212 protein-coding genes, 3 tRNA genes and 5 pseudogenes (1 of these 220 running past the window's edge) are annotated in these 228,322 nt (G+C 70.7%); 121 read left to right on the top strand and 99 right to left on the bottom strand.

The genetic code is table 11. The features are described 5' to 3' along the window. On the bottom strand, positions 1 to 458 hold the 5' portion of the coding sequence (locus tag OG505_RS23905; RefSeq protein ID WP_405427732.1) for a TetR/AcrR family transcriptional regulator. 118 nt of this gene lie to the left of the window's left edge; the window shows 458 of its 576 coding nt (coding positions 1–458); the start codon lies at positions 456 to 458; its stop codon lies beyond the left edge, outside the window. An 85-nt stretch (positions 459 to 543) separates the two neighbouring features. On the opposite strand from OG505_RS23905, the gene OG505_RS23900 reads away from it, so the two are divergent. Together OG505_RS23900 and OG505_RS23895 are read left to right on the top strand one after the other, a co-directional pair. Then, a complete protein-coding gene (locus OG505_RS23900; protein WP_405427730.1) occupies positions 544 to 1,176 on the top strand; it encodes an NAD(P)-dependent oxidoreductase in 633 nt (210 codons plus the stop codon). A gap of 2 nt (positions 1,177 to 1,178) precedes the next feature. Beyond that, positions 1,179 to 1,976: an SGNH/GDSL hydrolase family protein gene (locus OG505_RS23895; RefSeq protein WP_405427729.1), complete on the top strand. Its 798-nt coding sequence runs from the start codon at positions 1,179 to 1,181 to the stop codon at positions 1,974 to 1,976. Positions 1,977 to 2,109: 133 nt separating this feature from the next. On the opposite strand, the pseudogene OG505_RS23890 reads toward OG505_RS23895, so the two are convergent. Further along, positions 2,110 to 2,313, bottom strand: a pseudogene (locus tag OG505_RS23890) (integrase core domain-containing protein); the annotation flags it as partial. A gap of 6 nt (positions 2,314 to 2,319) precedes the next feature. Then, complete coding sequence (locus tag OG505_RS23885) at positions 2,320 to 2,796, bottom strand: TOTE conflict system archaeo-eukaryotic primase domain-containing protein (protein ID WP_405427727.1); 477 nt, start codon at positions 2,794 to 2,796, stop codon at positions 2,320 to 2,322. A gap of 61 nt (positions 2,797 to 2,857) precedes the next feature. On the opposite strand from OG505_RS23885, the gene OG505_RS23880 reads away from it, so the two are divergent. Continuing rightward, positions 2,858 to 3,169 carry a hypothetical protein gene (locus OG505_RS23880; RefSeq protein ID WP_405427725.1) on the top strand — a complete coding sequence of 104 codons (312 nt, stop codon included), beginning with the start codon at positions 2,858 to 2,860 and terminating at the stop codon, positions 3,167 to 3,169. Between the two features lie 6 nt (positions 3,170 to 3,175). Next, the gene (locus OG505_RS23875) at positions 3,176 to 4,327 is read left to right on the top strand and encodes a hypothetical protein (RefSeq protein WP_405427723.1); all 1,152 of its coding nucleotides are present in this window, start codon (positions 3,176 to 3,178) and stop codon (positions 4,325 to 4,327) included. A gap of 323 nt (positions 4,328 to 4,650) precedes the next feature. On the opposite strand, the gene OG505_RS23870 is transcribed toward OG505_RS23875, so the two are convergent. Then, positions 4,651 to 5,211: a hypothetical protein gene (locus tag OG505_RS23870; RefSeq protein WP_405427722.1), complete on the bottom strand. Its 561-nt coding sequence runs from the start codon at positions 5,209 to 5,211 to the stop codon at positions 4,651 to 4,653. A gap of 496 nt (positions 5,212 to 5,707) precedes the next feature. On the opposite strand from OG505_RS23870, the gene OG505_RS23865 reads away from it, so the two are divergent. From OG505_RS23865 to OG505_RS23855, 3 genes are all read left to right on the top strand, one after another. Beyond that, positions 5,708 to 6,181 (top strand): transposase, encoded by a 474-nt coding sequence (locus tag OG505_RS23865; protein ID WP_405427720.1) that lies wholly within the window; start codon positions 5,708 to 5,710, stop codon positions 6,179 to 6,181. A gap of 114 nt (positions 6,182 to 6,295) precedes the next feature. After that, on the top strand, positions 6,296 to 6,850 hold the full coding sequence (locus OG505_RS23860; protein WP_405427718.1) for a transposase: 555 nt from the start codon (positions 6,296 to 6,298) through the stop codon (positions 6,848 to 6,850). Between the two features lie 77 nt (positions 6,851 to 6,927). Beyond that, positions 6,928 to 7,482, top strand: coding sequence for a histidine phosphatase family protein (locus tag OG505_RS23855; protein WP_405427716.1), 555 nt, complete (start codon positions 6,928 to 6,930; stop codon positions 7,480 to 7,482). Here the strand turns inward: OG505_RS23855 and OG505_RS23850 are convergent. The 5 genes from OG505_RS23850 to OG505_RS23830 all read right to left on the bottom strand — a co-directional run bounded on the left by OG505_RS23850 (position 7,464) and on the right by OG505_RS23830 (position 13,187). Then, complete coding sequence (locus OG505_RS23850) at positions 7,464 to 9,650, bottom strand: peptidase domain-containing ABC transporter (protein WP_405427714.1); 2,187 nt, start codon at positions 9,648 to 9,650, stop codon at positions 7,464 to 7,466. The genes OG505_RS23855 and OG505_RS23850 overlap by 19 nt on opposite strands. Continuing rightward, the gene (locus OG505_RS23845; RefSeq protein WP_405427712.1) at positions 9,647 to 10,711 is read right to left on the bottom strand and encodes a TIGR04500 family putative peptide maturation system protein; all 1,065 of its coding nucleotides are present in this window, start codon (positions 10,709 to 10,711) and stop codon (positions 9,647 to 9,649) included. The genes OG505_RS23850 and OG505_RS23845 overlap by 4 nt, the downstream gene beginning before the upstream one ends. Continuing rightward, positions 10,708 to 11,685 (bottom strand): MvdC/MvdD family ATP grasp protein, encoded by a 978-nt coding sequence (locus tag OG505_RS23840; protein WP_405427710.1) that lies wholly within the window; start codon positions 11,683 to 11,685, stop codon positions 10,708 to 10,710. The genes OG505_RS23845 and OG505_RS23840 overlap by 4 nt, the downstream gene beginning before the upstream one ends. 183 nt (positions 11,686 to 11,868) lie before the next feature. Further along, the gene (locus tag OG505_RS23835) at positions 11,869 to 12,153 is read right to left on the bottom strand and encodes a putative ATP-grasp target RiPP (RefSeq protein ID WP_405427708.1); all 285 of its coding nucleotides are present in this window, start codon (positions 12,151 to 12,153) and stop codon (positions 11,869 to 11,871) included. A gap of 458 nt (positions 12,154 to 12,611) precedes the next feature. Continuing rightward, positions 12,612 to 13,187: a hypothetical protein gene (locus tag OG505_RS23830; RefSeq protein WP_405427707.1), complete on the bottom strand. Its 576-nt coding sequence runs from the start codon at positions 13,185 to 13,187 to the stop codon at positions 12,612 to 12,614. A gap of 259 nt (positions 13,188 to 13,446) precedes the next feature. Here OG505_RS23830 and OG505_RS23825 point away from each other — a divergent pair, with 259 nt between their 5' ends. The 4 genes from OG505_RS23825 (at position 13,447) to OG505_RS23810 (ending at position 16,839) form a co-directional block, all read left to right on the top strand. Continuing rightward, positions 13,447 to 14,595 carry a sensor histidine kinase gene (locus OG505_RS23825; protein WP_405427705.1) on the top strand — a complete coding sequence of 383 codons (1,149 nt, stop codon included), beginning with the start codon at positions 13,447 to 13,449 and terminating at the stop codon, positions 14,593 to 14,595. Then, entirely contained in the window at positions 14,592 to 15,296 is a 705-nt protein-coding gene (locus tag OG505_RS23820) for a response regulator (RefSeq protein WP_405427703.1), read from the top strand. Before OG505_RS23825 ends, OG505_RS23820 begins: the two co-directional genes overlap by 4 nt. A gap of 152 nt (positions 15,297 to 15,448) precedes the next feature. Further along, positions 15,449 to 16,204, top strand: a complete 756-nt coding sequence (locus OG505_RS23815; RefSeq protein ID WP_405427701.1) for a hypothetical protein — start codon at positions 15,449 to 15,451, stop codon at positions 16,202 to 16,204. 143 nt (positions 16,205 to 16,347) lie between these two features. Next, entirely contained in the window at positions 16,348 to 16,839 is a 492-nt protein-coding gene (locus OG505_RS23810) for a hypothetical protein (RefSeq protein ID WP_405427699.1), read from the top strand. Positions 16,840 to 17,242: 403 nt separating this feature from the next. On the opposite strand, the pseudogene OG505_RS23805 reads toward OG505_RS23810, so the two are convergent. The 5 genes and pseudogenes from OG505_RS23805 to OG505_RS23785 form a co-directional block, all read right to left on the bottom strand. Continuing rightward, positions 17,243 to 18,158 (bottom strand): annotated as a pseudogene (locus tag OG505_RS23805) (conjugal transfer protein TrbL family protein). Further along, complete coding sequence (locus tag OG505_RS23800) at positions 18,130 to 18,543, bottom strand: pilin (RefSeq protein ID WP_405427697.1); 414 nt, start codon at positions 18,541 to 18,543, stop codon at positions 18,130 to 18,132. Before OG505_RS23800 ends, OG505_RS23805 begins: the two are co-directional and overlap by 29 nt. A gap of 72 nt (positions 18,544 to 18,615) precedes the next feature. Beyond that, positions 18,616 to 19,650, bottom strand: a pseudogene (locus tag OG505_RS23795) (IS110 family transposase); the annotation flags it as partial. Between the two features lie 330 nt (positions 19,651 to 19,980). Then, positions 19,981 to 20,415, bottom strand: coding sequence for a VOC family protein (locus OG505_RS23790; protein ID WP_110564523.1), 435 nt, complete (start codon positions 20,413 to 20,415; stop codon positions 19,981 to 19,983). 1,215 nt (positions 20,416 to 21,630) lie between these two features. Further along, positions 21,631 to 22,863 (bottom strand): hypothetical protein, encoded by a 1,233-nt coding sequence (locus OG505_RS23785; RefSeq protein WP_405427695.1) that lies wholly within the window; start codon positions 22,861 to 22,863, stop codon positions 21,631 to 21,633. Positions 22,864 to 23,641: 778 nt separating this feature from the next. On the opposite strand from OG505_RS23785, the gene OG505_RS23780 reads away from it, so the two are divergent. Together OG505_RS23780 and OG505_RS23775 are read left to right on the top strand one after the other, a co-directional pair. Continuing rightward, positions 23,642 to 24,286, top strand: coding sequence for a hypothetical protein (locus OG505_RS23780; protein ID WP_405427693.1), 645 nt, complete (start codon positions 23,642 to 23,644; stop codon positions 24,284 to 24,286). A 413-nt stretch (positions 24,287 to 24,699) separates the two neighbouring features. Next, a complete protein-coding gene (locus OG505_RS23775; RefSeq protein WP_405427691.1) occupies positions 24,700 to 26,676 on the top strand; it encodes a hypothetical protein in 1,977 nt (658 codons plus the stop codon). Here the strand turns inward: OG505_RS23775 and OG505_RS23770 are convergent. Beyond that, positions 26,669 to 27,385, bottom strand: coding sequence for a hypothetical protein (locus OG505_RS23770; RefSeq protein WP_405427689.1), 717 nt, complete (start codon positions 27,383 to 27,385; stop codon positions 26,669 to 26,671). The genes OG505_RS23775 and OG505_RS23770 overlap by 8 nt on opposite strands. Before the next feature lie 386 nt (positions 27,386 to 27,771). Here OG505_RS23770 and OG505_RS23765 point away from each other — a divergent pair, with 386 nt between their 5' ends. The 4 genes from OG505_RS23765 to OG505_RS23750 all read left to right on the top strand — a co-directional run bounded on the left by OG505_RS23765 (position 27,772) and on the right by OG505_RS23750 (position 36,889). Further along, positions 27,772 to 28,518 carry a hypothetical protein gene (locus OG505_RS23765; protein ID WP_405427687.1) on the top strand — a complete coding sequence of 249 codons (747 nt, stop codon included), beginning with the start codon at positions 27,772 to 27,774 and terminating at the stop codon, positions 28,516 to 28,518. Positions 28,519 to 29,108: 590 nt separating this feature from the next. Next, positions 29,109 to 29,555: a hypothetical protein gene (locus OG505_RS23760; RefSeq protein ID WP_405427685.1), complete on the top strand. Its 447-nt coding sequence runs from the start codon at positions 29,109 to 29,111 to the stop codon at positions 29,553 to 29,555. A gap of 248 nt (positions 29,556 to 29,803) precedes the next feature. After that, complete coding sequence (locus OG505_RS23755) at positions 29,804 to 34,942, top strand: sacsin N-terminal ATP-binding-like domain-containing protein (protein ID WP_405427683.1); 5,139 nt, start codon at positions 29,804 to 29,806, stop codon at positions 34,940 to 34,942. A 606-nt stretch (positions 34,943 to 35,548) separates the two neighbouring features. Beyond that, positions 35,549 to 36,889 (top strand): helix-turn-helix domain-containing protein, encoded by a 1,341-nt coding sequence (locus OG505_RS23750; protein ID WP_405427681.1) that lies wholly within the window; start codon positions 35,549 to 35,551, stop codon positions 36,887 to 36,889. Here the strand turns inward: OG505_RS23750 and OG505_RS23745 are convergent. Continuing rightward, positions 36,886 to 37,485, bottom strand: coding sequence for an AAA family ATPase (locus OG505_RS23745; RefSeq protein WP_405427679.1), 600 nt, complete (start codon positions 37,483 to 37,485; stop codon positions 36,886 to 36,888). The two genes, OG505_RS23750 and OG505_RS23745, sit on opposite strands and share 4 nt — an antisense overlap. Before the next feature lie 76 nt (positions 37,486 to 37,561). Between OG505_RS23745 and OG505_RS23740 the strand changes: the two are divergent. Then, positions 37,562 to 38,339 (top strand): annotated as a pseudogene (locus OG505_RS23740) (transposase family protein). 444 nt (positions 38,340 to 38,783) lie between these two features. On the opposite strand, the gene OG505_RS23735 reads toward OG505_RS23740, so the two are convergent. The 3 genes from OG505_RS23735 to OG505_RS23725 form a co-directional block, all read right to left on the bottom strand. After that, positions 38,784 to 39,707: a hypothetical protein gene (locus OG505_RS23735; protein ID WP_405427677.1), complete on the bottom strand. Its 924-nt coding sequence runs from the start codon at positions 39,705 to 39,707 to the stop codon at positions 38,784 to 38,786. A gap of 68 nt (positions 39,708 to 39,775) precedes the next feature. After that, positions 39,776 to 40,891: an ISAs1 family transposase gene (locus OG505_RS23730; protein WP_405425859.1), complete on the bottom strand. Its 1,116-nt coding sequence runs from the start codon at positions 40,889 to 40,891 to the stop codon at positions 39,776 to 39,778. Positions 40,892 to 41,090: 199 nt separating this feature from the next. After that, positions 41,091 to 41,699, bottom strand: a complete 609-nt coding sequence (locus OG505_RS23725) for a hypothetical protein (RefSeq protein WP_405427675.1) — start codon at positions 41,697 to 41,699, stop codon at positions 41,091 to 41,093. Positions 41,700 to 42,608: 909 nt separating this feature from the next. Between OG505_RS23725 and OG505_RS23720 the strand changes: the two genes are divergently transcribed. Further along, on the top strand, positions 42,609 to 44,546 hold the full coding sequence (locus OG505_RS23720) for a DNA cytosine methyltransferase (RefSeq protein ID WP_405427673.1): 1,938 nt from the start codon (positions 42,609 to 42,611) through the stop codon (positions 44,544 to 44,546). A 10-nt stretch (positions 44,547 to 44,556) separates the two neighbouring features. On the opposite strand, the gene OG505_RS23715 is transcribed toward OG505_RS23720, so the two are convergent. The 9 genes and pseudogenes from OG505_RS23715 to OG505_RS23675 form a co-directional block, all read right to left on the bottom strand. After that, on the bottom strand, positions 44,557 to 45,006 hold the full coding sequence (locus OG505_RS23715) for a very short patch repair endonuclease (RefSeq protein WP_405427671.1): 450 nt from the start codon (positions 45,004 to 45,006) through the stop codon (positions 44,557 to 44,559). A gap of 152 nt (positions 45,007 to 45,158) precedes the next feature. Next, the gene (locus tag OG505_RS23710) at positions 45,159 to 47,168 is read right to left on the bottom strand and encodes an AIPR family protein (protein ID WP_405427669.1); all 2,010 of its coding nucleotides are present in this window, start codon (positions 47,166 to 47,168) and stop codon (positions 45,159 to 45,161) included. After that, on the bottom strand, positions 47,161 to 47,883 hold the full coding sequence (locus OG505_RS23705; RefSeq protein ID WP_405427666.1) for a PD-(D/E)XK motif protein: 723 nt from the start codon (positions 47,881 to 47,883) through the stop codon (positions 47,161 to 47,163). The genes OG505_RS23710 and OG505_RS23705 overlap by 8 nt, the downstream gene beginning before the upstream one ends. Next, positions 47,870 to 48,166, bottom strand: a pseudogene (locus tag OG505_RS23700) (PD-(D/E)XK motif protein); the annotation flags it as partial. The pseudogene OG505_RS23700 and the gene OG505_RS23705, both read right to left, overlap by 14 nt. After that, complete coding sequence (locus OG505_RS23695) at positions 48,163 to 50,946, bottom strand: Z1 domain-containing protein (protein ID WP_405427664.1); 2,784 nt, start codon at positions 50,944 to 50,946, stop codon at positions 48,163 to 48,165. The pseudogene OG505_RS23700 and the gene OG505_RS23695, both read right to left, overlap by 4 nt. A 58-nt stretch (positions 50,947 to 51,004) precedes the next feature. Beyond that, a complete protein-coding gene (locus tag OG505_RS23690; RefSeq protein ID WP_405427662.1) occupies positions 51,005 to 52,480 on the bottom strand; it encodes an ATP-binding protein in 1,476 nt (491 codons plus the stop codon). Between the two features lie 819 nt (positions 52,481 to 53,299). Next, a complete protein-coding gene (locus tag OG505_RS23685) occupies positions 53,300 to 54,235 on the bottom strand; it encodes a replication-relaxation family protein (protein WP_405427661.1) in 936 nt (311 codons plus the stop codon). A gap of 622 nt (positions 54,236 to 54,857) precedes the next feature. Continuing rightward, complete coding sequence (locus tag OG505_RS23680; RefSeq protein ID WP_405427659.1) at positions 54,858 to 55,826, bottom strand: replication-relaxation family protein; 969 nt, start codon at positions 55,824 to 55,826, stop codon at positions 54,858 to 54,860. A gap of 405 nt (positions 55,827 to 56,231) precedes the next feature. Beyond that, positions 56,232 to 57,098 carry a hypothetical protein gene (locus OG505_RS23675; protein WP_405427657.1) on the bottom strand — a complete coding sequence of 289 codons (867 nt, stop codon included), beginning with the start codon at positions 57,096 to 57,098 and terminating at the stop codon, positions 56,232 to 56,234. A 1,863-nt stretch (positions 57,099 to 58,961) separates the two neighbouring features. Here OG505_RS23675 and OG505_RS23670 point away from each other — a divergent pair. From OG505_RS23670 to OG505_RS23660, 3 genes are all read left to right on the top strand, one after another. After that, entirely contained in the window at positions 58,962 to 59,255 is a 294-nt protein-coding gene (locus OG505_RS23670; RefSeq protein ID WP_405427655.1) for a DNA-binding protein, read from the top strand. Positions 59,256 to 59,451: 196 nt separating this feature from the next. Further along, positions 59,452 to 60,915, top strand: a complete 1,464-nt coding sequence (xerC, locus tag OG505_RS23665) for a tyrosine recombinase XerC (RefSeq protein ID WP_405427653.1) — start codon at positions 59,452 to 59,454, stop codon at positions 60,913 to 60,915. 80 nt (positions 60,916 to 60,995) lie between these two features. Further along, positions 60,996 to 61,820, top strand: coding sequence for a class I SAM-dependent methyltransferase (locus OG505_RS23660; protein WP_405427651.1), 825 nt, complete (start codon positions 60,996 to 60,998; stop codon positions 61,818 to 61,820). Between the two features lie 126 nt (positions 61,821 to 61,946). On the opposite strand, the gene OG505_RS23655 is transcribed toward OG505_RS23660, so the two are convergent. The 6 genes from OG505_RS23655 to OG505_RS23630 form a co-directional block, all read right to left on the bottom strand. Next, positions 61,947 to 62,825, bottom strand: a complete 879-nt coding sequence (locus OG505_RS23655; RefSeq protein ID WP_405427649.1) for a hypothetical protein — start codon at positions 62,823 to 62,825, stop codon at positions 61,947 to 61,949. Between the two features lie 85 nt (positions 62,826 to 62,910). After that, positions 62,911 to 63,996, bottom strand: a complete 1,086-nt coding sequence (locus OG505_RS23650; RefSeq protein ID WP_405427647.1) for a tetratricopeptide repeat protein — start codon at positions 63,994 to 63,996, stop codon at positions 62,911 to 62,913. 326 nt (positions 63,997 to 64,322) lie between these two features. Next, a complete protein-coding gene (locus tag OG505_RS23645) occupies positions 64,323 to 64,991 on the bottom strand; it encodes a GNAT family N-acetyltransferase (RefSeq protein WP_405427645.1) in 669 nt (222 codons plus the stop codon). Positions 64,992 to 65,035: 44 nt separating this feature from the next. After that, the gene (locus tag OG505_RS23640; protein ID WP_405427643.1) at positions 65,036 to 65,716 is read right to left on the bottom strand and encodes a GPP34 family phosphoprotein; all 681 of its coding nucleotides are present in this window, start codon (positions 65,714 to 65,716) and stop codon (positions 65,036 to 65,038) included. A 14-nt stretch (positions 65,717 to 65,730) separates the two neighbouring features. Continuing rightward, the gene (locus OG505_RS23635) at positions 65,731 to 66,744 is read right to left on the bottom strand and encodes an acetamidase/formamidase family protein (protein WP_405427641.1); all 1,014 of its coding nucleotides are present in this window, start codon (positions 66,742 to 66,744) and stop codon (positions 65,731 to 65,733) included. Continuing rightward, positions 66,741 to 68,147: an APC family permease gene (locus tag OG505_RS23630; RefSeq protein ID WP_405427639.1), complete on the bottom strand. Its 1,407-nt coding sequence runs from the start codon at positions 68,145 to 68,147 to the stop codon at positions 66,741 to 66,743. Before OG505_RS23630 ends, OG505_RS23635 begins: the two co-directional genes overlap by 4 nt. A 362-nt stretch (positions 68,148 to 68,509) precedes the next feature. Here OG505_RS23630 and OG505_RS23625 point away from each other — a divergent pair, with 362 nt between their 5' ends. Continuing rightward, positions 68,510 to 70,312, top strand: a complete 1,803-nt coding sequence (locus OG505_RS23625; RefSeq protein ID WP_405427637.1) for a S9 family peptidase — start codon at positions 68,510 to 68,512, stop codon at positions 70,310 to 70,312. Positions 70,313 to 70,317: 5 nt separating this feature from the next. On the opposite strand, the gene OG505_RS23620 is transcribed toward OG505_RS23625, so the two are convergent. Then, on the bottom strand, positions 70,318 to 71,694 hold the full coding sequence (locus tag OG505_RS23620; RefSeq protein WP_405434664.1) for a helix-turn-helix domain-containing protein: 1,377 nt from the start codon (positions 71,692 to 71,694) through the stop codon (positions 70,318 to 70,320). Positions 71,695 to 72,231: 537 nt separating this feature from the next. Here OG505_RS23620 and OG505_RS23615 point away from each other — a divergent pair. From OG505_RS23615 to OG505_RS23555, 13 genes are all read left to right on the top strand, one after another. Continuing rightward, the gene (locus tag OG505_RS23615; protein ID WP_357186150.1) at positions 72,232 to 72,666 is read left to right on the top strand and encodes an NUDIX domain-containing protein; all 435 of its coding nucleotides are present in this window, start codon (positions 72,232 to 72,234) and stop codon (positions 72,664 to 72,666) included. 36 nt (positions 72,667 to 72,702) lie between these two features. After that, positions 72,703 to 74,601 carry a radical SAM protein gene (locus tag OG505_RS23610; protein WP_405427634.1) on the top strand — a complete coding sequence of 633 codons (1,899 nt, stop codon included), beginning with the start codon at positions 72,703 to 72,705 and terminating at the stop codon, positions 74,599 to 74,601. Next, positions 74,577 to 75,200 (top strand): hypothetical protein, encoded by a 624-nt coding sequence (locus OG505_RS23605; protein ID WP_405427632.1) that lies wholly within the window; start codon positions 74,577 to 74,579, stop codon positions 75,198 to 75,200. Before OG505_RS23610 ends, OG505_RS23605 begins: the two co-directional genes overlap by 25 nt. Further along, entirely contained in the window at positions 75,197 to 75,925 is a 729-nt protein-coding gene (locus tag OG505_RS23600) for a hypothetical protein (protein ID WP_405427630.1), read from the top strand. The genes OG505_RS23605 and OG505_RS23600 overlap by 4 nt, the downstream gene beginning before the upstream one ends. A 9-nt stretch (positions 75,926 to 75,934) precedes the next feature. Beyond that, positions 75,935 to 76,570, top strand: coding sequence for a hypothetical protein (locus OG505_RS23595; protein WP_405427628.1), 636 nt, complete (start codon positions 75,935 to 75,937; stop codon positions 76,568 to 76,570). Continuing rightward, complete coding sequence (locus OG505_RS23590; RefSeq protein WP_405427626.1) at positions 76,567 to 77,472, top strand: protein kinase domain-containing protein; 906 nt, start codon at positions 76,567 to 76,569, stop codon at positions 77,470 to 77,472. Before OG505_RS23595 ends, OG505_RS23590 begins: the two co-directional genes overlap by 4 nt. Before the next feature lie 111 nt (positions 77,473 to 77,583). Further along, the gene (locus OG505_RS23585) at positions 77,584 to 77,748 is read left to right on the top strand and encodes a hypothetical protein (protein ID WP_357186169.1); all 165 of its coding nucleotides are present in this window, start codon (positions 77,584 to 77,586) and stop codon (positions 77,746 to 77,748) included. A gap of 102 nt (positions 77,749 to 77,850) precedes the next feature. Then, positions 77,851 to 78,774 carry an aKG-HExxH-type peptide beta-hydroxylase gene (locus OG505_RS23580; protein WP_405427624.1) on the top strand — a complete coding sequence of 308 codons (924 nt, stop codon included), beginning with the start codon at positions 77,851 to 77,853 and terminating at the stop codon, positions 78,772 to 78,774. Further along, on the top strand, positions 78,771 to 80,126 hold the full coding sequence (locus OG505_RS23575) for a serine hydrolase domain-containing protein (RefSeq protein WP_405427622.1): 1,356 nt from the start codon (positions 78,771 to 78,773) through the stop codon (positions 80,124 to 80,126). Before OG505_RS23580 ends, OG505_RS23575 begins: the two co-directional genes overlap by 4 nt. A 335-nt stretch (positions 80,127 to 80,461) precedes the next feature. Continuing rightward, on the top strand, positions 80,462 to 81,367 hold the full coding sequence (locus tag OG505_RS23570) for a phosphotransferase family protein (RefSeq protein WP_405427620.1): 906 nt from the start codon (positions 80,462 to 80,464) through the stop codon (positions 81,365 to 81,367). 179 nt (positions 81,368 to 81,546) lie between these two features. Further along, a complete protein-coding gene (locus tag OG505_RS23565) occupies positions 81,547 to 82,065 on the top strand; it encodes a DUF6244 family protein (RefSeq protein WP_405427618.1) in 519 nt (172 codons plus the stop codon). Positions 82,066 to 82,274: 209 nt separating this feature from the next. Then, a complete protein-coding gene (locus OG505_RS23560) occupies positions 82,275 to 82,661 on the top strand; it encodes a hypothetical protein (RefSeq protein WP_405434662.1) in 387 nt (128 codons plus the stop codon). Positions 82,662 to 82,674: 13 nt separating this feature from the next. Continuing rightward, complete coding sequence (locus OG505_RS23555) at positions 82,675 to 83,124, top strand: SitI3 family protein (protein ID WP_405427617.1); 450 nt, start codon at positions 82,675 to 82,677, stop codon at positions 83,122 to 83,124. 89 nt (positions 83,125 to 83,213) lie between these two features. Here the strand turns inward: OG505_RS23555 and OG505_RS23550 are convergent, their stop codons facing one another. Then, positions 83,214 to 84,554: a hypothetical protein gene (locus OG505_RS23550; RefSeq protein ID WP_405427615.1), complete on the bottom strand. Its 1,341-nt coding sequence runs from the start codon at positions 84,552 to 84,554 to the stop codon at positions 83,214 to 83,216. A 627-nt stretch (positions 84,555 to 85,181) separates the two neighbouring features. On the opposite strand from OG505_RS23550, the gene OG505_RS23545 reads away from it, so the two are divergent. Beyond that, positions 85,182 to 85,254 (top strand) — tRNA-Arg (locus OG505_RS23545). Between the two features lie 1,107 nt (positions 85,255 to 86,361). On the opposite strand, the gene OG505_RS23540 is transcribed toward OG505_RS23545, so the two are convergent. Next, entirely contained in the window at positions 86,362 to 86,733 is a 372-nt protein-coding gene (locus tag OG505_RS23540; RefSeq protein WP_405427613.1) for a MerR family transcriptional regulator, read from the bottom strand. 90 nt (positions 86,734 to 86,823) lie between these two features. On the opposite strand from OG505_RS23540, the gene OG505_RS23535 reads away from it, so the two are divergent. Further along, positions 86,824 to 87,321 (top strand): hypothetical protein, encoded by a 498-nt coding sequence (locus tag OG505_RS23535; protein ID WP_405427611.1) that lies wholly within the window; start codon positions 86,824 to 86,826, stop codon positions 87,319 to 87,321. A 59-nt stretch (positions 87,322 to 87,380) separates the two neighbouring features. Here OG505_RS23535 and OG505_RS23530 read toward each other — a convergent pair whose 3' ends face one another. Further along, a complete protein-coding gene (locus OG505_RS23530; RefSeq protein WP_405427609.1) occupies positions 87,381 to 88,283 on the bottom strand; it encodes an NADP-dependent oxidoreductase in 903 nt (300 codons plus the stop codon). Between the two features lie 114 nt (positions 88,284 to 88,397). On the opposite strand from OG505_RS23530, the gene OG505_RS23525 reads away from it, so the two are divergent. Further along, a complete protein-coding gene (locus OG505_RS23525; RefSeq protein ID WP_405427607.1) occupies positions 88,398 to 88,796 on the top strand; it encodes a winged helix-turn-helix transcriptional regulator in 399 nt (132 codons plus the stop codon). Positions 88,797 to 88,900: 104 nt separating this feature from the next. Here OG505_RS23525 and OG505_RS23520 read toward each other — a convergent pair whose 3' ends face one another. The 5 genes from OG505_RS23520 to OG505_RS23500 all read right to left on the bottom strand — a co-directional run bounded on the left by OG505_RS23520 (position 88,901) and on the right by OG505_RS23500 (position 92,802). Then, positions 88,901 to 89,671: a hypothetical protein gene (locus OG505_RS23520; RefSeq protein ID WP_405427606.1), complete on the bottom strand. Its 771-nt coding sequence runs from the start codon at positions 89,669 to 89,671 to the stop codon at positions 88,901 to 88,903. A gap of 53 nt (positions 89,672 to 89,724) precedes the next feature. After that, positions 89,725 to 90,324: a ClpP family protease gene (locus tag OG505_RS23515; RefSeq protein WP_405427604.1), complete on the bottom strand. Its 600-nt coding sequence runs from the start codon at positions 90,322 to 90,324 to the stop codon at positions 89,725 to 89,727. A gap of 135 nt (positions 90,325 to 90,459) precedes the next feature. Continuing rightward, positions 90,460 to 91,047: a helix-turn-helix domain-containing protein gene (locus OG505_RS23510; protein WP_405427602.1), complete on the bottom strand. Its 588-nt coding sequence runs from the start codon at positions 91,045 to 91,047 to the stop codon at positions 90,460 to 90,462. A gap of 112 nt (positions 91,048 to 91,159) precedes the next feature. Beyond that, positions 91,160 to 92,278, bottom strand: a complete 1,119-nt coding sequence (locus OG505_RS23505) for a hypothetical protein (protein ID WP_405427600.1) — start codon at positions 92,276 to 92,278, stop codon at positions 91,160 to 91,162. 11 nt (positions 92,279 to 92,289) lie between these two features. Beyond that, positions 92,290 to 92,802, bottom strand: a complete 513-nt coding sequence (locus OG505_RS23500; RefSeq protein WP_405427598.1) for a SigE family RNA polymerase sigma factor — start codon at positions 92,800 to 92,802, stop codon at positions 92,290 to 92,292. A 168-nt stretch (positions 92,803 to 92,970) separates the two neighbouring features. Here OG505_RS23500 and OG505_RS23495 point away from each other — a divergent pair, with 168 nt between their 5' ends. Further along, entirely contained in the window at positions 92,971 to 93,984 is a 1,014-nt protein-coding gene (locus OG505_RS23495; protein ID WP_405427596.1) for a potassium channel family protein, read from the top strand. Positions 93,985 to 93,992: 8 nt separating this feature from the next. Here OG505_RS23495 and OG505_RS23490 read toward each other — a convergent pair whose 3' ends face one another. Further along, the gene (locus tag OG505_RS23490) at positions 93,993 to 94,472 is read right to left on the bottom strand and encodes a MarR family winged helix-turn-helix transcriptional regulator (protein WP_405427594.1); all 480 of its coding nucleotides are present in this window, start codon (positions 94,470 to 94,472) and stop codon (positions 93,993 to 93,995) included. Positions 94,473 to 94,554: 82 nt separating this feature from the next. Here OG505_RS23490 and OG505_RS23485 point away from each other — a divergent pair, with 82 nt between their 5' ends. Next, positions 94,555 to 95,199 (top strand): FMN-dependent NADH-azoreductase, encoded by a 645-nt coding sequence (locus OG505_RS23485; protein ID WP_405427592.1) that lies wholly within the window; start codon positions 94,555 to 94,557, stop codon positions 95,197 to 95,199. A gap of 72 nt (positions 95,200 to 95,271) precedes the next feature. On the opposite strand, the gene OG505_RS23480 is transcribed toward OG505_RS23485, so the two are convergent. The 3 genes from OG505_RS23480 to OG505_RS23470 form a co-directional block, all read right to left on the bottom strand. Further along, positions 95,272 to 96,306 (bottom strand): 2-oxoacid:ferredoxin oxidoreductase subunit beta, encoded by a 1,035-nt coding sequence (locus OG505_RS23480; protein ID WP_405427590.1) that lies wholly within the window; start codon positions 96,304 to 96,306, stop codon positions 95,272 to 95,274. Further along, positions 96,299 to 98,146 carry a 2-oxoacid:acceptor oxidoreductase subunit alpha gene (locus OG505_RS23475; RefSeq protein ID WP_405427588.1) on the bottom strand — a complete coding sequence of 616 codons (1,848 nt, stop codon included), beginning with the start codon at positions 98,144 to 98,146 and terminating at the stop codon, positions 96,299 to 96,301. The genes OG505_RS23480 and OG505_RS23475 overlap by 8 nt, the downstream gene beginning before the upstream one ends. A gap of 373 nt (positions 98,147 to 98,519) precedes the next feature. Beyond that, on the bottom strand, positions 98,520 to 99,977 hold the full coding sequence (locus tag OG505_RS23470) for a hypothetical protein (protein ID WP_405427586.1): 1,458 nt from the start codon (positions 99,975 to 99,977) through the stop codon (positions 98,520 to 98,522). Positions 99,978 to 100,104: 127 nt separating this feature from the next. Between OG505_RS23470 and ndhC the strand changes: the two genes are divergently transcribed. Continuing rightward, complete coding sequence (ndhC, locus tag OG505_RS23465; protein ID WP_234584320.1) at positions 100,105 to 100,482, top strand: NADH-quinone oxidoreductase subunit A; 378 nt, start codon at positions 100,105 to 100,107, stop codon at positions 100,480 to 100,482. 69 nt (positions 100,483 to 100,551) lie between these two features. Here the strand turns inward: ndhC and folP are convergent, their stop codons facing one another. Next, the gene (gene folP, locus OG505_RS23460; RefSeq protein WP_405427584.1) at positions 100,552 to 101,421 is read right to left on the bottom strand and encodes a dihydropteroate synthase; all 870 of its coding nucleotides are present in this window, start codon (positions 101,419 to 101,421) and stop codon (positions 100,552 to 100,554) included. 150 nt (positions 101,422 to 101,571) lie between these two features. Between folP and OG505_RS23455 the strand changes: the two genes are divergently transcribed. The 4 genes from OG505_RS23455 to OG505_RS23440 all read left to right on the top strand — a co-directional run bounded on the left by OG505_RS23455 (position 101,572) and on the right by OG505_RS23440 (position 104,280). Continuing rightward, positions 101,572 to 102,192 carry a DivIVA domain-containing protein gene (locus tag OG505_RS23455; protein ID WP_405427582.1) on the top strand — a complete coding sequence of 207 codons (621 nt, stop codon included), beginning with the start codon at positions 101,572 to 101,574 and terminating at the stop codon, positions 102,190 to 102,192. After that, on the top strand, positions 102,189 to 102,686 hold the full coding sequence (locus tag OG505_RS23450; RefSeq protein ID WP_405427580.1) for an SRPBCC family protein: 498 nt from the start codon (positions 102,189 to 102,191) through the stop codon (positions 102,684 to 102,686). The genes OG505_RS23455 and OG505_RS23450 overlap by 4 nt, the downstream gene beginning before the upstream one ends. A 375-nt stretch (positions 102,687 to 103,061) precedes the next feature. Beyond that, positions 103,062 to 103,631, top strand: a complete 570-nt coding sequence (locus OG505_RS23445) for a DNA-3-methyladenine glycosylase I (protein ID WP_405427578.1) — start codon at positions 103,062 to 103,064, stop codon at positions 103,629 to 103,631. A 25-nt stretch (positions 103,632 to 103,656) separates the two neighbouring features. Then, positions 103,657 to 104,280: a hypothetical protein gene (locus OG505_RS23440; protein WP_405427576.1), complete on the top strand. Its 624-nt coding sequence runs from the start codon at positions 103,657 to 103,659 to the stop codon at positions 104,278 to 104,280. Here OG505_RS23440 and OG505_RS23435 read toward each other — a convergent pair. Genes OG505_RS23435 through OG505_RS23420 form a run of 4 tightly spaced genes read right to left on the bottom strand, consistent with a single transcriptional unit; the run spans position 104,277 to position 108,507 of the window. Further along, positions 104,277 to 105,518 (bottom strand): DUF1501 domain-containing protein, encoded by a 1,242-nt coding sequence (locus OG505_RS23435; protein ID WP_405427574.1) that lies wholly within the window; start codon positions 105,516 to 105,518, stop codon positions 104,277 to 104,279. The genes OG505_RS23440 and OG505_RS23435 overlap by 4 nt on opposite strands. A 16-nt stretch (positions 105,519 to 105,534) precedes the next feature. After that, positions 105,535 to 106,833: a DUF1800 family protein gene (locus OG505_RS23430; protein WP_405427572.1), complete on the bottom strand. Its 1,299-nt coding sequence runs from the start codon at positions 106,831 to 106,833 to the stop codon at positions 105,535 to 105,537. A 59-nt stretch (positions 106,834 to 106,892) separates the two neighbouring features. After that, positions 106,893 to 107,684 carry an enoyl-CoA hydratase-related protein gene (locus OG505_RS23425; protein WP_234584328.1) on the bottom strand — a complete coding sequence of 264 codons (792 nt, stop codon included), beginning with the start codon at positions 107,682 to 107,684 and terminating at the stop codon, positions 106,893 to 106,895. 4 nt (positions 107,685 to 107,688) lie between these two features. Further along, positions 107,689 to 108,507 (bottom strand): PaaX family transcriptional regulator C-terminal domain-containing protein, encoded by an 819-nt coding sequence (locus OG505_RS23420; RefSeq protein WP_405427570.1) that lies wholly within the window; start codon positions 108,505 to 108,507, stop codon positions 107,689 to 107,691. Between the two features lie 190 nt (positions 108,508 to 108,697). Here OG505_RS23420 and OG505_RS23415 point away from each other — a divergent pair, with 190 nt between their 5' ends. Together OG505_RS23415 and OG505_RS23410 are read left to right on the top strand one after the other, a co-directional pair. Then, entirely contained in the window at positions 108,698 to 108,865 is a 168-nt protein-coding gene (locus tag OG505_RS23415) for a DUF3117 domain-containing protein (protein ID WP_007455245.1), read from the top strand. A gap of 148 nt (positions 108,866 to 109,013) precedes the next feature. Further along, positions 109,014 to 110,489, top strand: coding sequence for a leucyl aminopeptidase family protein (locus OG505_RS23410; RefSeq protein ID WP_405427565.1), 1,476 nt, complete (start codon positions 109,014 to 109,016; stop codon positions 110,487 to 110,489). Positions 110,490 to 110,492: 3 nt separating this feature from the next. Here OG505_RS23410 and OG505_RS23405 read toward each other — a convergent pair whose 3' ends face one another. Beyond that, entirely contained in the window at positions 110,493 to 111,080 is a 588-nt protein-coding gene (locus OG505_RS23405; protein ID WP_234584332.1) for an O-methyltransferase, read from the bottom strand. 281 nt (positions 111,081 to 111,361) lie between these two features. Here OG505_RS23405 and OG505_RS23400 point away from each other — a divergent pair, with 281 nt between their 5' ends. Together OG505_RS23400 and OG505_RS23395 are read left to right on the top strand one after the other, a co-directional pair. Further along, positions 111,362 to 112,708: a S1C family serine protease gene (locus OG505_RS23400; protein WP_405434661.1), complete on the top strand. Its 1,347-nt coding sequence runs from the start codon at positions 111,362 to 111,364 to the stop codon at positions 112,706 to 112,708. Between the two features lie 76 nt (positions 112,709 to 112,784). Continuing rightward, complete coding sequence (locus OG505_RS23395; RefSeq protein ID WP_405427563.1) at positions 112,785 to 113,207, top strand: preprotein translocase subunit TatB; 423 nt, start codon at positions 112,785 to 112,787, stop codon at positions 113,205 to 113,207. 70 nt (positions 113,208 to 113,277) lie between these two features. Here the strand turns inward: OG505_RS23395 and OG505_RS23390 are convergent, their stop codons facing one another. From OG505_RS23390 to OG505_RS23380, 3 genes are all read right to left on the bottom strand, one after another. Further along, complete coding sequence (locus OG505_RS23390; protein WP_234584335.1) at positions 113,278 to 114,426, bottom strand: Mrp/NBP35 family ATP-binding protein; 1,149 nt, start codon at positions 114,424 to 114,426, stop codon at positions 113,278 to 113,280. Positions 114,427 to 114,513: 87 nt separating this feature from the next. After that, a complete protein-coding gene (locus OG505_RS23385; RefSeq protein WP_405427561.1) occupies positions 114,514 to 115,140 on the bottom strand; it encodes a DUF1003 domain-containing protein in 627 nt (208 codons plus the stop codon). Continuing rightward, on the bottom strand, positions 115,133 to 116,419 hold the full coding sequence (locus tag OG505_RS23380; protein ID WP_405427559.1) for a magnesium transporter MgtE N-terminal domain-containing protein: 1,287 nt from the start codon (positions 116,417 to 116,419) through the stop codon (positions 115,133 to 115,135). Before OG505_RS23380 ends, OG505_RS23385 begins: the two co-directional genes overlap by 8 nt. 33 nt (positions 116,420 to 116,452) lie before the next feature. On the opposite strand from OG505_RS23380, the gene OG505_RS23375 reads away from it, so the two are divergent. Then, positions 116,453 to 117,328 carry a PhzF family phenazine biosynthesis protein gene (locus OG505_RS23375; protein ID WP_405427557.1) on the top strand — a complete coding sequence of 292 codons (876 nt, stop codon included), beginning with the start codon at positions 116,453 to 116,455 and terminating at the stop codon, positions 117,326 to 117,328. 12 nt (positions 117,329 to 117,340) lie between these two features. Then, complete coding sequence (locus OG505_RS23370; RefSeq protein WP_405427555.1) at positions 117,341 to 117,871, top strand: hypothetical protein; 531 nt, start codon at positions 117,341 to 117,343, stop codon at positions 117,869 to 117,871. A 16-nt stretch (positions 117,872 to 117,887) separates the two neighbouring features. Here OG505_RS23370 and OG505_RS23365 read toward each other — a convergent pair whose 3' ends face one another. Beyond that, positions 117,888 to 118,613 (bottom strand): HAD family hydrolase, encoded by a 726-nt coding sequence (locus tag OG505_RS23365; protein ID WP_405427553.1) that lies wholly within the window; start codon positions 118,611 to 118,613, stop codon positions 117,888 to 117,890. A gap of 106 nt (positions 118,614 to 118,719) precedes the next feature. On the opposite strand from OG505_RS23365, the gene OG505_RS23360 reads away from it, so the two are divergent. Then, a complete protein-coding gene (locus tag OG505_RS23360; RefSeq protein ID WP_405427552.1) occupies positions 118,720 to 119,679 on the top strand; it encodes a DMT family transporter in 960 nt (319 codons plus the stop codon). An 8-nt stretch (positions 119,680 to 119,687) separates the two neighbouring features. Here the strand turns inward: OG505_RS23360 and OG505_RS23355 are convergent, their stop codons facing one another. The 3 genes from OG505_RS23355 to OG505_RS23345 form a co-directional block, all read right to left on the bottom strand. Then, positions 119,688 to 120,332: a hypothetical protein gene (locus OG505_RS23355; RefSeq protein ID WP_405427550.1), complete on the bottom strand. Its 645-nt coding sequence runs from the start codon at positions 120,330 to 120,332 to the stop codon at positions 119,688 to 119,690. Positions 120,333 to 120,508: 176 nt separating this feature from the next. Next, the gene (locus tag OG505_RS23350) at positions 120,509 to 120,784 is read right to left on the bottom strand and encodes a hypothetical protein (RefSeq protein WP_405427548.1); all 276 of its coding nucleotides are present in this window, start codon (positions 120,782 to 120,784) and stop codon (positions 120,509 to 120,511) included. 10 nt (positions 120,785 to 120,794) lie between these two features. Then, positions 120,795 to 121,619 carry an SDR family NAD(P)-dependent oxidoreductase gene (locus tag OG505_RS23345; RefSeq protein ID WP_405434660.1) on the bottom strand — a complete coding sequence of 275 codons (825 nt, stop codon included), beginning with the start codon at positions 121,617 to 121,619 and terminating at the stop codon, positions 120,795 to 120,797. A gap of 125 nt (positions 121,620 to 121,744) precedes the next feature. On the opposite strand from OG505_RS23345, the gene OG505_RS23340 reads away from it, so the two are divergent. After that, positions 121,745 to 122,701 (top strand): HpcH/HpaI aldolase/citrate lyase family protein, encoded by a 957-nt coding sequence (locus OG505_RS23340; RefSeq protein WP_405427546.1) that lies wholly within the window; start codon positions 121,745 to 121,747, stop codon positions 122,699 to 122,701. A 76-nt stretch (positions 122,702 to 122,777) separates the two neighbouring features. Here OG505_RS23340 and OG505_RS23335 read toward each other — a convergent pair whose 3' ends face one another. Continuing rightward, entirely contained in the window at positions 122,778 to 123,266 is a 489-nt protein-coding gene (locus OG505_RS23335) for a DUF4190 domain-containing protein (protein ID WP_405427544.1), read from the bottom strand. Between the two features lie 117 nt (positions 123,267 to 123,383). Between OG505_RS23335 and OG505_RS23330 the strand changes: the two genes are divergently transcribed. Then, positions 123,384 to 124,289: an SDR family NAD(P)-dependent oxidoreductase gene (locus OG505_RS23330; protein WP_405427542.1), complete on the top strand. Its 906-nt coding sequence runs from the start codon at positions 123,384 to 123,386 to the stop codon at positions 124,287 to 124,289. A gap of 13 nt (positions 124,290 to 124,302) precedes the next feature. On the opposite strand, the gene OG505_RS23325 is transcribed toward OG505_RS23330, so the two are convergent. After that, positions 124,303 to 124,839, bottom strand: a complete 537-nt coding sequence (locus tag OG505_RS23325; RefSeq protein WP_405427540.1) for a DUF4190 domain-containing protein — start codon at positions 124,837 to 124,839, stop codon at positions 124,303 to 124,305. A gap of 176 nt (positions 124,840 to 125,015) precedes the next feature. Between OG505_RS23325 and OG505_RS23320 the strand changes: the two genes are divergently transcribed. Further along, positions 125,016 to 126,212: an acyl-CoA dehydrogenase family protein gene (locus OG505_RS23320; RefSeq protein ID WP_354855922.1), complete on the top strand. Its 1,197-nt coding sequence runs from the start codon at positions 125,016 to 125,018 to the stop codon at positions 126,210 to 126,212. Here the strand turns inward: OG505_RS23320 and OG505_RS23315 are convergent. Continuing rightward, positions 126,193 to 126,933, bottom strand: a complete 741-nt coding sequence (locus OG505_RS23315) for a hypothetical protein (RefSeq protein ID WP_405427538.1) — start codon at positions 126,931 to 126,933, stop codon at positions 126,193 to 126,195. The two genes, OG505_RS23320 and OG505_RS23315, sit on opposite strands and share 20 nt — an antisense overlap. A 202-nt stretch (positions 126,934 to 127,135) precedes the next feature. Here OG505_RS23315 and OG505_RS23310 point away from each other — a divergent pair, with 202 nt between their 5' ends. After that, complete coding sequence (locus OG505_RS23310; protein ID WP_405427536.1) at positions 127,136 to 127,522, top strand: hypothetical protein; 387 nt, start codon at positions 127,136 to 127,138, stop codon at positions 127,520 to 127,522. A gap of 141 nt (positions 127,523 to 127,663) precedes the next feature. Here OG505_RS23310 and OG505_RS23305 read toward each other — a convergent pair whose 3' ends face one another. Next, positions 127,664 to 128,071 (bottom strand): CoA-binding protein, encoded by a 408-nt coding sequence (locus OG505_RS23305; protein WP_405427534.1) that lies wholly within the window; start codon positions 128,069 to 128,071, stop codon positions 127,664 to 127,666. 26 nt (positions 128,072 to 128,097) lie between these two features. After that, entirely contained in the window at positions 128,098 to 130,164 is a 2,067-nt protein-coding gene (locus tag OG505_RS23300) for an intein-containing Rv2578c family radical SAM protein (RefSeq protein WP_405427533.1), read from the bottom strand. Between the two features lie 92 nt (positions 130,165 to 130,256). Here OG505_RS23300 and OG505_RS23295 point away from each other — a divergent pair, with 92 nt between their 5' ends. Then, positions 130,257 to 130,676: a thiol-disulfide oxidoreductase DCC family protein gene (locus tag OG505_RS23295; RefSeq protein WP_405427531.1), complete on the top strand. Its 420-nt coding sequence runs from the start codon at positions 130,257 to 130,259 to the stop codon at positions 130,674 to 130,676. Here the strand turns inward: OG505_RS23295 and OG505_RS23290 are convergent. From OG505_RS23290 to trxA, 3 genes are all read right to left on the bottom strand, one after another. Beyond that, on the bottom strand, positions 130,640 to 131,611 hold the full coding sequence (locus tag OG505_RS23290; RefSeq protein WP_405427529.1) for an MFS transporter permease: 972 nt from the start codon (positions 131,609 to 131,611) through the stop codon (positions 130,640 to 130,642). The genes OG505_RS23295 and OG505_RS23290 overlap by 37 nt on opposite strands. After that, positions 131,608 to 132,048 (bottom strand): hypothetical protein, encoded by a 441-nt coding sequence (locus OG505_RS23285; RefSeq protein WP_405427527.1) that lies wholly within the window; start codon positions 132,046 to 132,048, stop codon positions 131,608 to 131,610. The genes OG505_RS23290 and OG505_RS23285 overlap by 4 nt, the downstream gene beginning before the upstream one ends. Before the next feature lie 156 nt (positions 132,049 to 132,204). After that, positions 132,205 to 132,567 carry a thioredoxin gene (gene trxA / locus OG505_RS23280; RefSeq protein ID WP_030329190.1) on the bottom strand — a complete coding sequence of 121 codons (363 nt, stop codon included), beginning with the start codon at positions 132,565 to 132,567 and terminating at the stop codon, positions 132,205 to 132,207. Positions 132,568 to 133,115: 548 nt separating this feature from the next. Here trxA and OG505_RS23275 point away from each other — a divergent pair. The 11 genes from OG505_RS23275 (at position 133,116) to OG505_RS23225 (ending at position 141,760) form a co-directional block, all read left to right on the top strand. Then, positions 133,116 to 133,631: a MaoC family dehydratase gene (locus OG505_RS23275; protein WP_405427525.1), complete on the top strand. Its 516-nt coding sequence runs from the start codon at positions 133,116 to 133,118 to the stop codon at positions 133,629 to 133,631. A 103-nt stretch (positions 133,632 to 133,734) separates the two neighbouring features. Further along, positions 133,735 to 134,259 carry a hypothetical protein gene (locus tag OG505_RS23270; RefSeq protein ID WP_405427523.1) on the top strand — a complete coding sequence of 175 codons (525 nt, stop codon included), beginning with the start codon at positions 133,735 to 133,737 and terminating at the stop codon, positions 134,257 to 134,259. 53 nt (positions 134,260 to 134,312) lie between these two features. After that, positions 134,313 to 134,936 carry a TrmH family RNA methyltransferase gene (locus tag OG505_RS23265; protein ID WP_405434657.1) on the top strand — a complete coding sequence of 208 codons (624 nt, stop codon included), beginning with the start codon at positions 134,313 to 134,315 and terminating at the stop codon, positions 134,934 to 134,936. 48 nt (positions 134,937 to 134,984) lie between these two features. Continuing rightward, the gene (locus OG505_RS23260) at positions 134,985 to 135,695 is read left to right on the top strand and encodes a DUF6758 family protein (protein WP_405427522.1); all 711 of its coding nucleotides are present in this window, start codon (positions 134,985 to 134,987) and stop codon (positions 135,693 to 135,695) included. A gap of 116 nt (positions 135,696 to 135,811) precedes the next feature. Next, positions 135,812 to 135,970 (top strand): hypothetical protein, encoded by a 159-nt coding sequence (locus tag OG505_RS23255; RefSeq protein ID WP_007455302.1) that lies wholly within the window; start codon positions 135,812 to 135,814, stop codon positions 135,968 to 135,970. 6 nt (positions 135,971 to 135,976) lie between these two features. Further along, entirely contained in the window at positions 135,977 to 136,852 is an 876-nt protein-coding gene (locus OG505_RS23250; RefSeq protein ID WP_405427520.1) for a PH domain-containing protein, read from the top strand. 103 nt (positions 136,853 to 136,955) lie between these two features. Beyond that, positions 136,956 to 137,819 (top strand): SigE family RNA polymerase sigma factor, encoded by an 864-nt coding sequence (locus OG505_RS23245; RefSeq protein ID WP_405427518.1) that lies wholly within the window; start codon positions 136,956 to 136,958, stop codon positions 137,817 to 137,819. Positions 137,820 to 137,902: 83 nt separating this feature from the next. Continuing rightward, entirely contained in the window at positions 137,903 to 139,078 is a 1,176-nt protein-coding gene (locus OG505_RS23240) for a hypothetical protein (RefSeq protein ID WP_405427516.1), read from the top strand. 188 nt (positions 139,079 to 139,266) lie between these two features. After that, positions 139,267 to 140,139 (top strand): PHP domain-containing protein, encoded by an 873-nt coding sequence (locus OG505_RS23235; RefSeq protein WP_405427514.1) that lies wholly within the window; start codon positions 139,267 to 139,269, stop codon positions 140,137 to 140,139. Between the two features lie 41 nt (positions 140,140 to 140,180). After that, positions 140,181 to 140,795: a MarC family protein gene (locus OG505_RS23230; protein WP_405427512.1), complete on the top strand. Its 615-nt coding sequence runs from the start codon at positions 140,181 to 140,183 to the stop codon at positions 140,793 to 140,795. A 137-nt stretch (positions 140,796 to 140,932) separates the two neighbouring features. Continuing rightward, on the top strand, positions 140,933 to 141,760 hold the full coding sequence (locus tag OG505_RS23225; RefSeq protein ID WP_405434656.1) for a RecB family exonuclease: 828 nt from the start codon (positions 140,933 to 140,935) through the stop codon (positions 141,758 to 141,760). 46 nt (positions 141,761 to 141,806) lie between these two features. On the opposite strand, the gene OG505_RS23220 is transcribed toward OG505_RS23225, so the two are convergent. Beyond that, entirely contained in the window at positions 141,807 to 142,670 is an 864-nt protein-coding gene (locus OG505_RS23220) for an oxygenase MpaB family protein (RefSeq protein ID WP_405427510.1), read from the bottom strand. 49 nt (positions 142,671 to 142,719) lie between these two features. Further along, complete coding sequence (locus OG505_RS23215) at positions 142,720 to 143,148, bottom strand: Fur family transcriptional regulator (protein ID WP_234584363.1); 429 nt, start codon at positions 143,146 to 143,148, stop codon at positions 142,720 to 142,722. A 204-nt stretch (positions 143,149 to 143,352) separates the two neighbouring features. On the opposite strand from OG505_RS23215, the gene OG505_RS23210 reads away from it, so the two are divergent. Beyond that, entirely contained in the window at positions 143,353 to 143,835 is a 483-nt protein-coding gene (locus tag OG505_RS23210; protein WP_405434655.1) for a DUF2231 domain-containing protein, read from the top strand. A 35-nt stretch (positions 143,836 to 143,870) separates the two neighbouring features. Here OG505_RS23210 and OG505_RS23205 read toward each other — a convergent pair whose 3' ends face one another. Continuing rightward, the gene (locus tag OG505_RS23205; protein ID WP_405427508.1) at positions 143,871 to 144,200 is read right to left on the bottom strand and encodes a hypothetical protein; all 330 of its coding nucleotides are present in this window, start codon (positions 144,198 to 144,200) and stop codon (positions 143,871 to 143,873) included. Positions 144,201 to 144,305: 105 nt separating this feature from the next. Between OG505_RS23205 and OG505_RS23200 the strand changes: the two genes are divergently transcribed. After that, positions 144,306 to 144,488: a hypothetical protein gene (locus OG505_RS23200; RefSeq protein WP_405427507.1), complete on the top strand. Its 183-nt coding sequence runs from the start codon at positions 144,306 to 144,308 to the stop codon at positions 144,486 to 144,488. A 698-nt stretch (positions 144,489 to 145,186) separates the two neighbouring features. On the opposite strand, the gene OG505_RS23195 is transcribed toward OG505_RS23200, so the two are convergent. Next, positions 145,187 to 145,600 carry an FmdB family zinc ribbon protein gene (locus OG505_RS23195; RefSeq protein WP_405427505.1) on the bottom strand — a complete coding sequence of 138 codons (414 nt, stop codon included), beginning with the start codon at positions 145,598 to 145,600 and terminating at the stop codon, positions 145,187 to 145,189. Between the two features lie 27 nt (positions 145,601 to 145,627). Beyond that, positions 145,628 to 146,305 carry a 5-formyltetrahydrofolate cyclo-ligase gene (locus OG505_RS23190; protein WP_405427503.1) on the bottom strand — a complete coding sequence of 226 codons (678 nt, stop codon included), beginning with the start codon at positions 146,303 to 146,305 and terminating at the stop codon, positions 145,628 to 145,630. Positions 146,306 to 146,390: 85 nt separating this feature from the next. Here OG505_RS23190 and OG505_RS23185 point away from each other — a divergent pair, with 85 nt between their 5' ends. From OG505_RS23185 to OG505_RS23160, 6 genes are all read left to right on the top strand, one after another. After that, complete coding sequence (locus tag OG505_RS23185) at positions 146,391 to 148,739, top strand: diguanylate cyclase (RefSeq protein WP_405427501.1); 2,349 nt, start codon at positions 146,391 to 146,393, stop codon at positions 148,737 to 148,739. Between the two features lie 9 nt (positions 148,740 to 148,748). Continuing rightward, positions 148,749 to 149,711, top strand: a complete 963-nt coding sequence (locus tag OG505_RS23180) for a UTP--glucose-1-phosphate uridylyltransferase (protein ID WP_405427499.1) — start codon at positions 148,749 to 148,751, stop codon at positions 149,709 to 149,711. After that, positions 149,708 to 151,021, top strand: coding sequence for a gephyrin-like molybdotransferase Glp (gene glp / locus OG505_RS23175; protein ID WP_139582488.1), 1,314 nt, complete (start codon positions 149,708 to 149,710; stop codon positions 151,019 to 151,021). The genes OG505_RS23180 and glp overlap by 4 nt, the downstream gene beginning before the upstream one ends. Before the next feature lie 79 nt (positions 151,022 to 151,100). Continuing rightward, on the top strand, positions 151,101 to 151,751 hold the full coding sequence (locus OG505_RS23170; protein ID WP_234584369.1) for a GNAT family N-acetyltransferase: 651 nt from the start codon (positions 151,101 to 151,103) through the stop codon (positions 151,749 to 151,751). 177 nt (positions 151,752 to 151,928) lie between these two features. Beyond that, complete coding sequence (locus OG505_RS23165; RefSeq protein ID WP_405427497.1) at positions 151,929 to 152,708, top strand: hypothetical protein; 780 nt, start codon at positions 151,929 to 151,931, stop codon at positions 152,706 to 152,708. A 407-nt stretch (positions 152,709 to 153,115) separates the two neighbouring features. Further along, positions 153,116 to 153,189, top strand: a tRNA-Ala gene (locus OG505_RS23160). 83 nt (positions 153,190 to 153,272) lie between these two features. On the opposite strand, the gene OG505_RS23155 is transcribed toward OG505_RS23160, so the two are convergent. After that, positions 153,273 to 153,971: a hypothetical protein gene (locus OG505_RS23155; RefSeq protein ID WP_405427495.1), complete on the bottom strand. Its 699-nt coding sequence runs from the start codon at positions 153,969 to 153,971 to the stop codon at positions 153,273 to 153,275. A 183-nt stretch (positions 153,972 to 154,154) separates the two neighbouring features. On the opposite strand from OG505_RS23155, the gene OG505_RS23150 reads away from it, so the two are divergent. Continuing rightward, on the top strand, positions 154,155 to 155,168 hold the full coding sequence (locus OG505_RS23150; RefSeq protein WP_405427493.1) for a hypothetical protein: 1,014 nt from the start codon (positions 154,155 to 154,157) through the stop codon (positions 155,166 to 155,168). Positions 155,169 to 155,227: 59 nt separating this feature from the next. On the opposite strand, the gene OG505_RS23145 is transcribed toward OG505_RS23150, so the two are convergent. Further along, positions 155,228 to 156,130, bottom strand: coding sequence for a hypothetical protein (locus tag OG505_RS23145; RefSeq protein WP_405427491.1), 903 nt, complete (start codon positions 156,128 to 156,130; stop codon positions 155,228 to 155,230). 141 nt (positions 156,131 to 156,271) lie between these two features. Continuing rightward, complete coding sequence (locus OG505_RS23140) at positions 156,272 to 156,928, bottom strand: 4'-phosphopantetheinyl transferase (RefSeq protein WP_405427489.1); 657 nt, start codon at positions 156,926 to 156,928, stop codon at positions 156,272 to 156,274. Positions 156,929 to 157,113: 185 nt separating this feature from the next. Between OG505_RS23140 and OG505_RS23135 the strand changes: the two genes are divergently transcribed. After that, positions 157,114 to 157,383 carry a hypothetical protein gene (locus OG505_RS23135; protein WP_405427487.1) on the top strand — a complete coding sequence of 90 codons (270 nt, stop codon included), beginning with the start codon at positions 157,114 to 157,116 and terminating at the stop codon, positions 157,381 to 157,383. Positions 157,384 to 157,438: 55 nt separating this feature from the next. Here OG505_RS23135 and OG505_RS23130 read toward each other — a convergent pair whose 3' ends face one another. From OG505_RS23130 to OG505_RS23115, 4 genes are all read right to left on the bottom strand, one after another. Next, a complete protein-coding gene (locus OG505_RS23130; protein ID WP_405427485.1) occupies positions 157,439 to 158,221 on the bottom strand; it encodes a peptidase in 783 nt (260 codons plus the stop codon). Next, positions 158,221 to 159,516 (bottom strand): VWA domain-containing protein, encoded by a 1,296-nt coding sequence (locus OG505_RS23125; protein ID WP_405427483.1) that lies wholly within the window; start codon positions 159,514 to 159,516, stop codon positions 158,221 to 158,223. The genes OG505_RS23130 and OG505_RS23125 overlap by 1 nt, the downstream gene beginning before the upstream one ends. Before the next feature lie 88 nt (positions 159,517 to 159,604). Further along, positions 159,605 to 159,970, bottom strand: coding sequence for an MmcQ/YjbR family DNA-binding protein (locus tag OG505_RS23120; protein ID WP_405427481.1), 366 nt, complete (start codon positions 159,968 to 159,970; stop codon positions 159,605 to 159,607). 380 nt (positions 159,971 to 160,350) lie between these two features. Further along, positions 160,351 to 161,898, bottom strand: a complete 1,548-nt coding sequence (locus OG505_RS23115) for a dolichyl-phosphate-mannose--protein mannosyltransferase (protein ID WP_405434653.1) — start codon at positions 161,896 to 161,898, stop codon at positions 160,351 to 160,353. Positions 161,899 to 162,153: 255 nt separating this feature from the next. Here OG505_RS23115 and rsmI point away from each other — a divergent pair, with 255 nt between their 5' ends. The 3 genes from rsmI to OG505_RS23100 all read left to right on the top strand — a co-directional run bounded on the left by rsmI (position 162,154) and on the right by OG505_RS23100 (position 163,741). Next, a complete protein-coding gene (gene rsmI, locus OG505_RS23110; RefSeq protein ID WP_405427479.1) occupies positions 162,154 to 162,993 on the top strand; it encodes a 16S rRNA (cytidine(1402)-2'-O)-methyltransferase in 840 nt (279 codons plus the stop codon). Between the two features lie 122 nt (positions 162,994 to 163,115). After that, complete coding sequence (locus OG505_RS23105; RefSeq protein ID WP_405427477.1) at positions 163,116 to 163,370, top strand: type II toxin-antitoxin system Phd/YefM family antitoxin; 255 nt, start codon at positions 163,116 to 163,118, stop codon at positions 163,368 to 163,370. Next, positions 163,367 to 163,741 (top strand): type II toxin-antitoxin system VapC family toxin, encoded by a 375-nt coding sequence (locus OG505_RS23100; RefSeq protein WP_405427475.1) that lies wholly within the window; start codon positions 163,367 to 163,369, stop codon positions 163,739 to 163,741. The genes OG505_RS23105 and OG505_RS23100 overlap by 4 nt, the downstream gene beginning before the upstream one ends. 72 nt (positions 163,742 to 163,813) lie before the next feature. On the opposite strand, the gene OG505_RS23095 is transcribed toward OG505_RS23100, so the two are convergent. Then, complete coding sequence (locus OG505_RS23095) at positions 163,814 to 164,908, bottom strand: hypothetical protein (RefSeq protein WP_405427473.1); 1,095 nt, start codon at positions 164,906 to 164,908, stop codon at positions 163,814 to 163,816. A 158-nt stretch (positions 164,909 to 165,066) separates the two neighbouring features. Between OG505_RS23095 and metG the strand changes: the two genes are divergently transcribed. Continuing rightward, the gene (metG, locus tag OG505_RS23090) at positions 165,067 to 166,869 is read left to right on the top strand and encodes a methionine--tRNA ligase (protein ID WP_405427471.1); all 1,803 of its coding nucleotides are present in this window, start codon (positions 165,067 to 165,069) and stop codon (positions 166,867 to 166,869) included. Positions 166,870 to 166,915: 46 nt separating this feature from the next. On the opposite strand, the gene OG505_RS23085 is transcribed toward metG, so the two are convergent. Next, positions 166,916 to 168,163 (bottom strand): hypothetical protein, encoded by a 1,248-nt coding sequence (locus OG505_RS23085; protein WP_405427469.1) that lies wholly within the window; start codon positions 168,161 to 168,163, stop codon positions 166,916 to 166,918. Positions 168,164 to 168,318: 155 nt separating this feature from the next. Here OG505_RS23085 and OG505_RS23080 point away from each other — a divergent pair, with 155 nt between their 5' ends. The 7 genes from OG505_RS23080 (at position 168,319) to OG505_RS23050 (ending at position 174,926) form a co-directional block, all read left to right on the top strand. Further along, positions 168,319 to 169,218, top strand: a complete 900-nt coding sequence (locus tag OG505_RS23080) for a TatD family hydrolase (RefSeq protein ID WP_405427467.1) — start codon at positions 168,319 to 168,321, stop codon at positions 169,216 to 169,218. A 109-nt stretch (positions 169,219 to 169,327) separates the two neighbouring features. Continuing rightward, the gene (gene rsmA, locus OG505_RS23075; RefSeq protein WP_405427465.1) at positions 169,328 to 170,197 is read left to right on the top strand and encodes a 16S rRNA (adenine(1518)-N(6)/adenine(1519)-N(6))-dimethyltransferase RsmA; all 870 of its coding nucleotides are present in this window, start codon (positions 169,328 to 169,330) and stop codon (positions 170,195 to 170,197) included. Between the two features lie 32 nt (positions 170,198 to 170,229). After that, positions 170,230 to 170,814: a Uma2 family endonuclease gene (locus tag OG505_RS23070; RefSeq protein WP_405427463.1), complete on the top strand. Its 585-nt coding sequence runs from the start codon at positions 170,230 to 170,232 to the stop codon at positions 170,812 to 170,814. Then, the gene (locus OG505_RS23065) at positions 170,811 to 171,761 is read left to right on the top strand and encodes a 4-(cytidine 5'-diphospho)-2-C-methyl-D-erythritol kinase (protein WP_405427461.1); all 951 of its coding nucleotides are present in this window, start codon (positions 170,811 to 170,813) and stop codon (positions 171,759 to 171,761) included. Before OG505_RS23070 ends, OG505_RS23065 begins: the two co-directional genes overlap by 4 nt. A gap of 117 nt (positions 171,762 to 171,878) precedes the next feature. Then, a complete protein-coding gene (locus OG505_RS23060) occupies positions 171,879 to 173,684 on the top strand; it encodes an ABC-F family ATP-binding cassette domain-containing protein (protein ID WP_405427459.1) in 1,806 nt (601 codons plus the stop codon). Between the two features lie 95 nt (positions 173,685 to 173,779). Beyond that, positions 173,780 to 174,235, top strand: coding sequence for a DUF4383 domain-containing protein (locus OG505_RS23055; protein WP_405427457.1), 456 nt, complete (start codon positions 173,780 to 173,782; stop codon positions 174,233 to 174,235). A 214-nt stretch (positions 174,236 to 174,449) separates the two neighbouring features. Continuing rightward, entirely contained in the window at positions 174,450 to 174,926 is a 477-nt protein-coding gene (locus OG505_RS23050; protein ID WP_405427455.1) for a DUF4383 domain-containing protein, read from the top strand. Positions 174,927 to 174,930: 4 nt separating this feature from the next. Here the strand turns inward: OG505_RS23050 and OG505_RS23045 are convergent, their stop codons facing one another. Both OG505_RS23045 and OG505_RS23040 read right to left on the bottom strand, forming a co-directional pair. Next, positions 174,931 to 175,617: a TetR family transcriptional regulator gene (locus OG505_RS23045; protein ID WP_405434652.1), complete on the bottom strand. Its 687-nt coding sequence runs from the start codon at positions 175,615 to 175,617 to the stop codon at positions 174,931 to 174,933. A gap of 211 nt (positions 175,618 to 175,828) precedes the next feature. After that, positions 175,829 to 176,794 carry an acyl-CoA desaturase gene (locus OG505_RS23040; RefSeq protein ID WP_405427453.1) on the bottom strand — a complete coding sequence of 322 codons (966 nt, stop codon included), beginning with the start codon at positions 176,792 to 176,794 and terminating at the stop codon, positions 175,829 to 175,831. Between the two features lie 331 nt (positions 176,795 to 177,125). Between OG505_RS23040 and OG505_RS23035 the strand changes: the two genes are divergently transcribed. The 8 genes from OG505_RS23035 to OG505_RS23000 all read left to right on the top strand — a co-directional run bounded on the left by OG505_RS23035 (position 177,126) and on the right by OG505_RS23000 (position 184,979). Beyond that, positions 177,126 to 177,197: transfer RNA gene (locus tag OG505_RS23035), tRNA-Gln, on the top strand. A gap of 110 nt (positions 177,198 to 177,307) precedes the next feature. Then, positions 177,308 to 178,840, top strand: a complete 1,533-nt coding sequence (gene glmU, locus OG505_RS23030) for a bifunctional UDP-N-acetylglucosamine diphosphorylase/glucosamine-1-phosphate N-acetyltransferase GlmU (protein WP_405427451.1) — start codon at positions 177,308 to 177,310, stop codon at positions 178,838 to 178,840. A 57-nt stretch (positions 178,841 to 178,897) separates the two neighbouring features. Further along, a complete protein-coding gene (locus tag OG505_RS23025) occupies positions 178,898 to 179,878 on the top strand; it encodes a ribose-phosphate diphosphokinase (protein ID WP_405427449.1) in 981 nt (326 codons plus the stop codon). A gap of 309 nt (positions 179,879 to 180,187) precedes the next feature. Continuing rightward, entirely contained in the window at positions 180,188 to 180,877 is a 690-nt protein-coding gene (locus OG505_RS23020; RefSeq protein WP_405427447.1) for a 50S ribosomal protein L25/general stress protein Ctc, read from the top strand. A gap of 90 nt (positions 180,878 to 180,967) precedes the next feature. Beyond that, complete coding sequence (pth, locus tag OG505_RS23015; protein WP_234585606.1) at positions 180,968 to 181,558, top strand: aminoacyl-tRNA hydrolase; 591 nt, start codon at positions 180,968 to 180,970, stop codon at positions 181,556 to 181,558. Positions 181,559 to 181,855: 297 nt separating this feature from the next. After that, entirely contained in the window at positions 181,856 to 182,686 is an 831-nt protein-coding gene (locus OG505_RS23010; protein WP_405427445.1) for an inositol monophosphatase family protein, read from the top strand. Between the two features lie 65 nt (positions 182,687 to 182,751). Further along, positions 182,752 to 183,663 carry a sulfate adenylyltransferase subunit CysD gene (cysD, locus tag OG505_RS23005; RefSeq protein WP_405427443.1) on the top strand — a complete coding sequence of 304 codons (912 nt, stop codon included), beginning with the start codon at positions 182,752 to 182,754 and terminating at the stop codon, positions 183,661 to 183,663. Next, on the top strand, positions 183,663 to 184,979 hold the full coding sequence (locus OG505_RS23000) for a sulfate adenylyltransferase subunit 1 (RefSeq protein WP_405427441.1): 1,317 nt from the start codon (positions 183,663 to 183,665) through the stop codon (positions 184,977 to 184,979). The genes cysD and OG505_RS23000 overlap by 1 nt, the downstream gene beginning before the upstream one ends. A 233-nt stretch (positions 184,980 to 185,212) precedes the next feature. On the opposite strand, the gene galK is transcribed toward OG505_RS23000, so the two are convergent. Then, positions 185,213 to 186,382 carry a galactokinase gene (gene galK / locus OG505_RS22995; RefSeq protein ID WP_405427439.1) on the bottom strand — a complete coding sequence of 390 codons (1,170 nt, stop codon included), beginning with the start codon at positions 186,380 to 186,382 and terminating at the stop codon, positions 185,213 to 185,215. After that, entirely contained in the window at positions 186,379 to 187,362 is a 984-nt protein-coding gene (gene galE / locus OG505_RS22990) for a UDP-glucose 4-epimerase GalE (RefSeq protein ID WP_405427437.1), read from the bottom strand. The genes galK and galE overlap by 4 nt, the downstream gene beginning before the upstream one ends. A gap of 191 nt (positions 187,363 to 187,553) precedes the next feature. Between galE and OG505_RS22985 the strand changes: the two genes are divergently transcribed. The 6 genes from OG505_RS22985 (at position 187,554) to OG505_RS22960 (ending at position 192,259) form a co-directional block, all read left to right on the top strand. After that, positions 187,554 to 188,594, top strand: coding sequence for a hemolysin family protein (locus OG505_RS22985; protein ID WP_405427435.1), 1,041 nt, complete (start codon positions 187,554 to 187,556; stop codon positions 188,592 to 188,594). 33 nt (positions 188,595 to 188,627) lie between these two features. Then, positions 188,628 to 189,653 (top strand): tryptophan--tRNA ligase, encoded by a 1,026-nt coding sequence (gene trpS, locus OG505_RS22980; RefSeq protein WP_405427433.1) that lies wholly within the window; start codon positions 188,628 to 188,630, stop codon positions 189,651 to 189,653. Between the two features lie 25 nt (positions 189,654 to 189,678). Then, positions 189,679 to 190,248 (top strand): 2'-5' RNA ligase family protein, encoded by a 570-nt coding sequence (locus OG505_RS22975; RefSeq protein ID WP_405427431.1) that lies wholly within the window; start codon positions 189,679 to 189,681, stop codon positions 190,246 to 190,248. A 79-nt stretch (positions 190,249 to 190,327) separates the two neighbouring features. Continuing rightward, positions 190,328 to 191,251, top strand: coding sequence for a YhjD/YihY/BrkB family envelope integrity protein (locus OG505_RS22970; protein WP_405427429.1), 924 nt, complete (start codon positions 190,328 to 190,330; stop codon positions 191,249 to 191,251). Continuing rightward, positions 191,251 to 191,637: a GntR family transcriptional regulator gene (locus OG505_RS22965; protein ID WP_405427427.1), complete on the top strand. Its 387-nt coding sequence runs from the start codon at positions 191,251 to 191,253 to the stop codon at positions 191,635 to 191,637. Before OG505_RS22970 ends, OG505_RS22965 begins: the two co-directional genes overlap by 1 nt. 184 nt (positions 191,638 to 191,821) lie before the next feature. Continuing rightward, entirely contained in the window at positions 191,822 to 192,259 is a 438-nt protein-coding gene (locus OG505_RS22960; protein ID WP_089017805.1) for a hypothetical protein, read from the top strand. A 9-nt stretch (positions 192,260 to 192,268) separates the two neighbouring features. Here OG505_RS22960 and OG505_RS22955 read toward each other — a convergent pair whose 3' ends face one another. The 3 genes from OG505_RS22955 to OG505_RS22945 form a co-directional block, all read right to left on the bottom strand. After that, positions 192,269 to 192,640: a VOC family protein gene (locus tag OG505_RS22955; RefSeq protein WP_405427425.1), complete on the bottom strand. Its 372-nt coding sequence runs from the start codon at positions 192,638 to 192,640 to the stop codon at positions 192,269 to 192,271. A gap of 207 nt (positions 192,641 to 192,847) precedes the next feature. Beyond that, on the bottom strand, positions 192,848 to 194,470 hold the full coding sequence (locus OG505_RS22950) for a glycoside hydrolase family 13 protein (RefSeq protein ID WP_405427423.1): 1,623 nt from the start codon (positions 194,468 to 194,470) through the stop codon (positions 192,848 to 192,850). Positions 194,471 to 194,543: 73 nt separating this feature from the next. Further along, positions 194,544 to 195,590, bottom strand: coding sequence for a LacI family DNA-binding transcriptional regulator (locus OG505_RS22945; RefSeq protein ID WP_405427421.1), 1,047 nt, complete (start codon positions 195,588 to 195,590; stop codon positions 194,544 to 194,546). 198 nt (positions 195,591 to 195,788) lie between these two features. Between OG505_RS22945 and OG505_RS22940 the strand changes: the two genes are divergently transcribed. The 11 genes from OG505_RS22940 to OG505_RS22890 all read left to right on the top strand — a co-directional run bounded on the left by OG505_RS22940 (position 195,789) and on the right by OG505_RS22890 (position 209,166). Further along, positions 195,789 to 197,039 carry an extracellular solute-binding protein gene (locus OG505_RS22940; protein WP_405427419.1) on the top strand — a complete coding sequence of 417 codons (1,251 nt, stop codon included), beginning with the start codon at positions 195,789 to 195,791 and terminating at the stop codon, positions 197,037 to 197,039. Next, a complete protein-coding gene (locus OG505_RS22935) occupies positions 197,039 to 198,679 on the top strand; it encodes an ABC transporter permease subunit (protein WP_405427417.1) in 1,641 nt (546 codons plus the stop codon). The genes OG505_RS22940 and OG505_RS22935 overlap by 1 nt, the downstream gene beginning before the upstream one ends. A gap of 8 nt (positions 198,680 to 198,687) precedes the next feature. Then, complete coding sequence (locus tag OG505_RS22930) at positions 198,688 to 199,587, top strand: sugar ABC transporter permease (protein WP_405434650.1); 900 nt, start codon at positions 198,688 to 198,690, stop codon at positions 199,585 to 199,587. Between the two features lie 65 nt (positions 199,588 to 199,652). After that, complete coding sequence (locus OG505_RS22925; protein ID WP_405427415.1) at positions 199,653 to 200,000, top strand: hypothetical protein; 348 nt, start codon at positions 199,653 to 199,655, stop codon at positions 199,998 to 200,000. Between the two features lie 278 nt (positions 200,001 to 200,278). Then, positions 200,279 to 201,346 (top strand): BMP family protein, encoded by a 1,068-nt coding sequence (locus OG505_RS22920; RefSeq protein ID WP_405434649.1) that lies wholly within the window; start codon positions 200,279 to 200,281, stop codon positions 201,344 to 201,346. Positions 201,347 to 201,437: 91 nt separating this feature from the next. Next, the gene (locus tag OG505_RS22915; RefSeq protein ID WP_405427413.1) at positions 201,438 to 203,192 is read left to right on the top strand and encodes an ABC transporter ATP-binding protein; all 1,755 of its coding nucleotides are present in this window, start codon (positions 201,438 to 201,440) and stop codon (positions 203,190 to 203,192) included. Then, positions 203,189 to 204,544 carry an ABC transporter permease gene (locus OG505_RS22910; protein ID WP_234585707.1) on the top strand — a complete coding sequence of 452 codons (1,356 nt, stop codon included), beginning with the start codon at positions 203,189 to 203,191 and terminating at the stop codon, positions 204,542 to 204,544. Before OG505_RS22915 ends, OG505_RS22910 begins: the two co-directional genes overlap by 4 nt. Positions 204,545 to 204,547: 3 nt before the next feature. Then, complete coding sequence (locus OG505_RS22905) at positions 204,548 to 205,828, top strand: ABC transporter permease (RefSeq protein WP_405427411.1); 1,281 nt, start codon at positions 204,548 to 204,550, stop codon at positions 205,826 to 205,828. A 457-nt stretch (positions 205,829 to 206,285) separates the two neighbouring features. After that, entirely contained in the window at positions 206,286 to 206,990 is a 705-nt protein-coding gene (locus OG505_RS22900) for a cytidine deaminase (protein WP_405427409.1), read from the top strand. Positions 206,991 to 207,124: 134 nt separating this feature from the next. Beyond that, the gene (locus OG505_RS22895) at positions 207,125 to 208,405 is read left to right on the top strand and encodes a thymidine phosphorylase (protein ID WP_405427407.1); all 1,281 of its coding nucleotides are present in this window, start codon (positions 207,125 to 207,127) and stop codon (positions 208,403 to 208,405) included. An 80-nt stretch (positions 208,406 to 208,485) separates the two neighbouring features. Further along, positions 208,486 to 209,166: a DUF4272 domain-containing protein gene (locus OG505_RS22890; protein ID WP_405427406.1), complete on the top strand. Its 681-nt coding sequence runs from the start codon at positions 208,486 to 208,488 to the stop codon at positions 209,164 to 209,166. A 4-nt stretch (positions 209,167 to 209,170) separates the two neighbouring features. Here OG505_RS22890 and OG505_RS22885 read toward each other — a convergent pair whose 3' ends face one another. Beyond that, positions 209,171 to 210,043 (bottom strand): putative RNA methyltransferase, encoded by an 873-nt coding sequence (locus OG505_RS22885; RefSeq protein ID WP_405427404.1) that lies wholly within the window; start codon positions 210,041 to 210,043, stop codon positions 209,171 to 209,173. Between the two features lies 1 nt (position 210,044). Next, positions 210,045 to 210,536, bottom strand: a complete 492-nt coding sequence (locus tag OG505_RS22880; RefSeq protein ID WP_405427402.1) for a MarR family winged helix-turn-helix transcriptional regulator — start codon at positions 210,534 to 210,536, stop codon at positions 210,045 to 210,047. 170 nt (positions 210,537 to 210,706) lie between these two features. Between OG505_RS22880 and OG505_RS22875 the strand changes: the two genes are divergently transcribed. Continuing rightward, positions 210,707 to 211,780: an adenosine deaminase gene (locus OG505_RS22875; protein ID WP_405427400.1), complete on the top strand. Its 1,074-nt coding sequence runs from the start codon at positions 210,707 to 210,709 to the stop codon at positions 211,778 to 211,780. Positions 211,781 to 211,848: 68 nt separating this feature from the next. Here the strand turns inward: OG505_RS22875 and OG505_RS22870 are convergent, their stop codons facing one another. Next, positions 211,849 to 212,142 (bottom strand): hypothetical protein, encoded by a 294-nt coding sequence (locus tag OG505_RS22870; RefSeq protein WP_405427398.1) that lies wholly within the window; start codon positions 212,140 to 212,142, stop codon positions 211,849 to 211,851. Positions 212,143 to 212,644: 502 nt separating this feature from the next. On the opposite strand from OG505_RS22870, the gene OG505_RS22865 reads away from it, so the two are divergent. The 4 genes from OG505_RS22865 (at position 212,645) to OG505_RS22850 (ending at position 217,779) form a co-directional block, all read left to right on the top strand. Beyond that, positions 212,645 to 216,307 carry a nitrate- and nitrite sensing domain-containing protein gene (locus OG505_RS22865; RefSeq protein ID WP_405427396.1) on the top strand — a complete coding sequence of 1,221 codons (3,663 nt, stop codon included), beginning with the start codon at positions 212,645 to 212,647 and terminating at the stop codon, positions 216,305 to 216,307. Beyond that, positions 216,304 to 216,708, top strand: coding sequence for a roadblock/LC7 domain-containing protein (locus OG505_RS22860; protein ID WP_007455462.1), 405 nt, complete (start codon positions 216,304 to 216,306; stop codon positions 216,706 to 216,708). Before OG505_RS22865 ends, OG505_RS22860 begins: the two co-directional genes overlap by 4 nt. Before the next feature lie 98 nt (positions 216,709 to 216,806). Next, complete coding sequence (locus OG505_RS22855) at positions 216,807 to 217,184, top strand: DUF742 domain-containing protein (protein WP_030329021.1); 378 nt, start codon at positions 216,807 to 216,809, stop codon at positions 217,182 to 217,184. A 1-nt stretch (position 217,185) separates the two neighbouring features. Continuing rightward, positions 217,186 to 217,779: an ATP/GTP-binding protein gene (locus OG505_RS22850; RefSeq protein ID WP_007455465.1), complete on the top strand. Its 594-nt coding sequence runs from the start codon at positions 217,186 to 217,188 to the stop codon at positions 217,777 to 217,779. A gap of 270 nt (positions 217,780 to 218,049) precedes the next feature. On the opposite strand, the gene OG505_RS22845 is transcribed toward OG505_RS22850, so the two are convergent. Both OG505_RS22845 and OG505_RS22840 read right to left on the bottom strand, forming a co-directional pair. Further along, positions 218,050 to 220,467: a transposase gene (locus OG505_RS22845; protein WP_405434648.1), complete on the bottom strand. Its 2,418-nt coding sequence runs from the start codon at positions 220,465 to 220,467 to the stop codon at positions 218,050 to 218,052. Positions 220,468 to 220,505: 38 nt separating this feature from the next. Continuing rightward, complete coding sequence (locus tag OG505_RS22840; protein ID WP_405427393.1) at positions 220,506 to 221,471, bottom strand: DNA primase; 966 nt, start codon at positions 221,469 to 221,471, stop codon at positions 220,506 to 220,508. A gap of 161 nt (positions 221,472 to 221,632) precedes the next feature. Here OG505_RS22840 and OG505_RS22835 point away from each other — a divergent pair, with 161 nt between their 5' ends. Further along, positions 221,633 to 221,974 carry a PadR family transcriptional regulator gene (locus OG505_RS22835; protein ID WP_405427391.1) on the top strand — a complete coding sequence of 114 codons (342 nt, stop codon included), beginning with the start codon at positions 221,633 to 221,635 and terminating at the stop codon, positions 221,972 to 221,974. Positions 221,975 to 222,077: 103 nt separating this feature from the next. On the opposite strand, the gene OG505_RS22830 is transcribed toward OG505_RS22835, so the two are convergent. The 5 genes from OG505_RS22830 to OG505_RS22810 all read right to left on the bottom strand — a co-directional run bounded on the left by OG505_RS22830 (position 222,078) and on the right by OG505_RS22810 (position 228,274). Then, positions 222,078 to 222,449, bottom strand: a complete 372-nt coding sequence (locus tag OG505_RS22830; RefSeq protein ID WP_405427389.1) for a permease prefix domain 1-containing protein — start codon at positions 222,447 to 222,449, stop codon at positions 222,078 to 222,080. Between the two features lie 68 nt (positions 222,450 to 222,517). Further along, positions 222,518 to 224,323, bottom strand: coding sequence for a thiol reductant ABC exporter subunit CydC (gene cydC, locus OG505_RS22825; protein ID WP_405427387.1), 1,806 nt, complete (start codon positions 224,321 to 224,323; stop codon positions 222,518 to 222,520). Beyond that, positions 224,320 to 225,996 (bottom strand): thiol reductant ABC exporter subunit CydD, encoded by a 1,677-nt coding sequence (gene cydD, locus OG505_RS22820; protein WP_405427385.1) that lies wholly within the window; start codon positions 225,994 to 225,996, stop codon positions 224,320 to 224,322. The genes cydC and cydD overlap by 4 nt, the downstream gene beginning before the upstream one ends. Continuing rightward, the gene (locus OG505_RS22815; RefSeq protein WP_405427383.1) at positions 225,993 to 227,000 is read right to left on the bottom strand and encodes a cytochrome d ubiquinol oxidase subunit II; all 1,008 of its coding nucleotides are present in this window, start codon (positions 226,998 to 227,000) and stop codon (positions 225,993 to 225,995) included. The genes cydD and OG505_RS22815 overlap by 4 nt, the downstream gene beginning before the upstream one ends. Positions 227,001 to 227,020: 20 nt before the next feature. Then, positions 227,021 to 228,274: a cytochrome ubiquinol oxidase subunit I gene (locus OG505_RS22810; protein WP_405427381.1), complete on the bottom strand. Its 1,254-nt coding sequence runs from the start codon at positions 228,272 to 228,274 to the stop codon at positions 227,021 to 227,023. Between the last annotated feature and the right edge of the window lie 48 nt (positions 228,275 to 228,322).

The raw sequence follows: 228,322 nt of genomic DNA, 5'->3' as shown, positions 1-228,322 counted from the left end.
ATCAGTAAGGACGCGGTTGCGTCCGGGTCTGCGTCGGGGTTGATGCGTTCGATGGCCTGCTCGGCCCGCAGGTAGTTGGCGAAGATGGCGACCGCCTTGTCAGGGCCACCGCCGTGCCGGTTCATCGCCACCCGGTGTGCTGTCATGCGCTGCGGGTCGGCGAGGAGCGCGCCCAGCATGGGAATCGATTGCTGGTAGAAGTCCAAGACCGCGTGCGCGAGTTCGGCGAGGTTGTCCTCGACGTCGCCGGTGCCTGGCCGGACCGAGATCCGGGACAGGCCGGGCAGCCTCTCCTTGAGGACGGCGAGCAGCAGCTGCTCCTTGTCGTCGAAGTACTTGTAGAGCGTGGGCTCCGAGACCTTCGACGCCTGCGCGATCTCCTTTGTCGTGGCCAGCGCAACTCCGCGTGTCCGCAGGATCTGCTCGGCCGCGTCGAGGATCCGTTCCCGGGTGCTCATGTCGCCCTCGTCTCACTGGTTGACAGGTTAGTGATCACTAGCCCAGTATGGGGGTTAGTGATCACTAACCCCTTGGAGGGCATGCATGCGCCTCACCGTCTTTGGCGCCACCGGCGGCACCGGACAACACGTCGTGCTCCAGGCGCTCGCCGCCGGCCATCACGTCACCGCTGTCGTGCGCGACCCGGCCCGCCTGCCGCAGGTCGACCACCCGCGACTCGAACCGGTGACCGCCGATGCCATGAACCCCGACGCGATCCGGCCAGCCGTGTCTGGCCAGGACGCGGTGGTGTCAGCGCTGGGCCCGCGCGCCAGAACGGACGCCTCGGTGTGCGCCGACAGCGCCGCCGCGATCATCACCGCGATGCGCGCCGAGAGCACCCGGCGCCTGATCGTCGTCACCGCCAGCGGACACGTCGTCGACGCCGGCGACGGCCCGTTCACCCGCACCGTGGTCAAGCCAATGCTGCGGCGCTACCTCCGGAAGGCATTCGCCGACTTCGCCCGCACCGAGCAGGCCATCCGCGACAGCAACCTGGACTGGACGATCATGCGACCGCCGCGCCTCACCGACGGCAAGCACCGCCCCTATCGCACCGCCATCGACCGCAACGTCCGCGGCGGCATCACCATCGCCCGTGTCGATCTCGCCCACGCCATCCTCGCCGCACTGGACAACCCGACCACCGCCGACCACACCATCTCCCTGGGGTACTGACCATGAAGAAACGAATCATCATCGCCGCGTGCCTGCTGCTCGTCGGTGTACTCGGCGCCGCAGGCACCGTCGGATACCTCACCTTCGTCCGGCCGCCCGCCAACCCACCAGCCGAAGCCTGTGCCGACGGCCGCAAGCCAGACGCGCGTCCCACCGGCGTCGCGGCCGGCTCCAGCTCGACCCAGGGCACTCTCGGCGCGGACTGGGTGGGCGCACTTCGCGAACGGCCCGAATACCGCGAGTACGAGTTCGTCAACGCCGGCATCAACGGCAACACCAGCGCCGACCTGCGCCAGCGGGTCGATACCGACATCGTCGCATGCCGCCCCACCGCGGTCACGATCCTGATCGGCGGCAACGACGTACGCGATGGCGTACCGCTGGATCAGTACCGGGACAACCTCGGCGCGATCGTCGACCGTGTCAAGTCCCGCACCACCGCCCGGATCGCGCTGATGTCCCTGCCGCCGCTCGGCGAGGACCTGGACGCCGACCTCAACCAGAAACTCACCGCCTACAACACCGTGATCGAAGAGACCGCAACCCGCACCCAGGTCGACTACCTGCCCGTACACGAGCAGCTAGCCGACCTCCTCCGGCAGCGCGGCGGCGACCCCGCACCATACGACTTCAGCTTCCTGCTGGCCTTCGGCGCAGCGACCCAGCACTACCTACTCGGCCAAAGCTGGGACGAGGTCGCCCGCAACGGCGGACGAGAACTGCACGTCGACCACATCCACCTCAACGACCGGGGCGGCGCAATCATCACCGAAATCGCTGCTCAATGGCTGGCCAACTAGGCCGAAGAGGATCGATGCGCGATCCGTTCGTAATCTCGGACAGCTCCACCGGTCATGAAGGCGCCCGCTGCCCACTCGCGACCGAGATCTGGTCAGACCGTTGTTCTGAACCGCCCCGGGTCTGGTGGAGTCCTCAGACTGTGACCAGTTCAGGCTGGTCGGGCTGGTGGTGAGCGTAGAACATCGATTCGTGTCCGGCGGGCGGGCGGTGTCCGATCGCGGAGTGCAGGCGGTTGTGGTTGTACCAGTCGACCCATTCGGCGGTGGCCAGCTCGACCTGGGCGAGGCTGCGCCAAGGCCGTCGCGGTTTGATCAGTTCGGTCTTGTACAAGCCGTGCCGCCTTCACGTACGCGAGGGCGTCGAGCATCGCCGTCGGCCCGTCGAAGTCGGCCACGACGAAGTGGCAGAGGTGTTGCCGGGCATCAGCGGGTACAGGCCCATGAACACGTCGCCGACCAGATGCGCCGGGACGACCTCCGTCGTCCGTGGCAGGTGGGTGGCACCCCGCCGGTCCATAGCCTTACGCCAACCGCCGGCTACCGCGGGCATCCACCCGGCAGCGCCGGTACGGGCGTTGTCCCACCGCACGGCGTACACGTCGGCCCGGGCCCGGAACCGGTCGGCGAACAACGCCAGCTTGTCCCGAGTCGGCGAAGCCATGGTGACCAGCCCCGGCGGCTCAACCGGAGCGGATAACTGCTCCGGCGCCGCGGACGTGTCCTGACCGCGCAACTCCAGCAGGCGTCCGAGCCGGGCGTTCTCCGCCCGTAACCGCTCCACCTCCCGCCGAGGATCGACGAACTCGGCCACCGAATCCATGCCGACAATCCTCGCGCATCGGGCTCCGAACACCCCGGCGCCGGTCCGCTATCCTCCGCTGATGGCATCGAACGGTAACGCCACGCTGGAGGCGATGGTCGAGGAAGCCACCGTCGACACGGACGGTTATGAGGACGAACGCGCCGGCCTGTTCACCATGATCGAGGAGCATCTGGCGGTGCCATTCACCACCACCGTCCTCGGCGTCGAGGTCACCGTGCGGAAGGTCGAGCTGACCGCGGACACCATCGTCGCGATCTGCACCCGAGGCCACCACCGGCAGAGGATCGACCTACTCGACCTGCCGATCCCCACCCCGCCGCCGGACGGCGCCGCGTGGATCGACGCCTACCGGCACTGGGCCGGGAGGTAGGTCACGGTGAGCGAGTACCAGTACTACGAGTTCACCGCCGTCGACCGACCCCTCACCGGCCGGGAGCGGGCCGAACTGCGGTCGTTGTCCACCCGGGCCGACATCACCGCCACCAGCTTCGTGAACACCTACGAGTGGGGCAACTTCAAGGGCGACCCGCGCAAGCTGATGGAACGATACTTTGACGCGCACCTGCACCTGGCGAACTGGGGCACCCGCCAACTCATGCTGCGGCTACCGAAACACGTGCTCGACCCCGCAACCGTCGCCCAGTACTGCCAGAGTGACAGCGCGTCCGCCTGGACCGCCGGCAAGCACGTCATCATCGACCTGCATGACGAGGACGAGGACGGCACCGACGAGTGGGACCTCGACGGCCACGGTCTGCTCGCCTCCATCATCCCGGTGCGGGCCGGCCTCGCCGCCGGCGACCTGCGCCTGCTCTACCTGGCCTGGCTCCGCTGCGTACAGTCCGAGGAGATCGCCGACGACGAGCCCGAACCGCCCGTCCCCGCCGGCATCGGCACCCTCGACGCGCCCCTCACCGCCGTCGCCGAGTTCCTGCGCGTCGACTCTGATCTGATTGCGGCTGCGGCGGCCGGGTCGTCGCCGGCCGCCTCCGGTGAACCGACCGCCGTGCAACTACGCACCTGGGTCGTCGGGCTGCCCGCTCGGGACAAGGACGCCATCCTGACCGACCTGATCACCGGCAGCGACAGCCACCTACGAAACCGACTGCTGCGCCGCTACCGCGACGCGCATCCCGCCGACGCGTCCGCCCCGGCGGCCGTCCGTACCGCCGGGGAACTACTCGCCACCGCCGCGGACCTGCGCGCCGTGCGGGAACGACGGGACACCGAGCAGCGTGAACGCGACCGGGTCCGCCGGGAACGCTCCGCCGCAGCCGCCCGGCAACGGCACCTCGACACCCTCGCAGTCGACCAACCCGCCGCATGGCAGCGGGTCGACGAACTCATCGCCACGAAGAAACCCCGGGAGTACGACACCGCCGTTCAACTCCTCGTCGACCTGCGCGACCTCGACGAACGCGACGGAGACAGCGCATCGTTCCGACACCGGCTGGCCGAGCTACGGGCGGCGCACGCCCGCAAGCCCAGCCTGCTCGAACGCCTCGACCTCGCAGGCCTCGAAACCTGACGCACGGTTCGCCGCCCGATATCAGCCGCCGTATATCACCGCCAAGCAGTACCCGGATCAGGGGTTGAGGTCGGCCCACTGTGCCTGCGTCAGCAGGCCCTCATGCTCCAGCCGGTGGGCGATCTTGGCCTTCGTGGCCGCATCCAGCGTCTCGGGTAGATCCTCGAACGAGGCGGGCAGGACATCCAGCAGGGAAAAGATCTGCTGGCCGTTTTATAGGCGACTGCCGGCGTGTCGGCCCCTCGCGGCGACACGTGCGGCTCCGGCAGATGGCTGGTGCGATAAGGCAGAGAGGGTGGCGCAACCGGGTTGGGCGCTGGGCCTCACTCGCGGGTCAGCCCCGGTGGCAGCGCGTCTTCGTCGAGTCGGACCCGTCGGGCGTTGGCCAGGGGGTCACGTTCGAGGGTGTGGATCAGTTGTTCCGGGCCGCCGAGGCAGGTCCAGGTGTCGTCCCAGAGGGCAGAGACCAGCCATGACCGGTCGGCCGGGAAGAACAGGTCGGGTAGCGCGCCGTGCGGGTGGCGGATGTGCCCACCGGTGCGCCAGGTGAGGGCTTGCTCGGGGCCGGCCTCGACCAGCACGTACGGCCAGTTCCAGTAGAGGAACACCCTCGGAGCGTGCGGGAAGACGACGTCGTGGGCACCGGTGTCGAGGTATGCCAACCACCACGGCTGGTCGGGGGTGTGCGCGCCGAGGTCCTCGACCAGGGCGTGCTCATAGGCAGCGGCGGTGACTTCGTCGGTCTGGTACGTGGTGGCGTAGGCGTCGAAGACCGGCGGGATGGCGGTGGTGATCGAGACGCCGGCAGTCGTGTGACCAGCGATCCAACCCACGTCGGCGGCGGTCCCGATGCGCCAGTCCCGCCCGTCCTTGCTGATCTGCACACCGCTATTCAAGCCGCTGCAACGACGGCTGGCGTGGGAATCAGCCTGGTCGCGGGAACGGCGGCCGGTGGACCGGCGGCCATGGGCAGCCATGCCGTACGCCTGCCCCGCGCTCGATGGAGCGCTGATGCTCGCAGGTCTCGCACATCCTGTCCGGGATGCCGTCCGGTGACGGCGGCAGGCTCGGTGTTGCCGTGCTCGCGGGCTCGGGAGTTGGTACGGCTGTGTGTGTTCCGCCGTGGCTGTGGCTGAGCTTCGAGGTGCCGCCCGCTCCCGCCCCGCGGGTGGGGTTGGTCGAACGGGCGGGGCCCCGGTGGCCGTAGTCCCTGATGCCCGGAGGCGGTGGGTATGGCTGCGTGTGTTTCGCCGAGATCGTTTGGCTGACGGTAGGAGATGCCACCCGCCGCTTCGTCGTCTGCGAGATTCGGTAGACCGCTGATGGAGATCCGCGACCCGTGTTCGCATCGCTAGAAGGTGCCGGCAAACCCGAACCCGTGTGGCCGCCGTCGATGGTGACGGTCGGCTGGTCTACTCCCGCCGGGTAGCCAACGACGAGACCGCCCTGCTCACCGTCATGGCCGAGGTGTCGACGCACGGCCGTCCGGTCTGCTGGGCGGTCGACGTCACCACCGGCCTGTCCGCCCTGCTACTGACCCTGCTCTGGCGCCGCCAGGTCCAGGTCCGCTACGTCTCCGGCACCGTCGCGTTCCACATGGCCGCCGCGTTCGCCGGAGAGAACAAGACCGACGCCCGCGACGCCGTGGTCATCGCCCAGACCATCCGCATGCGCCCCGACATCCCCATCCTGGAACCCTCCGACCGGCTCCTCGCCGAACTCACCGTCCTGACCAGCTACCGCGCCGACCTCGTCGGCCAGCGCGTCGCCACCCTGTTCCGGCTGCAGGAACTACTAACCGGCATCAGCCCCGCCCTCGAACGCGCGTCGACCTCAACCGCAAAGCCCCGATGATGGTCCTCGCCTGCTGGCAGACACCGGCCGCGATCCGGCACGCCGGCGTCGACCGGATCACCGCCCCTGCTCCGCCGCGGCCACGTCAAGAACGCCATCCAGGTCGCCGAGGCAATGGTCGCCGCCGCCCGCCAGCAGACCGTCAACCTGCCCGGCCAACGCGCCGCCGCCGTGGTGGTCGGGCAGATGGCCACCGAGATCCTCGCCCTCGAACAACGCATCGCCGCCGTCGACGACCTCATCGCCGAGCAGCTCGACCAGCACCCCCTGGCGCCGATCATCGCGAGTCTGCCCGGCATGGGCGCCCTGCTCACCGCCGAGCTGCTGGTGCACACCGCCGGCATGACCGAGTACGACAGCCCCGCGAAACTCGCCGCCCACGCCGGCCTGGCACCTGTCTCCCGTGACTCCGGAACCGTCTCCGGCAACCATCGGCAGCCCCGCCGCTACCACCGGAGACTGCGGCACATTCTGTGGATGGCCGCATTCACCGCCGCCCGCGAATGCCCCACGTCGCGTGCCTACTACGAAAAGAAACGCGCCGAAGGTAAGAACCACCGGCAAGCCATACTCGCCCTCGCGCGACGACGCGTCGACGTCCTCTGGGCGCTGATCCACGACCGGAAAACCCTGACCCGACCGGCATCAACCATCCGCGCCGCAGCCTGAACCAGCACGCTCCCCGCCGACGCGACAACGGTCCCGCCGGCCACTTCATCCTGCCCACCAAGATCAACCGGAGTCACATGGAGACTCCTAACCCGACGCTCCGCTTGTGTCCGCAGGCTGATGACCTGCGGCTTTTCGTTTTCTGCCTGCGTATGCCGGTCGCAGCGGGGCGTTGCTGTGGTCGCTTGCTGAAGATCAGCAGAAGCGCTGGGGCTGCGCGTGCCGGCTTATCGCTTCTTGTGCGGCCCTTACGTCGTCCGTCACGGCGAACAGGATCCGGCCTCCGACCACGCCCGGACGGAGGTCTCTCGCAGCTCGGCCGCGAGCAGGCAGACCAGCTCGGCCGGCGCCTCCGTACAGTGCCGTTCTCGGCGATCCACCACAGCCCACTGGCCCGGGCGGCTCAGACCGCCGACCTCGTCCCCCGCCACCTCCCACAGGTGCCACGACACGACTGCGATTCGTTGCAGACCGAACGCCGGTGCCTTCCGCCGCCGAACGTGGCCGATATCCGGGACGGTGGTACGCCTGGCTCGACGGCGTGCCCGACGACGAGCGCGACGAGGACGCCGTTGCCCTGCGGGCCGCTGCTCGCCGGGCGCCGGCTTGACGGTCATGCTGCGGACCAGTAGGAAGCCCGTCTGGGCGGGAGCATTGCCGGCGCGGGTACCCCGGAGGCGGAGACCATGGTGGCGAACCGGTCATTGGCGGCGATGAGTTGCGCCGGAGGGCCGCATTCGACCAGACGGCCGCCTTCGAGCACAAGTACCAGATCCGCGTCAATGACCGTGGAGAGCCGGTGGGCGATGACCACGCGGGTCATCGGTAGGGATCGTAGGTTTCGCTCGACGGTTGCCTCGGTCACGACGTCGAGGGCGCTGGTTGCCTCGTCGAGGATCAGCACGGCTGGCTCGTCCAGTAGTGCCCTGGCCAGGGCGAGCCGCTGACGCTGTCCACCGGAGAGGCCGGCGCCGCTGTCGCCGAGCTGTGTCTGGAGACCCATCGGTAGGGCGTACAGCTCATCGCGGATGGCGGCCAGGGTGAGCGCGCGGTCGATCTGCTCAGCGGTGGCGTCCGGACGGGCGAGGGTGAGTGCCTCCGCGATGGTGCCCGCTCCCACATAGGGGTCCTGCAGCACGACTCCCAGCTGGCGGCGCAGTGTCGGCAGGTCAAGGTCGGCCACGTCGTGCCCGTCGTAGCGGATCGTCCCTTCGGTGGCCGTGTGCAGACCGGTCAGTAGGGATACCAGGGTGCTCTTGCCGCTGCCGGAGCCGCCGACCACCGCGAGTTTCATGCCCGACTCGATGGTCACCGTGATGTCCGCCAGTGCCTGCGGCGAGCGCCGGTCGTAGCGGAAGCTGACCGCCTCCAGGCTGATCTGGCCGGTCAGCCGTGGGGCCGAGGGCCGTTGACGGGGCTGCTCCGCCGGGGCCTGGGCGATGTCCGCCAGCCGTTCGAGAGTGGGCGCGAGTACCGCGAACGCCGGCAGCCGCGTGGCCAGCATCGCCGCCGGAGCGGTTGCGGCGCCGGCGAGCACGGCCAGTCCGACGGCGGTGCCGGGTGAGGTGGTGGTGCGTGCGGCGACCAGCAGGATGAGTACCGGGCTGGCAATCTGCCAGGCGGAAAGCACCGCTCCGGACAGGGCGTCCATCCGGCTCTTGCGCTGCTGGGCGTCCAGGCCACGGTCGAAGGCCCGCGACCAGCGCTGCAGGACGCGGTTTTCCGCGCCGACCGCCCGGATGGTCGCGATGCCGCGTAGCGCGTCGCTGAGCTTGCTGGCCTGCTCCCCGCTGGCGAGCAGCTCCTCCCGTTGCAGTCCGGCGACCCGAAAAGACAGCCACGCCGCGACCACGAGTTGTACGACCATGCTGACCGCTGTTATCGCGGCGACAGCCGGGGCGAGGACCGCCACAACGATCAGGTAGCCGACTGCCAGTAGAGCGTCGATTCCGCTGGCTATGAACTGGGAGGCCAGCAGTTGCGGGATCCCGAACGCTGACTGGACCCGGTCCACGAGGTCCCCGGCGAAGCGTCGTTCCAGGAAGCGGTAGCTGGCGCGGAGCAGATGCTCGACGGCGTCCCGGCCCAGCCGTTCACCGATGCGTCGCTGGAGCAGGGCCACGCACAGGCCGCGGGACAACGACAGCGCGCTCATGGCCAGTGCGAGTGCGGCGACGGCGACGAACCAGACACTCTGTGGTGCCTCGTGTTGGGTGAGGCTGTCGACGATCGTTTTGGTGGCCAGCGGCACGGCCAGGCCGAAGGCTGCCATGAGCGCTGAGACGGCGCCGAGGAGGGTGAGCAGTCGCCACTGGCGGCGTAGTTGCGGCACGGCGAGTAGGCGGACGGCGCTGGCTGGCGGGGCCGAGGGCGCCGGTGCTGGGCCGTCGGGTGCGAACAGCAGGACGGCACCGGTGACTCCGGAGGCGAACTCGTCGAGGGTGAGGTGACGCCTGCCGACGGCCGGGTCGACCACCTCGACGTGGCGGTGGCGGACTCGCACCACCACGATGTAGTGATCCCCACGCCAGTGGGCGATCAGCGGCAGCGCGAGCCCGCGAATGCGTTCCGGCCGGCTACGCAGTGCGGGCAGCGCGATCGCCCGGCAGCGCAGGCCGTGGTCGATGGCCGCCGCTCGCAGGTCACGCATGGTGAGGCCGTCGCGGCCGGCGTCGAGGGCGGCCCGTAGGTGCGCGACGGATACCGGTCGCTGGTGCGCCGCGAGGATCATGGCGAGGGCTGCGACGCCGCAGTCGGAGGCCGCGGTTTGCAGGATCACCGGTACCCGACGGCTCATCATGGTGCTACCGCGGCGGTACGTTCCGTGTCGAGCCAGAACCATTCGATGTCGGCACGGGCGCGGGCATCGGCGAGCCACTGGTCGAACATCACCCGCTCGGCGTGCCGGCGGGCATCGTCGTCGAGTTCGGCGGGCAGGCGTTCGAGTACGACGGCGCGGGCGGGCGTTCCATGCACGGCCGTCGTGACGGGCTGGCCGACGGTGACTGAACGCAGCTCCTGGGGAGCCTCGCCGGCCGGCATGTGCAGCACCCCCGCGGGTTGTCCGTGCTGAATCGCCTCCGCGACGGCGGTCAGCGCGGCGGTCCGGTCCGCCGGCATCGGCGCCGATCCGTCCGGGTCCGTCGCGGCGACCCAGGCGACGGTGAGGGTGGCCAGATCCTCGCGGTGTTCGACGAGCCACGACTCGACCCGGCCGGCGGTGACCCGCCGCCGGAGGGCAGCGGCCGTAGCCGCGTGTGTGACCAGTCCGACGAAGCCGTCCTGGTCGAGCCCGACGGCGTCGAGCCATCGGATGGTCTGCTCAGCGGTGAGCAGGCCCTTGGCCCGCCGGAACGCATCGGTGGCCTGTTGGATCTGGGTGTCGTCGAGGTGGATCGGTTCACGCTCGAGTTCGGCTTTGATGATGCAGGTGTCGATCAGCCGGGTCAGCACCCCGGCGTTGTCCCACAGGTGGTCCAACGCGCCCAGGGCTTCGCCGACGCCGAGTTCGGTGGTCCCGACCCGGAGCAGTTTGTTCTCGGTGTAGTGCACGGCGCCGCGTAGCGGCCACGGTGCGGCGGGCGCGGGGCTGAACGCGACGGAGACGGTACCGGCGGGGCCGCGGATCAGCAGGTCGTAGCTGACCGTGCCGTCCACTTCGCGGTCGTGGAGCAGGTCGAGTCGGGCGTCGGACCACCGGGAGCGCAACCGGGCCATCGCCGAGGCGGCCTGGTCGCTGGCGCCGTTGTCATCGACCGTGGCCTGCGACAGCTGAATCACCGTCTCGACGGCGTCGGCGAGCAGCGCCGGATCCGGTGATGCCGTCTGCTTCACCGGCGTCCTGTCGATGGTGCTGGTCACGACTTTTCTCCTGTCGGAATGGCCGCCGTCGACAGCAGCAGGTCGACGATCGCGGCCGTGATGGGCAGACCGGTGGCGTCCTCGACCCAGAGGTACTGGCCGCTGGGGTTGATCTCGAGGAACACGTATCGGTCGTCGGGGGTGAGGACGAGATCGATGGCGCCGTAGCACAGACCCAGTTGTCGGGTCAGCCGGACACACCGGTCGGCGACGTCCTCGGGCAGAGCCCAGGGCCGTATCCGGGTGTTCTTGTCGTCGTAGCGACGCCAGTCGTGGCGGGTGTGGTTGGCATGCTGCGAATCGATGGCGGCGGCGTAGACCCGCTCACCCACGACGGTGACGCGGAGCTCCAGCTGTTTGGGCACGTAGGACTGGATGATCAACGGGCACTCCCGGATGCCGTCGATGTGCACCAGATCCCGGCGGCGTACCGGTTCGGTGTAGCGCACCAGGCCATCGCCCAGTCTGGTCAGCCCGACCTGTTTGCTGATGAGGTGCCCACCGTGGGCGTTGAACAGGTCGAGGACCGCATCGGGGTCGTTACCCGCAACGGTCTCCGGCAGTTCGAAGCCGAGCTGACCGGCGAGCTGCAGCTGACGTAGCTTGTACTGGGCCCGTTGGACGACCGGACGTGGCGCCGGCACAGCCAGCGCATCGATTGTCTCCCATGCGTCGCCCACGAAAGTGGCGCTTTCGTCGGCTACGAAGTCAGCCAGGTGTCCGCCCAGGTGTGCGGGCGGCACCGGCCGGCCGGGCCGGCGGAACCACACCGCTCTCACCTCGTCGAGGTTCACCTGCCCGCCGTCGTGGTGCAACGTCCGCCGCACCCGGCCGTCGAGGATCCGGAGGGCCATTCTCGCCCTGGTGGGCACCAACGCGGGGTCGAATCGTAGCCATCGGGCGTTACGGCGGCCCAGTTCCGCCTCGACCGCGTCCGCGTGCACGTCGTCGGCCTGAGTCAGGATCAGAATCATGGTTCTCCTGTGGTGCGGGACGGGTTCGATGCGGGCTCGCCCGGGCATCATGAAAAAGGGCTGGAAGTTCTCGCCAGCGTCAACGGCAGATTCGGCGTAGCTGGGCCGGTAATCGGGCCAGCCAGCCGGCGACCACGCTCGAAACGCGGAGCGCCGGCTGGCTGGACTCGACTCAATGACGAATCAGAAGTCTTCGTCCGCGTCGCAGTAGGCGTCGTCGAAGTTGAGGCACTTTGACGACCTGTCGAACGGTGGCTTGCCTCCGATCAGGTTGGCGAGGTCGTCCTCGGTGAGCTCGACCCCGTCAGCCGGGATGTCGTCGATGCGGATGGACTTGCCCAATTGTTCCTCCTCAGTGTTCAGCGGCTCATCGCCGCTCCTAAAACGGCCCGGCGGCGCCGGGCCGCACAAATTGCACCTGTCGGCAAGGCCGGCATCGGAATTGCCGTCGTCCGGGCGCTCCGTCATAGATCGCGCCGGCTTCCGATCGATTCCTTATTGGCGCAGGTCGACCCTGCACGTCCCGATGTCCCAAGACCAAGGGCTCTCAGTCCCGAACGGTCGGGCATTCTTTGCTGGATACCTAACGGGTGCGAGTGGTCTGGTCACTCATGGAGCTGTCCGCGATACGGTGTCGACGGTTGAGACGCTATGAGCGCAGTCCGCTGCAGTCGTCAGCCCGCAATTTGATCGGCGGGTGGAGATCAACGACCAGGACTTCCACCCAGGGGTGGATGGGGGCCGCGAGGCGGCCGTGCCGGCGTGCGATGCGCTGCTATGGAACTCGCGCCGTGTCACGCTCCCCAGCGCCTTGTTGGCGGCGTCGCGGGCCTTCTCGAACTCCTGCTGCTCTTTCGGTGGCGCCGGACCGTCGCGGCCGGACCTGGTGGACGAACATCCGGCGCGTCGAGTGACGTCGCCTTCACTCATCGACCTGCGTCGGCCGGGATCGCGTGCGACGGTGCGGGACGACCAAGAGGCTTCCGCGCGGTGAGGGCACCGAACGCCACCGTGAGCAGGGCGAACATCGGGATGCCACTGAACTGTTCGGGCGTGACGAAGTCGAGGAACAGGGCGATCGCGATGGCCACGCCGACCCAGACGTGGGCACGACCAGTTCGCCAGAGGACGATGCCGGTGCCTATCATCCCGATGACGGTGGCCAGCATCATCGGGATGAGCAGCCCCAGGAACACCGGACCCGCGAAGATCTGGTCTGCGACCTCGGCCATCTCGGCACGCGCAGTGGACGAGGCGAGCTCGGACATCACGGCGTTGACCGCGATCACCGCCGTGTGGAGCAACCACCCGACTGAGCCGAGGAACAGCAGCACGCTTGCCCGACGATGGCCACCACGGGCCATGTCGCCTCCCAGCAGCGCGAAGCCGACCGCGAGCAGGATCGCCGAGACATACGTCAGCGCCGACGCTGCGAGGAACTGCCCGGAGTGCGCCTCGATCACCCCGAGGTTCTCGACCTGGGAGCCGACCAGCCGGGGCATGAGGACGACGCCGGCGAGCCCGAGGGCGGCACCGGTAGTGAGACAGATCGCCGGGCGAGACGTGGAGTTGAACATCGAAACCCTTCCGTGAGAGCGGTGGAACGGACCTACCGACCGTAGGGGCCTGCCCACGGCTGGCGCGTCGCCCTCACGGCGTCAGGGACGCACCGACGGGAGCGGGCCGCATACCTCTCGCGACGTAGGCCAATCCACCGTGAAGGTGACGTGTTCCCGACCCTGCTGTCCTAGCCTTGCGATCATGAGAGCGGACCGGCACGCCGTCGGCCAGGACGTGGCACTGGCACTCGGCCTCCTTGCGCTCGGCGCCCTCCAGGTTGGCCTGCAGCGGGGCGGATGGGCCGCGCTGGTGGGAGTTGCGTGCGTGGCCCTTCCAGTCGCGGCGCGCCGGAGCCATCCGCTGCCTGCCGTGGCACTCAGTTGGGGCGTCCTGCTCGTGAGCGACGGCCTGGGGCACGACGTCACGAGCGAGGGCTATGCCGCGATCCTGGCCCTGGTCCTCACCGTCTACTCCGTCGCGAGGCACGGGCATCGATGGGAGCAGCTCGCCGGCCTTGCCCTGGCGCTCGCCTTCACGTGGGTGAGCGTCCTCATCAACGATCCGACGGACGTGCCGAGCATGCTGCTCACGACCGTTATCGTGGGGGCGCCATGGGCCGCAGGGTATACCGTCCGCGCCAGTCTCGAACGTCGCGACCAGGTCGTTGCGGAGAACCTTCGGCTCATCAGCGAACGCGAGCGGCACACCCGCGAGGCAATCGCCTCGAACCGCACCGAGATCGCTCGGGATCTGCACGACGTGCTCGGTCACTCGCTCGCCGTCATGGTGATGCAGCTGGGCGCCGCGGACCACGCGTTCACCCGCGACCCGACTCGGGCACGTCTGGCCCTCCGGGCCGCGCGGTCGACGGGCAAGGAGGCCATGGACGAGTTGCGCACTCTCGTCACGCTGTTCCGCGAGGAACCCGGCACCCTCGGCACGGGACCGACACCACGCCTGGTGGACGTCGCCGGCCTCGTCGACGAGCTCACCTCGGCAGGACTGGACGTGCGTTTGGACGGAGACGACCGACTGCCAGCTCTCGGCCCCGCCGAGGATCTGGCCGCGTACCGCATCGTCCAGGAGTCCCTGACGAACGCCGTCCGTCACGGATCGGGAGACGTGCGGGTGCGGCTCGAGTCGAAGGCCGGCCACGTGCACATCGTCATCGACAACCGGGTCGGCGACGCTCGGGCGAGTGACCGCCGCGAGCAGGGGTCGCATAATCGAGGATTCGGCCTCATCGGGATGGAAGAGCGGGCACGTTCATGTGGTGGGTGGTTGCGGACGACGCGGCCGCCGGGTCGCTTCCGCCTCGAAGCCGCGGTGCCCATCAAGGTGGCCGCATGAGCCACGGAACTGGCGGGCATGCAGGATCGGGCTCCGGGAGCGGCAGGCCCGTGCGGGTGGTGATTGCCGACGACCAGTCCCTCATCGTCACCGGGCTGCGGCTGATCCTCGACTCCGAGCCGGGCATCGAGGTCGTGGGCGAGGCAGGCAACGGACTTCAGGCGGTCACTGTCGTCGACCGCGAGCACCCCGACGTCATCCTCATGGACATCCGCATGCCCGAGGTCGATGGCATCGAGGGGACCCGACGCATCGTCGAGAGCGGGTCCGCGACCCGCGTGCTCGTGCTCACGACGTTCGACGAAGACGAGATGGTGTTCTCTGCGATGCGGGCAGGGGCAAGTGGCTTCCTACTCAAGGACATCGACCCTCCCGACCTCATCCACGCGATCAGGGTCGCCGGGAGGGGGGACTCCGTCCTCGCGCCGGAGCTCGTGCGACGCCTTGTCGAGCGCTTCACCGCCCCCTCGGCCGAGTCGCTGGCAGCGATCAGCTCGCTCACGGAACGCGAGCGGGAGATCTTCTGGCACTTGGCCCGTGGCCGCACCAACGACGAGATCGGGACCCATCTGTTCATCAGCCCGGCGACCGTGAAGACGCATGTGAGCAGGGTGCTCGCCAAGCTCGGACTCCGAGACCGGACGCAGGCCGTCGTGCTCGGGTACGAGTCCGGCGTCGTGGTTCCCGGGCGAAAGGACTGACCGCTCCTCGGTCCTGCGCCGCTGCACGATTCCGTCCCATCGGGGAGATGGTCGCGCTGCCACTGGTACTCCCGTGCTCCGTCGTCAACCTCGCGGGGTCAGCCGCAGCTCGGACGGTCTTGAGGGCGTATGCCGCCGCGCCTAATCCGGGTGTGACCTACAAGTGCGCCGAACCCACGGCGCGGTGCCGGACGGTCACCGCTGACACCATCGACGACGCGGTCGCGGACCTGTTCCTGCGAACCATGACCCCGCAACAGATCCAGGTGGCGTTGGTCACCGCGAGGGCGGTCAAGCCGCCGCCGCCCGACCACGACGCGCTGCTCGCGCTGGCCGCAGATCTGCCCCGGTTGTGGGATGCCGACACGACCAGCCCCCGCGACCGCAAACGGCTGCTGCGCACGCTGATCGCCGACGTGACCCTGCTACCGGAGCACGACGTCGAGGCGGTGCGCATCGGGGTGCGCTGGCACACCGGAGCCAGCGACGAGCTCACCGTCGAACGGCGCGGACCCGGCCGCACACCGCCCGAAGCCCTCGCGATCGTGCGCGAGCACGGCGCGACCCACAGCAACATGCATCTCGCGAAGATGCTCAACGACGCCGGCTTGCGGACGGGCAAGAACCTGCGCTTCACACCCCGGCACGTCGCCGGGGTCCGCGGCGTCTACAAGATCTTCACCCCGCGGACCGTGGCCGTGCAGGACGGGGAGATCAGCGTCAAACAGGCCGGGCAACTGCTGGGCATCCCGGCGGACGCGATCTACAACTGGCTGCGCCACGAGCAGGTGCCCGCCCTGGTACGGGCCGGACGGTGGTGCATCCCGTGGGACGCCCAGACGCAGCAGATCTACCGGCAGAAGGTGGCCGACTCGTTCCGGCTCAAGCCGAACCCGCCGAGGGCATAGCGATAGGGCGACCAAGCGCGCCGCTGGGGCAGCGGGGAACCGACGCCCTTGGTTGCAAGGGGAAAGACTCCTAACATATTGGCGACCCTCGCTGTCGTGTACCCGGACGCGACACCTCCCCGCTCCCGACGAAAGGGAAACCGATGAGAGCAACACGCTTTGCGGTGGCCGCGGTGGCCGCCCTCGCCATCGTGGCATCGCCTGGTGCCGCCCAAGCGGCCACCATCACCACGCCGTTCCACGCCGACTCCGGCGACGCCTGCCGCTACGGCGCCACCGACGGCACGCTCGGCTGGCAGTTCGGCCCCACCACCTCACCCCTGCCCGTCACCGGCGTCGCCGTCAAGGGCAAGCTCACCGACCGGCCGCTGCCGGCCGACTCGACCATCGTCTGCTTCGACGACCACTACAACAGCAGCGCCACCTTCGTCGCCTACTCCGGCAGCGTCGAGGTCGCCCGGCAGACCCGCACGGCCAACAACGGCACCGTCAGCTTCGAGTTCACCCTCGGCAACTCGACCAACACCGCCAGCATCAGCCGCGTCGTGATCCAGGTCTGCCGCAGCCCGATCATCACCCTGCCGCCCAGCTACTGCGGCACGGCCGTCACCTACCTATCGCCGCCCATCGGCTGAGCAGCGCCACGGGCGGACGCGAGCTCCGGAAGCCGCCCCGCCCGTGGACCCGACGTTCGCCGAATCGACAGGAGAAACCCCGCCCGACGCCACACTTCTGGCTCCCTGGACCGGGTTCGCCGTCCTCGGCGCCTACACGGCCATCGTCCTCGCCGCAACCGCGGTCACCTCAACTGACGAGACGCCTGACCCACCTCACGCGAAAAAGCCGCCGACCGGAACGCGGGACGGCGACTTCTTCGCGAGCAAGGTCAGCGAGAACCACCGACACGTTCGCTCGTTGGACAGCGGTCCACGCGAACATGGCGACCCAGCCCACAACCCAAACGCCAAGCGCAGGAGAGGCAGTATGAAGCACCCGTCGGCATCCGTGCCCTGGTCGGCGCTTCGGGATCAGGGCGGGTCATCCGATGGTCCTCCGAAGGGTGTTCAGGCCGGGGATGTTGCGGGTGAGCTGCTGCACCACGACGACGCGGACCCTCGCGCCCGAGCATGTTCGTCGTGCCGCGTCCGGTCTGGCCCGCCCAGCGGGCCATCAGCCCGGGGATCTTGACGGTGGCCCACAGCAGCACCACCACGACCAGGAGGTTCAGCGTGCCGCCCGGGTCGACGGGCAGGCCGAACACGGGCAGCATGGTCGCCGGGTCGAGCAGTGTCTGCTGCCCCGCGGTGAGGAAGAACGCCTGCGCCACGGGTATCGCCAGGCATCCGGCGTAGGCGCGCCACCACAGCCGGGCGAGGCCGTCGGTCTGCGGCAGTGCGTGGCAGGCCATTGCCAGCGGCGCGATGCTCGTCATCACCAGCAGCGCCACGAACCGGCCGATCAGCTGGAACGCGGTCGTCACGACCAGGACGGTGATGATGAGGATCAGGACGAGGAACAACAGCGGGACGGTGCGGTCCTGTGCCGCCGCGAGGTGGGTGCGGATCGCGGTGAACGCTCCGTCGCCGTCGTAGCCGCCCTCGCTGATCGCCGCGGTCAGGGCGTTGGCGAGATCGATGAGCTGGTCGCAGGCCAACTGGGAGAAGTGCGCGGCGGTGAACCCGACGACCAGTCTCGGTAGGAGGTCCTTGACTGTGTACCGGGATTGTTCGTCGCCGCCGGCGACCATGACGAGCACGCCGGCGGCGACGAACGCCAACACGAAGACGGTGTCCACGATCCAGACCGACCGGCCGGTGAGCGCCTGAGCCTGCGGCAGCACGGTGACCTTCGGTGTGGTGAGCAGGATGCCGGTGATGAGGTCGAAGATCGCGTTGAGGCAGGCCAGGATCGCCGTGGTGAGCCAATCAAGCACCTGGTCGAGGACCCATCCCATGACGATCAGCCCCCACGATGCCCTGGACGACCTGCAGCAGGATCGGGGCGAGGACGGCCAGGCCGTAGCCGACCAGCGCGTTGCGCAGGGCGAGTTTGGCTTTCTCGACCTGCGACGGGTCACCGCCAGCGGTGGCCCAGTACACGCCGGCCAGGACGAGGAAGAGGGTGGCGATCGCGGCCAGGATGCCCATGACCCAGGACTGCAGTTTGGCGATCACGACCGGCAGGGAGTTCGCCGCCAGGTAGACGGCGCCGCCGGGATCGGCGTACGCGGCGGCCGGGAGGGCGAGTGACAGGCCGACGCCGGCCAGCGGTACGGCGACACGGAGTGCGAGACGAACGACTCGCGGGATTCGGAGAGTGTGCTGTGGGGTGCGGGACATTGCGGTTCACCTCCCGCCGCGCCCCGGCCACGAACAGGCGTGACCGGGGGCGGCGATTGCTCGAAGCGGTCCGATGGCGCGTTTGAGGTTTTTGTTGCCGCCTCGGGGTGGGTGTTCGCCGCGGATGCTGCTGCCGGATCGTCGGGTCACTGGGGCGAGGCCGGCGTAGGCGGCGAGGTGCCCGGGGGTGGCGAAGGCGGTGCCGTCGCCGACTTCGAGCAGGATCCGGGCTGCGGTCCTGACGCCGATGCCGGGCATCGAGGTCAGGACCCCGGCAAGAGGGTGCGCATCAAGCATCCTCTCGACCTGGGTGGCAACCTGGTCGCGTTGTCGCAGGACGTCGCGGAGGCTGTCGGCGAGGCGGGGCAGGATTGTTTCCGCCGCTGTCGTGCCGGGGACGGTGACGGTCTGCTGGTCGAGGGCGGTCATGATCTGCTCGACGAGCCGTTCGCCCATGCGGGGTGCGTGGACGGCGGCGATCGAGAGGAGTTTGCGGCGGCCGGCTTTGCGCAGGCCGACCGGGCCGCCGCAGCGTGACAGCAGCTCAAGCACAGCTTTGTGCTGCACTTTCGGGCCGACGACTCGTTCCAGGGCGGGGTGGATCTGGGTGAGTAGTCCCCGGATGCGGTTGGACACGCGGGTGGCTTAGCCGGCGAGGTCGTCGTCGAAACCGACGAGGACTTCCAGCTCGGCCAGGGTCTCGTCGCCGGTGTCGACCCGCCGTAGCGTGTGCGGCAGGGTGCGGGCCGCGTCGGCGATGACGTAGGCGTCGCGGGCGTCGGTCTTTGCCGTGCCGGGGTGCAGATCGGCGATTCGGCGCATCGCCAAGCCGGGCAGGTAGGCCACTTGATGCCCACATGCCCGAGCCACCGCGACCGGCAAGGCGCCGATCGAGGCGGGCTGGTCGACCACGACCAGGACTCGGCCGTGGTGGGCGAGTTTGTCGAACAGCTGCCGCAGCCGGGCCTCGGTATTCGGCAACGGCGCGTCGTGCAGCCGCTTGCCGTCCGGGGTCAACCCGACCGCGTGGTGATCACCCTTACCGACGTCCAAGCCCAGGAAGACGCCATATCCGTCGTGCACCAGACCCGCCTCCACGCATCGCATCGTGGCTCGGCCGCAGTCAGGCGTCGGACTGCCGGCAGCCACGTTACGAAGAGACCTACCCGAACACGGGTGGCCGTGTCCCTATCAGCGGTCCGCCGACGCCACCCGACCCGGCGACAACACCCCCCGGATCATCCGAACGACAGGGGCAGGAAGTCATACCGGGCCGGGCGACCGAGGGTCCCCGGCTGGGGACGATCAAAAAGGTAACGGGGGCATCGGGGGCGAGGGGTGGTTCTGGATCAGGACCGTTGGCGCGCTGCGGGACGGCGACCCTCGCGGTGGTGAACTGCACCAGTCGACTCGCGAAGGTGCCACGTTCGCGGCCACTCAGGCGAGACAGAACTCGTTGCCCTCGATGTCCTGCATCCCGAGGCACGACTCGTTGTCGCCATCGGCGCGCAGTAGTCGCCCGCGTACCGCGCCGAGCGCGACCAGTCGTGCGCATTCGGCCTCAAGTGCGGCCAAGCGCTCCTCACCCACGAGCCCGGTGCCGACCCGCACGTCAAGATGCACCCGATTCTTGACGACCTTGCCTTCGGGAACGCGCTGGAAGTACAGTCGCGGACCCACACCTGAGGGATCACTGCAGGCGAACGCTGAACCCTGACGCTCAGGCGGCAGCGTGCGATTGAAATCGCCCCAACTAGCAAACCCCTCCGGTGGCGGCGGTACGACGTACCCCAACACCTCGCACCAGAAGCGAGCGACGCGCTCAGGATCTGCGCAGTCGAAGGTGACTTGGATCTGTTTGACCGATGCCATCGGCCCACCATAGAGGCGGGGTCTTTCGTCGTCTCCACGGGCCCGAGGCTAGCTGCGCCACCGCGCCCCGATGAAGCGCCAGACCCGCGAGGATGAGCACCTGCCCGGGCCCCGGGCCCATGGCCCATCGTACGGCGGTACGCCTCGCACATTGCGTTGAAGGCCTCGGGGAGCAGGGCGTCCAAGCCTTCACCCGCCGCCAGCCGCTGCCGCATCGTCGCCGCCAGACCGGGCAGATCGACGTGCTGTCCGCTGGCCAGGTGTGAAGCGTGCCGCGCGATGGCCCGTAGCAGCAACCGATCCCTGTGCGCCATCGAGCCGAGCATCGTTAGCCCATCGCCGAACGGCTCACACCATCGTACGTCGCTGAAGGCATAAGTCACTCCGTCAATGTCCTGCTGCCTGGGGCGGGTCACGCCGGTGTTTTGACCAACCGGGCCGTCCCAGTCGTACTCACGGTCCTCCGGGGCATGTTTACCAGCACATGATCGGGTGCACTGTCACGGCATGAGCGGGCGCCCGGTGGGGAACGTCGTAGTCGGCATCACGGCGGAGTCCGAGCGCCCCGGGGTGAGCGCCCCTTGGCCCCCTGGCGGCGACGACGAAGGCGCAGTAGGGACGCTACGTTGTTGATCTTTGATGACGTGCTCGATGTGTGCTCTCCAGCGGATGCCAACCCGGGTGAATCGGTGCCAACGCGGGTCACCGCGGCCGACCACCGGTCGCAGACCGGGTTCCGTGTGCTCGGTGTGTGGTCCTGGGCTGGGAGAACGGCGGCCCGGGAACGTGGGTGAACGTGGGCCACTCCCTGCCACCCCAGGTGAACCCCCAGGTCGCTAGACTAGGCCCTCGCGCCCCCGTAGCTCAGGGGATAGAGCATCGGTTTCCTAAGACGATGCTCTGTCTGCGTTTGCAGGCTGTCTACCTGCATGCTCTTCAAGTTTGCCTTGGGTTTGCAGGTCGCAACGGGTACCTGCTGTGCTCGCCTGCTGAAGATCAGCGGTGGTCTCTGAATCTTGGGCGAGTGGCCAGCTTTGCGATTCGACACACTGCTGGAATGCTTCAAGCTCGGCAACCTCTGGCAGCGCGAGCCATCCATGCAGAGTAAGCGCGGTTTGCGCCTCTCCTGCAGGTTCCACCAGTTCAACCGGCCGATGGGACGTGACTAGCCAGCTCTCTGGCCGGTCACGTCCCATCGAGAAGACCTGGTAGAAGTCAGCAATGCGGCAATCCGAGGCCGCCTCGCCCGTCCGGCTGGATCCAGACTTCTGAAACGTAGCCGGGCCGCCCGTCGGACCACCGGACGCCGTACCAGAGACTCGAGCTGAACAGGCCCGGGTTGGCGTCATCGTCCGGGGAGTTGTTCTGCCCATTGGTGATCGTGCTCCCGTCGAGCTGACAGGTGGCCACGATCCGGGCACCGGTGCTCATGTTGGTGCCATCGAGGGAGCAACCCCTTGTCCGGCAGGTGGGCTCCGTGCGGGAGGAAAGGTACGCAGGCTTGTCTTCGCGCATGGCCGTCGCGCCGTTGGTTACCAGGTTCTGCACCAACAAAGTCCGGGTGGCCGGGCCGGAAGGTTCCTGCCGGGCTGGCGTCTCCGGGCGCGGCCCGTCGGCGCTGGCTGGCGGTTCGTCATCCGCACCGCTGGTCGGCAGCGCCGGGCTTGCTACCGAGGTTGGCCACGTCACGTGCTCGGACTCGACGCCCCAGACGGTCACCCAGTGCCCGCCGCTGTCCCCGCTGTAGCACCCGTCGTCCCTCGCCGCAGTGCCGTCGGCATTCACCACCAGGTCGAAGCTCTTGAACACGTCGGGGTCGTTGTCGTCCATGCACTCCACTCTGGCGTGCCAGCCCGGCGGAAACGCCGAAAGTCGTACCGCGTAAAAGTAGCCCGACGGGGCCGCCTTCCCCTGCGTCAGCGCGACGACGCTGTGCTTCAGTGGATCGACTGGCCGAGTCATCGACGCGTCGCACTTCGGCACCCTAATCTGGTCCCAGACCAGGTCGGACCACACGTACCCGGTCACCCCCGGGTGTGGGCTGCCCGACGGCGCCTCAACGACCCAGAACCACCGGCGGGAGGTACCGTCCCTCGGCGCGCTGGTGTCCGTCCAGCACTTCATGACCACCTGACTGCCGGCATCGAGCTCGTCGATGATGCCGAAGCCTTGCGTCTGGCCGGCGTTGTTGCCCTGCGGCCGTTCGCGGACCCGGACCTGGTCGCCGGTGTTGGGGGCCTGTACCCGGCTGACTCCCTCGTCCGCCTGCGTCCCGTCCGGGTTGAGCCGCCACCGCGGGTTGGCGGGGGCAGTTTCCGCGGCTTGGCCAGCCGCGACGGGGAGGCCGGGTTCGACGGACTCCAGTGTGCGCTGGTGAAGCACGAGGCTCACCGCTAGGACCAGGACGAGTCCGATACTGGCGATGAGGGCGGAGCGGAGCGGCTTCATAGGCGGAACCTCTCTGCGCGGAGTCTTCGGTCGACATGGTCGGGTTAGGTACCGGGGCAACTGGGGCCTAGCCGACCCGGCGAGGGCGGTGCCGTCGCTGCGATGAGTCGCCGATGGCGATGAGTCTCCGACGGCGAGTCCAGTTTCCATTTGGTTCATTCTTTGCGTCGCCAGTGACCAGATGCTGACGCGGAGCGTGTCGGTGGTGTCCGGCGCCTCGCAGACGGCTGGACGGCGGTCAAGCAAGGCATCTGTGGGATGCCGGGGACCATTGCGGGCCGGTGTTGGTACCCGGCCTTTGGTCACGTGTCGTTCTCATGAGGATCATAAGCCGGTGCAGGCCGTACGGGTGTGTTCAGGGGAGGTAGATCCGACAGTGAACAGCAGGCCAGCGGGGCTAACCGCGACCAGCGCGGCCAAGGTGGACGGCCGGGCGGGCGTACAAGGCGCACCCCCGCTTGTGAAGCGTTTCACGAGCAAACTTGACCCGAGGATGGCATGGGCCGGGACTCGCCGCAAATTGATCTCTGTAATGCGAAAGCTATTCTAACTTATTGCGGGCGAGCCTCCTCGGAAAGGGCCTTTCGACCCGCCGCAAGATCCAGGGACCTCGGCGTGAGTGACTCATCGGCGGTTCTTCCCCGGCCTCATCACAGGGATGCGATGCATTGTGACACCGTTGGCGCCTGACTCGTCCATGAGTGTTGTAAGGGCCGGGCCTCCTGAAAGAGATCAATTTGGCTCCACTATGGTGGTCGTCCCCAGGGAAGGAGAAGCCGTGACGATAGCCCCACCTAACCCGGACCCTGAGGAGTCGAGCGGTTCCGACACCCAGAAGGAGAAGCGCAGGAAGCGGGAAAAGAAGGGGAACAGTTTCAAGATCCGGGACGCCAACAACGTCTACGTAAACTCCGGAACCGGAAACCGGGCTGGTGACACCAATCCTCCAGCGAAGAAGGGGATGAGCACGCTGCAGGTAGCGGCAAGCATCGCAGGAATCATCGGTGCTACTGCTGCGGTTGTTGCTCTCATCCTGGCGAACCGTCCGTCCGATTCGCCGGATAAGGACTCGAGCCGGGTTTCCTCCACCGGAAGCCTGGTCAGATCCACCGGCCGAACCTTTGAAGCACGGATCACTAGGACGATGGATGTTGACACCAACCGGTTCGTTGGTGTCAAGGCCTACAGCGATCCGACTACGCGTGGCAAGGGCACGGAGGTTGCCCATTACCCGGAGAACGGCAGCGTGTCTGTTTTGTGTCTCAACCCAAGCGGCCGCGAGATCAAGGACAGGCCGTGGGAGGACCGGTTGCCGGCGACCTCGGTCTGGTACCGATTGAGCACGCCGGACCCGCAGTGGATCCCGAGCATGTACGTCACCATCGACCCGGGTGCGGGAGCATCTGTGCCTCAGTGCTCTTAGCGGCTCGCACTTCTCTTGGCTGGGGTCTCCAGCACTACAGCCTGGATGATCACCAAGACGTCCTCGTTGCTGAGCCCGCAGGAGGCGGCGCCTCACTCGCGACCAGCGTTGCATCGCTCATCTCACCGCATGGCCTGATCGCGCACGGCGATCCCTCACGCTTCTCCCGGCCTCCATCCCGCCCAGTCAACGTAGGCGTCACCAATCCGGCGGCCAGCAACAGTGTCCTGTCTCAAGGCACCATCTCAGATCTAGGTCGTCACGCGGTTCCGGACTCCTCATGCTGCTGCCCTGAACCTGTGGTGCCACGGCCATCGTCATCCCCAATCTGCTCAAGTAACGAAGGTGACAGAAGCCATCGCCATCTGCGAATCTTGTAGCTGACCAGCTCTTGGAACTGGGGAGATATCTTCGTGGAAGACCAGCAGCAGGCTGCGTTGCCACCCGAGCAGGCTGACGCTGAACCGGTCTACGAGCCGCAGCCGTACGCTTTCGAGCCCTCCCAGATGTCGTTCGCAGTCGAAGCCGTAGACCTGGCCGTGAGTGGCAGCGCCGACAGCTGGGCGGCTGCAGCGGCGGTTGCTAACGCCCCAGCACCCGACGAACTTGGCGACGTCACGATGCTGCGGCGTGAACTGTGCCGGGCGCTGACTTACTCCCTGCACCTCGGCCTCGGGGACGAGGAGCCCGGCTGCGGCCTCAACGCCGACGGCAATGGTCTATTGCCCGCCGTCAAGGACCTTCCCGAGCCGGTGATTCAACTGTGGCGGGCGGTCGCCGATTCGGTCACCGAGCCTGCAGCCAATGCCCGTCTCCACGATCTGCTCTGGTGCCGCCGCGACCGGGGAGCCGGCCTGCACGCTGCCTGCGCGGCTCGCGCCTACCTGCAGCTGGCCAACACCGGCACGGTCGACATGGATGCCATGGAGTTCCTACTGCGGGCATGGACCCTGGCCCGTCAGATCAGCGATGCCGACGTCGACCACCAGGCCCGGGCCCGGCTCGGGCAGATAGTCGACGACATGATCACGCAGTACCCAGGGGCTCGGCCCGGCATCCTGCTCCCCGCTCTGGCGGCATTGTCGGTCGGGCCCGTACGAGCCAAGAAGAGCCCGCCGAAACCGGATCCGATCGACGTTGGTGATCTGCTGGGCCGCGCCGCGGCCGCCTGTCGGCGCGGCAGCGACGCTACGGCTATCGCCCGCTACCGGCGTTCGCGGTCCCACGCACCCTCCCTGCTGCAGACCATCGCCCGCGATGAGGTCGCCGCCTACTTTCGCGACGCCGATGATGCCCCGCACCCGGCCGTGCGAATGGCCCGCCTGAGCGCCGCCGCCCGAATCGCTCACGAGCGGGGCCTCCGCGACCTCGAACGCGACGCCGCCACTCAGATGCAAAACATCGACCCAGCGTCGCTCGGCATGCATACCTTCACCGCGTCCAGCACGGTGCCCGCACACCGCATCGAGCCACTGCTGCACGGCTTCACCCGACCCGCTCGCTGGCAGCAAGCGATGGACGCCTTCCTGGACAGCGACTGCCCGACCGGTGACGTCACCCAACTGCGCGCCGAAGCCTCAGCCAACCGCAGCCCCTTGAGCCGAATCCTGCGACCGGTCCGCTTCGCCGGCGGCCTGCCCCGCGCCGTTGCCGACACCGACCAGGACCTCGAGAAGCAGGAGATGAGCTTTTACGCCAGGGTCGTGGCCGAAAACCACGGACGCCTGCTCGCCACCGGCCTGAACCGCCTCGCCGACCGCTACGGCATCCCCAGCGAGGACGACATCGTCGACTACCTACTGACTCGTGGCGCCCGCGACCCCGCCTTGGCCCGCAGCCTCGCCAAGGCCCTGCGCCATTTCTGGAATCGGGACATCGAGTCGGCAATCCACCTCGCCACCCCCAAGGTCGAAACCGCAGCCCGCGCCTTGCTCATCGAGCTCGACGAAGGCATCTACCGCGCCGAATCAGCCAAGACCCCTGGCGGATTTCCGGGCCTCTATGCCCTGCTCGCGAACCTCGAGACCGTTGCCCTCGACGAGTCCTGGGCGTTCTTCTTCAACTGGCTACTCGCCGGACCATGGGGCGCAAACCTGCGTAACGACGTCTCCCACGGTCTGCCTGCACCGATGACGCCCGCCTACGCAGCCCTGATCCTGCGGGCCGTGTCCGTGCTGGCCATCGTTGCCGGCCCGATGACCACCATTCGGCAGGACGCCAGCCAGCGCCGCGACCGCGACGAACTGATCGCGCTGCTCACCTCGTTGACGTCCGACACCGATCCGACTGGGCGGCGGCTCAACCGTCTTGCCGGATTCACCGAACGCTTGGCATGGCGGCTCCGTCTGGCCCAGGCGCGCCGAATCCAGCGCCGCAAGACCACTACTTAAGCCGAAACCGAACGTACTTAGACAAGCCGCTCAGCCCTGACAGGCCACCGGATCTCGGGATTCCGGCCCGCACGGGGATTCGGTCGCCCTCGTCCGTCACGTCGTCGATCACCAGCGGCAGCAGCCCCGAGAAGACCAGATCCTCGCGTGGAATTTGGATGCCTTCAGGCGTGTAGGGCGCGGTCGGCCAGCGCCTCCTAGCCCGCGTCCTCGGCCAGCGCGAAGTCGCCGGTGAGCCGGGCCAACGCGGCGACGTGTCCTCGCCGACTCGATCCCGCCAGATGGCCTCGACGTCGGCCGTAACCATCAGACCTCGCCGACGAGCTCGCCCCCGGCCCGTTCCCCGACCGACCGCGCGGTCTCCGGCGGCATCTCGTCGTCGCCGGCCACCCGCCGAACCTCGATCTTCGAACCCGGTTACTGCCGGGAACGTCGTGGCCCACTCGACCGCCTCCCGCTTCGAGGCGACGTCGAGCGGGAGTACCCGCCGAACAGTTCCTGGTCTCGCCGCAGGGCCCGTCCGTGACAACCGGGTCTCGCCGGTGAAGCCGACGACGTAGCCCTGCCCGGCGTCGTCCAGCCCTTCGGTCGCGACGAACACGCCCGCCTCGACCAGGTCCTCGATGTACCGGTGCGTCGCGGCCGCCAACTTGTCGGAGCCCGCCATCAGGGCCGCACTCGACTCGTCCGCGCCCTGCATGATCAGCATTTACCTCTCGACACGGGTTGTCCTCGCTCGGCGGGACCGGCTTGCGGCGCTCGCACCCTAATTCCGGACGGCTGGCCCAGGATCGACACGACCGCGGAGGAACTTCTCGCCGATCATCGGTTCCGGCGGCCGGCGGGTCTACCCGGCATGGATCGCATGGACGACACAACGGGAACCTTGCCGGCGAAGCTCGGTACGTTCGCGTGATGCCAGCTCCCAGGCCACGGCGCAGGCGACGTCGAGCCGGATCCACGGCTCAGGCGGGCGGCGACGCGTCCGGGACGATGCACGTCCACGCCGCCGGCGATGTGTACGTCGACAGCAGCATCAGCAACAGGAGCAGTGTCAGCAGCAGTACCGTCAGCTATGCCCAGGATCCGGCGAGCGTGGCCGACGATCTGATGCCGGCCGTGCTGACGGCGCTCCCGCTGCTGCTGGTGCTGCTCCTGCTGTCGTTGACCGGCCAGCACGTCCTGCTCCGTTCGATCGTGCAGGAGGGAAACCCGCTCGGCCTGACGGCGCTGCTGCTGCCGCTGTTCCTGCCGACCATCGCGGCGTCGCTCGTCTACCTCGCCCGGCAACGCGGCTGGCTGAGCTGGACCCTCCGTACCACCAACTGGGCGGCGGCCGGCCTCGCCGCCGGCTTCGCGGTCTTCGTTCCGTTGAACTACCTGCTGTTGCAGCTCGTCGCCTTCCTGGTGAGTCTCGGGTGGATCTGGGCCTGGCGGCGGCTGTCGCGGCATCGCCAGGGCATCGCGATCGTCGCGATCATCGTGCTCGCGGCCCTGGTCGTCGAGGAAGGGCTGGCGGAGTCCGGTTGGCCCCGCTACAGCTTGTCCCGGATTGCGGTTGGACGTGTGGTGGACGGTCTGACGCGGATGAACCTCGGGGACGTCGGCGCGAAGACGGAACGCTCGGTGCTCGTGGTGAGCGTCAACAACGGCTACGCGATCGTCGCCTCGACCGGCTATCCACCCAAGATGGAGAGCATGGCCCCGAGCGAGCTGGCAGGCGGCCGAATCTGCCAGCTCAGACCCCGGGGGATGCAACTCAGTCCCTACCAGTGGATCGGCAGGGTGGTCCCGGCGAACCATCGGACGCCCCCGGTCGCGGAGTACTGCGTCGACCCCTAGCCCTAAGCCGTAGCGTTCGTCGCCGCCGTCAGCCCGCTTAGCAGCCGTGACTCCCCAACCTGGTCGTGCCCGTTAACGCCCGCGTGTCGCTGCACGCCCGACGAGTGGGCCACCCCGCCAGGGAACTCGGCAAGGGCCGGCCACGTCTACCAGCGATTTCGAACTCCAATCCCCTCGAAGGCGTTCGGAGGCCTCAAAAAACAACATCTGGTCGCCATCCATCCCGAGCCTTAAGCTGACAATATGCGAGACTGGGTGACGATCCTTGCCGCAGTGTCGTTCGTGCCTGCTTTCGCCAGCGGGGTCTTGACCATCATGAAGGCACGAGTTGCCCGGCGAGAATCTGTCCACGTCACCATCGCGGTCGGCTCGGAGCGGATCGAACTCGCCAGTCGCGATCCAGCCGGGATCGCCGAGGCAGTCCGCGTGCTCGCTGCCGAGCTTCCGTCGCCTCCGCATCGGGGACCTCGCGCCTCAATGCCACGGCAACGCGCTGCCTCCGCCGATGAGATCCCCGCCCAGCGTGGCGAGGTCGTGCAATGAGGCCCTCGGACTCCCGTGCGGGCGAGACCCTATCCCGCGCAGCCGGCGTGAGTGGCGGGACGGGACTGATCTTCGCTGGTCAGACCATCGGGGGGACCTGGGGCGCGGTCATCACTTACCTGTCACCAGCCATGGGCTACCTGATTGGTTACGGGTTGATGCGATGGAACGCTTGGGCGGACCGTCGTCAGCGGCAGCGCGCAATGGTCGAGTTCGAAAAGGACGTGAACGACGCGCTCGCTAGTCCGGCTCTCTCGGAAGGGCAGAAGCAAGGGCTGCTTGACGGGCTTGCGCAGATTAAGGTCGCTGCGGCCATGGCGAGTCTGGAACGGGTCAGGCTCAGCATCCAGGCGTCCGCATCAGAACGGCTTGACCCGGGACATCTCGCGAGCGCTGCCGACGAACCGATCGCGTCCGACGGCTGGCAGGGCACGCTGCAAGGAAGACCTTCTCCAGTGCTGCCGAATCAGGCCCAAGGGGCTGACGGAGGCTAACGCGCCCTTTGCCGCAGGACGTTTCGGCAGCGCCACCCGGCGGTCGCCGCCCGCCCTGAAGTCTCGATCCAGGTCAGCGTCGTGGGGCTCATCGGGCGCTCTCCTTTGTCATGGCGGCGGTGTGCCATCCCCAGCTGGCGCGGGGGACGTGCGGCAACCAGCGCCGCCGCTGCTCCGGCCCTCGCACTGGCAGGCTGTGGCAACAGTCAGCGCTACGCCGACACATGAGCGCATGGCACTCTGTGCCAGTGAATGAGTTCCGGCAGCAGATCCGGCGTCAGGCCGACGGCGTCGCCCAGATGTATCTGGACGGCGAACGGGCGGATCAGCCGATGACTCGGCAGCAGAAGGAGTTCATCGAGGGGATTATCGCGGCCGACTACGACGGCCGGACGATCATTGAGCTGCTCCAAAACGGCCACGACGCCCATCCGTGCGAGGTCCGGACCGGGCGGCTCGAGTTCCTGCTGGCGGAGGACGAGGCCGAGCACGGGGTGCTCTACGTCGCGAACGGCGGCGGCCCGGTTGCGGCGCAGGACTTCCGGGGCATGTGCCGGATCGCGATGAGCCCCAAGCGGCCCGACCAGGGCATCGGCAACAAGGGCGTCGGGTTCAAGAGCGTCCTCCAGCTGTCGGAGAGTCCCGAGGTCTACAGCCGAGCCACCGCCGGATCGCCCTCCTTCGACGGCTTCTGCTTTCGCTTCGCCCAGCCGTCCGACTTCGGCGAGCTCGCCGCTCGGGTGGCCCCGGAACGTGCCGGCCTGGCCGATGAGCTGCGGGCCAACGTGTCGCAGATGACGGTGACCGTACCGCTGGACGGCCTTCCGGAGCGGGTCGGCGAGTTTGAGGCGGCCGGCTACGCGACCGTGGTCCGCTTGGTCCTGCGCTCGGCCGTCGCGCTGGAGCAGGCCCGCGAGCAGCTGAGGCAGGTCTGGTCGACTGCGGTTCCGTTCAACCTCTTCTTAGAACGGGTCGAGCGGATTACGGTGCGAACACGAGCCGCTGACGGCGACGAATCGGTTCAGGCGCTGACCAGGACGTCTCGGCCGGTCGGTGACAGGACCGAGGAGATCCGGCTCCAGGACGGCAGCGCCTTCCTGCTGCTGCGCCGCCCGGTTCCAGAGGCCGCTATGCGGACCGCGATCGAGAGCAGCCGCCTCAACTCCCGCTGGGCCCGCTGGAAGGGCGACGCCGAGGTGTGCGTCGCCGTCCCGCTCGGCGAACCCCTGGACCAGGGCCGGTTCTACACCTTCCTGCCGATGGAGGAGGCGGCGCCGCTGCCGGCCTTCGTCAACGCGCCGTTCTTCGCCCAGCTCGACCGCAAGAGCATGAACGCGGCGGTGCCGCTGAACGACATGCTGCTGAGCCAGGTCGCGGCCCTGTGCGCGGACGCAGTTCGTGGCGGTTCCGCGCTGCCAGGTGGGGTTTCGCTCGACCTGGCCTGCTGGCAGCAAGCGGCGCTGCCCCGGCTGGTGGCGGCCTTCGGCGAGGACGAGGTACCGCTCACCGGCGTGCCGCTGGTCCCGGCTCTGGGCGGTGAGGATGAGCGGGTGCCGCTCGCCGGGGTCAAGCTGTGGCGCGGCAAGGGCATCACGATCAGCGCGGAGGCGGTGGCCGCCACCGGTGTCGCGCTCGCCGACAGCGCCTTGGGCCCGGTGCGGACCAAGCGCGCCGAGACGCTTGCCCGGCACCTCGGCCTGCGACTCGCGGCCACCTCGGCGGAGCTCGCCGCCTGGGCCGAGGCGGTGGCCACCGACCTGGCCCTGGACGACGCGAACCCGGCGGTGTGGGCGGGCTTCTACGACGACCTCGCCGCCGAGCTGCGCGACTTCCCGGAACAACTGCGAGGGCGGCGGGTCCTGATCGGCGAGCGGAGACGGTTGCTGCCGGTCACTGACGAGCTGCGGGTTTTCGTACGCCCAGACGGCGAAGCCGTCGCACCACCCGCCGCCGTCCACGCCCGCCTGGCCTTCCTGCTGCCTGGGATCTGGCGCGTATCGGAACGGCCACGGCGCCCGGGCCGGGAGTGGTTGGAGAACCAGAAACTGGTCCGCGAGTACCACACCGAGACGGTCCTCGACCTGATCGGCGCCGCGATGCGAGCCCTCGAGCCGGACGACCACGGAGCCCTGCGGGAGTGCCTGGACTTCGCCTTCGACGTCTGGCACCGGGCCACCAGGGAGGTCAGCCCGAGCGTGGTGCGCGACGCGAACCTGCTGGTTCCGACTGCGGCCGGCTGGCGGAAGGCCCAGAACGCCACCTTCGGCGCCGGCTGGGGCGGCCCCACCACCGACACGGACGCCCAGCTCGCCAGACTGCTCGCCGCGGCCGCCGAGGTCTCCGGCGACCTCGCCCGAGTCGCGGAGGCGTGCACGACCCCGACCCACCTGAAAGTCGGCGATCCGGACGCGTGGCGCGAATTCCTGGAAGCGGCCGGGGTACGCCACGGGCTCACACCCCTGTACTACCCGAAACGGGTCTTCAACCTGCGCGGCGAACAGGTGGCGAACCCGGCCGCGGCACCCCTGCCCGGAGTCGATCTTCCGGTCGCCGACCAATGCACCTGGCGTGAGGTGGCCGCCGGGTGGAAACGGTTGCTGCCTCAATCACGGACGGTCCGCTACCGGCCCGCCACCGATGTCGCGGTCCTACCAGGACAGGGCGAGTGGCTGTCCTTCAGCCCCGAGGCCCGGCGGCTCTACGCCGAGTTGATCCTGCGCGGGCTTGGGGTCTGGCCCGACTCCGTCCTGGAGATCTTCTTCGAACGGGCCACCGACAGCAGCAGGGCGGCCTGGCCGACCTTCGTCTCCTCGTTCCTGGCCACAGCGGAGTGGATCCCGCAGACCACGCCCGGCCAGCGCAGCCAAGTCACCCTGGCCGTCCCGGCGGACGCGTGGTGGGTCCGGGACGAGGCGACCCCCGACTATCTGCGCGCCCAGCCGCACGCGCTGCGGAGCCTGGCTACCCCGCGCGTGCTGGAGCGGCTGCGGAGGGCCGGAGTTCGCTTCTGGGACGACCCGGCGAGCGCCCGCAGCCGCCTGGACGAGCTAACCGGCCTTGTCGACAGGCACACGTCGGTGAATCCGGCCGTGCGCAAGGCCTACGAGGAGGCCTGGAACGAGATCGCCGAGGGCGCTGAGCCGCCCGGGAGCGTGCTGGTCACCCGGCAGTCCCGGCTGGAGGTCGCGGACCTGCGGGCCGAGGGCGAACCGGTCTACGTCTGCGACGAGAAGGGTGCCGCCAAGGAACGCCTGCTCCAGCAGACTCCGGTCGCGATGCTGGCGATCCGGTCCCGGCCGCTCGCCGAACGGGTCCGCCGTCGTCTCCTGGGCACCGGCCCGATTCGGCTCGTGCCCACCTCCGAGGTCGCCGTCGACGTCATCGGGGACGGCGTGCCCGCCGCGGACCTGCCGTTTCGTGATCTCGGTGCCTTCGGCGGCGACTGGCTGCCCACTCTCCTGCTCGGCTGCCTGGAGGTTCAGCAGAGCTCGTTCCGGGCCGTCACCGTCCAGCGCCTGGTTAACGTCGACCGAGCACTGTCCCGCTGTCGGCTCGCCACCGCCACCTCCGTCGTCGCGCACATCGGTCCGCACCGGATCGCCGCCGGTGACTCCGGCGCCCTGTCTTTCCTGCTCGACACCGGCGACCACCCGCGCATGGTGGTGCTCGCGCCCGAACCGGACCGGTGGACGGTCCTCCAGGCGGCGAGCGGTGCCCTCGCCGAGCTGGCCGGTGACCCGCAGTTGGAGCCGTCGCTGCGGCTCGCCCTCGTCGACCTGCGCCAGCGCTGCGGCGAGGCGGCCCCGGTGATCGCCGACATCGCGGCCGTCCTGCGGGTGCCGCCACGTGATCTGGAAGCGGCCGTCGCCGGAGCCGTCACCCGGTACGCCGACCATTCCGCCGTCGTTGCCGTGCTCGCCTGCGTCGACCTGGATGTGGCCCAGGAACTGCGGGAACACAGTGAGGGCTTCGGCGGGCGCGACGAACTGCGCGCCTGGCTCGCCGCTACCGGAGTGGACGCCGACCGGGTGCTCGCCCTCGCCGACCGTAACGACCCACTCGCCGCGATCACCGAGCTTGGCGTCTCGCTGGAGAAGGCCAACCTGGCCTTCCGGCTCTGCGGACTGCCGCCGCTGCACCGCCGGGGCGGGCACGCCCGGCAATTTGAGGCGTTCCGGCAGCAGCACCGGTCGGCCATCTTGGACCAACTGCGGGACCGCTTCCTCCCGGTCGCCCGGCGGGGCGAGCCGTTGACCGGCTACCTGAGCCTGCGCGACCTACGGGGTCTGACTGCCGACGAGAAGTGGCTCGACCACTACTGGGAGCTGCCCGAGGAGGTGATGCACGAGCGGGTCGATGCCTGGCTCGACGAGGGTGCGCCGCCCGCGTCAGCGGAGGAGAGCGGGCTGCCGCCGGTCGACACGCTGCGCGAGCACGGCCGCCGGGTCGCCGTCCGGGCGGTGACCAGTGCCCGGCTGGTGGTGGAGGCGTGGTCACACCGATCGCCGGAGCCGGCCACCGGCCGCCCGGGCAACCCGGAGACGGTCGCGTCGGAGATGGCCGAGGCCGGAGCGCTAGACTTCAAACGGATCGGCCAGGACGACGTGATCACCTGGCTTGCCGAGCACGGGCAGTGGCCGGCGGCGATGCCCCCTACCACCGCGCCCGCCCGGCTTAAGCTCTCCGAACAGGACCTGACCCTAGCCGGGGCGCGGTTGCAGCAGGTCTCGGTAGTGCGCCACCGCAACTCGGTGACCACCGTCTACGGGGGCCGCAAGTACGGCCAGGAGGCCGAGGAGACGCAGGCTTTCATCGACGCGGTGCGGGGTTCGGTACCCCCCGAGGTATTGAACACCCAGCCGCTGCCCGCGGCCCTGCCGCCCATGCCGTTGCCCGCACCATCCTCCGGCCGCGCCCGGGGCGGCTCCGGTTGGCAGGTCACCTCGGCACCACCCGAGGTGACCGCCCGGATCGGGCTCGCCGGCGAGCTGATTGCCGGCGAGTGGATCGAGCACCACTTCCGGTTGCCACCCGAGGTCACCTGGGTCTCCGCTAACCGCCGCAGCCGCTTCCCCGACGGCCGGGCCGACGACACGCTCGGCTACGACTTCGAGGTCCCGCTAGGCGACCGGCGGCTGCTGATCGAGGTCAAGGCCACCAAGGAGGCGGCCGCCCAGATCACTCTCGGTGAGTCGGAGGTACGCACCGCCCAGAGCCTCAAACCGCACGAGGAGTACTGGATCCTCTTCGTCACCCACGCCCTCGAACCCGAGCGGCACCGGGTCCACGTCCTGCCGAACCCGCTGGCGCCGGGTGGCCTCACCCACTATCAGGTGGCCGGGCACAGCCTGCGACTGCTGTTTCAGCTGCCCGGCGCCACGTCGTGAGCCGATCAGTCGGCGTGCAGGGCCGTCTTCAGCTCGACCTTCGGGTCGATCAGACCAGCTTCGGGGGCTGGAGGCGCAGGCCGTGCAGTAGCGCGTTCAAGGTCCTGTGATTGACCTAAATGCCGGCTGTTCACGAGCTGCTGTGCCCGGTCCCCGGACCGGGCGAGGATCGCAACACCACCGCGCTCGCCCTGAGCGGCCAAGGCGGGTACAGCTGCGCCAACGCGCAGGTAGGGGCCATAGTAGGCGGCTTAGCTCACTCGCCTTCCTAAACGTCCATTAATCGCGTTGGCGTGGGCCGATGACCTGCAACTTCGCGCCAATGAAGATCAATTTCGATCGCATGACGGTACTGCTGGGGTCACTGGCTGAAGATTTGCGGTCGCGGCCTCTGGCCTCTCGGCCGGTGGAGGGCGGTCGCCGCCGGGCGGGACCGGCGCGGGCTCGGGGTGGAGCTGGCACGGATGCTCCGCGTCTCGCAGCGCACCGCGCAGTGGTTGCTTGCCGAGGCACAGGCGGTGCCTACCGCCGCTGATGGCGTCGACCTGTCCGGCTCCGGTCAGTAACGGCTGTGCTTCGTCGGGGGTTGGTCCTATCGTTGGTCGCGTGGTTCTGCCGATCGACACCTCCGCGCCGCTGCTGCGCCCTAGCCAGCTCACCGACCTCATTCGGGCTGTCAGTCTCGCAGACCCGGATGACGAGCACCTTTGGATTGAATGGAAGTCGACCCTGGACCTGAGCACGTCGGCCGGGCTGGAGCAGGTCGTTAAAGCCATCATTGGCCTGGCCAACCGTGAGCCGGCTGCCGCCGCGCGACGGGCGGGCGGGTACGGCTACCTTCTCGTTGGGGTCGAGCCCGGGTCAATCAATGGTGTGACCACGTTGGACCCGGAAAAGCTGGTCGGCAAGGTGCGCTCCTACGTCGGCACCGTGATCAGCTGGGCGCCGGAGTACATCGCGGTCGACGGAAAACACGTTCTTGTCGTGATCGTGGATCCGCCGCAGCCCGGCGATCCCATCCACATCCTGCGCAAGCAGACCGAAAAGTTTAAGCCGGCCACTATCTTCGTCCGGCACACCGGCCGTACCGACCCGGCGAACCCCGACGACTTCGACAAGCTCCAGGCCAGGTTGCTCCAACGCACCCCAAGTCTGCAGTTGGCCGTGGTGGCTATCCCCTCGAGTGTCGAGAAGGCGGCCGATATCTCGGGCGCGGTGAGTCGATGGGTGGATGAACGTCGGCCCACTCTTCTCGCCGCGCGCTACCGGTCCGGACGGCGTGAGTCGAGCATTGACCTCGTGGGGGTACGCGGAGGGCTGCTAGGGCAGCAAGTGCCCGATGGCCGCACTGAGGAGCAGTATGCCGAGGAGGTCGAGCAGTTCCTCCACGACGCGGAAGAGGCTCTCGTGCTTCGCGGAGCCTGGGACCTGTTCCGGCATGAGCCAGCTTCGCTGAACGTGACGGTGACCAATCCCACCGATGTTGGCTTCGTCGGCGTTCGGCTTGAGGTGCATGTCCCAGGGCGTGTGAAGTGCTACCCCGAGGAGTTGGTCGAGAATCTGGAGGGCGATCGCCCAGACGCTCCGCGTGCCCCCAGGCCCCTCGGCACCCCCACCTTCCGTAGCCCGATGCAGCTCAACGTCGGCAACATTGGGTCGTACATTCCCACGTCCGTGTACCCCGGCCCAGGCCCCTCGTACATCGCGCGAGACACCGGTTCCGTCACCATCGAGTACGACGACTTCGAGTTGCGCGCCGAGGAGACGAAGACGTTGGAACTGGTGCCGCTCCTCATGCACGAGGAGCCAGATACGAGGTTGACTGCCACTTGGTCCGCAACCGCTGCCGGTATGCGTGGCCGGATTGCCGGCGAGTTTACGATCACGGTCAGCCCTAGCACCCTTGACTTGCACAAATTCGACGAGAATCAGGAAACTGGCGACTAAGGGACGTCTCGTAACTCGGGGCAGCTTGGGCGAGGTGTTCCAGGAGATCCGTGATCGATGGCTGCTGTATGTCGCTGGATGAACTGGACGCACGAGGCGACATCGCTGCGCGGCAGGGTGCTGAGCTCGTAGCCGTGTTGGGTGTAGGCGGCGACCATGGCGTCATGGGTACGCACGGCTTCGGCGAAGTCTTGGTGTCGTTCGCTGTCGGTGGTGTAGATCTGCGGCCAGGGCGGGGCGATGAACACACGCGGGTGGTAGCGGAACAGCTGCGCGGCGGCTGTCACGTGCGCTGGTACGGGCTGGCCGAGTAAGAGGTAGTAGCCGACCAGGTCCGGGATCCCCCGGTCGAAGAAGACGGCTCCGGAATGCTGGCTGGCTTGGCGGTAGGAGCGGATCTCCCAGCTGAGCATGACCTCGGCGAACAGTCGTGTGTCTCCGCCGTGCAGCGCATGGCCACCGATCGACAGCTGATCCTGGATGATCTGCCGCCCCGCTTCGTCGACGCAGGCGTGACCGGCACGCCGCAAGCTGTCGATCAGCGTGGTCTTGCCGGCTCCGGGTCCCCCGGTGATGACGATGTACTGGCTGCTCACGTCGTCCTCTCTGATAGGCGCCTACGCCTCGTCACCCCGCATTTGTCCGCTGAGGACGATCGCCGAGGATGCGTGGGTGCAGGTAATCTCCGCAGCCCGCCAGGAGTGGATCCTCCCGTTCACGGGGCTGACCCCCGCCCAATTCCGCAAGCTGGTCCGCCTGGACGCCGAGCGTGGCGGGCCGGGATCGCTGACGGTCGACCGGGCCGGCAGTCAGCCCTCGACCTGGCCGACCGGGTGCTGCTGGTGGCCGTCTACTGGCGCACGAACCTGACCATGCGGCAGATCGGCCCACTGTTTGGAGTGTCGCATTCCGCCGCGCACCGAGTCATCGACACCCTCGGCCCGCTGCTGGTTCTCGCGTCTGTGCGCCGCCGTCCGGTCGACCAGATCGCCATCGTCGACGGCACCCTCATCCCGACGCGGGACCACCGCCTCGCGGCGCCGAGTAAAAACTACCGGTACTCGATCAACCTGCAAGTGGCCATCGACGCCAGCACCCGCTTGGTCATCGCCATCGGCGACCCCAGCCGGGCAGCCGCAACGACACGATCGTCTACCGGACCTCCGGCATCGAGCAGCGAGTGGCCAAACGGTCCGTCATGGCCGACGGCGGCTACCGCGGCAACCCTGAGGTGATCATCCCGTACTGCAAGAACCGCGACGGCAGCCCGCTACCGGTCTGGTAGCAGGACCTGAATGCCCAGCACCGCACCGTCCGAGCACAGGTCGAACACACCCTGGCCAGGATGAAGCACTGGAAGATCCTGCGCGACTACCGCCGCGCCGCCCGCACATTGGCCACTGCCGCTTCCGGCATCGCCAACCTCCACAACATCGCCCTGACCTGGTGATCACAGACCCAGGCCCAGCCAACGCCTCCACCCAGTTACGAGACAGCCCTTAGCTACGGGGGCCGATCGCGATCCACTCCCTGTCATCGTTGCCACCCCCAGCGGCTTAGAGGTAGGTGAATCACTACTTCAAGACACCACGCTGGTTTACTTCACCAGACCGCGAAGCGACACCGATCGTGCCTGGCTTCTGAGCGCACTGCGTACTGGCATGGCTCGCGGCGTAGTTCTGCCCGTCGATGAACCGCCCATTGCATCCGGAAGCTGAGCTAGCGAGGCTGGTCCGACTCCAGCTGGGTCGGTGAACCGGAGTCCAGCCGTCGCTTCCGCCTTACCCGGTCGTCGTAGTCTGGTAGTTCGTTCGCGGGGCGTCCGGAGGGCAAGCTTGGGCCGTAGACCACGGACACCTCCGACGCCAGCAGCCCCGTCGCGCCGGCCACAAACTCAGGAGTTCCACCTTCGCGGCTCCCACCCCTTCGGGTCGAGTCCGATGGCGTCCAGGACCACCTTCTGCCGCCCGAGCAGAAAGTCGATGGTTTCGATCTTGAAGTCGACACCATCGACGGGCAGGTCGGGGGAGGTGAGCGTGTCGATGACGTCGTTGAGCGAGCGGGGCTTGCCGTGGCTGGCCATGTACCGGAAGGACGTCGCGTAGACCTCGTCGAAGGGCAGTGGCCGCAGACAGAGCTGCTGCGGCGTGGCCACGGCCCACGTCCAGGTGATTTCGGGGAACGCGGGCCAGCCCTTGGGCATCTCCACGACGGCACTGCCGGATGTCAGCTCCGTGCGGAGGCGGTTGACTTGGGTGGCGGCTGAACTAACCCAGTCCTCGATCTTGGTGACTTCGGGCAGCGAGATGGCGTCGATGGGCCACTTGATCTCGAGACAGAGGCCTCGCCGCTGGCTCGGGTCCACCGCCACCACGTCAAGGTCGCCAGCCGTTTGGCGGTCTTGACGCCGGGCTCGGATCCGGTCGGCCACAAGGACTCCAGGTATCTGACCGAGCCAGTCCTTCCACTTTACTGCCCGGTTTCCCTGCCGTTGACCGACGGGCCCGTACCGGCCGGGGTCGTACGCGGAACTGCGCAGGATGATCGCGTCGATGACCCGAGGCGTGATGAGCGGCGGGCAAACGATGATGGTGTCCTCGAGCTTTGCCAGCGGTGATACGCGGCAGGAGCGGCCGCTAGTGTAGGTGAGGCGTTCGATGGTGGCGTCGATATATGCCGCCGGAACCGTTGGAAGCAACTCGGCCGTCATCTCCAGCAGCGTGGTCCGACGGAGGCTCGCCAGAGTCGTCTCGGTGCGCTTGAGCATGCGTGCCGCCGCCTCGCACAGTGAGGCGAATCCCATGATGACCGACAGCACATCAGCGACTTGGCCGACGGTCAGGCCGCCATCGAGTTGGAAGGAGTCGGGGAGGTTTCCCTCCAGGGCTATTGCGTTGTCGGGTTGCTCCTGGTCACGGCGTCGATGAGGTCGTGCGGTCGACGGTTGGCGCGTCGGGTGGCTCGGGCGATGTTGGTGGCACCGTTGGTGCGGTGGTATCCGATCGAGGTGTTACGGAGTGTGGCGAAGACGGCGGGGCCGTTCCCGGTCCGGGCTTGATGGGCGTCTTCACGTAGCGTGACGTCGCGGACGTGGTGCAGGCGGTTCTCGATATGCCACTCGGAACGGGCCCAGGTGCCGAGGTCGGCGGGTTGGGCCTGCTCGGCGGGTAGAGACACGGTCAGGTACGCCGTCTCGCGGGTGGTCTTGCCCTTGATCGTACGGGTTCGGGTGATCCGGACGGCCTGCTGCGCGTGGGGGAAGCTGAGCCCGCCCGGGGTGTTCACGGTGACGGCTTTGACGGTACGGGTCTCCTTACGGCCGTGACCGGTCTCGCGGGTCTGGCAGCCGACCGGCACCTGCGCCCAGGGCAGGGTCTTGAGCTGGGCGTGCAGGGTGGGCTGGTTTCCCTTGACCGCGACCATCAGATGCCCGCCGTCGGCGGCGAGTAGTTCGGCGTGGCCGGTCTGGGCGTGGAGCGCGTCCGCGACGACCAGGACATCGTTCAGTGATCCCAGTTGGGCGGCGACCTGGCGTAGCAGCGGGGTGAACGCGGGGATTTCGTTGGACTTCGCCGCGATCTGCACCTGGGCGAGCACGATGCCGGTGCTGGTGTCGTATGCCGACAGCAGATGGACCTGACGCCCGTCGGCAAGCCGGGCGCCGCGTTCGACCTTGCCGTCGACGGCGATGACGAGGCGCCACCGCCGCCCGGCCACCACGACCGGCGCCGCCCGAGCCCGCAGCCATCGGGCCAGCACCGCCGACAGCACCTCAGCGTCGATACGGATCAATAGCCGCCAGATCGTCGTGGCCGCGGGCACCCGGTCGGTGAACCCGAGCCGGCCCCACGCCGTCCGGTCCAGATCTCGCACCCAGTCGGCGATCGCGGCGAACGTGCACGCCCCGGCCAGCACCGCGCACACCGCCACGGAGAGGATGCTCACCAGCGGATAGCGCCGGCCACGTAGGCCACGCGGATCGGGCACCGTAGCCAACGCCACGATCAGGCTGTGATGTTCACCCTCAGTGACCGCAGTCGGTAGGGGTATACCGGTAGGCCGGTGGGGCAGCAGCATTGCGGTAGGTGATGATGGCATCGGCGGGTGCGGTCCTTCTCGTGATCATTGGCTTCGCAACCTCATGATCACCAACGGATCGCACCCGTCCTACATGGACCCCAGTTCCGCCCAAACTCCCAGCTCAGATGCTCCGCCACCGACTACGCAACAGCCCTGGGTTTCCCTCCGGCAGCGCGTGGCGGTAGGCGTCGATAGCCGTTTTCGCGCGCTGCGCCGCCGCGCGGAGGACATCCGCCGGAGGGAGTTCTCGGGATGCTCTTGGCCGGCTCCGGATCCAGGCCCGTTCGACCGACGTGATTCCGGGAAGGTTGGCAGGGGTGGTGGCGTGTTCGAGGAAGGCGTCGGCCGCCTCGACTGCGGGATTCCAGCGGTGTCGGATCCGGAAGGCGTTGCCACGACGGCGAACCTCGTAACCACCGGCCCTGAGGGTGCCGCGTAGGTTGTCGAGGCGGGTCGCTTCCAGGGCGGCGAGGCAGATATCTGCGGCCTCTACGTCTTCACAGGGCCCTTTTCCCACGGGAATCTCGTGGTGCCACGTGATGATCTGGGCGAGGACGGACTCCCATGGCACATCGCTATCACGCACTTGAGCAAACTCCATTGCACGGAGGCGAGTCGCATGCTGGAGCAGCGTGAGCAGCCGCTCCGGCGCGGACCGCCAGCCGGGAAGATCGCGCGCCGCCTGTCGGCGGCTGTCGATGAGGCTCTGGAGTTCGTCGTCTGGTCTCACGTCGTCATCCCTAGTCTCCCCGTCCTCTCGCTCCTGTCGATTTGGCCTTGTCGATTGTTCAGCATTGGCCTGGCCGTGGCGACCCCTCCAACGCCAGTGCTGCGGCTTCGCCGGGCCACAGTCCGTTGCGCCGTCGAGGGCGCCGGCCGGGCTTGAGGTCAGAGTCGGCACAGGATGCCACCATCGCCGAGCCAGGTTTGTCGGTGCCGACTGGTCAACTTGCCGGGCGACCGGATCCGTCAGGAGGAACGAGTCGTAGGGAGGCCCCGGGCCTGTTCATGAGCTCGCTTCTTTCCGGTTGCCTTCCGGTGTCGACGCCGGCTGAACTTCTCCGGCGGAGCCGACATTCCGGGTGCGCACGCCAGGAGGGGTCGCTCTTGCCGGACGGGCACGACACTGCCTGCACCAGCCCAGGTCTGCCGGAATCAGCAGCATCGGACGCCCCAAAGCAACGCCTGGAGTGAGCGTGCCGAGCTGGGCCAGAGGGCCAACGCAGTTGGTCGCGGTCACGGCTGCGGTGAGAGAGGTCCGAACCAACATCGCGCCGCCAACCCGATACCTCGTCCCGCGACACCGAACAGCCACTCGCCGATGGTTGCAAGATGGCATCGCCGAGCCTCGGCTCCAGCCAGATTCCCGGGCCAGCCTTGGGACGTATGAGCGTGGTCCTTGACGGTCGTTTTCGTCGAACCGGTGAACATGATGATCTCTCGGTCGTTTACGATTGGCCGTCCCAGAGTCGACCAGCGGTTCGGACCTGGGGCGCAGGACCGAGACAGCGATATCGAGGGAGCACGACGGGTGAGCAGCAGGTCGTCCTGATGTCCACTGCGGCGGAATTCTTGCTTTCACGAGCGTGTCTGTGTTCTCCTGGTCCTGGTTGATGCCACGCGTACGAAGGGTTGTGCTGTGAAAAAGGGGCACTACGGCGTACCTCTTCAACGCAGTGACTACCTCAAGCTGGATCCGAACGAGAACAGCTGCACCCTGGAGGGTTTCCAGGACTGGCTGGAAGGCTTCGGCAAGGGCAAGAGGCTGGCCGTGGACCTCTTCTCTGGCGCCGGCGGCCTCAGCTCCGGTATCGAGCGGGCGGGATGGACCACAGCAGCAGCAGTGGACTTCGACGAGCGTGCGCTGGAAACCCACCGGGCGAACTTCCCGGGCCTCAGCCTGAAGATGGACCTCGGTGACCCCGCCGAGCGCGACAGGCTTGAAGGTGTCCTCAGGCCCGCCAAGATCGATCTCGTCGCAGGAGGACCGCCCTGCCAGCCGTTCAGCAGGGCGGGGCGCAACAAGATCCGCGACCTCGTCAAGAACCATGGACGCGACCCGGAGGACCGCAGGAAGGAGCTGTGGAGCGCGTACCTTGACATGGTCAAGCGGATCAGCCCGCGCGTGGTCCTCATGGAGAACGTTCCCGACATGGGACTCCACGACGACTTCTTCGTCATCCGGACGATCGAGGAGGAGTTGGAGGAGCTCGGCTACGCAACGCAGGTACGGCTCGTTGACGCATGGCACTACGGCGTTCCTCAGCATCGGAAACGTCTCATCCTTCTGGCGAGGAGGGATGTCGACGACTTCACGTGGCGGAAGCCCGACTCTGTGCGCACCACCCTGCTCGAGGCCATCGGCGACCTGCCCGAGCTGGAAGTCGTTCCGACGGAACGGGTCGGAGATCGGGAGCTGAATTACCGGAAGCCTCGCGACCCGTCCGCTTTCGCCGAGAAAATGCGCGAGAAGGCGCCTCAGGGGGTGGTCTGGGACCATATGACCCGGAGAGTCCGGGTCGACGACCACCGGATCTTCGAGGTCATGGAGCCCGACACCAAGTACTCGGATCTCCAGGAGAAGCTGGCAGAGGAGGAGAGGGAGTACCAGCGCTACAGCGCGGAGAAGTACACGGACAAGTACAAGAAGCTGGCCTGGGACAAGCTCAGTCGTACGATCACCGCCCATATCGCAAAGGACGGCTACTGGTACATCCACCCGCAGCAACTTCGGACGCTCACCGTGCGGGAGGCGGCACGGGTTCAGACGTTCCCGGACCATTTCCGGTTTGCCGGTACCCGGAGTGACGCCTTCCACCAAATCGGGAACGCCGTCCCTCCGCTGCTGGGCGAGGCCGCAGCGGAGGTGCTGAAGCCTGTTGGCGACGCCACTGCCATGCCTGCCGGGCTCCGGCCCCATTGGCGTCGGGTCAGAAGTGGTCTCACGGACTGGGCGAGGCAGAGGTTGGTCGGCGGGGACTGGTATCAGTTTCCCGGCGAGAAGCCCGTACCGCTTCAGGCCGCCGTGGTGGCAATCGTCTCCGGCGCGAAGGCCAAGCCAGCCGTGATGGCGGAGTTCATGACGAACGTCAGGTCGTCGAAGACGCTCACCGCAGCCCTGTTCAGGAGGCTCCTCGACGCGGCGCCCTCGGCGCCGGTCCGGGCCCGCGTGAACCGCTTGGCTCCGCTGGTGGACAGGTCCTATGACTGGCAGTGGAAAAAGCGGTTCGACGTACCCGCCAAGCTGGCCATGAAGCCAGCCGAGGCGGCGCTCTACCGGCTGCTGATCGGAGAGGATCTCATGCTGGTGGGCCAGAGCACGTTGAGGGTCGCGGCTCGGGTGAACGGTATCGAGCCGGATCACGCCAACCGCCTCAGCGAGGGCCGCGTCAACCTGGTGAAGCTCGTGGGCGCGGGCGAGGACGCACCTCTACGCATGGCCGCGATACGGTTGATCGGTATGGACCTCTGCAGGGAAGACCAACCTGTGTGTTCGGAGTGTCCACTCATCGCTCACTGTGCCAGCCGGAAGAAATGGCCCGGAGACCTGCTGACTCTGGCCTTCGGTCAGGAGTAGCCGGTCGGCCTCACTCCGCGCCGTCCGAGTCCGCGGTCTTGGCGATTCGCTGTGCGACTCCCTCAACATCACGTCTGATCTCGCACTCCCAGATCCGAAGCACGGTCCATCCAGCAGCCGTTGCTTGCTCGGTGTTGCGCGTGTCCCGTTCCCTGTTGGTTTTGATCTTCTCTCGCCAGAGTGCCGCGTTGGGGCCTCGGAACTCCCCGGGGGTGTGGTCGGGGCAGCCGTGCCAGAAGCATCCGTCGACGAATACCGCGACGTGGTACTTGGGAAGCACAAAGTCCGCCGTGCATCGCGGCGTCACTTTCCTTTGAAGGCGGAACCTGAGACCGAGCCGGTGCACCGCGGTCCTGAGGGCGATCTCGGGCTTGGTATCCCTTACCCGCCGACCACGAAGATGTGCCCCTTCCGCAGTGGTTACCCACTGTCGCTCTAGCGTCCCGCCGCCTCCGGCCATGATCACACCTCCGGCCCGTGAACGTCATCCGAGTGCGAGAGTGCCACACTCTTGCCGCGGTTCGAAGCCCACGCGAACCCCGTCGATTGATGCGGAAGCAAGGACGGCCTGGCAAGTTGGTGGGCGCGTGACGATCACGCCCAAGGCGCGTCCTACATGCTGGGGTTGAATCCCAACCGTAGCGCCTCGCTACGAGCATGCAGGGCCTGAACGGCATGCGTCTCGGGAACCTCTTCTTCCAATTCGAGTCGCCTCCCCACAAACTGAGCCAACTGTCGCTGCCAGGGTTCGAGGTTGCGAGTCTCCTTGGCCCAACGCTCGATCGCGTACCACTCGTCGACCGAGATGAGAGCTACCTCTTCACCCCCTCCCTCTTCGCCACCAGCACCGCCAGCGAGCGCCGCATCGTCAAGGGCATGATCCAACAACTCCACCGTCAGATCTCGGGGAGTCTTCCAGGGCACCCTGGACGCGGCGTCCCAGCACGCCGCCTTCTTGGCCCACTCGCCGACGTGGTTTCCCTCGTCCGGCTTGAGGACCGCCTCCATGACGCGGGGGCACAGGTCGTGGAGCGCAGCCTCCAGCGCAGGTGAGATGTCCTGTTCTCGCCAGATTCGATCAAGGTCGATGCGGCGGTCGGTCGCGAGCGAGAGGCGAGCGACGGTATACGTGGTCACCAGACTCTTGTGGCTACCTGCCCGATGGATGCCGGCAATTCGGTCCACTGCCTTGAAAAGGATGCCCATGGCGATCACTCTCTGGCAGTACTGAATGTCGACGCGTGGCGGCAGCTTGTCCACGTTGAGCATGAACTCGACAAAGTTCTTTTGTGCCCCTCGGCTCACGTGGTAGGGCAGTTGGTTCCACGAGTGAACGAACTTGGCGAGGTCCGCCTTGGTGAACTTCTGCTTTGTGGGGTTCAGCTTCTTGAACTGCCGTTGCCGTGCTGGGGTGCGTGCCTTGGCCAGTTCGTCCGTGTACTGGCCTCTCGCACGCTCGTAGAACCAGTGGGTCTCCTGGCCGCTGCCGTCGACCGCTGGCGCCCACAGGGATCGGGTAATCCGCTGCATGTCCACGTGATAGTCGTGATTGGAGCTGAAGTCGACCTGGGTCACCCGGTTCTGCGTGTTGGAGTACTCCGAGATCTTCGGAACAATCTCCGCGAGTCGCTGGGGTGCTACCTCCGTCAGCTTCATCTGTACCCGGACGTGGGACAGATCTGCCTTGTCGCGGCTCAGGGCGTGATGGAGCGAGGCCGTCGTCTGGCCACCGTTCACGATCTGGAGGCCGCGCACCGCGGCGATGTGGCTGGGCTCGCCGTCCGGGCCCGTCACGAACTCGACCTGTGAAGCGGTCGCGGTGATGCCGTTGTTGTACGCCAGGAACCGTCCCGGGGCGTTCAGCAGGGTTTCCCGGATGCCCCGGTTGACCGCACCGCGAGTCTGGAGGAAGGAGCGAACGTTGAGTTCGAGGAGCCGGGTACCGTATTCGGCGTACAGTTCGGCGAGCATCTGACCGGGTACGACTGCTAGGACCACTGAGTGGTCCTCCTCCGAACTCGGCGCGGAGACGCACGGCAATGGAGGCTTGAAGGGCACCACTATGGGTTCGCCGAGCGCACCCGAGGTTGCGTGACGGTGAAGTCGCGCCAGGTCCCAAACCTCGTGGGTCACCGGCAGGCCGTCGAACTCCGAGACCGGAACCTCGCTTGCGGTGCACACCCTGTTGCTGAGCAGGAAGAGTCTGATCCGGCGCACCTCGGAGAGGGCCTTCTCGACCGCCTCGCACATGTCGTACACGTCGAACGACTCGTCGATATGCTGCTGCAGCCCGTCTCGGCATCGCTGCACGAACACCAGAAGCCGTCGGAAGGACGCCAGGGTCTGGGCCTTCGTGAGCTTGGTCTCCAGCGGTTCCAGCTGGAAGTCCGTGATGAACAGGTCCAGGGACTCACCTGAGTCGCCGATACCGTATCCGTGAACCTCGTGGCCGTGCATCTTGTGGTAGGCGGTGAAGGTGTTCGACACGACGCCGGCCTGCTCTAGGTCCTCGAGAACACGGCGCGTGAACGCCTCGGGGGTGGTGGTCCCCTCAGCATCAGCAGTCGCTTGAGTGTCAGCAACGACGCCCCGCGCGAACTCGGTCAGGTCGAGTTCAGCCACGGGATCCTCCGATCAGCTCCTTCACCGCATCGGGTGTGGTGCGGTAGTCATCAAGACCCGAGGTGCTCACGTGGTACGTGCAATTGCCGACCCCCTCCGGCAGATTCGACTCGACCAGTCTGGGGAAGCCCTCGCGTACATGCCAGAACCGCAGCTCTCGAAGGGTGTACCGGGGCTCTTCGTAGAGGTCAGAACGCCCGGGTAGGTAGCCGACCTGAATGAGCAGTCCCTCGAACCTCGCCAGGGCAGCGGGGCTCGTGAGCCGCTGTCGAATACTGTCCACCCTCCTGTTCAGGCTCTCTCCCGATCCGCCGCGTCGCTCGTCGAGGCTGGCGAGCGCCAGGAACAGCGCAGGCGTACCGGTTCCGTCCAGCTGCCTCTCACTGGCGATTCGTACGCTCGTCGGCCGCCTCGCGACGCTGGCCTTGGTCTCGATGGCCAGCTCAGGCAGCTGGAAGTCCTGGTTGGTTCCCGTGGGACCGGTCCACGCTCCGACTGCGTCGGACTGGTTCAGGAAGGTCAGCAAAACATCCCCGAGCACCAGAAGCTCGCCGTAGAGTCCACGCCGCGCCTCGGCGCTCAGCCCGTCCCTGCTCACCGCACGCAGCAGTTCCTGCCACCTCTCGAACCTGTTCACGGCGGCTGCCAGAGCCTCTGCCGCGGCGCTCGCGACCCTGGCAGTATCGGCCGGTGACGAGCGGGTTGAACACCTCACGGAGCCCGTCCGCTGTCAGGATTACCTGCAGCTCGTACTCGGTCCGCGACACCGCGCTCAGGCTCATCTCGATCCCGGCCGCTGTGGGGAGACGACCCACCGACCGCACGATCGGGTCGACGGAACGCGCGTCCGCTCTGAACACCAGCATGCGCTGTCGGCCGGGGTGAGAGACGGAGAGAAAGATGTCGAGCGGGGCATCCGGATGCAGACGGAGGCTGGACCGTCCCGGGACACTCTGTGGGCTTTCCAGTTCCCGCCACTCGTCCTCGGTGACCGTCACGCCTCGTCCTCCTCGTCGATGGTGTAGATGTCCTCCTGGAGCCAGACGGTATTGGCGATGTACTCGGTCTTCGATTGGTACTCGGAGTGCGGGAAGCTCACCTGGAAACCGACAAGAACAAGAGGTGGTGTCGTCGGCTCCTCGTCGTCAGCCTGCGGCACCTTGATGGGGTAGATCAGTAGGAGTCCCTGGTCGGTCCGCCGCTGCCGTCGGATGTGCGGGCCCGCCGGCGTTTTCGGGACTGACGGTTTCTCCTTCTCCTCTGCGGCTTTTCTCGCGGCGTCGGATGCTGCAGCCTGCTGCGCCTCGCCGAGATCGATGAGCTCGTCTGGTGGGCTGAGCACTCGGCGAATCGTGTACCTGCCCTCGGTCCTGAAGCCGGGATTGAGAGGCTTGCGGGTCACGAGACCGACGGTGTGCCCGGCGATGGGCAGTGAGGTGGCCTTCGGCGTCGTGTTACTGACCAGGCACACCGTCCAGTTGCCCAGCTCGCCCACCTTGGCGCACTGCTCCACGTACCTGGCAATGAGCCCCGGACGTACCCGCTGAGCCATGCGGTCGGGCTCGTAGGAGCTGAGAAACTCGGAAACGACGCCAGGGGGCACTCGTTGCCACCGCACATTACCCACCGGGGGACCGGGTACAGACTCCGCGACAGCGTCCAGCCGGCGAACCAGGGCTTCGAGGGCCTTGAAGTTCTTCTCTACAGCTTTGTCCGCAAAGTTGAAGATCACCGTCTCGGGTCCCTCCCCCGAGTAGCTGAGGAGGATCTTCGTGCCCTGCCGCATCTTGTTGGCCGCAGTCACGGTGAGTCCCAGCGAGGAGGACCGAACCTTCAGCCCGAACTCCCTCGGGGTGAGTCTGAGCGCCGACATCTCCTCGACCTCCCTGCGAAGTTCGTCGGTCGCAGCCGTGACCTCCGCGTAGGCCGCCTGAAGCGCGGGCGTGGTGTACAGACGGCACATGTCCTCATAGCCGGGCCGGTACCCGAACCACCGACCCATCTGCAGGAGGGTGTCGTATGTCTTCGAAACACGCAGGTAGTAGCTGACGGTCAGGCCGTCCAGGGTGAGGCCACGGGAAAGCTTCTGTCCCCCGATGGCGATGACGGACAGGCCGTTCCGCCGGTTCTCGTAGTAGTCGAGCGCATCCTTGGACGCCCCGTTCACGGTCTTGACCTGGATCTTCCTGAGGGCAGGTAGGAGCTGCTCCGATACCTGCTCCCAGGTCAGGCGTTGGGCCTCGTCGGCCGGGAAACAGGCTGTGGTGGCAACAAAGTCCTGCTCCCAGAGAGCCTTGAGCTCCGCACGAAGCGTGGGGCCTTTCCCGTACCGGTCACGGAGCGTTTCCACGATAAGCCGTAGGTGGTCGTCAACCTGGTCGCGTACCAGGGTCTGCACGGCGGTGAAGCGGGTGACGTGCACCAGCATCGAGTTGTGGACCTTCGTCTGGCCCCGCGCCCGGCGAGCCGCACAGGCAAGCACAAACGAGGAAATCGCGTCGCGAAGGGACTGCGGGAGTCTGTCGCCGGGGCTGTCACCGGACCTGTGTTTGGTGGGGAGCCAGGTGTCCGTGTCGTTCACGTGCCGTACGAGCGGCAGCGGCTCCACGTCGTCCTCGTCCTCGTCGTCGACCTGCAGACCGAAGACCCGCTCAGGACCCAGGTAGTTCGAGGGGGGCCGAAGAGTTCGGATAAAGCTGTACGGGAAGAGGTCCTCCCCGACGGTGTCGTGGTCGACGTCGGGGTCGATGTAGATGTTGGCGAAGGGAGTGGCCGTGTATCCGACGTAGGCGGCCTTGTCGAAGCTCTTGATGAGCCTACGGATCGCGTCGTTGGTCTTGGTTGGGTCTGCCTCGGGGTCGCGGACCGTGTTGATCGAGGCGTTGTCGGCCTCGTCATCGATGACGAACAGGGGGAGGTCCTTCACGACCTTGTCGCCGTGTTCGCCTTCGGTTCCGTGGACGTCCGTCACCCACTTGCGCAGGTAATCGAGAATCTTGTAGTGCTTCTTGACGACGAGGACGACGGGAAAGCTGCCAAGGGGGAAGTTGATGGCCTTGGCCGTCGCAAGGCCGAAGTCGCCCTTCTCCGCGCTGCTTGTTGGTGATGCGATATCAAGCTTTTTCGCGAGGGGCATGGCACCCGCGCCGATCGCACGAGAGCGACCCTCCTCGTTGGACCTGCTTTGGTGCTGGGTGTCGAAGCCCAGAAGTCCCTCGTCGATCCGCAGCTGTGTCTGGCTCCGAAGATCGTTGTGGATGCCGGCAAGGACCACGATGAACCGGTATCCCGCGTCCACAGCCTTCGCGGCAAGCCCGATGTACTGACCGGTCTTGCCCGACTGCACCTGGCCGATCACCAGACCCTGCCGACGCCAGCGGCCAGGCCGGCGCGGATCCTCGATCTGGCTGAGCACCTCGTCGGAACTCTGGTCCAGCCGCCTCACGACCCATGGTGGAAGGTTCACGACGTCCTCGAGGTACCGCCGGTAACGCTCCCAGAAGTCCCAGGCTCGGTCGTTCTTCGCCTCGGGCAGCCAGGGTTCGTGCCCCTTGGGATCGACAAGCGCCATGGACCGCTCCTGGAATACGGCGGTCATTGCCTCTATCTCCTTGGCCAACTGGTCCCGGTCAAGGTTCTCCCCCTGCGAGGCGAGCATTCCAAAAATCGCGTTGACCGCGGTCTGCACCTCCTCCGGCTTCGGCTGACGATCCTGAGGCAGGAACCCGAGAACCAGGCGCGTGGCCTTGGCCATGGGCTCGTCGACAGGGGCACTCACGTGGCAACCTCCAGCGGAACGTAAGGAGCAGGAACGGCCGCCGACAACAAGTCAGGGCTCATCTATTCCAGAAACCCTGCAGTTGGTTGAAAGGGGGCATAGTGCGCAACCTCTCGCGCGCGGCGGCGGGCGAGCGTCCGCCCGAAACGAGCGACTCGTAGATACGTCGTGCTACCTCGATCGCCGCCTCGCCGGCGGGCCCTGGTCCGCCGAACGGCTCCGGGTCGTCGCTGGTGTCCGTCTCGTGCATCACGCGCAGGGCAGTGACGGGCACCGTCTCCTCCAGCAGTCGAACCAACGCGCGTACGTCTGCGGTGTTGCTGCCACCAGGTCTCAGCGCGGCCTGGACCAGTGGATGGTTGCGGTTGATCCGACAGGAGACCCTGCCGTCCGTTCGGCGCACGTTCCAAGCGTATGAAAGAGGATCACCATGAGTACGCGCAGCGACCTGGCCACGGTGCCGCAACACGTCCGCCGCCGACGCCCGGGCCTGTCTCGCGATGCGGTTGAGGTGCTGCCGTAGACCGACGGGCGGGACTACGCTGGACTTCCTCACGTCGACGCTCCACTCGGCGTCTGTTTCCGCCGGGATGTCGACGGCAATACGCGCCAGGTTGTACTTCTCCTCACGGCGCATGCCCCGGTGCCCCAACCAATCGCCCGCCAGAATCAGCCGGTTGCGGCGGTAGACGTAGAAACCCTGCTGGTCGAGCCACCCCTGCGGTCCCGCAGCTGCCTCATACTCCTCCGGCGTGAGCCGGTGGGCGCTGGGGAGGATAAAAGCCTCGACCCGTGCGGAACCGCCCGCGAGGGGCAGGTTCTCAGTGGGGAGCCGCTGCACCGAGGGGTGGTTGCTCATGAACGGATCCCAGGGTTCCACAGCGCTCCCGGACACTCGCAGGTTCCGGCGATGACTCCCAGTGAGGAAGCGGGCAAAGACCATTGCGAGATGTGACTCCGTACGGGCTGCTTCGGCATAGAACTGCCTCTGGGTGCGCTCGTCCTCCTCGCTCACATCACCGCCGTGGTAACCGTTGAGCCGACGCCAGAGCACGATCGTGCCGTGGTCAGTGGCACTCCGAAGTCTGTCCAGCACGGTGGTGGTGTCGACATCCGCCCCGTGGAGCAGCCGCCACTCGCCAGTCTCCTCGACGACGTCGAGATCCCAGGTCCGTACGTGCCAGTCACCTGCCGTGGCGGTGGCCACGGAGAGCTGCCGCGACTGCGAGAACGAGGCCGACTTCAGGCCCACTCCGAAACGGCCCAGGTCAGTGGAGGCGCGTGACGTCGCAGGCCCACGCGCCGCCACGGTCATCGCCGTTACGAGCTCCTGGATGCTCATACCCCTGCCGTCGTCGACGACCGCGATCCACGAGTCTCGCCCCGCCCAGGTGAACTCGACGTCGATGTTACGAGCCTCCGCCGAGACGCTGTTGTCGATGAGATCCGCGACAGCCGCCGGCAGCGAGTACCCCAGGGAGCTGAGCGAAGCAACCATGCCCGCGGGTTCGGGGGCCGCGATGTCGTACGTCATAGACCGTAACAGCCTGCTTCCCTGACAGGGCCACTGCTTGTTGTGCGGCTTTCCCGGATACAGCGGACCATGCAAGGGAGAACCGCAAAGGTCGGGGGTTGCCTCAGCGTCGTCGGCCTACGCACGCGCACTCCCTTCACCGGGCCGATGGTAATGGAGACAAGGGCGCCTAACGCTCTCCAGACTGGAGCGATGTCGATCTCGAAAGTTGGTTTGAGAGCATACGTCCGATCCGGGCTGGGCTTTCTGCACTCCTATGTGCCAGGCACGCAGGCAGCCAAGAGTGCTCCGGCTACGAGGTATGGCCCGAACGGTATTTGTTAATCATCTGGGTAGTCGGAACGCCGCAACTGCGCGGCAGCGTTTGGGATGGCGAGGAGGTAGGGCACCACCGCACCGAGGAGCACCGCGGTCCAGCCGACGGTCCCAAGAGCGAGGCCGAGTAGCCCGGCTCGCTGGCCACCAGCACGCCGGCGACGAGGGACTTGCCCAGCATCCAGGGCTGGTGCGACACCGCAGTTGCAACTGCGATGACCCCGACCATGGTGGTGGCGGTGGTGACCACCACCGGAGTAGGCAGCCGATATACGGCAACGTGGCGGGCGCTCGGGGTCTGTCTTCCGCAGAGCAGCGTTGCTGACAGACGTTGACAGCTCGCGAGCCCTTGCTGCCCACGCTGCCCGAGGCGCGGTCCGGCCTCGTCGACTCGGTACGTGCGTAGGTGGGGCGATGGCGCAGCCCCGGGGTGGGCGCGGGCGGTTCGGCGGTGTGTGGGGCCACCGAGCCGCCGATCGCGCCGTGTGCTCCGCCCCGTCCCCATCAGGCGGCCTGCCGTGCCTCGTCGGGGGCGGTGTGGGTGGGGAACTCGTCGTCGTGGCGGGTGTCGGTGTAGGGCAGGTCGATGAGGCGGTGACGGCCGGTGCGGCCGGGGAGTTGCCAGATCTGGTGGGCGGGGCTGGCGGCGAGTGCGGTGCGTAGTTCGGCGGTGGTGGTGGCGATGACCGCCTTCGGGTCGGTGCCGGCGAGGCGGTGGTGCAGGTTCGCCTCGCGTCGTGCGGAGGGTAGGTGGAACAGCACCGGCCATGCCCAGGTGCTCAGCATGTACAGGCGCTCGTATTTGATGACTTTGTCGATGAGGACCTGCAGGTTCTCACCGCTGGTGTCGTACTCGAGGAAGAACGGCACGGACCGTCCGCCCCCGGTCCATATTCCGGCGCCGTCCGGGCGGGGGAAGCCGGTCGCTCCGGCGAGGATGATGTTGGGGTCGCCGCCTTCGCGGTAGAGGGCGCCGGGTTCGTGGTAGGCGGATGCGGATTGCCAGCGGACGAGGTCGGTGTCGGGGTGGGTGCGGGCGTGGGCGGCGAGGTCGATGAAAATCTGGTTGCCGCCGAGCAGGTGCGGCAGGTCCGGCCGGCGGGTGAGGGAGTGTTTGCGGCGGCGGGCTTGGTCCCGGCGGCCTCGTGGGAGTCCGCGTTGGGCGTGGACGTGGTCGTAGCCGAGTTGGTCCAGGACGTAGTGGTAGGGGTGCGAGCCTCCGTCGGCTTTGTTGGGTCGGAACCGGTCGACCGCCCGCAGCCGGATGAGCCGGCGTAGCCGGCGTTGGGTGAAGTCCAGGGATGGGAACAGGGCGGCGGCGATCTGGTCGGTGGTGAGCACGCCGTGGTCGTAGAGCCAGCCCAGCAGCCGGTCGTCGCGGGCGGTGATGCTGGCCTGCAGGCGCAGCAGCGGGTCCGCCGGGGGTAGGTGTTTACCCATGGGCACAAGCCCTGGGGGAGAGACCCAAGACTGGAGGGTCTGTCTGGAGTGGTCCCAGACTCCTGACAGCGGGGTTGACCTGGGCTGTGAGCGGCCGTGAGGGGTCGGGTTGGGGGTCAGGATCAAGACGGACGGTAGAACGGAGATCGGCACTGACCGCTGAAGCGCCGGGCACAACGGGTTCGGCCAGACGGTGTGGTGAGGGTGGGTGTGAGTCGGGCCGGTGACGCTGGTGAGGTTCGCGGTGCGGGGTGATCATCGTTGGTGCTCCAAGGTCAGAGGTGCGAGTGGGTGTGAGGTTGGTACGCCCCGCGGCCGCAGCGGGCGGGCGCAACCGGAGGTCCGCAGGGCTGTGCGGAAGCCTGGTTGGACATGCCAACCTGCCTGGTCGCGCGCGTACGGCGAACTTCCGGTGACACGGGCAGTCAGTCGCCTTGTTGGAAGAAGTTGTTCACAGCGGCTACGACCTGCGGTGTGAGAGCCGCAGGCGTTGCCGTTCGGGTTCGAAGCGAACGGCAACCTCCGACAGCCCCCTGACTGTGACGGGGGGCGCTTCGTTGGCCGCCCCGGTCTGCTCCTCGACCGGCCCGGGTGGGCCGGTCGAGGAGCAGTGGTCGGTTGGTCAGGGGCGCGGCGGGTAGTGGTACTCGCCGTCGGCGATGGATTCTTCGTAGGGGCGTTCGGGGTCGTAGATGGGGTGTGGGGCTCGGGGCCTTACCTCCTTGAAGGTCACGGTGTCGGGCGGCCACTGCTCGGGGGTGTGGGGAAGGTCGGTCAGGGCGAGGCGGTGTGTCTCGCCGATCGGCTGCCAGACCGGGTCGGCCGGGTGGCCGTGCTCGGGGTTGCTGGTGACGACGGTCAGGTGCCGCGTGTTGCGGCGCTCGAGGTGGCGGCGTAGTTCCTGCTCGCGCTGCGGGTCGGCGGCGTGGAACAGCAGGTTCGCCATGCCGGTTTGTTCGGCCAGGTGTCGGTAGGCGTGGACGTGGTCGGCGAGGTCGGCGGGACGGATCTCGCCGGGGTCGGGCTGGTACCAGAAGGCGTGGCGGTTGCGGTCGTGGATGTACTCGCCGTGCCAGGCGGCATGTCGCGCCGCGGTGACGTATCGGCAGGTGCGCGCTGACCACCAGGTGCGTAGGTCACTCCCGGGCTTGCTGAGCGCGTGGGTGGCCAGGTCGACGAAGAAGTCGTTGGCCTGCAGCAGGCCGGGCAGGCCCGGATGTTCGCGGAGCCGGTCGCGGGCCCGGTACACCTGCGCCGGTGTGACGTCGCGGTCTTCGTCGAGTGGGGTGAGTTGGGCGCCGATCGGGCCGAGGCACCACGAGGTGTCGGCGGTGGCTGCGGCGCTGGTGTCCCAGAGGCGGTCGATCCAGCCGCGGCGGGCGAGGATCGCCAGACGTCGGGTGGCCGACGCCGTGGTGGTGGCGAAGCCGAGTGCGGTGAGCTGCGCGGTGGTCAGGACGCGGTGCTCGGCGAGCATCTCGACGGCCCACCAGTCGGGCAGGCGCATGCGGCCGCTCTCGGCCAGGAGCAGCTCCACCGGGATCGGTCGGGTGGACGGGACAGTGAACTGGGGATGGTAGGTGGTCGACATGACCGGTACCTCCAAGATGGCGCCATCCCGGATAGGGGGTGGCAGGGGCGGATGAATGCCTGTGTGACCGCGTCGGTGCGGCACACCTCGGGCGGATCACGCCACCGCGGTCGTGCGTCGCAGTGGGTGACAGGGCGTTGCCAGATCGCCGGTTCCGTGTCCGGACGGCAGCCCGGGCACGGAACCGGCTGGTCCGCGCGGCCGGATCACCGGCCGGTCATGCGGTACGGCGAGAATCGGAGCGCGGCTTCTGGCGCCGTCATTAACAAACCGCCGCTTGTGTGCTCTGGCGAACGCCTGCCCCACTCACAGCCACTCACAACGAGGGGTTTTCTCAGTTGAGGTGATCCGTCCCAGGAGCCCTCACCGGGGGAAGTGACGGCGCCGCGAGAAGAGGGAGCCGACCTACGCGACTGCCGTCGACGTGGCGGTAGTGGTGGAGAGGCGACGGCGGCTGGCGGTGCGCAGACTGGCCCGGCGTTCGGCTTGCGCCGCCAACGCCTCGGCGGCCTGCGGGGACGCCGCGCCGGTCAGCATGCCGTTGGCGAGGGCTTCGGCGAGGCGGGTGTCGATGCGACCCAACCGCATGCGCAGGGCGTCGGTGCTGATGCCCATCCGGGCCGCGATCGGGTCCATGGCACGCCGTCCCAGTCGCACGTCGATGTAGGGCTGCTCGTCGTCGGCGTCGAGGATCCCCAGGCGCACCGCGCGGCGTACCAGCACGTCCGGATGCCCGTAGGGCACCTGCGGGGTCCGCGGTCCCGTGACGCGCTCCACGTCCTCGACCGGAACGAACTCGCTGGCCTGCTGTCGCAGCGCGTGCCCGGCGCGCCACCCGGCCCGGCACAACGACGCGTACGGCGCCCGGCGGGCCACGTCCACGTGGTTCCGCAGCGCAGCCAGGAAACCCGCGAGGATCTCCGCGCCGATGTCGTCGGGGTCACCGCGGTAGCCGTCAGACAAGCGCCTGGCGTAGCGGCGCAGCGCCGGCATCGCCATGCCGACCGCAGCGATGACCCACTGCGGCCCGTCCAGGCGGGCACGACGGATCAACTCCCGCCACACCGCGTCGCGGGCCGTGTAGGCGCGCGGGTTCGCCAGCAGCCAGTCCCGCAGCGCCGGCAGCGCCACGACACCCCTTGGCAGGCCGTCATCCGGACCGAACATGTCGAGGTCGAGGGACAGGAGAGCCGGGTCGCTGGTCAGCGCCGCGAACGCGACATCGACGGCGTCCAGGGGCGCGGCAGGGAAGATCGTGTCGGACACACTCATGATCAGTACTCCTAGGCCAGAAAGACCATCGGGCGTCGCCGCCGTGTTCCGGCGACGCTGGAATGCCGATTACGCCACGACCCACTCACAACCGCTCACAGCGCAGGTCAGGCCCGCTTTTGCCCCCAGCGGACCGCCGTAGCGCCCCACCCGAACTCCGGGCGTCAGTCCGGCGCCTAGCGGGCGAGGCGGACGGGCCGCGGTACGGCTGAGCAGGGCTGTGAGCCACCGAGGCGCACCGTGGGCGGCACCCGGACGGCTCAGCGAAGAGGTCACGATCGTCGAGCCGCGCCCACCGCTCACAGTCACTCACAGCGGCTCACAGTCACTCACAGCCGCTGGCCACGCCCGTTTGGTCAGCGAATCTCGTCCGTCATCGGCGGTCGGATCACTCTCGTTGGCACCCGAACCACCTTGGCTGGCGTCGGACTGACAGCGCCGATGAACTTCGTGCCGTCGAAGGCGCGTCGTAGCCATTTCACCGCTGAGGTCGCACCGCCGCTGGTCACTCCCGCTAGGGGTGCTGAGCAGGGCTGTGAGCGTAGGGGCGGGTGCGAGAAGTGTCCGACAAGAGAGTCTCCGGGGCCCTATACACCCTCCCACTCACAGCGACTCACAGCCGCTCACACAGACTCACAGCGACTCACAGCGGCGTGGCATCCGCTGCCGGCACGCCCGGTAGGCCAGCGGACGACGCCGGCGTGGCGCGAACCCCGACCAAATGCCGCGTCCTCGTCCCTGGGCGTCATGCCCGGCGCCTCACCCATGTCGACCGCCGAGGTGTGCGCACCAGTGGGAGAACCCTCGGTCCCGGCTGCCTCGCCCGTGAAGCGGGCGATCCGGTGTCAACGAGGGCGGTCGATTGACAGGTTGTCCGTGCGGGCGTTGGCGACCGCGTCCGAGAGGGCAGGAACGTCGGCATGGGCGCTGTGTCACTTTGTCCGGACACGCGTTCACGAGCGGTCACATGACGTCGGGAAGTGTCGATGGGTATCGTGCGCGCGGCCATGGCCTCAAGGTGGGCACAGCGTGTCCTCCGTGCCTGGACCGGTGTCCGTGACGTCGCACATGTCACCGATGCTCATCGTTGACAACTTGTCCGGCGGGTCGCTGATCAGGCCCGGGACAACTCTTCCTCGCGTGTCACCGGCCTGGAGTGACACTGGCGCAGGTTGGCGGAGGTCCGTCCCGTGGCGGCGATGGCCAACCGGCATGACATCACCGCGCCGCGTAGGCGGGTGTGTCAACCGCTCGCCAGCGTTGTCCGCGCTCGTCGGTGACGGACATGTTCGCGGACAACTTGTCATCGACTTGCATGAGTGCCTTGCCGGTCGTGCCACTTCGCCGTGTGACACGTTGGCACCGCGGCGGAGCCCTCGGAGGACAGGCTGTCGGAGCATTCGTCAACCGCCACGCCGCCCACCATGTCATCGACTTCTGCCACTGTCCGGGTGGTTGGCGCCGAGGCGGCGGCGCATCGGCGTTGGTATCGGCACCGGCCCCGTGTGAGCGCACGGGGGGCGGCCTGTGAGCCCCTGTGAGCGGCGGTGAGTCAGCCAGGCGTTCGCCAGAGCACACAGGCGCGGGTTTACAGATGTCAGTGCCCTGACCGGCGTGGCGCGGGGCCGACATCGAGATGTGTAAGCACCGACGTAAGCGGCGCCTGAGCTGTCCCGGCCGGCCGTGCTGGATGTCGCCGAGCCAGATCGAGCGCCTGTCGGATCTGCTCCTGCGGTCCGGCCGTGAGGGCCGAGTCCGCATCCGGGCATCCGGTCTCACCGCCGCGCGCCCCCGTGCCTGACGCCGTACGCCGTACCCACCGTTGAGGAGATGACCATGAGATCGTCCAGACGCACTCGAACCGTGCCACCGCAGTCTGGGGAAGAGGCGGCCGCGGGTGAGCGGGAGCCGACGTGGACGGCCGAGCGGATCCGCGCCCTGGGTGCCAGCACCAACCTGGCAACCGCCGCGGCGGCGCTCGGCATGTCCCGTTCCGCCGCCTACAAGCTGATCCGCCGCGACGCGTTCCCCGTGCCGCACTTCCGCGTCGGCGCCCACTACCGGATACCGACGGCGCCGCTGCTCGCCGCCCTGCACCTGGGTGACCCCGGCACCACGCCGGAGCGCGCCGTCGGTGCCACGAGTGCCCCACCGTAGGCGCCTTGCGCGCCGACCGCGGGCCCCACCTGTCTAACTCTCACGCCGCGCCAACGCGCGGCCCTCTTCCAGCCCCGACCTTGCGCCGGGACCGTCGTCTGACGCTCCCGGCGACTTGATCGTGCCCGCGGATCACGCGTGGATGTCGATAGACGAAACCGATGCACCCCCACCCGATCGAGGAGCACCACCTGCCATGCCTGACGGAAGCGTCTTCAAACGCTGCGGCTGCCGCCACCCCGCCACCGGCAAGCCCTTCGGCAACGACTGTCCGAAGCTGCGCCGCCCCAACCGCGCCTGGAGTTCCGAGCACGGCCACTGGGCCTACCAACTCGAACTCCCACCTACCGCCGACGGCCGACGTCGCCAACTACGCCGCGCCGGCCTGCCCAACCGCCGCGCCGCTGCCGACGAACTCGACCAGGCCCGGGAACTGCTCGCACTCGCCCCGCGTGGGGACCGGCGGCGCCGCACCGACATCGCCGACCTACTTCAGGCCGCGGTGCGGGCCAAGCGCCCCCTACCCGAGGTCAACCGCCTACGGCAGCGGCTGCGCGGCGACGGCCCTCTTGCGGACATGCCGACCCTCGCCGAGTACCTCACCGGCTGGCTGACCCACCTCACGGTCGACGCGAACACGCAGCGCGGCTACGAATCGATCACCCGGGTCCACCTCGTCCCACACCTGGGGGACATCCCGCTGGACAAGCTGCGCACCACCCACATCCGCGCCATGTTCGCCGCCATCGAGCGCCGCAACGACGAGATCACCGCCGCGAAGGCGAGCACCGAACCAGCGACCCGCACGACCGTCACTGGCGTGCGACCCACCGGCGCTAGCACACGCCAGCGCATCCGCGCCTGTCTACGCAAGGCGATCAACGACGCCCTCGCCGACGAACTCATCGTCGGCGCCAACCCCGCAGCCCTGGTCAAGGTGCCCGCCGACCGGCCCCTGCCAATCGTGTGGGAGGACGAACGCGTACAGCGGTGGAAGAGCACCGGCGAGGTCCCCGGACCGGTGATGGTGTGGACCGACTCCCAGGTCGTGCGGTTCCTCGACTACGCCGCCGCGCACGCTCCGGACCTGCATCCGATGTGGCACTACATGGCCTACCGCGGACCCCGCCGCGGCGAGGCGTGCGGCCTGCGTGACAGCGAGGTTCGCCTGCACCGACGGGAGACCACCATCAACAACCAGATCGCCACCCACGGCTACACCGCTGTGCAGAAACCGCCGAAGAGCAGAGCCGGCAACCGCGACGTCGCCCTCGACGCCGACACCGTCAAGGTCCTCACCGCCTACAGGGCCCACCGCGCCCAGTGGCAACTCGCCGCCGGCCCGGCGTGGCCCGACACCGGACTGTTCTTCGTCCGCCCCGACGGGCAGCCGTGGCACCCAAGCGTCGTCACCCAACGGTTCCGGCGGCTTGTCCGCAAAGCCGGGCTACCCCCGACCCGGCTGCACGACCTACGCCACAGCGCCGCCACCATCGCCCTCGACGCCGGCATCGACATCAAAGTCGTCTCCGAGCAACTCGGTCACTCCACCACGACCCTGACTCGCGACACCTACCAGAGTGTCACTAGGCGGATGCACCAGGACGCCGCCGATGCTGTCGCGAAGAAGATCAACCAGAAACGCCGCAAGGCGGGATGAACCCCACCTCACGAGAGCGGCGGCGGACGACCGTGTGCGGCCGGGCCGGCCCCGGTCGCCCGAGCGAATACGCTCGCGACATGGGCGGTGACGACCAGCGGCTGAGCCGGCGGGGCAGCTTCGACGAAGACCCGGACAACTACCAGGCGGCCCGGCCGGGATACCCGCGGCGGGTGTACGAGGTGCTTGCCGAGTGCGGGCTGCGACCGGGTGCGCGCGTCCTGGAGATCGGACCCGGCACCGGGCAGGTGACCCGTCACCTCGTGGACGCCGGCGCGTCGGTGCTGGCGGTGGAACTCGGTGGCCGGCTGGCAACTCGGCTGCGAACGAACCTGACCGGCCACGACGTGACCGTCGTCGAGGGCGACTTCGCCACCGTGGCGCTGCCCGACGACACCTTCGACCTGGCGGTCTGCGCCACCGCGTTCCACTGGCTGGACGCGGGCGCAGCGGTGCGACGGCTGGCCCGCCTGGTGCGGCCGGGCGGAGGGCTGGCGGTGTGGTGGACGGTCTTCGGCGACCCCGACCGCAGCCCGCCCTGGCGTACGGAGCTGGACGCGGTGTACCGACGGTGGCTACCGGGGCAGGGGCGCGGCCCCGCCGGTAGGCCAGCGCCGCTGCGGGTCGCCGAGCGCACGGCGGAACTGCGGGCAGGTGACTGGTTCGGCCCCGTCCAGGTCGAGATGATCCGCTGGGAGCACCAGCTGACCCCGCACGGCGCGCGCGGGCTGTGGGGGACCTTCCCGAACGTCCGCGAGCTGAGTACTGACCAGCGCGAGGCGTTCCTCGACGGCGTCGCCGAGGTGATCGCCCGCCAACCCGGGGCGACGGCGATCGACCACTACGTCACCGCGCTGTACACGGCGCCGCGGCGAGACAGCTCCGCCCTTCCGGCCGGTTCTTGAAAGCGGGCAGCGGACGACTGAAGGCCGCCAGCGATCCACGCCTTCAACAGGGACTGGGCCAGCCGGGACTGCAGGAGCCGGACACCACCTGCAAGCCGATGCGCCCCTCTCATTGGACGGGGCAGCTCAGGGCCGCCCGGAGGGTGTTCCGGTGTCGGTGGCGGTGTGGCCGCGTTCGAGGATCAACAGGTAGGAGAACAGGCCAGGCTTCGCACCGTGCACCTGTTCGTGGGCGGAGAGGATTTCGCCCGTGCGGGGGTGGACGATGAGCTGCGTCTGGGAGTTGTCGGCCGTCACGGTGAAGCCGAGGCCCGTTCGGCCGGTGAGGTCAGTCCGCTCGCCCTGGTAGGCGATGGTCGGCACGTCCGCGAGGACGCGCAGTGTGGCTGCGCGCTGTGCTCGGTCGAGGTATTGGCTGATGGCGACGCCGATGACGCCGTGGACGAGCATGCGCGGGTATGCGGCCTCGCCGGCCAGCTCGCGCGGGGCCAGCGCACCAGCAAGCTTCGCAGAATCGGTGGTCAGCGGTTCGGGAAGGTACGGCTCGAGATCGCCGCTGACGTATCGCGTCGTCTTTAGGCCGGCAGCGGCGAACTGGCGGCGCTCGTCGGATGTCGGGCGGTGGGCGAGGCCACGCACGTCGGGGAGCCGGCGCGTCACCTCGCGCCCGGATTCATCGGCATCGCGGCGCCAGCGCTGTAGGTCTGAGCGGGTGATGACATTGGTAGCGCGGGTCCAGGATTGGGTGTGCAGGTAGGTGTAGGGCAGGCCGACGGTTTGATCGGCGGGGGCGGCCGTGATGGTGTCGGCGAGCAGGCGCAGGCGCTGCTGTGGGGTGAGGCCCGGCGCGGTCGCCGCGAGCGCCGGGGATGTGGACGCTGGTGGCGTCGCGGGGGTTGGTGTGGCCGGTGTCGGGGCGGAGGGTCCGGGGTGGCAGCCGGCGAGGAGGAGGCCGGCGATTAGCCCTGCCGGCCGTCGGCGCGTGGTGGGGGTGGTGCGGAGCACGGTGTCTCGTGTCCTTCCGATGCGAGTCTGGTGCGGGTGCGCCCAGGCAGGCTGTCCCGGTGGTGGGTGGTCAGGTGCGGGCGGTCTAGCTGGTGCCGGGCGTCGCGGTCATAGCGAAGCGCGTGGGGTGACCCGGCGGGTTGGTGGCTGTGGTGTGCATGCGGTACAGGGCGGCTGCCATGCGGGCGACGGCGGGGTGGTGGGGATGGGCGCGGCGGTGGTCGGCGATGGTCCGGGCGAGCAGTTGCCGCGCCGGTTCCTGGCGGCCGTGTTCGTGTAGGACGACGGCGAGGGTGGCTTGGGCGGCGAGGGTGGGTAGTGCGTAGGGTCCGTCGGCTTGGGTGTGGTGGCGGATGAGGTCGCTGTAGCAGTCGCTGGCGGCGGTGAGGTTCCCGGCGGCGCGGTGGGTGGCGGCCAGGACGCGCAGGGCGGCGCGGACCTCCGGGTTGGTGGGGTCTCGGAGGAGGTGGCGCAGGCTGCGGTGTCCCCACTGGGCCCAGGGCAGCGCGGCGGCTGGCTCGCCGCTGGTGAGGGTGAGGGTGGCCAGGAGCGCGGCGGCGCGGGCGGTCGCGGTGTCCAGGGCGAGCCTGCCGCTGGTGGGATTGATGTGCAGGAGCCCGCTGTGCAGGACGTCGATGGCACGTTCGAGCGTGTTGTCGGCGGCGTGGCGCTGGGCCACGTTCAGACGCTGAGCCATGCCCATCATCGGGCCGGTGATCTGGCGTGAGATGGCCCTCCAGGTGATGTGCAGGTCTGTGCCGGTCGCGCCGACGGCGACGCGGTGGATCGGGCCGAGCGCGTAGGAGGCGGCCTGGGTCGTCTTGCCGGCTGGGACAAGGTGTGGGGTGCGGTGCAGGATCACTGCGGCGACGGCGTCGCGGATCTCGTCGGCCAGAACCGGTGTGCGCCCGCAGGACGGCGAGCACAGGTAGACCCTGCCGCAGCCGGGCAGCTGGATGAGGACCATGGATCGCGCGCAGGTGTGGCAGGCCAGGAGGTCGGGTGGCACGGGCGCGGCCTGTACGGCGCGGGCCCGCGAGACCCATTCCTCGACCGTCGCGGGCGACAGGCCATGGCCGCGGGCCACGTCCCGGAACGCTCGGTGCAGGCCGTTGACGGCGGCGTGCTCGATGCTCGCGGCGACGACTTCGGCGACAAGGCGGGTGTCCACGCGGCGAGGACTGGCGTCCGCGTCGGCATCGGCGTTCCTTCCTGCTGTTCGTGTTCGGGTGGTGGGTGCGGGTAGAGCCGCTGGAGTGGCGCAGGCGGTCACGGCCCAAGGCTGCTGCCGATCTGGGCGGAGGGTGTGGCCGGCGGCGACAGCGGGGGACCGTCGTCGCCGGCCACGTCGGTCGCCCCTGCCGTCCCTCTACGGGCGGGCGACCGGCTTGTACGCCCCCTTCGTGGGCCGAGCGCAGCTGGCGGGCGGTGACGCGGGGACGGTGATCGATAAACTCAGTCAGGGCTGTGACCTGGACCTGGGCGTCTGCACCCGGCCTAGCGTTGCGCGTCGGACTGGGGGCGCGTCGGCGCGGTGACGGTTGCCGGCCTGGCGGTGTTCACGGGCCAGGCTCCGGGAGCCGGGTGAGGGTTGCGGCGCATCGGGGCGATGAGCGGCCCGTCGGGCAGGGTGAGCGCGGGTCTCGGGAGGTAGCCGTGCCGGCGGTACACGTCCTGGCTGCCATGGATGGTCTCGGTCCAGGAGGGCATGTCGATGCGGTCGAGGCGGCTCTCGTGGTGGGTGAGCATCGCCGCGCCGATACCGCGTCGCCGGGCGGCGGGAAGGACGGCGAGCACTGCCAGGTGGTAGTGAGGTTCGGTGGGTCGGACCTGGGTGAGTAGTTGGTCGAGGAGTTCAAACTGCCGCGCGTGCGGGCCGGCGCCGTCGGCCAGTCGGCTGCGGTAGTTCGACGGTGGCGGGATGCTGCGGTAGCGGTGAAAGCCCATCGCGGCGGCGCTCAGGTCGTCGGTGATCTGGATGTCGCCGAAGAACATGGCGTGCTCCACCCAGATGACCGCCACGTCGGTGAGGATCCGCCGCCGGCAGGTCGGGTCGGGTACCAGCCACTGGGCGAGCGGGCCGGAATGCAGGGCGTCGGCGATCAGCGCGGCGACCGGTTCCTTGTCCGCCCACCGGGCGGCACGGATACGCGGAATGACGTCCATGAGATTCCTCCAAGGGCAGCGGATCGGGTGGGATGGCGCGGGGCTCACCGGTAGGCGGCGGTGGCGAGGTCACCGACGGCGGCGTCCACCGCCGCGGTGATGTCGCGGACCTGCCGGTGGTGCCGCGCGGCGATGGTGCGTAGCTGCACGGTGAGGGCGGCGATGTCGTCGGCGAGGTACAGGTGCTGGGTCAGGCCGAGGGTCGCGACGAGGCCGCCGAGGGCAGCGGTGTGGTTGTCGGGCTGGTCACGGCCGGCGGCGATGTAGTGCAGCCGGGCGCGGGCGACGACCGGCCACTTCAGGTCGGCGGGCAGGTAGCGGTCGGTGCGGGCCAGCCCGCCGAGGCGGCGGCGCACGTCGTGGCGCAGGATCCCGCCAGCGTGCAGGCCGGCGCGGGTGCGGTCGTACAGGTCGTCGGCGAACCCGCGCAACCACCCCCGCAGGGGCGGGGCCGGATGGGCGTAGCGGATGGAGGCCAGGGCGGTGTCGGCGATCAGGTCCCCGACCGGGCGGTCCAGGTGCAGCCAGACACGCTGCTCCTCGCCCGGCCCGGTGTCGTCGGTGTCGAGAGCGATCCGCCCGGCGAGGAAAAGGTCGATGAGAACCGCGCCGGCCAGGCCGAGGGCGAGGGCTTGGCGGTGAATGTGCGGGTGGCCGGTGTCGTCGTCGTGACCGAGCAGGAACAACTCGTCCCGCAAAGGCAACTGGGGGATGGAAGAGGCCATGTGGATCCCGCCCTCTACCGCGGCCCGCCGGCGTGCCGTCGGAGGCGTGCGTGCATCCCGCCGTAGGCGGCCTGCGGCTGCGGAAGCAGTAGCTTGTCGACGGCGGCGAGGATCGTGTAGTTCGGGTCGCAGACGTTGCCGATCGGCGCCCGCCCGGCCTGCGACACCAGTTGGTAGGCGTCGAGCTGCTCCAGGCCGGTGAGGTCACTCACCCAGCCGACCAGGTCGCGGTGCGCGATCCGGTACGCGTCTTCCAGGGGACGGGCGCAGCCAACTGACATGATCGACGTGTCGGTCTCCAGGCGGGGCCACACCGTCGGGACGCCCTTGATGACCTCGATGATCAGGGTGGTGGTCGTGGCGATCTCCACCCCGACGCCGCAGGCCTCACCCTCGCCCTGGCGGGCGTGGCCGTCGCCGAGGGCGAGCATCGCCCCGTGCACGTTCACCCCCAGGTACAGGGTGGCCCCGGCGCGCAGCTCCGGGCTGTCCAGGTTCCCGCCATGGGAGTCGGGGACGATCGTGGAGCGGGCCTCGAACCCGCCGGGCGCGACCCCGATCGTGCCGATCATCGGGTCCAGGGGCAGGTCGACGCTGTGGTCGCTGCCCGTGGCGTGGAAGCGGATCGTCCCGGCCTGCCGGTCGATGTCGTACACCCACACCCGCTCCTCCAGCGGCGGCTGCAGCGTAGCGGTGTGCGAGGTCGAGGTGAGTGCTCCGAAGTGCGGGAACGTCGACGAGACTCCCCAGTCCCGGGCGGGCTCGATGGCAGCGAGATGGATCGCGAGGGTGTCGCCGGGCTCAGCGTCCTCGACGAAGAACGGCCCCGACACCGGGTTCAGGTACGGCATCCGGCACACCCGCGACGGCAGGTCCGCCGGCCCGCGCACGAGACCGCCGAAGCAGTCCTCCGTGAACACACGCAGCACGTCGCCGGAGCGGACGTGGACCACCGGCATCCGGCCACCGAAGGTGTAGGCCAACTCATCGCGAGCCGGACGGTAAGTGATTGTGTCCATGCCGGTCACACCCGTTCCACGTGACGGGCCTGCGGCTGCGCGGGCGCCAAACCCGACAGCGCGGGCCGGCGGCCGACCAGGTACAGGCCGGCGAGAACGACCATGCCGAGGGCGAGCCAGGCCAGGCCGAGGCGCTGCGCGGCGATATTGGCGTTGACCACCACGTAGGCGAGGATCGCGAACCCGATCCCGGGCATGACCAGGTGCGCCCACCAGTTGCCGCTGCGCTGGCGGATGAGGTGGTGCACGACCACGGATACGTGCAGCACGAGGAAGGCGACCATCGCCCCGAAGTTGATCAGCGACGACAGAAGGGTGATCCCGTCGGCGCGGGTGGCCATGTAGAGGCCGAGGGCGAGGGACACGGCGCCGGTGAGCAGGGTGGCGTTGATCGGCACGTTGCGGCGGATCGACACCTTCGCCAGGAACGCGGGCAGTTGCCGATCGCGGGCCATCGCGTACAGCAGCCGCGAGGTGGCGACCTGCGCGACCATCGAGTTCGGCAGCCCCCAGGCGATGGCCGTCGCCACCGCGCACAGGGTCGCCAGCCAACTCCCGCCGGCCACGGCGGCGGCGTCGTAGAACGCGGTCCCGTTCGGGTCACCAATCGCCAGGAGACCGGCCGGGTCGGGGACGAGCATCGCGGCCAGCCACGTCTGGACGATGAACAGCACCCCGGCCAGGATCAGGACGGCGGCCATGGCGCGGCCGATCTGACGGGAGCCGCCCTTGGTCTCCTCGGCCAGCATGCTGATGCCGTCGAAGCCGAGGAACGACAGCACCGCGATCGACACCGCGCCCGCGACGAGCGACCAGGTGAAGGTGTCGGCGTTGTAGAACGCCTCCCAGCTGAACCGGCCCCTGCCCGAGGCGAGGGCCCAGCCGGCAATGGCCAAGAAGATCGCCAGGACGATCAACTCGCCGACGAGCATGACCCGAGTGACCACCGCGGTCATCCGGATTCCGACCGAGTTGACGACCGTGTTGACCGCCACGAACCCGAGCAGCCACAGCCACACCGGCACCGACGGGACCGTGGCGTGCATCGCCATCGACGCCACCAGGTACAGCAGGCCAGGCACGAGCACGTAATCGAGGAGGATCACCCAGCCGGCCAAGAAACCCACCGGCGGGCTGATGCCCCGACCGGCGTAGTTGTAGACGCTGCCGCTCATAGGGAACGCCTTGACCATCTGCGCGTAGGAGAACGCGGTGAACACCAGCGCCACCACGCCGATCGCGTACGCCAGGGCCACCATCCCACCGGAGCCGGCATAGACGCTGCCGAAGATCGCCATCGGCGCGATCGGCACCATATACACCAACCCGTACGCGACCAGGTCCCGGAACCGCAGCCTCCGGGCTAACTCCTGGCGGTAGCCGTAGCGTGTCAATTCATCTTGTAGCTGCATTGCACCCTTCCGAAGAGCTCGTCGGCAGCGGCGAAACGTCCAATGTTGGGCCGCGCATGAATTGCTTCACGCTCCGAATGATCGCTCGATTCGAATGGCGCGGTCGATACCGAAAATGCGGACAAAGGATGTTGTCCGCATCGAATTTGTCGCTTCGAACTTGAGCTGCCTAGCGGCAGTTCGAGCCGTGCCGTCCAGCGGCAGGGACGAAGTGCTTGCGCGTAGAGTCGACCGTGCCTGGGGAGCACTCGCGCCGGCTCGGCGGCACGACAACTTCTTCTACGCCGTCGCCGGTGCACCCGAGGCCGGTCGACGAGGGCGCTGTCTTACGGTCGCGTACGGAAGTTGTTCGAGGAGGACCCGTGAGGCTGGCGGACAGGATCGCTGTGGTCTCGACGGAGGACGCGGTTCGCGCCTCTGTGAGCTATGACCAGCTGCGTGCCGGGGATGGCGCGCTGTACTGGTTGGAGACCCGCCCCGAAGTCGGCGGGGTCGCGACGGTGACATGTTGGCGGCCCGGCGAGGGTGCGCGAGACGTCAGTCCGGAGGGCTTCGACGTCACCAGCGGCGTTCACGCGTACGGAGGCGGGGCGTTCGCTGTCATTGACGGGACGTTGTGGTGCGTCGGCGGAGACGGCCTCTACCGGAGCCGTCTTCACGACGATCAACTCGAGTTGGTCAGTCTGGGATCCTTCGGCGACCTGACGATTGGCGACGGCGAGTTACTGGCTGTGCGGGAGTCAGAGCATGGTGACGACCTCATCGCGGTGTCGCTCACAGGCGTCCCGGACATACGGGCTCTCGCAACATGCCGGGGATTTCTCGGCGCGCCGCGGCCGGGTTCAGGCATGTTGGCCTGGACCACTTGGAGCGAGCCCGACATGCCTTGGGATAGGTGTGAGATATGGGTCGCCTCCTACTCGCCGCGTGGCCAGGTCGGGAACCCGGTAATGCTCGCCGGCGGTTCGGAAGAGTCGGCGGTCGAGCCTAGGTGGGGTCCCGACGGGGCGTTGTACTTCGTGTCAGACCGCAGTGGCTGGTGGAACCTCTACCGGTGGGACGGCCACCAGGTGAAGCGGGTGGCACCGATCGCGGGTGAGTGCGCCGCAGAGCCGTGGGAGCTGGGCTACGCGTCGTACGACTTCCTTGACGACGGCCGGATCGTCGTGGCGGTGCAGGACGGACCGCGGCACGGCCTCGTCGTCATCGACCCTGACGGCACTGTTCGCCCGGTCGACCTTCCATATACGTCCATCAAGCCCTATCTGGCCGTTCAAGGAACGACGGTGGCATTGATCGGGGCGTCGCCGACTGCGGCCCCACAGGTCGCGCTCGTGCACCTCACGGCCGCCGATCCTCAGGTGGAGGTGCTTGCCCGGTCGGAGCACGCCAAACTCGACGGGGCGCAAGTATCGACGCCGACGGAACTGCGGGTTCATGTCGCGGGTGATCGAGAGGTAATTGCCCTGGTGTATCCGCCAACGGCCTCGGCGGCGGACTGGCGGGCACCGGTGATCGTGAGGGCGCATCCTGGGCCGACCGCCTCGTGCCTCCTGCGCTTGGACTGGCAGGCGCAGTTCTTCACCAGTCGGGGGTTCGCCGTCGTGGACGTCGACTATCTCGGCAGCACCGGGTACGGCCGGGTCTTCCGGGAAGCGCTGTACGGCCGGTGGGGCCTCGACGACGTTGATGACTGCGCGGCGGTGGCGGACCACCTGCTCGCAACAGGACGAGCCGTACCGGGTCAAGTCTTCATTCGCGGAGCCAGCGCCGGCGGATACACAGCCCTGCACGCCGTGGCGCAGAGCGGTCCGTTCGCTGCCGCCACGGCCGTGTCAGCGATCGTGGATCCCGACCGTTGGGCGGAAACCGTGCCCCGCTTCCAGCGCGCGCACGCCAGACGGCTGCGAGGCGGTGCCGGGCGGGTCAACGCCGCAACCGTTCAGCGGCCGGTGCTGCTCGTCCACGGCACCGCCGATGACGTGGCTGTGGTCGAGGATGTGCGGGAACTCGCCGATCAGCTGACAGCTCACAGCGTGCCCCACGACATGCTGCTTCTCCCCGACGTCGGCCACTACGTCGCGACCTCCACCCAGGCGGGCACGGCGCTGGAAGCGGAACTCGCGCACTACCGTTTCGTGATGACGGCTGCGGCTGCCGATTAAGGGAACTACACCGCAGCCACCGGTAGTTGAGAACGCACGTACTCGCCGAACTCACGGACCTCCGGCTCACACCGGTAGGGCTCAAGATCGGCTTGCACCTCAACGATGCGCTCTAAACAGCGGTGCGAGGTGGTCCGCGCGGCATGATCCACCGCCATTCGGCCGGCGGCGCAGGCTTCGTCGATGCGGCCAGCGGCAGCCAACGATGAGGCCAGGAGTGCGGTGTCGATGGCCAGTCGGCGGACATGTGTGGGACTCAGCGCGGCAAGGGCATCGCCCAGGTGCCGTTGGGTCTGCTGCGGCCGGCCCAGATCATGGAAACAGTGGGCAAGCTCGTCGGCGAGATAGGCCGGATCGAAGTACTGGATCCACAGCGGCTCGTCCTCGGTCCTGCTGCGATTCAGTTGCCTCTCTGCGACTTCGAGGTGGGCCATGCAGTCGCTTTCGCGTCCGAGGCGGGCGTACGTCCGCGCCACCACGGCGTGTAGCGCGGCTTCCACGGCGGGCGTCGCCTGAGTCTCACTACCCCTCACCGCCGTGAGCGCCATCCGCAGCGCCGGCTCGGGATGACCGCAGTGCAGTGCCAGGTGGCCGATGTTCACGGCGAGCAGGTAGCTGCCGTAGAGGCAGTCGTCGGCGGCCTGCGTCAGCCGCAGAGCGCGCAAGTAGCGGCGCTGCGCGAGACCGTGGGCTCCGGTGTCGACTGCCTGATACCCGCACAGTTCGAAGAAGCCCGCCGCCAGCCTGTACAGGCGCCGACCGATCGCTTCCGAGGCGGGGCTGTTTGCCAGCAATCGGTTTAGCTCGCCTTCGACGTACCGCTGCACCTGGGCATGGACTCGTCCGGCACCGTGGGTGTGGTCCAGCTGCCGGAACATCGCCAGAGCGGTCTCAGCGGAGCTGAGGTCCTCCTCGCGAACCTGATCAGGTGAGCCGGGCCGGCCGGCCGCAGACAGTCGGGGCCCCGCAGCAGCGTTCAGCCAGTCCAGAGCGGCGCGATCGAGGACACCTGGCTGGAACGGAACCCGGACGACCATGTCGGTCAACCCCGAGGTATCCGCCGGCTGAGTGGAGAGCAGGGTGATGGCGCCCGTCGGCGCCGTCGCTAGCTTGGCCGCGTTGACCCGATTCTTCTCGAGCAGCGGTAGCAGGCGCATCAAGGCGCCACCGGTCGTCAACGCCTTGTCGCATGCCTCGACGAAGTCCCGCGAGGGGAACCGGTCCGCCGTCTCGATTCGACGCACCAGGTCGGCACTGAATCGGATCATGGCACCCAGCCGCGCCTGCGAAAAGCCGGCGTGCTCCCGCAGCCGACGCAACTCGGCGCCGAAGAAGTGTCGCTCAGACATGGACGGTTGAAGCGCCCGCGGGGTCTGGCCCATGACACCGCCTTTCAGGCTGCCCACCTCCGGATGGCATTGAGCAGCGTGGACATCGCGCACATAGGGTCACTCAGCGTTCGGCGCGGCGCAACCAGGAACGACGAAAGGGTGTCGATCCGAACCCGCTCACGGGGCGAGCGCCATGCGGACAACCACTCCGTCCGCATGCTCGGTGTTCACGACTGCGGCTCGAAGGGCGAGGGTGTGGAGGACGGGATACCGACCACTCGTCAAATCCGCTTCGAATCTTGAGGAACCCTCGGAGGTGGTTATGGAGCACGAGACGAAGCCATCCTCCGTGGTCGTGACGGGTGCTGGGATTGGGATAGAGCCCGCAGCTCGGGCATCAGGCGATGAGCCCAGTGCAACGCCCCTCCTGATGGATCACTTGGCTCTTCATGACGTTCGGTTACCAAACCTAGACTCAAGGTCGTTTGCCTAGCAGGTCGGCGGGCGCTGCTCAGTACCGCATGCGGTTCCGTTAATACCTCCGGGCCTACGAGCTTCTGAAGTCAACGAATGAAGAGGGGTTCTCCCATGCCGGAGCGGGTCACCAAGGAAAAGGTTCTCTGTTACGTCGTACGTGACGGCAAGCTGCTGGTCTTCCGGCACACCGATTACAGCTACGAGGAAGTCGGCATCCAGGTTCCGGCCGGCAGCATCCGCGCCGGCGAGACGCCGGAGGCTGCGGCGCTGCGCGAGGCCGGCGAGGAAACCGGCCTGAAGGACTTCAAGATCGTGCGGAAGCTCGGCGAGACCGAGTACGACATCAGCCCGTACCGGTTCGAGCTCCAACGCCGCCACGTCTTCCACCTGGAACTGACCGAGCCGACGTCGGAGCGGTGGATGAGCCAGGAGGACCACGACGGAGAGCAGGAGCCGACGCACTTCGAATGCTTCTGGATTCCGCTGGAGGCCGCCCACATCCTCCAGTCCGGCCAGGGCGCCCTGTTGGGACGCCTGTACGACTGATCCCGTCCGGTCACGGCCACCCCTGGGAGGCAGCCGATGTACGGCACCACCGATCACCCGATGGCCCATCTGTACCGCGGCCTCGACGTCGAAGACGCCGACAGTGCCGTATCGGTGATCTTGAAGCTACGGGGTGAGACCTGCGACATCGACTGCCTGTACTGCTACGAGAAACGCAAGGAGGCCCCGGGCGGAGCCCGGATCGACGCGAGTCAAGTGCGTCGACTCACCGAGCTCTTCTCGGGGCGTGTGCTCGCCGTGGAACTGCATGGCGGCGAGCCGCTGACGGCCGGACGCGACCATGTCGCCGAGGTCCTGCGCGAACTGGCATCCCAGCCCAGCGTCGTGCGGGTATCGATGCAAACCAACGGCATGCTGCTCGATGAGCAGTGGCTGGATCTGTTTGACGCCCTGTACCCGCGCCTCCAGATCGGCATCTCCCTCGACGGGGACGCGGCGGGCAACGCCTGGCGGGTTGGATACGACGGCCAGCCGGTCTACCCGCGCGTGGCCAACGCCCTGCGGCTGCTGGCTGGGCGCGGCCGGAAGGTGGGCGTGATCGCCGCGGTCACTCCGACCGTGCTCGGCCGTGCCGAGGCCGTCCTGGACCACCTCGCCGGCTTCGAGGCGGTCAACGCCGTCAGCTTCGTACCCTGCTTCGATTCCTCCGTTCAAGGCCCTACCGCTGCCCAAGGGCAGCGCGTTCCCGCGAGCCGGATCCTTCAGCGCGCGGCTCTGCGCGGCTCGCAAGGGCCCGGGTGGGCGACCACCCCGGACCAGTACGCCGAATTTGTACTCGCCGCCACCGTTCGCTGGATCGGCGCTGGCCACTTCTCCCGGCTGAAGCTAGAACCGTCCGTATCCACCATTCGACGGTTGCGCGGGCTGGATACCGGCTTCTGTCACTTCTCCAACCTGAAGTGCGACCACGTCTTCACGCTCTATCCGGACGGACGGCTCGGCAGTTGTGACGAACTGCCCTGGCCGCAGGCCCAGCTCACCCTCTTGGACCAGCCCTCCGGACAGAAGGCGGTCGTCGCGGCTCAGCGGCGGCTGCCGCTGCTGAACCAGGGCAAGGCCCTGATGGAGCGGTGCACCACCTGCACGTACCAGTCAACGTGCGGCGGCGGCTGCGTGGCCACCCGCTGGCGTCACGACCAGGCCGGTGACCAGGACGCCTACTGCGACTACCGGATGCGGATGATCGACGGCATCGCCGCACTCCTCGCCCAGCCCGCCCACCCGGCAGGGGCCTGGTGCCGCAAGGTGCGCTCGCACCCGCGTATGCCGAACAGCATGCGTGACGTCGCCTCCTTCCTCGCCCACTGGGACCACCCCGAGGCGCACCGCCCACCTGTACGGCTGCGCACCAGCTCGCACGGCAACATCAACACCGTTGGCCTGCCCGGCGTGCACGAGGCCGATGACCTCGACCCGGCCCACCCCCAGTGGCGAGGGGCGATCGAGCCCGGCGTCCGCTCCCTGGTCGACGCCGTCACCCAGGACTGGCGCCTGATCACGTACGACAGCTGCCAGGGACATCTCTATCCAGGCCTTGATCTGCCGCCCGCCGAGCGCCGGGTCGGCATCCTTCCGCGTGACCGAACCGAGTACGCGCGAGCTGCTGCCGCCCTGTGCCGCGCGATCACCGCTGTGACCACCGACCTACCCGCCGCCGTGCAGGTGGCCGTCGGGCGTGCGGAGCTGAGGTGCGAGACCACCGGACGTGCGAGCCCCGTACTCGACCTGGTGCTGCGCCGGGGCACCAGGCACGGCTGGCCGGCGTACTTCGATGCCGTTGACGCGGCCACCCGCGCCGTCACCGACGCGCTACGCGGCGAGCGGCCCACCGAGGACGGTTGCTATTGCCCAGCGCCTCAGAGCACTGCTTCGACCAGCGAGGAGGCGGCGTGGGTAGCGTCACGGCCTCGCTGACGATCCATCAGGTGCTGGGGCGGATCGTGTACTTCCACGCCCTGTTCATCGAGCCCGCACTCCTTCCCAGCGCCGCGCGCCGGCCTGGTCCGGTGTGCTGCAACCATGGCCCGGACTCGGGCCGCAGCACCGTCAGTGAGTTATTGACGGACTCCGCCTGGGCGGCCCTCGTTGAGGTCGCAGCCACCCTCCCCGCCCATGATCATCCGTGCCCGATGGCCAACGGCGCGTGCTGTGCTACCTGCCGCGTTGTGGTCGCAGCCGCAGCGGTCGGAGCTGGATGGGCGCAGACCGAGCACCGCAGCTACCAGCGGGCTGAGCCTGCCGAAACGCTCCTGCGCTCCTGCCGGCTCATGGCGGCGGCACGGCTGGGGCGGGCCTTCGCCACACAGCACGTCGCTTGGTGCCCGGCGTTGGACCAGTTGACGGTGTGGGAGCCGCTGCCCGGCGCGGAGGAGCTGCCGTTGACCGGCGAGCTGCTGGCCCTGTGGGCCAATCCGGCCGCTAACCCTCACCACCCTGTGGCCAGTTGGCTCAATCACTGCACCGGCCTGGACGACGTCCGCCGCGTGCTCGAGACGAGGAGGACCTACTCGTGATTCACATCGCCGAGACCGTCGCGGTCGGCAGCGTCGAGGGATTCGTCGACACCGAGGAGCGGGACCAGCTCGCAGCCATGATGAACGACTTCCTCAGCGATGAGGCCCGGCTCCGCTTCGGCGCGAGGCGGGCCAACTCCATCCATGAGATCCCCGGTCGCTCCAAGGAGCAGGCCATGGCCGTCTACGAGCCGGCCGGACGGATCGAGGTCCCAAGGATCCCGGACAGAGCCGAGGCACTGCTTCAGCATGCCTTCGACCGCGCCCGCCCCGCTCTGTCTCGCGTCATGCCGTCGATCACCGCTTGTCGGCCGTGGACCTACGTCGAGTACGGCCCCGGCCAGCACATCACCGGCCACCTCGACGGCATCGCCCCCGACCCGTTTGCTTGGCCGCGACAGATCGCCGGCATCAGCGTCGTGATCCGTGAGGCCGAGGCCGGCGGCGCGTTCTACGTCGAAAGCACGTCCAGCGACCGCCTGTGGAACACCCGGCTGGAGCACGACGCCCGGGAACAGGGATACGCGGGCGGTATGTGGCTGGCCCACGACGGCGCCGACCACTCCGCTGACTGGTATGCGGCCATGCCCCGAACCCGATGGAGCGTGAGCCCCGCCCCCGGCACCGCCCTGCTCTACGGCTCCCAGCTCACCCACGGCACCAAACCGGTCTCTCTCGGCCGCGTCGCGAAGTTCATCAGCTGGCTGATCGCCGAGAAGAACTAGGAGCGAGGCATGCTGCTGGCCTTGGAAGGAATCGCTGGAGCCGGGAAGAGCACGCTACGCGACCGGATCCTGGCCAACGCCGCCTGCGAGAGCATCCGCCTCGGGCACATCGGCCAATTCTCCTGGCTGTCGCTGGAAGCGACCCGCTCCATCGTCAGCCTGCGGGCCGGCCGTCCAGCAGCAGACGGCGTGCGGGCGGTGGCCGCGGTCCGCCGCGACCTGGAACTCCATGCTCGCCATAACCTCGCTCCCGCGCTGTCCCTCGGCCCGGTCATCGCCGACCGGCTCACCTTGTCGACCGCCTGCCTGATCGCCCTGCTGCACGACCGTCCTGTCGCCCACTACGTTCAGCAGCTCGCCGAGGTCACGGCCGCGCGGGCGGACCTGATCGTCCTGCTCACCACCGAGCCCGAGCTGTGCCATGCCCGGCTGTCCGAGCGGCCCACAACGCGTCGCTTCGGGGAGGACCGCCCGACCGCCGCTCGGTATGCCGACCTGTACGAGCAGGCAGTCAACGCGTGGACCGAGGCAACCGGCCTGCCCGTGCTGCGCCGCCCGTGCACCACCAAGCCCGACCTCGACCGGCTGGCCGCCGCCTGCCTGGAGCGGCTACGCCAAACCGCACCGGATGCGGCGCGAACATGAGAAGGCAGCCCATGCACCTGCACCCGATGCACCCCGCCGCCTGGGTCCTTGACCAGCTTCGCTACGCCGGCTGGCACGTCCACGACCTCCTCTGCTTCACTCGCGCCAGCACGCTCGTGCTCGCCAGCCGCAACGGGACGCCTCCGGTGGTTCTCAAGGCCGGCTTCGGCAGCAACCACGTTCTGGCCGACCTCGACGAGGCCACCCGCAAGGCCGCCTACGGCTTCTACTGGTACGCGGAGATGACCGAGGCCGAAAGGGCCTTGACCCGTGAGGACTTCCGCCACGAGATCGCCGTAACCCACGCCGCCCAAGGCGCCGAGCACGTCGTGCCCCTGCTGGAGCAGGGCAGCACCGACCGGTTCGACTGGTACACCATGCCCCACTTCGTCGGCGGCAACTTCGGGCGGTACCTCACCACCGCCCTCAACCGAGACCAGGTGACGGCTGGGCTCAGTATCTTGGCCGACGTCGCCGAGGGTCTGCGCAACCTGCACGAACGCGGGATCGTGCACCGCGACGTCTACCAGGAGAACATCCTCATCCACGACGGCCACGGGCTGATCACCGACCTTGGCGCCGCGCGCCGCACAGAAACCTCGCGCGGCCCCGCCGCTCGGGGCCCGGAGGTGCATTGGCCGCCGGAGTACGCCACCTCCTACGACCGCGCCACCCCAGCGGCGGACACCTTCAGCCTCGGAGTCCTGACCTACCGCTACCTGTGCGCCGACATCCCCCGCTACGGCCCTTCCCTGCTGCACACCGCGCCCGCCGGACTCCGCCCGATCATCACCGCGGCGCTCGCCCAAGCACCCGAGGACCGGCCCGCCATGAGAGAGCTGCGCGACGCCCTGCGCCAGGCGGCCACTCCCGCCGCCACGCCGGCCCAGCGCAGCAGTTGACCCACCACCCATCGGAAGGAGACGCGGTGCCCACCGCCCGCTCGCCGCCACAGGAATCGGCTCCAGAAGGTGCACGACCTAAACCCCTTTTCGGAAAGGACGAGCGCACTCATGGACAACGACCGGATCAGCGACTTCCTCGCCGCCGTGGACGACCTTCGCGGCGACGACGAGACCGTCCGCAGCACCCGTCACACCTCCAGCGTCTCCGCCGAGGGCTGGCCGACCGCTGAGGCCCCGGCGAGCACCGCGGCACCCGAGGGCACCGACGTCTGAACGCCCCGCATCACACCGACGGCGCGCCGTCGGTGAGTACCTCCTGGGGCCGGACCCTCACGGGGCCGGCCCCAGCCCCAGCCCGTCGGAAGGACCCACCCCGTGGAAGCGCCCGCCATTTCCTTCTCGTTCGCCCCCATTCAGGCCCACCACCGCGACCGCACTCGCCGGATACGCGCCGCCCTCAAGCCCGCCGCCCGGCCGACCGTCAACATCCCCGACTCTTTGGGGTCGGACGCCGCCGACTACTGCTTGGCCCACCACGTCCTCGAAGGTGCCGAGGCCGCCGCCCGCTCCCGCGAGACCGCCACCTTCAACTGGTACGGCGCCCACCCGGACGCGAACGCCTCAGCGCTATCGACCCCCACCTCCGTCGGTCCGCGCATCGTCCTCGCCCCCGAACTGGACCGCCTGCCCCGCTCGACGATCTCCGATACCCCCTACTACGTACTGAACTCGGACACCACCGCCGCCCCGCCGGACCTACGGGAACTGGCCGCCGCCGCATACGCCAACGGCGCGAAGACCGGTTTCGCAGACCTTCTCGCCGGCCACGCAGTCGTCGTCTGCCTGCTGCGCCACAAGAAGCTCGGCGACACCCTCGACAGCTGGACCCTCAGCCGGCTGCCCGGCACCATCTTCTGCGACCACATCAACGAGCCCGTCGTCCTGGCTCGCGACCTGATTCACGAGGCGGGCCACAACTGGCTCAACGACGCCCTTGGCGCCACCGCCTGCGAGATCAGCGACGAAGTCAGGTTCTACTCCCCCTGGAAGGAGACGAGCAGGCCCGCCTTCGGCTTCCTGCACGCCTGCTTCGCCTTCCCCCTCACCATGATCTACGCCGCTCGTGTCCTGCCCGAAACAAGCGGCGACCTGTACCGATTCCTGACCGCCTACTTGGACCAGCAGCGCGGACTGCTTGCCACCACCGCCGCCGACCACGACCGCGCACTCGCCCTGATCAACGACCCCGCCTTGCGGGAACGCCTGCGCTCTGTCCACCGCGAAGCCCTCAGCCTGTGAACTCCACCGACACCTCGGTCCCCGCTACCGAGACCGCCCTCGCGGTCCGGCTGGGCGAGCCCGGCGTCGTCCTGCGCGTCGGCCAGGCCGGCCATCCGACGGCGCAGGCGCACACTGGATTGGCCAGTCTCGAACTCGCCGCGCCCATCGGGGAGAACACCGCCTTCAACATCGGCTCCGTCGCCAAACAGATCACCGCGTACCTGTGCATCCGCGCCGCCCGCGACCGCCTTCTCACCCTGGACCGGCCCGTTGGCGACATCCTGCCCCGCTTCGACATCCCCGACGTCACCGTCGGCGACCTCATGCAGCACCGCGGCGGCATCCGGGACGCCGAGTCCCTGCTGTCCCTGGCCGGCTTCCGCGAACTCGACCACTACACCGCCGGCGACCTGCTGCAACTCGCCTACCGCCAGCGGCACCGAGCCGTCGAGCCGGGCCACTTCCTGTACAGCAACACCGGTTACCTCCTTCTCGCCGAAGTCCTCACGCACGCGTACGGCGCGGGACTCCACGAGATCGCAGACCGGTACGTCTTCACCCCGCTCGGCATGACCTCGGCCCGCTTCAAGGCCGATCCACGCGAGGTGATCCCCGGCGCCGCCGCCAGCTACCAGGCCGTCGCCAGCGGATGGCAGCACCAGCAGCGCCCAGTCACCCTGCCCGGTCCCGGCTCCCTGTGGTGCACCGCCGCAGACCTGGACCGCTGGCTCGCCCACCTCTGGCACGAATGGCGCCCCTCGGTCGACAACGTGCTCCCGTTCGACCAGCACCTCGGCTACCAGCCCAGCGACCACGCGCCGTTCACGTACGGTGCCGGGCTCTACGCTGATCCCCGCCTTGGCCGCACCGCCGTCTTCCACTACGGCCACGAACAGGGGTTCTCCGCCGCCGCCCACCTCACCAACTCAGGGCTCCGCGTTATCTGCCTCTCAAATCACGCCGGAATCGCCGCCGACCACGTGCTCGCCGCGGCCCTCGCCGACCCCACCCATGAATCCGGCGCTGATCTGGGCGAACTGCTGTCTCGCGCGTTGGGAAGCCTTCCTGCGCCCCAGACCACCACCTCCACGGGCGGCGCCGACACCAAAACGGCTCACACGTCGCTCGGCACCTATGTCGGCGACGAGGTTCCCGGCACCGTACGCCTGACCCGCAGTGCGGGCTCGCTGTACTTGTGGCGTCGGGGAACCCTCGACCGACTCACCTGCACCGGGTCCACGTACGTTGCGGACGGCTACACGCTGACACTCGATACCTCGTCGGCGGATGAGGATCTGCCAGTGCCCAATGGCTTTGTTCTTGATCTCGATCGCGCACCAGGGCTGCACTATCGACGACGGCCCGATTGACCGTCTGCCACCATTACAACGTCGGTGGTTCTCAAGTCTCCCGATCCGACACGGGCCCCTGGCCGGCCGTTGTCAGCCGGGCTTGATGTGAGCTACCCCGCTTTTATCAAGCTTCTTGATTACTACGTCGAGGCTGTATCTCGGCTCGGGCTCCACTTGAGCATTCGTACTCCCAGGAGCTCGACCATCTTCGACGATCAACATTCCACTAATCAGACGAACGTAGAAAAGCCCAAAATGGGCAACGGGTCGGCAGACTGCCGTGGTCGAGCACGGGGAGCGCTTCAAGATCGGCCTTCGCCAACGGATCATCGACTCGATCAAGGAGACCGCCGATGTCGCACACGCCGCCTGATCTGCCTGGCTCAGCAGTCACGATCGGGCTGAGCATCGACACGGTACTACGGCGCACGGACAAGACCCTACTGGCGCGAGGCTCGTTCCGCGGCGAACCGGCAACGGTGAAATATCTGATCGACCCGGACCCGTTCTGGGCGGCCAAGTGGCGGCACGAGCTGGACGTGTACGAGGTCTTCGGTGACACCACACCGCCTGTCCGCGTTCCTCGGCTGCTCCATACCGACCGTGACCGGCTGCTGGTCCTGGAATGGGTCGACGCATCGCCCCTCGCGGTCGAACGCTACCCCCAGCGAGAGCTCGATACCCGGGAGGTCGACGCCGTCCTGGACTGCATCACCGCGTTGAATGAGTGGACCTACCCGGCCGTCCGGTTCTCGCCCACCTTCGACTACTCCGACCGCCTGGCTCGGTACCAGGCCAAGGGATACCTCACTGAGGGCCAACGAGAGCTTCTGGACAGTCTGCTGGCCCGCTGCGACGCGCCGGCACAGCTCAATCACGGCGACCCGCTGGCCAGCAACATCCTCCTCCTCAATGCCGGTCGTTCCGACAGCGATGACGAGGCCGAGACCACGGCGGTGCTAATCGACTGGGAGTTCACCGGGCTGTTCCTTCCTGGCTTCGACCTTGCGATGCTCCACACCCAGGTCGGCGCAGGTACACCATTGATCCGCGAGCGCATCGAGGCGATCGTGAGTGAGACGGGCATCGAGGCCGCATTCGCGCTCAACCTCGCTATGGTCTTGACCCGCGAGCTGCGCCTGCACCACGAACTGCCCGAGGACGACCCGGCCCGGAGGCGCTGTCTGCCGATCATTGAGGCCGCTTGGACCTCCGCCGGCACCCGCGTACAACGGCTCATTGCAGCGAGGTCAGCATGATCCAACTCTGACCAGCCACAACGACACCCTGCATCTGTTCGCAGATGCAGAGATGACCGAAAGTTAGGGGGTCGGTCTGTGGTGTCGACGACCTCGTCGGTGTCTAGTGGCCTCGCAAGGAGCCCGGTAGTTTCAGCTGTCGACCACTTTCGCTTTCATCGATTGGAGGTGCCGCCCAGGTGTCGCAGATCGAGAAGATCACCGGTGAACTCCGCGCGTTGATGACCGGGGTCGAACGCGCGCAGGGGTTGGCAGCCGCCGCCGACAGCCAGGCGCAGGAGGTGGCGTTACGGGCCGCGGGCGCGGGCTTCGTCGCCGTGGCGGCGGGTGTGGCGCGGGTGCGCAACGCGATCACCGGCATCCAGGGCGGCCTGGGAAGTCTCGCCGGTTCGATCGGTGAGGCGACGAAGGCAACCGCGGCGGTGCCGAACGAGGCCACCCCGCAGGAGACGATCGCCGGCCTGGCGCCCGTGCAGAGCGCCATGGACGCCGCCCGTAACGCAGCGGCTGGGGCCATCACTGGAGTCGGTGAGGCACAGCAGCTCGTCGCCGTGGTCCTGCAGCCTGGGCCGCTGTTGCAGGCGTTGGAGGCCATCAAGCAGGTCCTGGTGCTGATGGTTCAGCGCACTGGCGGGGCCCGGCAGGCCGTCGAAGCGGCGATCGCGCAGGCCCGCCAGCTGGGCTCGTCGGGAAACTGACAGGGGCTGGCGGTCATCCACCGGCCAGCCCTGCCCCTGCTACCACCGGCAGCCCATCCCCGACGACCCCCACCCCGGGCGGCACCGTCTCCACGGACACTGACGCAGGAACCCCGTGGACCAGGCGTCCCACCGGCTTGCTCGGCAGGTCACCTGCCGGACGTCGAACCCGGATCTCCGCGAACGAGAAGCCACGGGAGCGGCGTGCCCTGGAGTTGGAGAACGAGTGTGCCGACAGGGTCGCCGGCAAGGGGTACCGGGTTCACCAGAACCCCACGAGGCAGGAGGTCGCGGACGCTCGACGCGAGACCGGGGATTCTGGGAGGCCGGAAAAGGCACCCGACTTCCTCATCGAGGGACATGTCTTCGACTGCTACGCGCCCACTGCTCCCGTGCCGGCCCGCGCCGTCTGGAGCGCGGTTTCCAGGAAGGTCGACGCGGAGCAGACCCAACGCGTGATGTTGAACCTCCACGACTGGCGAGGAGACCTCGCCGCCCTGCACAAGCAGTTCCAGGACTGGCCCGTAGCAGGGCTGAAGGAACTGGCGGCGGTAACGCGCGACGGTGCGATCATTCAGATCATCCGGCGAGACTGATGAAGGGGTGTAGATGGCTGTCGAGTACCGGTTGACGCTGGCGGGCGACATTCCACTGGAGGAGGTGGCGGAACTGGCTGCTCCCGGAGCGGTCGAAACGTCCACGGCATCCGGCGGCAGGATGCTCAGCGCCGACCTGAACGACGAGCACGGGTACGTCGTGGACATCACCGGCGGCCGGCACGGCTACTACAGTGCCGAGGACGACGGTGGCGCCCTGTGGCAGTGGGAGCCGGAGGCCTACGTCGACGTCAGCTTCTACATGCGCAAGGACACCCTGGTCGACAAGGGCAAGCCCCACATGCTGGCGACCGTGGCCAGGATCCTCGGCGGCATGGCCGAGGACGCGGCCCTGACCCTCAACGGCGACGTGCTGATGCTGACACGCGTCGCTGGCACCCTTCACAAGCACAACACCGACGGCTGGTACGACTACAGCTACGACAGGATTTTTCACCCCTGACGGGCCTGCGTCCTCGGTTGGACCCACCAGAGGCACTCACCCCCGCTCGATCGGAGTCGGCTCGCCGGCATCGCGGCGTCGATCGCGTGTCACAGGGGCGGCAGCGGTGAGCTGCTAGCCGACAAAGCGGCTCGCGCCAGGTAGCGCATCAACGGCAAGTCACGCTCGACGGCGAGGAACTGGGGCGTCTGCGGCAGCAGCAGTACCTGCGCGGTGGCACCGCCGCCTTCTTTGCTGTGCACCACCATGCAGCGCAGGTCGTAAACGCGTTTGGCGACGGCCTCGACAACTGAGGCGGGCGAGCTGTTGGCGTTGACGCGTACAGATGCGACACCGGTCACTGCGTTGGCTCGCAGGTGGGCCCTCAAGGCCGGGTCGGACAAGATCCGCTGTTTGAGTCCGGTTGCCGTCGCCGTGGCCTCGATCGTGGCCCGTAGCTGGGCCATTTCGGTGCGCTGTGACCGAGCCACCTGGGCGATCGCGTCGAAGACTCTGGCATGGAAGGCAAGACTGTGTAAATCCGCGCCTGGGCTGGCCAGTAGCGCGGCCACCTCTTGGACGCCTCGATTGTGGGCGTAGCGGGTGAAGTGGTATTCAAGCACCTGGTAGAAGGCCAGGAACTGCACAAACGGGGCACGCGGCATGGCCCGGGCGTACCAGTAAAACGCCAACGCTTCGGAGTCATACGCCCGTGACGGCACTTCAACAGAGGGCTCGATTGCCGCAAGACGTGCCCGCCTTGGACTACGCCGGCGGTCGGGCAGCGGCCACGGCGGACGCAGCGCAAGACGGAAACCCAGCCCGCACTCCCCGTCGATGTCAAAAGACCACGAACCGGCAGCAAGAGTCAGCAGTTTCAAGGCATCGTCCGGGGTGGATAGCGGCCGGCCACTGATCTTCAGTGTGGTATACGTCGGTTCGTCCCGGTTGAACTCCCTACTCATATCGACAAATCGGCGGCGCAGGCACCAAAATGCCGCCGAGCCGGGCGACAACTCGATTCGCCAACCACCGTCAGGGGCTACCGCGCGGATGATTCCGGGGCGGTAACTGTCCCAGTGGTGCCACTCCTCTACGGTGTCCGCCTCCGGCTCAGGGCCGGCTCCAACGACGAGGGCTTCGATGTAGCCCTGGTCAAGTTGGGCGAACGCGCTGTATGCACCGAGAATCACCAAGCCGGGCCCCACCATCGCCGTCAGACTGTCTATCAACCCTGGGCGGTCGTCGGAAAGGGGAGCCTCGAATGGCTGTCCGGCCAACTCAAAGCGCAGGGCCAGGCGATGGTCGCCTCGCGTGAGGTTCGCTCCGGTTGCGGCGGCGGCAGCAACCAACCTGTCGATCGCCTCCGCCTGCTGGCGTTCGCGCTTCTGCCTCTCCTGGCGCTCGCGGACGATCCCCTCCTCGAGGGCGCGGAGCGCCGCTGCCCTCATGGCACGAGGGCCCTGCCCCCGGGGCTTCCGAGAGATCTGCTCTGTCACTAAGTCTTTCCTATATCGAAGCCAATGCCATCCTTATCGGACAACTCGGCGACTATAGGCTCAAGGTTGGCGAGTGTCCATGCATTATTTGGACTCGGGGTGGCCGGGGGCCTCGCTCTCATTTCGGCTGCCCACGCTGGTCGTGTGGCTCTCATTTGGCGCGCACGTCACCGGCTTGGACCGTCGCCAAGTCGAGGGGGCCGCGACGCTGTGCACAGGTCAAGATCCGCGGCACTTGAAGCCGTACCTGCCTCTGTACTCGGACCGGTACGCCGACAACCTGAGCCAGCGAACGAAGCTCGCGGAGCCGCGCCCCTTGCGGCTGGCGGTCCCGGGCTCGGGTCGCGCGCACATCATGATCTCCGATGTGGTGCGCGGTGTGTGCTCTCCAGCGGGTGCCAACCCGGGTGAACCGGTGCCAACGCGGGTCACCGCGGCCGACCGCCGGTCGCAAACCGGGGATCGTGTGCTCGGCGTGTGGTCCTGGGCTGGGAGAACGGCGGTCCGGGGAACGTGGGTGAACGTGGGCCACTCCCTGCCACCCCAGGTGAACCCCAGGTCGTTACACTGACCACTCGCGCCCCCGTAGCTCAGGGGATAGAGCATCGGTTTCCTAAACCGTGTGTCGCAGGTTCGAATCCTGCCGGGGGCACCTCGAAGATCAGCAAGAATGGCCACTGAGCTGCGGATACGCTTCCGTGCCGATCGCTCGACCTATGCAGCCGGATGCCACCTGTAGCCGCCGTTTGCAGCCCCTGCGTGCAATACGTGTGCAATGATCTTGGATGCTCGGGAAGGCCCGATTGGGCAGGTCAGAGCCGTCTCGGTGAGCAGCAGCGAAGGTCGGGATGGCAGGAGCGCGTGACGACCGCGCAGCCGATCCCTCCCAGCCGCGCCGACACGGAGGCGCGTTTCGCCGCCATCCTCTCCGGCAGCCAGTCGCGTGACGAGGTGGACCGCTGGGCTGCCCGGGCCATGCGCGACCTGGAAGGCGTCGAGGTCGACGAGGCGGTGTGGTGCGCGCTCGGAATCCTCGCAGGCATCGACCTGCGCCATGAACCGGATGACCCGTACCTCGCGAGCGCCCAGGCGATCGGCAGACCGGACGGGGTGCAGATGAGATGCAGGCGCAGGCCCAGAAGAACCTCGAGTGCGAGGCGCAGTACCCGTACCCGGCCCAGCCTGCCAGATCAGAGCGTCTCACCGTCGGCCTGGACCGGCCGCATTCCACCGGTGTCGAGTCGACCACCCAGGTCGGATCGGACCACGGGTCGGTTTCCGCAGCGACTACCCGGATGGCACGCTTGAGCAGCGGCAACGCCGCCCGCAACCGCTTGGTGTAGCCGGACTGCCCGGGCAGGTACGGGAACGCCCCGGGCAGATGCCCGGGGACAAACCGCAGCCAGCGGGCTTCGGATCGCACGCCGAGTAGGGCCTGAGCCGGCCAGGGTGAGCAGTTCCGCGTCAGACAGCCTGGGCGGCCGCCCGGGCCTACGTTGCCGTCCGAGCCACTCGTCGGTCTTTACTTAGAGTGCGGTCAGAAGGGTGTTGAGGACCCAGGGTCGTTAGGGCTTACTCGTCTAGGAGACCCCGAAGAGGCGAAGGCGTCGTACTCGGCGAAGTTGGCGTGGTCCTTGCCGTTGAAGGTCGCCAGAGGTAACCGGTCCGCCAGGCAGCACACCGCAGTTCAAGAGTCATTCGTCGGCCGGGGCCGCCCGCAATGCTGTGCCCGCGCCTGAAGATGGCCCCAGGTCATCGTTCAGGACGACGAGGTCGGCTTGGCCGGCCGCAACGGACACCCCGTGCCGACGCGCGCCTCGAGTTCGGCCCGCAGGGCGGCGAGTTCGGCCATCCGGGCCTCGATGACCTGGATCTTTTCCGCGAACAGCGCCGACAACGCCTCCGCCTCGTCCGGCGCGTCACGCAGTTCCTCGCCGTGCCGCCCGATCTCCGCCAGCGAGAACCCGAGCGCCTGCGCCGTCCGGATGTAGTGCAGCCAGGCCACCGTCTCGGGCGGAAAGTCACGGTAACCGTTAGACAGCCGTCCACTGGCTACGAGGCCGACCTTCTCGTAGAACCGGATGGTGTCCGTGGTCATTTTCGCTTGTGCGGCCAGTTCCCCGATACGCATGACACTCCGCCGAGTTTGGGCTTGACCTTGGAGCGTACTCCAACGTTTAGCGTGAGGCGTCGCTGCCTCGAGACCACCAGGAGCCTCTTCGTGATCCGCCTTCTCGCCCCCTCCCGCCCCGCCTATCTTCGCCTCGTTCGCGCCAGTGCCTGGTACGACCTCGTCGTCACGGCGGGATTCGCGACGCCGTGGACGTATGCACTGCTGCATGGCGCGCTGTCGTCGCTGGGTGGTGCGCTCGGGTTGGGCGTCCTACCCGCCCTCGATCCGGTGCAGACCCTGTACGCGAATCTGATGGGATCGGTCGTCGTCGTCTGGGCCCTTCTGCGCATCGTCAGTGCGCTGCCGGTGCACGGACTGCTCGACGGCGTCGCCCGCATGCTGTTCGCCACGTGGCAGGCATACGCGCTGGCCCACGGCGCCTTTGGGCTGTTGTGGGCGTTCCTCGTCGTCGAGGTGATATTCGGCCTCGTCCAACTCGTGCCGTGGTGGCAGAGTCGGCGCACCGAACCGTTGGACGAGCTCGCCAGGCCCGATCTGTCACTCAGGTCCCGAGACCGGACAGCCGGGCTGCCGGCAAGCGGTTAAACGTTCTGTACGTCTTGCTGTAGCTCAAGCCCTGCTGGTTTCGCGCTTGATCAGCATGGTCAGGGGACGACGATCACGCCGCCGCGTACGCCGCCCTGGGCGAGCCGTTCGTGGGCGGCGGCCGCGTCGGCGAAGGGGTACACCCCGGCGACCCGCAGCGGGATGTCGCCGCTGGTGACGAGTCTGACCAGTTCTGCCAGCCGGGATCCGTCCGACTCCACCTCCAGCGCGAAGGTCCGGATGCCCCGCACCGGCTCCGGGCGCAGCGGAGGTGACGCGGCCACGTAGCCGCCGCCGTCCCGGATGTGGTCCAGCAGCGAGGAACCGATCACCGCCAGGTCGATGACCGCGTCGTACGTCCCGGTCGGGTCGTCGGAGCGGGACAGGAACGCCGCGCCCAGCGACTCGACGAACTCGCGGTCGTCGGCTCCGGCGAGTCCGGTGGCGTGCAGGCCGGCCGCCCGTGCCAGGGCCAGGACGAACCCTCCGACCTGCCCGGCGGCGCCGGTGACGAGCACGGTCGAGCCGGCCGGGAGCGCGAGCAGGTCGAGGGCCTGGGCGGCGGCGAGGCCGTTGGTCGGCAGGGTCGCCGCCTCGGTGGCGGGGACGCCGGCGGGTGCGGTGGTCAGCGAGGCGGCGTCGAGCACCACGTACTCCGCGTGCGCGCCGACAGTGGTTTGCAGCCACGGCGAGAAGCCGATGACCTCATCGCCGATCGTGTGCTCGTCGACCGACGGCCCGACGGCGTCGACGGTGCCGACCACGTCCCAGCCGGGCGTGTACGGCAGGCCGGTCGGCAGCGGTGCTGGGAACCGGCCGGAGCGGACCATGAGGTCGACCGGGTGTACGACGGACGCGGCGACCCGTACCCGCACCTGTCCGGGGCCGGGTTCGGGCGTCGGTACGTCGGCCACGTGCAGGACCTCCGGCCCTCCGAACTCTTCGTAACGGACTGCGCGCATCGTCGTCTCCCTCGTAGCTGTCGTGGCTCCTGTGATCACCACGACCGTACGAAGCGGCGGGCACCGTGAGAAAGTAGGTACCTCGGAGTGCGTAGGGCACCGCAGGAGGGCAAGATGGCGACGACAACCGCAGCGCAACGCCGCGAGCAGGCAAAACGTGATTACAACGCGTTCCTGGAGCGCTGCCCGACCCGGGAGCTGCTGAGCCGGCTCACCGACAAGTGGGTGGCGCTGGTGATCCCGGCGCTTGCGGACGGCCCGCAGCGGCACGGCGAACTCGCCCGCCGCATCGCCGGCATCAGTCAGAAGATGCTCACGCAGACCCTGCGGACGCTGGAGCGCGACGGCCTGCTCACCCGCACGGTCACCGCGTCGGTGCCGGTCCGCGTCGACTACGAACTCACCCCACTGGGCCACGAACTGTTCCCGGTCATGATCTCCATCAAGGACTGGGCGGAGTCACACATGGACCGTGTGTTCGAAGCCCGAGCCCGATTCGACGCACTCCCCTGACGAGGCTCGGAGGCGCGCTTGACGCAGTCGGCTCTCCGGTGCCACGCGGTCTGATCCAACGGTGCCCTCAGGGTCATCCCGGAGGGCACCGCGTCGTCGCAGGGTCAGAGGAACTTGTACATCTCCGCGGAGGCCGGCTCGGTGTCGCCGGCGGGCGGCGCGGTCACCGAGACCTGCTCGCCGAAGCCGCTCATCTTCATGTCGGTGACGAGATCACCGACGCTCTTCGTGGCGATCGTGTAGGAGAGCGCGGTGAGCCGGCCGTCGGCGTCGACGGTCGCCTCGAAGGGGACCGCCGCCGGGTCCTTCGCCAGCTTGGCGGTGGACTTGAGGCCGTCGCGCATTCCACCGTCGGCGCCGGCTGCCTCCGCGGCCTTGTTCAGGTCGGCGGTGCCGCTGTAGCGGCCGGGGCCCACCTCCTGGGCGGTCACGATGCCGCCGATGATGCCGGTCTGCGCCTTGAGGTCGAACGACTGGCGCAGCGAGCTGGTCGGCCGGAGCTTGTTGAGGTCGATCTTCATCCAGGGCTTCTCGCCCTCGAGCGAGTCGGACTTGATGTAGGCGGCATCGCCGATCAGCCGGGCCTCGATCGGCTCCGGGGCGTTCCCGGTGACGTGGATCGCCTTGGCGGCGGGGTCCATCTTGCCGCTGAGGGTGATCGACTGGTTGCCGGCCTTGACCGAGGCGTCCATGGTGACCGTGCCAGCGAGGCTGCGGTCCATGGCCTGCCGCACGGCGGCGACCGGTTCGACTTTGGACGTGGCGGGGGCGGCGGAGGGCCCGGCCGCTCCGGTGTTGTCGCCGGAGGTGGTGCCGCAGCCGGCCACGAGGGCGGCGGCGAGGGCAATCGAAAGGGTAGGGATCAGTCGACGCATAGACGCGACCCTAACCAACTGGCACCACCCCGGTGCCCGACACCACCCGCAGGTCAGTCCGCCGGCAGTTGATCGGCCCGGGTGAGCACCCGGTCGACGAGGCCGTACTCCCGGGCCTGCTCGGCGGTGAACCAGCGGTCCCGGTCCCAGTCCCGCTGGATCTCGTCGAGCGTCCGTCCACTGTGCTGGGCGATCAGCTCCTGCATGGTCCGCTTCACGTGCAGCATGTTCTCCGCCTGGATCGTGATGTCCGAGGCGGTGCCGCCCATCCCGCCGGAGGGCTGGTGCATCATGATCCGCGAGTGCGGCAACGCGTACCGCTTGCCGGCCGCGCCCGCGCACAGCAGGAACTGCCCCATCGAGCCGGCGAACCCGAGCGCCAGCGTGGCCACGTCGTTGCGGACGTAGCGCATCGTGTCGTAGACCGCCATTCCGGCGCTCACCGAGCCGCCCGGCGAGTTGATGTAGAGGTAGATGTCCCGGTCGGCGTCCTCGGCCGCGAGCAGCAGGATCTGCCCGCAGATCTGGTTGGCCGACTCCTCGGTCACCTCGGTGCCGAGGAAGACGATCCGCTCCCGCAGCAGCCGCTCGAACACCTGGTCACCGAAGGTCGGCTGCCCGCTGTCCCGCATCCGCACGCCGTACCCGATCATCCGTAGCCGCCCTCCACCGTGCCGGCGGGCGGGGGAACCGCCCGGGGGACCGGCCCCTCCAGCGTGCGCGCGGCGGCGGTCGCGGCCCAGGGATTCTGCCGGCGGCAGATCCGCCCAGGGCAGAACCCTGCCGGCCTACGCCAGGGTCAGCCGCCGCCGGCCCGCCCGGGCCCGGCGGCAGGCCAGCATCTTGGAGGTACGCGGGCCGGGGCGCCCGGCCGGCGCGGAGGCGATCAGCCGGACCCGCAGCCCTGCCCCGCCGACGGTCGACCCGACCGGCGATGCCGGACCGCCGACGTGCAGGATCGGCCCGCCCAGCCGCAGCACCGGCCCGGCGGGCTGCCGGACGGGGGCCGGGACGGCGGCCACGGGTGGCGTCGACCCACTCGGCTGGAAGCCGATTCGGAAGGTCGAACCGGTCTCGGTGCGCGCCGACGGCACCCGCTCCAGCCGGGCCAGCGCCGCCCTGGGCGCGGCTGGGATGCGACGTTCGACCCGGCGCAGATCGTCGCGGGCCTCTTCGAGCAGGTCGGAGAGCTGGATGCCGAGTGCCCGGCAGATCGCCGCGAGCACCTCCGACGAGGCTTCCTTGCGGCCCCGCTCGACCTCGGACAGGTAGGGCACGGAGACCCCGGCGGAGGCGGCCACCTCGCGCAGCGTGCGGCCCTGGCTCTGACGCAGGCGGCGGAGCACTCCGCCGATGACTCGTCGCAGCAACGACATGCCGGCCTCACTTTCGCGGTCGTCGTCGGGAACACCCTCATCATGCCCGTCCCCGGCCGTCCGGGCCGACCCATGCGGGCCCGCGCCGTCGAGCGGCGCGAGCCCGACGGCCCTATCGGTGCAGGTGGGTGTGCCAGGCGGCCGGCTCGGTCACCAGCGTCACCGCCGGGAACAACGCCCGGGTGCCGCCGCTGGGCAGCAGAGCACTGTCGTCGATGCTGACGTTCGCTCCGTTCACGTCGTAGACGGTCAACGACTCGTCGCCGTCCTGCCCGCCGAACCGCGCCCGGTGTCCGTCCAGGGTGGTGTTCGGGTCGACGTACGCCTTGTCGGCCGGATCGGTGACGTTGCGGTAGCGGGAGATGCCCACGGTCAGCGTCCGGGCCCGCTGCCGACCGGGCTCGGCGGTGGCCGGTTCCGGGCTCCAGGTCCATCCCGCGTACCAGGATCTGGGCTCGTCCAGCGACTCGTTCACGTTGACCGTGATCATCCGCAGGTTCGCCGGAACGCCGGACACGGTCGCCGGCATCGGGACGGGCTCGGCGCCGAAGCGCAGCGACCGGGCGACCTGCGTCGCCGTGCCCCGCACGTCCGGCCCGGTCCCGAACACCCGGACCTGTGCCCAACCGTCCGGGGCGTACTGCCAGCGCAGAATCGCCTCCGGCTTCTCGGCGCCCGAGTAGCTTTCGAAGACGCTGTCCCCGCCGTTCAGTTGGGGACCGGCGTCGGAGTCGCCGGCCACGGCGGGCTCACCGCTGTTCCGCTGGGGTGCCGACGGCTCCACGCCCTTCGGCAGCAGCGAGACAGCCACGAACTGCTGCTGGTCGTCCCTGCGGCCGTTGTTCGCGCCGAGGTGCACGCCGGGCCCGGAGAGGAGTAGGCCGGCCTGGTACTGGAGGTCGCGCATCCCGTCCGGCAGCCAGCCGAACCGGACGTACACCTGCTGCGGGTCGACGGTGGTGAGCGCGGCCGGGAGCCCGGTCGGGCCTTCGCCGGCGGCGGCACCGATCGGTGCGGTTTCCGGCGTGTGGTCCGGGTTCAGCAGGTCGGGGACGGCGAGGCCGCCGACGGTCAGAGCCGCCGCCAGCAGCGCGGCGCCGGCGCCCCGGGTGAGGCGCCGTTGCCGCCGTGCGATGGTCATCGCTCGGTCCAGATCCAGCACGGCGGAGGGCCGCTCCGCCGATTCGATCTCGGTCAGCATCAGGTCGCTCATCTGACGTTCGTCAAGCATCGTCGCTCCTCTCAATTGCCGGTCAGGGTGGGGCTGAGCAGCATGCGCAGGGTGGCCAGGCCCTTGGCCGTCTGGCTCTTGACGGTCCCCGTCGAGCAGCTCATGGCCCGGGCGGTCTCCTCGACGCTCAGATCCTGGAAGTACCGCAGGACCAACACCGCGCGTTGGCGCGGTGGTACCTGCCGCAACGCACCGACCAGGGTGATCCGGTCGGTAGGGTCGACGGTGGTCGTCGACACCTCGGGCAGGGCGGTGCCGAGCCGGACCCGCGCCCAGCGCGACCGCCGCTCGTCGATCAGCCGCCGCAGCAGCATGGTGCGGACGAGCGCATCCAGGTGGTCGGCCTGCCGCGCTCGTGCCCAGGAGCGGTACAACTCGGTGAGCACGCGTTGCAGGATGTCGTCGCCCCGGTCCCAGTCCCCGCACATCAGGTAGGCGGTCCGTCGCCACTGGACCATCCTGGACTGGACATACTCGGTGTATTCGTCGTCGGCCTCGGCTCGCCGTCTGCCGCTCGTCGTCACGAGGGTTGTGCCCCCTCCGTCTGCCGGCCTGCACCGGTTTGTTGTTGTCGTCAGATAGTCGTGTGCGGGGGTCGGTGCGGTTGCCCGCTGCGCGACCCGGGCGTGCGGGGTGCGGCGTACCCGCTATGTTGTGGTCGTGCAGGCGACGGCGGCGGAGCAGGTTCGACGGTGATCCATTTTCCGGCGCAGCGCCGGGGCCCGCTGAGCGCGCTGAGCCTCCGGCTCGCGGCCGCCCTGGGCCTGGTCTTCGCCGTGGTGGCGGCGGTCTATCTGGACCGGGACGGCTACCGCGACGTCAACGAGGACGGCCTCACCCTGCTCGACTGCTTCTACTACGCGGTCGTCTCGCTCTCCACGACCGGTTACGGGGACATCACCCCGGCCGCGCCGTCGGCCCGGCTGGTCAACGTCCTGTTCGTCACCCCGGCCCGGGTGATCTTCCTGATCATCCTGGTCGGCACCACCCTGGAAGTCCTGACCGAGCAGTACCGGACCGGCCGTCGCCTGTCGCGGTGGAGGAGAACCGTGAAGGACCACGTCATCATCTGCGGCTACGGCACCAAGGGCCGCAGTGCGGTCAACGCCCTGATGGAGAACGGCCTGGACCGGTCGAGGATCGTGGTGGTGGAGCGCAGCAGCGCCGCCCTGCGACAGGCCACGTCGGCCGGGCTGGTGGCGATCGAGGGGTCGGCGACCCGGTCGTCGGTGCTGAACGAGGCGCACGTGCGCAACGCGAAGGCAGTGATCATCGCGACCGACAGTGATGACGCCTCGGTGCTGGTGGCGCTGACCGTACGGCAGCTCACCGCCGGGCAGGTCCGGATCATCGCGGCGGCGCGGGAGGCGGAGAACGCCCCGCTGCTCAAGCAGAGCGGCGCGCACCATGTGATCGTCTCCTCGGCGACCGCCGGCCGTCTGCTCGGCCTGTCCACCTCGGCCCCGCCGCTGATCGACGTGGTGGAGGACCTGCTCACGCCGGGGCAGGGCATGGCGCTGGCGATGCGCTCGGCGGAGCGGGACGAGGTTGGTCGCTCGCCGCGTGAGCTGGATTCCCTGGTGATCGCATTGGTGCGACGCGGCAAGGTGGTCACCCTGGCCGATCGGGCCGGTGCGGTGATCGAGACCGGCGACATGCTGGTGCACGTCCGCGACGACCGCCCGCAGTCCACCGCGACGGTCTGATACCCGCGTCAGCAGCTGTCCGGGTCGCTGCTGAGCGCTTCGCCGCAGCTGATCGGTGTCGTGGTGGCGGCCCGCCTGAGTAGTTCGTAGAGCGTCTCCCGCTCGGCCGGCTCCAGCGCCCCGAGCACCTCGTCCTCCGCGCTTGCGAGAGCGCATTCCGCCTCTTTGAGGCGTTTCACACCATCTTCGGTGAGTTCGACGACGTGTCGCCGGCGGTCCTGGGGTGATCGGCGCCGCTCGACCAGGTCTTTCGCTTCGAGGTCGTTGAGCAGCCCGACGATGTTGGTGCTGTCCATCTCCAGGGTGCTGGCGAGCGCCTGCTGGCTGGTGCCGCCACCCGCGCGCAGCACCGTGAGCGCGACCAGGTGTCGGGGCCGCAGGCCCAGCGGCGCGAGCACCGACTCGGCCCGCAGTCGCATCCGTCGCGCCAGGTGGTCCAGCAGGGCACCCGAGCGGTGCTCCGAGGGATCCAGCGGCAGGGCGGACATGTGACCCAGTCTACCGAGGCGTCGGAACATCTGCCTGCTATAAATAGTTGGCGCTACACAGACGATTCCTGGAGGGGAAAGCATGAACCTGCTGCATATCGATTCGAGCATCCGGGGCGACTGGTCGGTCAGTCGGCGGCTCACCGCCCGCGCCACCGCGGCCTGGCGCGCGGCACACCCCGACGGCGCGGTGACCTACCGTGACCTGGGTGCCGAGCCGCTGCCGCACCTGGACTCGGAGGGCGGGCTGGCGCGGATGACGCCGCCGGAGCAGCACACTCCGGCCCAGCGCGAGTCCTGGGAGCTCAGCGAGCGGCTGGTCGACGAGGTGAAGCAGGCCGACGTGGTGCTGCTCGGGCTGCCGCTCTACAACTACGGCGCACCGAGCAGCGTGAAGTCCTGGGTCGACCACCTGATCGTCGCCGGCCTCACCTACGACCCGACGACGCAGGAGGGCCTGCTCAGTGGCCGCGAGTTCGTGGTGCTGGCCACCCGGGGTGGCGGTTACGGCGAGGGCGCCCCACGGCACGGCTGGGACCACGCGGAGCAGTGGCTCCCGCACGGCCTGTCGATGACCGGTCTGGAGCCGCGTTTCATCAGCACCGAGCTGACCCTGGCACCGTCGGTGCCGGCGATGGCCGAGCTGATCCCGCTGCACGAGGCGAGCCTCGCGGCGGCCGAGAAGGAGATCGACAACCTCTGGCCTCCGGCCTCCGCCCAGCGCTGAGGCGGCGCCGACACGAACGACAGCGGCCGCCCCCGGAATCGGGAACGGCCGCTGTCGTTCAGCTCTAACGGGTCAGAGGATCGTCCAGGTGTCACCGCTGCCCAGCAGGCCGGCGAGCTGCTGCTCGGGGGTCTCGGTGACCGTCGCCTTGGCTGCCGCGAGCTGGCCCTGGACCACGCTGTCGTAGGACAGTCGGTCCACCGACCGGAACACCCCGATCGGGGTGTTGCGCAGGTCCAGGCCGGGCAGCCGGGACAGCGCGAAAGCGTACGCCGGGTCGGTCACCGTCGCGTCGTGCACGACGATCTCCTCCGGGCGGACCGAGCTGGTCTCCCGGACCTCCAGGCCGAACGCGCCCGGCGGGTGCACCACGCAGAACCGTCCATCCGCGCCGAAGGTGATCGGCTGCCCGTGCTCCAGGCGGATCAGGTAGTCGTCGCGGGTGGACGGGTCCTTGAGCTGCTCGAACGCCCCGTCGTTGAAGATGTTGCAGTTCTGGTAGATCTCCACGAACGCCGAGCCCTCGTGCTCGGCGGCGGCGCGCAGCACCGACTGCAGGTGCTTGCGGTCGGAGTCGATGGTGCGACCGACGAAGCTGGCCTCCGCGCCGAGGGCGAGCGAGAGCGGGTTGAACGGCGCGTCGGCCGAGCCGGCCGGCGTCGACTTGGTGACCTTGCCGACCTCGGACGTCGGTGAGTACTGGCCCTTGGTCAGGCCGTAGATCCGGTTGTTGAACAGCAGGATCTTGAGGTTGACGTTGCGTCGCAGCGCGTGGATCAGGTGGTTGCCGCCGATGGACAGCGCGTCACCGTCACCGGTGACGACCCACACTGACAGGTCCGGCCGCGACACCGACAGGCCGGTCGCGATCGCCGGGGCCCGACCATGGATCGAGTGCATCCCGTACGTGTTCATGTAGTACGGGAAACGCGACGAGCAGCCGATCCCCGAGACGAACACGGTCCGCTCGCGGGGGATGTTCAACTCCGGCATGAACTGCTGGATCGCCGCCAGGATCGCGTAGTCACCACACCCGGGGCACCAGCGCACCTCCTGGTCGGACTTGAAGTCCTTCGCGGTGAGCTTCAGAGCGACAGGCTCAGACATTCTTCAGGACCTCTTCCAGCGTCGTCTCCAGCTCGGCGGCCGTGAACGGCAGACCGCGGACCTGGTTGTAGCTGATCGCGTCGACCAGGTAGCGGGCCCGGATGACGTGGGCCAGCTGACCCAGGTTCATCTCCGGGATGACCACCTTGTCGTAGGAGCGCAGCACCTCGCCGAGGTTGGCCGGCATCGGGGCGAGGTGCCGCAGGTGCGCCTGGGCGATGGACAGCCCGCGCTGGCGCACCCCGCGGCAGGCGGCGCCGATCGGGCCGTACGTCGAGCCCCAGCCCAGGACCAGCACCCGGGCGTCGCCGTCCGGATCCTCCACCTCGATGTCCGGCACTTCGATCGTCTCGATCCGGGCCGCCCGGGTGCGCACCATGAAGTCGTGGTTCGCCGGGTCGTACGAGATGTCACCGGTCTTGTCGGCCTTCTCCAGCCCACCGATGCGGTGCTCCAGCCCTGCGGTGCCGGGGATCGCCCACGGCCGGGCCAGGGTCTGCGGGTCACGCAGGTACGGCAGGAAGGTCGTGCCGTCCTCGCCGTTGGGCTTGGTGGCGAACTCGACCCGCAGGTCGGGCAGCGACTCCACGTCGGGCAGCAGCCACGGCTCGGAGCCGTTGGCCACGTAGTTGTCCGACAGCAGGATCACCGGCGTGCGGTAGGTCAACGCGATCCGCGCCGCCTCCAACGCCGCGAAGAAACAGTCCGACGGCGACTTCGGCGCGATCACCGCGACCGGCGCCTCGCCGTGCCGGCCGTACAGCGCCATGTTGAGATCGGCCTGCTCGGTCTTGGTCGGCATGCCCGTCGACGGCCCGGCCCGCTGCACGTCCACGATCACCAACGGCAACTCCAGCGCCACCGCCAGGGAGATCGTCTCGCTCTTGAGCGCCACACCCGGCCCGCTGGTGGTGGTCACGCCGAGCGACCCGCCGTACGACGCGCCCAACGCCGCGCCGACCGCGGCGATCTCGTCCTCCGCCTGCATGGTCAGCACGCCGAAGCGCTTGTGCTTGCTCAGCTCGTGCAGGATGTCCGACGCCGGAGTGATCGGGTACGCCCCGAGGAAGACCGGCAGCCCGGAGCGGACCCCGGCGGCGACCAGGCCCAGCGAGAGCGCGGCGTTGCCGGTGATGTTGCGGTAGGTGCCGGGCGGCATCTTCGCCGGCTTGACCTCGTAGCGGACCGCGAAGTCCTCGGTGGTCTCGCCGAAGTTCCAGCCGGCCTTGAAGGCGGCCACGTTCGCGGCGACCAGCTCGGGACGGGCCGCGAACTTGCGCTCCAAAAAGCGCAGGGTCGACTCGTACGGCCGGGAGTACATCCAGGAGAGCAGACCGAGGGCGAACATGTTCTTCGACCGCTCGGCGTCCTTCTTGGACACCTCGTGCGCGGCGAGCGCCCCGACCGTCATCGACGTCAGCGCCACCGGGTGCACGACGTAGCCGGCCAACGAGTCGTCGTCCAGCGGGCTGGTCTGGTAGCCGACCTTGGCCAGGTTGCGCCGGGTGAACTCGTCGGTGTTGACGATGATGTCCGCGCCGCGGGGCAGGTCGGCCAGGTTGGCCTTGAGCGCGGCCGGGTTCATCGCCACCAGCACGTTGGGCGCGTCGCCCGGCGTGAGGATGTCGTAGTCGGCGAAGTGCACCTGGAAGCTCGACACGCCGGGCAGGGTGCCGGCGGGAGCCCGGATCTCGGCGGGGAAGTTCGGCAGCGTGGAGATGTCGTTGCCGAGCTGCGCCGTCTCCGAGGTGAACCGGTCGCCGGTCAACTGCATGCCGTCGCCGGAGTCACCGGCGAACCGGATGACCACCCGGTCGAGTTGACGGATCTGCTTGGTCACTGTGCCACCTTCGTTCGCGACTGCGGGGCCCGCAAAACCGGCTCACTCCTCGCGCTCACCGAGTCACCGTCGTTCGCTGCGCGCGGTCGCGTGGACGGCTGAACATCATGGTGACCTTGCCTTGCCCGGCCACGGAACCTCCTTGACGCAACGCTGCACCGCACCGCCCCAGGCTGGTCCGGTCCGCTGTCGTTCCTTACCGAGAGCCTACGTCGAACGGACCCCCGACCCTCCCCGGAGGTCCGCCGACTGAGACCCGATCAACCCGATATTTGCCCAGGATTGCGGGGTTTCGCCCCGGCCGCCGTAATTCAGATCACCGTCCCCGTCCGGCCGCGACCCCGGCCGGGGACGGCCAGGGGTCGTCGATCGGTCAGTCGGTGGGCGGAGCCGTGGGCTCGCCCGCCGGCCCGCCGAGGCGGCGACGCAGCGAGGTGGTCGCCAGCGTGAGGGCCAGCACCATCAGCAGCGCGGAGACCGCGATCAGGATGACCGCGGTCCGCTGCACCGAGGTCATGCCGCCGCCGTCGTCCTCGTCGGTGGTCGCGCCCGCCGGGAGTACGCCCTGCGAGCCGATCGGCGCGGGCGGCGAGACGATCGGCGTGGCCAGCGCGGCAGCCGCGGTGATGCGGAAGCTCATCTGCACCCGCCGGGTCGCGCCGTTGCGCGGGTCGAGTTGACCGATCACCGCTCCGGACAGCGGCGCCTCCCGCTGGGCCTGCGGGCTCGCCTCCACCGGCAGCCGCAGCTCGCGGGTTTCGCCGGCCGACAGCAGGCCCACGTCGCACCGGGTGCGGGATGCCTCGACCGGCAGGCAACCCGCCGGTGGGGTCGGCACGTTCACCCCGGCCGGCAGGATCACCTCCACCAGGCCGGCGGCGTCCACCGTGCCGGTGTTGACCAGCCGCACCGCGAGGGTGCTCGCCGCGCCGCTGATGTCGAACGCGACCTCGTCGGCGGCCAGCGAGATCCCGGGCACCGGCGGGCCGGGCGGGAACAGCACCGCGAAGCCCTGGTCGTCGGCCACCTCGCCGGACACCCCCGGCGCGTCCGCGACGACCTGCACGGAGCCACTGAGCGGCATCCGCTTCCAGGCGTTGCCGGCGACCCGCAGCCGGATCAGGCTGCTGAACCGGACGCCCGCCTCGGCCGTCCAGGCCCCGCAGCGGTACGCGCCACCGCCCGCGGCGACGCACCCCTTCGTCCCGGCGTCGCTCAGCCCGGCCGGCAGGGTGTACGAGAGCCGGACCCGTTGCGCTGCGGTGCCGGTGTTCGCCACGGTGACCCGCAGCGTGGTGGTGGTGCTGGCCGCGTTCCAGTACGCCTCGGGCAGGGTGACGTCCTCGGTGGTCACCTGCACGCCGAGCGGGCTCGGCGCCGGCACCGGTGTGCCGCCCGGCGCGGGCGGGTGAACCGGGGGCGCCGAGGGAGCCGACGGCCCGGGCGTCGGGGGCCGGGTGCTGCCCCCCGGTGTGGCAGCGGTGGTGGTGGGCGGCGGCACGTTCGGCGCGGTGGTCTGCGGAGGCGCCGGCGGCGTCGTCTGCGGCGGTGGCGCGGTGGTCTCCGGGGCCGGGCCGGTGGGCACGGGATCGCCGCCCGGGTCCTCGGTCGGGGTGGGCTCGTGGGCCGGGGTGGGCTCCGAGGCCGGATCGGGTTCGGGCGCCGACTCCGTCACGGCGGCGATCGGGTGGGTGTGCGGCACCGCCGCGCTGGCGAGGGCCGGAGCGGCCGCGAGCGCCGCGAGCAGCCCGAGCGCCAGCGAGGCCGCCAGCAGGGGCGTGGGAGGTCGCCCCGCAGCCCGGCGTTCGGGCGATACCTTCACGCGGGCCATCTGTCCTCCGGTGCCATGGGTGGAAGTCCAATGTTCGTAACAGTTGCCTCGGTGCACTAGTCCCACCTCAAAACAAATCCGTAACGTGTTTGGGACGGCCTGCCCGGGTGGGCGGTAGGCTCCCGATGTGACCGGTTACCTGGGCTCGTACGCGACGCTCGGGCTCTTGCTGCTCGCCAGTGTCCTGTTCTTTGTGACGGCGTTCTCGGCCAACCGGGTGTTACGTCCCGCCCGTCCGGCCGACCCGTTCGGCAAGCGGACCAGCTATGAGTGCGGGCTCGACCCGGTCGGTGCCGACTGGGCGCAGATGCAGATCCGCTACTACGTGTACGCCTACCTGTACGTGCTGTTCGCGGTCGAGGCGGTGTTCCTCTTCCCATGGGCGGTGGTCTTCGACCGCCCGGGCTTCGGCCTGGTCACGGTGGTGGAGATGGCGGTGTTCGTGGCGGTGCTCGCCCTCGGCATCCTCTACGCCTGGCGTAGGAACATCCTGCGCTGGACCTGAGCGCCGGGACCTGCGGCGATCGTGCCGCTCCGCCGACCGTTCACGTCGGTTGCCGCACCGACCGGCGACTCAGGCCAGACCCCGCCGGGTCGCCGCGGGCGGGCGGTCGCCGCGGATCGAGGCGACCATGTCCAGCACCCGGCGGGTGGGCCCGACCTGGTGGGCCCGGAACACCCGAGCGCCCAACCAGGCGGAGACCGCCGTCGCGGCGAGCGTGCCCTCCAGCCGCTCGGCCACCGGCAGGTCCAGCGTCTCGCCGACGAAGTCCTTGTTGGAGAGCGCCACCAGCACCGGCCAGCCGGTCGCGGTCAGCTCGTCCAACCGGCGGGTGATCTCCAGGGAGTGCCGGGTGTTCTTGCCGAAGTCGTGCGCCGGGTCGATGAGGATGCCGTCGGGGCGTACCCCCGCCGCCACCGCGCGCTCGGCGAGCCCGGTCACCGTCTCGACCACGTCGGCGACCACGTCGTCGAAGGCGGCCCGGTGCGGCCGGGTCCGGGGGACCAGCCCGCCGGCGTGCGAGCAGACCAGGCCGGCGCCGGTGCTCGCCGCGACCCGGGCGAGCGCCGGGTCGACGCCCGACCAGGTGTCGTTGAGCAGGTCCGCGCCGGCCGCCACGGCCTCCGTCGCCACCTCGGCACGCCAGGTGTCGATGGAGATCACCACCTCCGGGAACGCGGCCCGTACGGCGGCGATGGTGTCCACCGTGCGCCGGATCTCCTCCGCCACGTCCACCTCGGTGCCCGGTCCCGCCTTGACCCCGCCGATGTCGATGATCGCCGCGCCCTCGTCGACCGCCCGCTCGACGGCGCGCAGCGCGCTGTCGGCGGCGAAGGTGGCGCCCCGGTCGAAGAACGAGTCCGGCGTCCGGTTGACGATGGCCATCACCACCAGCTCACCGGGGGCGAACGTCCGCCCACCAAGCCGAAGTGCCCCGGCCATGACGCCTCCCGACTGTCCGCACCGTCGCCGCCGCTCCGGCCGCCACCGACGCTAGCCGGTCGGCCGGCCGGTGCGCGGGGCGGGCGTAGGCGTCGATCCGATCGGGGTGGTGGGGTCGCTCCCAGCCGCCTGTCGTGCCACGATCAGTGTATGGGTCAGCTTCTGCTCCTCCTGGTCGTGGCGTTGACCGTCGCGGCGGTCGTTTTCGGCGTGACGGTGTTGGTCAGTGGCCAGGATCCCGGCCTCGCGCCGACCGAACCGGATTCGCAGGCCATCCCGCTGCCGGGCACCCGGCCACTGCGGGAATCCGATGTGGGCGCGGTCCGTTTCGACACCGGATTGCGCGGGTACCGGATGGCCCAGGTCGACCAGGCGATGCGCCGTGCCGCCTACGACATCGGCTACAAGTCCGAGCTGATCGGCGTTCTGGAGGCGGAGGTCATCGCGTTGCGCGAGGGCCGCACCGACGACGCGGAGGTGCTGCGCCAGGCTCGCGAGCAAGCCGCCGGGGCGGTGCCGGGCGCGACCACCGCGGAGTCGGATGCGGACGGGTCGCCGGCCGCCGCCCTGCCGGCCCCCAGCTCCTCGGCGGCCGATTCCGACGGCGTGGCACCGGCCGACGGCGAGCCGACCGCCCACAAGTCGGCCGACGGCGAGCCGGTCGACCGCACGCCGACCGACGGCGATTCGACCGGTGACGAGTCGGCCGAGGCCGAGCCGGCCGGTGGGGCCGGGCAGCACGGTGCGGTGGTCCGGTCGGAGTCGGCGTGACCGATCCGGAGGGCGCCGACGATCTTCAGGAGGCGGCGCAACCCGGCGCCGGTGAAGTGACCGCCACGGTCATCGTCAACGCTCCGGCGGCCCGGGTCTTCGCCGCGTTGCTCGCCTGGGAACGACAGTCGGACTGGATCCCGTTCACCCAGGTCCGGGTCGTCGAGGGCGACGGGCGCGAGGGCAGCCGGATCGAGGCGGTGACCGCGTTCGGCCGAGCGACACTGCGCGACGAGATGCGGGTGGTCCGGGTCGACGAGCCGTACGAGATCGGCGTGGTGCACCACGGCCAGGTGCTGCGCGGCCCGGGTGTCCTGCGCTGCACCGCACTCGGTGAGGCTCGCACCCAGGTCGTCTGGCACGAGTGGTTCCACCTGCCGGGCGGCCGGGCCGGCCGGCTGGCGTGGCCGGTGCTCTGGCCCGGCTCCAAGCTGGGCCTCACCCAGGCGCTGAAGAGGTTCGCCCGTCTGGTCGAGCAGGGCCGACTGCCCTGACCACGCCCGGTGTCGGCTGCCAGCCCGGCGCACGGAGGAGATGCCCCACGCGGTGCCGCCACGTCACGGCGACGCGCAGGTCCCGGGCGATCGAAAGGTACTCGTGGAAGGCCACCCGCACCGGGTGGTAACTGCGCACGTTCTTGGTCAGGCCGTAGACGCGGCGCTCTCGCTCCGCCGCGAACGAGCCGAACAGCCGGTCCCAGGCCAGGCGATGGCGTCCGGAAATTCCTTCATCGCGCCGCCCCCACTCGCCGTCGTCGGCCGGGGACGCCCCGCTGGGTGACCCCGCCCTACCGGTCGGTAACAAGCGCGATGGGCAGCGAGGTGGCCGGTGGCAATGGGCTGTCGGTGCGATGGCCTAGCGTGTGCGACGTGAGTGACCTGGTGATCGGCGCCGACGGGCTGGCCCGCTGCGCCTGGGGGGCGAGCACCCCGGACTACGCCCTTTACCACGACACCGAGTGGGGGCGGCCGCTGCGCGGCGACGACGCGCTCTATGAGCGGATGACCCTGGAGGCGTTCCAGTCCGGCCTGTCCTGGCTGACCATCCTGCGCAAACGCCCGGCGTTCCGGTTGGCCTTCGACGAGTTCCACATCGTCACCGTGGCCGGCTACGGCGAGGCCGACGTGACCCGGCTGCTCGCCGACGCCGGCATCGTCCGCAACCGGGCCAAGATCGAGGCGGCGATCGCCAACGCCCGCGCCGCCCTGGAACTGCCCGACGGGCTGTCCGCGCTGCTCTGGTCGTTCGCCCCGGAGCGCCGGCCGGCCCGTCCCGCCTCGTTCGCCGAGCTGGCGCCGATCACCCCGGAGTCGACGACGATGGCCAAGGCACTCAAGAGGCGCGGCTTCCGGTTCGTCGGCCCCACCACCGCGTACGCCCTCATGCAGGCCACCGGGATGGTCGACGATCACATCGTCGGCTGTCACGTCACCCGCTGACCGGCGGCGTGATGGGATGGCAGGCATGACGACCGAGACCGCGTACCGGGCCGATGCGGCCGGCAACGCCGACGGGCCGGGCACCTGGGCCGTGCTGCTGCCCCCGGAGCGTTACGAGGCCGAGCGTCTCGTGCACCACGACTCACTGGAGCTGACCGGGCTGACCGACGTCGGGCGTCCCGGCCCCGGTGACCGGGTGGCGGTGCTGGCCGACGCGCCGCCGCGACTGGTGGCCCTCGGCCGGGTCACCGCGCCCACGCAGCGGCACTCCGAGGATCCGGACGATCCGCAGTCCGACACCGAGCCGGGGACGCTCGTCGTGACCTACACCCGGAGGGCCTTCGACGAGCCGGTGCCGACCGACCTGCTCACCCTCGACGGGTTGGTCACCGCACTGGAGCCGGCCGCCTTCCGGGCGTTGGCCGACCGGCTCGGCCCACCCCCGGCGCGGCGCACCTGGCTGGTCAGCCTCGACCTGCCGATCGAGGCCGGTACGCCGGCCGAGGCGGTGCGTCTGTTCTGGTCGTACGTGCAGGAGTTGGGGCCGCGCGAGCTGCCGGCGTTCGTGTCACCGGCCGGCGACGAACTGGCCATGCAGGCGTTCGTGCTGGGCGCGGAGGCCAACCAGGACCCGGAAGAGGACGACTAGAACAACTTGTCCAGGCGTCCCCGCCAGTCGGCCAGCACCGGGCCCGGGTCGGTGTCCAAGACCCGCTCCAGCAGCGTGGCGTAGACGTCCCGGAAGTCGGTGGTGTATTTCAGGTCGCCATCGTCGAGGTCGGTGAGGCTGGGCGCGTCCCCGTGCCAGCCGCCGCGCACTCCCGCGCCGAGCAGCAGCATGTCGGAGGCGGTGCCGTGGTCGGTGCCGTCCGAGGCGTTGGCCTGCACCCGGCGGCCGAACTCGGAGTAGACCGCCACCACCACCTTCCGGCCCGCCTCGCTGCGACTCATCCGGTCGGCGAACGCGGTCAACGCCCGGTCCAGCTGACCCAGCAGGACGGCCTGCAACTGCTTCTCGTCGGCGTGCGTGTCGAAGCCGCCCAGCGACACCGAGAAGACCCGGGTGGACACGTTCGCCTCGACACACTGCGCGACCAGGTCCAGTTGGGCGTCCAGCGGGGTTCGTGCCCCGCCGGTGGCGGTGGCGGGCGCCTGCTCACCGTCCGGGTCGTCCGTGTCCGGGTCACCGGAGTCGCGTACCTGGCGGATCATCTCGTCCACCGACCGCAGGTCGGCGAAGCAGGCGGCGGCACGGCCCCGGGCCGCCGACTCGCCCGCCTCGGCGGCGGAGAACGCCTTCAGCGTCTCCTCCGACAGCCCCTTGGCGGCCTTGCGGTCGGTCACCGGCACGGCGGCGCCCGCGCTGCGCGCCCCGGCCAGCAGCGGCGGCAGCGCCGGCTCGAATGAGACGGCCAGCCGGGGGTCGCCGCCCGCCCCGTCCAGCCAGCGGCCGAGCCAACCGGTGTTGCCCGGCCGGTCCGGCTGTGCCGTGTGCCAGATGTCCATCGACCGGAAGTGGCTGCGGTCCGGCTTCGGGTAGCCGACCCCGCGCACGATCGCGAGCCCACCGCCCGACCAGCGCTGGTGCAGCCCGGCCAGCGCCGGGTTGAGGGCGAAGTGGTCGTCGAGGCGCCGCACCTCGCCGTCGGGGTACGCCAGCTCCGGGCGGGCCGCCCGGTAGGCCGGGTCGCCGTACGGGATGACGGTGTTCAGGCCGTCGTTGCCGCCGTAGAGGGTGACCAGCACCAGCGTGTGCGACTGCGGAGCACGCTCTCCGGCGGTGTCCAGCAGGTCCCGCAGGCCGTACGCGCCGGCGCCGGCGGCCAGCGCACCCGCGCCGACCACCCCACTGGTGAGCAGGAACCTGCGTCGGGTCAGGGTGTCCACTTCTCGACTCCTCCGCTCAGCTGACGGTGTATTCGGGGCTGACCAGGCCGGCGGCCAGCAGCTTGCGCGGTTCGCCGGCCAACGGTGTGAGGGCGGCCCGGGTGCGGGCGCCCCAGCCGTCGACGACCAGCAGTCGGGCCAGCGCGTCCGGTCGGCCGGCGACGGGCGCGGCGGTCAGCCGGGCCAGCACCGCCGGGGTGGCCGCCGCGGCCAGCATCCCGGCCATCCGGAGCCGGGCCTGCAACGACGAGGTGGTCAGCCACGCGACGCCGGCCGGCCAGCCGCCCACGCTGGGCGGCCGCAGGGGCACCTGGTCCAGCGCGTTCAGCCCGGAGAGCAGTTGTTTGCGCTGCTGCTCCGGCAGGGCGGAGGGCCGGACGCCGAGCTGTCGCAGCGCGCCGACCATCCACTCCACCGGCTGCTTCACGAGGGTGCCCCGGGTCTGGGCGAAGGCCGGTGACGTGAACAGCGCGCGCAGGGTGGCGACGGTGTCCGCGCCGGCCAGGCCGGCCGGCGCCGGGACGTCGGTGCCGGCGTACCGGAACCAGAGCCGTCCGGCCACGAACGTCGCCGCCGCCGGCTGGGCGGCCAGCAGCCCGGCGTACGCCTCGGCGTCGAACCGGCCGGTCTGTCCCAGGATCGTCTTCTCCCCGGGGTCGTGCCGCTTGGCCTCGAGACGGGCGACGCCGCTGCGCCGGTCCACCACCCAGCCGGTCAACGCCCGCGCGCCGGCCTTCACGTCGGCCTCGGTGTAGCCGCCGATGCCGAGGGTGAACAGCTCCATCAGCTCGCGCGCCAGGTTCTCGTTCGGCGCCTTGCGGGTGTTCTTCTGCCCGTCCAGCCAGATGATCAGGGCCGGGTCGCGCACCATCGCGGCGACCAGTGGGGCCAGCGGCCCGCGCCCGTGGCGGCGCAGCGTCTCCAACTGGCCCAGCATCACCCGCGCCGACTTGACCTTCTGCGCGCTGGTCGCCCAGTGCCCGTGCCAGAAGAAGAGCAGCTTCTCGGTCAGCCCGTCCTCGGCGGCGACCATCCGGTCCAGCCACCAGAGGATCACCTGCTGGAGCTGCTCCCGGCGCTGGGCGTTGGCCTTCTGCCGCTGCTCGCGAGTGGATTCCTTGGTCAGCGCGGCGTACGGGTCCGGGGGCAGCGTCGGCGGCGGGGTGGCCGCCGCGCCCCGGTCGGCCCGTCTCGGGGCGAGCAGGTTGTCCAGGGTCGCCGCGGGCCCGGCCCGCTCGGCCGCGTCCACCTCGTCGGCGGTCGGCCCGAAGGTGGCCCGACGCAGCAGGTGCGCCGCCGCTTCACGATCGCTCATGCGGTCCGACGCTAGGCGGCCCGCGTACGAGGACGGTAAGGGCGGAGTGCGAATCGCGTTCAGTGTCCCTCGAAGACCGGTTTCTGCTTGGCGACGAACGCGAGGGTGGCCGCCCGGTGGTCGGCGGTGGCGCCGCAGATCGCCTGAGCCTGCGCCTCGGCCGAGAGGGCGTCGGCGAGCGTGCCGGCGTCGGCGATCGAGAGCTGCCGCTTGATGGCCCCGTACGCGACCGTGGGGCCGGCGGCGAGCCGGGCCGCCAGGTCCTGCGCGACAGGCAGCACCTGCTCGTCGTCGTCCGTCAGTCGGGTGATCAGCCCCAGCCGGCAGGCCTCCTCGGCGCGGACCGGCTCGGCCAACATCAGCAGCTCCACGGCCTTGGCGTGGCCGACCAGCCGGGGCAGCGTCCACGAGGCGCCGGTGTCGGCGGCGAGGCCGACCTTGGCGAAGGCCATCAGGAAGCTGGTGCTCGGGCCGCCGATCCGGATGTCGGCCAAGAAGGCCAGCGACGCGCCGGCGCCGGCGGCCATTCCGCGGACCGCGGCCACCACCGGCTTGGGCAGGTTGGCCAGCCGGGCGGCGATCGGGTTGTAGTGCGCCCGCACGGTGTCCAGCGGCGGGCCGGAGGAGTTGCCCAGGGTGGCCACGTGCTCGCGCAGGTCCTGCCCGGCGCTGAACGCTCCACCGGCCCCGGCCAGCACGACCGCCCGGCAGGACCGGTCGGTCTCCAGCTCGGCCAGCGTGTCCCGCAGAGCCTCCTTGAGCGCCAGGTCGAGCGCGTTCATCGCCTGCGGCCGGTTGAGGGTGAGGGTGACGACGGCGTCGGTCCGGTCGACGAGCAACGGCTCGGTCACGTGTCTAACGACCCTTCTGTCGAACGATGCGGTTGCCGGCGTCGAGGCACTGCTCGACGTACCGGTCGGCGGCCGGACGCAGGCGGGCCGCGTGCCGGTCGAAGAAGCTGGCGGCGGCGGTGCCGGGCCAGCGCTCGGGCAGCAGCGCCGGGGGCAGCTGCGGGTCCCGGAACAGGAAGGTACGCCACGCGTGCACCAGCCGGAACCGGGCAGCGTACGCCTCCTCGTCGCTGCTGCGCACGGTGACCGCCCCGAGGAGGGGGCGCTGGTCGGCGACGAACCGCTCGTACGCGCGGCCGATCTCGGCCAGGTCCCAGGCGCGGCGGACGACGCCCATCGCGCCGGGGGTGCCGGAGAAGTGCGAGGCCGTGAACCGCTCGAACCGGATGCCGGCCTCGGCCAGCAACAGGTCGACGTCCTCGGCGGGCCGGGTGGCCACCCAGGTCTGCTCGTCGAGCGTGCCGTAGCCGAGGAAGCTGAGGGTGGCGGCGAGTCGCTGCCGGTCCCGTCGGGAACCCGGGGCGTCGAGCACGAGCAGATCGAACCGGCCGTCCCAGGTGATCCGGCCGGTCCGGTAGATCCGGGCCGCCGCCTCGTCGAGTCGTCGGGCGGCTTTTGGTGTGATCGAATATCCCGGTCCGGAGGCCAGCCGGAGCGGGTCGAGCCAGCCTTGACGCACCATCCGGGACACGGCGGTGCGAACGGCGGGCGGCGCGATTCCCAACGGCGCCAGTAGCTTGACCAGGGCGGCGACCGGTGCCCGGCCACCCCTCGGTCGGAGGTGGTCGCCGTACAGGTCGAAGAGTGCCGACCGTGCCTGCATGACCGCACATTGTGACAGGCCTTCTCAGGATAAGCTAGATGCTGTTACATCAATGCTGCTCCGGTTTGGGTCCGGCGGTGTTCATCAGGGAAAATCGTTTGTCGACGCCCCCGCGAGAGTTGCGGGAGGTCGTGACGAAGTGGCTGTGGGGCAACCCACCGACCCTGGTGTAGGTCTGAGGGGAGACAACATGGCGGCGATGAAGCCGCGGACGGGCGACGGTCCGCTGGAAGTCACCAAGGAGGGTCGGGGCATCGTCATGCGGGTCCCGCTGGAGGGCGGTGGCCGGCTCGTCGTCGAGATGACTCCCGACGAGGCCAACGCGCTCGGTGACGCGTTGAAGGCAGCCGCCGGCTGAGTGAGGAGCGACCCGGACGGCGTACGCCGCCCGGAGCGTTTCTTGGACCCTGAGCCACCGGAATCGCCGGTGGCTCAGGGTCTTCATTGGTGTGGGCGGGCGATGGCCCGGTCCCACTCTGCGACATTTCCTGGAGGTACGGTTCCGCGTGCTCGCCATCCGTCCACTCGCCGAGCCCGACAGGCTCGACGTCCTCGTCCTGCCCGTCCGCCCCACCGATCCGGCGGCGGGAGATGACGTCCCGGCGGAGCTGGCGCCCACCGCCGTGACGCCGCCGGACGGCACCGCCGAGGAGGCGGCCGCGCTGGTGCCGGTCGCCCGACTGAACGGCCGGGCCGGCGAGATCCGTACCCACCTGCGTCCCGGGCGCAGCCCTGGTCGGCTGGTGCTGCTCGGTATCGGCGACGGCGGGGAGTCGTCCTGGCGGGCTGCCGGCGCTGCCCTGGCTCGCTCCGCGTCGGATGAGACGCAGATCACTATCGCGCTGCCGGCCGAGGTGACCTCCGACGCGATCCGTGGGTTGACCGAGGGGCTGCTGCTCGCCTCGTACCGGTTCCGGCTGACCGACGCCGACGACCCGCCGGCGCTCGCCGGCGTCGACCTGCTGCTCGCCGACCCGGAGGCGTACGAGAGCATCGTGGCCACCGCGCGGACCACCGCCGCGATGACCCGCTTCGCCCGCGATCTGACCAACACCCCCGCCTCGGTGAAGACCCCGCAGTGGTTCGCCGACCAGGTGGCCTCCGCCGCCGCCGACCTGCCGGACGTGCGCCTCACGGTGCGTGGCCCGGCCGAGCTGGCCGCGGAGGGCTTCGGTGGGATCCTCGCCGTGGGCGGCGGCTCGGCCAGTGGCCCGCGCCTGGTCGAGGTGGACTGGCATCCCGCGAACGCGCGCACCCACGTGGTGCTGATCGGCAAGGGCATCACCTTCGACACCGGCGGCATCTCGATCAAACCGGTGCCGGCGATGAAGCTGATGCGCAAGGACATGGCCGGCGCGGCGGCGGTCGTCGCCGCCACCCTCGGCGCGGCGGCGCTGCGCCTGCCGGTCCGCGTCACCACCCTGGCCCCGCTCGCCGAGAACATGGTCAGCGGCTCGGCGTTCCGCCCGGGCGACGTGATCCGGCACCACGGCGGGACGACCAGCGAGACGACCAACTCCGACGCCGAGGGCCGGCTGGTCCTCGCCGACGCGCTGGCGTACGCGGTGCGGCAGCTCAAGCCCGATCTGCTGATCGACCTGGCCACCCTCACCGGTGCCAACGCCGTGGCGCTGGGCAAGCGCACCGCGGCCCTCTACAGCGAGAACGACGACCTCGCCGCCGACCTGCTGGCCGCGATCGGGGCGGCCGGCGAGGCGGCCTGGCGGATGCCGCTGCACACCGACTACGTCGAGTACCTGGGCAGCGAGATCGCCGATCTCTACAGCGCGCCCGCTCAGGGTGCCGGATCGGTGCTGGCCGCGCTCTACCTGCGCGAGTTCACCGGCGACCTGCGGGACCGCTGGCTGCACCTGGACATGTCCGCCCCCTCGTGGGCGGACGGCGACCAGGCCGAGCTCACCCGCGGTGCGACGGGCTGGGGCGTCCGCTCGCTGCTGCGCTGGCTGGCCGCCGTCGACTGACCATCAGCACTTCACGGCGGCGAGCACCCCGTGCCCGACCGGGAGCAGCGCGGGAATCCAGTGCTCCGACTCCCGGACCGCCTTGATCGTTTCGCGGACCGTCACCGTCTCCGCGTCCCGGGCGGCCGGGTCACCGATCCGACCGTGCGCCAGCATGCCGTTGAGCGCGAGCACGCCGCCCGGGCGCAGCAGTCGCAGCGCGGCTTCCACGCAGGCGTGGAAGCCGGTCGCCTCGGCGTCGACGAAGACCAGGTCGTACGCGCCGTCGGCGAGCCGCGGCAGCACGTCCAGCGCACGACCGGTGATGATCCGGGTGCGGCCGGCGGCGAAGCCCGCCTCGGTGAAGATTCGCCGGGCGATCCGCTGGTGCTCCACCTCCACGTCGATGGTGGTGAGCACGCCGTCGGCGCGCATGCCACGCAGCAGCCAGACGCCGCTCACGCCCGTGCCGGTGCCGATCTCCACCACCGCGCGGGCGTTGCCGGCCGCGGCCAGCAGCCGCAGCGCCGCCCCCGCTCCGGGCGTGACCGCGTCGAGGCCCACCTCGTGGGCCAGGCTGCGGGCGGTTCGTAGGACGAGATCCTCGGTCACGTACGACTCGGCGAACTGCTGAGCCTGGGTCGTCGAACTGCCGGAACCGGCGACCGTGGCGATGGGGCACCTCCGGGCGGTGCGTGGTGCGGGGGCGGGTTGGCACTGTGAGCGTAGAGGCGACCGCCGGGAGGCGCAGCCGCGCCTCCGTCCCCTCGCGATCGCCGGAGGCAACCGCTGACTCCACCGCGCGCATCCGTGCAATCCTGGAAGCGGTATTCCGTCAGCCTCGACCGCGCCGAACCGTGGCCGGGCGACGCCGCGCGGGATCCGGGGACGGACTGGGAGGCACCGACGTGACCGACGGCTGGGATTGGCGCCGGGGCGGTGAGACTCCGGCTCCGGCGAGCCCGCCCGGGGCAGGGGCCCGGCCGGCGGGGGCGCCGACCACGCCGGGGAGCGACACCGCGCCTGCGGCTGCGGCCGGCGCGTCGCCCTGGTGGTCCGACGCGCTCGGTGATCCGTGGCGTGACCCGGCGACGCCCGCCGCGGTGGTGGTGCCGGGGGTGGTGGCGGCCGGCACCGAGCCCGAGCCGGTCACCGACCCGGACGCGCCGGGCCGACCGACGCTGCGTCACCTGCTGCTCATTCCGGTGATCACCGCGCTGCTGGCGGGCACCCTCGGTGGCGCGCTGGGCTACGCGTTCGCGGTCCGTGGTGGCGCTGCCGGCACGGTGCTCGGCGCGGAGGCCGCGGGGCCGCCGGTGCTGGCCCAGCGCAAGCCGGAGTCACTGGCCGGAGTCGCCGGACGTGTCCTGCCCAGCGTGGTCACCGTCCGGGTGAGCAGCCTGGGCGGGACCAGCGAGGGCTCCGGCTTCATCGCCAGCGCCGACGGTCATGTGATCACCAACGACCACGTGGTGGCCGGCAGCAGCGGCAAGGCTTCAGTGATCTTCAACGACGGCACCTCCGCGCCGGCGACCGTCGTCGGCCAGGACCCGGAGTCCGACATCGCGGTGATCAAGGTGAACCGGACCGGGCTGCGACCGGTGGAGTTCGGCGACTCCGACGCGCTGGCCGTCGGCGACCCGGTGCTCGCCATCGGCTCACCCCTGTCACTGGCCAACACGGTCACCGCCGGCATCGTGAGCGCCCTGGACCGGACGATGCAGGCCGGTGAGCCGGGTGGCCCGGTGCGCTACTACGCGGCCATCCAGACCGACGCCGCGGTCAACCACGGCAACTCCGGCGGCCCACTGGTCGACGGTGCCGGGCGGGTGGTCGGGGTCAACTCCACCATCAAGTCGCTGGTGGCCGAGGGCCAGGAGGCCGGCAACATCGGGCTCGCCTTCGCCATCCCGATCAACCAGGCCAAGCGGGTCACCCAGGACATCATCGGCACCGGCAAGGCCCGGCGTACGGTGATCGGCGCCCAGGTCGGTGGCCCGGGCGCGGGCGCCAACGGCGGCGTACGGCTGGCCGCCGTCGAGCCCTCCGGGCCGGCGGCCGGGGCCGGGCTGAAGGTCGGCGACGTGATCCTGAAGCTCAACGGCCGGCCGATGACCGAGCCGACCGACTTGATCGCCCTGGTCCGCAAGTTCGCTCCGGGTTCGGTGGTGACCGTCGAGTTCCGGCGGGGGGCCGCTCGGCAGAACACGTCGGTGACCCTCGCCGCGGATGCCAAGTGAACAGCGGGTCACCCCCTGCCCGAAAGCCGTCCGACGTGCGTAGTCTTGTTGCTGACGCCGAGAGGAGGCCCGCGGGATGTTCGAGAACCTGAACATGTGGGAAGTCGGGGCGCTGCTGCTCCTGGCGCTGTTGATCTTCGGTGACCGGCTGCCCGCCGTGATCAACGACGGCCTGCGGATGGTGCGCAATCTGCGCAACATGGCCCGCAACGCCACCGGCGACCTCAGTCGCGAGCTGGGCACCGACATCCAGCTTGAGGATCTGCACCCGAAGGCCTTCATCCGCAAGCACCTCCTCAGCGAGGAGGACGAGGCGGCGATCCGCAAGCCGATGCAGGGCGTCTACGACAACCTGCGCGCGGACGTCAGCGGCGTGCACAACGAACTGAAGGACGTGGCCAACGCCGTGGACCCGCGGTCGAACGGTTCCCGGCCCGGCACGGCCACCGGCGCCTCGCCGGCACCGGCTCCCCGGCCCAGCTACGACGACGCCACCTGACCGGTACGGCACAGAGACGAAAGCGCCCCGCAGGCCCGAGTGGGCCGGCGGGGCGTCGTCGATCCGGGGGTCAGCGCCCGGCCGGCTTGAGGCCGAGCGGCTTGCCGAGCAGCGACTCGCGGCGCAGCGCGAGCCGGTCGGCGATCGTGCCGAGCGCCTGCGCGGCCGGGGACTCCGGCTCGGCCAGCACGATCGGGTTGCCGGCGTCGCCGGCCTCGCGGACCCGGGTGTCCAGCGGGATCTGACCGAGCAGCGGCACCTGGGCGCCGATGGTCCGGCTCAGCGACTCGGCGACAGCCGTGCCACCGCCGGCGCCGAAGACCTCCATCCGGGAGCCGTCCGGCAGCTCCAGCCAGGACATGTTCTCGATGACGCCAACCACCCGCTGGTGGGTCTGCAGGGCGATCGCACCCGCCCGCTCCGCCACCTCGGCGGCGGCGGTCTGCGGGGTGGTCACGATCAGGATCTCCGAGTTGGGCAGCAACTGGGCCAGCGAGATGGCCACGTCGCCGGTGCCCGGGGGCAGGTCGAGCAGGAGCACGTCCAGGTCGCCCCAGTAGACGTCGGCCAGGAACTGCTGCAACGCCCGGTGCAGCATCGGGCCACGCCACACCACGGCCGCGTTGCCCGAGGTGAACATGCCGATCGAGATGACCTTCACGCCGTGCGACTGCGGCGGCATGATCATGTCTTCGACGCGGGTCGGTCGGCCGTCCGCGCCGAGCATCCGGGGCACCGAGTGGCCGTAGATGTCCGCGTCGACCACGCCCACGGAGAGCCCACGGGCGGCGAGCGCCGCCGCCAGGTTGACCGTCACGCTGGACTTGCCGACACCACCCTTGCCGCTGGCCACCGCGTACACCCGGGTGCGCGAGCCGGGCTGGGCGAACGGGATGACCGGCTCCTCGCTGGCGCCACCGCCGCGCAGTTGCGACTGCAGCGACTGCCGCTGCTCGGGGCTCATCACACCGAAGTCGATCTCCACGCCGGTCACGCTGGGCACCGCCGCGACGGCAGCGGTGATGTCCGTGCGCAGCTTGTCCTTGAGCGGGCAGCCGGCGACGGTGAGCAGCAGCTCGACGCGTACGACGCCGTCGGCGCCGATCGTGGCGGAGCGGACCATGCCCAGCTCGGTGATGGGCCGGCGGATCTCCGGGTCGTTGACGGTGGCCAGGGCGGCCTGGATCGCGTCCTCGACGGTGCTCACGGGTGCTGACATGCCCGCAATGCTACGTCGCGAGGCATCCGATTCGACCGCTGGCCGACGGTGGTGTGAGCCAAACGATGAGCGAACCCGACCCGCTGATCAGCGGTCGGGCCGGGCGTCGCGGGCGAAGTCCCCGTCCAGGTCGTCGCGCGGCTCGTCCAGACCCAGGCCGTCCGTCGCCCGCTGCGCGCGCCGCTCCTGCTGGCTGTCCTTCTCCTGCTGCCGGCGCTCCAGGCGTTGCCGGCGCTGCCCCGCCTCGTCCAGCTCCTCGGCCAGCCGGGTCAGCTCGGAACGGAGGAAGTCGCGGGTGGCCACCTCGCCGAGCGCGATCCGCAGCGCCGCGATCTCCCGTGCCAGGTACTCGGTGTCCGCCTTCTGGGCGGTGGCCCGTCGCCGGTCCTCCTCCAGCGCCAACCGGTCCCGGTCGGCCTGCCGGTTCTGGGCCAGCAGGATCAGCGGCGCGGCGTAGCTGGCCTGCAACGACAACACCAGGGTCAGGAACGTGAAGGTGTACGGGTCGAAGCGCAGCTCGGCCGGGGCGAGCGTGTTCCAGCCGAACCAGATCGCGATCACCACCGTCATGACGACGATGAAGTTCGCGGTGCCCATGCCCCGGGCGATGCCCTCCGACCACCGGCCGAACGCCTCCGCGTCGAACCGGGGCAGCTTGATGCCCCGGGGCTCGCGGGGCTGGTCGAGCCGTTCCGCCCGCCGCTGGTCAGCCATCGGCGCCATCCAGCCCTTCGTCGGTGGCGCCCGAGGCGGCCAGGGCGTCGCGGTCGCGCCAGTCCCGAGGCAGCGAGTGGTCCAGCACGTCGTCGACCGTCACGGCGCCGACCAGCCGGTTGCTCCGGTCGATCACCGGCATGGCGACCAGGTCGTAGGTGGCCATCCGGCGGGTGATCTCCGGCAGCGAAGTGGTCGGGCGCAGCGGGTCGATGTCGTTGACCACCACCTTGCCCAGCAGATCCGCCGGTGGTTCGCGCAGCAGCGCCTGGAAGTGCACCATGCCCAGGTAGCGGCCCGTCGGTGTGTTCTGCGGTGCCCGGGTCACGAAGACCTGTGCGGCGATGGCGGGGGAGAGCTGCGGCTCCCGGATCCGCGCCAGCGCCTCGGCGACGGTGGCGTCCGGCGGCAGGATGACCGGCTCCGAGGTCATCACACTGCCCGCCGTGCCGGCCGTGTACTTGAGGAGCTGACGCACCGGGTCGGCCTCGTCCGGCTCCATCAGGTCCAGCAGCACGTCCTGCTCCGGTGGCGGCAGTTCGTTGAGCAGGTCCGCGGCGTCGTCCGGGTCCATCTCCTCCAGGACGACGGCGGCCCGTTCCCGGTCGAGGGCGGCGAGAATCTCCACCTGGTCGCGCTCCGGCAGCTCGCTGAGCACGTCGGCCAGCCGCTCGTCGTCCAACGCGGCAGCGACCTCGTTGCGCCGTGCGTCGGGCAGGTCCTGCAGCGCGTTGGCCAGGTCGGCCGGGCGCATGTCCTCCAGGACGGCGAGCAGGTTCGCCGTACCCCGGTTGTCGGCGATGCCGCTGAGCCCGCGTACCCGATCCCATTCGACCTGGTGCAGGTGGCCGCGGCGGGTGAGGCGGCCGGTCTGCTCGCGGACCGCGACCCGGCTGAGCGACCATTCGCCGCCGCGCGTGCACTCCATCGCGACGTCCACCACCGCGCCGGGCTGGCCGCCCGGTTCGAGCTGTACGCGCCGGTCCAGCAGTTCCTGGAGCACCAGCAGCTCGTTCGGGCGCTTCTCGAAGCGCCGCAGGTTGAGGGTGCCGGAGCCGAGGACCACCGCGTCCGCGTCGATCGAGGTGATGCGGTTGATGGACAGGAAGATCCGTCGGCGCATCGGCATCTCGGCGACCAGACCCACCACCTCCGGCGGACGCTTGGTCGCCCGCAGCCGTGCCACGGCGTCACGGACCCGCCCCACCTGGTCGCCGTTCGGATCGAAGACGGCGACTCCGGCGAGACGGGCGATGTAGATCCGGGTCGGCGTGCTCACGGGCACCAGCCTAAGCGCCTAATGTTTATCAACATGTCGACCTTGGCCTACGAGATCGTTGACGTCTTCACCGACCGTCCGTTCGCCGGCAACCCGCTGGCCGTGGTGTTCGGCGCGGAGGCGTTGGCCACCGAGCAGATGCAGGCCCTCGCCCTGGAGTTCAATCTCTCCGAGACGGTGTTCGTGCTGCCCCCGACCCAGGTGGGGGCCACCTACCGGGCCCGCATCTTCACGCCGGCCGAGGAGTTGCCGTTCGCCGGGCACCCGAGTGTCGGCGCGGCGGTCACCGCGAGTCGGCGCGGAATGTTCGGTGTGGGGCAGGTCACTCAGGAGTGCGGCGCGGGTGTGCTGCCGATCGAGGTGACCGCGATCGGGGCGACGCTCACCGGAGGCAGCCCCACCCTCGGTCCCGAGCTGGACCCGGAGCCGTTGCTGGAGATCGCCGGGCTGGTCGCGGACGACCATGACCAGGCCGGGCCCGCCCCTCGGGTGGCCGGCTGCGGGCTGGAGTTTCCCTACCTGCCGGTCCGTGCGGATGCGGTGGCCAGGGCGCGGGTGAACACGGCGGCAGCGGAACGGTACGGGGTGGCGCACGTCAGCGTCTTCTCCTGGGACGCCGGCACGCAAACCGCGCACGCCCGGGTCTTCGTGCCGGGGCTCGGCGTTGCGGAGGACCCGGCGACCGGCTCGGCGGCGCTCGGGCTCGGAGTCTGGCTGGTGGCGACCGGTCTGCTGCCGGGCGAGGGCCTGGCGCACTACGCGGTGCGCCAGGGCATCGAGATGAACCGCCCATCCGCGCTCGCCTGCACGGTGACCGCGGCGAACGGTGTGGCCGTCGGCGCGACCGTCGCCGGTCAGGTGATGCCGGTGGCCCGGGGTGAGATCGCCGTGCCGCCGTTCGTGGGCTGAGTAACGGTGCCGATGCGGGAGAATGCGGGTGTGACGGACGAGGATGCCTCCGGTGGCACGCCGCTGGTCGACGAGGCGATGAAGAAGGCCGCGGTGGCCTGGGTCAGCGTGTCCGGTGGCCCGGCGCTCGCGCTCTGGTGCGCGCCGCTGGAGGGTGCGCTGTACGTGGTGAGCGGGCCGGGCGAACAGGCCGCGCCCGGGCTGGCCGACGCGACCGAGGCGCAGGTCACGCTGCGCGGCGACCACGGAGGACGGATCGTCACCTGGCCGGCCCGGGTGACCCGACTGGCACCGGGCACCGACCAGTGGGACACCACCGCGCCGCTGGTCGCGGCCAAGCGCCTGAACGCGCCCGGCCCGACCGCCGACCTGGTGGCCCGCTGGGCCGCCGAGGGTTGCGCGGTGACCCGACTCGTCCCGGCCGGCGAGCCGCTGACCGGCGCCGGGCTGCCGTCCGACGCGCAGGCCGAGCAGCCCCGGGAGAGTCCCGCGGTCCGCGCCACCCGCAAGCCGTTCCGCCTGCACCGGGTCCGCCGCCGCTGACCGCGGGCCGGCTCGGTCAGGCCGCCGGACCGCCCGCACCGACGGCAGCGACACCGGCGGCGGTGCCTACGAGGTCGAGCACCTCGCGCAGGGCGCCGAGCGTGCGGCCGCGCCACTCCCGGTCCGCGTTGAACACCATGTGCTCGGCCAGGTCGGGCGCGGCCAGCCGGACGGCGGTCATCCCGGCCCGTTCGGCACCGGTCAGCTCCTGGCTGCCGCCGTCGCCGACGTACAGGCACTCGTGCGGCGCGAGCGCGAGCCGACGGCACGCGGTCAGGTAGAGCGCCGCGTCCGGCTTGCAGCGTCCGACCTGCACGGAGAAGACCCGCACGTCGAGCAGGGGCGCGATCGCGAGCTGCGGCAGGAAGGCCGGCAGCTCGTGCGTACAGTCGCTGACCACGCCGGTGCGCAGGCCGCGCTGCCGCAGCGCCGCCAGCACGGGCACCGCGTCGGCCCGCAGCCGGGTGTCCGCGCGGATCGCGCGGTGCCGGGACGCCACCGCCGCCCGCAGCGCACGGTCACTGGGGTGTACGCCGGCCTGGGCGCACACCCAACGCAGGGTCGCCTCCGCGTTGCCGAGCCGGCCGCTGGCCCGCTCGTAGTAGGTGCGATTCAGCACCTCGGTCAGTGTCTCGGTGGGGCAGCCGAGCAGCTCCGCGGTGCCGAGGTGCGCAGCACCGCGCTGAACCGAACGGGTCAGCGTGCCGAAGAAGTCGAACAGCACCGCCTGGTAGTCGGGCATGGGGGAACGCCTCCGGGCGGTCGAGGTTCGCCGGCGCGGAACCGCGTGATCGTAACGGAGTAATGACCCTCGGTGCCGACCGTCATACGTGTGAGGATTACGTCCCGTGCCCCCACCTCCACATCGGCCGACCCTGGATCCGCTGACCACCGGCGCGGTCGGGCTGGCCGTGGTCGCCGTGTCGTCGTCCGCGCCGCTGATCGCGTACGCCGCCGCTCCCGCGCTGGCCATCGCCTTCTGGCGCAACCTGCTCGCGGTGGCCGTGCTGAGCCCGTTCTCGCTGGCCCGGCGCCGCGCCGAGTTCCGCGCGTTGGCGGGGCGGGCCGGCCGGCGGGAGGGGCTGTTCTGCGTACTCTCCGGGGTCGCGCTGGCCGGGCACTTCGCGACCTGGGTGCCGAGCGCCCAGCTCACCTCGGTCGCCGCGGCCACCGCGCTGGGTGCCACCCAGCCGGTCTGGCAGGGGCTGATCGCCCGCGCCCAGGGGCGGCGGCTGCCCACGGTGATGTGGGTCGGCATCGCGGTGGCCGTCGGCGGCGCGGTGATCGCCACCGGGGCGGATGTGGGCATCTCCGGCCGAGCCGTCGTCGGTGACCTGCTGGCGGTGACCGGCGGCATGTTCGCCGCCGTCTACACCGCCTTCGGTGAACGGGCCCGCGCCAGCATCAGCACCACCACCTACACGACCATCTGCTACGGCATCTGCGCGTCGATCCTGCTGGCGGTCTGCCTGGTCGGCGGGGTCAGGATGACCGGCTTCGACGAGCGGACCTGGCTGGCGATCCTGGCCCTGGTGGCGGGTGCCCAACTGCTCGGGCACTCGATGTTCAACTACGCCCTGCAGAAGATCCCCGCGACCACGGTGAGCGTGCTGATCCTGCTGGAGGCCCCCGGCGCGGCAGTGCTCGGTTGGGCCTGGCTGCACCAGGTGCCCCGCCCGTACGCGCTGCTGGGCATGGCGGTGCTGCTGGCCGGGGTCGTCGTGGTGGTGGTGGGCGGTGCCCGCGCGGGCCGCCGGGCCACGCCGCCCACCCCGCTCCCGGCCGACGCCGCCCCGCTGGAGAGCTGACCGTCCTGTCACAGGTACGGCGCGAAGTGCTCCTGCACCACGTCGGTCAGCTCCTCGCCGCCGAGCGTGCCGTCGACCCGGATCACCCGTACGCCCAGCCGTTTCGCCTGCGCCGCTGCGTCCGCCGCCACCAGTTCGTCGCGCGCCCACCGGTTGCGCAGCGCCCGTTCCGGGTCGCTGACCCCGGCGGGGACCGCGCGCGCCCGCGGCAGTCGGGCGATCTGGCGGGCACGGAACTCGGCGGTGGGCACCAGCACCACCAACTGCCGTACCGATTCGACGACCGGTGCCACCAGTTCGGGGCGCAGTCCCCATCCCTCGGCCACCACCCGACGGCCGGGGACGAGGGCGCTCAGGTCGTCCAGGACCCAGTCGAAGCGGCGGGGGAAACTCGCCAGCGTCTCGGCGGCCATCCGGGCCGGGTCGGTACGGACCCAGGCGACGTCCGGGTCGGGCCCGGCGGGCGGTTCGCCGCGTCGGACCCGATCGGCGACCCGCCGGTCGTCGTGGCCGCGGGCGTCGTGTCGGTCGTAGAGGTACGTGGTCAGTCCGTGTCGCAGGGTCAGGTTCACGGCGACGGTGGACTTGCCGGCCCACTGTCCACCACCGATCCAGAGGGCGTGCCGGGCGGTAGCTGTCGCATCGAATTCCATGCCTCGACCCTGACCCCTCGAACAGTCCAAGATCAAGTCTTGTTCTCGCCCACCACCACGTGATGAAGTGGGGAAAGAGGCAGCCCTCTGCCTCCGCGCGGCACCCAGCTGGCTGCGCCACGCCCACCCGCGCGCGGCGTCGTGCCCGCGCGCGGCGTCGGCGGGCCGGTCGGCGGTCAGACTTCGTGGACTTCGATGACCCGGGTGTTCGGGGCGGCCTCGCCGAGGGCGGTGCGCAGCGCGGCCCGCTCGGGGTCGACGAGGAACGACTCGTAGCCGGCCCGGTCGTCGAAGGTGATCACGTGTACCTCGGTCCGTCCGTCGGTGCCGCGCAGCCGTCGTTCCAGCCGGCCACCGTGCCGCCCGAGCAGGGCCAGCACCGTGTCCTCGTAGCGTTGCCCGGCGGCCTCGGCGCCCACGCGATACTCGACGATCGCGACAAGAGTCAGCATGGCGGCCATGCTAGCCATCGATGCCGACGGCCTTCATGCTTGCCGCCCAGAGCCGGGCGGCGAGCTGCGGATCGGTGGCCTTCCGGTACGGCCGACGCAGCTGACGGCCGGCGTAGTAGCCCCCGTCGACCAGCCGGGCGCGGTCCTGGTTGGCCAGCCACACCAGCGTCTCGGCGCCCTTCTCCGGGCTGCGGAACGGCAGGATCCGCATGCCGAACGCGACCAGCCTGCTGTCGTTGGCGAACCGCGTACGCACCACGCCGGGGTGGAAGCTGTGCGTGGGGATGTGCGGCCAGCGGCGGGCCGCCTCGGCGGCGAACAGGATGTTGGCCTGCTTGCTGGTGCCGTACGCGCCCATCGACCGGTAACGGCGCAGCGGCTTGTTGAGGTCGGCCGGGTCGAGCCCGCCGAAGCGGTGTGCGCCCGAGGCGGTCACCACTATCCGGCCCACCCGGTCGGCGAGCAGGTTGGTCAGCAGGAAGGGGGCCAGGTGGTTGGCCTGGATCGACAGCTCGAAGCCGTCGACGGTGGTGAGCGGTTGGAGCGCGATGGCCCCGGCGTTGTTGGCCAGCACGTCGATCCGGTCGTACGCGGCGCGCAGCCGCTCGGCGAGTCCGCGTACGTCGTCGAGCACCGCGAAGTCGGCCCGGAACAGCTCGGGCCGCGCGCCCGAAGTCTCCCGTACCCGTTCCGCCGCGGCCTGCAGACGGGCCGGATCCCGCCCGACCAGCACCACCTGGTCTCCGCGGCACGCGAGGCTCACCGCGGCGGCCAACCCGATGCCGGAGCTGGCTCCGGTCACCACCACCAGCCGACGCCCAGTGAGATCTTCCACAGGTCCATTCACCCCGGTCATGGCGCGAGGTTACCGTGACGTCACCACGCCCTTTGGGATCGTTAAGTTTTCTTCGGAGTCACGTGGCGTCGGCGTGCCCGCCGGTCGCTGGAAGGAGCGCATTCATGGCCGCAGTCGGTCGTCCCCGCCGGTCCTGCCTGGCCGTGCCGGGTTCCAGCGTCAAGATGCTCGGCAAGGCGCAGGGTCTCCCCGCCGACCAGGTCTTCCTCGATCTGGAGGACGCCGTGGCCCCGCTGGCCAAGCCGGATGCGCGCAAGAACATCGTGGCCGCCCTCAACGATGGCGACTGGGCCGGCAAGACCCGGGTGGTCCGGGTCAACGACCTGACGACGCCGTGGACCTACCGGGACGTCATCGAGGTGGTCGAGGGCGCCGGCGCGAACCTGGACTGCATCATGCTGCCGAAGGTGCAGAACGCCGCCCAGGTGCAGTGGCTGGACCTGACGCTCACCCAGATCGAGAAGACGATCGGCCTCGAGGTCGGCCGGATCGGCATCGAGGCGCAGATCGAGAACGCCGCGGGTCTGGTCAACGTTGACGCCATCGCGGCCGCCTCGCCGCGCGTGGAGACCATCATCTTCGGCCCGGCGGACTTCATGGCGTCGATCAACATGAGGTCGCTGGTGGTCGGCGGCCTGATCCCGGACTACCCGGGCGACCCGTACCACTACATCCTGATGCGGATCCTGATGGCCGCGCGGATGCACGACAAGCAGGCGATCGACGGCCCCTTCCTGCAGATCCGCGACGTCGACGCGTTCCGCGAGGTGGCCAAGCGCTCGGCGGCGCTGGGCTTCGACGGCAAGTGGGTGCTGCACCCGGGCCAGATCGACGCCGCCAACGAGGTCTACCAGCCGGCCCAGGCCGACTACGACCACGCCGAGCTGATCCTCGACGCGTACGAGCACTACACCTCGGAGGCCGGGGGCAAGCTCGGCGCGGTGATGCTCGGCGACGAGATGATCGACGAAGCGTCCCGCAAGATGGCGTTGGTGATCGCCGCCAAGGGCCGCGCCGCCGGGATGAGCCGTACCTCGTCGTTCACCCCGCCGGCCCAGTGACGCCTCGGGCCGGGTCGGTCGCCGCCGGCTGCCGACCCGGCCCACCAGCCGGCGGTACGCGGATCCGCCGACCGAATCAGTAGCTGCTGGCGTCCGTGGTGATCGCGAAGACGATCGCGGCGACGTAGAACGCGATCCCCAGCACCATCAGCGCGGTGACGATCCAGCCGACGATGATGCCGGCCTTCGCCATTCCCTCGCCGCCCTCGCCGCTGACCCGGATCTGCTTCTGCGCCACATGGCCGAGAATCGCCCCGATCGGCGCGGTGATGCCGCAGGTGGTCAGGCCGGCCAGGGCCAGCACGAGCGCCGCGATGGCCAGCCCGTTGGTCTTCGGCGGTGGCGGGTAGCCGTAACCGGGGTGCGGCGGGTAGCCGGGTGGCGCGTACGCCCCCGGCGGCAGTTGCCCACCCGCGTACGGGTCGACCGGCGCGTACGGGTTTGCGGGGCCGGGTTGGGTCGGTATCGGCTGGCCGGCCACCAGGGTCGGGTCCGGCGGCGGGCTCGACGGTTGAGCCGACCAGGTGGGGTCGGTCCAACCGTCGGCGGGTGGGGGATTGGTCATGCGAACTCTCCGTCGGCTCGGGTGCGCCGTCAGAGTAGCCAGGGGTGCTGAAACCCGATGCCCCCGCTCCCGGGTGCCGCGTTGCTCGGGCCGGTCGTAACGGGCAGGATCCCTGGCATGGCAATAGATGCGCGCGCCGCGGACCGTTCCGGCAGCCGACCGCGACGGGACGTGAGCCGCCCGGGTGCGGGCCGCCGCGGTCGGGCGGCCACGCCGGCCGGCGCACCCGGCCCCGACGAACCGGTCGCACTCGCGGAGCCGGTGACCATGCGGCTCGACGGTCGGGTCGCCCTGGTGACCGGGGCCGGCAGCCCGGACGGCATCGGCTACGCCACCGCCCGGCGGCTCGCCGACCTGGGGGCGCGGGTGGCCATCGTCAGCACCACCCGGCGCATCCACGAGCGGGCCGGTGAGCTGGGGGCGACCGGTTTCGTCGCGGACCTGACCGACGAGTCCGAGGTCGGCGCGCTGGCGGACGCGGTGGCCGAGCAGTTGGGTGACGTCGAGGTGCTGGTCAACAACGCGGGCCTGGCGAGCCGGGCCAGTCAGGGGGTGCTGCGTCCCGTCGCGCAGCTGACCTACGACGAGTGGCGCGGCGAGATCGACCGCAACCTGTCCACCGCGTTTTTGTGCAGTCGCGCGTTCATCGGCGGGATGGCCGAGCGGGGCTGGGGGCGGATCGTCAACCTGGCGGCCACCGCCGGGCCGGTCAACGCCCTGCCCACCGAGGCCGCGTACGCCGCCGCGAAGGCCGGTGTCGTCGGGCTGACCCGAGCGCTGGCCATGGAGATGATCGCCGACGGGGTGACCGTGAACGCGGTCGCGCCGGGCACCATCTACACGGCGGCGTCCACGATGGCCGAGATCAAGCAGGGCCTGGGCACGCCGGTCGGTCGACCGGGCACCCCGGACGAGGTCGCCGCGGCCATCAGCTTCCTCTGCTCGCCGGCCGCCTCGTACATCACCGGCCAGATGCTGGTGGTGGACGGCGGCAACAGCGTCCGGGAGGCGCGCTTTCGCTGATCGGCCTGGCGGGTCAGTAGCCGCCGCTGCGGCCGGTGTTGCTGAAGATGACCAGCGCCAGCCAGCCGCAGCAGGCCAGCAGGGTCAGCGCGGTGAAGGCGTAGCCGAGGATCAGCCCCCAGGTGGCGAGCTGGTCGCCGTCCTCGCCGCTGGTCCGGATCTGTCGCTTGGCCACGTGGCCGAGGACGGCGCCGGCCGGCGGGAACACGAAGGCGAACACCAGCGACAGGATCGCCAGCACGTTGGTGCCCCGAACCGGGCCGGACGGCGGCGGGCCGTACTGGCCGTAGGGGCCCTGCGGCGGGTACGGCGGCTGCTGCCCCCAGTGCGCCGGCTGGTGCGGCTTCTGCTGCTCGTACGGTGACGGCTCGTCGGCGGGGGGCTCGTACGGCGAACGTTCCGGCGACCCGAACGACGACTGGTCCGGCGGCGGCGGGTACGGCGACTGGCCGGCCGGCGGTGGCGCGTACGGCGACTGGTCCCGGGGTGGCTCGTAGGGTGACGGCGGCGGCTCGTCCCCCGGGGGGCCCGACGGTGGCGGGTAGCTCACGGCTGTCCTCCTCCTGCCGGTGCCGGAAAAGTCCTTCTTGCCGGACGGTACCCGCAGCGGTGAACCTTTTCACAGCGGTTGTGTGGACTGGTCACCTTGGCCTTGCCGACCGGGAGGCCGATACTGACCGAGCGTTCAGTTACCCATGAGTAGTGCGCTGATCCCCGGAGGCTGAGATGGCCCGACTCGCCCAGACGCCCGGCCTGACCGATGTGCAGCGATCGATCCTGGAGACCGTCCGGGAGTTCGCCGACAAGGAGATCATCCCGCACGCCCAGCGGCTGGAGCACGCCGACGAGTACCCCACCGACATCCTCGACGGGATGCGCGAGATGGGGCTGTTCGGCCTCACCATCGACGAGGAGTACGGCGGGCTCGGCGAGTCGCTGCTCACGTACGCCCTCGTGGTGGAGCAGTTGTCCCGGGGCTGGATGTCGATCTCCGGCATCGTCAACACCCACTTCATCGTCGCGTACCTGATCTCCCAGCACGGCTCCGCCGAGCAGAAGGCCCGCCTCCTGCCGAAGATGGCCACCGGCGAGGTGCGCGGCGCGTTCTCCATGTCCGAGCCCGAAACCGGCTCCGACGTCTCGGCGATCAAGTCCCGGGCCGTTCGCGACGGCGACAGCTACGTGCTCAACGGGCAGAAGATGTGGCTGACCAACGGGGCGTACTCCTCGGTGGTGGCCACCCTGGTCAAGACCGACACCGGCGCCGAGTCGGTGTACGGCAACATGAGCACCTTCCTGCTGGAGAAGGAGCCGGGCTTCGGCGAGACCGCCCCCGGCCTCACCATCCCCGGCAAGATCGAAAAAATGGGTTACAAGGGCGTCGAGACCACCGAGATGGTGCTCGACGGGGTGACCGTGCCCGACTCGGCCATCCTCGGCGGCGCCGACAAGGTGGGCCGCGGCTTCTACCAGATGATGGACGGCATCGAGGTCGGCCGCGTCAACGTGGCCGCCCGCGCCTGCGGCATCTCCATCCGCGCCTTCGAGCTGGCCGTCGCGTACGCCCAGCAACGCAAGACCTTCGGCCAGCCGCTCGCCCGGCACCAGGCGATCGCGTTCAAGCTCGCCGAGATGGGCACGAAGATCGAGGCCGCGCACGCCCTCATGGTCAACGCCGCCCGCCTCAAGGACGCCGGCCAGCGCAACGACGTCGAGGCCGGGATGGCCAAGCTGCTCGCCTCGGAGTACTGCGCGGAGGTCGTCCAGGAGGCGTTCCGCATCCACGGCGGCTACGGCTACTCCAAGGAGTACGAGATCGAGCGGCTGATGCGCGAGGCCCCGTTCCTGCTCATCGGCGAGGGCACCTCGGAGATCCAGAAGACCATCATCTCCCGCGGCCTGCTCAAGGAGTACAAGCTCTGAGCTGCCCCTGGTCCGGTTCGATGGCCAGCTCCCGCGGTCGGAACCGGTAGTCCTCTAACGCGGCGATCAGCCGGTCCTCCGGCACCGCCGTGTCCCGGCCGCCGACCACCGGCGCCGGCCGCAGCGACTGCCAGACCGCCGGCCGCAGCCGCACCCCGTTCAACCGGCCGTCGCGCCGGTGCGGGCTGACCCGGTCGATGTTCGTCCAGTCCACGATCTGGCGGCCGTGCCGGATCGCGCTGGCGGTCAGCGCCAGCCGTCCGGTGAAGCGCGCCTCTTCGTAGACCCCCCGACCGAGCCAGGCCGCGACGCCGACGGCGAGCACCGGCCGCGTCAGGTCGACCCACCGGCCGTGCGGGGGCAGGTTGGCGATCAGCCACCCGCCGGTCGCGATCAGCGTGGTCGCACCGGCTGCCAGGTCGACCCACCCGGCGAGCGACCGGCGTGCCACCAGGCCCGGTTCGACAGCGTCCCGGCCGCAGACGCGCTCCCGCCAGCGCAGATGCCCCGTCCGCCGTGGCCACCACCGCCCGGTCAGCCCCCGCAGGCCGATCGCCGACCAGAGCGCCAGGATGGCGGTGGACGGGTTGATCCGAGGAAACTGAAGCAGCCCACCGGCGACCCCGGCGGTCACCACCAACCCGGCCGTCAGAGCCAGGAGCCGGCGCGGCCAGAGCCCGTCGCCCAGCGCCGGCACGCGGCCGCGTCGCGGGATGAACATGCCCGCAGCGTACGACCACCGGGAAACCCGTATCGGGGATGGACGCGCGCCGCCTAGGGTCGGTCAACGGCTCCTGAACGACTGCTACCGACTACGGGGGTAACGTGGCCGCGATCGTCTCCAGCGCTCGATTTCGCACCGCGGTGGCGGGGAAGTGAAGGCTCTTCCCCCGTGGTGGCGGCCACTCCTGGCGACGAGTCGCGTGCTGGCGGCAAAGGACGCGGCCGAGGTCCGGCGGTGGACCTCGAACCCGTCCGCCGCCGACGCCGACGAGGGCGACGCGGAAGATCCGCCTCTGCTGCTTCGCCTGTCACACCTCGCCGGAGCGCTCACCGAGCACGTGGACGACATGCCCGCGAGTGAACGTGTGGCCTTCTTCGGAATCCTGGACGCGGTTCTGGCCGATGGCGACCAGTCCGAGAGGGACGCCGTGGCGACCGGATTCCTCGAATCCATGATGGCCGCGGCGGATCGGGGCTTCGACCTTCGTCGGGTGTGGCACGAGCTGGGCCCACGAGCGCAGCGGTACTGCCGGGACTGGAACGCCTTCACGGGGGTGCGGTCGCCGGACTTCATGCGGCCAGCCTGACGTTCGTGCCAACGCCAGCTCACGTGGTGCCCGGCCGGCACCCGGAAATAGCCGAAGCGCAGCCACCGGCCCGTCGGCGGCTTCCGGTCCGTCCGGCCGTCGGCCGGTTCGAAGGGCCGAGCCTGTCGGACCGACGCGGGTTCAGCCGAGCCGGGTCAGGCCGGCGGCGGCGCGCTCGACGATGAGGCAGTGGTCCTCGACGTAGTCCATGCCGGCCTCCTCGGCGATCCGTCGCGCCTCCGCCGAGACGATGCCCAGTTGCAGCCAGACGGCCGGAGCGCCGATCGCCGCCGCGTCCCGGACCACCTGCACGGCGTCGGCCGCCGGCCGGAACACGTCCACCAGATCCACCGGGTGTGGGATGTCGGCCAGCGTCGGGTACGCCCGCTCGCCGAAGAGTTCGTCGACGGTCGGGGTGACCGGGATGATCCGCCAGCCGTACCGCTGCATCTGCAACGGCACGCCGTGCGCGGCCTTGCGCGGGTCGCGCGACGCGCCCACGACGGCGATGACTGCGGAGTCGGCGAGGATCTGCTGAGCGGTACGCACCCGCCGACTGTAGCGCCGCCTGCCGTCTAGAGCAGGGTCAGCTGCTCGGCGGCCGGCGGTGGGGGCGGCTCGGGCAGCCGACGGTTGTCACCCAGCTCGCCCCGGTGCAGCCCGTGGCGGCGGGCGGCGATCCGCACCCGGGCGGTCAGCTCCCGCTGGTACGCCTGCGGGGCGTACGCGCCGGCCCGGTAGAGCTCGCGGTAGCGGGGCGCGAGGTGCGGATGCTCCCGAGCGAGCCACTGCGCGTACCACTCCCGGGCGCCCGGGCGCAGGTGCAGCGCCAGTGGGGTCACGCTGGTCGCCCCGGCGGCCGCGATCGCCGACACGGTGGCGTCGATCGACTCGTCGCCGTCGCTCAGCCCGGGCAGGATCGGCGCCATCAGCACCCCGACCTCGAAGCCGGCGTCGGTGAGCCGGCGGACCGCGTCCAGGCGGCGGCTCGGATGCGGCGTGCCGGGCTCGACGCCACGCCAGAGCTGCTCGTCGACGAAGCCCACCGAGTAGGAGATGCCGACCCTGGTCACCTCGGCGGCTTGGCGCAGCAGCGGCAGGTCTCGCAGGATCAGCGTGCCCTTGGTCAGGATCGAGAACGGGTTGGCAAAGTCGCGCAGCGCCGCGATGATCTGCGGCATCAGCCGGTAACGCCCCTCGGCCCGCTGGTAGCAGTCCACGTTGGTGCCCATGGCCACGTGCGCCCCTCGCCATTTCGGCGCGGCCAGCTCCCGCCGCACCAGCTCACCGGCGTTGACCTTGACGATCACCTGCCGGTCGAAGTCCGCACCGGCATCGAGGTCAAGGTAGGTGTGGGTGTTTCTGGCGAAGCAATTGTGGCTCACGACGCCGTCGGCGATGAAGTCGCCGGTGCCAGTGGTGATGTCCCAGAGCGGCAACTCCAGCCCGAGCGCGTGAATGTCGACGACGCGGAGTGACGCCTGGCATTTCAGCGCGACACCCTCGATCGAACGCTTGCGAGTGATGGCCGGGTCGGTCAGGTGGAAGAAGCGCAACCGCGCCGGGAGACCGCCGGTCAGCCGTACATAGCGCAGGCGGTTCGTCCGCCTCCGGTCCTCGAGGACGGTCGCGAATCCAAAGGCGCGCAGTGCTTCCGTCGTGTGGCTGAGGACCTGATCGTCGCAGTTGGCGATTCTCAGGATGCCCTGGCTGCAACTGCCTTCGGCATCGAAGATGCCAGCAAGAAACCCTCGTTGCCAGTCAGGAGTCGAATGCTGCGGCCATTGGACGATCTCCCTGATTGCATCGACCTTCTGCTTTCCCGAGGCCCGGATTGCCTCCATCGGCCGCCGGTCGGGCCTGGCCTGGCCAAAGGAGGTGCGGCTTGTGCCGACGCCCTCTTCCTTCAGATACCGCTCGGTACGATCGAGGGCCTCGCTGTCCGCGAGCGCCAAGCGGAACCGGTGACTCCAGCTCCTGCCTGTGGCATAGGTGCCTATGGTTCCGTCGCCGCGCACCATGCCGCAGAGATAGCCGCGTCGGTAGTCGTGGGAGGCTTTGGGAGTTGTCTCGAACGCCCCAGTGCCGATCAGGCGATTGTTGGTGGTGAGGTAGGGCCGTTGATCGGCGCCGAACATGCCGCCGGTGACGTGTTTCCAGCCTCGCTCCGTCAGGAAGCGGTGGTCCGCGCTGGCGAGGAGTGTCGTGCCGTCCTCCAGGATGACACGGTAAACCGGTTTCACGGTGGACCATTTGTCGAGAACGGTGGTGACGACGTATCGGCGGTAGGCGCCGCGTCGCTCGGTCCCGTAGATGCGGTCGCCCGACTCGAGCTCGCTGATCGGTTTCGTGCGTCCGTCCGCCATAAGAATCGGGGTGTCGCCCGAGACGCAGTACACACACGCGTGAGAGCAGCCCCGGTACGGGTTGATGGTCCACTCGAAGGGCACGCGGGACTCGCCGGGCACCCGGTTGAGGATGGATTTGGCCTGCACCTCGTGGAAGGTCATCCCGGCGAACTCGGGGGTGTCGAAGGTGCGCACGATGGCGCCGGGCAGCGCCAGCGGCAGGGGTGGCGTCGCTGGCGCTGCCCGCTCGGGGTCTCCCTCAGCCGGGGGAGCGGTGAGGTTGTCCCAGCGCATGGGCACTACTCGAACATGTGTACGAGGTCCGCGCAAGTGACCCGCCGGACACCGGAGCCCACCCGGCGGTCGCGCGGGGGAGGATGGACACCATGGAGAGGTCGACCTTCGTGTACGACGGGGACTGCGCGTTCTGCACGACGTGCGCGGAGTTCATCGAACGCCGCATCCCCACCGCCGCCCGGGTGGTGCCCTGGCAGTTCGCCGATCTGGACGCGCTCGGCCTCACGGTGGCCCAGGGTGAGGAGGCCGTGCAGTGGGTCGGCGCGGACGGCTCACGCGCCGCTGGGCCGGACGCCATCGCGAAGCTGCTCGCCGCGAGCGGTCCGCTCTGGCGGGTCGCCGGAGCGGGGCTGCGGTTCCCCCCGGCGCGCGCCGTGGCCTGGCCCGCGTACCGCTGGGTGGCGCGAAACCGGCACCGGCTCCCGGGTGGCACGGCGGCGTGCTCCCTGCCGCAGGAGGCCCGGGAGCGGCTCTACGGGCCGGCCGGCCGTCCGAGCGCCGGGGCCTGATCCCCGCGCCGCGCCGGCTCCGTGCCGGCGTCCACCGGGGCCTGGTCGGGTGGCTCGGCGTCGGCGTTCGGTAGGGCCGGCTCCGGCTCGTCCTTCGGTGCGCCGGAGGTCTCGCGGCCGGTCAGCCGACGGGCCCAGACCAGCGGGCGGACCCGCTCCAGCGGTAGGAAGCTCGTCATCGCGGCGAGGTGCGGCGCGAACGAGATCGTGATGGTCGCGATGGTCACCACGTGGAACGAGTAGAAGAAGCCGACCATGGCCAGTCGCCAGCGGGCCGGTAGCAGGAACACCACGGGGCTGAACAGTTCGAAGGCCACGATGCCGAACTGGGCGACGATCAGCAGGTACGGCACCTGGGCGATGAGGTCCGCCAGGTCGGTGCCACGTCGGATGATGGCCCGCGCCAGCACCGAGCCGGTCAGCCAGTCCAGGTCGCCGAAGCGCAGCTTGGCCCAGGCCGCCAGGAAGTACGTGCAGATCACCGCGATCTGGGTGACCCGCAGCGCCCAGCCGCCGGCCTCGGTGCGGGTGGTGTCGCCGTGGCGGGCCCGGCCGGCGGTGGGCAGCACGGCCAGTGCGACGAGGAGCCCGAACCGGTCGTGGTCGACCTTCCCGTAGCTCATCGCGATGATCATCCACTCGAGGTAGAGCGCGCAGACCGACCAGCCCAGCAGCCGGGGCGCCCGGCCGGTCGCGGCGAGCAGGGCCAGCAGCAGCAACGCCCAGAAGATCACCGCCACCAGCGTCGGCGTCGGCGTCGGCAGCCGGAGCAGCCGGCCGATCAGCAGGGGCTGGTACAGCTCGCCGGGCACGCTGGCCCTGGTGCGTACCCATGGGGTGAAGACCACCAGGTCGGCGGCGACGAACAGGTAGATCAGGGTGCGGAAGGCGGCGATCCGGCCGCGCGGCACCGCCTCGGTCAGCCAGCCGCTCATCGGGAGACCTGCCAGCGGACCACGGTCTCGTCGGTGTGCTGCCCGGTGGGTCGGCCGGCACGGATGCCGTGCCAGCGGATGACGATGCGGACCTCGACCAGCGCCGGGGCGGCCGGGTGGCGTTCGGCGTACGCGTCTGCCACCTCGGCGAGCAGCGTCGGGTCGGCGGCGTACCGGTCCTGCTGGCCCTCGATCTCGGCGCGGCGGATGCCCGTGGCGCCCTGGTCGAGGTCGACCACGGCCCCGGTGCTGTTCACGCCCTCCACCCGGGTGTCCGGGGCGGGGGCGTTCGGCGGGTTGGAGGTGGCGTACATCCGGAACGGGCCGAACGGGAAGTCGTCGTCGCTGCCCCAGAAGGTGCCGAGCAGCAGTAGGACGAGGCCGAGAGCGGTCGCGCCCAGCCGGGTCGCGCGCCCGCGGGTGGTGAGGGTCTCCATCAGGTCGTGACGATACGGGATGTACCGGCCGTGTCGGGTCCCTCCGACGGTCAGTTCCGCGTGCCCAGGTCGGTGATCATGCACGTGTGCCCGGGTACGACGAAGGGCCGGACCCGAATCGGGCCCGGCCCTTCGTCGTGCCGTCGCGGGGACGGCTCAGTGGTTGTGCTCGGCCAGCTGCTTGCGGACGTCGTCCATGTCCAGCGCCTCGACCTGCTCGATCAGGTTCTCCAGCGCCGACTCGGGAAGCGCGCCCGGCTGGGCGAAGACGATGACGCCGTCGCGGATCGCCATGATCGTCGGGATCGACCGGATGTCGAACTTCGCACCCAGCTCCTGCTGGGCCTCGGTGTCGACCTTGCCGAAGACGATGTTCTGGTGCTTCTCCGAGGAGCGCTCGTAGACCGGGGCGAACCGCTTGCACGGACCACACCAGTCGGCCCAGAAGTCGACCAGGACGATGCCGTCGTTGCCGGTCACCTCGTCGAAGTTCGCCGAGGTCAGCTCAACGGTTGCCATTGCACTCTCCGTTCACCGCGGTTTGTCTGCGTCCCGTAAAACCAGGGCTGACCGTATCGAATTCCCGGGCCGTTCAGCACGAAACGTGCGCAGGGCCGCCCGGGGCCCTCGGCGGTCATCGAACTGCGTCAGTTAATCCCGTCCTGCGGAACGCAAGTGCATGACGCACTTGCGTGACCTGCGGTGATGGGAGCGATTCCAAGGAGATCAACCCGATCGAGGGCTACGAATCGGTAACTTGAGCCCTGACGAGGAGGTATCCGGCCTGCGGAGATCGCTGATCAACCCGCCCTTCGTCACGGAGAGTAGTGTTACAAAAAGATAAATGTGACCTCGATCTCTGTTGGACCTACGTCGCCGTAGGGCAGAATTCCTCGCATCAGAGCGTGGGCGGCGGGTGCCGGGGAGGGCCCCGCCGCTCATTGCGTCTCCCCTCGGGTGGGTGACCGGTGTGACATTTCCGCCGGGGCCGCGCCCCGACCGTCGCCTTAACCACCGGTAAGGCATGCTGTGCCGAACTCCATCGCCGCCCGTCGAAGGGGACCAGGATGCAGTTCGGCCGCTACTACGAGGAGTTCGAGGTCGGCGCGGTCTACCGGCACTGGCCGGGCAAGACCGTCACCGAGTACGACGACCACCTCTTCTGCCTGCTCACCATGAACCACCACCCACTGCACATGGACGCGCACTACGCCGCGACGGCCAGCCAGTTCAAGCGCAACGTGGTGGTCGGCAACTACATCTACTCGCTGCTGCTCGGCATGTCGGTGCCGGACGTCAGCGGCAAGGCCATCGCCAACCTGGAAGTCGAGTCGCTGCGGCACGTGGCGCCCACCTTCCACGGCGACACCATCTACGGCGAGACGACGGTGCTGGACAAGCGCGAGTCCGGCTCCAAGCCGGACCGGGGCGTCGTGTCCGTCCAGACCCGCGGTTACAACCAGGACGGCACCATGGTCTGCGTGTTCCGCCGCAAGGTCATGGTCCCCAAGCGGGAGTACGCGGCCAACGCCGTCGCCGAGGGAGTGGACCCGGAGCGGCCCAGCTTCCCGAACCCGCGCTGACCTCCGGGCGGCGCTGAACAGGAGTCGCCGCCCGCCCTGGTACGGGCCTTCCTCCCACAGCAGGTTCTGCCGGGGAGGGGGCCCGTCGCCCGTTTCGGGGCTTATGCTGGCGCCGGAGGTTCCGATGAGCCACTCCGTCGCCGGAGAGCCGCCCTCTGCCGGCCGCCGCGCCGCACCCTTGACCACCGCCGTCTACTCCGCCGCCGAGTGGGACCTGCTCACCAGCCTGCCCGCCCGGGTGCTCGTGGCCGCCGCGGCGCCCGGCGCCGGCCGCCCGGAGCGGGGGGTGATGGCGGGCCTCGCGGGCCTGGACGCGATGGCTGCCGGCCGCGGGTTCGACAGTGATCTGGTCCGTGCCGTGGTCGCCGCGATCTACGCCCGCCACGACGGCGCCCCGACGCCCGCCGAGCGGCTCACCGACCTGGTGGACCTGCTGGTCGCGTGCCGGGCGGCGGTTCGGGTCCTGCACCGGCGCGCTGATCCCGCCGACTCAGCCGCGTACCGCCAGTGGGTGCAGTCGGTCGCGGCCCGCGTCTGCCGGGCGGTGCCCGGCCCCGGCGGACGTCCGGCCAGCCCCGCCGACCGACGCTTCCTGGACCGGCTGGGTGACGCGCTCGGCCTCGGCTGAGGTCGGCGGGCCGTCGCGGCGGACGCCGAGGTGGCCCGTACCCTCTGATGACCGTGACCGACGACCAGCTTGAGGTGGGCGTGGGCCCCTGGCCGGGGGACCCGCCCGAGGACCCGCGCTACGACCCGGAGTTGCTGGCCGAGGGGGACCGGCGCAACGTGGTCGACCGCTACCGCTACTGGCGGCTCGAGGCCATCGTCGCCGACCTGGACCGGCGCCGGCACGGCTTCCACGTCGCCATCGAGAACTGGCAGCACGATTTCAACATCGGCACGGTGGTGCGCAACGCCAACGCCTTCAATGCCGCCGAGGTGCACATCGTCGGACGGCGGCGGTGGAACCGGCGGGGCGCGATGGTGACCGACCGATACCAGCACGTGCGGCACCACGAGACGATCGAGGAGTTCGTCGACTGGGCGGTCGGGCGGCGGCTGCCCGTGCTCGGCATCGACAACCTGCCCGGCTCCCGCCCGCTGGAGACCGGCATCCTGCCGCGGGACTGCGTCCTGCTCTTCGGCCAGGAGGGGCCGGGCCTGTCCGCGCCCGCGCGTGCCGCCTGCGCTGCGCTCTACTCCATTGCACAGTACGGCTCGACCCGGTCCATCAACGCGGGCGTGGCCAGCGGCATCGCCATGCACGCGTGGATCCGTACGCACGCCGGCCCGCCACCGGACTGACCCTCGCCTCGTCGGCGTAATCGGGCGTTCCGGCTTGACGTGCCAGCGATGCCGGGTGACGGTGGGGTTGTGAGTGTCGCGGTGAGTTGTCCGAGATGCGGGGGCCCGGTACGGGCGCCGGATCTGATGCACACCGAGTCGAGGTGCCTGCGCTGCGGTCCCGTGCCGCCGCTGCACGTGCCCGAACACATCGGAGCGGAGATCGTCGCGAGCGTGGTGGAACGGATCGCCGCGACCGCCGGTCCACCGGGGACGCCGCTGTGGTGCCCGTGGCCGCTGCCGCCAGGGTGGACCCTCACCGGCGTGGCGTACGCCGGTGACGACCGCACCGGGGTGCGGGCGACGGCGGTGGCCTGCGCGGGGCCGGCGCCGCTCGACGACGGCCCGGCGGATCTGGTTTTCGTGGCCGAGGAGCCGGGCGTCGGCCTGGGCACCCGGCTCGCCGGCCTGGCCGGCCCGGATCCCGGACCGGAACTCGCCGACGCGCTGACCGATCCCGGCCCGGGGCACCCCGAGCACGTGGGGCAGGCCAGGATCCGGGTCGGCGGGCATCCGACTCCACTGTGGTTGGTGAATTCTCCGACGGATCGAAGCGCGTACGCCGGCGAGGCTCGGGGAATGTGGCTGCATGCGATAGCCTGGCCGGCGAGTGCGGGTCATCTCCTCGCGGAAGACGTCGTGTTGCACGACCTGACCGAGTGGACTCCGCCCGAGCTCGTGTACGGCGCACCATCCCCGTACCTGTCCGGGAGGGCTTGACAGCCTTCCGGGTTTGACGGAGAACGGACGCAGATCTTCACTGTACGACACCACACTGATACTCTGGGTGCCGCTGCGGTAATGGGACCCGGCGCCGCGCGAGAGGATGGCCCGCCATGGTCAAGAAGGTCCTCACCTGGGCCGGAATCGCATTCTTGATCTTCTTCGTCGCCTATCGGCCAAACTCTGCGGCTGATGTGTTCAAGTCGCTGGGCGGCGGGATCATGGACATCGCCCAGGGGTTCGGCGACTTCTTCACCAGCCTCGTCGCCTAACCGTCGATGGGCAGCCCCTCCGGTCCACCCTTCGACCCGGACGACCCCGACCGGGAACGTCGCGAGCGCGACACCGAGCCGATACCGCGGATCGGGCCGGACGACGGCCCGGGCTACGGAGCCGGTCCCGGCCTGTCCGACGGGCCGTCCCTTTCGGACGACGTCGGCTACGGCGATGGGCCCGGCTATGCCGGCGAAGGGCGGTCCGGCCGGGGCTGGATCCGCGACCCCGAGGCCGCCTACCAGCCACCGCAGATCTCCGAGGACGAGCTCGCGGGGTTGCGTGCCGACGCGACGGGGGCGACTCCTCGGCGGGTGCTTCCGCTGGAGGACGAGCCCAGCTCGCTGGTCGCCCGCTACCTCTTCCCCACCGAGCGCTACCGGGGCGAGTGGAAGCGGCACTGGATCCACCTCACCAACCCGCTCCTGATCGGCATCGCGGCGACGTTCGTGCTCGGCTACCTGTCCGGCTTCCTCGCCGGCAACAACGTGGGCGCGCTGACGACCATCGCGGTGCTGCTCTGGTTCGCCGTCATGGGCTGGGTGGCCTGGAGGGTCGCCGACTGGTGGTATGACCGCTTCATCCTGACCAACAAGCGGGTCATGGTGGTAAACGGCATCGTCACCCGCAAGGTGGCCATGATGCCGCTGGTCCGGGTCACCGACATGAAGTACGAGCAGACGCCGACCGGCCGCGCACTCAACTACGGCACCTTCGTCCTGGAGTCCGCCGGCCAGGAGCAGGCGCTGCGCGAGATCAAGAATCTGCCCAACCCGAACGAGCTGTACCTGCGCGTCGTGGAAGAGATGTACGAGCCGCAGGCGGTCGAGGCGCGGTTGGGCAAGGAGGCCGACGAGGCCAAGGCCGACGACGGAGCGTGAAAGTTTTCGTCCGAACATCGGAGCAAGTGCGCACCTTTCGTCATGGACCGGAACGCCTCCGACGTGGCACTCTGCCAGGACGGTGTGGGTGCGGAGGTGCGCTGTGGCGAGCAGGGACCCGTTGGAGGAGGAGTTCCGCGAGTTCGTCGCGGCTCGCTCCGCCGCCCTGCTCCGTACCGCCTATCTGCTCGCCGGCGACTGGGCCACGGCCGAGGATCTGCTCCAGACGGCGCTGACCAAGACCTACCTCGCCTGGAAGCGGCTCGGCGGGATCGAGGCCGTCGAGCCGTACGCCCGTCGTGTGATGGTCAACACCTCGACGAGCTGGTGGCGGCGCCGCTGGCACGGTGAACGCCCCACCGAGGTGCTGCCCGAACGGCCCGGTGTCGACGAGATCGAGCAGCAGCTCGACCGCGACCTGCTCTGGCGGCACCTCAGGGAGCTGCCCAGCCGGCAGCGGGCGGTGCTCGTCCTGCGCTACTACGAGGACATGTCGGAAGCACAGACGGCCGCGCTGCTGGACATCTCGCCGGGCACGGTGAAGAGCCAGGCCTCCCGGGCGCTGGCCACGCTGCGCCGACGGATGGGCACCGCCACCCCGGACCTGGCCGACGCCCTCGGCCCGGACCGGAGCGTCAACTCCGCCCTCTCCGGCCGGGGCCGCGACGCCGGCCTCTCCAGCGGGAGCCGCGATGCCGCTCTCTCGGGTCGGGGCCCTGGCGCTGCTGGCTCCGGCCGGGGCGACGCCGCGCGAGCCGGCCGAGGTGCCGACGCTGCCCGACCCGGGCCGGCCGGGACGGATTCAGGGGGCCGTGCCGAGGCGACGCCGCGTCCGGCGGCCGACCGGGCCGGGCCGGGAGCGGTCGCACCCCGCCCGTCCGTGCCCCGCCCCATCGCACCGGCGGTCGAGCTGCCCACCGCTCCGGCGGCCGTGCCCGTCGGCACCGGCGCCGGAGACCAGCAGTGAGCGCATTCTCTCGGCGGCCCGACAACCTGACGGGCGGTCCGCAGCGTCCTAACCAGGTGCGATGTGACCAGCTGGAAGGTGCGGTGCGGGAGACTCTCTCGCACCAGGTCGCCGTCACCCGTCCACTGACCGCCGACCCGGCCGGTCAGGCCGTCCGCCGGGCCAACCGGATCCGGCGGCGGCGTGCCGGTGTCGGTGTCGCGCTCGGAATGGTCACCACCGTGCTGATCGGCTCCGGCATGACGCAGCTCGCCGACGAGACCGGCCGGCAGGGCCCGCCCATCGTCGTGATCGGCGATCCGGATCTGTCGGCCCGGCCGCTCCCCTCGGCCACCGTTGCCCCACCCGCGCCATCGCCCGGAACACCCGCCGGCCTGCTCCTCGACGGCACCCTGATCAACCCCGACGGCAAGCGGCTGGCGCTGCCCAGCGTCGGGCCCGCCGAACGCGCCCACAGCCTGCCCAGCGGCGCCGGACTGCTGGTGGTCGGTGCCCCGACCACCGCCGGCCGTTCCCTCTGGGTCGCGCAGGACGACGGCCTGGTGCAGGTACTGCTGGCCGGTGCGGGCCAGATCGTTCTCGCGCCCGACGCCAGCCAGGTCGCCTGGCGCGACGGCAAGGAGCTGCTCGTGGCGGGAGTCGTCGGGAGTCAGCTCATCGGCACGGTGCGCATTCCGGTCCCGGACGGCGCGAAACCCGTCCGGTTCGTCGGAAGCAGCGTGCTGGTCCGGCTCGACCCGGATGGGCCGACCCATGCCCTCTGGCGGCCCGGCGCGGGGGAGCTGACCGCGGTGTCCGAGCGGGGCACCCTGAACGTCTACGGTGCGCTGCCCGACGGGCGGCTGATCGGTCAGGTGTCCGCGAGCGGGCCGGGTGGGACCTGCCTGGCGGCGCTCGACCCGAAGCGGGCCTTGAAGCCGGTACGCACCGCCTGCGGCATCCAGTTGAGCCGGGACGGCGCCGGCGGCGTGTCCGACGACGGGCGGTGGCTTCTGGTGAACGGAAAGGTCGGCGCGAGCGACCAGGCCGTCCTGGTCGACTTGCAGCGGCTCGGACCGACGCTGAACGCCATGCCGGCCGGCCCGGCTTTGAGTGGCGCTGTCGCCTGGACGACCGGGACGGACGTCTCCTACGTCGACAGCGCCGGCAAGCTGGTTCAGGTCGACGTCGAACGGGTGCGTGCCGGGCAACCGGCCGAGCCGGTGCCCGTGGACGGCCTTCAGCCCGGTGACCGGCCGGTCCTGGTAACCAGCTCCTGATCCGCGCCCGGGTCCCCCCGTTGGTCGCGGCGTCCCGCGCTGCGAACGACCGGCTCGGCTCGCTGGTGCGCGTTGCGGTGCCCTGAGCCGAGGGCGGCGCGGGGCCCGGCGCGCGCAGAGGGCCACGCCCCGGGGCTGGCCGGGCACCTACGCGAGCCGGATTCGGGTCTGCTGGGTAGCGTCGGGAGGTGACCTCGCGTACCGGCCCCGCGCCGCGGATCGACCTGCACGCCCACTCGACCGCCAGCGACGGCACGCTCAGCCCGGCCGACCTGGTCCGTGCCGGTGCCGACGCGGGTCTGGACGTGCTGGCCATCACCGACCACGACACCACCGCCGGTTGGGCGCCGGCCGTGCGGGCGCTGCCGCCCGGTCTGCGTCTGATCCGAGGCGCCGAGCTTTCCTGCCACTGGTCGGGCGCGCGGCCGCCGGTGCCGCTGCACCTGCTGGCGTACCTGTTCGACCCCGACCACCCGGAGTTGGTCGCCGAGCTGACCCGGGTGCGGGCCGCCCGCGAGGAGCGCGGCGAACGGATCGTGGCGCTGCTGCGCGCCGACGGCATCGACGTGCGCTGGCCGGACATCCTCTCCGGGGCGGGCGGCGGCACGGTGGGTCGCCCGCACATCGCGCAGGCGCTGATCCGCGCCGGTCTGGTAGCCAGCACCCGGGAGGCGTTCGGCCCGGACTGGCTGGGCGAGCGGTACCGGCTGCCGAAGGAGGACATCGACGTCTTCCGTGCGGTCCGGCTGGTCCGGGCCGCCGGGGGCGTACCGGTCTTCGCCCACCCCCGAGCCACCCGACGTGGTCGGGTGGTGCCCGACGAGCTGATCGCCGAGCTGGCCGCCGCCGGGCTGGCCGGCCTGGAGGCCGATCACGAGGACCACAGCCCGGCCGAGCAGGCGCACGTCCGCGCGCTCGCCGCCGAGTTGGGCCTCCTGGTCACCGGATCCTCCGACTTCCACGGCACCCACAAGAGCGTCCAGCTCGGCGCGTTCACCACCGGCATCGAGGCGTACGAGCGGATCGTCGCCGCCGGGGTGACCGGGGTCGCTTCGGGCTGATCCGCGTAATTCGCCCACCACGGCGCGGCTAGGTTGATCACGTGGATCTGAAGCTGTTCGGCGAGGTTTTCGTGACCCTGCTGGTGATCACCGACCCGCCGGGCATGATGCCGATCTTCCTGGCGCTGACCGGACCATTGCCCGCGCGCGACCGCAACCGGGCAGCCTGGCAGGCCGTCGCGCTGGCTCTCGGCGTAATCGTGATCTTCGCGGTGGCCGGGCAGACCCTGCTCGCCTACCTGCACGTGGACCTGCCCGCGTTGCAGGCCGCCGGTGGGCTGCTGCTCGTCCTGGTCGCCCTGGAACTGCTGACCGGCAAGGCCGACGATCCCAGCCAGCAGGTCACCTCGAACATCGCGCTGGTGCCGCTGGGCACCCCGCTGCTGGCCGGACCGGGCGCCATCGTGGCGACCATGCTCTTCGTCCAGCAGGCCGACGGGTTCGGCGACTTCACCGCGATCGCCGCGGCCATCCTCGCCGTCATGGTCGCGGTCTGGATCGTGCTGCGCTTCTCCGGCGGCATCGTGAAGATCCTGCGCCCCGGTGGCATCGAGGTGTTGACCCGGATCGCCGGCCTGCTGCTGGCCGCGATCGCCGTCCAGCTCATCGCCGACGCGGTGGCGGCCTTCGTGACCCAGTACGTGAACATGACCTGACCGGCACACCCGGAATGTCGGCGGTGGATGGCAGGATCGCAGGCGTGCGACGAGCCTCTTCAGCCGGACGACCCGCCGCGGGCGGTCGAGCCCCTCAGCAGCGCCCCGGTGGCGCCGAGCAGCTCGGCTTCGAGGGGATGCCGGAACGGCTGTTCGTCTGCACCCCGAGCAAGCTCGGCGCGTACGCGGACTGCCCCCGCCGCTACCGCTACTCCTACGTCGACCGGCCCGCACCGCCGAAGGGCCCGCCGTGGGCGCACAACTCGCTCGGCGCCAGCGTGCACACCGCCCTCAAGAACTGGTACGCGCTGCCCGCCGACCGCCGCCGCCTTGAGGCGCTGGCCACCCTGCTCAAGGGCACCTGGGTCCGTGAGGGCTACCGCGACGACGAGCAGGAGCGGGCCGCCTACCGGCGGGCGCTGACCTGGCTGGAGGGGTACGTCGAGACGCTGGATCCGGAGTCCGACCCGCTCGGTGTCGAGCGGGTGGTGGCGGTCAAGACCGCCGTGCTGGCCTTCAACGGCCGCGCTGACCGCATCGACTCGCGCCCCGGGCCGGAGGGCCCGGAGCTGGTCATCGTCGACTACAAGACGGGCCGCACCGGGCTGGACTCCGACGACGCCCGAGGCTCGCAGGCGCTGGCGCTCTACGCCTACGCGGCCGAGCGGGTGTTCCGCCGACCGTGTCGCCGGGTGGAGCTGCACCACCTGCCGACGGGCACGGTCGCCGGCCACGACCACACCGTCGAGTCGCTGACCCGCCAGTTGACCCGAGCAGAGGACACGGCCCGCGACATCATGGCCGCCGAGCGGGCCGTCGCCGACGGCGGCGACGCCGACGAGGCGTTCCCGGTGGCGCCCGGCCCGCGGTGCGGTTGGTGCGACTTCCGGCGGCACTGCCCGACCGGGGCGCAGACGCCGGGCAAGGAGCCGTGGGCGGCCGTGGACCGGCCCGCCGACGGCTGACCCTGCGCGGCCTGCCCGCACCTGACCCCGAGCGTGGTCCGGCTGGTCAGCCGGCCAGCGAGGTCGCGGTGTGCCGCTCGGCCCGCTCCTTGGCGGCCTGTATCAACGGCCCCTCCAGATAGCGGCGCGGCACCGCGGCGAGCGCCAGGCGCAGGGCGCGCACCGTGAGGTCCGCCGACAGTTCGGTGGTGGGCAGCCCCAACCCGCCGTACATTCGCCGGGCCCACGGAGGCAGCAGCGCGAGAGCGGTGCCGGCGATTCCCAGGTACGCCCAGCGCGGCGGGCCGAGGGTGAGGCCCAGCCGGGCGGGCAGGCTGAGTTTCCACGGCAGCGGTGGGGCGGTGAGGAAGATCGCCGTCTCGGCGGCCTCCCGGGTCATCCGCAGCTCCGGCCGCACGGCGCGGTAGTACGCCGCCACCTCGGCAGCGGTGCCCGGCACCGTGGCCGGGTCCAGCCCGACGAGAGCGGCCGACCGACGCTGCTCGGTGTAGTAGCCGTCCACCTCGTCGTCGGTGAGCGGCAGGCCCGCCCGCCGGGCCGTGCTGAGGAACGATTCGACCTCGGTGACGTGCACCCAGCGCAGCAGGGCCGGGTCGTCGATCCGGAACTCCTCGCCGGTGGTGGTGTCGGTGGCCCGCAGCCGGGCGTGCAGGCGACGCAGTCGCGCCCCGGCCTGCTCCGCCTCAGCCGTGGTGCCGTAGACGGTGGTGGCCACGTAGGTGGCGGTGCGCACCAGTCGCCCCCACGCGTCGGTGCGGTAGTTGCTGTTCTGCGCGACCCCGGCCATGGCCCGGGGGTGCAACGCCTGGAGGTAGAGCGAGCGCAGGCCCGCGACGATCAGGATCGGCTCCTCGTGCACCTTCCACGTGACCGAACCCGGACCGAAGAGGCCGAGGTCATCGGAGTCCACCGACCAAGCGTGCCACGGGCCGCCGGTCGGTGCCGGTGGAGCGGGCGGGTCAGCTGTCGGCGGCGCGGCGCGACTGGCAGCTCGGGCAGAGGCCCCAGAAGGTCACCTCTGCCTCGTCCACCTCGAAGCCGTGCGCGGTGCCCGGCTCCAGGCACGGAGCACTGCCGACAGTGCAGTCGACGTCGGCGATCTCGCCGCAGCCCCGACAGACCACGTGGTGGTGATTGTCGCCGGCGCGCGCCTCGTACCGGGCGGGACTGCCGGCCGGCTCGATCCGGCGGGACAACCCGGCCCGGCTCAACGCCCCCAGCACGTCGTAGACCGCCTGCGTGGAGACAGAGTCGAGGCGTTCGCGGACCCGCCGGGTGATCTCGTCGACCTCCAGGTGACCCCCGTCGGCGAGAACGTCGAGCACCGCGAGGCGTGGTCGGGTGACGCGCAGGCCCCTCGATCGCAACAGTTCCTCGCCACCGGACATGCGCCAATGACAGCACGTACGACCAGCAGCGACAACCGTCGCCTGCCAGGGGTGGCCACGGACACAGCCCGCAGGACCGACCAGCGGGGTCGCGCCGTGCTGAACCTGATCGCCGCCGCGCGCGTGTCTTTGGGCGAGAGCTCGGGGACGACCGGCGGTCCGTAGGCTGGCAATCCCCTCACCGTGATCCACCTGGAGGTGTCGATGTTCGAGGAGATCCTGGGTCTACCGGTACACGTCCTCGTGGTCCACGCGGTGGTCGTCATCGTCCCACTGCTGGCGGTGCTGGCCATCGGATACGTGGGGCTGCCGCGCTGGCGGCACCGACTGGACTGGGCGCTGGGCATCCTCGCCGTGGTCGCGCCGGTGACCGCGTTCGTGGCCGTCGAATCCGGTGAAGCCTTCACCGACGCCCTGGTCGCCCGCGGCTACCAGGGTCAGATACTCGACCAGATCTTCGAGCACTCCCGCTACGGCGACATTCTGTTCCGGATCGTGGTGCCCCTGGGGATCGTGGCCATCGCGCTGCTCGTGGCGACCAGCGGACACCCGCGGGTGCCGCGGCTGCCGGCACTGGTGACGCCGGTGCTCGCGGCGGCGACCGTCGCGCTGGCCATCGCCGCCCTGGTCTACGTCTACCTGACGGGTCACTCCGGCGCCGAGGCCGTCTGGGGCACCACTCTCTGACTGGCCGGTCCGGGCGGGCGTGGTGGGACGCCGCTTTAGAAGATGAGGCGCGAGCAGAGCAGGCAGACAAGAGCCGCCAGCACCACGGCGGCTGCGGCGCCGAAACCGTAGGTGACCCGCTGGGAACGCTGCTCGGCCGCATCCAGGACGGCCATGTCCTGTGGCGGGAGCTGTCGGGGCGGGGCCGGCTCCAGGTGCACCGGGGGACGCCAGCCGGCCGGCGGCGGCACGCTCGGGGGCGGTCCCGCGTACCCGCTCGTGGGTGTGGTGGAGGGTGGGGGTTGGTCCGCCATCCCACCGTCGCCGGTCCCGGGCCGGCGCCAGTAGTCGTCGTCCGGGGTGCTGCCACCGCTGGGGGTCGTCACGGCGTTCGACGCTACCAACGGAGCCGGCGGTCCGGTCGCTTCTGGTCGATGTGCCAACCGTCGGCGAGCGGCCGCCCGCTGTCGCCTGCGCTAGTCTTGCCGCTCGTGAGCACCGAGGACCCCGGCACGCAGGGCGCGCGCGGCGATGACGACCGCACCGTCGACCTGAGCGACGACTTCGTGGTGCTGCCCGAGCAGACCTCGGACGACACCGACCACGGCTGGGGCGAGCGGAGCAGCGGCAACGACGACTGGCTCCTCTCCCAACGCCCCCCACACTGGGACTGACCCCGACGCCGCGCCTGCGGAACGGGCGAGGGGCCGGGCCAGCCGGACCCACGCCCTGACCGCGAGCCTGGGGCGCGCGATCGTCCGCACGGCGGGTCGGGTAAGCCGGACTCCCACCTCGACCGCGGCCCTGGGGCGGGCCACCGGCAGCACGGCCGGTCGGGCCAGCCGGACCGGTGCCCTGACCGCGCCGTTGGCCGCCGGGCAGCCGGTCGCGGTGTCCATGTCGGTGGGGGTGTGCAGGATCGCGGCGGCGAGGCCGAGCAGCGCGGCGACCAGCCCGGCCCGCAGCAGGGTGCGACCGCCAGGCAGGGCGGGCCGGCGCAGCGGGCGCAGCGCCCGAGCGGAGTCCAACTTGCGGTTGATCATCTGCCGCCTCCGTCCCGGATGCCGTCGTGGTGACACCCGTAGAGCGGCACGGTAGGCCGGCAACGGCCCGCAGTGCGGACCCCTCGTCCCCGCCTGTGGACAACTGGCCGGCCTGTGGATAACGCCCATCCACCGGCCGGATCTGCTATCGGGAACGGCGGGACCCGCCATGGCACGAAAAGACCTTGATCAACTCGGTTTCCTGGAATCCGGGCGCTCGACACGGCTCGGACAGGCCGACTTTCGGGAACCCGAGTGGATCAAGGCCAGACAGCGCCGCCCGGGCGATCGCGGGCGGCGCTGTCGGCGAGGCTTGAAAAAGGCTGAGGTCAGGACGCGGAGCTGGCCGCCGGGGCCTTGCCGCCGCCCGACCCACCGGCCGACGATCCACCGGACGACGATCCACCGGACGAAGATCCACCGGACGACGAGGACGAAGACGACGATCCGGAATCCCCACCCGAGGACGAGGACGACTCGGACTTGGCCGGCTTGCTCGGCGTGCCGCCAGCGGACGTCTCGGAGCCGGACGCGCGGGAGTCGGTGCGGTAGAAGCCCGAGCCCTTGAAGACGATGCCGACCGAGTTGAAGACCTTGCGCAGCCGCCCCTGACACGCCGGGCACTCGGTCAGCGGCTCGTCCGAGAAGGACTGCACCGCCTCGAGCTGGTGACCGCACGCGGTGCAGGCGTACTGGTACGTGGGCACGTTCTCCTCCGGTATCTGAGCTCGGTCAGCTGGCACTCGACGTATTCGAGTGCCAATGGTGCGTCATTCGCCCCGGGTTCGTCCAGCGGGCGTGTGGGGCGCGACACCCTGCGCCGTACCCGGGCCGTCGTCAAGCGTACGCATCCCGTCGGTGGGGGTGACGACCGCGCGGACCGGACGGTCGTGCGGCTCCGCCGGCAGCGCCTCGACCAGTTCCCCGTCGTGCAGCGGGACCACGGTCAGGGCCGTCGCGGGCACCCGCGCCAACGCCCGGTCGTACGAGCCGCCGCCGCGGCCCAGCCGTCGGCCGCGCCGGTCGACGGCGAGCGCCGGCACGACCACCAGCTCCGCCCCGGTGACCGCGGCCACGCCGAGGCGGGGGCCGATCGGCTCCCGGATGCCCCGGCCGGCCGCCACCAGAGCCTCCGGCCCGGAGTAGGCCGCCCAGTCCAGGTCCAGGTCGGAAAGGAGCACCGGCAGCAGCAACTCGGCGTCGGGCGGCAGCGCCGACCGCAACACCTCCGGCAGGTCGGCCCCGCCCGGCTCGGAGCCGACCGGGACGTACGCCGTCATCCGGCGCGGGCGCAGCCGGCGTACCAGGGCGACCAGCTCGGCCTGGACGCGCCCGGCGGCCTCGGCCCGCGCCGGAGCAGTCAGGGCCCGGCGGCGGGCGAGCAGGTCGACGCGGGTGTCTCGCTTCGCCACTCGGGTCACTTCCGCTTCATAAGAAAATTCCGGCACGCAACACTCCTGACGCAACGCCACTCCCACGGTTGCTCTGTGTCAGCATCGCAAGCAACGGAGGCGGAACTTCCGGGGGGACCGAGTGACGCTACGCGGGCGGTTGACGGCAGCCTTCCTCGTGGTGGTGCTCGGCCCGGTCCTGCTCGGGGCGTTCTTCGTCGCCTCCACCGTCACGGCCGTCGACCGCAGCCGGTCCACCGAGCGCCTCGCGGTGGCGGCCTCCACGGTGCGTACCTCGGTCGACGCGCTCTGCCAGCAGTTGCGCGCCGCCGCCGACGCGGTCGCCCTCACCGGTGACCCGGCCATCGCCGCCGGCCAGCTCGTCGGCCGTGGGCTGGCGGCAGCGGTGCTGGTCACCGACGTGAACGGACGCGTCACGTACGCCTCGCCCGGCGCTCCGCCGACCCCCTGGCAGGACTGCTCCGAGCCGGCCACCGCGCCGTCCGGCCCGGTCCGCGCGCTGGCCGCCCGGGTGGACCGCCGCGACCCGGCCGGCGCGCTGCTGGGCACGGTGGCCGCCGCGCACCTGGTCGACCCGGCCTTCGTGGCCCGGCTGGCGGTGGTGACCGGGGTCGCGGTCACCCTGCTCGACGGCGGCGCGAGCGCCGCCCGGTTCACCCACACCACCGAGTCCCGAGAGGAACGCGACGCGGTGCTGGCCGCCGCCGGGGCCACCAGCGGCGAGCGGGTCACCGAGAGCACCAAGGGTCGGTACGTGCGCCGGATCGGGCCGTCCGCCGGCCAGCCGCTGCCGCTGGTGTTGTCGGTGCCGAGCGAGCGGCCGCCCGGGCTGCCCGTCACGCTGGCCGGCGTGGTCGTGCTGGCCGGTCTGCTCGCCGTGTTCACCGCCTGGCGTCTGGCCCGGGTGACCACCCGGCCACTGGTGGAGCTGGCCGGAGCGGTCGACCGGGTGGCGCACGGCGACCTGACCGCCCGGGTGCCGGTACGCAGCCGCGACGAGCTGGGACGGCTGGCGGCGGCGTTCAACCGGATGACGCGCGAGACCGGGTCGTACGTCGCCGCGCTGACCAGCAGCCGCGACCAGCTACGTGGGCACCTCGCGGTGCTCGGCGACACCCTGGCCAGCACCCACGACCTGCAACGCATCCTGCGGGTGATCCTGCACAGCGCCATCGCGGCCACCGGGGCGCGGGCCGGGGCGGTGCTGCTGGTGGAGGCCGGCGGGGTGCTCGTCGCGCAGTGCAGCGAGGGGCTGGACGGGCGCTGGCCGGCGGGGAACCCGGACGGGTCCCAGGGACTGCGGGTGCCCGTGGGCGTCGGCGTGGTCGGCGCGGTGGCCGCGACCGGCGAGCCGCAGCGGGGCCGGGTGGAGCCGACCGAGGCCCCGACCGGCGAGCCCCGCTGCCGCACCTACGTCGCGGTCCCCTTCGCCACCCCGGGCGCCGCGACCACCCCGGGCGGCGGCGCGACAACGACCGCCCCGGGCGGCGAGAGGAGTCTCGACGAGGCCGGCGCCGCCGCGGCGCTCGGTGTGCTGGCGCTCTATGACCGGGTGGGCGCGGACGAGTTCGACGACGACGACCTGGTCACCCTGCGCACCTTCGCCGGCCACGCGGCCGTGGCCGTGGAGAACGTCCGGGTGCACGAGGAGGCCCAGCGGCTGTCGCTCACCGACCCGCTCACCGGCCTCTGGAACTACCGCTACCTGCGCGAGTCGATCCGGCGGGAGGTGGAGCGGGCCAGCCGGTTCGGCCGGATGCTCAGCGTCCTCGCCCTCGACCTGGACCGCTTCAAGGACGTCAACGACACGTACGGGCACGCGGCGGGGGACACCGTGCTGGCCGAGTTCGCCCGGCGGGTACGCGGTGAGATCCGCGAGGTCGACCTGGCCTTCCGGCAGGGCGGCGAGGAGTTCGTGCTGCTCCTACCGGAGACCGACGCCCGGGGTGCCGCGATCGTCGCGGAGCGGCTGGGCGCGGCGGTGCGCGAGACACCGATCGCCGTCGAGGCGTACGCGGGGCCGATCGTGGTCACCGTGTCGGTGGGCATCGCCGTCTACCCGGACCACGGCAGCACCGGACGGGAGGTGCTGGAAGCCGCCGACGACGCCCTGTACGCGGCCAAGGCGGCCGGCCGGGACACCTATCGGGCTGCCGAGGCCCGCCCCGACGTGCCGATGTGCGAGCTTCCGGTGCCCTCAGGTGCCGTCAGCCCACCCGACGGGCTGCCGCGCGCCGGCCGGCCCGTGCACGCCCAACGGGAGCCGGGCGGGCCCGCCCGGTCGGAGTCGACCGCTGGCGTACCGGAATCGAACCGGTCGGGGCCGGCGCACGCCCGCCCGGATCCGGCGGACGAGCCGGAGGCCACCACCGGGGAAGGCTCGCGGGCCGGCCCGGACGCCGGCCGGCCGGGGCCGGGCGGCGGCGCGTCTTCTGGGCCACAGCCGCCGCGGCAGAGCCGTGGCCGATAGTCTCGCGGCATGTCGGAGCACTCAGCGAACCCCTCATCGACGGTCGCCGCAACCGGCCGTCCCCTGGCGGTCAAGGCCGTCATCCCGGCCGCCGGACTGGCCACCCGCTTCCTGCCGGCCACCAAGGCGGTGCCGAAGGAACTGTTGCCGGTGGTGGACCGGCCGGTGCTGCAGTACATCGTCGAGGAGGCCACCCAGGCCGGCATCGGCGACGTGTTGCTGATCACCGGTCGGGGCAAGACGTCGATGGTGGACCACTTCGACCGTCGCCCCGATCTGGAGACCAGGCTGGAGGAGAAGGGCGACGCCGAGCGACTGGCCGCCGTGCGCCGGCCCAGTGAGCTGGCCGAGATCTACACCGTCCGGCAGCCGGAGCAGCTCGGGCTGGGCCACGCCGTCGGGTACGCCGAGTCGCACGTCGGCGACCAGCCCTTCGCGGTGCTGCTCGGCGACGAGTTCGTCAAGCCGTCCGAGCCGCTGCTGCCGGCGATGCTGGAGCTGCAGGCCCGCACCGGCGGCGTGGTGCTGGCCTTCTTCGAGGTCGACCCGGCCGACACCAAGCGGTACGGCATCGCCTCCGTCGAGCCGGCCGAGGCGGAGCTGACCGACATCGGCGAGGTCGTCAAGGTCACCGGCATGGTGGAGAAGCCGCAGCCGGAGGACGCGCCGAGCAACCTCGCGGTGCTGGGTCGGTACGTGCTGCCCGGCAAGATCTTCGACGCGATCCGGCGGACCAAGCCGGGCAGCGGCGGCGAGATCCAGCTGACCGACGCCATGGAGCTGCTGCGCACCGAGGGCACACCGGTGCACGCGATCGTCTACCGGGGCACCCGCTACGACACCGGCATGCCGCTGGGCTACCTCCAGACCGTCGTGCAGATCGCCGCCGAACGCGAGGACCTCGGCACCGAGTTCCGCTCCTGGCTGGCCGAGTTCGTCAAGGCCGACGCGGCAGGCGGATCTGGTACATGACCGCGACGGCCGACGCCGAGGCGGCCGCGAACGAGTTGACGCCGCTCGCCGACTACCTGGGCAGCGTGCTGCGCAGGTTACGAGCGCTGCCGCCACTCGACCTCGACCTCACCCAGGCGCACGGCAATGTCCTCGCCGAGGACGTCGTCGCGCCGCACGCCTTCCCGGCCTTCGACCAGGCGGCCGTGGACGGGTACGCGGCCCGGTGGGAGGACATTTCCGGAGGGGGCCGGGGCCCGAGCTACGTCCCGGCCCCCTCCGGCACGCCCGGCGGCCGGACCATCCGGCTCAACGTGGTCGGCGACCTCGGCGCGGCAAGCTGGCGGCCGGTGCGGCTCACCCCCGGCTCGTGCTTCTCGGTGGCCGCCGGGGCGCCGCTGCCCGTCGCCGCGGACGTCGTGGTCCCGGTGGAGTGGACCGACCAGGGCATGGCCGCCGTCGAGATCTTCCGCACCCCCAAACGGGGGTACGGGGTACGCCGCGCCGGTGAGGAGTTGCCGGCCGGCACCCTGCTCGCCCGCGCCGGCACGTACGTCTCTCCGGCCCTCGTCGCGGTCTTCGCGGCGACCGGCATCGGCCACGTGGTGGTCCGGCCCAGCCCTCGGGTGGTCATCGTGGCCACCGGCGACGAGTTGGTCGACGTGGGCCGGGGCAGCCAGCCCGGCCAGGTGGTGGACGCGAACTCGCACGCGCTGACCGCCGCCGCCGCCGAGGTGGGCGCGCTGGCGTACCGGGTGGGTATCTGCGACGACGACCCGGAAGGGCTGCGCGGGCTGCTGGAGGACCAGACCCTGCGCGCCGACCTGATCATCACCACCGGGGGGACCGGCACCGGCCCCGGGGACATGGTGCGGCGGATCCTGTCCCGCCGCGAGGGCGGCCGGGCCGGGCCGGTGACCTTCACCGACGTGGCGCTCTATCCCGGCACCGCGCTCGGGTTCGGCACCGTCGGCGCCGAGGAGGTGCCGGTGGTCTGCCTGCCCGGCGACCCGGGCGCCGCGCTGATCGGCTTCGAGGTGCTGGCCCGCCCCGCGATCCAACTGCTCGCCGGCGCCGAGCCGGTGTTCCGGCCCAGCGTCCGGGCGCACCTGTTGGAGACCGTGTCGTCCCCCGGCGGGCTGCGGGAGTTCCGGCCCGCGCACGTCGCCGAGCGGCGCGGCGGCGGGTACACCGTGCAGCCGCTGCGCGGTGGCCCATTCACCCTCTCCGGCCTGGCCGAGGCGAACGGGCTGCTGGTGCTCGGCGAGCGGGTCACCACCGCCGCCGCCGGCTCCACGGTGGACGTCCTGCTGCTCGACCGGCGTCGGTGAGTGCGCTCGGCTGTTCGTCGACGGTGCACGCGGTGGGTCCACTTGCGCACGATCCGGTCCCGCGCGGGAGACTGTGCGGGTGAGCCTCTTCGGACCCGCACGGGCCCCCGGCTGGCCGGCGGTGCTGGTCGACGGTCCAGTGCTGCTGCGGCCCTACCGGCGCTCCGACGCGGCGGCGTGGTCGGAGGTGCGCCGGGCCAACCGGGCCTGGCTGGCGCCGTGGGAGTCGTCGCTGCCGGGCAGCTGGGACGAGCTGAACTCGCCGGCCGCGTTCCGCTGGGTGCATCGCGACCAGCGGCGTTCCGCCCGCGAGGGTGAGGGGATGCCGTTCGCGGTCTGCCTGCGGGAGGCCGACCGCGACCGGTTGGTCGGGCATCTCAACGTCGGCAGCATCGTGCGTCGCGCCTTCTGCTCCGGCTACGTCGGCTACTGGGTGGACGCCCGGGTCGCCGGGCAGGGCGTGATCCCGACGGCGCTCGCGCTCGCCGTGGACCACGCGTTCGGCCCGGGTGGGCTGCACCGGGTGGAGGTCAACATCCGGCCGGAGAACCGGCCGTCGCGGCGGGTGGTGGAGAAGCTGGGCTTCCGCGAGGAGTCGTACCACGTGCGCTACATGCACATCGACGGTGCCTGGCGGGACCACATCGGATACGCGATGACGAGCGAAGAGGTCGCCGCCGAGGGCGGTCTGCTGGCCCGCTGGCACCGGGTACGCGCCACCGCGCGGTGAGCCGTCCCACGGACGGGATCGGCGCGGCGCGGCGGCATCGCGGTCGGTGCGCCGTAACCTCAAGTAACTGCAAGCTGCGGCAAGCGCCCAACGCCCGGACGATCTACGCACCCAGGGACGATCGGTGGAAGATCCTGCGGTCGGGGAGCGTTTGCTCCGAATTCGGTGACGGGAGGGGTGAGGGTGCCGACCTCGGTGCTCCTCGCCGTCCTCGCCGCCGCCGGCCTGCTCGCCCTGGCCCCGGCGCTGGTTCGCCGATACGACGCCACCGAGCGGCTGGTGGCGGAGCGGGCGCAGTCGACGGCGCGGGTGCTCCAACGCCGTCGACGGCGCCGCACTGTGCCAGGACGGCAGCCCGTGCACCCGCCGCGCTCCCTCGTCGTCACCCTCAGTGAAGATGCGACTACAGGGAGGCTGGCCACGCCGGTCTCCGCGCCCCCGGCGGCACGCCGCTCCGGCCGGCTGCGGGCCGTACCGCCAGCACCGAAGCGTTCCCGCCGTCGTCCGCCGCGCCGGCAGCACACCCCCGCCGTGTACCGCCGACGCCGGGTTCTCGCCGCGCTGCTGCTGCTCAACGTCGTCGAGTTGATCGGCGTGCTCTTCGTCAGCCCCGGCTTCTGGATCGGCTTCTCGGTCACCTTCCTGCTGCTGGCCCTGTACGTCGTACACCTGCGCGGGCGGGCCCTCGCCGGCCGCCGTCGCCGCCGCGCCCGCGCCCGGGAGGCGGCGTGGCTGGCCGCCCGCCAGGCCGAGGTCCGCCGCGAACAGGCCCGCCGCGCGGCGGCCCGCCGGGAGGCGCAGCGCCGCCTGGCGGCCCAGCGCGAGGGGGTACGCCGGGCGGCCATGGGCCTCGACCGGCCCGGAGATTTGCCGGCGGCCGTCAACGGCGGCTCGGTCTCGTACCGCCGCTCCGGCGGACTGCGTGGCCGCCCCTACGAGGCCGGCCGCGGCGCCTGACCCCGCGCTGCCCGGGCCCGCGCTGCCCGGGCCCGCGCTGCCCGGGCCCGCGCTGCCCGGGCCCGCGCTGCCCGACGTCGCGGCGCTTGGGTCTCGTGGCGCTTGGATCTCGCGGCGCTTGATTGACTCCGGCTCGCCGATGTGGCGGTATCGCCGGGAGATGATGCCGCCATATCGGCGATGTCGAGTCGATCAAGGGCGTGCGGGCGTTTGATCGACGCGACTTCCTGGAAGGCGGGGTGTCGAGGCGTCCGGGATGCCCCGGTTTCCTGGATGCCGAGTCGATCTCCGTGCTGGTGTCAGCGCCGCAGCGGGGGCGGATTCGCGGTGGAGGCCGGCGACCTGTTAGCCTTGCTGCCGGCCCGCCCGGTGTAAGCCGGGTGGGACCGAAGCCGGTTCGCCGGCGGGGGGCTGTGGCGCAGACTGGTAGCGCACCTCGTTCGCATCGAGGGGGTCAGGGGTTCAAATCCCCTCAGCTCCACCCCAGGTCAAAGGCCGTTTCCGCGAGTCGGAGACGGCCTTTTCCGATCTTGACGGTAAGCACGGCGGCGTGGACGTGCACGGTCAACTGAAGCGCTCGGTGGTCACGAGCACCAGGCCGTGCTGCCGCAGGACCTCCGTCAGCTCGTAGAGGATCGAACCCAGCGCCTCGGCGCTGCCGGCTCCCAGCAGAGCGGTGAGGTCGAGGCCCCAGGCGAGTGTGTGGCCGACTCGTCGCAGGTCCCACGAGAACTGGTGGCCGCCTCTCTCATGGTGCCCGCCGGCGGCGGATCCGGCGGTGCCGCCGTCCGTCGTCCTCCAGATGGCCCTCAGGGCAGCCACCTGATCCGCCCGGAGATCCTTCGCGAAGAGGACGCGGTACACGCGTCGCTCGTGGAAGCCCTCCGGTGGCTGTGTCGGGCCGAGCCGCAGTGGCGGGGCGGTCGCGAAGGCTTGATGGTCACGGAAGTACGAACGCAGGACCGCTTCGGAGGGCAGGTGCCCGCCTCCGAGGCGGCGGTAGGCGGCTACGGCGTCGGCGCGTGCGCTGGGAACAACCCGGGCGAGCACGTCCGGATCGGTGCGCAGGCCGCGACTCAGCGGGGCGGAACTCCACCAACCGGCGCTCGGCGTCCAGCCCGCGCTGTGCAGACCCGACGTGGTGAAGTCGCGGTGCCGGGTGAACTCCTCGACGAGGAGGCCCTCCACCTCATGATCGTCGTGCGTGGACCGGACCAGGTGGTAATCCAGCGAAGGCCCAGCGCGCGGCCGATCGGTGCTCATCAGCCCCATCCTCCGGCCACGCCGTACCCCGGGCAAGAGTGATTTGTCCATACCAGACGGTGAATCGTAGACGTCGATCATGTCGCCCATCCGACTGGCCGCAGCCGAGAGACATGTTCAGGAGTGCTTCTGGCATCAGTTGACGCCCGGGAGTACCCGGGCCGCCCACACGGGGAGCAGAGAATGACGCACACCGCTCGACACCGGATGCTCGCCGGCACCGCCGCCGGCCTGCTGGCCGCCTCTCTCGGCGTCGCCCTGTCCTCGACGGCGACCGCCGCCCCCAGGCCCGCGGCCACCAGCGCCTGCACGATCAGCACGCTGCCGTACCCGGCGGACACCTACCGCGCCGAGGCGAACGCCATCGACCCGTCGGGCCGCTTCGTCGCCGGCACCGCCCTGCGGGTCGGGGAGAACGACAACCAGTACCTGATGCTGCTCTGGGACGGGCAGCGGCTCACGGAGGTCGAGGCCCCGGGCGTCAGCGGATTCGATCCCGCCGACATCAACGAGAGCGGCATCGTGATCGGCAACGGCTGGGAGAACGGCAGCCCTCGGGCGTGGCGGTACCGCGACGGTCGGTTCGTGCAGTTGCCGTCGCCGCCGTCCGTCGACGTCTCCGTCACCGCCATCAACAAGGCAGGCGACATCGTCGGCGTCGGCTCGGACAACGCGTCCGGGGAGTACGTCGCGCTGCGCTGGCCGGCCGACCGGCCGGGCACGGTCGAGGTGCTCGACGCCCCGGTCAACGCCAGGCCGAGCGGGATCACGCCGAACGGGACCATCGTCGGTTCCGCCGGGGAATTCGCGAACTGGACCGGTTGGGTCCGCCGGCCGAACGGCCGGATCAAGCCACTCGCGGTTCCGGGTGGCGGGTCCACCGAGGTCTACGCGGCAGCGGGTCACTGGGCCGTCGGCCGGGTCAGCATGGTCGACGCCCAGGCGGACATCGTGCGGTGGGACCTCCAGGACGGCTCGTACACGACGCTCGACCAGCAGGTGGGCCTGCTGGACGACGTCAACGCCAAGGGTGTCGTGGTCGGCGGTGACCGGGTCGCGCGCGGTGCCACGTCCCGGGTCCTGCCCGGCGGCGGCGAGCGGGTGGGCCTCGGCGCCCGGTCCATCGCTGACACCGGTGCCATCGTCGGTTTCCGCAACGACGACCGGGTGACTCCGGTCCGCTGGACGGGCTGCTGAGCGCGCGACAAACGGGGGCGTGGGGCCGGTCCGATCAATCGGGCCGGCCCCACGGCACGTCACGGCTTCCAGGAGCCGGCGGTCGCGAACCTGTGCTGGTACTCCAGCACTCCCGCGGTGTCGCGCACGTCGAACACGACGCTGCCAGTGCGCTTGGTGCCCGCGGTCAGGTCGTTGGCAGCCGGCATCGGTTTGCCGCAGCCGGAGAAGGCGCCAGCGATCGCGTTGGTCTCCGTGCCGTCGGCGGCGACCCACTGGAAGTAGAGCGGGTTCGCCGAGGCGGTGCCCTTGGTGACCGTCACCGTCACGTCGGCGATCACGTACATGCCCTCGTCGGGCTTGAGGCCGTACGACGTGCAGGGCTTGGTGGCGGTGCTGAACTTCGTCACGGTGATCTCGACGGTGCCGCCGTTGTCGTCGATGACCAGGGTCTCCCCGGCGGACATGTTCCGGGTGTCGCCGTCGGTGGACGCCCGGGGCGACGGCGCGGTGGTGGCCGGGGGCTGCCCGACACCACGGGTCACTTCAGGGGTGGGCAGCGCGTCGGTCACCTCGTTCGCGGCGCGGTTCGCGCCGATGACGACCGCCACGATGCCGCCCGCGCAGCACAGCAGGGTGAGCACGGCTGCGGTCACCGCGATGGCCACCACGGTCTTCTTGGAGTTCTTCGTCGGCACGGGCGGCGGCATGAGCGGGTAGCCCGGTACACCCGGCGGCGGGTAGGCCCCAGCGTTGGGCTGCGGATATGCGCCGCCGGCCTGCGGGTACGCGCCGCCCGAGAACGGTGGCTGCGGCGGGTTCGCCGCTGCCGACCACGGGTTGGGTGGCACCGGCGCCTGCGGGACCGTCGGGTCGGCGGCGGACCGCTGCGGCTGCGGTGTCGCCGCGAACGGTTGCGTCGGCGGCTCCGGGTTCGGCTGCTGAGGGTCCTGCGGCCCGGCGGGGGGCTGGGGGTGGGTCACCGTACTCCTTGACGCCTCGTACGTGCGGGTCGGGAACCCGTCGACGCTACCGTGCGTCGCCGACCCGCCGGTCGCCGCGCCGGCTTGTGTCCCACCGTCCGCGAGTCGTCGACGGACCGGCCAGCATGGACGGTGCGGGGGTCAGCGCAGCGGAAGAACGGCGGCGGTGCGGACCAGGCCGTCGGCGACCACGAACCGGCCGGTGATCGTGCTCGGGGGATCGGCGACCTCCGCCGCGTCCACTCGCGCCGGTGCGATCCGGGCGGTGAACGTACCGGAGTCCGGGTCCAGCGTGAGGTGGGCGTCGAGGAAGTCGAGCCAGCTTCCGACGACGGGGTGCCAGACCTTGTAGACGGTCTCCTTGGCGCTGAACAGCACGACGGGCCAGAAGATGTCGGAGGGTAGCCGCGCAAGGCTCTCCTCCTCCTCGGGCAGCAGCACGAGTCGGCGTACCCCCGCATTGATGTCGCGGTGCCGTTCGGCGTCCATGCCGACCGATCGCAGATCGGTGGCGCGCGCCGCGGCGGCGGCGCAGTAGCCGGTGGTGTGGGTGATGGTGCCGACCACCCCGGCGGGCCAGATCGGCGCGCGGTCGGCGGCGGCCGGCACGGCCACCGCCGGCAGGCCGAGGTCGGCCATCGCCCGTCGGGCACACACCCGGCCGGCGGTGAAGTCCCGTCGACGGGTCTGTACCGCCCGTTCGCCGAGGCACGCCTGTTCGGCGCTGAAGAGTTCCCCGGTCCAGTCGTCGGGTGCGGCGACCGCCACGGCGACCGTCGGAGGCAGGAGGTCACGCATCGCCGCCACCTACCGTCGGGTAGCTAAGGGGCATCCGCTCGACCGTCAGATTTCCGACTCCCACGACGGGAGAAGGTACCGCAAAGATGTAACACCGGAGGGACGCGTCGCGCTCTCCAGGATGGCTCCGGGGGGACCACCATCAACAGCTGGACAGTCCCGCGAACATCTGGAGAGGACCTGCGATGAACGATGGCACCGAACCGCCGGGGGGTCGGGCCGACGACCACGCACCGACGACCCCGGGCTGGAGCTGCGGCTCCTGCGGCGACGAGTGGCCGTGCGCGACGAAGCGCAGCCGGCTGATCGCGGAGTACGGGGATGATCGGGCCATGCTCAGCGTCTACCTGGGCTCGTGTCTCGCCGCCGCCGCCGAGGACCTGCGAGCGGCCCCGGTGATGTCGTTGCAGGATCGGTTCATCGGCTGGCTGCCACGCGGCGCGCGACGTCGCTGAATCCGCCGGTGGCCCCGCCCGACCTGGGCGGGGCCACCGGTGGGCCGGGGCGGGCTCAGGCCCGGCGGCGCCGGCGGGTCAGGGCGAACCCGAACACCCCGGCCACCGCGGCGAGCACGCCGCCGATGCCGGTCCAGATCCACCGCGAGCCGAGATCCGGCAGCCAGTCCGCCAGCGAGTCGCCCGCGTCGTCGGCCTCCGGGTCGGGCGTCGGTACGGCGTTGAGCACCGTGCCCGCCCTGGTGTTCGCCACCAGCGGCGCGGCCAGCTCACCGTCGTCGGCCGAGGCGCCCCGGTCCGCGAGGACGCCGACCAGCAGGTCCACGTCGACGGGTGCGCCCAGGTCGGGCTCGGGCAGGTCGATGACGGAGAGCCGGACGACGTACGTGCCGGGCAGCGGGTCGGCCGACCACGGCTCCGCCCAGGGCCGCACCTCGCGCAACGTGCAGCCCAGCGCCACGCTCGACGCCTTGCCGTCCACCGTCGGGGTCTGCGCCCCGGCGGTGCACGCCTGCCGTCGGCGCAGCCCGTCGAACACGTCGATGGTCCAGGTGGAGGCGCCGCTGCGTGCCTTCGGGAAGGTGACGGTGGCGCTGATCTCGTGCACCTGGCCGGCGGTCGCCGGGAACGACCAGTAGAGGTGGTCGCCGACCGAGGCGTCCACCCGCACCGATTGGCCGGCCGTGATCGGGGTGGCGGTGAGGAACGAGGTGCCGGCCCGGGTCACCGGCGTGGCGCCCGGAGACGGGGTGGGGGCGGCCACGGCAGCCCCGGGCAGCAGCGCGGCCCCACCGGCGGCGAGCAGCGCCGCCAGTGACCGGAACAGTGCGGTACGCATCAGTTCTCCCTCCAGGTGGCGACCCACCAGCGGGTGAGCAGGCCGGCGATCAGGCCGGTGAGCAGGCCAGCCACGGTGAGCAGGGCGAGCAGCACCCAGCCCCGGCCGAGGTCGGGCCCGTCCGGGGTCCCCGCGGCGTCGACCACGTCGATGGTCAGCTCCACCGGCATGCCGGGAGTCGTCGCGGTGCCCGGACGTGCGGCGAACGAGTTGCTCACCACCAGGCAGACGGTGGTGGGCTCGACGACGGGCGTCGAGGTCTCGGTGGTCGCGTTCTCGTCGTCGGCGGCGTCCTCGTCGTCGGCGATGGCCGACCAGCGCAGACCGGCGGAGAGCACGTCGGCCCGGCCGCTGCCGGCGTCCGCGCCACGGACCAGTTCCCGGCCATCCGCCGCGGTGGCCCGCAGCAGCACCCCGTAGTCCCGGTTCACCGGCCGGTCCAGCGCCATGCTCACCGACGCGCGCAGCTCCTGCCCGGGGCGTACGGGCACCCGGTAGTAGCGGTGCTCGGAGAACGCCTCCCGGTCGGCGTACACGCCTGGGGCGAGCAGCGGCGCGGAGTCACAGGCGTTCGCGCCGCCGACCACGGTCGGGGCCCGGGTGTGGGTGTCACCGGCCCGCTCGACGAGCTGTTTGATCCGGCCGGTCAGCTCGTCGGCGCTCTGCGCCGCGGTGTAGGTGCCTCCGGTCGCCCCGGCGATGCAGAGCAGTTGGCGGCGTACCTTCTCGTCGGGCGCGAGACCGAGCGTGTCGACGACCAGGCTGGTGCCCTGCGCGGCCAGTTCCCGGGCCACCTGGCACGGGTCCGGCGGTGCGCAGGTGTCCTCCCCGTCGGTGATCAGCACGATCCGCCGGGTGGTGGCGCCGGTGCCCAGGTCCTGCGCGGCGGAGCGCAGCGCGAGCCCGACCGGGGTGAACCCGGTCGGTCGGAGTGTCGCGACCGCCGCCTTGGCCCGGGTCCGGTCGACCGGACCGACCGGGACGATCTGCTGGGTGTCCTGACAGCCGACCTTCTTGTCCTTGCCCTTGTAGGTCGCGCCGAGCACCCGGATGCCGAGCTGGGTCTCCTCCGGCAGCGCGTCCACCACCTCGTTGAACGCCTGCTGGGCCACCGAGATCCGGCTGCGCCCGTCGATGTCCGCGGCCCGCATCGAGCCGCTGACGTCGAGCACCAGCTCGACCCGGGGCGGCTCGGCCGCCTGCTCCTCGTCGGCCGCCGCCGGGACCGGCCCGGTCAGCGCGGTGGTCGCCAGCAGTCCGAGGAGGACGGCCGCCGATCGTCTGAAGTTGATCACGGCCGGCAGTGTAGTGAAATCCACTTTGGATGATCATTGGGGTGGTTGGTCGTCCCGGATGACCGGGGAGGCGCGGGACCCGGCTGGGTCAGGCGGGCGGGTCGAGCAGTGCGACCAGCCGCTTCGGTGCGATCTCCCGGTACGCGTCCCGGCACAACTCGTCGATCTCGGCCCAGTCGACGGTGCCGTCGAGCCGTACGCCGACCCAACCCCGACCGCCGACGTAGGGCGGGCGGAAGAAGCGGACCGGGTCGGCGGCGGTCAGCTCCGCCTGGGCGCCGTTCGGCGCGGCGCACCAGAGGTGGGGAAAGTCGTTCTGGTGGTGCCCGTCGGCGTGCAGGGTGACGAACACGCTCTTGTCCCGGACGAACCAGGTCGGTGACCCGTGGCTGAGGCGCTCGGTCACCTCGGGCAGCGCGAGGCAGATCGCCCGGACCCGTTCCAGCAGCTCCACGGCACCCCGCCTCCCGTCCCGATCGCGACGCCCACCACGGCGAGCCTAGTGCGTCGGGCCGCGTCGCCGGCAGCCCTCGCGGCGGCCTCCGTCGGCGTCGAGACGGCCGGTTCGGGGCGCTGGGTCCACGCCAGGTCACCCTCGGTCAACGGTTGGAGGGGAGTCGTGGGCCCGGGTGGAATCCGTCGGAAATCTGACCCAAGTTGACCCGTTGTGCCGGTGGTGCGCGGTGGTTAAGCTCTTCATGCGCGCCCCAATCGCCCGCTTCCCCCGTGGCAGGCGATCGGGGCGCGCGTCTTTGTGTAAGAGGTCGGGCCCGCACGCGTGACGCGTGCGGGCCCGATTTCCGTCGCGCTGTGCGGCGCGTCGCCTGCCGGTGCTTATATCCAACGGCCGTCGAGCCACATTCGGGACAGCCAGTCCGAGTACGGGATCAGCCGTCCCACGAAAATCGGATAGAAGTACGCGAAACACAACGCCACCAGCAGCACGTACGCCCCGGCCGCGATGCTGCCCACCAGCCGGCGTTCGTAGCCCGCGTCGCCGGGCACCAGGGCTGCCGTCTCACCCACGTCGCCGTCGGGTGGAGCGATCAACGCGCCCAGCACGTACACCACGGCCAGCACCAGGAACGGCAGCGCCGGCGCGACGTAGAACGAGAACATCGTCCGGCCGTCGAGGGCGAACCAGAACCAGGGCAGCAGGCCGGCGGCCACGGTGAGCAGGATCGCGCCGGCCCGCCAGTCCCGTCGGGCGATGCCCAGCCAGACCAGCGCCACCAGGGCGGGCAGGAACGACCACCACAGCAGCGGGGTGCCGAGCAGCAGGATCTCCGAAGCGCAGGTCGGTGCCCCGCAGGCGCCGTCGCCGGACCAGTGGAACGCCACCGGCCGGCCGAGCAGCAGCCACTGCCACGGCCACGACTGGTACTTGTGCGGATCATCGAGCTGGGCGTGGAAGCCGTACGCGGCGCGGTGGTACTCGAAGAGGTTGACCAGCGGGCCGATCACCGGGGTGTCGCTGAGCGGGGCGCTCGGATAGGCCGACGCGAGCCGGTAGTAGCCGTCGTCGCTGAGCAGCCACCCCGACCAGGTGGCGAGGTAGGTGCCGACCATCAGCACCCCAGCCAGCACCAGCCAGGGCACCTCGTCGAGCAGGGTGTCCCGCCAGGGCCTGCGGACGCCCGCCGAGCGACGGACCCCGACCTCCCAGAGGACCACGAACAGGGCGAACACCGGCACGAAGTAGAGCGCGCTCCACTTGACGGCGCAGGCGCAGCCGATCAGCACCCCGGCGGCGAGCCGCCACCACGGCCACGTGCGCCAGCCGGCCGGCGGCCGGCCCGCGCGCCCCGGCAGGCTCGGGTCGAGCCCGTCGTCCAGGGCGCGCGCCCAGCGCCGGCGGCGGGCGTCCCGGTCGAGCACCAGCGCGCCGAAGGCGGCCAGCACGAAGAACAGCAGGAAGATGTCGAGCAGCGCCGCGCGCGACAGCACCAGGTGGAAGCCGTCCAGCGCGAGCAGCAGACCGGCCGCGCAGCCGAGCACCGTCGAGCGGAACAGCCGCCGGCCGATGCGGACCAGCAGCAGCACCGACAGCGTGCCGATCACGGCCGCCGAGAACCGCCACCCGAACTCCGGCGCGGTGGTGAACAGGTGCCCACCGACGGACACCTTCGAGTCCGCGTCCTGGTAGCCGAAGGCCCACTCGCCGACGCCGATCAGCCACTTGCCCAGCGGCGGGTGCACCACGTACGACGGGACGTTGTCCTTGTAGTTCCACTCGACGCCCCGGCTGATCAGCCCGTACGCGTCCTTGGCGTAGTACGTCTCGTCGAAGATCTTGCCCTTGGGGCTGGACAGGCCCACGAAGCGCAGGATCCCCGCGATCACCACCACCACGGCGGTCGCGAGCCACGAATACGGGTCCATCCGGGTGTCGACGGTGGCGAACCGGCGACGGACCACGGCGGATATGCCCCCGCCGTCGGCACGTGGTGCCGCCGGTTCCTGGTGAGGGCTGGGCTCGCCGGACACCTCGACCGTGTCTGCCGGGTCGGCGCTCGGGCTCTGCGCTGTCGACGCACTCGTCACCCGGCGATCGTAGGCTGCCAGAGTGTCGTGTGGCGCCCGTCGTCCCTGATACCGGTATTCGCTGTCGATGAAGGAGACGATGTCGTGGGTGAAATGTCCGAAGCTGGGCGCCTGATCCTGCTCGGTGCCCCGCTCGGCAACCCCGCCGACGCCTCGGTGCGGTTCCGGGAGGTGCTGGCCAGCGCCGACGTGGTGGCCGCCGAGGACACCCGCCGCCTCACCCGGCTGGCCCGCGACCTCGACATCACCGTCGGCGGCCGGATCGTCTCCTACTTCGAGGGCAACGAGGAACGGCGTACGCCCGAACTGGTCGAGGTCATCCTCGGCGGGTACGCGGTGGCGCTGGTGACCGACGGCGGCATGCCGAGCGTCTCCGACCCGGGATACCGGCTGGTCCGGGCCGCGCTGGACGTCGGGGCGCCGGTCACCGTGGCACCCGGGCCCAGCGCGGTGACCACCGCCCTCGCCGTCTCCGGGCTGCCCTGTGACCGGTTCTGCTTCGAGGGGTTCCTGCCCCGCAGCGGGGGCGCCCGCCGGTCCCGGCTGCGCGCGCTCGCCGCCGAGGAGCGCACCCTCGTCTTCTTCGAGGCGCCGCACCGGATCGGCGCGGCGCTCGCCGACCTGGCCGAGACGTTCGGCGCGGACCGGCCGGCCGCGCTCTGCCGGGAACTCACCAAGACCTACGAGGAGGTGCTCCGCCGCCCCCTCGGCGAGTTGGCCCGCTGGGCCGCCGAGGGCGATCCGCGCGGGGAGATCACCCTGGTGGTGGCCGGCTCGCCGGTGACCGCCCCGGAACGCCCCGACGACGACACCCTGCGCGCGGCCGTCGCTGAGCGGGAGGCCACCGGCCGGTCCCGCCGGGACGCCATCACCGACGTCGCCACCGAATACTCGCTGCGCCGCCGCGACGTCTACACGATCGTGCACGCCTGACCCGGGTTCGGTGTTCGGGGGCTCGTTCTGGCGTTGGCAATGCTCCGGCCCGCAGCCGAACCGTCGGCGCATGGGGTCAGGCAGGCTAAACTAAGCCCTTAGCTAACCACGGAGGTTGCGCCATGTCGGCTGAGGCAGTGCACTACAACATGCATGATGCCAAGACCCATCTGTCGCGCATCATCGAACGGGTGGAGCACGGCGAGGAGATCATCATCGACCGGGCCGGGACGCCTGTGGCAAAGGTCGTGCCCCTGGTCCGGCGGGCCAACCGCACCGCCGTCGGCTCCCTCGCCGGGCAACTGGACCTCTCCGGCGACTGGGACTCACCAGAAACCAACGCCGAGATCGCCGCCGACTTCGGCATCGGCGCATGACCCTGCTGCTGGACACTCACGTCGCGCTCTGGGCCATCACCGGTGACGCGACCCTCGGCGCCGAGTTCCTCGACCGGCTACGCCACGAGCCGGACATCTTCCTCTCCCCGGTCACACTCTGGGAGATCACCATCAAACAGAGTACGGGGAAACTCGCCGGGCCTACTGACCTCGCAGAGCGGGTCAGAGACATGGGCTTCCGGGAACTCCCGGTGACCTACGCCCACGCCATCGCCGCTGTCCGCCTGCCGCCACACCACCGCGACCCCTTCGACCGCATGTTGGTGGCCCAGGCGATCACCGAGAACCTCACCCTGGCCTCTCGCGACGCGTCGATGGCCCTGTACGACGTGGACGTCCTCAAGGTGTGATCGGGCGGGCCCGAGCCATTCCAGAGCGGCCGCCAGACCCGAGTCTGAACCGTGGATCAAGAGTCGGCGGGCTCACCAGGCAGCGGCGAGGAAGCCGAGGGTGATCAGCGCCGGGCCGGCGAGAGCCGCGGCCACCGCCCAGCGGCGGTGTCGCCGGCCGGGCAGCCGGGCCGACCCCGTCCACCGGACGATGCCGGCGGCGCAGCCGAGCACCGCCAGCAGCCCGGGCAGCCAGCGCAGGTGTCGGCTCGCGCCGGTGTCGGCGTACACGGTGCCGCCGTCCGGACCGGTCATCCGCGCCCGCAGCGCCGCCCCGGGGGTGCCACCTCCGGCGGGTACGCCGCTGACCCGTACCCCGTGGGCCAGGAACCGCCCGTCGTCGGCGGTGAAGATGCCCCGGCACCGCTGGGTGAGACCGCCTCCGGTGCAGTGGTCGATCACCACCGTGCCGTCGCGCCCGTGCCCGACCGCGAGCCAGAACGGGCCGGCGCTGACCCAGGCGAAGAAGGCCGCGACCAGGCTCAGCAGCACCAGCGCGGTCAGTCCAGGCAGCGGGTCCGGCAACGCGGTCGTCCGCGAGGCGGGACGGCGAGCCCGCATCGTGGCACGAGGCTCGGGGGCGACGTCCTCGCGGATCGGGGTGCCGTCCCAGTGCACCTCCTCGATCGGGGCCCAGAACGCGCCCTCGTCGTCCGGCGGCCGGTCCCCGTGGACCCGGTGAACATCTCGTCGACGGCTCTGCTGGCGTACCGGCACCCGGCGTGGCACCGCGTCCACCGGCGCCCCGGTGGTCGGCTCCACCTCGGCGGGGGCCCTGGCGGCCGGGTGCGCCACGGCGGGGGCCCTGGCGGCCGGGTGCGCCTCGCCGGATGCTCGGGCCGGGCTGGGCACGGGCGCCGTCGGGCTGGGCCGCGCCGGAGTGGGGACCGGCGCGGCCGGCGTGGGCCGGGCCGGGGTGGCCGCGAGCTCCGTCGAGGTGTCCCGCCGTGGCGCGGCTGCCCGCCCGGCCGGCGTGGGCCGCTGGTGGCCGGGCCGGTCGGGTTCGGCGGCGGGGACCAGCCGGGGTTGCGGCGCGACCCCGGCGGCCCGGGGTGCGCCCGGCTCGTCGCCGCCGGTCGGCCCGGTGGGACGCTCGTCGTGGTCCCGGGCCGCTCCTTCGCCAGTCACGACGTTCATTGCACACCGGTGGCCGAGGCAGATCGGGCAGCTGGGCCGCGTGTCGACGACAAATCGGACCAATGGGCGGGGTGGTCGGTCCGGTCCGGCGGCCCGGCACCCCCCATTGGTTCGCGGACGCCCCGGGCGGGTCACTAGGCTTGCTGCTCATGAGTCACGTTCTCGCGGCAGTGGCCTGGCCGTACGCCAACGGCCCCCGCCACATCGGCCACGTCTCCGGTTTCGGCGTTCCCTCCGACGTCTTCGCCCGGTACATGCGGATGGCCGGCCACGACGTGCTCATGGTCTCCGGCACCGACGAGCACGGCACCCCCATCCAGGTGCAGGCCGACGCCGACGGGGTCACCCCGCGCGAGCTGGCCGACCGGTACAACAGGGTGATCGTGGAGGACCTGCACGGCCTCGGGCTCTCCTACGACCTGTTCACCCGCACCACCACCCGCAACCACTACGCAGTGGTGCAGGAGCTGTTCGAGGGGATGTACCGCAACGGCTACATCGTGCCGAAGACCACCATGGGGGCGATCTCGCCGTCCACCGGGCGCACCCTGCCCGACCGGTACATCGAGGGCACCTGCCCGATCTGCGGGTACGACAGCGCGCGCGGCGACCAGTGCGACAACTGCGGCAACCAGCTCGACCCGATCGACCTGATCGACCCCAAGTCGCGGATCAACTCCGAGACCCCGAAGTTCGTCGAGACCGAGCACTTCTTCCTGGACCTGCCCGCCCTGGCCGACGTGCTCCGCCAGTGGCTGGACACCCGCGACGGGTGGCGGCCCAACGTGCTGCGGTTCTCCCGCAACCTGCTCGACGACCTCCAGCCCCGGGCGATCACCCGGGACCTGGAGTGGGGCGTACCGATCCCGCTGGACGGCTGGCGGGACCGCCCCGACAAGCGGATCTACGTCTGGTTCGACGCGGTCATCGGCTACCTGTCCGCCTCCATCGAGTGGGCCCGCCGCTCCGGCGATCCCGAGGCGTGGCGGAAGTGGTGGTCCGCCGACGGCCAGGGCAAGGACGCCCGGTCCTACTACTTCATGGGCAAGGACAACATCGTCTTCCACTCGGTGATCTGGCCGGCGCTGCTCTCCGGCTACTCCGGCGAGGGCTCCCGCGACGGCGAGCCGGGCGAGCTGGGCCGGCTCAACCTGCCCACCGAGGTGGTCTCCAGCGAATACCTGACCATGGAGGGGCGCAAGTTCTCCTCGTCCCGCAAGGTGGTCATCTACGTCCGCGACTTCCTGGAGCGCTACGACGCCGACGCGCTGCGCTACTTCATCGCCGCCGCCGGCCCGGAGAGCAACGACACCGACTTCACCTGGGCCGAGTTCCTGCGCCGCAACAACGACGAGCTGGTCGCCGGCTGGGGCAACCTGGTCAACCGGTGTGTCTCGATGGCCGCGAAGAACTTCGGGGCGATCCCGTCGATCGATCCGGCCGGCCTCACCGAGGCCGACGAGGCGCTGCTCGCGGTCGCCCGCGCCGGGTTCGACACCGTCGGCGACCTGATCGGCCGGCACCGGCAGAAGCAGGCCATCGGCGAGGCGATGAAGGTCGTCGCCGAGGCCAACAAGTACCTGTCCGAGCAGGCGCCGTGGAAGCTCAAGGCCGAGGCCGACAAGCCCCGCCAGGGCACCATCCTGCACGTCGCCCTCCAGGTGGTCAGCGACGCCAACACGCTGCTCACCCCGTTCCTGCCACACTCCGCGCAGCAGGTGCACGAGCTGCTGGGCGGCACCGGCGTGCACGCGCCGATGCCGGTCATCGAGCAGGTCGACGACCTGGACGGCGGGCCGGCCTACCCGGTGCTGACCGGGGACTACACGGTGGGCGCGCGCTGGGAGTCGGTGCCACTGGAGGTCGGTCGGCCGCTGGCCGCGCCGAAGCCGGTGTTCCGCAAGCTCGACCCGTCGATCGTCGACGAGGAACTGGCCCGACTGGCCGGCTGATCAGCGAACGGCGCGCGGCGGCGGGCTCTCCCACCGCCGCGCGCTGTCACATCACGTACCGGGTGTCCATGACCTGGTCGTCGCTCACCTCGGCGCCCGGCGCCCAGGTCTCGTAGACACCCCGGTCGTGGCACTGCGCGCCGGTGGCGATCACCGCGTCCGAGTCCGGGAAACGCAGCCGTAGCCGCAGCCAGCCGGCCTCCTCGCGCAGCACCAGGCACGACACGCCCCGCCACTGCGCGAACCGCAGCCGCCGGGCCACCGCCTCCACCGGGTAGCGGGCCGCCCGGGTCATCGCCAGCACCCGGAACCCGCCGGGCAGGTCGGCCACCGCCTCGTACTCGGTATCGCCGTGGAGGCCGACCAGCTGGGTGGAGCGCGGGGCGTCGCCGGTCGGCACGTACTCCTGGTCGGGAGAGAGGCCCGGCACCGCGGCCAGCAGGTGCCGCCACTGCGGGCCCACCATCCGCAGCCACGCGCGCTGCTCGGCCTGGTAGCTGTAGAGCACCACCTCGACGCCCTCGGCGGGGTAGGCGACAAGCGCCGCGTTCGCCGGCATGGGCAGGTCCGCGAAGTCCCGGGTGATGAACTCGGGGATGAGCTGGCCGTTGCTCGGCACGAAACCGGTCCCCAGCACCGGAGGGCCCAGCCGGTCCCGGGACGCCAACGCCGTCAGCCCCCGGTGCGCCTCGCCCACCGGCACGTCGTAGTCGCCCGGGTCGGCGGCCCGCCAGCGCAGCGCGTACGCCACGTCCGAGCCGTCCCGCCCGACGTCGCCGTCGGTGCGCAACACCGTGGTCGCCGACGGCGTACGCAGGTGCGCCACGTCGTGCTCGCGGTAGCAGAAGCCGTGCGGCAGCCAACCCCGCACGTACCCGGCGAGCTGCCGGGCGGAGAGCACCTTCACCATTCGGGTGCCGCGCCGGATGACCGCCGAGGCACGCACTGCGGCCAACACCGGGTCACCCGCCGCGGACGGCTGCTGGCTGAGCTGGTGTACGTGCGACCAGCCGTGTTCCCGGTGCGCCGGCATCATCAGCGGTGTCTCCGGCTCCTCGGCCGGCACGACGGCACCGTGCACCGCGCTCACCTCGGTGACGTGCACGAACCGACGCCACGGCAGGGCGCTGCCCGGACGCGGCGCCCGCTCGAAGCCGGCCACCTCCTCGGCGCTGAACAGCTCGTACGCGGCGCCCCGGGCGATCTCCTCGGCCGGGTAGACGCCGCCGCCGAACGCCACGCGCAGCCCGGTCCGTTCGCTGGCGGCGTCGCTCGCGTGGGGTGTGACGCTCACACCCCCGCCTCGCTCCGCTCGGCAGCGGCGCGAGACGCCACGCTGCTGTGCCTCATGGTTCGCTCGCTGCGCTCGCTCACCCGGCGACGGTAGAGTCGCGCGGCGTAGTCGAGGTGAACGCCGGGTGGCGGGCGGATGGACGGCCCCGGTGTGTGATGCTGTCGCTGATGAGCGAGCCGACTGAAACCCGCCGCGAACGTGCCGCCCGGCGGGCCGGAGAGTTCCCGCCCGCCCCCGAGCCGCTGCCCCGGCCGGTGCTGGACAGCCACACCCACCTGGACATCACCGTCAGCGAGGCCGGCGTACCCGGCGGCGGGCCGTCCGACGACCCGGTCGCCACGGCGATCACGGTGGCCAGCAAGGTGGGCGTGGACCGACTGGTCCAGGTGGGCGTGGACGTAGCCTCCTCGCGGTGGGGCGCGGACATCGCCGAGGCGTATCCCGCCGTGCTGGCCACCGTGGCGCTGCACCCCAACGAGGTGCCCCGGCTGGCCGACCTCGACGAGGCCCTGCGGGAGATCGAGTCGCTGGCCGCCCGCGACCGGGTCCGGGGGATCGGCGAGACCGGCATGGACTTCTTCCGCACCGGCGACGAGGGGCGCGCGGCGCAGGAGACGAGCTTCCGGGCGCACATCGCCATCGCCAAGCGGTACGGGCGGACGCTGGTCATCCACGACCGGGACGCGCACGCCGACGTGCTGCGGATCCTCGACGACGAGGGCGCACCGGACACGGTGGTGCTGCACTGCTTCTCCGGTGACGCCGAGTTCGCCCGCGAGTGCGTGCGTCGGGGCTACCTGCTCAGCTTCGCCGGCACCGTCACGTTCGGCAGCGCCACGGCCCTGCGCGAGGCCGCCGCGCTCACCCCGCTGGACCAGATCCTGGTGGAGACCGACGCCCCCTACCTCACCCCGACCCCGCACCGGGGCCGGCCGAACGCGTCGTACCTCATCCCGCTCACCGTGCGGTCCCTCGCCGCGACCACCGGCAGCGACCTGGATGAGCTGTGCGCGGCCATCTCCGCCACCGGCGACCGGGCCTTCGGCCCGTGGTGAGCCCACCCCCATCGCCCGCCCAAACGTTAGGAAGGGCACCTTGCAATCGCCTGGTGTTGTACAAGGGGCCCTTCCTAACGGTGGGGTGGGGGCGCATACGCTGCCAGCCATGACCGGTCTCCTCGGCCCGGCGGAGATCCGGGAGCTGGCCGCCCGGCTGGGCGTCGCGCCCACCAAGAAGCTTGGCCAGAACTTCGTGCACGACCCGAACACGGTGCGGCGGATCGTCACCGCCGCCGGCCTGACCCCCGACGACGTGGCCCTGGAGGTGGGCCCCGGGCTCGGCTCACTCACCCTGGGGCTGCTGCCGGTCGCCGGGCACGTGCACGCCGTGGAGATCGACCCGGTGCTCGCCGGCGCGCTGCCGGAGACCGCCGCCCGGCACGCCGGGGCGGACGCCGCCCGGCTCACCGTGCACCGCGCCGACGCGCTGCGCATCGCCGCCTCCGAGCTGGCCGACCCGCCGCCGACCGCGCTGGTCGCGAACCTGCCCTACAACGTCGCCGTACCCGTGGTGCTGCACCTGCTCGCCGAGCTGCCCAGCCTCCGGCACGGCCTGGTGATGGTGCAGAAGGAGGTCGCCGACCGGCTCGTCGCCGGTCCCGGCTCCAAGGTGTACGGCATCCCGTCGGTCAAGCTCGCCTGGTACGCCCACGCCCGAGGCGCCGGTAAGGTGCCGCCGAACGTGTTCTGGCCGGTGCCCAACGTCGACTCCGGTCTGGTCGCCTTCACCTGCCACGAGCCGCCCCGCGCCGACGTGCCGCGGGAGCGGGTCTTCGCCGTCGTGGACGCGGCGTTCGCGCAGCGCCGCAAGACCCTGCGCGCCGCGCTGGCCGGCTGGGCCGGTGGCCCGGACCGGGCCGCCGCCGCGCTGACCGCAGCCGGCGTCGACCCCGGGGCCCGGGGGGAGTCCCTGACCGTCGAGCAGTTCGCCGCCATCGCCGCGTCGGCCCCGGTCGGTACGCCGGCCGCGAAGTAGGCTGACGCCGTGCCCGCCGAGGAGGTGTACGAGTGACCGCGCAGCCGATCGAGCCCGCCGCCCAGGGGATGTGGGGCCCGGATCCCGTCCGGCAGCGACTGGCCAACCACACCATCGAGGACGTGCTGGCCCTGCCCGGCGACGCCCCCCGCGTCGAGCTACGTGACGGAGTCCTCGTCGTGGTCCCTTCCCCCACCTATGACCACCAGAACATCAGCAGCCTGCTCTGGATGTGGCTGCGACAGCACGCCCCGCTGGATCTGTCGCCCGCTACCGCCGTCGGAGTGGCGCTCAACCACCGCAACACCCTTGAACCGGACGTGGTGCTACTACGCCGGCCCCTTGTCGGTACAAGCCACTACTTCGACGCCGAGCAGGTCATGCTGGCCGTCGAGGTCGTCTCGCCCGGCACCCGACGGCGGGACCGGCTGGAGAAGCCGGCCGACTACGCCGATGCCGGGATCCCGCACTACTGGCGGATCGAGCAGAATCCGGTGCACGTGTACGCGTACGACCTGGTCGACGGCCGCTACGAGCTGGCCGCCGACTTTGCCGAGGAGCTGATCGTGGCCAAGCCGTTCGACATCCGCCTGCGCGTTCGGGACATCACCCCGTGACCGAGGCCTGGCGACCGGACGACGAGGACGAGCGACGCGGGGCCGCCGGGCCGGTGAAGGTCCGGGTGCCCGCCAAGGTGAACCTGCACCTCGGGGTGGGCCCGCTGCGCCGCGACGGCTACCACGAGCTGAACACCGTCTATCACGCCATCTCCATCCACGACGAGCTGACCGCCCGCCGGGGCGACACGCTGGCGTTGACCATGGAGGGTGAGGGCACCGGCGAGCTGGCGCTGGACGACTCCAACCTGGTGATCCGCGCCGCGCACGCCCTGGCCGGGTACGCGGGGGTGCTGCCGCACGCCCGCCTGCACCTGCGCAAGCAGATCCCGCTCGCCGGAGGGCTGGCCGGCGGCAGCGCCGACGCGGCCGCCGCGCTGGTGGCCTGTGACGCGCTGTGGGGCACCGGGCTGTCCCGGGACGAGCTGGCCGGGATCGCCGCCGACCTGGGCTCCGACGTGCCGTTCCTGATCTACGGCGGCACCGCGCTGGGCACCGGCCGGGGTGAGGCGGTCAGCCCGGTACTGGCCCGGGCCACCTCGTGGCACTGGGTCGTGGCGATCGCCGACGTCGGCCTGTCCACCCCTGCCGCGTACCGCGAGCTGGATCGGCTGCGCGACTCCGGCGCCGCCGGCGCCCCGCTGGGCAGCACCGACGCGCTGCTGGGCGCGCTGCGTCAACGTGACCCCCGGGTCCTCGCCCGGACGCTCGGCAACGACCTGCAGGATGCCGCGCTGGCCATGCGGCCCGCCCTGGCCGACACCCTCAAGGCTGGCGAGGCAGCCGGCGCGCTCACCGGCATCGTCTCCGGCTCCGGCCCGACCTGCGTCTTTCTCGCCGCGGACGCCGCCGACGCCGAGCGGATCGCCGTCGAGCTGACCAGCGCCGGTGTGTGCCGGGAGGCACGGGTCGCGCACGGGCCCGTGGCGGGCGCGCGCGTCGGCTGACGTCGCGTCCCGGACGGCCCGCGCGGCGCGGGTGGCCGGGACGTCCGCGTACCCTTGGGTTCAGGCGTCCCGAGGTGCCCGCCGGCACCCGGACGCCTTGATCTTGAAGGGTGGAACGTGGCCAACATCGTCAATCTGGACCGGGTGTCCAAGGGGTACGGCGCCGCCGGGCGGCTGCTCACGGACGTCTCGCTCGGCCTGGACGACGCCGACCGGATCGGTGTGGTCGGCCTCAACGGCGCCGGCAAGTCCACCCTGCTGCGCCTGCTCACCAAGCAGGAGGATCCCGACGACGGTCGGGTCACCCACCGCCGCGACCTGCGCGTGCTCTGGCTGCCGCAGCAGCTCACCCTCGCTCCGGACGCCACCGTCCGGGACGTCGTGCTGGGCACGGCCTGGCTCGGTGAGGGCATGGGCGCCGAGCACGAGTGGGCCGGTGACGCCGGCGTCCGCAACATCCTCGACGGCCTCGGCATGCCGCACCTCGGCCTCGACCAGCCGGTCGGCCCGATGTCCGGTGGCGAACGGCGGCGGGTGGCGCTCGCCGCGCTGCTCGTCCGCGACTCGGACCTGCTGATCCTCGACGAGCCCACCAACCACCTGGACGTCGGCGGTGTCGACTGGCTGGCCCGGCACCTGGTCGGCCGCAAGGGCGCCCTCGTCGTGGTCACCCACGACCGGTGGTTCCTGGACGCCGTCTGCACCACCACCTGGGAGGTCGCCGACCAGACCGTCCGGGCGTACGAGGGTGGCTTCGCCGCCTGGACCCTCGCCCGCGCCGAGCGTGAACGCGTCGCCGCCGCCACCGAGGCCCGTCGGCAGAACCTGCTTCGCAAGGAGATCGCCTGGCTGCGGCGCGGCCCACCGGCCCGGACCTCCAAGCCGCAGTTCCGCATCGACGCCGCGAACGCGCTGATCGCCGACGTGCCGCCGGCCCGCGACACCATGTCGTTGCAGCGCATGGCCGTGTCCCGGCTCGGCAAGCAGGTGTACGAGCTGGAGAACGTCGAGCTGCACGCCGGGCCGAAGGAGATCCTGCGCGACGCCACCTGGCTGGTCGGCCCCGGCGACCGGATCGCCATCCTCGGCGCCAACGGCGCTGGCAAGACCACCCTGCTGCGGATGCTCGCCGGCATCACCCGCCCCGACGGCGGCCGCCTCGGCACCGGCTCCACGGTGCGACCGGCGTTCCTCTCCCAGGAACTCGCCGAGCTGCCCGGTCACCTGCGGGTGCTGGAGGCCGTCGAGGAGGTCGCCCGCCGGGTGCAGCTCGGCGACCGGGAGGTCTCCGCCGCCCAGCTCGCCGAGGTCTTCGGGTTCGACGACCGCAGGCTCTGGACGCCCGTCAGCGACCTGTCCGGCGGTGAGCGTCGCCGGTTGCAGATGCTGCGGCTGCTCGCCGGTGAGCCCAACGTGCTGCTCTTCGACGAGCCCACCAACGACCTGGACACCGACACTCTGGCCGCGCTGGAGGACCTGCTCGACTCCTGGCCCGGCACGATCATCGTGGCCAGCCACGACCGTTACCTCATCGAGCGCGTCACCGACACGGCGTACGGGATGTTCGGCGACGGCCGGCTCGTGCACCTGCCCGGTGGCGTCGACGAGTACCTCGCGCGGACCGCCGAGCGAGCCGGCGCCACCCGGGCGGGTGGGACCGGCTCGGTCGCGCCGGCGGGGCCCACCGGGGGTGGCATGTCCGCCGCCGAGGTGCGCCAGGCCCGCAAGGAGCTGACCCGGCTGGAACGGCAGCTCGGCAAGCTCGACCAGCGCGAGGTGACCCTGCTCGACCAACTCGCCGCCGACGCCACCGACTACGCCCGCGTCGCCGAGCTGGACACCCAGCTCAAGGATCTGCGCGCCGAACGGGAACGGATCGAGGAGACCTGGATAACCCTCGCGGAGGACCTGCCCGAGGGCTGAGTGGGCCGGGCACGCCGGCGCGGGGGCCGTGTGCGGCGTCACACCGACACATGCGGGACAATCGTCGGCGACACCTCACCCTTGGAGACTCAGACATGGCCCACACCCCCGTCAACCACCCCGCGCGGCCGATCTACCGGGCGATCGGCGGGCTGACCGGTCTGTACCTGGTGGTCTTCGGCGTGCTCGGCATCATCGCGAGCGCCGGCAACGAGATCCTCGCCCAGGACGACACCCGCGTCCTCGGCCAGGGCACCAACCTCGGCTTCTCGCTGCTGTGCGTGCTGCTCGGGCTCGTCGTGCTGGTCGGCACCGCGCTCGGCCGCAACATCGACGTGGCGATCAACCAGTGGCTGGCGTACGCCCTGATGGCGATCAGCCTGGCCGGTCTGGCCTTCATCCGGACGGACGCCAACTTCTTCAACTTCAGCATCTTCACCGTGATGGTCGTGATGACGGCCGCCCTGGTGCTGCTCATGGCCGGCATGTACGGCAAGGTCGGCACGGAGGATGAGGCGGAGGCGTTCCAGAAGGCTCGTCTCGTGCTCTGAGTTCGTTTCTTGGTTGCGGCCGTGGGTTTTCGCCGGAGCCCGAGCTGCTCCGGGCGGTCAGGCTTGATCCCTGCGCAGCTCGGGCTCCGGCGAAAACCTGACCTGGTCCAGCCTGCGGCGGACCCTTTCGGGCTTTGGGGTTCTTCGGACAGTTGACTCTTGCCTGGGTGACAATCCTCCTGAAATGGTCTAATTCAGGTGGATGGGGTTTGGTATGCCGCACTTTCCGGTGAACCATCCGGCACGGCCGCTCTACCGGGTCCTCTCCGGCCTGATCGGCGTCTACATCCTGGTCTTCGGCGTCTGGGGTGTCGCCGAGACGATCGGCGACCCGCTCTTCGACCGGGGCAGCCACTGGGCCCTCGGGCTCCGCACCAACCTGGCCTTCTCGCTCGCCTCGGTGGTCTTCGGAGTCGTCCTGATCATCGGGGCGTCCCGGCGCGGCAACCTCGGCCACTACATGAACCTCACCGCCGGGGTGGTGTTCCTGGCGACCAGCATCCTCATGATGTCCGTGCTGCAGACCGACGCGAACTTCCTCAACTTCTCGATGTCGACCGTGATCGTGTCGATGCTGTTCGGCCTGATCCTGCTCGGCACCGGCCTCTACGACAAAATCGGCCCGTCGGAGCACGCCGAGGCGGAGCTGGAACGCCGCAAACATCCGGTGGCCGAGGTGCACCGCCGCTGAACGGTCAGTGGCGGCGGGCGGTGATCAACGTGGGCTTCGCCTCCAGGTGCGACAACCCGTTCCAGGCCATGTTGACCAGGTGCGCCGCCACCGTCTCCTTGCGCGGCTTGCGCACCTCCAGCCACCAGCGGCCGGTCAACGCGACCATGCCCACCAACGCCTGCGAGTAGAGCTCGGCCAGCTTCGGGTCGTACCCGCGGCTCTTGAACTCGGCGCCCAGGATGTGCTCGACCTGGTGGGCCACGTCGTTCATCACGCTGCTGAAGGTGGCCGTGCCGGACATCAGCGGCGACTCGCGGACCAGCACCCGGAACCCGCTGGTCTCCTCCTCGATGTAGCCCAGCAGGGCCATCGCGGCCTGCTCCAGCAACTCACGCGGATGCCCCGCCGTCAGCGCCGTGGTGATCCGGTCCAGCAGGGCCCGGACCTCCCGGTCGACCACGACCGCGTACAGCCCCTCCTTGCCACCGAAGTGCTCGTACACCACGGGCTTGGAGACCTTGGCGCGGGCCGCCACCTCCTCGATGGAGGTGGCGTCGAACCCTCGCTCGGCGAACAGTTGCCGGCCGATCGCGATCAACTGCTCCCGCCGCTGCGCAGCGGACATGCGTACCCGGGAGGGGGGCTTGGCTTTCGCCGCCGCAGCCGGCACTGGCCGCCGGCCGCCGGTTTCGTCACTGACCTCGGGCATGTCGCCGCCTCGCTGGCGCTCGGTGACGCCCTGCCGTGGAATGGTGCCTCCGCTGTGCCCGCTCACGTCGTCGCCTCACTGGCGGGCGGTCCGGCCGCCCTGCCGTGCCGTCCGACCGTACCCGGATCGGGCCCGGCTCCCCGTCCGGTCCCCCCGCTCCGCTCGGTCATCCGGCCATCCTGCCAGGCGGCACCCCGCGGCACCGCCCGGTTTACCGGGGTGCGACAGGCTTCACGAGCTTGGCCGCGAGGCGTTCGGGCTTCGGCCAGCGCACCTGCGACGCCGCGCCGACCTTCTCGAACAGCCAGATCACCCGGGCCGAGATGTCCACCTGACCGCGCAGCACACCGTGCCGCGCGCTGGTCGGGTCGGCGTGGTGCAGGTTGTGCCAGCTCTCACCGAACGACAGGATCGCCAGCGGCCAGAAGTTCGACGCGCGGTCGCCCTGGCGCATCGCGAACGGGCGCTCGCCGTACACGTGGCAGACCGAGTTGATCGCCCAGGTGACGTGGTGCAGAAGGCCGATCCGGACCAGCCCGGCCCAGAAGAACGCGGTGAGCGCACCCTGCCACGACCAGGTCACCAGGCCGCCGATCAGCGCCGGGCCGAGCAGCGAGACGGCCACCAGCACGGGGAACAGTCGATCCACCCGGCTGATGTCACGGTCGGCGATCAGATCCGGTGCGAACCGCTCCCGGTTGGACAGCTCGCGGCGGAACAGCCAGCCCACGTGTGCGTGGAACAGACCCCGCGTCAGCGCCCAGAAGCTGGTGCCGAACCGCCACGGCGAGTGCGGGTCACCCTCCAGGTCGGAGAAGGCGTGGTGCCGCCGGTGGTCGGCCACCCACTGGATGATCTCGCCCTGTACCGCCAGCGAACCCGCGACCGCCAGGGTCGCCCGCAGCCACCGCTTGGCCTTGAACGAGCCGTGCGTGAAGTAGCGGTGGAAGCCCACCGTGATGCCGAGCCCGGAGACCACGTACCAGACCAAACCGATGACCACGTCGGTCCAGCCCAGCCAGCCGCCCCAGGCGACCGGCACGGCGACCAGCAGGGCCACGAAGGGGATCACGACGAAGGCCCACAGGGCGGCCAGGATCCCGGAGGACTGACTGCCGTCGGTGAGCGGTTTCGGGCCGGGGCCGGCGGTGTTGGGTTCGACCAGGGTGGTGGACATGGCACCTCGCAGAGGGGACGGAAACGATCACGAACCTACGCCTACGTCACCGTAACTTACGGCTCGGTAGATCGCACGGGGAAGTTTGGAAAAGCTGTCGTACGTAGGTCCTAAAGCCCTGGTCATGGCCGTTCCGTTCGTCGCCATGGTGCGCCGCCTGGGCGGCCGTTCGAGCGGGGTGTCGCCGTCGCTGAGGTCTCGAGCCACGCGCGCTGGTCGGCGACGTCGAGGGGATCATGAAGGGCGTGAGTGCTGGCGTCGCGGCCGTCGGGCGTTAAGGTGTAGCGGCAGGATGCTCGCCCCTGAGGCGACGGAGTTCTTGACGCTGCGATCGGCCGTGGTGTAATTGGCAACACCCGGGTCTTTGGTACCCGTATTTCAGGTTCGAACCCTGGCGGCCGAGCTGTCCCTACAGGTCCGTTTTGGGTTCTGCTGGGGGTAAGAGGACGGGCTGCCGGGCCGCGTGGTTAGCATGGCCGCGAGAGTGTCCGCCGTCCCGACGGGAGCCACGTCGTGCCCCAGCCCCACCTTCGTACCGTCGTCGTGCTCGCCGCGGGTGAGGGCAAGCGGATGAAGTCGACACTGCCCAAGGTGCTGCACCCCCTGCTCGGCCGTACCCTGCTCGGCCACGTGCTGAGCGCGGCCGGGCCGCTGGCCGCCGACCGTACCGTCGTCGTGGTAGGCCACGGCGCCGACCAGGTCCGGGCCCACCTGACCGAGATCGCCCCCGACGCCACGCCCGTGCTCCAGGCCGAGCAGCTCGGCACCGGACATGCCGTGCGGATCGCGTTGGACGCCGTGCCGGAGGGCGCCGGCACGGTCGTGGTCATCAACGGGGACGTGCCGTTGCTGCGACCGGAGACGGTGGGCGCGCTGGTGACCGCGCACGAGGAAGCCGCCGCCGCGGCCACCGTGCTGGCCGCCGAGGTGCCCGACCCGACCGGGCTCGGGCGGATCGTCCGGGACGCCGACGGCCGGCTGGAGCAGATCGTCGAGGAACGCGACGCCGACGCGACCCAGCGCGCGATCCGGGAGATCAACGCCGGCATCTACGCGTTCGACGCGGTGCGGCTGCGCGACGCGCTGGGCAAGCTCTCCACCGACAACGACCAGGGCGAGGAGTACCTGACCGACGTGTTCGGCCTGCTCCGCTCCGTCGGCGAGCCGGTCGCGGTGCACGTGGCTGTCGACCATGTCGAGACGCTGGGCTGCAACGACCGGGTGGAGCTGGCGTCGCTGCGGCGGCTGCTGCGTGACCGGGTCAACGAAGCGTGGATGCGCACCGGGGTGAGCCTGCTCGACCCGGCGACGACCTGGATCGACGTGACGGTGGCGCTGGACCGCGACGCGGTGATCGACCAGAACACCCAGCTACGCGGGGCCACGGTGGTCGGCGCGGGCGCGCTGGTCGGGCCGGACGTGACGCTGATTGACACGATCGTCGGCCCGGCCGCGTCGGTGGTGCGCAGCCACGCCGTGGGCGCCGAGGTGGGCGCGGGCGCCAGCGTGGGCCCGTACGCGTACCTGCGGCCCGCCGCGCGGCTCGCCGACAAGGCGAAGGTCGGCACGTTCGTCGAGGTGAAGAACTCCGAGATCGGCGCCGGTTCCAAGGTGCCGCACCTGACGTACGTGGGTGACGCCACGATCGGCGAGCAGACCAACATCGGCGCCGCGTCGGTCTTCGTCAACTACGACGGGGTCAACAAGCACCGCACGGTGATCGGCAGCCACGCCCGGACCGGGGCGGACAACATGTTCGTCGCGCCGGTCGAGGTGGGTGACGGCGCGTACACGGCGGCCGGCTCGGTGATCGTGGACGACGTGCCGGCGGGCGCGATGGGTGTCGCCCGCGCGCGCCAGCGCAACATCGAGGGCTGGGTGGTGAAGCGGCGGGCCGGCACGGCGGCGGCCGAGGCCGCGCAGCGCGCCAGTGACGCGAAGGGTGCGTCGGAGGTGGGTGGCACCGCAAGCGACAGTGAGGCAATGCACGGGCGGGCCGAGACGGTGGGCGGTGCGTCCGGCGCGGGAGATACTGCAACCGAATAGTCCCCGACCCACCACCACCGGGCCGGGTACCGCCGACAAACGGGAGCAGACGGGCCCATGGGCAGCATCGTCGCCGAAAACCGCAAGAGCCTGATGCTCTTCTCCGGACGGGGTTTCCCGGAGCTGGCCAAGGAGATCGGCGAGGTGCTCGGTGTGGCACCGACGCCGGCCGACGCGTACGAGTTCGCCAACGGCGAGATTTTCGTACGATTCAAGGATTCGGTACGTGGTTCGGACGCCTTCGTGGTGCAGTCCGTGACGCACGGGGTGAACACCTGGGTCATGGAGACCCTGATCATGGTGGACGCGCTGAAGCGGGGGTCGGCCAAGCGGATCACCGTCGTGCTGCCGTTCTACCCGTACGCGCGGCAGGACAAGAAGCACCGGGGTCGGGAGCCGATCTCGGCCCGGCTGGTGGCGGATCTGCTGAAGACGGCCGGCGCGAACCGGATCCTCACCGTCGACCTGCACACCGCGCAGATCCAGGGCTTCTTCGACGGGCCGGTGGACCACCTCTTCGCGATGGACATCCTCGCCGAGTACGTGGAGCACCGGTACGCCGGCCGGCCGATGACCGTGGTCGCGCCGGATTCGGGTCGGGTGCGGGTGGCCGAGCGGTGGACCGACCGGCTGGGTGGCTGCCCGCTGGCGTTCATCCACAAGACCCGCGACCCGATGAAGCCGAACCAGGTGGTGGCAAACCGGGTGGTCGGTGAGGTGGAGGGTCGCGTCTGCCTGATCGTCGACGACATGATCGACACCGGTGGCACGATCACCAAGGCGGCGGACATCCTCAAGGAGTCGGGTGCGGCGGAGATCGTGGTGGCGTCCACCCACGCGCTCCTGTCGGACCCGGCGACCGAGCGGTTGAAGAACAGCCCGATCTGCGAGGTCGTGGTGACCAACACGCTGCCGTTGCCGCCGGATAAGCAGCTGGACAAGCTGACCGTGCTGTCGATCGCGCCGCTGCTGGCGCGGGCGATCCGGGAGGTGTTCGACGACGGCTCGGTGACCACCCTCTTCGGTGGCCTGAGCTGACCGCCACGCCGCGCCGCGCGTAAGGAAGGGCCCCTTGTTAACGCCTCATGGGGGTAAAGGGGCCCTTCCTAACACATGGGCGGGAGCGGTGATCGGGGACTGCCGGAAACTCGGGAAACAGCTCGGGTAGACTGGTGCGGTTGCCACGGCGAGGGTGCCCGGCGGGCCGCTGAAAAGCGCCGCACGGAGGCACCGTCATCGACGCGGTGCTCCGGGCAGTCGTTCATGACGCATGAGCCCCAGCGAGCCCCTCGCCCCAGCACCGCAAGACGACAAGCCGCCGCAGCGAAAAGCATCAGGAGTTTCCCCGTGTCCGAGGTAAAGATCAGCGCCGAGCCCCGTACCGAGTTCGGCAAGGGTGGTGCCCGCCGTACCCGCCGGGCCGGCAAGGTGCCCGCCGTGCTGTACGGCCACGGCGAGAAGCCCAAGCACATCGCGCTGCCGTCGCGGGAGTTCGCCGCCGCGATCCGCAAGGGTGGCGCCAACCAGCTCTTCGCGATCGACATCACCGACGGCACCCAGGTGCTGGCGCTGCCGAAGGCGATCCAGCGTGACCCGATCCGGGACACCTTCGAGCACGTGGACCTCATCCTGGTGCGCCGGGGCGAGAAGGTCACCGTCGAGGTGCCGGTCCAGCTGACCGGCGAGGCCGCGCGGGACACCCTGATCGTGCACGACCACGACACCCTCTCGGTGACCGCCGACGCCACCAAGGTGCCGGACCACCTTGAGGCGTCGATCGAGGGCCTGGAGGCCGGTTCCTCGGTGACCGCCGGCGATGTCGAGCTGCCCAACGGTGTCGAGCTGGCCGTCGACCCGACGCTGCCGGTCGCCGCGGTGACCGCCGCGCCGACCGCCGAGCAGCTCGAGGCGACGCTGCCCGAGGTCGAGGAGGCCACCGAGGAGGCCGAGGCCGAGACCGGCGAGGTCACCGAGGGCTCCGAGGGCGCGGACGCCGCCGAGGGCGCCGAGAACACCGAGGCTCGTACCGAGGCCTGATCGGTTCGTACCGTGCGGCAGGCGTCCCCGATTTTCGGGGGCGCCTGCCGGCGTATCGGGAGTCGGTGAAGACGGCGGGAGGGGCGGGTCGTGACGGACGAGGCGGGGCCGTGGCTGGTGGTCGGCCTGGGCAATCCGGGCCGGGAGTACGCCGGGAACCGGCACAACGTCGGGTTCATGGTGGCGGAGCTGCTGGCGGGGCGGTTGGGCGCGCGTTTCGGTCGGCACAAGCGGGCGGTGGCCGAGGTCGCGGAAGGGCGGCTGGGGTTCGGCGGCCCGAAGCTGGTGCTGGTGAAGCCACTGACGTACATGAACCTGTCCGGTGGGCCGGTCGCGGCGCTGTCGCAGTTCTACAAGGTGCCCCCGGCCCAGGTGATCGCGGTGCATGACGAGCTGGACATCGGCTTCGGCCAGGTGCGGATCAAGTGTGGCGGCGGCGAGGGCGGGCACAACGGCCTGCGTTCGATGTCCAAGTCGTTGGGCACCAAGGACTACGTCCGGGTGCGGTTCGGCGTGGGTCGGCCGCCGGGGCGGCAGGATCCGGCGGATTACGTGCTGTCGGATTTCGGCGCGGCGGAACGCAAAGAGCTCGATTTCCTGGTGGACCGGGCCGCCGACGTGGTGGAGTCGGTGATCGTCAAAGGCGTGGAGCCGACCCAGAACCTGTATCACGGCGGTTAGAGACTGTCGGGAAGCCCCGCACCGGCTGCGGCGGGCCCATCCGGCGACCGGCGGCGTTGGGGTTTGGTCCGGATACAACGCCGGTATCCGGACCAAACCCCGCCTTGCCGGATCGCCGCATGGACTCCGCCTCGCTCGCCACGGACTTTCCGACAGTCTCTGGCCGGGCGGGGCGTACCGGATCGGAAACGGTTGGCCGGTAGTCTGCGCCTTTCGGCGTGCCGTGACCGGCGACGCGGGTCGCGGCCGATCGGTGCGTGCGGGCACGGGCCGCGGTGAGGCGACGGGAGCGGGCAGATGGGCAGTCCTCCGATGATCGACGGGGCGTTCGCCCGGTGGTTGGCCTCGCGGGCCGGTCAGGCGCTGCTCGACCTGCGGGCGGAGTTGGGCTTCGCGGACCCGGGCGCGCTGAAGTCGGCCGGGGACAAGGTGTCGCACGACCTGATCCGCACGGAGTTGGCGCGGTGGCGGCCGGGCGACGCGGTGCTCTCCGAGGAGGACGAGGGCTCGCGGTTGGCCTGGGCGGCCGAGGTGAACACCGGCGCGGTGTCCCGACTGACCGCGGACCGCGTGTGGATCATCGATCCGTTGGACGGCACCCGGGAGTTCGCCGAGGAGGGCCGCTCGGACTGGGCGGTGCACGTCGCCCTCTGGGCGCGGAGCGCGCCGAGCCCGCACGGGCTGGTCGCCGGGGCCGTCGGGTTGCCGGCGCAGCACCGGGTGCTGGGCACCGACTATCCGCCCGCGTACCCGCCGATGACGGTGGAGGCGGCGACGGCCGGTGAGCGGAAGATCCGTCTGGCGGCGAGCCGGAGCCGGCCGCCGGTGTTCCTCACCGACCTGGCCGAGGACGTCGGCGCGCACCTCGTGCCGATGGGTTCGGCCGGTGCGAAGATCGCCGCGGTGGTGACCGGCGAGGTGGACGCGTACATCCATGCGGGTGGGCAGTACGAGTGGGACTCGGCCGCCCCGGTTGCTGTGGCGACGGCCACCGGGCTACACGCTTCCCGGATCGACGGTTCTGCGCTTCGATACAACGAGGCGGATCCGCGCCTGCCGGACCTGCTGGTCTGTCGCAAGGATCTCGCCAACCGGTTGCTTGCAGCGCTGCAGAGGCATTCCGGGTAGCCTGAGCGCACTTCTTGACATGTCCGACCGGAAAGGTCTGGAAATCGGATGAGCGAGCGAGTGTCATGACGTCCCCCGCGGCCTACCGGGTCTCCCATCTGGACGCCCTTGAGGCGGAGAGCATCTTCGTGATGCGCGAGGTTGTCGCCGAGCTGGAACGCCCGGTGCTGCTCTTCTCCGGCGGCAAGGACTCGATCGTCATGCTGCGGTTGGCGCAGAAGGCGTTCGCCCCGGCCAACATCCCCTTTCCCGTCATGCACGTCGACACCGGGCACAACTTCCCCGAGGTGCTCGAATACCGCGACCAGCGGGTCGCCGAGCTGGGGTTGCAACTCGTGGTGGCGAGCGTTCCGGAGGCCCTGGCCAGCGGGCTGGTCCGCGAGTCCGGTGACGGGATGCGCAACCGGATCCAGACGCCGGTGCTGCTGGACGCGGTCGAGAAGCACCGCTTCGACGCGCTGTTCGGTGGCGCCCGCCGCGACGAGGAGAAGGCGCGGGCCAAGGAGCGGGTGTTCAGCTTCCGCGACGAGTTCGGCCAGTGGGATCCCAAGAACCAGCGCCCGGAGCTGTGGTCGCTCTACAACGGCCGGCACCACCCGGGCGAGTCGATCCGGGTCTTCCCGTTGTCCAACTGGACCGAGTTGGACGTGTGGCACTACATCGCCTCCGAGCGCATCCCGCTGCCGTCGATCTACTACGCGCACGAGCGCGAGGTGATCGAGCGCGACGGGATGTTCTACGCGGTCAACGAGTTCTTCCGTCCCCGCGCGGGCGAGGAGCGGTTCAAGGCGCAGGTGCGCTACCGCACCGTCGGGGACGCCTCCTGCACCGCGGCGGTCCGCTCGGACGCGGACACCGTGGAGAAGGTCATCGAGGAGGTGGCGGCCACGCGGATCACCGAACGGGGCGCGACCCGTGGTGACGACCGGGTCAGCGAGGCCGCCATGGAGGACCGCAAGCGGGAGGGGTACTTCTGATGACCACCGAGATCGTGGCCCCGGCCGCCGCCGGCACCGAGGCCACCGGTGAGGCACGGCCGATGGACCTGCTGCGGTTCGCCACCGCCGGCAGCGTGGACGACGGCAAGTCGACCCTGATCGGCCGGCTGCTCTACGACACCAAGTCGCTCTTCACCGACCAGTTGGAGGCGGTGGAGGCGGTCAGCGCGGCCCGTGGCGACGAGTACACCAACCTGGCGCTGCTCACCGACGGCCTGCGCGCCGAGCGCGAGCAGGGCATCACCATCGACGTGGCGTACCGGTACTTCGCCACGCCCCGACGCAAGTTCATCATCGCGGACACGCCCGGGCACATCCAGTACACCCGCAACATGGTCACCGGGGCCTCGACGGCCGACCTGGCGCTGATCCTGGTGGACGCGCGCAAGGGCCTGGTCGAGCAGTCCCGCCGGCACGCGTTCCTCTGCTCGCTGCTGCGGGTGCCGCATCTGGTCCTCTGCGTGAACAAGATGGACCTGGTGGACTGGTCGCAGGAGGTCTACGAGCGGATCGCCGACGAGTTCACCGCGTTCGCCGCGAAACTCGACGTACCCGACCTGACCGTGGTGCCGATCTCGGCGCTGCGCGGCGACAACATCGTCGCCCGGTCGGAGAACATGCCGTGGTACGAGGGCCCGTCGCTGCTGCACCACCTGGAGCGGGTGCACATTGCCAGCGACCGCAACCTGGTCGACGTCCGGTTCCCCGTGCAGTACGTGATCCGCCCCCAGTCCACGACGGTCACCGACTACCGGGGCTACGCCGGTCAGGTCGCCTCCGGTGTGCTGAAGCCGGGGGACGAGGTCATGGTGCTGCCGTCCGGCTTCACCAGCCGGATCGCCGCCGTGGAGACCGCCGACGGGCCGGTCGCGGAGGCGTTTCCGCCGATGTCGGTGACGGTACGGCTGACCGACGAGATCGACATCTCCCGAGGTGACCTGATCTGCCGGCCGAACAACGCGCCGACGGTCGCCCAGGACATCGAGGCGATGATCTGCTGGATGGACGAGACCAGCCCGCTGCGGGTCGGCGGCCGGTACGCGATCAAGCACACCACCCGGTCGGCACGGGCGATCGTGCGGGGTCTGCACTATCGGTTGGACATCAACTCGCTGCACCGCGACGAGTCGGCCGACGAGCTGCGACTCAACGAGATCGGCCGGGTACGGCTGCGCACAACGGTGCCGCTGCTGGCCGACGAGTACCGCCGTAACCGCACCACCGGCGGCTTCGTCATCATCGACGAGGCCACCAACCGCACGGTCGGCGCCGCCATGATCGTCGAAGCCAGCTAACTGACCCGCGCCCTCGCCTCGCCCTGCGCCCGCCGCTGGCATGTTCGCACTCGATCCATGAAGTAGTGGCCTCGCCCATCGGGCGAGGCCACTACTTCCATGAACAAGCACGATCTCCCCCGGTCTCCGCGCCCGCCGCCTCGACCCGTGATCAAGAGGTTTGCGTCAGTCCGAGCCCGGATTCTGCCGCAAACCTCTCGATCAACTCGGGGGCTGGGGGTGCGGCGTGGGGGTCAGTGCAGGCGGGTTGCGCCGGGGGAGGGGAGGACCGGGATCGTGGTGGGGGCGGTGAAGGCGCGTTCGGCGTACGCGGCCGTGACGGCTGCCGCCACCGCCTCGGCGCGATCGGTGTCCACCAGGGCGAGGACGCAGCCGCCGAACCCGCCGCCGGTCATCCGGGCACCGAGCGCGCCGGCCGACAGTGCCGCCTCGACTGCCGTGTCGATCTCCGGCACGGTGATCTCGAAGTCGTCGCGCATGGAGACGTGCGAGGCGGTGAGCAGCGGGCCGATGTCCCGGACCCGGCCCGCGCGCAGCAGCGCCACCGTGTCCAGCACACGCTGGTCCTCGGTGACCACGTGCCGGACGCGCCGTCGGGTCTCCTCGTCGTCGAGGCGGGCCAGTGCGCCGTCGAGCTGGTCGACGGCCACGTCGCGCAGCGCGGCGACGCCGAGCGCCTTGGCTGCCGCCTCGCAGGACCGGCGGCGGGCGGCGTACTCCCCGTCGGCGTGCCGGTGCGGTGCGCGGCTGTCGATGACCAGGACGGCCAGCCCGGCGGCGTCCAGGTCGAACGGGATGTGCTCGACGGACTCGTCGCGGCAGTCGAGGAAGAGCGCGTGCCCTTCGCGGCAGCGGATCACCGCGGACTGGTCCATGATGCCGGTCGGCGCACCCACGTAGACGTTCTCCGCCCGCTGCGCCAGCCGCGGCTGCCGCTCGGGGGACAGGTCCAGCCCACCGAGGTCGAGCAGGGCGGCGAGCACGGACGACTCCAGCGCGGCCGATGAGGAGAGCCCGGAACCCAGCGGCACGTCGGAGGCGATCGCCAGCCGGGCGCCGGGCACCGCGTGGCCGGCGTCGCGCAGCGCCCAGACCACCCCGGCCACGTACGCGCCCCAGCCGGTCACCCGGCCGGGCTCGGCCACGTCGTCCGCGCCGAAGGTGATCGTCTCGTCGGAGAGCTCGGACCAGACCGTCCAGCGCTCGTCGTCCTGCCGGTCGGCGGCGACCACGGTACGCAGTGGCAGCGCGAAGGGCAGCACGAACCCGTCGTTGTAGTCGGTGTGCTCGCCGATCAGGTTGACCCGGCCGGGCGCGGCCCAGAGGCCGGTGGCCTGACCGCCGTACTGGTCGGTGAAGCCGGCGGCGGCCCGCTCGACGACGTCACCGGTGGGGCTGGTCATGACTGCTCCAGGACGTGCGTGCGGTAGAAGGCCCAGGCGTCGCCCACCATGTCGTGCAGGGTGGGCTTCTGCGGCACCCAACCCAGCTCGTCCCGGGCCAGCGCGGAGGAGGCGACCAGCTCGGCGGGGTCGCCCTCGCGGCGCGGCGCCACCTCGACCGGCAGTCGGTGCCCGGTGACCTCGCGGACCACGTCGACCACCTGCCGATTGGTGAAGCCGTTGCCGTTGCCGAGGTTGTAGATGCGGTGCTGGCCCCCGGTGGCGGCGTCCAGCGCCAGCAGGTGGGCGCGGGCCAGGTCGGCGACGTGGATGTAGTCGCGGACGCAGGTGCCGTCTTCCGTGGGGTAGTCGTCGCCGAAGAGCTGGAGCTTCTCCCGTCGGCCGGCGGCGACCTCCAGGGCGATCGGGATGAGGTGCGTCTCCGGGTCGTGCCGCTCGCCGAGCGCGATGTCGCCGGCGAGGTGCGCGCCGGCGACGTTGAAGTAGCGCAGCGAGACGGCGGCCAGCCCGTGCGCGACGGCCTCGGAGGTGAGCGCCATGTCGACGGCGAGCTTGGTGGCGCCGTACGTGTTGGTGGGCGCCTTGACCGCGGTCTCGGTGATCGGCAGCTCGGTGGGGTTGCCGTAGACGGCGGCGGTGGAGGAGAAGACCATCCGGGGCACCCCGGCGGCGCGGACGGCGTTGATCAGGGCGAGCGAGCCGACCGTGTTGGTCTGCCAGTACAGCTCCGGCTTCACCATCGACTCGCCGGCGGCGATGAGGGCGGCGAAGTGCAGCACCCCGTCGAAGCCGGCGTCGGGGGTGAGGATCTGGGCGGCGTCGTGAATGGACGCCTCGACGTGGGTCGCGTCCGGAGCGAGCGCCTCGCGGTGACCGGTGCGCAGGTCGTCCAGGACGACGACCTGGTGGCCCGCGTCGAGCAGCATCCGGGTCACCACGCTGCCGATGAACCCGGCGCCCCCGGTGACGAGCAGTTTCACGTCGTTGCCTCCTGCCTGGCCCGCCGGGACGTGGCCTTTGGTGATCACCCTACGGCGGCGGGTGGAACCGGAGCCGACCACGCCGCCAACCCATTCCATCATAATCTCTCACGTTTAAACAGAGCCGCACATCGCCGGTGACTCCGCGCGATCCCCGGTGCGGCGGGCGCCCGGTGTCTACCATCGCTGTCATGCGGGAAGCGGCCCGTTCCGGGCTCCGGCGACGCGTGCGGGGGAAGCCCCGCCGCGACCCCGGCCCGCTCGCCCGAGCCGTCGCGCGGATCCTGGTCCGCGCCGCCGACGGCACCACCCGCCTCGTCACCGACCTGCTCGGGGCCGGCCCGGCGGCCGGCCGGGAACGCATCTCCGAGGCCGAACTACGGGACCTGCTCGCGGTGAACACGGTGCTCGACCCGGACGAGCGGCGGATCATTGACGAGGTGCTGGTGGCCGCCGCGCGTCTCGTCCGCGAGGTGATGATGCCCCGCACCGAGGTGGTCTTCCTGCCGGCCCGGCTGACCATCGCCGAGGCCGCCCGGTCGGTGCGGGCCGAGACGCACACCCGTTACCCGGTGACCGACGGCACCCAGGACGACGTGGTCGGGTTCGTGCACCTGCGGGACGTGCTGCTGCGTCCGGACGCCGACCCGTGCGTCACCGTCGGTGAGCTGACCCGTGAGGTCAAGCAGGTGCCCGGCAGCAAGCCGGTCCTGGCCGCGCTGACCGAGATGCGCCGGGAGGGTCACCACCTGGCGGTGGTCATCGACGAGTACGGCGGGACCGCCGGGATCGTCACCCTGGAGGATCTGATCGAGGAGCTCGTCGGGGAGATCCACGACGAGTACGACACGACAGCCGACCCGCCGCACGCCGGCCTGCCGGCGGTGGTCGACGGCCGGCTCAACCTCGCCGACTTCGCCGAGCGGACCGGCGTGGCGCTGCCCGCCGGGCCGTACGAGACGGTCGGCGGGTACGTGATGGCAGCGCTGGGCCGCCTGCCACTGCCCGGGGACGAGGTGCCCGTACCCGCCGAGCCGCCCGACGACGGCGGTCCCGATCCGGTGGACCCGGCGGACGGTTGGCTGCTACGGGTGCTGGCCCTGGACGGCCGCCGCGTCGCCCGGCTCGCGGTGTCGACGCTCCGCGTGCCGGAGCAGCGGCGCGCGGGCGTGCCACGCGAGGTCAGCGCCCCGACACCGGCCGGCCGTGGCCGACGCGCCGGCCCGTCATGACGGCCCCGCCTGCTTGCTGACAGAATTATCGCCATGCCCGACGTTTCCGAGCGACCCCGCGTCTTCTCCGGCATTCAGCCGACGGCCGACTCGTTCCACCTCGGCAACTACCTGGGAGCCGTGCGGCACTGGGTGGCCCTGCAGGACACCCACGACGCGTTCTACTGCGTGGTGGACCTGCACGCCATCACCGCGGGTCACGACCCGGCGCTGCTGCGCCAGCGCACCAGGGTGGCGGCCGCCCAGCTCTTCGCGGTCGGTCTCGACCCGGAGCGCAGCACCCTGTTCGTGCAGTCGCAGGTGCCTGAGCATCCGCAGCTGGCCTGGGTGCTCGGCTGCATCACCGGCTTCGGGGAGGCCAGCCGGATGACCCAGTTCAAGGACAAGTCGCAGAAGCAGGGCAACGAGCGGGCCAGCGTCGGGCTCTTCACCTACCCGGTCCTGCAGGCTGCCGACATCCTGCTCTACCAGGCCAACGCGGTGCCGGTCGGCGAGGACCAGCGTCAGCACCTGGAGCTCTCCCGCGACCTGGCCCAGCGGTTCAACTCGCTGTTCGGCGCGACGTTCACGGTGCCCGCGCCGCACATCGTCAAGGACACCGCGAAGATCACCGACCTGCAGGATCCGACGGCGAAGATGTCCAAGTCGTCGTCCTCGCCGGCCGGCATCATCGACCTGCTGGACGATCCGGCCCGGTCGGCGAAGAAGATCCGCTCCGCGGTGACCGACACCGGTCGGGAGATCGTCTTCGACGCCGAGACCAAGCCGGGCGTGTCCAACCTGCTGACCATCTACTCGGCGCTCAGCGGGCGTGGCATCGACGAGCTGGTGGCAGCGTTCGCCGGCCGCGGCTACGGAGACCTGAAGAAGGAGCTGGCCGAGGTCGTGGCGGAGTTCGCCCGCCCCATCCAGGAGCGCACCCGCACCTACCTCGACGACCCGGCGCAGTTGGACAAGCTGCTCGCCGCCGGCGCGGAGAAGGCCCGGTCGGTGGCCGGCGCGACCCTGCGGTCCGCGTACGAGCGAATCGGCTTCTTCCCGCCGGTGCGCGGCGAATAGCGCTGCGGGACAGGTGGGCGGGTCGGTGGCCGACGTGGCGGCACGGAGCGTGGATCGCAGTGGCGGGGTGCCGCCGTCCGGCGACACCGTTCAGATCGGCATAGCGGTGGACATCCCGGAGCCGTGGGGGGCCCAGCTCACCCGGCGCCGGGTCGAGGCGGGCGATCCCCTCGCGGTGCCGGCACACGTGACGCTGCTCGGTCCGACCGAGATCCCGACGGCCGTCCTGCCGGGCGTCGAGCGGCACCTCGCCGCCGTGGCCGCCGCGCATCTGCCGTTCACGCTGCACCTGCGGGGCACCGGCACGTTCCGGCCGGTGACGCAGGTGGTGTTCGTCGCGGTGGCCGCCGGGATCAGCGAATGCGAACTGCTGGCCGCCGCGATCGCGGCCGCGCCGGGCCTGCACCGCCAGACCCGCTTCCCGTACCATCCGCACGTCACCGTGGCGCAGGACGTCGCTCCGGAGACGTTGGACAAGGTGTACGAGGATCTGGCCGACTTCTCCGCGATGTTCGAGGTCGACGGGTTCACCCTCTTCTCGCACAGCGGACAGGCCCGGTGGCAGCCCCGCCGGGACTTCCGCCTCGGCGACTGACGGTCGGCGACCCGCCGGGCGGCGAGCACTCTTGCGCCGGTTGCCACGGCGGCGGTGGGAGATCGGCGAGGATGATCGCGTGAACGTGATCGGCCATATCGAGGCGGGCATCGACCGCTGGGTGGGTGCCGCGCGCAGCCGGTCGAACCTGTTCGACCATGTGTGGCGTGCCGGGGCCCTCTACGCCGAGGTGTTGGCCGGGCGGCTCGCCGCGGCGATCGCCTACTACGGCTTCTTCGCCGTCTTCGCGCTGGCTCTGGTCGCGTACTCCATCTTCGGCGCGATCCTGGAGGACAACGACGAGGTCTCCGCGGCGGCGGCCGGGTTCCTGAAGGAGAACCTGCCGTTCCTGGACGCGCAGCAGATCGCGAATTCCAGCGGCACGGTCGGCGTGGTCGGCCTGGTCATCCTGGTCTTCACCGGGATCGGCTGGGTGGAGGCGATCCGCTCCTCCCAGCGCCTCATGTACGCGCTCAACCAGCAGCCCGGCAACCTCGTGGTCCGACGGCTGGTCGACCTGGGGGTGATGATCGGCGTCTTCGTGCTGCTCGGCCTCTCGGTGGCGGCGGTGGACGCGTTGGAGTCGCTGCTGCGTTTCCTGCTGCGCAGCACCGGGTCGGTCGGGCTGACCACGGTCAGCGCGGTGCTCAGCGTGCTGGTCAACGCGGTGCTCGCCACCGCGCTGCTGCTCGCCGTGCCCCGGCTGCGGATGAGCCGGTCCCGGCTGCGCCCGGTGGTGCTGCTGGTGGCGGTCGGCATCACGCTGCTCAATACGGTCGGGCGGTACTACGTGGTGCGCACCGAGCGGAACCCGGCGTACACCGTGGTGGCCAGCGCGGTCGGTCTGCTGCTCTACCTCTACCTGCTCAACCAACTGGTGCTGTTCGGGGCGGCGCTGCTCGCGACCAGTACGAGCGGGCGGGTGGTGGATCTGGCGGAGGGTGCCCCGCCGGTGGATCTCGACGAGGACGCCGACCCCGGTGCGCCGGGCGGTGCGGGCTGATGGCGGAGGTGCCTGACGTGCTGATCACGGTCGATCCCGACTCGCCGGTGCCCCCGTACGAGCAGGTGCGGGTGCAGCTCGCCGAACTGATCGGCGACGGCCGGTTGCCGGTGGGCAGCCGCCTGCCCACCGTCCGGCAGCTCGCCGCCGACCTGCGGCTGGCCGCGAACACGGTGGCGCGGGCGTACCGGGAACTGGAGGGGGCGGGGCTGCTGGAGACCCGGGGGCGCAACGGCACCTTCGTCGCCCCCGGCCGCGACGACGCCGTCGACCGGCTGCACCGGGCTGCGGTCGAGTACGCCGCCGAGGCACGGCGGCTGGGCGTACCCCCGGAGCGTGCCGTCGCTCTCGTCCGCGCCGCCGTCGACGCCACCCGGCACGACTGAGCCGAGGACGACGAAGCCTGCTCGCCAACCACAATTCCGCCCCAAACGTCGCGCTCACCCTGCACGCGCGTTGAGTCGGGGCGATACATCGTCGGGCCGCTGAACGGCCGCCGATCGGGCGCCGGACGGGCGGTAACTGAACAGAACGGCACCGATGCTCGCGTTCGCGGACCATGATGAGCGCGTGGGCGCACTCATGACACTGGACCTGCCGGCCGACTCGCCGATGCTCGGCCTGCCGTGGATCATCACCTTCGGGCCGCTGGGCGACCTCGACGAGTGGGAGCCGGTGGTCTGCGGGCCGTACGAACGGCCGCACGCGTTGGCGTTGGCCGAGGCGGTGGTGGCCGAGGAGCAGTTGATGGCAGTGGTCGAGCCGCTGCTCCCGGCGCTGTCGGCCGACGAGATCCGCAGCGAGATCGCCGCCGCGCAGGTAGCCGCCGAGGACGAGGCCCGGCAGGTCGAGGGGGCTGACCTGTACGGAGACTTCGAGGACGTGATCGACGAGGAGTTGGACGCGGCGGCCGATGAGGCGGGCCACGGTGAGCCCGCCGAGCCGCCGGACGAGGCCGAGGTGCGCGCCGGCTTCACCCGGATCGCGGCGCTGCTCACCGCGAAGTGACGCGACTGCTCAGCGGGTCGGCGGCCCGTCCAGCACGCAGAACTCGTTGCCCTCGGGGTCGGCGAGCACGGTGAACCGCTCGTTCCCGGTCTGGCCGACGTCGACGTGCCGCGCACCGAGGTCCACCAGCCGACGTACCTCGGCCTGCGGGTCGGTGTCCGTGACCAGGTCGAGGTGGACACGGTTCTTGCCCTGCTTGGCAGTGCCGGAGCCCTGCAACCAGATGGTGGGCGCGGCGGCGGACGACTGCTCCGGCGGCCAGAGCTTGGCGCTGCCGTCGTCGCCCTGCTCGACCTCGTAGCCGAGCGCCGCCGACCAGAACGCGACCATCACGTCCAGATCCTCGACATCGATCGTGTACTGCGCCATCCGTACCACCATGGGGGTCACCTTCGTCGCGACGGTGTCCCTGGCGGTACCCACGGGGGCGGCGAGACACACCACCGGTCGCGCACGGACACCGGCGCCGCGCGGAGCGGACTCCGCGTGACGCCGGTGCACCTCACCCCCCACCACAAGGGGCCGGTAGCCCAGTCGCCCGTTGGCGCGAGGCACGACGGACGACCAGGTCGAGTTGGGCTTACCCGTTCAGCGCCGTTCCAACCAGACGGCCGCGTCGACGGGCAGCAGGTGGTCGGTGAGCGGCGCGCTCGCGACGACGGGCTCGCCGTACCCGTCGAGGGTCACGGGCGCTCCGCTGAGGTTGACGACGCAGGTCAGCGCGGTGGTGCCCGCGGTGCGGGAGAAGGCCAGCACGCCCGGTTCGGTCTGCAACCAGGTGACCTCGCCGGCGTCGATGGCCAGCGCCGGGTGTTCGTGACGGATACGCAGGGCGGCCCGGTACAGCTCCAGCGTCGAGTCGGGCGTACCGGCCTGCGCGGCGACCGACAGGGCACGCCAGGTCGCCGGGGCGGGCAGCCAGCTCAGCTCGCTGCCGGCCGGCCCGAAGCCGTACGGCGCCAGCTCACCGCTCCACGGAATCGGCACCCGGCAGCCGTCGCGGCTCTCGCCGGTCCGCAGGAACGCCGGGTCCTGGCGCAGCTCGTCGGGGAGGTCGAGAACCTCGGGCAGGCCCAACTCCTCGCCCTGGTAGAGGTAGGCGCTGCCGGGAAGGGCGAGCATCAGCAGGCTGGCGGCGCGGGCCCGGCGCAGCCCCTCGGCGCCGTCGCCGTAGCGGGTGACGTGCCGCTGCTTGTCGTGGTTGGACAGCACCCAGGTGGTGGGAGCGCCGACGACTGTCGCCTCGGCCAGCGCGGTGTCGATCACCTTGCGGAACGAGTCGGCAGACCAGGTGGCGTCGAGAAAGTCGAAGCTGAACGCCTGGTGCAACTCGTCCGGGCCGATGTAGCGGGCCAGCCGCTGCGGCGTCTCGGCCCACGCCTCGGCGACCGCCATCCGACCGCCCGGGTAGCTGTCCAGGATGGGCCGCCACGCACGGTAGATCTCGTGCACCTCGTCCTGGTCGAAGTAGGGCAGGCGGGCCTTGCCGAGCAGTTCGACCTGGCGCTGCCCGGTCGTCGCCGTGCCGAAGCCGACGTCCGGCAGCCCCTCAGCCTTGATCATGCCGTGGGCCACGTCGACGCGGAAGCCGTCCACGCCCCGGTCCAGCCAGAACCGCAGGACGTCCTCGAACTCGGCGCGGACCTCGGGGTGGCGCCAGTTCAGGTCCGGCTGGGCCGGGTCGAACAGGTGCAGGTACCACTGGCCGTCGGCGATCCGGGTCCAGGCCGGGCCGCCGAAGATGCTCTCCCAGTCGTTGGGGGGCAGGTCGCCGTGCTCGCCCCGGCCGTCGGCGAAGAGGTAGCGGGCGCGCTCGGGTGAGCCGGGACCGGCGGCGAGGGCGTCGACGAACCAGCGGTGCGCGCTGGAGGTGTGGTTGGGCACCAGGTCGACGATGATCCGCAGGCCGAGGGCGTGCGCGTCGGTGATCATCGCGTCGAAGTCGGCGAGCGTGCCGAACATCGGGTCGACGTCCCGGTAGTCGGCGACGTCGTAACCGCCGTCGACCATGGGGGAGGTGTAGAAGGGGGTCAGCCAGAGCGCGTCCACCCCGAGGTCGCTCAGGTACGGCAGCCGCTCCCGGATGCCCGCGAGGTCGCCGACGCCGTCGCCGTCGCTGTCGGCGAAGCTGCGCACGTAGACCTGGTAGACGACCGCCGAGCGCCACCAGTCGTCGTCGGTGTGGGGCGGGGTGATGGTGCTGACGGTCATTGGTGATGTTTCCCCGTCTGTCTCAGGCTCGGCTGCGGTTGTCTGAGCAATATGCCGCCCGCCTCTGCAAGAGTCAAGCAGATCTTGCGTAAGGAACCCGCACGGCGGCCGGGGCGACCGCGGTCGAGCCCCGCGCGACCAGCTCGGGGCGGAACAGGTACTCCGAGTGCGGGGCGCCGTGCCCGTTGATCTCGTCCACCAGGGCGCGGACCGCCGCCACCGCCATGGCGATGACGGGCTGCCGCACGGTGGTCAGCGGCGGGTCGGTGAAGGCCATCAGCGGCGAGTCGTCGTAGCCGACCACGGAGAGGTCGCCCGGAACGGTCAGACCGCGTTGCCGGGCCGCCCGCACCGCGCCGAGCGCCATCAGGTCGGAGCCGCAGACCAGGCCGGTGACGCCCCGGTCGAGCAGGCGGCCGGCAGCCGCCTCGCCACCCTCCACACCGAACAGCGTCAGCTCGGCCAGCGGGCCGAGGTCGGCCTCGGCGACGCCGGCCAGGCGCGTCATCGCCGCTCGCCAGCCGGCCACCTTGCGCTGCACCGGCACGAACCGGTCCGGGCCGGTGATCAGGCCGATCCGCCGGTGCCCGAGCGCGACGAGGTGGGCCACGGCGAGTTCGGCGGCCTCGCGGTCGTCGCAGGAGACGAAGGGGGCGCCGATGCCGGGGACATACCCGTTGATCATCACGACCGGCAGCGGCCGGGCGATCAGCGCCCGGTAGCGGTCGTGGTTGGCGGCGGTGTCGGCGTGCAGGCCGGAGACGAAGACGATCCCGGAGACCTGCCGGTCCAGCAGCATCTCCACGTATTCGTCCTCGGTCACGCCGCCGGCGGTCTGGGTGCAGAGCACCGGGGTGAACCCGCTCTGTGCCAGCGTCGACTCGATGACCTGCGCGAATGCGGGGAAGATCGGATTGTCCAACTCGGGCACCACCAGGCCGACCAGGCCCGCGCTGCGCTTGCGCAGTCGTGCCGGTCGCTCGTAGCCGAGGACGTCGAGAGCGGTCAGGACGGCCTGTCGGGTCTCCGGGGCCACGCCGGGGCGGTCGTTGAGCACCCGCGACACCGTGGCCTCGCTGACTTCGGCCTGCTGGGCGATGTCGGACAGTCGAGCGCGCATGGCGGCACTTTAGCCCACCGGCAAGTTCTTGCGGGGCTCTCTGCAAGCCCTTCCATTATCTGCAACGTCTTGCTAACGTCCCCGCAGCATGCGCGAGCAGCGGCGCAGCATCGCTGCGTCCGTTGGCAAAAACTTTCAGCTTTCCCACTGGCGGACCGCCCTTCCCCCGGCGGATCCGCCATGACGACAGGAGTACCGATGCGCATCCGTACCGCGGGTGTGGTCGCCCTCTTCGCCCTGGCGTTCGCCGCCTCCGGCTGTGGTGGCGACAGCGACAAGCCGGCCGCGAAGGAATCCCCCAAGGCCGCCGGCGGCAAGCTGGTGATCTGGGCGGACGACAAGCGCACCGAAGCCCTCAAGCCGTTCGCCGAGAAGTTCGGCCAGGAGAACGGCGTCACCGTCGAGGTCCAGGCCGTCCCGAACGAGGACCTGCAGAACAACTTCGTCACCGTGTCGAGCCAGGGCGGCGGCCCGGACGTGGTGATCGGCGCACACGACTGGATCGGCAACCTGGTCCAGAACGGCGCCATCGACCCGGTGCAGCTGCCCGACGAGCAGAAGGCCGCCTTCAACGAGACCGCCATCAAGGCCGTCACCTTCAACGGCCAGCTGTACGGCGTGCCGTACGCGCAGGAGAACCTGGCGCTGATCCGCAACACCGACCTGGCCCCCGAGGCGCCCAAGACGATCGAGGATCTGGTCGCCACCGGCAAGCAGCTCAAGGCGCAGAAGAAGGTCACCGAGACGCTCTGCCTCCAGGTTGGCCAGAAGGGCGACGCGTACCACATCTACCCGCTGTACGCCTCGGCCGGCGGGTACCTCTTCGGCACCACCGCAAACGGTGACTACGACCCGAAGGACCTGGGCGTGGGCAAGCCGGAGTCGATCGCCGCGTTCAAGAAGATCGCGGCGCTCGGCGAGAAGGGCGAGGGCGTGCTGAAGCGCTCGATCGCCGACACCAACTCGACCGCCACCTTCACCGGCAAGAAGTGCGCCTTCCTGGTCTCCGGGCCGTGGGCCACCGCCGACGTCAAGAAGGCCGGCATCACGTACGACATCTCCGCCGTACCCGGCTTCGCCGGTGGCAAGGCGGCGGCTCCGTTCGTGGGCGTCCAGTCCTTCTACGTGGCCGCCAAGGGTAAGAACAAGGCTCTCGCCCAGGAGTTCGTCGCCAACTACGTCGCCAAGCCGGAACTGGCCGTGGCGCTCTACCAGGCCGACCCGCGCCCGCCGGCGCTCACCGCCGCGCTGGACCAGGTCAAGGGCAGCGACCCGGACCTGGCCAAGTTCGTTGAGGCCGGCAAGAACGGCCAGGTGCTCCCGGCCATCCCGGCCATGGCCGCGATCTGGGACCCGTTCGGCAAGGCCGAGGCTGCCGTCATCGGCGGCGCCGACCCGACCAGCACGGTCACCGCGGCGGGCAAGACGATCGCCGGCTCGATCAAGTAATGAGCACACCGCTGTCCAGCCCGGGGTCTGCTCAGCAGGCCCCGGGCCGGGGGCCCGTGGGCACCGGGTCCCCGCGCAGTTCCCGTACCGCGCGGAACCACGCGCCGATCACCGTGGCCGGCCTCGCCGCGAAGGTGATCCTGCTCGGCCTGGTGGCCGGGATCGCGATCTGGGCGGCCTTCCCGCTCGTCGAGGCCGAGCAGTGGGTCGGGCTCGCCGTGCTGGTGCTGACCACGGCCGCACTGTTCTACCTGTACCTGGGACGCCGGCACGTCCCGGCGAAGTATCTCGTCCCGGGCACGCTCTTCCTGATCGCCTTCCAGATCGTGCCGGTGCTCTACACCGCGAGCACGGCCTTCACCAACTTCGGCGACGGCCACCGGGGCAGCAAGGACGACGCGATCGTCGCGATCCAGACTTCGTCGGTGAAGCAGGTACCGGGATCCACCCAGTATCCGCTGTCCGTCGCCACCAAGGGCGACCCCACCACCGGCGCCCTGGTCTTCCTGATCACCGACCCGCAGACCAACACGGTCTCCGTCGGCGACGCCGGTGGCCTGCGCCCGCTCGACCCCGAAGCGGTCACCGTCGCCCCCGGCGGGAAGGTCACCGCGGCCGAGGGCTACACCGTGCTGAACGTCGGCCAGGCCAGTGCCCGCAGCAGGGACATCACCGACCTGGTGGTGCCGACCGCCGGCGGAGCGCTGCGTTCGTCCGGCCTGTCCCGGGCGTACGAGGGCAAGGCCGTGCGGGCGTACGACGAGGGCTGTGACTGTGTCCGGGACAGCGACAACGGCAGGACCTGGACCGCCGACGGCGAGGCAGGCGCGTTCGTCGCCGCCGACGGCGAGCGGCTGGCCCAGGGGTGGAAGGTGAACGTCGGGCTGTCCAACTTCACCCGGGTGCTCACCGACGAGCGGATCTCCGGGCCGTTCCTCGCCACGCTGATCTGGAACTTCGCCTTCGCGATCGGCTCCACCGGCGGCACGTTCCTCCTCGGCATGCTGATCGCGCTCGCGCTGCACTCGCCCCGGATGCGGGGCACCAACCTCTACCGGATGCTGCTGATCCTGCCGTACGCCATGCCGTCGTTCGCGATGCTGCTGGTCTGGCGGGACATGTTCAACACCGACTTCGGGCTGATCAACAACCTGTTCGGGCTCAGTGTCGACTGGTTCGGTCAGGACTGGTCGGCGCGCGCCGCGGTGATCCTGGTGCAGCTCTGGCTCGGCTACCCGTACATGTTCCTGGTGGCCACCGGCGCGCTACAGGCCATCCCGCGAGAGTTGACCGAGGCCACCTCGGTCGACGGGGCGTCACGTTGGCAGTCGTTCCGGGCGGTCACCCTGCCACTGCTGCTGGTCGCGCTCTCGCCGCTGCTGATCTCGTCGTTCGCGTTCAACTTCAACAACTTCAACGCGATCTACCTGACCACCGAGGGCGCGCCGTTCCCGGCCGACAACCCCAGCAACGGTGCCACCGACCTGCTGATCACCTACACCTACCGGCTGGCGTTCGGTGGACAGGCCGCACAGTTCGGCTTCGCGGCGGCGATCTCGCTGTTCATCTTCGCCATCGTCGCGGTGGTGTCGGCGGTCAGCTTCCGGCGGACCCGGCAACAGGAGGAGGTGTACGCGTGACCACGCTCATCGGGGCGGACCGCCCGACGGCGGTCGACCGCAACCCGGGGCGACGGAAGAGCCGCTGGTTCGCCCAGGTCGGCTGGCGGCATCTGGTCGGCCTGCTCGGGGTGCTGTTCAGCCTCTTCCCGCTCGTGTTCGTCGTCTCGGCGGCGCTCAATCCGCTCGGCACCCTGTCCTCCACCGAGTTGGTGCCGACCGGCGGGGTGTCGTTCGAGAACTTCCGGGACCTGTTCGCGCGGACCGAGTTCGGCCACTGGTTCCTGAACTCGTTGCTCATCGCCGGTGGCGCCGCGTTCGCCTCGGTGTTCCTCTCCGCGCTCGCCGCGTACGCCTTCTCCCGGATGCGGTTCCAGGGCCGGCGGGTGGGGTTGCTGTCGCTGCTGCTGATCCAGATGTTCCCGCAGTTCCTGGCGATCGTGGCGATCTTCCTGATCTTCGGCACGATCACCGACCTGTGGCCGGCCATCGGCTTCAACACCCCGTGGGGCCTGCTGCTGCTCTACCTGGGCGGCGCGCTGGGCGTGAACACCTGGTTGATGAAGGGCTTCTTCGACACCCTGCCCCGGGAGTTGGACGAGTCGGCCACCATGGACGGGGCCTCACACGCCCAGGTCTTCTTCCGGATCATGCTGCCGTTGGTCGCGCCGATCCTCGCGGTGACCGGGCTGCTCGCCTTCATCAACACCATCAACGAGTTCCTGATGGCGAGCGTCTTCCTCACCGACACGGACGCCAAGACCCTCGCGGTCGGCATGCGGGGCATGTTGCAGGGCGCCGAGCGCAACACCAACTTCGGGATCTTCGCCGCCGGCACCCTGCTCACCGCGATCCCCACGGTGCTGGTGTTCCAGTTCCTTCAGCGCTTCATCGTCTCCGGCCTCACCTCCGGCGCGGTGAAGGGGTGAGCCCTCGACGCGCCGACCGGCCACCCCCTACTACGAACCGTCGTTGATGGGGGAGGATGGGCGGCGTGGAAGCACTGAGACTCATTCTCCTCTATGTCCATCTGATCGGCTTCGCCCTGCTGCTCGGCGGTTCGATCGCCCAGTACGTCAGCGGGAAGCTGCGCATCAACTCCGCCATGCTCTGGGGCGCCGTGATCCAGTTGCTGACCGGCCTCGGACTCTCCGCGCCCCTGCGCGGCGGCGGTGACGACGAGCCGAACCCGGCGAAGCTTGTGACGAAGTTGGTGATCGCGCTGCTGATCTTCGTCATGGTCTTCTTCTCCCGGAAGCGGGACGTGGTCAACCGCGGCCACTTCCTCGCGATCGTCGGCCTGACCCTGGTCAACGCGGCGGTGGCGGTCTTTTGGCGGTAGCGTCCGGGGAGGGGATGGCCTCCGCCGAACCGGACGTTCGGGACGCCTTGCTGCTCGGCTACCAGCACGAAGAGTGACTTGCCCCACGCAAGGGTTACACCCGGGTAACAGGCGTTCAACAGTCGTGCACGATTGGCGGCCGGTGGGTGGGCGCGGGCGTACGCTCCCGTCCGTAACGTGGGACAGCCGGCGGCACACCCGCAGGTCGGCTGATGGGCTGCCACCGCACTAGGCGCGGTGTGCAATGGGAAGGAGACGTCTTGCGCTCGGTGCGTGGGATGCGGATCGCCTCGATCGTCGCGGTGGGTGGGCTTGCCCTCTCCGTCGCCGCTTGTGGCGAGGCCCCCGATAATGACAAGAACGCCGGCAGTGGCGCCAAGAAGTTCAGCGCCTGCATGGTGACCGACACCGGCGGCATCGACGACAAGTCGTTCAACGCTTCGGCCTGGAAGGGCCTGCAGGAGGCCAAGGCCGCCAACGACAACATCGACATCAAGTACGTCCCGTCGAAGGCCGAGGCCGACTACGAGCCTCACCTGACGCAGTACGTCAACCAGAAGTGCGACTTCATCCTCGCGGTCGGTGGCCTGATGGCCGACGCCACCTCGAAGATCGCCAAGGCGAACCCGAACCAGCAGTTCGGCATCGTCGACGCCAACCCGGGTGACGCCAACGTCTACCCGATGCAGTTCGACACCGCCCAGGCCGCGTTCCAGGCCGGCTACCTGGCCGCCGGGCTGACCAAGAGCGGCAAGGTGGGCACCTACGGTGCTCTGCCGATCCCGCCGGTGACGATCTTCATGGATGGCTTCGTCGACGGTGTGGCGCACTACAACAAGACCAAGGGCAAGAACGTCCAGGCGCTGGGTTGGAACAAGGAGACCCAGAAGGGCTCCTTCACCAACGACTTCGCCAAGCAGGACGAGGGCAAGAAGGTCTCCGACACGCTGGTCGCCCAGGGTGCGGACATCATCATGCCGGTCGCCGGCGGCTCCGGCCTCGGCACCACCTCGGCGGCCAAGGCCTCGGGCGGCAAGTACAACACCATCTGGGTGGACGTCGACGGTTGCGAGAGCACCCCGGACTGCGCCGCGATCATCACCACCGTGGTCAAGAACATCCCGGAGGCCGTCAAGGAGGCCGTGGTGAAGGCCGCCGGTGGCGAGAAGCTGCAGGCCAACCCGGGCTTCGTCGGCACCCTGGCCAACACCGGTGTCTCGATCGCCCCCTACCACGACTTCGACGGCAAGGTTCCCGCCGAGCTGAAGACCGAGGTCGACAAGATCAAGGCGGACATCTCCGCCGGCACCATCACCGTCACCTCGCAGGCCCAGCCGACCAAGTGACAACCACCCGGCCCCTCCGGTGAGATCATCGCAGGAGCGGCGGGGTACAGGTACGACCGATCCGGCCGCTCCGGCCCGCGGGTGACCACCCGTGGGGCCGGAGCGGCCGATCGCGCGCCACGGTGACCGGCCTGGTCCGGCCCGGTCGACCAGCAGCTACGCTGCACCATCGCTCGCACTCCAGGAGGTTGCGCTGAGACTCGAACTGCGCGGCATCACCAAGCGGTTCGGTGATCTGGTCGCCAACGACCACATCGACCTGACGGTGGAGCCTGGAGAGATTCACGCCCTGCTCGGCGAGAACGGCGCGGGCAAGTCGACCCTGATGAACGTGCTCTACGGGCTCTACCAGCCCGACGAGGGCGAGATCCTGGTCGACGGCACGCCGCTGAAGCTCAAGGGGCCGTCCGATGCCATCGCGGCCGGGATCGGCATGGTGCACCAGCACTTCATGCTGGTGCCGGTCTTCACCGTGGCCGAGAACATCATGCTCGGCGCCGAGCAGGTCCGGGGCGGCATCGCCGGCTTCCTGGACCGGCGGCGGGCCCGGCGCGAGGTCACCGAGGTGTCCGAGCGCTACAACCTGCGGGTCGACCCGGATGCGGTGATCGAGGATCTGCCGGTCGGCATCCAGCAGCGCGTGGAGATCGTCAAGGCGCTCACCCGCGACGTCGACCTGCTCATCCTGGACGAGCCGACCGCGGTGCTCACGCCCCAGGAGACCGAGGAGCTGTTGACGGTCATGCGGTCGCTGAAGGCGGCCGGCAAGTCGATCGTCTTCATCACCCACAAGCTCGGCGAGGTCAAGGCGATCGCCGACCGGATCACGGTGATCCGGCGCGGAAAGACCGTCGGCACGGCCTCGCCGGAGACGAGCCGGGACGAGCTGGCCGCGCTGATGGTCGGCCGCAGCGTGCGGCTCACCGTGGAAAAGTCGCCGGCCACACCGGGCGAGCCGGTGCTGGAGGTGGCCGGGCTGGTCGTCGACGACGACCGGCAGGTCCGGGCGGTCGACGGCGTGGACCTGACCGTACGCGCGGGCGAGGTGCTCGGTGTGGCGGGAGTGCAGGGCAACGGCCAGACGGAGCTGATCGAGGCGATCATGGGCCTGCGGCCGGTGCTCGCCGGCACGGTCAGCCTGAGCGGCGATCGGATCGACGGCTGGACGACCAAGAAGGTGCTCCGTGCCGGCGTCGGCTACGTCCCCGAGGACCGCAGCGTGGACGGCCTGGTCAAGGAGTTCAGCGTCGCCGAGAACCTCGTGCTGGACATCTACGACCGGCCGCCGTTCGGTGCCGGGCTCGCCCTCAAGCCGGACGCCATCGCGTCCTCGGCCAGGGAGCGGATCGAGCAGTTCGACGTCCGCACCTCATCGGCGGACGCGGCGGTGGGCACCCTCTCCGGCGGCAACCAGCAGAAGGTGATCGTGGCCCGGGAGCTGTCCCGGCCGCTGAAGCTCTTCATCGCCGCCCAACCGACCCGTGGCGTGGACGTCGGGTCGATCGAGTTCATCCACAGCCAGATCATTCACGAGCGGGACGTCGGCACCGCCGTCATGGTGGTCTCCAGCGAGCTTGACGAGGTGGTCGGGTTGGCCGACCGGATCGCGGTGATGTACCGCGGCCGGATCATCGGCATCGTCGGTCCGGACACCCCACGCGAGGAGATCGGCCTCCTGATGGCCGGCATTCGCCCGGACGCCGCTGCCGGGTCCGGCGCCCCGGCCGAGCCCGACGCGGCCCCCGCTGCCGCCGGGGCCGGCACGACTCCCGCCGCCGGCGAGACCGGCGTGGCCGACGGGAGCCCGGCGAGCGACGCAGGCTCCGCGAACGAGGACGAGGCATGAGCGACAGCAATCCGCAGTCGGGTTCCCCGGACAAGGAGCCGGCGAGCGAGGCGCAGGCGGCGCAGAACGCGCTCGGCAACACCGAGCGGGCCGGCACGACCACCACGCCGAAGGCCCCCGAGCCGCAGCCGAAGCCGTCCCTGGGCCGGCTCTTTTTGGACAACCTCTGGGCGGCCAACACCTTCACGGTGACCCTGCTGTCGCTGGTGCTGGCGATCGTCGTCGGCGCGGTGTTGATGATCGTCTCCGACCCGGACGTGCTGCACACCTACACCTACATCACCGCCCGTCCGGCCGACGCGCTCAACTCGAGCTGGACGCTGGTGAGCGAGGCGTACGCGAACCTGTTCAAGGGTTCGATCTTCGACCCCGAGGCGTTCTCCGGCTGGGTGAACGGCAGCAACGGCTGGCAGGCGGTGCTCGCGCCGATCAGCGAGACGCTGACGTACGCCGCGCCGCTGGTCTTCACCGGCCTGGCGGTGGCGCTGGCCTTCCGTGGCGGCCTGTTCAACATCGGCGCGCAGGGTCAGGCCACCATCGGCGTGATCCTGGCCGCGCTGGCCGGCTTCCTGCTGCCGCTGCCGCCCGGCCTGCACCTGCTGGTGGCGGTGCTGGCCGGCGCGCTGGGCGGGGCGATCTGGGGCTTCATCCCGGGCATCCTCAAGGCTCGCGCCGGTGCGCACGAGGTGATCAACACGATCATGCTCAACTACGTCGCCACGTACTTCCTGACCTGGCTCATCGTGCAGAACGGCGTGCAGGACCCGACCCGGACCGACGCGATCAGCAAGGCGGTGGACACCTCCGCCCAGCTGCCGCGCCTGCTCGGCGACAACCTGCGGGTGCACGCCGGCATCCTGCTCGCCGTGCTGGCCACCTGGGCGGTCGCCTGGTTGCTGAACCGGTCGACGCTCGGCTTCGAGCTGCGCGCGGTCGGCGCCAACCCGGACGCCGCGCGGACCGCGGGCATCAGCGTCACCCGGACGTACATCCTGATCATGGTCTTCTCCGGGATCCTGGCCGGTCTGGGCGGCTCGAACATGGTGCTCGGCTCGACCGCCAGCGCGTTGACCCCGCTGGTGGTCGCGCAGATCGGCTTCGACGGCATCCTGGTGGCGCTGCTCGGCCGGGTGAAGCCGTGGGGGGTGCTGCTCGCCGCGCTGCTGTTCGGTGCGCTCCAGGCCGGAGGCAACCGGATGCAGTCGTACTCCGGCATCTCGCTGGAGCTGGTGACCGTGCTTCAGGCGCTGATCGTCATCTTCATCGCCGCGCCGGCCCTGGTGAAGGCGATCTTCCAGCTCCGGGCCGCACGGGCCGCCCGGTTGCAGACGAGCCTGGCGAAGGGCTGGTAACGCATGTCCACCATGGCTGTCCCCGACGTCGCGGTCGCCGCGGTCGACGAGGGCTTCTGGACCCGGACCCGCAAGGTTGGTCTCACGCTGCTGGCGCTCGGTCTGCTGTCGGCGGTGCTCTTCGGGGCGCTCGCCACCGACCAACAGGCCCGGTTCACGCTCAGCGAGGACGCGGCCGGCGCCGCATTGGAGATCAACGGCACGATCGGGGCGATCCTGTTCGGGATCATCGCGATCGCCGCCGGAGCGGCGCTGCTCGCCGGGGTACCGAAGCGCTGGTTCCTGCCCGTGCTCGGCGTCGGGCTCGTCGGCTTCGTGCTCTCGTTCCTCTGCTGGCAGGTCTCCGCCGCGCCGACCGGGCAGAACTTCATGCCGCTGGTCAACATCATCCGGGGCACGTTCATCCTGGCCCTGCCGCTGATCTTCGGCGCGCTCGCCGGGGTGCTCTGCGAGCGGTCCGGCGTGGTCAACGTGGCCATCGAGGGTCAGCTGCTGATGGGCGCGTTCAGCGGCGCCCTGTTCGGCAGCATCTCCGGCAACGTCTGGGTGGGCCTGGTCGCCGCCGCCATCGGCGGTGCGTTCATCTCGCTGCTGCTGGCCGTCTTCGCCATCCGCTACCTGGTCGACCAGGTCGTCATGGGCATCGTGCTGAACCTGCTGGCGGTCGGCGTCACCGGCTTCCTCTACGAGCGGCTGATGCAGACCGACACGGCGAAATACAACAGCGCGCCCCGGTTCAGCAACTGGGAGATCCCGCTGCTGAAGGACATTCCGGTGCTCGGGCCGGCGCTGTTCCGCGGCAACATCTTCCTCTACGTCGGGCTGCTCCTGGTGCTGGTGATCCACATCGGGCTGTTCCGCACCCGGTGGGGGCTGCGTACCCGGTCGGTCGGCGAACACCCGATCGCCGCCGACACGCTCGGGGTCAAGGTGCTGCGGGTGCGCTACCGCAACGTGCTGCTGGCCGGCGTGGTCGCGGGCATCGGCGGCGCGTCCTACACGCTGGCGCTCTACTCGTTCACCAAGAACATGATCGGCGGCAAGGGCTTCATCGCGCTGGCCGCGCTGATCTTCGGCCGGTGGAACCCGACCGGGGCGCTGCTCGCCGCGCTCTTCTTCGGCTTCGCTGACCAGCTCGCCACCTATCTGGGCGCGATCAACAGCTCGATCCCCAGCCAGTTCCTGGCCATGTTGCCCTACCTGGCGACCATCCTGGCGGTCGCCGGCCTGGTCGGCCGGGTCCGTGCGCCAGCCGCCGACGGCAAGCCGTACATCAAGGGCTGACAGCCGAGGCCGTGCCCGGCGGGACTTTCCCGCCGGGCACGGCGCGGTGGTCGCCGTCCGCGCCCGCCCCAGCCTCTTATCGGGGTACGGCTGAACGGGGCTCAGGGCAGAGGCTGCTCCGGTCATCTCGTGGAGGCGAGCCGGGCACGAAGAAGGCCCCTCAGCATTTCGCTGAAGGGCCTTTCTGTGCTCTGACTCGGGTCAGTCAAGGGGGCCGATCTGCTTGGCCGATGAAGGTAGGTCGGCGTCGCCGGGGGTGAGTTCATGATGCGGCCGGCGGTTGATCCACTCCAGGTCGGCGACGTGGGGCTGTCCGATCGCCTGGATGCCCCCACATCGGGGGATATGGAGTCGATCATCGCGCCTGCGTCGCTTGATCACCGCGCTACGGCGGCGGGTTGGGTGGGTTGGTGGCCCTGGTGGGGTCTGATCTGGGTCGCTTCGGCAGAATGATGGGATGACCGACATTGACTGGGCGCGGTTGCGCGCCGCCGCCACCGAGGCGATGCGACACGCGTACGTGCCGTACTCGACGTTCCCGGTCGGCGCGGCCGCGCTGGTCGACGACGGCCGCGTGGTGGTCGGCTGCAACGTGGAGAACGCCGGGTACGGGGTGACGCTCTGCGCCGAGTGCGGAGTGATCTCCAGCCTGCACGCCACCGGTGGCGGTCGCCTCGTCGCGCTCTCCTGCGTCGACGCGACCGGTGAGCCGTTGATGCCGTGCGGCCGGTGCCGGCAACTGCTCTGGGAGCACGGCGGGCCGGAGTGCCTCATCGAGACGAAGACCCGCCCGTTGCGGATGGACGAGCTGCTGCCGCACGCCTTCGGCGTGGAGGACCTGGAGGCGGTGACTGGCGAGACCGCGTTGCCGGTGGTCCCGGAGCGGCTGGCCGCCTGGCGTGGACGCGGCACCGTCTTCGTGCACCCGGACCTCTCGGACGGGCAGCAGGTCTGGACGGCGTACTGGGAGCGCTCGGCGGGAGACGATGCGAGCGCGGAGACCGGCGTGCTGGAGGAGGCCCCGCGCTGGGACGACCCGGCCGAGGCGATCACCTGGGGAATGGCCCGCACGCCCCGCGTTGTCGTGGTCGACGAGACCGGGACGATCTTCTGGGCCGGTGAGGGGGAGCCGCCTGCGGAGATCCCTGTTCGGTGGGGTTGAGCTTGGGGGCGGGGGCCGACCGTGCCCGGCTCCGGGCGGTCAGGCTTGATCCCTGCGCCGGGCACGGTCGGCCCCCGCCCCGACGTGGTCACGGGCCGTCGGTCGGGATCTGCAACAGACGAGGAAAGATCTTTATGAGTGGGTTTGCTGCTGTTGACGTTATTCGGGTGAAGCGGGACGGGGGTGTGCTGTCGGACGCGCAGATCGACTGGGTGCTGGACGCGTACACCCGGGGGGTTGTCGCCGACGAGCAGATGTCGGCGCTGGCCATGGCGATCCTGCTCAACGGCATGACCGGGCCGGAGATCGCCCGGTGGACCGCCGCGATGATCGCCAGCGGTGAGCGGCTCGACCTCTCGGCGGTCCGCCGCCCGACCGTCGACAAGCACTCCACCGGCGGTGTCGGTGACAAGATCACCCTGCCGCTCACCCCGCTGGTGGCCGCGTGCGGTGCCGCCGTTCCGCAGCTCAGCGGGCGCGGCCTCGGGCACACCGGCGGCACGCTGGACAAGCTGGAGTCCATCCCGGGCTGGCGGGCCTCGCTGAGCAACGACGAGTTCATCGCCCAGCTCGGAGAGGTCGGCGCGGTGATCTGCGCGGCCGGCGCCGGGCTCGCACCCGCCGACCGCAAGTTGTACGCGTTGCGCGACGTGACCGGCACCGTGGAGGCGATCCCGCTGATCGCCAGCTCGATCATGAGCAAGAAGATCGCCGAGGGGACCGGCGCGCTGGTCCTCGACGTCAAGGTCGGCTCGGGCGCCTTCATGAAGTCCGTCGACCAGGCCCGCGAGCTGGCCCGCACGATGGTCGAGCTGGGCGGTGCGCACGGCGTGCGGACGGTAGCCCTGCTCACCGACATGTCCACCCCGCTCGGCCTGGCCATCGGCAACGCGGTCGAGGTGACCGAGTCGGTCGAGGTGCTGGCCGGCGGCGGGCCGGCCGACGTGGTGGAGCTGACGCTCGCCCTGGCCCGGGAGATGCTCGACGCCGCCGGCCTGCCGGACGCCGACCCCGAGGCGGCGCTGCGCGACGGGCGGGCGATGGACTCCTGGCGGGCGATGATCCGCGCGCAGGGCGGCGACCCGGACGCGCCGATGCCGACCGCGCCGGAGGTCGAGGTAATCCGTGCCGAGCAGGACGGGCACGTCGCGGCCGTCGACGCGTACGCCATGGGGGTTGCGGCCTGGCGGCTCGGCGCGGGCCGGGCCCGCAAGGAGGACCCGGTCAGCGTGCCGGCCGGAGTGGTGTTGCACAAGCGGCCGGGCGATCCGGTGCGGGTCGGGGACGCCCTCTACGAGCTGCGTGCCGAGGATCCGTCGCGGATTCCGGCGGCCCTGGCGGAGGCAAGTCGCGCGGTGCACATTGCACCGAACGCGCCACGGGCGATGCCCCTGGTCATCGAGCGGATCGGCTGACCGGGGCGGCGTGGTGCCCGTCACCTGGGAGCGCTATTGTCGCAGGCCAAAGGCGTGGCGTGCAGACAGGAAGTTGCCCCGTGACCGTACCTGCCCCCGACCCGCGCGAGGTGCGCGAGGCGAGTCTGGACGAGCTGTCCCGGCTCGGCCTGCCGCTGCCGCCGGCCCAGTTCCCGCTCGTGTGGGAGCCGGGTGATGCGATCGAGTTGCGACCGAGGGCGGAGATCGAGGCGCGGATCGCCGTGCTGCACCTCATCCTGGCGCGCTGCTTCGGGATGCCACCGCAGGCGGCGATGAGCTGGCTGCTCGGCTCGCACCTGGTCGAGATGGTCACCCCGCCGGAGTGGCAGTTCGTGATGGGCGGCAAGGGCGACCACCGGTCGTTCGTGCTGCACCACGACGCGCTCTTCGCGCTGGCCTGGGTGCTGGGGTTGAGCAAACAGCTCGACCCCACCCTGGCGGTGGATGAGCGGTTGGTCGAGCGGCTGCCGCACATCGCCGAGGGGGAGACCTTCGGCCGCTGGCAGTCCCGGATCCTCGCCGCGCCGCAGCACCCGGCCGACGCGGCTGCCCTGCTCGATCTGCACTACTGCCTGGACTGGGCCTACCTGGAGACCGAGCGCGACGGCCGGCGGGCGCCGGGAATGGTCGACGCCAACGCGATCGGGCAGCGACGCTGGGCGCTGGAGTGGGCGGTGATCCTGCGCGGGCCCTACCACGACGAGCCGCCGGGCTGGGAAGAGGTCGACCTCTCCACCTGAGCCCTCAGCGGCGTCGGTAGGCGTCCAGCCGGACCGCCACGCGTACCCGGACCGGCTCGGGCAGCGCGGCCAGCCGTCCGGCGAGGGCGGTCGGGTTGGTGTGCCAGGCGCTCGGGCCCATCCCGACCAGCGTGGCGACCTCCGGCCGGGTCAGCGCCAGCTCCGCGCGGTGCACCGTGCCGCCGACTGGCGTGAAGTGCCCGCCCAGGCTGGCGGCCACCCGGTCGGCCTTGTCCGGGTCCACCCGCAGCAGGTCGAGGGCGTCCACCAGTTCGGTGAGATGGTCGGCGGCGGGCGTCACCACGAGCAGCGTGCCGGCCGGGTCGAGCACCCGGTGGAACTCCGCGCCGTTGCGCGGGGCGAACACGTTCAGCAGCACGGCCGTCGAGCCGTCCGCGAGGGGCAGCCGCTGCCAGGTGTCGGCGAGCGCCGCGGCAGCGCGGGGATGTGCCCGGGCAGCGCGACGCAGCGCCGGCTTGGAGACGTCCAGGGCCAGACCCACGGCGTCCGGCAGCGCCGCCAGCACCGCGCCGAGGTATCGACCGGTGCCCGCGCCGGCATCCACCACCAGGGGGTACGCGTCGAGCGACGACCCGTTGTGGAGGTGCCGCACGGCCTGCGTCGCGGCGGCGGCCAGGGCGTCCGAGACCGGGTCGTAGTGCCCGGCGACGAGGAAGTCGGCGCGGGCGGCCACCATCTCGGCGCTGTCCCCGGAGTGCGGCGCGCGGCCGGCGAGCAGGTTGACGTACCCCTGTCGGGCCATGTCGAAGCTGTGCCCGCGCGGGCAGCGCAGCGCCCGGGCGGTGCCGGCGGTCGTCTCGGCCAGCGGTTCGCCGCAGATCGGGCAGCGCAGCCGGTCGAGGATGCGCGGGTCCACGTCAGGCCTCCCGGCCGCGTCGGGGGCGGGGCGCACGGCTCTGCGCGAGGTGGTCGACGACCCGGTGGGTGAACGCGCCCAGCGCCTCGACCTCGGCCGGGGTGAGCAGGTCGAGGAAGTGCTGACGAACGGCGGTCACGTGGCCGGGGGCGGCGGCCTCGATGGCGTTCCGACCGGCCGGGGTGAGCACGACGATCGCGCCGCGGGCGTCGTCCGGGCACTCCTGGCGGGTCACCAGGCCGCGCTGCTGCATCCGGGTCAGGTGGTGCGAGAGCCGACTGCGGGACCAGAGCATCCGGTCCGCCAGTTCGCTGAGGCGCAGCCGACCCTGCGGCGTCTCGGACAGGTCGGAGAGCACGTCGTAGTCCGGTTCGGACAGGCCGGCGTCCTGGGTCAGCTCCCGGGCCAGTTCCAGGTCGAGCAGGCGGCGCATCCGGCGGTAGCCACGCCAGGCGCGGTCCTCGCGTTCGTCCAGCCACCGGGTCGCTTCCATGCCGATCAGCCTACCGTCTTGGTTGACATGTCACAGATTCGCCCTCGACAGTAGATGACATGTCAACGATTCCGCCATAAGGCCTCTTCGGCGCCCGTGGAAGCGTCTACCGCTGGGCCTGATGAGCGGGCTGGCGTGGCCGGCCCCAGCAGGCTGACTAGGGTCTGAGCATGGTCGCAACTATCCGGTACGAGGACATCGTCAAGGTTCCGAAGGCGCTGCTGCACGACCACCTCGACGGCGGGCTGCGGCCGGCGACGATCGTCGAGCTGGCCGCGGAGGTGGGGCACGAGCTGCCCACCACCGACCCGGAGGCGCTGGGACGCTGGTTCGTCGAAGCCGCCGACTCCGGGTCGCTGGAGCGTTACCTGGAGACGTTCGCGCACACCGTGGCCGTCATGCAGACCGGGCCGGCGCTGCGCCGGGTGGCGCGGGAGTGCGCGCTGGACCTGGCCGCCGACGGGGTCGTCTACGCCGAGGTGCGCTTCGCCCCCGAGCAGCACCTGGAGCAGGACCTGAGCCTGGACGAGGTGGTCGAGGCCGTGCTGGCCGGGTTCGCCGAGGGCACCGCGCAGGCCGTCGAGGCCGGCCTGACCATCCGGGTGGGCACCCTGCTCACCGCCATGCGGCACGCCGCCCGCTCCCAGGAGATCGCCGAGCTGGCGGTGCGGCACCGCGACGCCGGGGTGGTCGGCTTCGACATCGCCGGCGCCGAGGCGGGCTTCCCGCCCACCCGGCACCTGGACGCCTTCGAATACCTGCAACGGGAGAACTTCCACTTCACCATCCACGCCGGTGAGGCGTTCGGTCTGCCGTCGATCTGGCAGGCGATCCAGTGGTGCGGCGCGGACCGGCTCGGTCACGGCGTACGCATCGTGGACGACATCGCCCCCGACGGCGCGCTGGGCCGGCTGGCCGCGTACGTGCGGGACAAGCGGATCCCGCTGGAGCTCTGCCCGTCGTCGAACGTGCAGACCGGCGCGGTGGCCTCGATCGCCGACCACCCGATCGGGCTCCTGCGCGACCTGCGGTTCCGGGCCACCGTCAACACCGACAACCGGCTGATGAGCGGCACCTCCATGTCGCGGGAGATGTCGCTGCTGGTGGAGACGTTCGGCTACGGCTGGCGCGAGCTGCAGTGGTTCACCATCAACGCGATGAAGAGCGCCTTCATCCCGTTCGACGAGCGACTGCGGATCATCGACGAGGTGATCAAGCCGGCGTACGCCAAGCTGCTGCCCTGACCCTCGTCGGCCGTGCGGGTGGCCGCCTCGGCGGTGCGGGGAGCGTTCTGAGCGGCGCGGGTGGCCTTTCAGGCGTGCGGGTGGCCGGCGAGCAGGCCGGCCACCTGGCGCAGCACCTCCCGGGCCCGGGCCGCCTCGGCGCCCAGCCCCATCTGCCGGCGCAGCACGGCGGGCTCCGCCCGCAGCAGGGCCACGCCGCGCCGGACCAGCACCCGGGGCGCCTTGCGCTGCTCGGACAGGTCGCGGGCCAGCCGGCGCAGGAAGGTCGCCCCGCGCGGACGGCGCAGCGCGTACGCCCCGGCGAGCAGCCCACGGCGGCGGCACTCCTCGACGATCTCGGCGGCGAAAATCCCTTCGGCCACGAAAAGTGGCGATCCGTCGACGTCAAATGGCCGGGTGGCCACCCGTCGATCCGCGCCGATCGCATAAACCGGCACATCGGCACGGCCCTCGCGGGCAAGTCGAGCAATCGTTTCGACGGCGGTCAGGGCGTCCCAGGACTGCGGTGATTCCCAATCGACCTGGCCGTTTCGGCGCGGCAACGTAGGGTCATCGCCGTCCTTGTAGAAGTCGTCCAAACACAGCACCGGAAGGCCGGTTTGCTGCGCTATGTACGACTTTCCAGAGCCTGAGGGGCCGGCGAGCAAGACGACGCGGTGGGGATGTCTCATTACCTTCAGTTACTCCGGCCAGACGGACTGCTATCAAATCGCATCAACATCTCATCACACCTTCGGCCGGTGACAACCTGGGCTTTCTTCTTGCGGACCGGCGTGATGGAATCTCGGGGGTCCGACCCGCCGGGTCGGTCGCTGGGCGTTGCCCGGGGCAACGCGTTCAAGCTGTAATCGCGAGGGCGGTGACGTGAGCAAACGGCCAAAGACGGCGGGCTCCTTCCTGTCGCGGCTGCGCCGGCCGGCCAGCCGGCTCCGGGACATGCCGATCTGGTCCAAGCTCGGTCTCATCATGATCGTGCCGACCATCGCCACGGTCGTGGTGGGCACCAGTGGTCTCGTCGACCACCTGGGGACGCTCAACAATGCCAACCGAGCCGGCGACCTGGCCAACCTGTCGAGCTATTCGGGTGACCTGGTCGACAAACTCCAGGACGAGCGGACCTCCGCCGTGCTGCTGTTGCAGGCGACCGGGACGCAGCCGAAGGCGCAGTACCAGGAGGCATACAACCGGGCGAACACCCGGGTCGACCAGGCGACGAGCCCCTACCGCAAGCAGCGGGGCGACGTGGAGGATCTGCCGGGCAGCCTTGAGAGCCTGCTCGGCGGCATTGACCAGAACCTGCAGGAGCTGCCGGGCGTCCGCAGTCAGGTGTTCAACGGCAAGCTGAAGCTCGCCGAGGCCATCCAGGCGTACGAAGGTCTGATCAACGACCTGCTCGCCATCCGGGACTCGGCCACCCAACTCGCCGGCAACAACGAGCTGAGCGACCGGATGCGGGCCGCGGCGGCGGTCGCCCGGGAGAAGGAGTTCCTCGCGCTCCGCCGGGTCGTCGTGCACCGCGCGCTCGGCGTGCAGGGTGGGCAGCGACTGACCCCGGCGCTGCGTACCGACTACATCGCCAGCGGCACCGGCCAGCAGCAGGCGCTGCAGAGCTTCAAGGCGGTAGCCAGCCCCGACGAGGCGAAGTTCCACGACCAGACCGTCGCCGGCGGTGACCGGCGCGAGGCGCAGAACTACACCGGCTGGATCGACGGCAACACCACCGGCGACATGCGCGGCGCCCCGTTCGGCCCCGACCAGTGGGAATCGGCCATGACGGCCAACGCCAAGCTGATCCGCGCCGTCGAGACGAAGCTCGACGGTGAGGTGGTCGCCGAGGCCGACAACCTCCGGTCGGACGTCCAGCGCCAGGTGTTCCTGGAGACCGGCCTGCTGCTCAGCATGCTGCTGCTGGCCATCCTCTTCGCGTACCTGGTCGCCCGCTCGATGGCCCGCTCGCTGCGTGAGCTGCGCCAGGGCGCCCTCTCCGTCGCCCAGTACGGGCTGCCGCAGGCGGTGGCCCGACTCCGCGACCCGCAGGTCGTCGGGCAGCTCTCCCCGGTGCAGCTGGCCAACCAGATCGCCGAGCCGCTGCCCGTCCGCAGCAAGGACGAGTTCGGCCAGGTGACCGAGGCGTTCAACGCCGTCCACCTGGAAGCCGTCCGGACGGCCGCCGAGCAGGCGGCACTGCGCGCCTCCGTCGCGACCATGTTCGTCAACCTGGCCCGCCGTTCGCAGATCCTGGTCGACCGCCTCATCGGGCACCTCGACCGGCTGGAACGCGGCGAGGAGGACCCGGACCGGCTGGCCGAGCTGTTCCAGCTCGACCACCTGGCCACCCGGATGCGCCGCAACGACGAGAACCTGCTCGTCCTCGCGGGCGCCGACTCCACGCGCGTGCAGCGCGAGCCCGCCGCGCTCATCGACGTGCTGCGCGCGGCGCAGTCCGAGGTCGAGCACTACACCCGGATCGAGTTCGGGGTCATCGACCGCGACATCGAGGTCGCCGCGCACGCGGTCAACGACCTGGTGCACCTCGTCGCCGAGCTGTTCGACAACGCCACGGCGTTCTCTCCTCCGGACTCGCAGGTCATGGTCGAGGCCCGCCGGGTCGGTGACCGCGCCTCGCTGTACGTGGAGGACCACGGCATCGGCATCAGCCGCGAGCAGCTGCACGAGCTCAACGACAAGCTCGCGACGCCGCCGCAGGTGGACGTGGCCGTCTCCCGGATGATGGGCCTGGTCGTGGTCGCCCGCCTGGCGTCGCGGCACGGCGTTCGCGTCGAGCTGCGCCCCGGCGCCGACCGCGGCACGGTCGCCGACGTGACCCTGCCCACCTCGGTGCTGGTGCCCCGCGCGCTCTCCGGCCGGGTGCAGCAGCCGCCGGCCCTGCCGGCGGCCGGCCCGCAGCACAACGGGCCCGCGCCGGTCCTCGGCGCGCTGCCCGCGCTGAACAACGGACCCCGCCCCGGCGAGTCCGGCAACCAGGTCACCCTGGGCGGCCGGCCGTTCGACCCGGCATCGCGCAACGGCGCCGGCACGCCCGCCAACACCGGTGCCTACCGCTCGATGCCCGCCTGGTCGGACCTGACCGGCGCGAGCGCGAGCAACGGGGTCAACGGCGGCGACGGGTTCACGCCCCGGGCGGCCAACGGCCAGCCCATCGACCCGCTGCCGCAGCGGCGGGCCGGCGACGAGCCGACGACCACCGGCCAGCAGCCGACCATCCCCCGGCAGTTGCCCAGCAGCCCGGAGGCGCACCCGTACTCCGCGCCGCCGGTCTCCGCGCAGCCGTACTCCGGTGCGCCGGTCTCCGCCTCGCCGGCGTCCGGTCAGCCGTACTCCGGTCAGCCCTACTCGGGTGCGCCGTACGGCAACCCCCCGGTGTCCGCCGCTCCGGCCTCCGGCCAGCCGTACGCCGGTCCGCCGGTGTCCGCGTCGCCGGTCTCGGCCTCCCCGGCGTCCGGCCAGCCGTACTCGGCGCCACCGGCCTCCGGCCAGTCGTTCAGCGGCTTCACGCCCCGTTCCGCCCCGCCCGCCCCGGCGCCCAGCGCTCCGGCACCGCCGGCCTGGCCGCCGGTGCCTGGCGGCGAGCGGGACACGCAGACCCCGCCGGTGCCCGAGCGGCTCGCCGCCGCCCTGGACATGACGACGGAGCTGCCCCGGGTGCCGCGCCCCGGCGACCAGCCGAGCACCGCGGCCCAGCCGCCGGCTCCGGCGCCCCAGGCTCAGCAGGCCCGAGCCCCGCAGGCCCCGGCTCAGCAGCCACAGGCCCCGCAGGCCCAGGCTCAGCAGGCCCAGGCGTCGCCTCCGCCGGCGCAGACCCGCCCGGCGCCGCAGCAGCCGCAGGCTCAGAACCGCCAGCGGTACGCGGACGAGACCATGGAGCTGCCGATCTTCCGGGAGCTCGAGTCCGCCTGGTTCCGTACCCGTCGTCCGGGTCCGGAGGAGGCCGCGGCCGGCGACAAGCCGGCGGCGAACGGCGGTGGCGGTGACGCGACCCAGCAGTTCGCGGCGGTGGAGGCCACCGGTCGGGCAGTCCACAAGACATCACCCGGGACGACAGGTAACACGCCGATGGCAGACACTCCGACGGCCGGAGGAGCGCCGCGGGACAACGGGTCGACAGCGAACGGGGGCGCACGCCCCGGCCTCGCCGAGAGCCTGCCGAACCGCCAGCCCCAATCGCAGACCAACGGCTGGCAGACCGCCGCCGACGACGGCTGGCGTGCCGCCTCGGCAGCGGCCACCGCGGCGCCGGTCAACGAGACCACCACGACCGGTCTTCCGAAGCGCAAGCCGATGGCGCAGCTGGTGCCGGGCGCGGTGGAGAAGCCCGCCACCTCGGTCCAGCGGCGTTCCCCGGAGGCGGTCCGTGGCCTGCTCTCCGCCTACCACCGGGGCGTGCAGCGAGGGCGTAGCACCTCGGACAACCCGACCAGCCCGGAGGCGACTCCGGGAGGGCAGCAATCCTCGCAGTCTGGCTCAGGCCCAGCGGCCGGGAGCGGGCAGAAGGAGCAAGAAGGATGACAACTACGCAGGATCTTGGTTGGCTGCTGGCCAACTTCGCCGACCGGGTGCCCGGTGTCGCACATGCGGTCGCCGTTTCGGCGGACGGCCTGCTCCTCGCGTCGTCACGGGACCTGCCGCGGGACCGGGCGGACCAGCTCGCCGCGATCGCGTCCGGTCTGGTCAGCCTGACCCAGGGGGCGGCCCGCTGCTTCGAGGGAGGCGCGGTGCTCCAGACCGTCGTGGAGATGGACAATGGCTTCCTGTTCCTGATGTCCATCTCGGATGGTTCGTCCTTCGCCGTGCTGGCGGCCCGCAGCTCCGACGTCGGGCAGGTCGGCTACGAGATGGCGCTCCTGGTCGACCGGGTGGGCGACGCCCTGACCCCGCAGCCGCGTGCGGCCGCGGGCATGCTGGGCTGACGCCTCGCCGATCGTGCGGTCGGCGCAACTGAAACGACAAGAACGACGAGTTTCACCGGTGGGAGCCGGTACGGGGTGCGAAGGAGGTGAGCGGCGACATGGCCGATCGTGACGAACCGACCGGAGCGTTGGTCCGTCCATACGCCGTGACCCGTGGTCGAACCCGTCCCCGGCTCGACATCGCGCTGGAGGCGCTCGTCGAGACGACGGTGCGCGGTCGGGCCGCTGCCAATGGCAACGGCGGCCAGGGCCGCGAACACCAGTACATCGCCGCGCTGTGTGACGGACGCGTGCAATCGCTCGCCGAGATCGCGGCGCGGATGCAGCTCCCGCTCGGTGTGGCCCGGGTGCTCATCGCCGACATGGCGACGGACGGCCTGGTCGCGGTCCATGAGCCGACCATCCTGGACGACTCCGACGACGCGGTGGGCACTGAACTGCTGGAGAGGGTGCTGAGTGGACTTCGCAGGCTCTGACATGTCGCACCGCCCACCGAACCCGAGTGGGCGCGTGACGTCGGCGAAGATCGTTATCGCCGGTGGATTCGGCGTCGGTAAGACGACGCTGGTCGGCTCGGTCTCGGAGATCACGCCGCTGACCACCGAGGCCATCATGACCTCCGCTGGCGTGGGCGTCGACGACACCCGGCAGGTGCCGGGCAAGACGACGACCACGGTGGCTATGGACTTCGGCCGGATCTCGATCGACCGTGACCTGATCCTGTACCTGTTCGGTACGCCGGGTCAGACCCGATTCTGGTTCATGTGGGACGAACTGGTGCGGGGCGCGATCGGTGCGGTCGTGCTGGTGGACACCCGCCGGCTGGCCGACTGCTTCGCGGCGATCGACTTCTTCGAGCACCGGCGGCTGCCGTACCTGGTGGCCATCAACTGCTTCGACGGAATGCAGTACCACGACCCGCAGGACGTCCGGGACGCCTTGGCGATCTCGAGCGACGTGCCGGTGGTGGCCTGCGACGCCCGTAACCGGGAGTCGACGAAGCACGTGCTGATCTCGCTGGTCGAGTACGTGCTCACCATGCGCCGTACGCGCGCCGTCGCCCCGGCCTGATCGGGACGCTCTCGCGCCCGGTGGTGGCCTGGCCGCCACCGGGCGCTGAATGCTGCCCGGGGCGGGAACGGCGCGCCTCAAGAGATCTTGGAAGGTGTCGCCCCGGGTGGGGGCGGGTTCCTTCCAAGATCTCTTGCGTTGACGCGCCATCGGCCGGACCGGCCTACACCCGCGTGTGCGCCGGGCCGGTCTGATCGGCCCCTGAACGCATTTCCGCCCCCAGCCGGTGTCGGACTGGGGGCGGAAGGAACGCGTACGGGACAGAGCCGCTCAGGACTGGTAGCCGGCGGAGCGGTACTCGTACTCCCGGTCGTCGTCGCGGTCCCCGTGGTCACGGCTGAAGTCCCAGCCACCGGCTGCCTCCCGGCCCGGCCGGCCGCCCACCGCGAACCCGCCGATCTCCTGCCCGCGACGCCAGCCGCGGAAGTAGCCGGTGGTGTTCTCCGCGAGGCTCGCCGCATCACGCACTATCCGCAGTGGGCGCTCCTCGCGCAGCGGGGAACCCGGGACCAGATTGGCCTGCGGGACGCGCTTCGGCAGCCCGGCGTTGGTCTCGGCGCCCACCGCGGGGCGGGCTGCCTGCTCGGCGGCCTGCCACCCGGTGTCGGCCGTGGTCGACCAGTCCAGGTCGGACTCTTCTTCGGTGTGCCCGACGAACCACGCCGACTTGGCCTGCGCGAAGATCAGCAGATCACCGTCGCCCTCGTCGGCCACCGGCGGCGGCCGGTGCTCGACCGGAGGCGGCCGGTGTTCGACCGGGGGCGGCGGCCGGTGCTCGGCGGCCCGCTCGACGCGGGGCGCGGGGCGGTTGTTGCGGGCGGCCTGCTCCCGGTCGACCAGCCGCAGCGGCGGCGTCTCCATGCGGGGGTCGCCGGTGGGCGGGTTGAGCCCTTCCCGCAGTGCCCGGTCCGCCAGCGGCGGCGGCTCGACCAGCCGCAGCATGGGCGGCTCCGGGGGCAGGTCGTCGGCCAGCCAGGGCGGCGTGACCCGACCGTCGGCCCGGCCCGGATCGGTCGGGGCGTCGACGCGGTTGCCGCCGTACGAGTAGGCGACCGGGTTGTTCGGCGAGCTGTCGGCCGGGTCCTCCGGGTTGTTGACCAGGGGCCAGTTCGCCCGGGAACCCGGGGGCGCCGTCGGCTCCTGACCCGGCCGGGGGGCGGGCACCGGGATGCTGAGGTCGGTGGCGCTGAACCCGCCGGTGGGCGGCTCCTCGACCGGCCGCTGCACGTGACTCTGCCGCTCGCCGTTGGTCTTCGGGCGGGGCGGAATGACCGTACGCTGCCGCTCGGCCCGCGCGTGGTTGATCGCGGCGGTGGTGAGGGTCGGCCGGAACGGCTCGCCAGCCTCGGCCGGCGGCACGGTGCCCCGCTGGGCCGGCGCGATGGGGGTGATCCCCGGCGGCGGGGGCGGCGGCGACGAGACCGGCCGGTTGGCCGGGCCGTCGATCCGGCTCGGGGTGGGCTCGGCCCGCCCGGGAGGCGCCGACACCGGCGGGCCGGCGACCGCGGCCGGTGCGATCGGCGCGGGTGCGACCGGCGGAGGGGTGACCGGAGCAGGGGCGACCGGCGGCGGCCCGAGAGGGCGCGGCGACGCCAGCGGGGCGCTGCCCGGTGCCGGCTCGGGTCGGCTGCGTCGGCCGGTGACGGGCGCGGGCTCGGCGGTGGCCGGCGTCGGTCGGACGGAGCGCAGGCCGGCGCCGGTGCCGACGAGGCCGGTCAGCTCGCCGACCGACTCGCCACGACGGGCGGCGGCCCGTCGGCCGGGGGCCGGGGCGGGCGTGCTGACCCGCGCGCTGAGCGCGCTGACGAGGGCCTCGCAGCCGGCGTCGCAGGCCCGTACGGAGGCGACGGCCTGTCGGACGGTCTCGGCCACGGCGGAGGTGAGCGCCCGGTTGACGGCGGCGCGGCGCGGCGTCTCCGAGATGGCGACCCGCAGCGCGGTGACCGCCTCGTTGATCTCTTCGGCGTCGGCGACCCCGTCCGCCGCGAGATGCGCGGCGATGGCGTCCGCGGCCACGGACACCTCACGGCCACGGGCGATGGTGCCGCCGAGCATGCCCGGCTCGGGCAGCGCGTCCAGCACGGCCAGCGACACCGGCTCGGCCGGGTCGGGATAGGCGCGCAGCGCCGCCGGGTAGAGCTCCCGCAGCACCTCGCGCAGCGCCACGGCGGCGGAGTGCCGGCCGCTGGCCAGGGCGGCGTGCGCGGCGAGCACCTGCTTGTAGCCGGCGAGGTCCCGGGGAGCCGGCAGCGTGACGGCGGAGAGCGCACCGGCCTGCAACGCGCGGGCCAGCCCGACGGCCCGGCGCTCGACCGGAGGTGACTGCATCTCCTCCAGAGAGTCGTCGTCGGCGAACCGTTCGGCGAAGTCGTCCACCGAGTCGTCGTCGGCGATCGCCAGGGGCCGACCCGCCGCGCTCAACAGCGAGGTGACCGTGTGGTCGTCGCTGTCGGCGGCGATGGCCGCACCGCTCGGCCCGCCCGACCGCTCCACGAGCAGGGCGACGAGCTGGGCGTAGCCAGCCGCGTCGTCGCCGATCTCGCAGACATGCAGCAGACGGCCTGCGTCGTCGACCACAGCGGACGTCAGCGTCGAACCGGCCGAGGCCGGTCGGTCAGCCGAATCCGCCGAGGCCAGACCGCAGTACACGCGCACGAGCGCCACGGCGTCGTCCTCCTCCCGGGACAGGTCTTTCTCTGCCAGCAACTGATGCTCCCCGGAACGGGTCAGTCGCGCCAGTCCACCACCGCAGAGATCTTGCCGACAATGGTGCGCCAGCCCAAACTTGCGGTCTGTGCCCCGATCTTCTTCAGCCGCCGACGGCCCATGAAGCCGCCGATCCCGCCGTTGACGGTCGCCCGCAGCGCCTCGTCCAGGTTGTCCAGGCTGGAGCCGGCGGAGAGCATGTCGAGTACCGCAGGCAGCCGCAACGCGTACGACAGGTCACGGGCGATCTCACCGGCCTCGATCAGCAGGGTCGAATCCCAGCTGTCGTGACCGCCGCGCAGGTTCTCCACGACGAGGTCGAGTTCGTAGGTGTCCTCGTCGAGCGGCGCGATGTCGGCCGGCTCCACCCGTTCGGACAATTCATTCCAGCTGTCCAGTTGAGACAGATCATTGGGGGCGCCGGACCGGATGAAACTGACCAGCGACTCGGGCGTCTTGAACAGCAGCAGCTTGCCCCGGTGGCTGAGGAAGGCCGGCACCTCCTCGTCGTCCGCCTCGTCCGTGGCGTCCTCGTCGTCGGCCTTGTCCGTGGCGTCGGTGTCGGCGGTCGCGTCGCCGTCCCGGCGGCGCCGCGACGGCTCGTCCTCGTCGCTCTCGGCGAACTCCTCGGCCAGTTCCTCGTCGAGGATGACGACGGTCTCGTCGTCCTCCTCCTCGATCACCTGACGGCGGGCGAGGAACGGGTCGTCCTGGTCGCGCTCGGTCACGTCAGTCGGGGTCAGCTCCCCCGCCGGCCGGTACGCGCGTAGCGTGAAGCCGGTGCCGGCGGGCAGGGCGATCTCCACCGGGTCGATCCGCAGCTCGTCCCAGAGTGACCGGTCGGCCGACGTCGACGCGCGGCCGGTGTCCTCGGTGTCATCTGGCTCGGCCGCGCCGGTGGTGTCGTCGAGCTCGGGCTCGTCGGCGTCGGGCCGTTGGGGCGACTGGCGGGCCACGCTGACCTCCGTGTGCTTCGGGTTGCCCACCCGCCGGTGTCTCGGACCGGCGAGTGACTCTGGGCACATACCCTAGTCGGCTGCTCGGGAAGACCGGAGCCCGCACCCCGATGGCGTCTCCCCGCACCTGCCCAGGCCTGCGGATCGTCACCGTTGGCGTACCGGCCGTCAAACAAGTAGCGTAACTACACATGAAGGCCCAGTCGCTGCACGGCCACCTCGACGCCCTGCTGCTCGCCGTCCTGGAACAGGGCGCGCTGCACGGGTACGCCATCATCGAGGCACTGCGGGCGCGCAGTGACGGCAGCCTCGACCTGCCCACCGGCACCATCTATCCGGCGCTGAGGCGGCTGGAGCGGGCCGGGCACGTGGCGAGCACGTGGAGCACGGTCAACGGGCGGGAGCGGCGGACGTACCAGCTCACCGACGCCGGCCGGCGGGCGCTGGCCGGGGAGCGCGCCGGCTGGCGCGAGTTCCAGTCGACCGTCGGCCGCTTCCTCGACCCCGGCAGCCCACCCAGCACCCCGGCCTGAGCGACTCGGCGGCCGTGGTCCGCTCGACCCGGGTGCACCGACCGCCCGGCAAGTCACCCACCAGCCGCAACAGACGGACGGGTGTGCGGCGGGTCGCCGTGGTTCAGCGGACGGTGGCGAGCAGCCAGCCGCGCGCCGCGCGGGCGAGCGAGAAGTAGGCGCCATCGACCAGGTCGCCGGCCACCACCAGCACCCCGGCCACCGCCAGCATCCGCAGGGAGAGCCCGCGCAGCGCACCCACCGCCAGCTCGGCCTGCCAGGAGGGAAGCAGTTGCGCCGGTGAGCCGAACTCGGCCACCGCGCGCCGCTGCGCCTCGGTGGGCGGCACGCCACCCTCGCGGTACGCCTCGACGGCGTCCAACAGGCCGTGCCGGGCCTCGGTGAGCAGGTCGGACTTCAGTCGGGCCGGCCCCCGCAACCGGGCAGCGAGTTCCCGCAGGTGCTCCTCCACCAACACGTCCTCACAGCGCGGCATGGCACGACTCTGCCACGGACGCGGGCACGCCGACGTCCGGGAGAACCCTGGTCCGCCCCCGAGCCCGGTCAGGGGACGAGCGCCAGGTAACCACGTTCGGCCGCCGCCTGGAGCAGCCACTGGTCCCGGTACCAGCCGGAGACGGCAACCAGTTCGGCGTGCCGACCGCGCTGGATCACCCGGCCGCCGTCGAGGACGACGATCTCGTCCAGCTCGGCCAGCCCGCTGAGCCGGTGGCTGATCAGCAGCACCGAGTGCCCGGCGGGAGTGGCGGCGAGGGCGGACGCGAGCACCGCGTCCGCGGCGGTCGGGTCCAGCCCTTCCGTGGGCTCATCGAGCACCAGCACCGGCGGCGCGGCGAGCAGGGCCCGGGCGAGCGCCAGCCGCTGCCGCTGGCCCCCGGAGAGCTGCCCGCCCTCCTCGCCGACCAGCGTGTCCCAGCCGGCGGGCTGGGCACGTACCCATTCCAGCAGGCCGGCGGCGGCGGTGGCGGCGGTCAGCTCCTCCTCGCCTGCCCCGGCACGTCCGAGCAGCAGGTTCTCCCGCACCGTGGCATGGAAGACGTACGCCTCGGCGAGCAACCCGCCGACCGCGTGGGGCAGCGCCTCCTCGGCGTAGGCCGACAGGTCTTGACCGTCCAGGGTGACCCGGCCGGACACGGGCCGGACGGCGCCCGTCAGCACGGCGGCCAGGGTGCTCTTGCCGGCGCCGCTCGGGCCGACCACCGCGATCCTCCGCCCGCCCGGCAGGTCCAGGCTGACGCCGTCCAGGGCGGGCGCCGCACCGGCCCGGTACCGCACGGTCACGTCGGCGAAGCGCAGCTCGTGCGGGCCGCCCAGGTCGGTCACGCCGTCCGTGGGCGGCGGAGTCGGCGTGCCGGCGTCGAGCAGGGCGGCCACCCGGGCCAGGCCGGGCCGCAGTTGGGTCCACTGCCGGGCCGCCCCGACCAGCGCCAGAGCCACCTCGACGGCGGCCAGTGCGCCGACGGCCAGGACGCCCACCAGCACCCCCGGCACGTCGGCGGCCAGCGCGGCCAGCACCACCGCGCCGGCGGTCAGTCCGGCGACCAGCACCCCGGCCGCGTCCACCGCGAACCCGGTGGCGGCCAGCCGGCGTTCCAGCCGGGCCAGCCGGCCGGCCCGCTGCTCGGCGGCGCGCAGGGCGGCGTCGGTGGCGCCGAACGCGGCCAGGTCGGCCGCGCCGTGGGTGAGGTCGACCGCGTCGGTGGCCAGCGCCCCGCGCAGTGGGGCCACCTCGGCCGCGCTGCGTCGGGTGACCACGGTGGCCAGCGCGGGCAGCGCCACCCCGGCGACGAGCAGCCCGCCGGCGAGCGCCGCGCCGGCCAGCGGCGAGATCAGCGCCGCGCCGCCCACGGCCAGCACCCCGACCAGGGCCGCCGCCGAGCCGGGCACCAGCACCCGCAGCAGCAGGTCCTGGACGGCTTCGACGTCGGAGACCAGCCGGCTCAGCACGTCCCCCGAGCGGTGCCCGGCGGTGCGGCGGGCGGCGAGGGTGGCGAAGACCCGGGCCCGCACGTCGGTGATCATGCGGAGCACCGCGTCGTGCCCGGCGAGCCGTTCGGTGTAGCGGAAGACACCCCGGCTGATCGCCAGCGCCCGGACCGCGACGATCGCCACGGTGAGCCGGTCCAGCGGAGGCTGGCCGGCGGCGCTCATCAACAGCCAGGTGGCGGTGGCCATCAGGGCGAGCCCGGCGAACTCGGTGGCGGCGGCGAGCAGGCCGGCGCCGACCAAACGGCTCAGGTACGGCCGGGCCAGCCGCAGCACGGCCCGCTCGGCGTCGGCCCGCCCGGCTTGCTTCACGTCGGCGACCGGCTCCGCGCTCACCCGGTCCGGCTCGTGTACCGCGCTCATCGGGTCGCTTTCCCGGTCGGCTCGGGCGTCAGCTCGGTGAGTCGACCGTCCTCGACACGCAGGATCCGGTCGGCATCCGCGAGCAGCGCCGGTCGGTGCGCGACCAGCAGCGCGGTCCGCCCGGCGACCAGACGGCGGGTGGCGTCGAGCACCACCGCCTCGGCCGCGGTGTCCAGGCGGGCGGTGGGCTCGTCGAGCAGCACCACCGGGGCGTCGCGGAGGAACGCGCGGGCCAGGGCCACCCGCTGCCGCTGCCCGCTGGACAGCCCGTGCCCGCGTTCGCCGAGCAGGGTGTCCAGCCCGTCCGGCAGGCCGGCCACCACGTCGTCCAGGGCGGCGTCGTGCAGCGCGGCGGCGAGCGCCTCGGGCGGGGTTTCCGGGGCGCCGAGCCGGATGTTGTCGGCCAGCGAGGCGGCGAAGAGGTGGGCGCGCTGCGGCACCCAGGCGAGCTGCCGACGCCAGGCATCCGGGTCGACGGTGGCGAGGTCGACGCCGTCGACGGTGATCCGGCCGCTGGTCGGGGTCACGAAGCCGAGCAGCAGGCCGAGCAGGGTGCTCTTGCCGGCGCCGCTGGGCCCGATGACGGCGATCCGTTCGCCGGGTCGGATGGTCAGGGTCACGTCGCGCAACGCGGTGGTCCGCTCGTACGCCACGGTCACGGCCTCGAACCGGATCTCACCGCGACCGTCCGGGGTGGCCGCGCCCTCGGCGGCGCGGAGGGTGGCGGGCGCGGCCGAGACGGTGAGCGCCTCGTCCAGCGCGGTGAGCCCCTCCATGCTGGCGTGGAAGCGGCTGCCGGCGGCCCGCAGCGGCAGGTACGCCTCGGGGGTGAGCAGCAGCACCAGCAGCGCGGTGTGCAGGGCCAGCCCACCGCCGAGCAACCGGATGCCGACCGGCACCGCGACCAGGGCCACCGAGAGAGTGGCGACCAGCTCCAGCACCAGCGCGGAGAGGAACGCGATCCGCAGCGTCTTCATGGTGGCGACCCGGTGCCCGTCGGCCATCCGGCGGACCACCTCGGTCTGGGCCCGGGCCCGGCCGAACGCGCGCAGCGTCGGCAGCCCGGCCACCATGTCCAGGAAGTGGCCGCCCAGCAGGGCCAGCCGGCGCCACTGCCGCTCGGTGGCGGCCTGTGCCTGCCAGCCGAGCAGCGCGCCGAAGACCGGGATCAGCGGCAGCGTCAACGCGATGATCAGCGCCGAGCCCCAGTCGGCGACGACGATCCGGGCCAGCACGGCCACGGGCACCGTCACGCTGAGCACCAACTGCGGCAGGTACCCGGTGAAGTAGGCGTCCAGCGCGTCCAGCCCACGCCCGGCCAGGGTGGCCAGTTCGCCGGCCCGCTGCCCCGCCACCCAGCCCGGTCCGTGCCGTCCCACCGCGCCGAGCAGGTCGGCCCGCAGCGTGGCCTTGACCGTGGCGGCGACCCGCGCGGAGACCGTGCCCTGTGCCCAGACCAGCGCCGACCGGGCGGCGACCGCGACCACGAGACCCGCCAGCGCCGGCCGGTTCAGCCGCCCGTCGAAGGCGGTGGCCAGCACGGCCGCCAGCGCGGTGGCCTGCGCGACGATCAACGCGGCGGCGAGCACCCCGAGGAGCGCGAGCACGGCGAGATCGCGTCGGGCCGCGGGGACCCGACGCAGCAGACGCGGGTCGAAGGGACGGCGGTTCACCAGTACACCGGTGCCCTGCCGTCGGTCCGTCCCCGGAAAACCCACCAGCACATCGCCTGGAAGCCTAGTAGGGCCGGCAGCAGCGGCAGCGCCACCCAGCCAAGCAGCCGCAGCGTGGGCGCGCTGGCGGCGGCGTCGGCCACCGTCAGCGAGGCGCCCGGGTCGGTCGTGGACACCAGCACGTAGGGCCAGAGAGCCGCGCCGACCAGCGCCACGGGCAGCGCCATTGCCGCGCCGGTGGCGATCAGGGCCCACCCGGGCCGCCGCCGTGCCAGCGCCGCGCGGGCCGCCAGCAGCGCCGCCACCAGCAACACCGGCAGGAGTACGGCCATCGCCGGTCGCCCGACGGCGTCGCGTACCCGAGAGGAGAGCACGCCCACGACGGTGGTCACGGCGACCGCGCAGAGCGCCACCGGCACCAGCCGGCGGGCCGTGCGGCCGGCCACGTCGGCGGCGTCGGCCGGCAGTCGCAGCGTGAGGAAGGTCGCACCGTGCACCGCGACCAGGGCGACCATGGCCAGCCCGGCGGTCGCCGCGAAGGGGGTGGCCAGGTGCGACACCCCGGCGACGTGCCCGTCGGCCTGGCGGGGCACGCCCTGCAACAGCGCGGCCAGTACCACGCCCCAGCCCAGCGCGGCGAGCGCGCTGCCGACCACGATGACCCGGTCCCAGCGGGCGCGGACCCGCTCGTCGCTCGGCCGGCTGCGCAGTTGCACCCCGGCGGTGACCAGGATGACGCCGACCAGGGCGCCGGCGACCGCCGGGTAGCAGCCGGCGAGCAGTTCGCCCTCCAGCACCGGGAAGGCGCCGAACAGGATGCCCACGGCGGCGACCAGCCAGACCTCGTTGCCGAGGAAGAACGGGCCGAGGGCGGTGAGCGCGGCCCGCCGCCCGGCCGGGGCGCCGCCCCGGGCGAGCAGCAACCCGACGCCGTAGTCGTAGCCGGCGAGCACGAGGTAGCCGGCGAAGAAGAGGCCGAGCAGGGCGTACCAGGCGAGATGCACGGGTGAGTCTCCTCAGTCGCTCAGGCGAGGGCGGGTTCGGGGTGGGCCGGCTCAGCGGGCGCTGCCGGTGGGCGGCCGAGAGCCGGGTCGGCCGCGCCACGGCCCGCGTGCCGGGCAAGCAGCACCCAGTTGGTGACGGCGAGGGTGCCCAGCAGCAGGCTGAAGCCGATCAGCGAGGCGAGCATCACCGGCGTACCGACGGGGGAGACCGCCTGCTCGGTGGGGAGCAGGCCGTACGCCACCCAGGGCTGGCGGCCGACCTCGCGGGCGATCCAGCCGAGGATCACCGCGACGAACGGCAACGGCACGGCGAGCAGGATGAGCCAGAGTGGGAAGCGCAGCCGGATGATCCAGTCCCGGTAGAGCAGGGGCAGCAGGAACCACACGCAGCCGAGGGTGAAGCCGATGAGGATCATGAAGCCGAGCCCGACGCTGGCCAGCACCGGCGGGGTGTAGTCGCCGGGCCCGAACCGGGTGGTCCACTCGCTGATCAGCGCCTGCGCCTCGGGGCCGTCCGCGCCGAACTTGGTCGGCTGCACCGTGCCGACCGGGCCGAACTGGGCGAAGCCGAAGCCCTGCACCATCGTGATCGCCAGTGCCGCCGTGACCAGGCCGATCCGCAGCGAGGTGCGAAAGAGCGCGAAGTCGGGCGTACGCCGGATCAGGTGCCAGGCGCTGACGGCCGCCATCAACATCCCGCCGACCAGGAGCGCTGCGGAGATCACGTGCCCGAACGCCATGCCGAGGCTGGGGTTGGTGAGCAGCGCGCCGAAGTCGGTGAGGTGGGCGATGCCGTCGCGGACCTCGTACCCGACCGGGTTTTGCAGCCAGGAGTTGGCCACCATGATCCAGAACGCCGAGGCGTACGCGGTGAGCGCCACGCCCCACAGCAGCGCGAGGTGGACGCCCTTGGGGAGCCGGTGCCAACCGAAGATCCACATCCCGAGGAACGTGGACTCCAGGAAGAACGCCACCAGCGTCTCGATCGCCAGTGGCGCGCCGAAGACGTTGCCGACGTAGCGCGACAGGCCGCTCCAGTTCAGCCCGAACTGGAACTCCATCACGATGCCCGTGGCGATGCCGAGCACGTAGTTGATCACGTAGAGCTGGCCCCAGAACCGGGTCAGCCGTTCCCACTTGGGGTTGCCGGTGAGCACCCAGGCGGTCTGCATCCCGACCAGCAACGTGACCAGCCCGAGCGTGACGACCACGAACAGGAAGTGGATCGACGTGGTGGTGGCGAACTGAAGGCGGGCGAGGAGCAGCGTATCCATGGCCGGCTCTCCCTAGGTGTTGACTCCCTTGTCGTAGCAACCCTACAC

The organism is Micromonospora sp. NBC_00617 (genome assembly GCF_045161355.1).
Lineage (GTDB): Bacteria > Actinomycetota > Actinomycetes > Mycobacteriales > Micromonosporaceae > Micromonospora.
The sequence above is the reverse complement of the archived record's forward strand: the minus strand, read 5'-3'. Positions and strand labels throughout refer to the sequence as shown.

Bases quoted from the DNA above. Each gene is read 5' to 3' on its own strand.
- OG505_RS23530 (WP_405427609.1), bottom strand. From the start codon at position 88,283: ATGCGCGCAGTCCGTTACGAAGAGTTCGGAGGGCCGGAGGTCCTGCAC.
- OG505_RS23350 (WP_405427548.1), bottom strand. From the start codon at position 120,784: ATGCTGACTCTTGTCGCGATCGTCGAGTATCGCGTGGGCGCCGAGGCC.
- OG505_RS23470 (WP_405427586.1), bottom strand. From the start codon at position 99,977: ATGGCCCGCGTGAAGGTATCGCCCGAACGCCGGGCTGCGGGGCGACCT.
- OG505_RS23115 (WP_405434653.1), bottom strand. From the start codon at position 161,898: ATGGACCCGTATTCGTGGCTCGCGACCGCCGTGGTGGTGGTGATCGCG.
- OG505_RS23525 (WP_405427607.1), top strand. From the start codon at position 88,398: ATGGCGACGACAACCGCAGCGCAACGCCGCGAGCAGGCAAAACGTGAT.
- OG505_RS23365 (WP_405427553.1), bottom strand. From the start codon at position 118,613: ATGCCCGACTACCAGGCGGTGCTGTTCGACTTCTTCGGCACGCTGACC.
- OG505_RS23555 (WP_405427617.1), top strand. From the start codon at position 82,675: ATGGCTGTCGAGTACCGGTTGACGCTGGCGGGCGACATTCCACTGGAG.
- OG505_RS23275 (WP_405427525.1), top strand. From the start codon at position 133,116: ATGCAGTTCGGCCGCTACTACGAGGAGTTCGAGGTCGGCGCGGTCTAC.
- OG505_RS22910 (WP_234585707.1), top strand. From the start codon at position 203,189: ATGAGCGACAGCAATCCGCAGTCGGGTTCCCCGGACAAGGAGCCGGCG.
- OG505_RS23315 (WP_405427538.1), bottom strand. From the start codon at position 126,933: ATGTTCATCCCGCGACGCGGCCGCGTGCCGGCGCTGGGCGACGGGCTC.
- OG505_RS23440 (WP_405427576.1), top strand. From the start codon at position 103,657: ATGACGACCGAGACCGCGTACCGGGCCGATGCGGCCGGCAACGCCGAC.
- OG505_RS22875 (WP_405427400.1), top strand. From the start codon at position 210,707: ATGGTCGCAACTATCCGGTACGAGGACATCGTCAAGGTTCCGAAGGCG.
- OG505_RS23830 (WP_405427707.1), bottom strand. From the start codon at position 13,187: ATGCCCCGGCTGGTCGGCTCCCAGGTCGAGAACCTCGGGGTGATCGAG.
- OG505_RS23515 (WP_405427604.1), bottom strand. From the start codon at position 90,324: ATGATCGGGTACGGCGTGCGGATGCGGGACAGCGGGCAGCCGACCTTC.
- OG505_RS23800 (WP_405427697.1), bottom strand. From the start codon at position 18,543: ATGTCCCGCACCCCACAGCACACTCTCCGAATCCCGCGAGTCGTTCGT.
- OG505_RS23000 (WP_405427441.1), top strand. From the start codon at position 183,663: ATGACCACCGAGATCGTGGCCCCGGCCGCCGCCGGCACCGAGGCCACC.
- OG505_RS23895 (WP_405427729.1), top strand. From the start codon at position 1,179: ATGAAGAAACGAATCATCATCGCCGCGTGCCTGCTGCTCGTCGGTGTA.
- OG505_RS23850 (WP_405427714.1), bottom strand. From the start codon at position 9,650: ATGATGAGCCGTCGGGTACCGGTGATCCTGCAAACCGCGGCCTCCGAC.
- OG505_RS22830 (WP_405427389.1), bottom strand. From the start codon at position 222,449: ATGCCGCGCTGTGAGGACGTGTTGGTGGAGGAGCACCTGCGGGAACTC.
- OG505_RS23590 (WP_405427626.1), top strand. From the start codon at position 76,567: ATGAGAAGGCAGCCCATGCACCTGCACCCGATGCACCCCGCCGCCTGG.
- OG505_RS23330 (WP_405427542.1), top strand. From the start codon at position 123,384: ATGGCAATAGATGCGCGCGCCGCGGACCGTTCCGGCAGCCGACCGCGA.
- OG505_RS23880 (WP_405427725.1), top strand. From the start codon at position 2,858: ATGGCATCGAACGGTAACGCCACGCTGGAGGCGATGGTCGAGGAAGCC.
- OG505_RS23840 (WP_405427710.1), bottom strand. From the start codon at position 11,685: ATGATTCTGATCCTGACTCAGGCCGACGACGTGCACGCGGACGCGGTC.
- OG505_RS22945 (WP_405427421.1), bottom strand. From the start codon at position 195,590: ATGCGCGCTCGACTGTCCGACATCGCCCAGCAGGCCGAAGTCAGCGAG.
- OG505_RS23615 (WP_357186150.1), top strand. From the start codon at position 72,232: ATGCCGGAGCGGGTCACCAAGGAAAAGGTTCTCTGTTACGTCGTACGT.
- galK (WP_405427439.1), bottom strand. From the start codon at position 186,382: ATGACCAGCCCCACCGGTGACGTCGTCGAGCGGGCCGCCGCCGGCTTC.
- OG505_RS23215 (WP_234584363.1), bottom strand. From the start codon at position 143,148: ATGTCCGGTGGCGAGGAACTGTTGCGATCGAGGGGCCTGCGCGTCACC.
- OG505_RS23040 (WP_405427453.1), bottom strand. From the start codon at position 176,794: ATGTCCACCACCCTGGTCGAACCCAACACCGCCGGCCCCGGCCCGAAA.
- OG505_RS22965 (WP_405427427.1), top strand. From the start codon at position 191,251: ATGGCGGAGGTGCCTGACGTGCTGATCACGGTCGATCCCGACTCGCCG.
- OG505_RS23250 (WP_405427520.1), top strand. From the start codon at position 135,977: ATGGGCAGCCCCTCCGGTCCACCCTTCGACCCGGACGACCCCGACCGG.
- OG505_RS23520 (WP_405427606.1), bottom strand. From the start codon at position 89,671: ATGCGTCGACTGATCCCTACCCTTTCGATTGCCCTCGCCGCCGCCCTC.
- OG505_RS23690 (WP_405427662.1), bottom strand. From the start codon at position 52,480: ATGACGTACGACATCGCGGCCCCCGAACCCGCGGGCATGGTTGCTTCG.
- rsmI (WP_405427479.1), top strand. From the start codon at position 162,154: ATGTCCGAAGCTGGGCGCCTGATCCTGCTCGGTGCCCCGCTCGGCAAC.
- folP (WP_405427584.1), bottom strand. From the start codon at position 101,421: ATGGCCGGGGCACTTCGGCTTGGTGGGCGGACGTTCGCCCCCGGTGAG.
- OG505_RS23270 (WP_405427523.1), top strand. From the start codon at position 133,735: ATGCTGGCGCCGGAGGTTCCGATGAGCCACTCCGTCGCCGGAGAGCCG.
- OG505_RS23140 (WP_405427489.1), bottom strand. From the start codon at position 156,928: ATGCGTGACCTCCTGCCTCCGACGGTCGCCGTGGCGGTCGCCGCACCC.
- OG505_RS23370 (WP_405427555.1), top strand. From the start codon at position 117,341: ATGCGGGAGAATGCGGGTGTGACGGACGAGGATGCCTCCGGTGGCACG.
- OG505_RS23455 (WP_405427582.1), top strand. From the start codon at position 101,572: ATGGGTCAGCTTCTGCTCCTCCTGGTCGTGGCGTTGACCGTCGCGGCG.
- OG505_RS23790 (WP_110564523.1), bottom strand. From the start codon at position 20,415: ATGGCATCGGTCAAACAGATCCAAGTCACCTTCGACTGCGCAGATCCT.
- trpS (WP_405427433.1), top strand. From the start codon at position 188,628: ATGCCCGACGTTTCCGAGCGACCCCGCGTCTTCTCCGGCATTCAGCCG.
- OG505_RS22880 (WP_405427402.1), bottom strand. From the start codon at position 210,536: ATGGAAGCGACCCGGTGGCTGGACGAACGCGAGGACCGCGCCTGGCGT.
- OG505_RS22855 (WP_030329021.1), top strand. From the start codon at position 216,807: ATGGCCGATCGTGACGAACCGACCGGAGCGTTGGTCCGTCCATACGCC.
- OG505_RS23180 (WP_405427499.1), top strand. From the start codon at position 148,749: ATGTCGGAGCACTCAGCGAACCCCTCATCGACGGTCGCCGCAACCGGC.
- OG505_RS23130 (WP_405427485.1), bottom strand. From the start codon at position 158,221: ATGCGTACCGCACTGTTCCGGTCACTGGCGGCGCTGCTCGCCGCCGGT.
- OG505_RS23675 (WP_405427657.1), bottom strand. From the start codon at position 57,098: ATGAGTGTGTCCGACACGATCTTCCCTGCCGCGCCCCTGGACGCCGTC.
- OG505_RS22860 (WP_007455462.1), top strand. From the start codon at position 216,304: ATGACAACTACGCAGGATCTTGGTTGGCTGCTGGCCAACTTCGCCGAC.
- OG505_RS23825 (WP_405427705.1), top strand. From the start codon at position 13,447: ATGAGAGCGGACCGGCACGCCGTCGGCCAGGACGTGGCACTGGCACTC.
- OG505_RS23550 (WP_405427615.1), bottom strand. From the start codon at position 84,554: ATGAGGGCAGCGGCGCTCCGCGCCCTCGAGGAGGGGATCGTCCGCGAG.
- OG505_RS23395 (WP_405427563.1), top strand. From the start codon at position 112,785: ATGTTCGAGAACCTGAACATGTGGGAAGTCGGGGCGCTGCTGCTCCTG.
- OG505_RS23835 (WP_405427708.1), bottom strand. From the start codon at position 12,153: ATGACGGAGCGCCCGGACGACGGCAATTCCGATGCCGGCCTTGCCGAC.
- rsmA (WP_405427465.1), top strand. From the start codon at position 169,328: ATGACCGGTCTCCTCGGCCCGGCGGAGATCCGGGAGCTGGCCGCCCGG.
- OG505_RS23010 (WP_405427445.1), top strand. From the start codon at position 181,856: ATGGGCAGTCCTCCGATGATCGACGGGGCGTTCGCCCGGTGGTTGGCC.
- OG505_RS23610 (WP_405427634.1), top strand. From the start codon at position 72,703: ATGTACGGCACCACCGATCACCCGATGGCCCATCTGTACCGCGGCCTC.
- OG505_RS23480 (WP_405427590.1), bottom strand. From the start codon at position 96,306: ATGTCTGAGCCTGTCGCTCTGAAGCTCACCGCGAAGGACTTCAAGTCC.
- OG505_RS23150 (WP_405427493.1), top strand. From the start codon at position 154,155: ATGACGCACACCGCTCGACACCGGATGCTCGCCGGCACCGCCGCCGGC.
- metG (WP_405427471.1), top strand. From the start codon at position 165,067: ATGAGTCACGTTCTCGCGGCAGTGGCCTGGCCGTACGCCAACGGCCCC.
- OG505_RS22895 (WP_405427407.1), top strand. From the start codon at position 207,125: ATGAGTGGGTTTGCTGCTGTTGACGTTATTCGGGTGAAGCGGGACGGG.
- OG505_RS23300 (WP_405427533.1), bottom strand. From the start codon at position 130,164: ATGCGCTGGGACAACCTCACCGCTCCCCCGGCTGAGGGAGACCCCGAG.
- OG505_RS23290 (WP_405427529.1), bottom strand. From the start codon at position 131,611: ATGAGCGGCTGGCTGACCGAGGCGGTGCCGCGCGGCCGGATCGCCGCC.
- OG505_RS23375 (WP_405427557.1), top strand. From the start codon at position 116,453: ATGTCGACCTTGGCCTACGAGATCGTTGACGTCTTCACCGACCGTCCG.
- OG505_RS22985 (WP_405427435.1), top strand. From the start codon at position 187,554: ATGCGGGAAGCGGCCCGTTCCGGGCTCCGGCGACGCGTGCGGGGGAAG.
- OG505_RS23100 (WP_405427475.1), top strand. From the start codon at position 163,367: ATGACCCTGCTGCTGGACACTCACGTCGCGCTCTGGGCCATCACCGGT.
- OG505_RS22940 (WP_405427419.1), top strand. From the start codon at position 195,789: ATGCGCATCCGTACCGCGGGTGTGGTCGCCCTCTTCGCCCTGGCGTTC.
- OG505_RS23105 (WP_405427477.1), top strand. From the start codon at position 163,116: ATGTCGGCTGAGGCAGTGCACTACAACATGCATGATGCCAAGACCCAT.
- OG505_RS22950 (WP_405427423.1), bottom strand. From the start codon at position 194,470: ATGACCGTCAGCACCATCACCCCGCCCCACACCGACGACGACTGGTGG.
- OG505_RS23860 (WP_405427718.1), top strand. From the start codon at position 6,296: ATGGTCGCCGCCGCCCGCCAGCAGACCGTCAACCTGCCCGGCCAACGC.
- OG505_RS22810 (WP_405427381.1), bottom strand. From the start codon at position 228,274: ATGGATACGCTGCTCCTCGCCCGCCTTCAGTTCGCCACCACCACGTCG.
- OG505_RS23340 (WP_405427546.1), top strand. From the start codon at position 121,745: ATGGCCGCAGTCGGTCGTCCCCGCCGGTCCTGCCTGGCCGTGCCGGGT.
- cydC (WP_405427387.1), bottom strand. From the start codon at position 224,323: ATGAGCGCGGTACACGAGCCGGACCGGGTGAGCGCGGAGCCGGTCGCC.
- OG505_RS23045 (WP_405434652.1), bottom strand. From the start codon at position 175,617: ATGCCCGAGGTCAGTGACGAAACCGGCGGCCGGCGGCCAGTGCCGGCT.
- trxA (WP_030329190.1), bottom strand. From the start codon at position 132,567: ATGGCAACCGTTGAGCTGACCTCGGCGAACTTCGACGAGGTGACCGGC.
- cysD (WP_405427443.1), top strand. From the start codon at position 182,752: ATGACGTCCCCCGCGGCCTACCGGGTCTCCCATCTGGACGCCCTTGAG.
- OG505_RS23225 (WP_405434656.1), top strand. From the start codon at position 140,933: ATGCCGGAACGGCTGTTCGTCTGCACCCCGAGCAAGCTCGGCGCGTAC.
- glp (WP_139582488.1), top strand. From the start codon at position 149,708: ATGACCGCGACGGCCGACGCCGAGGCGGCCGCGAACGAGTTGACGCCG.
- OG505_RS23820 (WP_405427703.1), top strand. From the start codon at position 14,592: ATGAGCCACGGAACTGGCGGGCATGCAGGATCGGGCTCCGGGAGCGGC.
- OG505_RS23080 (WP_405427467.1), top strand. From the start codon at position 168,319: ATGCTGTCGCTGATGAGCGAGCCGACTGAAACCCGCCGCGAACGTGCC.
- OG505_RS23630 (WP_405427639.1), bottom strand. From the start codon at position 68,147: ATGCAGCTACAAGATGAATTGACACGCTACGGCTACCGCCAGGAGTTA.
- OG505_RS23430 (WP_405427572.1), bottom strand. From the start codon at position 106,833: ATGAGCGATCGTGAAGCGGCGGCGCACCTGCTGCGTCGGGCCACCTTC.
- OG505_RS23595 (WP_405427628.1), top strand. From the start codon at position 75,935: ATGCTGCTGGCCTTGGAAGGAATCGCTGGAGCCGGGAAGAGCACGCTA.
- OG505_RS23485 (WP_405427592.1), top strand. From the start codon at position 94,555: ATGAACCTGCTGCATATCGATTCGAGCATCCGGGGCGACTGGTCGGTC.
- OG505_RS23680 (WP_405427659.1), bottom strand. From the start codon at position 55,826: ATGTCGACCACCTACCATCCCCAGTTCACTGTCCCGTCCACCCGACCG.
- OG505_RS23770 (WP_405427689.1), bottom strand. From the start codon at position 27,385: ATGCTGATCATGCAGGGCGCGGACGAGTCGAGTGCGGCCCTGATGGCG.
- OG505_RS22935 (WP_405427417.1), top strand. From the start codon at position 197,039: ATGAGCACACCGCTGTCCAGCCCGGGGTCTGCTCAGCAGGCCCCGGGC.
- OG505_RS23155 (WP_405427495.1), bottom strand. From the start codon at position 153,971: ATGAGCACCGATCGGCCGCGCGCTGGGCCTTCGCTGGATTACCACCTG.
- OG505_RS22850 (WP_007455465.1), top strand. From the start codon at position 217,186: ATGTCGCACCGCCCACCGAACCCGAGTGGGCGCGTGACGTCGGCGAAG.
- OG505_RS23025 (WP_405427449.1), top strand. From the start codon at position 178,898: ATGGGCAGCATCGTCGCCGAAAACCGCAAGAGCCTGATGCTCTTCTCC.
- OG505_RS23385 (WP_405427561.1), bottom strand. From the start codon at position 115,140: ATGGCTGACCAGCGGCGGGCGGAACGGCTCGACCAGCCCCGCGAGCCC.
- OG505_RS23050 (WP_405427455.1), top strand. From the start codon at position 174,450: ATGCCGCACTTTCCGGTGAACCATCCGGCACGGCCGCTCTACCGGGTC.
- OG505_RS23285 (WP_405427527.1), bottom strand. From the start codon at position 132,048: ATGGAGACCCTCACCACCCGCGGGCGCGCGACCCGGCTGGGCGCGACC.
- OG505_RS23570 (WP_405427620.1), top strand. From the start codon at position 80,462: ATGTCGCACACGCCGCCTGATCTGCCTGGCTCAGCAGTCACGATCGGG.
- OG505_RS23640 (WP_405427643.1), bottom strand. From the start codon at position 65,716: ATGGCCTCTTCCATCCCCCAGTTGCCTTTGCGGGACGAGTTGTTCCTG.
- OG505_RS23255 (WP_007455302.1), top strand. From the start codon at position 135,812: ATGGTCAAGAAGGTCCTCACCTGGGCCGGAATCGCATTCTTGATCTTC.
- OG505_RS23900 (WP_405427730.1), top strand. From the start codon at position 544: ATGCGCCTCACCGTCTTTGGCGCCACCGGCGGCACCGGACAACACGTC.
- OG505_RS23210 (WP_405434655.1), top strand. From the start codon at position 143,353: ATGTTCGAGGAGATCCTGGGTCTACCGGTACACGTCCTCGTGGTCCAC.
- OG505_RS23715 (WP_405427671.1), bottom strand. From the start codon at position 45,006: ATGGCCGGAGGCGGCGGGACGCTAGAGCGACAGTGGGTAACCACTGCG.
- OG505_RS23620 (WP_405434664.1), bottom strand. From the start codon at position 71,694: ATGGGCCAGACCCCGCGGGCGCTTCAACCGTCCATGTCTGAGCGACAC.
- OG505_RS22835 (WP_405427391.1), top strand. From the start codon at position 221,633: ATGAAGGCCCAGTCGCTGCACGGCCACCTCGACGCCCTGCTGCTCGCC.
- OG505_RS23055 (WP_405427457.1), top strand. From the start codon at position 173,780: ATGGCCCACACCCCCGTCAACCACCCCGCGCGGCCGATCTACCGGGCG.
- OG505_RS22920 (WP_405434649.1), top strand. From the start codon at position 200,279: ATGCGGATCGCCTCGATCGTCGCGGTGGGTGGGCTTGCCCTCTCCGTC.
- OG505_RS23660 (WP_405427651.1), top strand. From the start codon at position 60,996: ATGGGCGGTGACGACCAGCGGCTGAGCCGGCGGGGCAGCTTCGACGAA.
- OG505_RS22905 (WP_405427411.1), top strand. From the start codon at position 204,548: ATGTCCACCATGGCTGTCCCCGACGTCGCGGTCGCCGCGGTCGACGAG.
- xerC (WP_405427653.1), top strand. From the start codon at position 59,452: ATGCCTGACGGAAGCGTCTTCAAACGCTGCGGCTGCCGCCACCCCGCC.
- OG505_RS23420 (WP_405427570.1), bottom strand. From the start codon at position 108,507: ATGCAGGCACGGTCGGCACTCTTCGACCTGTACGGCGACCACCTCCGA.
- OG505_RS23295 (WP_405427531.1), top strand. From the start codon at position 130,257: ATGGAGAGGTCGACCTTCGTGTACGACGGGGACTGCGCGTTCTGCACG.
- OG505_RS22900 (WP_405427409.1), top strand. From the start codon at position 206,286: ATGACCGACATTGACTGGGCGCGGTTGCGCGCCGCCGCCACCGAGGCG.
- OG505_RS23490 (WP_405427594.1), bottom strand. From the start codon at position 94,472: ATGTCCGCCCTGCCGCTGGATCCCTCGGAGCACCGCTCGGGTGCCCTG.
- OG505_RS23785 (WP_405427695.1), bottom strand. From the start codon at position 22,863: ATGAAGCCGCTCCGCTCCGCCCTCATCGCCAGTATCGGACTCGTCCTG.
- OG505_RS23510 (WP_405427602.1), bottom strand. From the start codon at position 91,047: ATGTCGTTGCTGCGACGAGTCATCGGCGGAGTGCTCCGCCGCCTGCGT.
- OG505_RS23505 (WP_405427600.1), bottom strand. From the start codon at position 92,278: ATGCTTGACGAACGTCAGATGAGCGACCTGATGCTGACCGAGATCGAA.
- OG505_RS23810 (WP_405427699.1), top strand. From the start codon at position 16,348: ATGAGAGCAACACGCTTTGCGGTGGCCGCGGTGGCCGCCCTCGCCATC.
- OG505_RS23135 (WP_405427487.1), top strand. From the start codon at position 157,114: ATGAACGATGGCACCGAACCGCCGGGGGGTCGGGCCGACGACCACGCA.
- OG505_RS23885 (WP_405427727.1), bottom strand. From the start codon at position 2,796: ATGGATTCGGTGGCCGAGTTCGTCGATCCTCGGCGGGAGGTGGAGCGG.
- OG505_RS23540 (WP_405427613.1), bottom strand. From the start codon at position 86,733: ATGCGTATCGGGGAACTGGCCGCACAAGCGAAAATGACCACGGACACC.
- OG505_RS23645 (WP_405427645.1), bottom strand. From the start codon at position 64,991: ATGGACGTCATTCCGCGTATCCGTGCCGCCCGGTGGGCGGACAAGGAA.
- OG505_RS22955 (WP_405427425.1), bottom strand. From the start codon at position 192,640: ATGGTGGTACGGATGGCGCAGTACACGATCGATGTCGAGGATCTGGAC.
- OG505_RS23585 (WP_357186169.1), top strand. From the start codon at position 77,584: ATGGACAACGACCGGATCAGCGACTTCCTCGCCGCCGTGGACGACCTT.
- OG505_RS23855 (WP_405427716.1), top strand. From the start codon at position 6,928: ATGGAGACTCCTAACCCGACGCTCCGCTTGTGTCCGCAGGCTGATGAC.
- OG505_RS23415 (WP_007455245.1), top strand. From the start codon at position 108,698: ATGGCGGCGATGAAGCCGCGGACGGGCGACGGTCCGCTGGAAGTCACC.
- OG505_RS23260 (WP_405427522.1), top strand. From the start codon at position 134,985: ATGCCGGGTGACGGTGGGGTTGTGAGTGTCGCGGTGAGTTGTCCGAGA.
- OG505_RS23320 (WP_354855922.1), top strand. From the start codon at position 125,016: ATGGCCCGACTCGCCCAGACGCCCGGCCTGACCGATGTGCAGCGATCG.
- OG505_RS23335 (WP_405427544.1), bottom strand. From the start codon at position 123,266: ATGACCAATCCCCCACCCGCCGACGGTTGGACCGACCCCACCTGGTCG.
- OG505_RS23390 (WP_234584335.1), bottom strand. From the start codon at position 114,426: ATGTCAGCACCCGTGAGCACCGTCGAGGACGCGATCCAGGCCGCCCTG.
- OG505_RS23355 (WP_405427550.1), bottom strand. From the start codon at position 120,332: ATGGAATTCGATGCGACAGCTACCGCCCGGCACGCCCTCTGGATCGGT.
- OG505_RS23685 (WP_405427661.1), bottom strand. From the start codon at position 54,235: ATGGGTAAACACCTACCCCCGGCGGACCCGCTGCTGCGCCTGCAGGCC.